The organism is Aquaspirillum sp. LM1 (genome assembly GCF_002002905.1).
In the GTDB taxonomy this organism is placed as follows: domain Bacteria; phylum Pseudomonadota; class Gammaproteobacteria; order Burkholderiales; family Aquaspirillaceae; genus Rivihabitans.
In genome coordinates, this window is sequence record NZ_CP019509.1 from 2,589,864 (window position 1) to 2,820,549 (window position 230,686).

The following is a 230,686-nucleotide window of genomic DNA, read 5'->3' on the forward strand; positions in this document are numbered from 1 at the left end:
GAGTGTCATGCGTATTTTTTCCCTGTCCTTGCTGGCCGCCCTGGCCAGCGCCGCCAGCCTGCCGGCGCTGGCTTCGGCTGATCTGGCCAAGCAGCACAACTGCCTGTCCTGTCACAGCGTGGACAAAAAAGTGGTCGGCCCCTCGTATAAAGACATCGCCGCCAAGTACAAAGGCCAATCGGTCGAAGCCGCATTGATCGACAAAATCAAGCACGGCAGCAAGGGCGTGTACGGCCCCATCCCGATGCCGGCCAACGCCAATGTGCCGGACGCCGACGTCAAGACCTTGGTGAAATGGATTCTGGCGCAATGAACTGGCGCGCGCTGGCCGTGCTGGGCCTAGCCCTGGCCAGCGCCGCCCACGCCGCCGAGCTGGCCCCGGCGCGCGCGGCGGCGCTTACCCACATGCTGCATCAGGAATGCGGTGCCTGCCACGGCCTGCGCCTGACCGGCGGGCTGGGCAGCCCGCTGACCGCCAGCGCGCTGGCCGACAAACCCGCCAACAGCCTGGTGGCCACCATTCTGGACGGTCGCCCCGGCAGCGCCATGCCGCCGTGGCGACCGTTTGTCAGCGCCGACGAAGCGCGCTGGCTGGTTGAACAACTGCAACAAGGACGCCTGCCATGATCGCCCGACTGCTTTCCATCCTGAGCGCCGCGCTCTGCCTGTGGCTGGTCGCCTGCACCAGCGCGCCGCTACGCGGCACCGGCGATCTGGGCGTGGTGATCGAACGCGCACGCGGCAGCGTGCAGATTGTCGAGCAACGCGCCATGCGCAGCCTGGGCCGAGTGGACGGCCTGGGCGATTTATCGCACGCCTCGGTAGTGTTCTCGCGCGATGGCCGCTACGCCTATGTGTTTGGCCGCGACGGCGGCTTAAGCCAGGTGGATTTGCTCAGCCAGCGGCTGGTCAAGCGGGTGATGCAGGCCGGCAACAGCATCGGCGGGGCGATTTCCAGCGACGGCCGGATTGTCGCCGCACAAAATTATCAGCCCGGTGGGGTGAAGCTGTTTGACGCCGACACGCTGGAACTGCTGGCCGAGGTGAGCACCGGTGGCTCAAAAGTGGTAGGCCTGGCCGACCTGCCCGGCAACCGCTTTGCCTTCAGCTTATTTGAAGCCGGCGAAATCTGGCTGATCGACGCCCGCCAGCCGCGCACGCCACAGGTCACCCGCTACCCGAACATTGGCCGCCAGCCCTACGACGGCCTGGCCAGCCAGGATGGCCGCCACTATCTGGCCGGTCTGTACGGCGAAGACGGCCTGGCGCTGCTGGACACCTGGCAGCCCGAGCGCGGCGTGCGCCGCATTCTGGATGGCTACGGGCGCGGGCAAGCCGCGCTGCCGGTGTACAAAATGCCGCACCTGCGCGGCTGGAGCCTGGCCGGCGACTACGCGTTTTTGCCGGCCATCGGCCACCACCAGGTGCTGATCACCGACCGGCGCAGCTGGCAGGAAGCCACCCGCGTGCCGGTGTACGGCCAGCCGGTGTTTGTCATGGCCGAGCCGGGCGGACGGCGGGTATGGGTGAACTTTGCCTTTCCGCATAACGACACCGTGCAGGTGATCGACGTGCCCAGCCGGCACATCGTCGCCACCCTGAAACCTGGCCGCGCCATCCTGCACATGGAATTCACCGCCCGTGGCGACGCGGTATGGCTGTCCAGCCGCGACGACAACCGCCTGACCGTGATCGACACCGCCACGCTGAACACCGTAGCCGAACTGCACGCCGAACAACCCTCGGGGATTTTTTTCACCTGGCGCGCGCAACGGATGGGGATGTGATGGGGAGCCACAGCGTGTGCTGGCCGGCACTTCGCCGAGATGCCTGGACGCCCGCCTGTGCAGAAAGGGTGGGGATGGGGGTGACGGGTGTCGGTGCATGGTGGATACCCATGGCACATTTGGTACACACAAGCGCTGAGATTTTTCGGAGTTCGCCATGAACGCACTCGCTTCCCATGCCTTGCCGCTGGCCTTGCTGGATCGCCATCAGCGTGATTTTCCGTTGTGTCCTCGCCCCTACGCCGAGCTGGCCGGGCAATGCGGCGAGCAGGAAAACGATGTAATGGCGGCGTTATGCCGCGCTCAACAAGCCGGAGTGCTGGCGCGCATTGGCGCGGTGTTTGCCCCCAATACCGTGGCGGCCAGCACGCTGGCGGCGCTGGCCGTGCCACCCGACCGGCTGGCGGCTGTCGCCGCGCAGGTGAGCGCACGGCGCGCGATCAGCCACAACTACCAGCGCAGCCACGCCTACAACCTGTGGTTTGTCGCCAGTGCTGCCGACCGCGCCGCGCTGGACGCGCTACTGGGTGAGATAGCCGCCGACACCGGGCTGGCGGTGCTGGATTTGCCGCTGGAGCGGGAGTACCACATCGACCTGGGCTTTGCCCTGTGCGCCGACGCCACCGCCACACCGCGTCAGCGCGATTACACCCCGCGCACATTGCCGCCGTTGACGCCCGCTCAGCGGGCGCTGCTGGCCGCGCTGGGTGCTGGTCTGCCGTTGACGCCGCGTCCGTATCTGGCGCTGGCCAACGCCTGCGGCCAGTCCGAGTCCTGGGTGCTGGACACCCTCAGCCACTGGCAGGCCAGTGGGGTGATCCGCCGGTTTGGCATGGTACTGCGCCACCACGAACTGGGTTATCGGGCCAACACCATGTGCGTGTGGCAGGTGCCGCTGGCCGAGCGTGACGCCATGGGCCAGCAGCTGGCACAAGACCCGGCAGTCACGCTGTGCTACGCCCGCCCGGCGCGCGGCGCGCACTGGCCGTACACCCTGTTTGCCATGGTACACGGCAAAACCCGCGACGCGGTTGACTGCGACATCGACCGGCTGAACCGCAACTACGCGCTGACCGGCCTGCCACAGCAGCGTTTGTACTCCCTGCAGCGCTACACTCAGCGAGGCCCGCACTATGCTTGACCCCACCGTGCAAACGCTCAATCCACTCGATCAGGCCATCGTCGACCAGTTGCAGGGCGGCTTTCCGCTGCTGCCCGCGGCATTTGACCACGCCGCCGCGCCGCTGGGCATTCGCGGCGAGACGCTGATCGCCCAGCTGGATAGCCTGCTGGCGCGCAAAGTGCTGACCCGGTTTGGCCCGATGTTCCAGATTGAGCGCATGGGCGGCGCCTTTGTGCTGGCGGCGCTGGCGGTGCCTGAGGCGCGTTTTGCCGAAGTGACCGAACAGGTGAACGCCCTGCCGGAAGTGGCGCACAACTACCAGCGCAACCACCGGCTGAACATGTGGTGTGTGCTGGCCACCGCCCAGCCCGATGGCATTGCCCGTGCCTGCGCCCGGATTGAAGCCGATACCGGGCTGGCGGTGCAGGCGTTTCCCAAGCTGCGCGAATACTATGTGGGCATGCGCTTTGGCGTGGGTGGCCATGCCCCGGTGGGCGTGCTCGACCGTGCCCCCGACGCTGACACCAGCCCGCTGACGCTGGACGGCGACGACACTGCACTGGTGCGCGCCTGCCAGGCTGGCCTGCCGCGTTGCCCGCGCCCGTATCAGGCGCTGGGCGACCTGCTGGGCTGGTCAGAAAGCCAGGTGATTGCCCGGCTGCAGGCCCTGCTGGAGCACGGCGTGATCCGCCGCATCGGTGCGGTGCCCAACCACTACGCCATTGGCTACACCGCCAACGGCATGGCGGTGTTCGACATTGACGACGCTGACATCGACGCCTGCGGCCAGCGCCTGGGCGCACTGCCGCAGGTCAGCCACTGCTACCAACGCCCCCGCCACCTGCCCGACTGGCCGTACAACCTGTTTGCCATGTGCCACGGTAGCAGCCATCAGTCCGTGCTGGCCGACGTGGCCGAACTGCGCCGCCAGCTGGGCCGCGCCTGCCGGGGCCATGATGTGCTGTTTTCCACCGCCATCCTGAAAAAGACCGGGCTGAGGATTTAGGCCAATCAGAGTGTTCAGTGACTGGTCCCCTCCGAGCGGCGGGTCTTGTTGTACACATTGTATTTGCCAATCGGCTTCATCATCGGCAGCGCTGCCACTTCACGCAGGGTAACCGCGTCCACCACCACCAGTTCGCCCGGGCTGTCCATGATGCTGACCAGTGCGTAGCGACCATCGCGGGTGAATTCCACATGGGCATTGGTCTTGCCCGGACGCAGGCTAAGCTGATGCGCCACCGTCAGCGTGCGCTTGTCAATCAGCGTCAGCGTGTCGCGCCGGGGGCTCATCATCGCATCCACCCAGGCATACGGGGTGCGTTCGTGGCTGCGCAGAAAAAACCCCGGCCCAGGGGTGTCAATCTGGGCCACGCTTTGCCAGTTGCTCATGTCGATCACGCTGACCCGCCCGGCTTTCAGGTTGGGGGTGGCCAGCAGGGGATGGCCGTCGCGGCTGAAGGTGATGCCCGAACCCAGATGCGGCATGCCGTCCAGATTCAGGCTGGTAATTTTGCGACGGATGTCCAGATTGACCACTTGCGCACGGCCATCGCGCGAGGCACCGATCACATGGCGGTAGTCGGGGTCAAAGAAAAAGTCATCCAGCACCGCCTCCAGCGGCGTGCGCCGGGGGGTGAGAAAACCCGGTTTGGCCAGCGCTTCGCCCATGGCGTAGTCGTGAACATAGCCGTCGTACACCGGCTCGGCGTTTGGGCGGTAAGAAATCTCCCAAAGCTCTGGCACGTCCTTGAGCGCCACCACAAAGCTCTGACGCGGTGCGGCGTCATACACCGCTGACACCCGCGATGGCTGGCCCTGCAAGGAAGTCACTGCCAGGGTTTTCACTGGCTTGAGGCCGTGGGCGTCGAGCAGCACCAGGGTTTCCGGCAGGGTATTGCCGGCCAGCACCCAGCGCCCGTCGGCAGAAACAGCAAGATTGCGCGTGTTCAATCCCACGCGAATTTCCGCCACGGTTTGCAGGGTGTGCAAATCATACTGGCTGACCCAGCCGTCGCGGCTGGCAAAGTAGACAAAACGCCCATCCGGGCTGAATTTTGGCCCGCCGTGCAGGGCAAAGCGGCTGGCAAAACGGGCCAGCACGGTAAAGCGGTCGCCATCAACAATCGACACATGGTGGTCGCCGGCTTCCACCACCACAAACAGATTGAGCGGGTCGGCGTGATGCAGCGGCGTGAGCGGCAGGCTGGCCAGCGCCACCGGCTGCACATGGCTGGCGAGCATATCGGCATCGCCCCAACGCGGCGGTGTGTCGGGCGGGGTGCGCAGCCAGTCGGCCAGCGTCTGGATTTCACCCGCCTCCAGCTGGCTGGCAAAGCCGGCCATCTGCGTGGCCGGGCGGCCATCACGGATGGTGGCCAGCACCTCTGCCGGCTTAATCCGCTCCAGACTTTGCGGCAGCAGCGCAGGGGCCATGGCACCCAGCCGTTGTTCACCATGGCAGCTTTGGCAATGCTGCTGATACAGCGCCTGTGGCGGCGCAGCATGGGCGGCCAGGCTCAGCGTCAGGCCGGCCAGCAAAACACCAAGAACGGGCTTCATGCGCTCACCTGCGGCTGGCGCTGCCAGCGGGTCAGTTCAGCCAGCGGATATGCGCCTTCACGCAGGCCCAGTTCGTCATCGCGTAAATAACACGCCGGATCCGCCGCCCAGAAATCTCCGGTCAGCGCCCAGGCGCGCACCCGGGTATTGCCATTGCACACCGGCAGGTAGGCACATGCGCCGCAACGACCGCTGACCGGGCGCGGATGCTGTTTCAGCCCGGCCATCAGCGGGTGGCTGACATCCGGCCAGATGGCCGAAAAGGGCCGCTCGCGGACATTGCCCAGAGAGATGTCCCACCACATGGTGTCGGGGTGAACATTGCCCAGATTGTCGATATTGGCCACGTTCACCCCGCTGGCATTGCCGCCCCAGTGGCGCAGCCGGGTGTGCAGCGCGTCCAGCTGCCCGGGAAAATGCCGGGCGGCCCACTGCAGCAGATACACCGCATCGGCGTCGTTATTGCCGGTGACAAACTCTTTGGGCTGGCCGGCCTGCAAATGGCCCAGACAGGTTTCGATCAGTTGGTCCATTGCCCAGCGCGTGCGCGCGTGGCGGGCATCGCTGTCGCGGTGCTTGTTGCCGCGCCCGGCGTAGTTCAGATGAGAAAAATAGAACTTGTCGATACCCTCGTTGGCCACCCACTGCAGCAGCGCCGGCAAGTCGTCGGCATTGTCCTCGGTCATGGTATAGCGCACCCCCACTTTCAGTCCGGCGTCACGCGCCAGGCGAATGCCGGCCACTGCCTGGTCAAAGCCGCCGGCCAGCCGGCGAAAGCGATCGTGGGTAGCACCGATGCCATCGAGGCTGACGCCCACATAATCAAACCCCACCTCGGCCATGTACGCCGCCATCGCCGGATCGATTAACGTGCCATTGCTGGACAAACCCAGATAAAACCCGAGCGCCTTGGCGCGTGCGCCAATGGCAAAAATATCCGGGCGCAACAACGGCTCGCCCCCCGACAGAATCAACACCGGCACACCAAACCCACGCAGGTCATCCATGACGGCAAACACCTCGTCGGTGCTCAGTTCCCCCGGAAAATCCTTGTCAGCAGAAATCGAATAACAGTGCTGGCAGGTCAGGTTGCAGCGGCGCACCAGATTCCAGATCACCACTGGCCCAGGCGGGCGGCGTGGCGGACTGATTGGGCCGGGATGCAGCAGGGTGTGCAGATAAGTGGTCAGGCGCAACATGGCGGCACTCGGGTAGCGGGGAATGCCTGCATCGTCGCCTTCCCGCCGGGGGCAAGGCATTGATATGCATCAAGGCTGGCCACCTGACCGGATCAGACCGGGTGGTGTTGACACAATTACTAACAAATTAGCAATCTAACCACAAAACCCTCACGAGGAGACACCATGAGGCTGCACCTGAGCATTGGCAAGAAACTGCTGCTCCTGATTGCGCTGGCGGTGGGCAGCCTGCTGATTGTCGGCGGCGTGGCGCTGGATCAAATGGGCAAGATGGAGCAAAGCCTGAACCAGACCAACCAGCGCATCATCCCGGCCATCCGCGCCGTGCACCAGCTGCAAAGCGACTTCACCCAGGTGCGCATCACCCTGCTCTACCACATCCTGCTCACCGACCCGGCCAGCATGACTGCCAATGAACAACAGCTGGCCACGCTCCGGCGCTCGCTCGCCCATCAACTGGCGGCTTATCAGCCACTGGTCAGCGATGCCCAGGAACAACGCTACCTGGACCATAGCGCCGCGCTGCTCAAGGAGTATTTTTTCATGGCCGATCAAATCATCGCCCTGTCGCAGCGCAATATGGACGATGCCGCCACCGGGCTAGCGCAAGAAAACAAGCCGATGATCGACCAGCTGGCCAGCACCCTTGGCGAACATGTGCGTTACAAGGAAACGCAGGCGCAGCAGCATGGGGCCGCATCGCAGGCAGATCATCACTTTGGCCTGCGCCTGCTGTGGTCGCAAATTGTGCTGGCGGTGCTGTCCACCGTGGCGCTGGGCGTGCTGGTGCATCGCGGCGTAACCCGCTCGTTGCGGCAGATGCTCACCCTGTTCAACACCGTGGAACAACGGCTGGACTTTACCCTGCGCCTGCCAGTGACTGGCCGCGACGAAGTGGGCCAGACCAGCCAGGCACTGAATGCGCTGCTGGACAAATTGCAGGCCAGTTTCCGCCATATCCACACCCAGGCCGCCGACCTGGCCGGCAGCGCCAGCACCATGGCGCAGATTGCCGGGCACTTGTCCACAGCCTCGCGCACACAAAGCCAGGCGGCCCGGCAGATTACCGACACGGTGCAGCAGCTGGGTGCATCGGCCAGCCAGGTGGCAGATTCAGCCGATCACGCCCGCCAGCTCTCCGCCACTGCGCTGCAGCAAGCGCGCCACAGCGAAAGCATGATGGAACACACTGCCGACGCCATCCACAGCCTGGCCGCCACCGTCAACACCTCGTCGGCGCAGGTGCGCCAGCTGGATGAACGCAGCGCCAGCATCAATAGCGTGCTGACGGTCATTGGTGAGGTGGCGGCACAAACCAATCTGCTGGCGCTCAATGCCGCGATTGAAGCCGCCCGCGCCGGTGAACAAGGGCGCGGCTTTGCCGTGGTGGCCGACGAAGTGCGCAAGCTGGCCGAGCGCACCGCGCTATCCACCGATGAAATCGGCCAGACCCTCAGCGCCATGCGCAGCAGCGCCAGCCAGACCGTCAGCGTGATCGACAGCGCAGTGGACCAAGTGGACAGCAGCGTGGCCGGCGCACGCCAGGCCAACCAGGCCATGCACCATATTGGCAGCAGCGCCGAGCAGATTGCCAGCGTGGTGGACAATATCGCCCAGGCAGTCAGCGCGCAAAAAACCGCCAACCATGCCATCTCGCGCGATATTGCGCAGATTGCCGATATGTCGCAGCACAACACCGAACTGGCCGCCAGCACGGAAGCCACCGCCGCGCAGCTGGCGCAACTGGCCGATGACATGGCGGCGGTAGTCGGGCAGTATCGGGTGTAGCCGGCAGGCCATGATGGCCCGGCGGCGGGACGGCGGCTCGCTTAGCGTCGCGCTTAACCACCAGACAAGTACAACCATGACCCCACTCCTGTTTGCCTCGCTGCCGCTGGACAGCGCCGACACGCTGGCCAGCCAGGCCATTCACGCCGCCCAGCAAGCTGGCGTGGCCATTTGCGTGGCGGTGGTTGACCACGCCGGCCACACCCTGGTGGCCAAACGCATGCCCGGCGCGCCCTTGCATTCGCTGGACATTGCCCTGGACAAGGCATTTACCGCCGTCAGCTTTGGCTTTCCCACCGGCGACTGGCAGGCCCGGCTGGCCGAGCGCCCGTCGCTATTGCGCCATGGCCTGAACCAGCGCCCACGCTTTATCGGATTTGGCGGTGGCCTGCCGGTATACCACGACGGCCAGCGGCTGGGGGCCATTGGCGTTTCCGGCGGCAGTGAAGCGCAGGATGTGGCATTTGCCCAGGCCGCGCTGAGTGCGTCCGGGGTGGTGTAAGCCCCCTGGTGGTGTTGCCGGGCGTGCATCCCTGCCGAAACGAGCACAGCAGCAGCTTGAGCCCACCCATCCGCCACGCTACACTGCCGTCATGGCACACCTCCACGACAACGGTTATAAATACCTGTTTTCCCACGCCGAACTGGTGCAGGAACTGCTGGAAGCTTTTGCCCCGCCGGGGGTGTCTGCTTTGTTGGATTACACCACCTTGCGGCTAGAAAACGGCAACTACGTCACCCCGGCGATGAAGCCTCGGGCGGATGATCTTGTCTGGTCGGTGGAGTTGCAGGGACGGCGGATTTACTTGTATCTGCTGCTGGAATTCCAATCCACCCCAGACGACACCATGCCGGCGCGCATGCTGCAATATGTGGCCGCGCTGTACGATCATCTGCTGCGCAGCAAGGCAGTCAATCCCGCCGAAGGGCTGCCCCCGGTATTGCCCATCGTGCTGTATAACGGCGACGCCCGCTGGCGGCAAAGCAGCGAACTCTACGATCTGATTCGCGTCCATCCGCAGGTGCTGAAAGCCTTTCAGCCCCGGCTGAAATTCTGGCTACTGGACGAAGGGGCATTCCCCGCTGCCGAGCTGGAAGACACGCAGCGCGTGGTAGCGGCCATCTTTCGCTTCGAGCACACGCCAGATAGCGCAGCGGCCAAGCAAGCCATCCGTTGTCTTGCCCAAGCGATTGCCCAATCGCCATTCAAGCAGCGCATCGACCGGGTGGTGACGCGCTGGATAAAACACCGGCTGCAGAGCAAAATGCCCGGACTGGCCGTGCCCGATGCCGAAGAATTGACGAAAGGGATGGATATGCTGGAAACCAATATTGACCGCTGGGAAGCGCAGGCGATTGCCAAGGGGATGGAGCAGGGTATTCTTCAGGGGATGCAGCAAGGTATTCAGCAGGGGATGCAACAGGGTGAAGCCTTATTGCTGCAACGACTGTTGACCCGCCGTTTCGGTGTGCTGTCGGCCACGCAGCTGGCCAATATTGCCGCTGCCACGCCGGCCCAGCTGGAAACCTGGGGCGACCGGGTGCTGGAGGCCAAATCGCTGGATGAGGTATTTGGCGACACCCGGCACTGAGCGTGGATTCCCCGCTACCCCTCTTCCGCCACAATGAGCCGCCACACACAAGCGGCGATGAACCGCCCAGGCCGTGATGGCTGACCGGCCAGCGGTGATGCGATTGCCCTGTAAGCCATCCGGCCAAGTGACGCCCCCCGCCTGGCACGCTACCATGCAGCATTGCGCCCAAACCGGGCGCGTGCTGACGGATTAAGCCATGAGCCAGATCGACATCGCCGCCCTGCTGCACCACCAGCCGATGTTCCACCAACTCAGCGATGCCCAGATTCAGGCCTTGCTGCCCGCCACCCGCGAAGTGCGCGGACAAAAAGGCCAGGTGATCTTTCATCGCGGCGACCCGTGCGACGGCCTGTATCTGGTGGTGTATGGCCGGGTCAAGCTGGCCATCACCTCGGCGCAAGGCACCGAGAAAGTGATTGAAATCATCCATCCCGGCCAGAGCTTTGCCGAAGCGGTGATGTTTCTGGGCACCCCCTGCCCGGTGATGGCGCAGTTTCTGGAAGATGGCCTGCTGCTGCAAGTGGACGCCCGCTCGATAGACCAGGCCATGAGCACAGACCCGGCCTTTGCCCGCCGCCTGCTGGCCGGCCTGTCGATGCGCCTGCACAGCCTGATCCGCGATGTTGAACGCTACTCGATTGAAAGCTCCACCCAGCGTGTGCTGGGCTACCTGCTGCAATGCACCGACCCGGAACACGGCCTGCAACAGGTGGTCACCCTGCCGGTGAACAAAAACCTGATTGCCTCACGGCTCAATCTCACCCCGGAAACCTTTTCGCGGGTGCTGCACCAACTGAGCGACGCCGGCCTGCTGACGGTGAATGGTCGCGATATTACCTTGCTGGATCTGGATAAAGTGCGGGGGTTTGGGTGTAGTTGAGTGAATCACCGGCGCAGCTTTTGTGGCCCCTCCTGCGCCGTCTTGATTTCCAGACAAACCGTCTCACTATCGAGACAAATAAAACATCAATTAATCAAACACTTAGCCTAAACCCTCCCACGCCGTCCAGCCTAGCTGACAGCCTGCGCGCCTTTCGCCCGGCTTGACCAAGCCAAAACCGCACATTCCCCCATCTTCCAAATAAAAATCCCTTGCAGATCAAGCCACTGGTCGCACATGGCCCCGCCCTTGCAATAGCACGGCGCGCCGTGCAATGCGGCGACAACAAAAAACCACAAGGGAGAAATTACCATGCAAGCCATTTTCCGGCTGGCCGCCATCGCAGCGGCCTGCGCCAGTGTGTCGGCACTGGCCGACACCACCATTTACGGCAAGGTCAACCTGTCACTGGAACATGTGGCCGCCAAGGGCGCAGGCAATGGCCAGGACATTGCGCCGATGCAACGGGTGACCAGCAACCTGTCCTATATCGGCTTCAAGGGCGAAGAAAACCTCGGCAATGGGCTGAAAGCGGTCTGGCAGGTCGAACAGGACATCAACCCGGACAACTGTAGCGGCAGCTGCGGCGGCTTTGCCAACCGCAATTCGTTTGTCGGCCTGAAGGGCGACTGGGGGCGGATGATTGCCGGGCGCTACGATATGTACTGGACCTCGCATATTGCCGGCATGGACAGCCGGATTATCGGCGCGGGCCTGGCCGGGTCGATTCTGTCGGTGTTTGGCACCTTTGGTGGTTACAACCCGACGCCAGGCAACAGCCGCCGCGCCACCGCCGCGCTGATGGGGGGCCGGGCGGTGAATGTGCTGCGCTATGACACGCCCAATCTGGATGGCTGGAGCGGCAGCCTGAGCTACGCCACCGGCGAAGTACGCGGTGCCAACGGCAGCCCAAGCGCCTGGCAGGTCGAATCCGATTACAAAAAAGGCCCGCTGGTGGCCAATCTGGCCTATCTGCACGCCAATGACAGCAATGGCAGCCTGACCAACACCAGCGGTGCCGCCTACGACGGCATGCGCACCGACGCGGCCAAGCTGGTGGCGGCCTGGCGTTTTGATCAGGGCACCCTGATCGGGCTGGGCGCGGAATACCTGGCCACCCGCTATCCGGAAGGCGGCAAGGTGCGGCGCATGGCCTATGCGGCTCACCTGGGGCAGTCGCTCAGCCCGGCGGCGTATGTGGGCATGAGCCTGGGGCGCGCCGGCAAGATTCATAGCTCGCTGGCCGGGTCGGCCAGCACCGAAGACAGCGATGCCCGCTTCATCAGCCTGATTGCCAGTTACCACCTGTCCAAGCGCACCATGGTCTACGCTGAATATGCCCGCCTGTTCAATGCGGCCAACGCCGGCTATTACTTTGTGTCCACCGGCAACCTGAACAACGCCAGCGCCGGGCTGGTGGCCGGCAAGGGCGCTGACCCGCGTTCGCTGATGATTGGCATGAACCACGTATTCTGAACCCGGCCCAGCCGACCCCATTGTGTTTGACCGCCCGTGCGGCCCTGCCGCACGGTGCGCCAAGGAGCTGAACCTATCATGAGTTTGACCATCGCGGCCCACGCCGCTGCCCAGGCCTATGGCTACCCGCTGCTGATCAAGCAGCTGCTGCACACCACGCTGACCCAGGCCAGCAGCCAGGAAATTGTTTACGCTGACCGTTTTCGCTATACCTACGCCGACTTCAACCGGCGCATCCAGCGTCTGGCCAATACCCTGGCCGGGCTGGGGGTGACCATGGGCGACACCGTGGCGGTGATGGACTGGGACAGCCACCGTTATCTGGAAAGCTATTTTGCCGTGCCGATGATGGGCAGCGTGCTGTTCAATGTGAATGTGCGCCTGTCGGAAGACCAGATCGTCTACACCATGAACCACGCCCGACCCAAGGTGCTGCTGCTGAATGCCGAGTTCCTGCCGGTGTTCAACGACATTCGCGCCCAGCTGGAATCGGTTGAGCAGGTGATCCTGCTTAACGACGGCGAGCCGATCGACCCGGCCAGCCTGAATCTGGCCGGCGAATACGAAGCCTTGCTGGCGGCCAGTGCCGACAGTTTTGCCTTTCCGGATTTTGACGAAAACACCCGCGCCACCACCTTTTACACCACCGGCACCACCGGCCTGCCCAAAGGCGTATTTTTCAGCCATCGCCAGCTGGTGCTGCACAGCCTGTCTGCCGCGCTGGGCCTGGCCAGCAGCGCCGAACATGGCCGGCTGCACCGTGAAGATGTGTACATGCCGATTACGCCGATGTTCCATGTGCACGCCTGGGGCATTCCGTATATCGCCACCTTGCTGGGCATCAAGCAGGTGTATCCGGGCCGCTATCTGCCCGACACCCTGCTCAAGCTGATTGAGCAGGAGCAGGTGACCTTCTCGCAATGTGTGCCGACGATTCTGCATATGCTGCTCAATCATCCACGCGCCAAGAGCATGGATCTGACTGGCCTGAAAATGGTGATTGGCGGCTCGGCGCTGACCCTGGGGCTGGGCGAACAGGCGCTGAGCCGTGGCATTGATGTGTTTGTGGGTTATGGCATGTCGGAAACCTGCCCGATCATGAGCCTGTCGCGGCTGACCCATGCCCAGCTGCAATTGTCAGCAGCCGAGCAGATTCCGTTGCGGATCAAGACCGGCCAGGCGATTCCGCTGGTGGACCTGCGCATTGTGGACGACCAGATGGCCGACCTGCCGCACAACGGCAGCCGTACCGGCGAAGTGGTGGTGCGCGCGCCGTGGCTGACCCAGGGCTATCTGCACAATCCGGCAGCGTCGGACGAGCTGTGGGCCGACGGCTATTTGCACACCAACGATATCGGCATGATGGATGAACACGGCGTGCTGCAGATTACCGACCGGCTGAAAGACGTGATCAAGACCGGTGGTGAGTGGATTTCGTCGCTGGAGCTGGAGTCACTGCTGACCAGCCACCCGGCAGTCAGCGAATGTGCGGTGATTGCCATCCCCGACGCCAAATGGGGCGAACGCCCCCTGGCGCTGGTGGTGCTGAAACCGGGCGAAAACGCCAGCGCCGAAGACTTGCGCGCGCATATGCTCGGCTTTGCCGAACAGGGGCATATTTCCCGTTGGGCGGTGCCGGAACATATCCGCTTTGTTGATGCGCTGGCGCGCACCAGCGTGGGCAAGCTGAACAAGCGCGCGCTGCGTGAGCAGTTTGTTGACAGCCAGTAAGCTGGCGCACGCCCTGGCGCACGCCATCGCCGCTTGAGTTTTCCTTGGGTCGGCGGCTTGGCCCGGCCAGCGTGCATCACGCCGGCCAGGCCAATCCACTGGCCTACAGCCGTCAGGGGGCACACTGGCGGTTGTCTGCCTCCCTTTGCAGGGAGGCTTTTTTACCTCTGGCGCAGATTTATCCAGCACCTCAATCCAGCACCTCATAGCGCACTTCCAGAATCTCGATATCCTCGTCGCCCTCCGGCCCGCGCAGCACCACACTATCGCCTTCGCGTGCCTTGAGCAGCACCCGCGCCAGCGGGGAAATCCAGCTGATGCGGTTGCGCGGCAGGTCAATCTCGTCCACGCCAACAATCGACACCGTCTGTTCCTGGCCATTGCCACGCAGCAGCAGCACGGTGGCACCAAAAAACACCTGGTCGCTGTCGCGGCCAGCCGAATGCACCACTTCGGCCAGCTCCAGCCGCTTGGTCAAAAAACGGATGCGCCGGTCGATCTCGCGCATGCGCTTTTTGCCGTACAGATAATCACCGTTTTCTGAACGATCGCCATTGGACGCGGCCCAGGACACGATGCTGACGATTTCCGGGCGTTCGCGGTGCACCAGGTGATACAGCTCGTCCTTGATCCGCTGCCAGCCTGCCGGGGTCAGGTAGTTCTTGCTCGACTGCGGCAGTTGCTGGTCAGCGGGCAGGGCATCGTCCGCGTCACTGTCGGTTTCTCGGGTAAAGGCCTTGCTCATGGTCGATGGCTTTCAGGCGAGGTGGGGCGCGCAATGCCCCATGGCCTCAGTCTTTTTGCTGGCCGGTCAGCGACAGGCCAGCCCATTTCATCACTTGTGCCACTTCCACTTCGTCCAGCTCGTGGAATTTGCCGCGCTTGAGCCGGGCCGGGAGGTGCAGCGAGCCAAAGCGCACGCGGATCAGCCGGCTGACGGTCAGGCCAAAGAATTCAAACAGGCGGCGCACTTCGCGGTTGCGGCCTTCTTTCAGCACCACGCGATACCAGCGGTTGGCACCTTCGCCACCCTGTTCGGAAATATGCTGAAAGTGCGCTTCGCCATCATCCAGCGCCACGCCACGGGTGGCCTGCTGCATTTGCTCCGGGGTGAGTTCGCCCAGGGTGCGCACCGCGTATTCGCGCTCCACTTCAAAGCTGGGGTGCATCATCCGGTTGGCCAGCTCGCCCGAGGTGGTGACAATCATCAGCCCGCTGGTGTTCACGTCCAGCCGGCCCACGGCCACCCATTTGCTGCTGCGGGTTTGCGGCAGGCGGTCAAAAATGGTGACCCGACCTTCCGGATCATCACGGGTGACGATCTCGCCTTCCTGCTTGTGGTAAATGATGATGCGCGGCAGGCGGTCAGGCCATTTGATGAAGATTTGCCGACCCTGAATCCGCACCTTGTCGTCCGGACCAATCTTGCAGCCCAGTTCGGCCACCTTGCCATTCACTTCCACCAGGCCGGCAGCAATCTGTTCTTCCATATCGCGGCGCGAGCCAATGCCGGTCAGTGCCAGGGCTTTTTGCAGGCGCATGTCCGGCATGTATTTGGTGTCCACCCGCTTGTCGCGCAGCTCGCGGGAGATTTTTTCTTCTTTCAGCGAGCCATGGCGCTGGGCCATCTTGCGCGCACGCGGCACCTTGGCCGGGCGGCTGCTCGGGGTGAAATACAGCTTGCCGCCAGCAGCCGGGCGCGGGCTGCGGGCCGGGGCACGGACTGTGCTGGTGTCTTCTTCGCTCAGCGGGCGGACGGTGCGCGGCTTGACCTGATGGGCGGCGGCGTCACGACGCTGGGCCGGCGGCGTTGGGCCGCCACGGGTTCCAAACGGCTTGCTGCTGCGCGGCGGGCGTGAACCGTCCGGGCTGTGGCCAGTCGGGGCACCATCGCGACGTGGCTCAAACGGCTTGCCGCTGCGCGGTGGGCGTGCGCCATCTGGGCTATGGCCAGTCGATGCACCGTCACGACGCGAGTCAAACGGCTTGCCGCTGCGCGGTGGGCGTGAACCGTCCGGGCTGTGGCCAGTCGGGGCACCATCGCGACGCGAGTCAAACGGCTTGCCGCTACGCGGCGGACGGGAGCCATCCGGGCTGTGGCCACCCGGCGCGCCGTCACGACGCGAGTCAAACGGCTTGCCGCTACGCGGCGGACGGGAGCCATCCGGGCTGTGGCCACCCGGCGCACCGTCGCGACGCGAGTCAAACGGCTTGCCGCTGCGCGGCGGGCGCGCACCATCCGGGCTATGGCCAGTCGGCACGCCGTCGCGACGTGGCTCAAACGGCTTGCCACTGCGCGGCGGGCGCGAACCGTCCGGGCTTCGGCTGTCCTGGCGCGGGCTGAAACCGTCACCGCGCGGGGCTCGGCTGTCTGCCGGCGGACGAGAGCCGGGCGCGACAAACGGCTTGGCACCAGGGCGCGGGGGCCGGCTGTCGCGGCCTTCGGCGCTGGCAGCGGGTGAGCGACCTGCCGGCGGACGGGGTTTGCGGGTGGTAAAGGCGTCAGACGGATGGCGCGGCGGGCCGCCAGCCTGGCCACGTCCCTGCTGCGGACTGCGCGGGGCTTGCGGCTGGTCACGGCGGGTGCGGGCCACCGGCTGGCGTGCGCCGCCGGCATTACTCGGTTTCGGTTTCGACATGTTCTTGTTCTGCTTTCTCAGGGACAATCAGGGAGCCCAGTTCAACCAGGGCAGGCAGGTCTTTCAGACTGGCCAGGCCCAGATCATCCAGAAATTTTCGGGTGGTAGCGTACAGGCCGGGGCGACCGGGCACTTCCTTGTGGCCGATCACTTCGATCCAGCCGCGTTCACTCAGGGTCTGCATCACCGAACTGGACACGGTGACGCCACGAATGGCTTCGATATCGCCACGGGTCACCGGCTGGCGATAGGCAATGATGGCCACGGTTTCCATCACCGCGCGCGAGTAGCGCGGCGGTTTTTCCGGGTTAAGCCGGGCCAGATAGGGCTGAAACTCGGCACGGGCGCGAAAGCGCCAGCCGGACGCCAGCTTGACCAGTTCAATGCCGCGCCCCTGCCAGTCGGCCTGGATTTCTTTCAGCAGTTCGTCAATCAGCCCATTGCTCAGGGTTTCGGTAAACAATCGTTTCAGGTCATGCACCGACAGGGGATCCTGCGCGGTCAGCAGCGCCGTTTCCACCACCTGCTTCAGGTGCTTCAAATCGGTGAAGGAGCTCATAACGTTCAAGTGTAGCTGGAAATGCGCCGCTGTCGAGGGCAGGGGCAAAAGAAAAAGCCAGCCGGCTGGCTGGCTTGGTCAGGCAGGCAAACCGTGCTTACTGGTAGCGGGCCACGCCGTCCAGCAGTTCCTGCTTGGCGGCTTCGATGCCGTCCCAGCCCTGAACCTTGACCCACTTGCCCTTTTCCAGATCCTTGTAGTGCTCGAAGAAGTGGCTGATCTGGGCGCGCAGCAGTTCCGGCAGGTCTTCCAGCTTTTGTACGTCCTTGTACATCGGGCAGAGCTTTTCCACCGGCACGGCCACCAGCTTGGCGTCGATACCCGATTCGTCTTCCATCTTCAGCACGCCCAGCGCGCGGCAACGCACCACCACGCCCACTTGCAGGGCAAACGGGGTCACCACCAGCACGTCCACCGGATCGCCGTCTTCCGACAGGGTTTGCGGCACGTAGCCGTAGTTGGCCGGGTAGAACATGGCGGTGCCCATGAAGCGGTCAACGAACATAGCGCCGGTGTCCTTGTCCAGTTCGTACTTGATCGGGGCGCCATTGGCCGGGATTTCGATAATCACGTTGAAATCGTTCGGCACATCCTTGCCAGCGGGCACGCGGTCCAGATTCATGGGGGCTCTCCAGTATGTAGTCAGTAGTTATGGGTAAAAATCCGGCATGATTATATAACAGCTGCTGCCTCACGCGCAGGGGGCAGGGGTATAATCGTGGCGTCCTTTGTGGAGAAAGTGAAACACCATGCTTGACCAGCTGATCACCGAATTCGATAAAGGCCTGCGCACGCTGCTGGCGCCGGCTTCCACGCTGCGGGCCTACCCGGATGACGGGCTGGAAGACGCCGAGCTGAACGATGCCGAGCGCCGCCACGCGCTGGGCCTGATGCGCATCAACCACTGTGGCGAAGTGTGTGCCCAGGCGTTGTATCAGGGCCAGGCGCTGACCGCGCGCGACCCGGTGGCGCGCGAGGCGCTGAAAGAAGCGGCATGGGAAGAAACCGAACACCTGGCCTGGACCGAACGGCGCATTGCCGAACTGGGCGGGCACAAGAGCGTGTTCAACCCGGTGTGGTACGTCGGTTCACTGGCAATGGGCGTGACCGCCGGCCTGCTGGGCGATAAATGGAACCTGGGCTTTCTGGAAGAAACCGAGTACCAGGTGGAAGCACACCTGAACGAGCATCTGGAAACCCTGCCAGCGCAGGACGCCAAAAGCCGGGCGATTGTCACCCAGATGCGCGACGATGAAGTGCGCCACGCCGAAACCGCCCATGCGCTGGGCGCGGCCAAGCTGCCGCTGCCGGTGAAGGGACTGATGCATTTGACTTCGCAGGTGATGAAAAAAACCAGCTACTGGGTGTAGTCCGCGTGCCCCTTGCGCCGGGCGTGTTTCCCTTGCCGGGAAACACGCCCCCTCCTGCTTAACTCAGACCTTACGTTGCGGAAATCCTGTCTATCATGACCCCTGTTGCCCGTACCTTTCCCGCCACCCGCATGCGCCGCATGCGCCGTGATGATTTTTCCCGCCGGCTGATGCGTGAACACACGCTGACGGTGGATGACCTGATCTACCCGGTATTTGTGCTGGAAGGCAGCCAGCGCGAAGAAGCCATCGTGTCGATGCCCGGCGTGGTGCGCCAGAGCCTGGACAAGCTGCTGGCCACCGCCGAAGAAGCGGTCAGGCTGGGCATTCCGGCGCTGGCGCTGTTTCCGGTGATCGAGTCCGGCAAGACGCTGGACGGCATGGAGGCGTGCAACCCGGACGGGCTGGTCCCCACCGTGGTGCGCACGCTCAAGCGCGAGTTTCCCCAGCTGGGCATCATCACCGACGGCGCGCTCGACCCCTACACCAGCCATGGCCAGGACGGGGTGATCGACGCCAATGGCTATGTGCTCAACGACATCACCACCGAGATTCTGGTCAAGCAGGCCTTGTGCCATGCAGAAGCCGGGGTGGACATGGTGGCCCCCTCGGACATGATGGATGGCCGCATTGGCGCGCTGCGTCAGGCGCTGGAGGCGCATGGCCATATTCACACCCGGATTTTCAGCTACGCGGCCAAATACGCCTCGTCGTTCTACGGCCCGTTCCGCGATGCGGTGGGCTCTGCCGGCAATCTGGGCAAGGCGGATAAAAAAACCTATCAGATGGACCCCGGCAATAGTGATGAAGCGCTGTACGAAGTGGCCATGGACCTGGCCGAGGGTGCGGATCTGGTGATGGTGAAACCGGGCCTGCCGTATCTGGACGTGATTCGCCGGGTGAAAGACCAGTTTGGCGTGCCCACCTTTGCCTATCAGGTATCTGGCGAATACGCCATGCTCAAGGCCGCCAGCCTGAATGGCTGGCTGGACGAACGCGCCTGCATGCTGGAAAGCCTGCTGGCGTTCAAGCGCGCTGGCGCGGATGGGATTCTGACCTACTTTGCCCTGGATGCCGCGCGCGCGCTGCGCGCCTGAACGCCGGTTCGGAGCACGCCCCCCCCCAACGCAACACAGCCCCGAGGGTCATCCCGTCGGGGCTGTTGGTGTTTTGCCGGACAGCAGACAAAACAAAGCCCCATCAGCATAGTGCCATGGGGCGAAATTCTATACGGGCCATGCCGGGGACGATTTCAGTGCAGCCCAGCCATCCACTTGCAGCATGCAACCCGGTTGCAGGTCAGGCCAGCGGCACCCGCGCAGGTGCCGCAACCTTGACTCAGCGTCCTGCCTGATTACTTCTTGCCAGCCACGGTGTTGGTCACCGTGTTGGTGGTGCGGGCGACAGCAGCGCTGGCAGCCTTGGCCGAGTTGGCAGCAGCTTCAGCACCGGCTTCAGCCAGTTCGGTACCCACTTTTTTCGCGGTGCGGGTCACGTTGTCGTAAGCGGCGGTAGCCGAGGTCAGCATGTTCTTGACGGCGTTGATGGCCACTTCGGAACCTGCCGGTGCGTTCTTGGACACTTTGTCCAGGTTGGCGCACAGTTGCTTGTTGAATTCCAGCACTTGCTCTTCAACAAACGATTGAATTTCGTTTTGGGTCTGGATGGCTGCGTCGTATACCGAGCGGGCCACCGAGAAAGCTTGGTCGATGCCCGGCTGAGCCAGGCCAGCCTGGAATTCCAGCACGGCTTTCGGGTCTTTCATTTCCACCAGGGCCTTGGTGGTCGCGGCTTGTTCGGCCAGCAGCTTCTTGGACAGTTCCAGATGCAGGTTGGCGAAGCGCTCGGCGCTGGCCAGCACGATATTGGACAGGCGCACAGCCTTGTCGAATTGGGCTTGGCTCAGGGTTTTCAGTTGCTCGTTGTTGTTGAACATGGTGCTTCCTTTCGCGTGGTCAAGGTTTGGTGTTGTCTTCGCTCTACCGGTGGATGTGCCTGGGCGAAGGTACCGCCGTCTGCTGCCTGTCCGCCTGGGTTGGCTTCAGATGCTGCGTTGCAACATCCTGGAATGAAGATTACCTAACCCAGAACGGTTCGTCAAGCATTTTGTTGCATTGCAACATGGGGCAAGTAGCTATTTTTCATTGTATTTTTACCTGCTCGTAACAGTTGGTCACAATTATTCTTCACATGACCATGGTTTTGTGCAACACAGCTAGCATACGCCACTTTGCCCTCCCTCCGTAGCAAGACCGGACCCTTTACGACATCTTTGCCAGGCCAGTGGGCAGAAAATGCCACACGCCACGTCCATCTGCCTCATGCCGGATGGCCCGCCGGCAGCCAGGCCCGCTTTGCGGCAAGACGGTGCCGGTTTTTCTCCTGCCGCCCGCTGGAATCTGCCCCCACGCGCGCCAACCGCCTTGAAGCGCACAATTGGTGCGGGTACACTCGCCTTGAATAATGGTCATCCCAGCCCGTCATGCGGGGTCCGCGGCGCACCTGCACCACGCCAGCCAGGCCCCTGCAGCGGTATTTCATACGCTCAATAAGGTGGCAATCCCGCCTGCGATTACTGCCTAAGCAATGTGCTGTGGCACACTCAACGATGACCGAGATAAAGGCACCATGCTTATGTTGTTCAGCACCAGGTTCAGCCCGGACTTCTGTTGCCAGCGCCCCGAAGCGGCCACTGGAGATTAACGCCATGCCAGATACTGTCGGTGTTTCTGCCCTGGGAGCACCTTCCCACGTCGTAACCGCCCCGCAATCGCTTGCCGTGCTGGACATCAAGTCGGCGTCAGTGGATGTGCTGTCCATCCTGCTGCGCTCAGCGGACCCGGCACAAATCCATCACGAACTGGGCTCGCGCCTGGCGCGCCGGCCAAAAACCTTTGCCGGTGAACCCTTTTTGCTGGATTTGTCCAACCTGGATGAAGGGGTGATGAATACCCTGCCTGAGCTGTATCGCATCCTGCACGAACAAGGGGTGCGCATCATCGGGGTGCGCCACGCCCACCCAAGTGTGGGTGAGCAGGCGCAGGCGCTGGGCTGGAACTGGTTTCCGGCCAAGCTGGAGCGCCCGCCCGCGCCCGCGCCGGTCACAACGCAAGCGCCGGCCCCGGCAGTAGCCGAGGTCAGCCCGGCCCCGGCAGAGCCCACGCCCGTGGCCGACACCAGCCCAGCCACGCCGGATAGCCCGTGCTGCAAAACCCTGGTGATCGACCGACCGGTGCGCGCTGGCCAGCAGGTGTACGCCCGCGATGGCGATCTGGTGGTGCTGGCGGCAGTCAGTTCCGGAGCCGAGCTGATTGCCGACGGCAATATTCATATTTATGCCCCCATGCGCGGGCGGGCGCTGGCAGGCGCGCGCGGCAATGCCAGCGCACGGATTTTTGCCCAGCAGCTGTCTGCCGAGCTGGTGTCGGTGGCTGGGGTGTACCGCACACTGGAAGACGAGCTGCCCCCCACCTTGCGTGGGCGCGCTGTCCAGATTTTTCTGGATGGCAGCAAACTGGTGCTGGCCCCGCTTGGGGCTTGAGCCACTATCAAAATAGAAACGTTCAACGTTCAGGAAAATACCGTGGCAAAAATTATTGTAGTGACGTCGGGTAAAGGCGGCGTGGGTAAAACCACCACCAGCGCCAGCTTTGCAGCCGGACTGGCCCTGCGTGGACACCGGACCGTGGTGATCGACTTTGACGTCGGCCTGCGTAACCTGGATCTGATCATGGGCTGCGAACGCCGGGTGGTGTACGACCTGATCAATGTGATCAACAAGGAAGCCAAGCTCAATCAGGCGCTGATCAAGGACAAGCACTGCGACAACCTTTACGTGCTGCCGGCCTCGCAAACCCGCGACAAGGACGCGCTGACCAAAGAAGGCGTGGGCGAGGTGCTCAGCGAGCTGGCCAACGACTTTGAATACATCATCTGCGATTCGCCTGCCGGCATCGAAAGCGGCGCGCTGATGGCGCTGTACTACGCTGACGAAGCGCTGATTGTGACCAACCCGGAAGTCTCGTCGGTGCGCGATTCCGACCGGATATTGGGTATTCTGGCCAGCAAGTCCCGCCGGGCGGAAAACAACGAAGACCCGATCAAGGAACACCTGCTGATCACCCGCTACGCGCCTGGCCGGGTGGACAAGGGCGAAATGCTGTCAGTAGACAATATTCTCGACATCCTGTGTGTGCCGCTGATTGGGGTGGTGCCTGAATCGCCCAGCGTGCTGCAAGCCTCCAACGAAGGGATTCCGGTGATTCACAAGGCCGAAACCGATGTGGCGCAAGCCTATCAGGACGTGATTGGCCGCTTCCTGGGCGAAAGCCTGCCGCTGCGTTTTCTGGACACACCCAAGACAGGCCTGCTCAAGCGCCTGTTTGGAGGTTGAAATGTCGCTGATTGACCGCCTGTTCGACCGGCCAAAGAAAACCGCAGACATTGCCCATGAACGCCTGCAGATCATCCTCACCCATGAGCGCAATGGCCGGCACAGCACACCGGACTACCTGCCCGCGCTGCAAAAGGAATTGCTGGCAGTGATTTCCAAATATGTATCGGTGTCGGCAGAAAACATCAAGGTTCAGCTGGAACGCCAGGATCACATGGAAGTGCTGGAAGTGAATATCGTCCTGCCGGATCAGCGCGGATGACGCTGACCGAACTGCGCTACATTGTTGCCGTCGCTCGCGAGCGCCACTTTGGCCGCGCGGCCGCCGGCTGTTTTGTCAGCCAGCCCACACTGAGCATTGCCGTGCGCAAGCTGGAAGAAGAACTCGGCGTCACCCTGTTTGAACGCGGCAGCAACGAAGTCTCGGTCACCGACACGGGCGAGCGCATCATCGAGCAGGCCCAGCGCGTGCTCGATGAAGTGGCAGTGATCAAAACCCTGGCCTGCGAGCTGAAAAACGAGCTGGTCGGCCCGTTCCGGCTGGGGATTATTTTCACCATCGGCCCCTACCTGCTGCCGGCGCTGATTCCGGCGCTGCGCCAGCTGGCACCGGACATGCCGCTGTACCTGGAAGAAAATTACACCGCCCGGCTGGCCGACATGCTCAAGCGCAGTGAAGTGGACGCCGCCATTGTGGCCGAACCCTTTGACGAACCGGGCATTGTCACCTATCCCTTGTACGATGAGCCGTTTGTCGTTGCCGTACCGAAAAACCACCCATGGGCCACACGCAAAAGCGTATCGTCGGCAGAACTGGCCAATGAAAGCGTGCTGCTGCTCACCCAGGGCAACTGCTTCCGTGACCAGGTGCTGGCGCTGTGCGACCGCCTGCAAGCCGGGCCCACGCTGCCGGCAGCCAACACCACCCATGCGCTGGCACGCACCTTGCAGGGCAGCTCATTAACCACCATCCGCCATATGGTGGCCAGTGGCGTGGGCATTACCGTGATGCCGGCCACCTCGGTTGGGCCAGGCGATGACGCACTGCTGGGCATTGTGCCCTTCAGCACGCCCGCCCCCACCCGCCGGGTGGTGCTGGCCTGCCGCAAGCAGTTTTACCGGCGCAGCGCCATTGAGGCACTGCGCCAGGCCATCCGCAACAGCGCCCTGCCGGGCGGGGTGATTCCGGTGGCGGAATCCACCATGCTGGCCCAGTAGCCACCTGCTTGCTTGCCCCTCATTCGTCTCAGGCACAGCGAGCCAGGCGCAGACAAGCCACCCATCTGCCGCATCAGCCGGCAATGCCTTTGCTGGGCAGGGCCAGAATCATTTATCATGGTTTACTTTTTGATTAGTTGGTCTGGACAGGATAGTTATCAGTATGGAATCCGTGCTTATCATCGGTAGCGGGCAAGCCGGGATTGCTCTGGCAAGCGAAATTCGCAAACTTGACCCGCGTCGCCCCATCACCCTGCTGGGGCGTGACACCCACAGTTTCAACCGCACCGAGTTTGTCCAGGCGCTGGGCCCACAGCAAACCCCGCTGACCATCAAACCCCTCACCGAGCTGGCCGAACGCCTGCGCATTGAGGTGGTGAGCGGCCACACCGTGCAGTCGATCAAGCCGATGGATGGCAGCGTGGTGACTGACCAGGGCGAGTTTCAAGCCGACAAGCTGGTGCTGGCCACCGGTGCCAGCCCAATGCTGCCCACGTTTTCCCGCGAACTGCCTGGCCTGGTGGCAGCGGTCACCCATGCAGCAGTGATCAACAAGCTGCGCGCCCGCCTGGCCAGCATCAACGACCTGATCATCATTGGTGCCGGCCAGTCGGGCTGCGAACTGGCCAACACCCTGGCCGATGCGGGCAAAAACGTCACCGTGGTGGAACAACACGCCGGCCCCTTGTTTGAACTGATGCCGCTGGATGCCCGACGCCATCTGGTGGAGCAATTGGAAGAACGCGGGGTGAAGTTCCAGTTCAACGCTCGCTGCGCCAGCGCCAGCAAGGAAGGCCACCGCGCCCGTCTGGGGCTGACCAATGGCAAGACGGTGGAAGGCGATCTGGTGATTGCCTGCATTGGCGTGGTGCCCAACACCAAGCTGGCCAGCGATGCCGGGCTGAAAGTGCGCAAGGGCATTGTGGTTGACCGGCGGATGTCCACCAGTGCAGTCAACACCTATGCGCTGGGCGACTGTGCCGAGGTGAATGGCGTATGGCTGCCATACAGCCAGCCGATTCGCCACCAGGTGGCGGCGCTGGCGCGCACGCTGTGCGGCACGCCCACCCAGGTGAACTTCCCGCCGATGCCGCTGGCGCTGAACATCCCCTGCTGCCCAACGGTGATTGCCCAGCCACGCCCCGGCCTGCCAGGCCAGTGGGAAACGCTGATGGTTGAACGCGGGCTGAACGCCAGCTTCATCGACGACAACGGCCAGTTGCAGGGCTTTGTGCTGATGGGCGAGGAAACCGGCGAAGCACCGTTCCTGCAGGATGAAATTCCAAACTGGCTGAACCTTTGACATCCTCGCCGTCCTAAAGGCGATTCCTACGGCGCTCAGGCGGCAAGCGCCTGAGTCGCTTCGGTGGGTTCCTGTTTCATTGAGCGGCCCGACTGCACCGGCTCTCCGCAGGCTAAAACGCGATGCCCTCGCGCTAAAATATTGATTGCGCCGACAACATCGGCGTTTTCTTCAAAGCCGCACTCGACGCATTCAAACTTGGCTTGCGTCTGTCGATTGTCTTTCGACACATGGCCGCAGCACGGACAGGTTTGACTGGTGTATTGCGGCGGCACGGCAACAACAAAACCGCCGTTCCATGCCGACTTATACTCAAGCTGTCGCCGAAACTCAGCCCATCCCTGATCGAGCATCGACCGGTTCAGGCCGGACTTCTGTTTGACCATCTTGCCGTGCTGTTCGCTGTTGCCTTTGGACGACTTGGACATATGCCGAACCGGCAAATCTTCGATGGCGATCATGGCGTGGTTTTGGCTGATCTGGCACGAAGCCTTGTGCAAAAAGTCTTTCCGGGCGTTGGCCTTGAAGACGTTGCATGGATCGTACTATAGTTGGTCTATGGAACATTTCAACGACATTAGACGCGGGCGGCACTGTGTTTTTAACATGCATGTCCATTTGGTATTTGTGGCAAAGTATCGGCACAACGTGTTCGACAAGGAGGCCATAGACAGGCTGCGCGAGCTGTTTGCCAAGGTATGCAAGGACTTTGAATCGCAGCTTGTTGAAATGGACGGCGAACATGACCATGTGCATTTGCTGGTCAGCTACCCACCCAAAGTGCCGGTGTCTGCATTGGTCAACAGCTTGAAAGGCGTATCCAGTCGCGTGCTACGAAAAGAAAGGCCGGATATTGCCAAACGCTCCTACTACAAAGGCGTGCTCTGGTCGCCGTCTTATTTCGCTTCCTCGTGTGGCGGCGCTCCGATCAGCATCATTCGCCAGTACATTGAGCAACAGGCGACACCGACTTAACAGCAGAAAAGGCGTCCTTCGGACTCCGCGCTATCCCTCCCCGGCCTGAAGGCCGAGGCTTTTCGCGCTAACGGGTAAAAACCCCGCCTCTCCTGGCCATGGCCAGCCGCGTGCGCATGGCTCGACGTCGAGACGCCAGGCCCAGCCACGGCTCTGGCGCTCACTTGCTTGGTTTTCCCTTATCGCCTCCCGCTTGTTACACTCTGCGGTCCGCCATTCTGGCTTAGCCGTCTGCCCCCGCATGTCCATTCCCCACTCTGAATTTGCCCCCCGCGTGATTGCCTGGCAACGCCAGCATGGCCGCCATGGCCTGCCCTGGCAGGTCAGCGACCCGTACAAAATCTGGTTATCCGAAATCATGCTGCAGCAAACCCAGGTCAGCACCGTGCTGGGCTACTACAGCGCTTTTTTGCAACGCTTTCCCGACGTGGCGGCGCTGGCGGCAGCCCCCGTGGATGATGTACTGGCAGCCTGGAGCGGGCTGGGTTATTACAGCCGGGCGCGCAATCTGCACCGGGCGGCCCGTCAGGTGGTGGAACAGCATGGCGGACAGTTTCCGGCAGACCCGGCAGGGCTGGTCAGCCTGCCCGGCATTGGCCGCTCCACGGCGGCAGCAATTGCCGCATTTGCCTTTGGCCAACGCACGGCCATTCTGGACGGCAATGTAAAACGGGTGCTCACCCGCTGCTATGGCGTGGAGGGCTGGCCCGGCGACAAAGCCGTGGAAAACCAGCTATGGACCCTGGCCGAACAACTGCTGCCGCGCGATGCCGCCAGCATGGTGGCTTACACCCAGGGCTTGATGGACCTGGGCAGCCAGGTGTGTGTCCGTGGCCAGCCACAGTGCCCGCGCTGCCCACTGAACAGCGGCTGTGTGGCACTGGCCAGCCAGCGCACCCGCAGCCTGCCCACCGCCCGACCACGCAAGGCGCAGCCGCAGCGCAGCACCCTCATGCTGCTGGCGCGCAGCCAGGATGGCCAGGTCTGGCTGGAGCGCCGCCCGCCCAGCGGCATCTGGGGCGGACTGTGGAGCCTGCCGCAGCTCGACACCCCGGAAGCACTGCCCGGCTGGCTGGCCCAGGCCGGCTGGAGCCACGCCCGCCTGGCCCCCGCCTGGCCGGCAGTCCAGCATGTTTTTACCCACTTTCGCCTGACCCTGACCCCGCAGCCGCTGATGCTGGAGCACGCCGAGCCGGGGCCGGACAATGGCCAGTGGTGGCCGCTGGAACAGGCACTGGCGCTGGGTTTGCCCGCGCCAATCCGCCGCCTGCTGGCAGAATGCGGCCAGGGCCGGATTGGCGAGATGCAAAAAAATCTGGACCTTGATGCTTGAAAACTGCCCCAAGCGTCCATACTATTAGCACTCGCAAGCGTTGAGTGCTAATCAGCTAAGCCATCTCAATGATTTGACTTGCTTTTTTTCTCTCGACATCTAACCCAGAATTTTTAGGAGACTGTTCATGGCTATTCGTCCTCTGCACGACCGCGTGGTCATCAAGCGCCTCGAAGCTGAAGAAAAAACGGCTTCCGGCATCGTTTTGCCAGGCGCTGCTGCCGAGAAGCCGGACATGGGCGAAGTGATTGCCGTCGGTAACGGCAAGATCCTGGAAAACGGCGAGCGCCGCCCGCTGGAAGTGAAGAAGGGTGACAAGGTCATCTTCGGCAAATACTCCGGCCAGACCGTCAAGGTTGACGGTAACGAAGTGCTGGTGATGCGCGAAGAAGACATCATGGGCATCGTCGAATAATCGACCCCCTGCTGTTGCATCCAGTCTTTCCGCTATTGAATGTAATCGTTAAATACGACAACGACAGAGTTTCGGAGTAAAAAATGGCAGCTAAAGAAGTCAAATTCGGTGATTCCGCCCGTGCCAAGATGGTGATCGGTGTCAATATTCTGGCTGACGCCGTCAAAGTGACCCTGGGCCCGAAAGGCCGCAATGTGGTGCTGGATCGCAGCTATGGTTCCCCGACCATCACCAAGGATGGCGTATCGGTGGCCAAGGAAATCGAACTGAAAGACAAGTTCGAGAACATGGGCGCGCAAATGGTCAAGGAAGTGGCTTCCAAGACCAACGACATCGCCGGTGACGGCACCACCACCGCCACCGTGCTGGCACAAGCCGTGGTGCAAGAAGGCATGAAGTACGTGGCCGCCGGCATGAACCCGATGGACCTGAAGCGCGGCATCGACAAGGCCGTGATCGCCATGGTGGAAGAGCTGAAGAAGATCTCCAAGCCGTGCGCCACCACCAAGGAAATCGCCCAGGTGGGTTCCATCTCCGCCAACAGCGACACCGTGATCGGTGACAAGATTGCCGCTGCCATGGAAAAAGTGGGCAAGGAAGGCGTGATCACCGTGGAAGACGGCTCCGGTCTGGAAGACGAGCTGGACGTGGTGGAAGGCATGCAGTTTGACCGTGGCTACCTGTCGCCGTACTTCATCAACCAGCCGGAAAAACAGATTGCCCAGCTGGACAATCCGTTTGTGCTGCTGTTTGACAAGAAAATCAGCAACATCCGCGACCTGCTGCCGGTGCTGGAACAAGTGGCCAAGTCGGGCCGCCCGCTGCTGATCATCGCCGAAGACGTCGATGGTGAAGCACTGGCTACCCTGGTGGTCAACACCATCCGTGGCATCCTGAAGGTGGTTGCTGTCAAGGCTCCGGGCTTTGGCGACCGTCGCAAGGCCATGCTGGAAGACATCGCCATCCTGACCGGCGGCACCGTGATTGCCGAAGAAGTGGGCCTGACCCTGGAAAAAGCCACGCTGGACCTGCTGGGCCAAGCCAAGCGCGTTGAAGTGGGCAAGGAAAACACCATCCTGATCGACGGCGTGGGCGAAGCCGCTGCCATCCAGGCACGCGTGGAGCAAATCCGTCGCCAGATCGAAGACGCCAGCAGCGACTACGACCGTGAAAAACTGCAAGAACGCGTGGCCAAGCTGGCCGGTGGCGTGGCAGTGATCAAGGTGGGTGCCGCCACTGAAGTAGAAATGAAAGAGAAGAAGGCCCGTGTCGAAGACGCCCTGCACGCCACCCGCGCCGCAGTGGAAGAAGGCATTGTGCCAGGCGGTGGCGTGGCCCTCTTGCGTGCCCGCGCCAACCTGGGCGAACTGAAAGGCATCAACGCCGAACAGAACGCCGGCATCCAGATCGTGATGAAGGCCATTGAATCGCCGCTGCGCCAGATTGTGGCCAACGCCGGCGACGAACCGTCCGTGGTGGTCAACAAGGTGTTTGAAGGCAAGGGCAACTTTGGCTACAACGCCGCCACTGGCGAATACGGCGACATGGTGGAAATGGGCGTGCTGGACCCGACCAAGGTCACCCGTTCTGCACTGCAACACGCCGCGTCCATCGCGGGCCTGATGCTGACCACCGACTGCATGGTGGCCGAACTGCCGGAAGACAAGCCGTCAGCTCCGGACATGGGCGGCATGGGTGGCATGGGCGGCATGATGTAATTCAGCCCGGCTGAGCGGTTTCTTCGCGCTCTCCACCAAACCCCACACTGCGGTGTGGGGTTTTTTGCGTGCAAAACCCGTTTCCCACTTGGGGTTAAGCCAGCGTCCGTGCGACAATTCGTCCCTGTTGAAATCCACGAGGTTTGTGCTATGCAGCGCAGCGAATTGCTTCAAGCCCTGGATGCCCTGCTCGAACCGTGGCGGTTCAAGGACTACTGCCCCAATGGTTTGCAGGTGGAAGGCCGGGCCAGCGTACAACGCGTGGTCACCGGCGTCACCGCCAGCGCCGCCCTGATTGAGGCAGCGATTGCGGTCGGGGCCGACACCGTGCTGGTGCATCACGGATATTTCTGGAAAAACGAAGACCCCAGGGTGATCGGGATGAAAAAATCCCGTCTGGCCCGGCTGCTGGCCCACGACATCAACCTGATTGCCTATCACCTGCCGCTGGATGCCCATCCAGTGCTGGGCAACAACGCCCAATTAGCCGCCGTGCTGGGCCTGCAGGTACATGGCCAGACCGGCGAGCAGAACCTGCTCTGGCACGGCGAACTGCCCGAGGCCATCACCCTGGAGGCCTGGCGGCAACAGGCCGGCGATTGCCTGCAACGCACGCCGCTGACGCTGGGCAATCCGCAGGCGCTCATACGCCGGGTGGCCTGGTGCACCGGCGGGGCGCAGGGCATGTTTGCCGACGCCGTGGCGCTGGGGGTGGACTTGTTCATCACTGGCGAAGCATCGGAACCCTGCGCGCATATTGCCGCAGAAACCGGCGTGGCCTTTGCCGCTGCCGGCCACCACGCCACCGAACGCTACGGCGTGCGCGCCGTAGGTCAGCACCTGGCGGACACGCTGGGCATTGACGTGCGGTGGATTGACCGGGATAACCCGGTTTGATCACATTGTTTTTATGGGCTGTCTGCCTGCCTTGCCTGGCAGGAACATCACTTGAATGGCCAGGACAGGACATCAATCGCGGCTGGCAGAAAACGACCGCGCCCTTGCGCTGTGCCGGTGGCGAACTAAGTTTTTTGCATAAACGCTTTAAGTCCCTACCGCCAATCAGGTAAAATCAGACAGTTTTAGCTCGGTTTTCATGTTTGAGGATGAGTAAATGAGTGAGCAACAAGTCGATACGGGCCGTCGCCGGTTCCTGACAGTTGCGACCAGCGCCGCAGGTGGCGTGGCCGCAGCGGCTGTCGCCACGCCGTTTGTGATGAGCTTCTTCCCTTCGGAACGCGCCAAGGCAGCAGGCGCCCCGGTGGAAGTGGACATCAGCAAGCTCGAGGCGGGTCAGAAAATCAACGTCGAATGGCGCGGCAAGCCGGTCTGGGTGGTCAACCGGACACCGGATCAGGTGAAAAACCTGGCCAAACTGGGCAGCAAGCTGGCTGACCCCACTTCCACCGTGCCGCAGCAGCCGGAATACTGCAAGAACGAGCATCGCTCGATCAAGCCGGAAATTCTGGTCGCGGTCGGGATTTGCACCCACCTGGGCTGTTCCCCAACCTTCCGTCCGGATCTGGCCCCGGCTGATCTGGGCCCGGAATGGCTGGGTGGTTTCTACTGCCCATGTCACGGTTCCAAGTTTGATCTGGCCGCCCGCGTCTATTCTGGCGTCCCGGCTCCGACCAACATGGAAATCCCCCCGCACAAATACATGTCCGATACCCGACTCCTGATCGGCGACGACAAATAAGCGAAGGGCACACACAAAATGAGCAAGCAACAAGCTGTTTTGGACTGGATTGACGCCCGCTTCCCGCTGACGTCAACCTGGAAGGCGCATGTTTCCGAATACTATGCGCCGAGAAACTTTAACTTCTGGTATTTCTTCGGTTCGCTGGCCATGCTGGTGCTGGTGCTGCAGATTGTCACCGGTATTTTCCTGACCATGAACTACAAGCCGGACGGCACGCTGAACGGCTCTGGCGTTCCGGTGGCCTTTGCCTCGGTTGAGTACATCATGCGTGATGTGGCCGGTGGCTGGATCATCCGCTACATGCACTCCACCGGTGCCTCGATGTTCTTTGTCGTGGTCTACCTGCACATGTTCCGTGGCCTGATCTACGGTTCGTACAAGCAGCCGCGCGAACTGATCTGGGTGTTTGGCACGCTGATTTTCCTGTGCCTGATGGCCGAAGCCTTCATGGGCTACCTGCTGCCGTGGGGCCAGATGTCGTTCTGGGGTGCGCAGGTGATCGTGAACCTGTTTGCCTCGATCCCGGTCATTGGCCCGGATCTGTCGGTGTTCATCCGTGGTGACTTCGTGGTGGGCGACGCAACGCTGAACCGCTTCTTCGCCCTGCATGTGATTGCCGTGCCGCTGATTCTGGTGGCGCTGGTGGCGGCTCACCTGATTGCCCTGCATGAAGTGGGTTCCAACAACCCCGACGGCGTGGAAATCAAGAAGAACAAAGACCCGGTTACCCATATTCCGCTGGATGGCATTCCGTTCCACCCGTACTACACCGTCAAGGATGTACTGGGTGTGGTGGTGTTCCTGATCGTGTTCAGCGCCGTGGTGTTCCTGATGCCGGAAATGGGCGGTTACTTCCTTGAGCACCCGAACTTTGACCCGGCTGACCCGCTGAAGACCCCGGCACACATTGCGCCGGTGTGGTACTTCACCCCGTTCTACGCCATCCTGCGCGCGATTCCGTCGTTTGCCGGCACCCAGGTGTGGGGTGTGCTGGGCATGGGCGGTGCCGTGGTGCTGATTGCCTTCCTGCCGTGGCTGGACAAGTCGCCGGTGAAATCGATCCGCTATCGCAGCACCAAGTTCAAGGTCCTGCTGGCCCTGTTCATCACCGCCTTCATCGGCCTGGGCATTCTGGGCGCGATGCCGTCGACCAATGTGCGCACGGTGATCGCCCAGATTTTCTCGGTGATTTACTTCGGTTTCTTCCTGGGCATGCCGTTCTTCACCAAGAATGACGTCGGCAGCGAAGCGCCGCCGGCACGCGTTACCGAAAACACCGGTAGCCGTCAGGTGCTGTTCTTCGTGCTCGTAGCCTTGGCAATTGGCGGTGCAACGCTGTTTGCCAAGATGGTCTGATCCAGGGGATGACAACAATGAAAAAGCATTTTCGTCACCTGATCGCTGCGCTGGCCCTGGTTCTGCCGGTGGCTGCCTTCGGCAATGCCGGTGGCCCTGAGCTGGAAAAAGCGCCGATCAATGTGAAGGACGTCGAGTCTCTGCAACGCGGCGCCCAGATTTTCAACAACTACTGCCTGTCCTGCCATTCGGCCAGCTACATGCGTTACAACCGTCTGCAGGATATCGCCTTGTCCGAGCAACAGATCAAGGACAATCTGATGTTCGCCACCGACAAGATCGGTGAGACGATGGCCATTTCGATGGACAAGAAAGAAGCCAAGGACTGGTTCGGCGCTATTCCGCCGGATCTGACCGTGATTGCCCGCTCGCGCGGCGCTGACTACCTGTACGGCTACATGCGCGGTTTCTACCGTGATGAAACCCGTCCGACCGGCTGGAACAACACCGTGTTTGACAAGGTAGGCATGCCGCACATCCTGTGGGAATGGCAGGGCGAGCAGCGCATGGAACTGGTGAAGGGCAAGGACGGCCATGAAGAGCACAAGCTGGTGCTGGTCAAACCGGGCAGCCTGACCAAGCTGGAAAACGGCAAAGCCGACACCAGCGAATACGACAAGCGTGCTGCTGACCTGGTGAACTACATGGTCTACATGGGAGAACCCACCCAGGTGAAGCGTGAGCAGCTGGGCTATGTGGTGATTCTGTTCCTGGCGCTGGTGATGTTCCCGCTGGCCTACTTCCTGAAGAAGGAATACTGGAAAGACGTGCATTAATCCCGCACTTCACATCCGGTCACAAAAAGCGGAGAGCGAGCTCTCCGCTTTTTGTTTATAAAATAACCACTTATCGTGCAAAACTGGCGGTTGCCCCCTGTGGGATGCTAGAATTGGCGATTGTTATCACCCTGCTGCTGCCAACCGGGCCGGCGATTCAGCCTGCACACGGTGGCCGCGCTCTTGACGGAGATCATACCGACTATGATGACGCTCTATTCCGGTACCACCTGCCCGTTCAGCCACCGCTGCCGGATTGTCCTGTTTGAAAAAGGCATGGACTTTCAAATTAACGATGTCGACGTGCACAACAAGCCGGAAGACCTCGCGGTCATGAACCCGTACAACGAAGTGCCGGTGCTGGTCGAACGTGACCTCATCCTGCACGAATCGAACATCATCAACGAATACATCGACGAGCGCTTTCCGCATCCGCAGCTGATGCCCGCCGACCCGGTGATGCGCGCCCGTGCGCGCTTGTTCCTGTTCCGCTTTGAGCAGGAGCTGTTTGTCCATGTGCGCCAGCTGGAGCAATCGCAAAACGGCAAGGCTGGCGAACGCGCCCGCGATGCCATCCGCGACAGCCTGACCCAGATTGCGCCCATTTTTGCCAAACAGAAGTTTATTCTGGGTGAAGAATTCTCCATGATCGACGTGGCCATTGCCCCATTGATGTGGCGTCTGGAACACTACAATATCGATCTGGGCAAGGCAGCCGCCCCGATCCTGAAATACTCCGAACGGATTTTCAGCCGTCAGGCGTTTATCGATTCGCTGACCCCGGCAGAAAAAGCCATGCGCAAGTAATACCGTGCTGCCATGCCGGCGCGGCCTCCCCCTGCGGGAGGCCGCAGCACAGCCAGACCTTCACGGAAAACTCCCCTATGCAAACCACCTCGACCAAACCCTACCTGCTGCGCGCCCTGTACGAATGGTGCGGCGACAACCACTACACTCCCTACCTGACGGTGTGGGTGGACGAACACGTACAGGTGCCGATGGCCTACGTGAAAAACAACGAAATCGTGCTGAACATCGGTGCCAACGCCACCCACAAGCTGCAGATCGACAACGACTATGTGTCGTTTTCAGCCCGCTTCAACGGCGTGTCGCACGATATCTGGGTGCCGGTAGGCAATGTGATGGGGATTTTTGCCCGTGAAACCGGCGAAGGCATGGGCTTTGACGTTGAGCTGATGCAAGACGCTGCCAGCGCTGCGCCCGGTGAAGATGCCGAGATCGTGACCTTGCAGCCGGTGGTACACGCTGCTGTGCCAGCAGCAGAGGCAGGCCCAGGTGATGAACCGCCCCCCAGCCGCCCGGCAGGCAACCGCCCGTCGCTGAAAATCGTCAAATAAGGCGCTGCAGTGGGCAGCATGCCCGCCAGCCTAAAAAAATGGCCTCGACGGACATCTACCGTCGAGGCCATTTTTTCAGCCCGTATATTTACAGCGCGGCCCCCACGCTGACAGCGCCAGACTGAATCGCCTGGGCAATCTGCTGCGCCCAGTATTGCGCCTGTGCCTTATCCTCGGCTTCCACCATCACCCGCACCACCGGTTCGGTGCCACTCGGGCGCAACACCACCCGACCCGAACCATTCAGCGCCGCTTCGGCCTCGGCCAGCGCCGTGCGGCTGGCACGCTGCCAGTCCATGCCCGGTGTCAGGCGGACATTGATCATGGTTTGTGGAAACGGCTGCCAGTCACGGCATACACCGGCCAGATCGGTATCCAGCACCGAGAGCGCCATCAGCACCTGCAGGCTGGAAATAATCCCGTCGCCCGTGGTGTGCCGGTCCAGGCAGAGCAAATGGCCAGAACTTTCGCCGCCCACCAGCCAGCCACGCGTCTGCAGCTGCTCCAGCACGTAGCGGTCGCCCACCTTGGCACGGGCAAAGGCAATGCCCTGGCGCGCCAGCGCCTGCTCCATCGCCAGATTGGTCATCACCGTGCCCACCACGCCACCTTCCAGCCGGCCAGTCAGCTTGCGTGCCTTGGCCATCACGTACAGCAGCTGGTCGCCATCGTACAGCCGACCCTGACGGTCTACCATCATCAGCCGGTCACCATCGCCATCCAGGGCAATGCCATAGTCTGCATCATGCGCCAGCACCGCCTGCTGCAGCGCCTTGGTGTGGGTGGCCCCGCACTGGTCGTTGATATTGAAGCCATTGGGCTGGGTGGCAATTTCAATCACCTCGGCCCCCAACTCGTGAAACACCTTGGGCGCGATATGGTACGTTGCGCCATTGGCGCAATCCACCACCAGCTTCAGGCCGCGCAGATCACGGTCAGTGGGAAAGGTGCTCTTGCAAAACTCGATATAGCGACCCTGCGCATCAGACAGGCGCTTGGCACGGCCCAGCTCAGCCGACGGACGCACCTGCATGGGCTGATCAATCTGCGCTTCGATTTCCAGCTCCAGCGCATCGTCCAGCTTGACCCCCCCTTCGGCAAAAAACTTGATGCCATTATCCTGGTAGGGATTGTGCGAGGCCGAAATCACCACGCCGGCCTGCAGGCGCAAGGCACGGGTCAGGTAGGCAATACCCGGTGTGGGCAGCGGCCCGGCCAGATACACATCCACGCCAGCAGCGGCAAACCCGGCTTGCAGCGCGGCCTCCAGCATATAACCAGAAATACGGGTATCTTTACCAATCAGCACCCCCGGACGATGACGGCTATCGTGCTTGACCAACACCTGACCGGCGGCGTAACCCAGCCGCAAAACAAAATCCGGGGTAATCGGTGCCTGGCCCACTTCACCGCGCACCCCATCGGTGCCAAAGTATTTGCGTGCGCTCATTGTGTCCTTTCTGCGAGGTGGCAAGCCACTGGCATCGCCCCCATATGATGACGGATTGGGCCATTTTACGCGGTTCTGCCGGTTTCAGCAGGCCCGTTGTGTGGCGCGCATGGCCTGCCAGACCGCCAAGGCATCGCGGGTCTCGGCCACATCGTGGACGCGGACAATTGCCGCACCATGCTGACAGGCCAGCAAGGCCGCCGCCACGCTGGCCGCCACCCGCCGCGCCGGCACATCCTGTCCGGTGACCGCCCCCAGCATCGACTTGCGCGACAAGCCGGCCAGCACCGGGGCCAGACGGGCGCATTCTCCCAGCCGGGCCAGCAGCGCGTAGTTGTGCTCAACCGTTTTGCCAAAGCCAAAGCCAGGGTCAACCAGCAGGCGCGAAGCGGCAATGCCACCGGCCAGCGCAGCGTGCGCCCTGGCGGCCAGGTAGTCGATCACCTCGGCCACCACATCGCGGTACTGGGGCGCTTGCTGCATGGTTTGCGGCGTGCCCTGTTTGTGCATCAGACAAACCGCAGCTGACGATGCCGCCACTGCCGCAATGGCACCCTCGTCCTCCAGCGCCGCCACATCGTTGATCAGGTCTACCCCCAGCGCCAGCCCGGCACGCATCACCGCCGTGCGTCGGGTATCCAGCGAAATCGGCACCGGGTAGTCACGCAGCGCCTCCAGTACCGGCAGCACCCGGTCGATTTCTTCCTGCTCTGACACCAGCGGGGCATTGGGCCGGGTGGATTCGCCGCCAATATCCAGCAGGTCGGCACCTTCCGCCAGCATGGCTTCGGCACGGGCGCGGGCGGCATCTGGCAGCAGATAGCGCCCGCCGTCAGAAAACGAATCCGGGGTGACATTGAGAATGCCCATGATCAACGGGCGCTGCAGCGACAGCACAAAACGGCCAGCATGCAAGGTGGCAGCAGACATACACACTCCATAAACCCATAAACGACAACGCGGCAGCCCGAAGGCTGCCGCGTGTGTCCAACTTTAAAACAACACTCAGATTTCCTGCGCCGGCTTGATCGTCGGCGTCACCGGGGTGGGCGTGGCCGGCGGGGTGGTGCCGTTGCTATTGCTGCTGCTCGGGCGCGGCGGACGCGGCGGACGGCCCTGCATGATGTCCTCGATCTGCTCGGCGTCGATGGTTTCCCATTCCAGCAGTGCGGCGGTCATGGCTTCCACCTTGTCGCGGTTTTCTTCCAGCAGGCGACGGGCCAGCGTGTACTGTTCGTCGATGATGCGGCGGATTTCCGCATCCACCTGATGCATGGTGGCTTCCGACAGGTTCTTGTGCGTGGTCACCGAACGGCCCAGGAACACTTCGCCTTCGTTCTCGCCGTAGACCATCGGGCCAAGCTTGTCGCTCATGCCGTAGCGGGTCACCATGTCGCGGGCCATCGAGGTGGCACGTTCAAAGTCATTGCTCGCCCCGGTGGTCATCTGGTGCATGAACAGCTCTTCGGCAATCCGGCCACCAAACAGCACGGACACACGTTGCAGCAGATAGTCACGGTCGTAAGCGTAGCGGTCCTGCTCCGGCAGTTGCATGGTCACCCCCAGCGCACGACCGCGCGGGATGATGGTGACCTTGTGCACCGGGTCAGACTTGGGCAACAGCTTGGCGACGATGGCATGGCCGGATTCGTGGTAAGCGGTGTTCTTCTTTTCCTCGTCGGTCATCACCATGCTGCGGCGCTCGGCCCCCATCATGATCTTGTCTTTGGCCGACTCGAAGTCTTCCATGTCCACCAGGCGCTTGTTGCGGCGGGCGGCAAACAGTGCCGCTTCGTTGACCAGGTTGGCCAGATCGGCACCGGAGAAGCCCGGCGTGCCACGACCGATGATTTCCGGCTTCACGTCCACCGCAATCGGCACCTTGCGCATATGCACATTGAGGATCTGCTCACGGCCACGGATGTCCGGCAGCGGCACCACCACCTGGCGGTCGAAGCGGCCAGGGCGTTGCAGTGCCGGGTCGAGCACGTCCGGACGGTTGGTGGCGGCAATCACGATCACCGTGGAATTGGTGTCGAAACCGTCCATCTCCACCAGCAGCTGGTTAAGCGTTTGTTCGCGTTCGTCGTTGCCGCCGCCCAGACCTGCGCCACGCTGACGGCCCACCGCGTCGATTTCATCAATGAAGATGATGCACGGCGAGTTTTTCTTGGCGTTCTCGAACATGTCGCGCACACGGGCCGCGCCCACGCCGACAAACATTTCCACAAAATCCGAACCGGAAATCGAGAAGAACGGCACCTTGGCTTCACCAGCAATGGCCTTGGCCAGCAAGGTTTTACCGGTACCGGGGCTGCCGGCCAGCAGAATGCCGCGCGGGATGCGCCCGCCCAGTGTCTGGTAACGGCCCGGCTCGCGCAGATAATCGACGATTTCCTTCACTTCTTCCTTGGCTTCGTCGCAACCGGCCACGTCAGCAAAGGTGATGCTGTTCTGTTCCTGGTCCAGCATGCGTGCGCGGCTCTTGCCAAAGCTGAACGCGCCGCCCTTGCCGCCGCCTTGCATCTGGCGCATGAAGAACACCCAGACACCGATCAGCAACAACATCGGGAACCAGGAAATGAAGATGTTCATCAGCAGCGACGGCTCTTCTTCCGGCTTGGCCGAGAAGCGCACATTGCTCTTGATCAGCTGGTTCACCAGTTGCGGATCGTACGGCGCGTAGGTGGTGAAGGCGCTGCCGTCAGCACGGCGACCCTTCAGCCACTGCCCGCGCAACGGATGGCCTTCGATGACCACCGACTGCACCCGACCGGCTTCGACATCGCCGATGAATGTGGAGTATTCGACCTGGTTTTGCGTCTCTTGACGCTTGCTGAACTGGTTGAACACCGTCATCAGCACGAGGCCGATAATGACCCATATGGCGATGTTTTTACCGATGTTGTTCAAAGCGGACTCCTTAATGTGCCCTGACCTGCCAAATCTGTAGCAGCCATTTCCCGGCAGGAAAAAAATTTCATCGGAAACAGCACCTTTTTCATTGTAAACCCTGGATGCCCAACTGTCAGCGTCGACCTTTGCCCAACAGGTACACTTCGCTGCTGCGATCCCGTGAGGCCTTGGGTTTGCGACTGTGTACTTCGCTGAAGGTTTCCCGCATGGTTTTCAGAAACGTGTTGAACTCGCTGCCCTGAAACACCTTGACCAGAAAATGTCCGCCCGGTTTCAGATGCTCCTGGGCAAACATCAGGGCCAGTTCCACCAGATAGGCGCTGCGCGCCTGGTCGATGCTGCTGTTACCGGACATGTTGGGGGCGATGTCAGAGATTACAAGGTCAACGGGCCGGCCTTCCAGCAGTTGCACAAACTGCGCCAGCACCTCGTCCTCGCGAAAGTCGCCCTGGATGAACTGCACGCCCGCCACCGGGTTCATCGGCAAAATGTCCAGCGCCAGCACCCGGCCTTGTTCGCCCACCTTGTCCGCCGCCACTTGCGACCAGCTGCCCGGTGCCGAACCGAGGTCGGCCACGGTGATGCCGGGGCGCAGCAGTTTGTCCTTTTCGTCGATTTCCAACAATTTGTAGGCAGCCCGCGAGCGGTAGCCGTCCTTTTGCGCCATGTGGACATAATGGTCGTTCACATGCTCGTTCAACCATGCCTTACTGGTTTTGCTGCGTGCCATACAGTAAACTCGTGTTTTGAAACTGCTCTTTGACAAGAATACGATGAAAATCGAACTCTCTTCTGACGAACGACGCCATTTGAAGGCGCTCGCCCATCCGCTTAATCCGGTGGTGATGATTGGCAATAACGGCCTGACGGACGCCGTAATGCGTGAAATCGCCATCAACCTGGACGCCCACGAACTGATCAAGATTCGTGTCCAGGGTGACGACCGTGAGGTCCGTGTGGCCTTGCTGGAACAGATTTGCCAGGATCTGAGCGCCGCCCCGGTGCAACATATCGGCAAACTGCTGGTGATTTATCGCCCGACTGGCGATGCCAAAATCACCCTGCCCAAAAAGCAGGGCAAGAAAAAGGCCTGATGTTCCCACCCCGTCCGGGGTGGCAATCCAGCCACAGCGGCGAGCCCAGGCTCGCCGCTTTTTTCATGTTGTTGCGTATTGTGTTTTTGCCACTCAGCGCCGCTCGCGCCACAGCACCCACACCACGCCCAGCACACTTTGCAGCAGGTACACGCTGCTGGAAATACCATGCCAGGGGCCAAAGCCCAGGCCAAGCACCTGGCTGGCCTGACCTGCAGCGTCCAGCGGGGTCTGCTTGAGCTGGTTGATCACCGGATGAATCAGCCACTGGTTAAGCAGCGAGCAGCCCAGCATCGCCCACACCAGCCGCGCCAGCGCATGGCGATGGCCATGCAGGCCATAGCGCAGGGTGTACAAGCCCAGCCAGACCAGCGCGCACCCCAGCCCCAGCCATTCCACCAGGCTGAACATCCGTCCGGCCAGCGCGCCAGCCAGCTGGCTATCCAGCTGGGCAAACAGCACCGGAGCCACGCCCCAGCCCACCATCCACTGCCCGCCCAGCCACAGGGTCAACGCCAGGCGGCGCAGCCGTGGGTTCCAGTCGCTCATACAGCCTCCTGACCCCTGCCGGATCTGGCCCGGAAGGGGATTAACGGTATTCTACGTCCAGCACTTCGTATTCACGCAGGCCACCCGGAGCCTGCACTTCGGCCACGTCGCCGCTTTCCTTGCCAATCAGCGCGCGGGCAATCGGCGAATTGACCGACACCTTGCCCTGCTTGATATCCGCTTCGTCGTCACCCACGATCTGATAACACACTTCGTCGTCGCTTTCCATGTCCAGCAGCTTGACCGTGGCACCAAACACGATGCGGCCATCGGCGTCCAGCGTGGTCGGGTCGATGATCTGCGCATTGGACAGCTTGCTTTCGATTTCGGCAATGCGGCCTTCGACAAAACCCTGGCGCTCCTTGGCGGCGTCGTACTCGGCGTTTTCCGACAAGTCGCCGTGGCTGCGGGCTTCGGCAATCGCGGCAATCACGCTTGGGCGCTCAATGCTTTTCAGGCGCTGCAGTTCGGTTTTGAGTTGCTCGGCGCCCAGCACGGTCAGCGGAACTTTAATCATCTGGATTCTCCAGGAAACCCGGCAACAGGCCGGATTCCACACAATAAAAGGCAAGCCGCCGTTGAAAAACGGCGGCTTGCTGAAGTCGGATTGACGGGGTAATTCCCGGATTGTAACGGCAAGCCGGGCGGTTTCCAAGTATGAACCGCCACCCGGCATGCCAGGCGGAAGAAAAAACTTACAGCTGGGCGTGCAGCGACTGCACGCTGTAAACCCCCAGGTCCTGCAGATGGCGCATGCCCACGCACACCGCACGGGCACCCGCCAGCGTGGTGTACTGCGGAATGCGGCCTTGCAGCGCCGAGCGGCGGATCGAGTAGCTGTCCTGCACTGCCTGGCGTTTTTCGTCCACGGTGTTGATCACCAGACAAATTTCGCCATTCTTGATCATGTCCACCACATGCGGACGGCCTTCGGTCACCTTGTTGATGGCGGTCACCGGCAGGCCCTGCTCGCTGATCATCTGCGCGGTGCCACGGGTGGCCACCAAGTCAAAGCCCAGGTCAAGCAGGTCGCGGGCCACTTCGACAATGCCGGTCTTGTCCGACTGACGCACCGACAGGAACACCTTACCCTGTTTCGGGAAGCGGTCGCCAGCGGCCAGCTGGCTTTTCACATAAGCTTCGGCAAACGAACCGCCCACGCCCATTACTTCACCGGTGGATTTCATTTCCGGGCCAAGAATGGTGTCCACGCCAGGGAACTTGATAAACGGGAACACGGCTTCCTTGACGGCGAAATACGGCGGAATCACCTCGCGGGTCACGCCCTGGGCGGCCAGGCTGATGCCGGCCATGCAGCGTGCGGCGATCTTGGCCAGCGGCTGGCCAGTTACCTTGGACACAAACGGCACGGTGCGCGAGGCGCGCGGGTTGACTTCCAGCACATAGATGGTATCGCCCTGAATGGCAAACTGCACATTCATCAGGCCCACCACGTTCAGCGCCTTGGCCATGGCAACGGTCTGGCGGCGGATTTCGTCCTGTACGTCAGCGCCCAGGCTGTACGGCGGCAGCGAGCAGGCGGAATCACCGGAGTGTACGCCGGCTTGCTCGATATGCTGCATGATGCCGCCGATGATCACCTGTTCGCCATCGCTGATGGCGTCCACGTCCACTTCGATGGCGTCGTTCAGGAAACGGTCCAGCAACACCGGGCTGTCATTCGACACCTTCACTGCCTCGCGCATATAGCGTTCGAGGTCGGCCTGCTCGTGGACGATTTCCATCGCCCGGCCACCCAGCACGTAGGACGGACGCACCACCAGCGGATAGCCGATTTCAGCCGCCAGGCGGATGGCTTCCTGCGGGTCACGCGCGGTGCGGTTGGGCGGCTGCTTGAGCTTGAGCGCGTGCAGCATCTTCTGGAAGCGTTCGCGGTCTTCGGCGCAGTCGATCATGTCCGGAGTGGTGCCAATGATGGGCACGCCGTTGGCTTCCAGCGCACGCGCCAGTTTCAGCGGGGTCTGGCCACCGTACTGCACGATCACGCCGATGGGTTTTTCCACATTGACCACTTCCAGCACGTCTTCCAGCGTCAGCGGCTCGAAGTACAGGCGGTCGGAGGTGTCGTAGTCGGTGGACACGGTTTCCGGGTTGCAGTTGACCATGATGGTCTCAAAACCGGATTCGCGCAGGCTCAGCGCGGCGTGGACGCAGCAGTAGTCAAATTCGATGCCCTGGCCGATGCGGTTTGGCCCGCCGCCCAGCACCATGATTTTTTGCCGGCTGGACGGTTGCGCTTCGCACTCTTCTTCGTAAGTCGAGTACATATAAGCGGTGTTGGTGGCAAATTCCGCCGCGCAGGTATCCACCCGCTTGTACACCGGACGCACGCCGCTGGCCCAGCGCTTGTTGCGCACTGCGCCCTGGTCGGTGCCGAGCAAGACGGCCAGACGACGGTCGGAGAAGCCCTTGCGCTTGAGGCGGCGCAGGGTGTCGGCGTCCAGGCTGTCCAGCTTCTGGCCCTTGAGCTCGGTTTCTTCGGCCACCAGGTCTTCCAGCTGGGCGAGGAACCACGGGTCGATCTTGCACACGTCGAAGATTTCGCGCGCGCTCATGCCAATGCGGAAAGCATCGGCCACGTACAGCAGACGATCCGGCCCCGGCTCGCCCAGCTCGCGGGTGATGGTTTCGCGGTCGGTCGAACGCTCATCCAGGCCAGACAGGCCGGTTTCCATGCCGCGCAGGGCTTTTTGCATGGATTCCTGCAGCGAACGGCCCATGGCCATCACCTCGCCCACCGACTTCATCTGGGTGGTCAGGCGGTCGTTGGCCTGCGGGAATTTCTCGAAGGCAAAACGCGGAATCTTGGTGACCACGTAGTCGATCGACGGCTCGAACGAGGCCGGGGTGGCCCCGCCAGTGATGTCGTTTTTCAGCTCGTCCAGCGTGTAGCCCACCGCCAGCTTGGCCGCCACCTTGGCAATCGGGAAGCCGGTGGCCTTGGACGCCAGCGCCGACGAACGCGACACGCGCGGGTTCATTTCAATGACGATCATCTCGCCATTGTCCGGATTGACGGCAAACTGCACATTGGAGCCGCCGGTATCCACGCCGATCTCACGCAACACCGCCAGGCTGGCGTTACGCATGATCTGATATTCCTTGTCGGTCAGCGTTTGCGCCGGGGCCACGGTAATCGAATCGCCAGTGTGCACGCCCATCGGATCGAAGTTTTCGATCGAGCAGATGATGATGCAGTTGTCGTTGCGGTCGCGCACCACTTCCATCTCGTACTCTTTCCAGCCCAGCACCGACTGCTCGATCAGCAGTTCATGGGTGGGGCTGGCTTCAAAGCCGCGTTCGCAGATGGTGACAAACTCTTCCTTGTTGTAAGCGATGCCGCCGCCCGAACCGCCCATGGTAAACGACGGGCGAATCAGCGTCGGGTAGCCCACCTGTGCCTGCGCGGTCAGCGCCTGCTCCATGGTGTGGGCCACAAACGACATCGGGCAGAACAGGCCGATTTTTTCCATCGCCAGCTTGAACTTGCCGCGATCTTCCGCCTTGTCGATGGCTTCTTCGGTGGCACCGATCATTTCCACGCCAAATTTTTCCAGCACGCCATTGCGCGCCAGGTCCAGCGCACAGTTCAGCGCGGTCTGGCCACCCATGGTGGGCAGCAGGGCATCCGGGCGTTCTTTTTCGATGATCTTGGCCACCATCTGCCAGGTGATCGGCTCGATATAGGTCACGTCGGCCATGTCCGGGTCGGTCATGATGGTGGCCGGGTTGGAGTTGACCAGAATGACCTTGTAGCCTTCCTCACGCAGGGCTTTGCACGCCTGAGCGCCAGAATAGTCGAATTCGCAGGCCTGGCCAATCACAATGGGGCCGGCGCCAATAATCAGGATGCTTTGGATGTCTGTACGTTTGGGCATTCTTGCACTCTACACAATCAATATGAATTCGGGAGGGTCAGTTCAGGCTGGCGCTGGCGAGTTTGGCGCCAAAGCCGACAAACAGCACGCCAACGCCGCCAGTCATCGACGCGGCCAGCTTGCGTCGGCGGCGAAAACCATCAGCCACCCTGACGCCGAGCAGAATCAGCACGGTCAGGTAAGTCAGGCTGAACAGCTGCACAATCGCGCCCAGCGCCAGAAAGGTCAGCGCCGGATACGGATAGGCCGGATCGACAAACTGGATAAAAAACGAAATAAAAAACAAAATGGCCTTGGGGTTCAGCAGGCTGATCACCAGCGCCTTGCGCATGGGATGGCGGCTGTCCTGCTCGCGCATCGGCGCAGCGGGCGCCTGCGAGGCTGGTGCCGGATGACGCCAGCCGCGCCAGGCGGCGCGCAGCATGTTCAGGCCAATCCAGCCCAGATAGGCCGCGCCCACATACTTGAGCAGGATGAACAGCGCCGGCAGAGTATGCAGGATCGACGCCACCCCGGTGGCCGACAACAGCATCAGGATGGCATCGCCGACAAACACGCCACTGGCCGCCTGAAACCCGGCGCGCACCCCGCGCTGCGCGGCAACCGACAACACGTAAATCGAGTTGGGGCCAGGCAGCAGGACGATGAACAGGGTGCCCAGCAGGTAAGTAGGCAAATCGGTAATCCCAAACATGGGCAGTGTGTCCTTTAATCTGGCGCAGGCGCGTTGCCACGCCTGCGCCGGTCAACGCCGGCGCGCAAACGCACCGGCGGCATCAAGCCATCAAGACCTCAGGCGCGAGCCTGCTGCATGGCGGCGGTAAAGCGGTCAAACAGATACGCCACGTCGTGCGGGCCAGGGCTGGCTTCCGGGTGGCCCTGGAAAGAAAACGCCGGGCGATCGGTCAGGGCAATGCCCTGCACGGTGTGGTCAAACAAACTGCGGTGGGTCACGCGTACATTGGCCGGCAGGCTGGTTTCGTCCACCTGGAAGCCATGGTTCTGGCTGGTGATCATCACCCGGCTGCTGTCCAGATCCTGCACCGGATGGTTGGCACCGTGGTGGCCAAACTTCATCTTGCTGGTTTTGCCACCGGCGGCCAGGCCCAGCAGCTGGTGGCCCAGACAGATGCCAAACACCGGCAGGCGGGTGTCGAGAATCTGGCGAATGGCGGCAATGGCGTAGTCGCACGGTTCCGGGTCGCCGGGGCCGTTGGACAGGAACACGCCATCCGGATTCAACGCCAGCACCTGCTCAGCCGGGGTTTGCGCCGGCACCACCGTGACCTTGCAGCCGCGTTCGGCCAGCATGCGCAGGATGTTGTGCTTCACCCCAAAATCATAGGCCACCACGTGATACTGTGGGAGGGTCTGGGTGCGATAACCCTCGCCCAGCGCCCATTCGCGGTCGGTCCAGGCGTAGGGCTCGGTGCAGCTGACCACCTTGGCCAGGTCCTGGCCGGCCATGGAGCCAAAGCCCTGGGCCAGCGCCACCGCCTTGGCGGCATCCACCTCGCCGGCCATGATGCAGCCGGCTTGTGCGCCTTTTTCCCGCAGGATGCGGGTCAGCTTGCGGGTGTCGATATCGGCAATCGCCACCGTGCCGGTGCGGGTGAGGTAATCCCCCAGCGACTCCTGAGCACGGAAATTGCTATGCAGCAAGGGCAGGTCGCGGATGATCAAACCGGCGGCAAATACGCCGCGCGATTCGGTGTCTTCTGCGTTAGCCCCCACATTGCCGATATGCGGGTAAGTCAGCGTGACCAGCTGACGGGTATAAGACGGATCGGTCAGAATTTCTTGATAACCGGTGATGGCAGTGTTGAACACCACTTCACCGACGGTATGTCCGGCCGCGCCAATGGCGCGACCAGTAAAAACGGTCCCGTCAGCCAAGGCAAGAATTGCGGGAATCGTGGACACTGGCTGCTCCTGATACGTGTGTTTTTGAAGGCTTGATGCGAATAACGGGACAAGGCGCTCCACGCCCGTCCCGTTTTGACAAACTTTCAGATTGTACCTTTTTTTACCCCCCTCCCGCAACTTTGCGGCAGCGCAACATGTGCAGGAGATGCGTCAGCCGTGGTCAGAATGCCGACATCGCCGTGTCGGCTGTCGCACAGCGCTGCCTGGGTTGTAGTGCATGGGGGGCGGGGAGGCAAGGAAGAAGGGGCTGGGATTCGCGGGCGGGGGTGAACGGCATATACTGGGCGCATCGCACGCCGCATGTGCCAGCGGCTGTGTGGCTTTTTTCTGAATCCCAAAGGCTTGCCCCATGCTGCGCACCCTGAAAATCCAAGGCTTTAAATCCATCCCCGACCTTGAGCTTGAACTGGGCCGGGTCAATTGCTTTATTGGTGCCAATGGCGTGGGCAAAAGCAATGTGCTGGAAGCATTAGGCGTGCTGGGCGCGGCGGCCAGCGGCGTGGTGGACGACGAAAGCCTGCTGCGCCGGGGCGTGCGCGCCGGCACGCCGCGTTTATACAAAACCTCGTTTGCCGGCCTGCGCACCCCGCCACACATCAGCATGGACATCACCACCAGCCAGCAGGCGGCATATCGCGTTTCCCTGCTCAACCCGCTGGATGCGCCGGAACCTGCCTGGGCCTACAAAACCGAAACCCTGAACGATGGCGAGCGCGATATCGTCTCTGCTGGCGTGCGCAGCCAAGCCAAATCGCTGAACCCCAAAGCCGGGCTGGCGGCGCTGAAACGGGTGGAGCTGGCCGAGGACAACCCCGCAGCACAACTGATGCAAACCCTGCAAGACTACGCCATTTACTGTCCCAACACCCCGGCGCTGCGCGGTATTGCCCCAGACCCGCAAACCCGCGCCCCCGTGGGCCTGAACGGCGGGCGACTGGCTGAAGGCTTTGCCGAGCTGCAACGGACACTACAAGCAGACAACGAACCCGGCGAAGCCATTCTGGATGACATCCTGGCGCTGATCGACTGGGTAGATGAAGTCGAAGCCAGCCAGCACGCCAGCGCGCTGCTCTCCAGCCAAGTGCCGCGCGGAAAATGGATGCTGAAATTCACCGACCGCTTCATGAACGCCAACCGCAACACCCTGACCGCCTACGACGCCAGCGAAGGGGCACTGTATATCCTGTTCTGCGCCACACTCTGCCTGGCGGAATACGGCCCAAAAGTGTTCGCCATCGATAATCTGGATCAAGCGCTTAACCCCAGACTACTTACCCGGCTGGTCAGCCACCTCGCCGCCTGGCTGGCGTATCGCGACCCAGATCAACAATTGCTGTTTACCGCCCATAACCCTGCCGTGCTGGACGGGCTGGATTTAAACGACCCAGAAGTGCGCCTGTTTGCCGTAGACCGCACCCAACAAGGCCACACCTGCGTGCGCCGCATCGTGCTGTCTGAAGCTCTGTGCCAGCAACTGCACAGCTACCCGCTTTCCCGCCTGTGGATGATGGGCCACCTGGGCGCGGTGCCAAATGTCTGAGCCTTTGCGCATTGCCCTGGTGGCGGAAGGGCCGACCGATCAACCGCTGATTGCAGCAGCGCTGGGTGCCATCTTGCCCGACCAGCCATTTGTGCTGACGAAATTGCAGCCAGAACCCACCTATCCGCAAATGGGCACGGGCTGGGGCGGCAGCCAGGTGGATGTCTTGGTGTAGCGGCGGCGTTGGGGGTGGCACAGTTATGGGTAGGTTCGCAGGGAAAACCATGAGCAACAAACCATGTAGATGGCAATTGCACAGAAATACTGATGACGTTATGCTTGTGATGGATCGGATGTGGCCTACAAGCTGATCGGAGCAAAGCACAGAATGATGTGTGCTGGCGGCTTGGGCTTCTGGGCTTTTGCAGTGGGCAGCCATTGAGAGAGGGTTAGACGGCATCTGAGGTGGGTTATTTTTGTAGACACCATAAAAATAAATACTTATTATTTTATTTTTGACTTATGTGATATTCGCCGAACTAGGTTGAAGCGACAGTTGCCGTCCAATTAAAGTTAGCCATAATGCAAAATACCTTCGGTTTACCACCTAATATTATTAATTAACCGCACCAACCTAGCAACCTGAGTACACATTGAATACATGATAACAAATAAACCACACCCTGACGAATTTAAAAGCCTAAGCATTCAGTATTTAGTTCAGTCCGTAGACCTTATATGGAAAACAGAGGTAGCACTCTGTGTTGTTGATGGGGACTGGGATACCAATAATAACCTACAAGAGGAATGGGAAGAACGGCAAGGGACACTCGGAAATTCCCTGATAATGCTATTTCTTTCTATAGAAAATTATTTCAAGTTCGAAATATCTAAAATAGATACATTGCTACTTTTATCTGATGCACCTTCAAAATGGGGCACATCAAAAGAAAACAAAGACTTCGAAGACTTATACATCCACCAGTTCGATGACCTTATCGTAATTTATCAAGAGGTTACCTCAAAAAAAATAAAGCCAGAGGTACAAGAACGGCTAAGTGATTTACGAAAGAGGCGCAATAAGTATACTCACGGACTCCACAGAGAGCTTATTTATCCAGAATACGTCGTTAAATCAATTTCAATATTTCTGACAAGCCTATGGGGGCCTGAGTGGGTCACGGAGTTTAAGTCGGTCATATTGACGGAACCACTATACGGGCTTTCAACCGAAGAAGAAGAGCAAATGCAGTTGTTAAACTACTATAAGTTCTTTGAAAAATATTTATCAAATAAAGATTTTAGGAAATTAATAGGCATGCCGGAAAGTGGAAGGCGATACCTCTGCCCATATTGCACAAACTCCTCAATTGAATCAGGTATGATAATAGCAGCAAACTACGCCTTGCTTGATCCTAATCAGCCAGATTCAACAGAGCTAAAATGTTGGGTTTGTAATTTTCACGCTGATGTAGAAAGGCGTGATTGCTCCAAGAAAAATTGCCCAGCCAACGTAATTTTTCCAGAGAATACATATTATGAGCATACTAGCAATTGCTGTCTCACATGTGGCAGTGCTCAAAGCAGTTAATACATCAGATAGAAAATTCGCAGTTATATCAGGCAGCAAGGAGTTTCTGGCTCCCTTCCCGCACCTCGCGGCACAAAAAATCTTGCACAAATTACCGGTCTAACTTACCGTTGCACCTGCGTCACACAAACTGACGCAGGTGCAACGGTAAGTTAGCCATCAGGAACTGATCGTGCCCTCCGAATTCGTGCTTTCCCTAGGAGCATCTGATGTCATTGCGGTCTTAGCCGCACTAGTGGCCGGGCTATCCGCTTTATATGCAAGGTGGGCTGCCGAAGAGGCAAAGCGCGCCAATGAGCTAGCGCTTTTGGCTCACAGAAAAGCTATCTACGATGCGTTCTATGAGTTGAAAATGCATATGGAGCAGCGAGGGTTTCGTCCAGACATGGAGCAAGTATCCAAGTTTTACTACCCATCAAGAGATGCTGCCTTCTATGTCAAAGAGTCCTTGTCTAGTGAAATAGCAAAGTACTTTGAGCTATGTTTCAAAGTTGCAGATCTGGCAAGGCTCGGAAACGGCCTTTACCCAAAAGAAAGCGAAGAAGTAAAAGACGCTTTTAAACAGGCGCGAGAGATCTCAGAAGAAATAGACAGTGCTTTGAAAGCAGCGGTCAAAAAATATGCCGAAAATGGCTAACAATTCCGTCGAGAGGGACTGCCCACGAGCTGCGCTTGTGGGTTCCCTTCGCGGCTTTGCCGCTACGGCGACCCCTCACGTCAAACGTTAGGCACCACTTAGAAACCAGGGAGTAATTTTATGAAAATATATTTTTTAGTCATTATTCTAATAAGCATACCCATAAATTCTCACGCAAAAGAAATGTATCACGCACCTTCTTCTGGCGATAGTGGAACTTATTATGTGTTAAAGCATTCAAAAATCGAGAATGGAATAATTAAAGTTCTAACTAGCCGTATAGGAAAAGGCAACGAATACACAGACTTTACTGAACTCAAAATTAACTGCGTATCAAAGCAATATTTTGAACTGGCTGGCAGCAATGAAGACGGCGCGCAAGAAAAGCCAAGCAAACCGCTTAAAGATTGGTCTAGCCAGTCAAAATGGACATCTCTCGTTACTGGCTCAAGCAAATACGATCTAGTTCAATTTATTTGCAAGAAATAAAAAGCCTAACAAAGCAATCAAACGGATGGTTTTTAAGTTGCATTTTTGCCATTCCGCTTTTCCACATTTTACGGCAAAAGTCAACTTAAAAACCGTCGCTTATCGCGACGTTAGCACTCTCGGGATACCTCATGCCAAACGGTCGCGAAGGCGAGTTCAAAAAGTAAGTGCAACAGTTAATAGCTAAATCAAATCAATGGCGAGCTCAAGCGCCAAGTGCAACAGAGCAAAATTTAACTACCTGCCGTAATTCAATCACAGCATCCTTAGCTTTTACACCTGACAACATTAAGCGCGCGGCCCTCAGGCCGGTACTTAATGTTGTCAGGCACACTTTACATTTAGTCTACGCAGACACCTCCCCCCCAAAACCCTGCCATGTATCTAAACACCACCCAATTAACCGCCCAAGAAAACTATCGCCATCTTGTCGGTGGCGTCATCCCTCGGCCAATCGCCTGGATCAGTACAATTTCTGCAACGGGCATTACCAATCTGGCTCCCTACTCATTTTTTACCGTAGCCAGCTGCAACCCTCCCGTCCTGCTGTACACACAAGTGACACCGAGAAGCGGCAAGAACAAAGACACGCTCACAAATATTCTTGCCACGAAATCCTGTGTGATCAATATCGTGAGTGCGGCATTGCTGGAAAAAATGAATGCCACATGCAAAAGCTTTCCACCCGAAATCAGTGAGTTCTCAGCGGCGGGGATCGAATCTTGTGAAAGTCAATGTGTTGCCGCGCCGGCAGTGGCTGCATCAAAAGTTCGCTATGAGTGCGCGCTTCGAGAAGTGATTCAGGTGTCTTCCGAGCCATCGGGCGGCAGCGTTGTTTTGTTGGATGTGCTTGGGATCTACGTTGCCGATGATGTGCGCGTTCAATCAGACATCAGCCATGACCTTCTTGATGCAGTGGGCAAACTTGGCGGTGATGGGTACGCATATACACGAGAGACCACGGTCCTTGCCCGGCCATAAAAGGGCACCCGTCAAAATCGTGGCGCGCAAATTAAGCACTTCCTCTGCCACCAATGACGCCACAAACGCTGGCTGCGTCTGACGCAACACCCGCCTCTCGCACCGCCCCCCCCAAGCTGACCGGCAACGGATGCGCGAAGGCTCAGCGATCTCACCCCACAATCTGGCAACCCCAAAGCAAGCCTGACATTGACGTGGTAAGGAAATTTTCTTACTTTGTCAGTATTGCGATCAGGAGAGCCGCCATGCCGGTCATTCAAGAGGTGGCCACCGTCACGTCCAAGGGGCAGATCACACTGCCCAAGTCCATTCGACAAGCGCTTGGCGCTGATACCGGCAGCAAGCTCTCGTTTGAGCTTAGGGGCAATGAAGTGGTCGTGACCCGCGCGGATGCCGAGCACGAGGACCCAGCCATTGCCGCATTTCTGGCCCTACTGGCGCGCGACATTGAAACAGGCCAGAATGTGAGCGGCCTGCCCGAGGATCTGGCTCGCACGATGCTGGAGCACGCGGGCTTCAAGGCAGAGCTGGGTGACGATTTTGACGAAGACGTGGAAATCTAATGCAACGGCATGGCTGGACGCTGCTGTTTCATCACCAGCTGATTGAGCAGATGATGAAATTGCGCACGGCGGTGCTGCGCGCGCAAGAAAACGACCCGGAAGGGTTTGGGGCCAACGCCAACGTCAAGTTCTTCCGCGCCTTGGTCCAGTTGATACAAGACGTGGTGCCGGACGATCCTGCCCGCGACGAATATCGCCAAGGCAATACCATGGGGCCAGCTTACCGTCACTGGCGGCGGGCCAAGCTCGGCAGGCGCTATCGGCTGTTCTTCCGCTACGATTCGAAGGCGAAGGTGATTGTGTACGCATGGTTGACATCCTCCCCTCCCTCTCGCCTATGGCTCGCCGCGCTTAAGCGCGGGAAGGAAGGAGATTCCTACTGCGGCTAGCTAAAAGCTCACTCACTTCGGCGGGTTCCTGCTTCACCGAGCGGCCTGACTGCGCCAACTCTCCACAGGCTAACCGGGCATGTCCTGCCCTTAATACGTTGATCGCGCCGACCAGATCGGCATTTTCCTCGAAACCGCATTCCATACACTCGAATCGGGCTTGTGTTGGTCGGTTCTCCGCCGACACATGGCCGCAACTCGGACAGGTACGGCTTGTGTTTTGCGGTGGCACGGCAATGAGATGCCCGCCGTTCCAGGCCAGCTTGTAATCGAGCTGGCGGCGAAACTCGGCCCAGCCTTGGTCGAGAATGGCTTTGTTCAGGCCGGATTTGGCGCGAACATTTCTGCCCGGACTTTCGCTTGTCCCTGCCGCTGACCTGGACATATTCCGCACCTGCAAATCTTCGATGCACACAATCGCGTGGTTTTGGCTGATGGTGGTCGTGGCTTTGTGCAGGTAGTCGCGGCGGGTATTGCCGATACGGGCGTGAATCTTCTGGATGCGGGCTTTGGCCTTCTTCCAGTTGTGGCTGAATCTGGTTTTACGGCTCATTGCCCGCTGCGCAGATCGCAACGCGGATTCGTTCCGTTTGAAGCTATTGAGCGGAGCGAGAAATGAACCATCTGACAGCGTGACAAAACGGGCAATGCCCATGTCGATGCCGACCATACCGCCCCTCGGCGTGGCAGCTTCAACTTCACGTTGCGTCTGGATGGACACGAACCACTTGCCGCCCGACTGGCTCACCGTCGCATTGCGCACTTCTCCCAGCGCTTCCCGGCTGTTGCGGTAGCGCAGCCAGCCAAGCTTGGGCAGGAAGATGCGCCCATTAGCCTGATCGAGTTTAATTTGCTTCGGGTCGGGGTAGCGGAAGCTGTCGCCTTGGCCTTTCTTCTTGAAGCGGGGAAATGCTGTCCGCTTGGCAAAGAAGTTCTTGTAGGCTTTTTCCAAATCCTTGAGCGCGTGTTGCAGCGGGTGAACCGGCGCATCTTTGAGCCAGGGTGTCTCGGTGCCATTGCGCCACGCGGTCAGATTCCTGGCCATTGCCACATAGCCAATGAACGTGTTGCCGGCCTCGTGATTGTCCTTTTGCAATGCCAGCGCCTTGTTGAATACGAAGCGACAAGCGCCCGCGTAGCGGCGCATATTGTGCTGCTGTTCGCCGGTCGGCTGTAGTTCGTATTTGAAGGCTTGAAGTCGTTGCATGGCGGCCAGTATACTCTTGGCCTATGAGCGAAGAAATTGATATTCTGCACGGTAGACACTGTGTTTTCAGGATGCATTTTCACTTGGTCTTTGTTACCAGGTATCGACGTGATGTGTTCACTAAAGAGGCTCTGGTGCTGGTGAACTACCCGCCGAAGGTGGCGGTATCGGCACTGGTGAACAGCCTGAAAGGCGTGTCCAGCCGCATGATTGGCTAGAAGAACTCCCCGAGCATCCGCAAGAAGTTATGGGGCGGCGCATTGTGGTCGCCATCGTATTTTGCTGGAAGCTGCGGCGGTGCGCCCATCGAGGTCATCCGCCAATACATCGAACAGCAGAAGACGCCGCACTAAACGGCAAAAGCAAGGAGGGCTAGTAGCCAGTCACCATGATCTGAATCGACTGACAGGCGATTAGAGCGCTTTCGGCATGAGTTTCACCTCAGGTGTCGTTCCCGCGAAGGCGGGAACCCAGACCGCGCCACAGCGTGCGCGGTGGGCATGGCGCAGGTAGCGCTGATGAGCGCTCACCCCGCTGTACGCTGTGGACACGCCTGGATTCCCGCCTGCGCGGGAATGACGCGGTGGGGCGCGGCGAGTGGTTCGTCGTGGAACGTGAGCCATCGTGTTTCAACGTGACTGGCTACTAGGCCGTCCGCGCTATCCTTCCCCGCCCTGAAGCGCGAGGTTTGCCGCGCAACTGATCAAGGGATGCGCTGATTTATTCAAAAAAATTGTTCTCACCAAGAGCAAAACCCAGCAAAATCAACACCCTGGATTCCCGCCTTCGCGGGAATGACGATTTTTTCAGCGTATCCCAAGAGGTCTGATTAGTTTTGTGAAAAAAGCTCCTGAAAAAGAGCTTTTTTCACTTGGGGACTTTGATAGCCCTGTTGTTCTGGGTATTGAGCGCGTCCGCTTCGTCACGGGCTGAGTTTGTCGCCGAAAAACTGCAATCCAGCAGCGGGGTGATATTGGCGAGCCTCTCTCTCAAAGCTCAAAAGCTATGCAAGACACAAGGCAGATTTAAAAGCCAAGTGCAAAAAATAGTGAGTGGGCCACTTTTTTAGCAAGTTCTTCTTGCGCTGGCTCAGCCCTCCCAATAACAACTGCCTTCAGGAGCATCATGGCCATCACCCCCAAACAACCTGAGCGAGAGCGCCGCATCTACGACGAAATCATTGTGGATGCCTATGGCGAAGTCGAGCATGCCATGGGCTGGTATTATTATCTTGAGTCCGCTTTGCGGATGCCTTTTAAAGCGGAATGCTTTGTGCAACGGCCAGGACTGCCGTTGAAGGTTGGTGACGCGGTCGAAGTGATTGACATGGCCGATGAAGATCAGTGCATGAACGAGGTTTTTGTGCAGGTCAAGCAGGGCAAAAAGACATTTATCGCACCGCTGGGGCAGCTGGCGTGTTATTCAAACGATGAACTCACTTGTGAAGCCGTCGAGGATTGGCATTATTGGCAGGCGCGTGGGTATGAGTATTGAGAGCCGTTCCCCCCCTGGTATCGCCCCCACAAAAAACCCCGGACAGTCCACCCGTCCGGGGTTTTTCTCTTCACCTTAAAGATGCGCTGATTTATTCAAAAAAAATCGTGTTTACCAAAAATAAAACCCAGCAAAATCAACCCCCTGGGTTCCCACTTTCGCGGGAATGACGATTTTCTCAGCGTATCCCTTACACCTTTTACAAGCCCACCTCTCAAAACGCCGCTTCATCCAGCGCCAGCACCGATTCCCCACCGTGCAGAATCGCCACGGTCAGGCCGCTGACTTGCGGCAGCAGGTGTTCGCCGTAGAAGCGAGCGGTGATCAGTTTGGCGGTGAGGAAGTCCACGTCGGCGCCGTCTTCGGCCAGTTTGGCTTGGGCGGCCAGGGCGGCGCGGGCCATTTGCCAGCCGCCCAGCACAATGCCCATCAGCTTGAGGAAGGGCACCGAGCCGGCTGCCGGCAGGCGCGGGTTGCTGGCAAAGTGGGTCAGCACAAAGTCCACGCAGGTTTCCGCTTGTTCCACGGCGATGTTCAGCGCGGCCTGGAAGGCTTGCAGCTCGGGGCCGGCGTCGGCCAGGCGGGCGGCCACGGCTTTGACTTCGGCCAGCACGGTGCGGGCGGTCACGCCGTTTTCCGAGGCCAGCTTGCGGCCAATCAGGTCCAGCGCCTGGATGCCGGTGGTGCCTTCGTAAATGGCGGTGATGCGGGCGTCGCGGTAATACTGGGCGGCACCGGTTTCTTCGATAAAGCCCATGCCGCCGTGTACCTGCACGCCCAACGAGGTGATTTCGTTGGCTTGCTCGGTGTTCCAGCCCTTGACGATGGGGATGAGGAAGTTCACCAGCGCCTGGTTGCGGGCTTTTTCTTCCGGGTGGGGGTGGGTGGCGGCGCGGTCCAGCGCGGTGGCGGTGTAGTAGGCCAGGGCGCGTTGGGCTTCAATCTGGGCGCGCATGGTCATCAGCATGCGGCGCACGTCCGGGTGCTTGATGATGGCGGCGCTGGCCGGGTTGGGGCTGCCCAGTTCGCGGCTTTGCACGCGGTCGCGGGCGTAGGCCACGGCGTGCTGGTAAGCGCGCTCGGAGATGGCCATGCCTTCCACGCCCACGCCCAGGCGGGCGTGGTTCATCATGGTGAACATATAGCCCAGGCCCTTGTTCAGCTCGCCCACCAGATAGCCAACGGCACCGCCTTCGTCGCCAAAGCTCATCACGGCGGTGGGGCTGCCGTGGATGCCCAGCTTGTGTTCGATGGACACACAGCGGGCGTCGTTGCGCCGGTCCAGCGAGCCGTCGGCGTTCACCAGGTATTTGGGCACGATAAACAGCGAAATGCCCTTCACCCCCGCCGGGGCGTCCGGCAGACGGGCCAGCACCAGATGGACGATGTTGTCGGCCATATCGTGCTCACCCCAGGTGATGAAAATCTTCTGGCCGGTGATCGAATACGTGCCGTCGCCGTTGTCCACCGCCTTGGTGCGCACTTGCGCCAGGTCGGAGCCGGCGTTGGGTTCGGTCAGGTTCATGGTGCCGGTCCACTCGCCGCTGGCCATGCGCGGCAGGTAGGTGGCTTTCAGGTCTTCGCTGGCGTGGTGATGGATGGCCTCAATGGCCCCCAGGGTCAGCAGCGGGGCCAGCGAGAACGACAGGTTGGCCGAGCACCACATTTCTTCGGTGGCCATGGCCACCAGCGCCGGCAGGCCCTGGCCGCCCACGTCTTGCGGGGCGCGCAGGCCCACCCACCCGCTGTCGCGGAACTGGTGGTAGGCGTCGGCAAAGCCTTCGGCGGTGGTCACCTGATAGTCTTTCCAGGTGTTGCCCTTGTCGCCGTTGCGGTTGATCGGGGCAAGCACCCCTTCGGCAAACTTGGCGGCTTCGTCGAGAATGGCGTCCACCAGCTCGACGTTGCAGTCTTCGTGGCCAGGCAGTGTGCAGACCGCTGGCAGGTCGGCCAGTTCGGACAGCACAAAACGAATATCCTTGAGCGGAACTTGATAGGTCATGCTAACTCCTCTGCGATATGAAAACGGCCACCACGCAGAGTCTCTCCGCCAGACGGGCACTCTGGCTCTTCTCTGGTGACAGCCGTTGTGATCCGCCAGCCAAATACGGCAGGCGTGGCAGCCGGTGCATTCTGTGGCACCTGACTCCCGACCCTTATCGGGCCATCGGCGTCATGGGTTTACTTGGACAGCTCGCTCATCAGTTCAGGCAACACGGTGAACAGGTCGCCAACAATGCCGTAATCCGCCACCTGGAAAATCGGTGCTTCTTCGTCCTTGTTGATGGCCACGATCACTTTCGAGTCTTTCATGCCGGCCAGATGCTGGATGGCACCCGAGATGCCTACCGCCACGTACAGCTGCGGTGCCACCACTTTACCGGTCTGACCCACTTGGTAGTCGTTCGGGGCGTAGCCGGCGTCCACAGCCGCACGCGAAGCGCCCACTGCTGCGCCAATTTTGTCGGCCAGCGGTTCAATCACGGCCTTGAACTGCTCAGCCGAGCCCAGCGCACGGCCACCAGACACCACGATCTTGGCGGCAGCCAGTTCCGGGCGGTCGGAGACGGTGAGTTCCTGGCTGACAAAGCGGGACAGGCCCGCATCGGCAGCGCCAGAAACGGCTTCAACCGCTGCCGAGCCGCCAGCGGTGGCTGCCGGTTCAAACGCGGTGGTGCGCACGGTAATCACCTTGATGGCGTCGGTGGATTGCACCGTGGCCATCACGTTGCCGGCGTACACCGGGCGCACAAAGGTATCGGCGCTTTCAACGGCAGTGATTTCGCTGATCTGGGCCACGTCGAGCAGGGCGGCCACGCGCGGCAGCAGGTTTTTGCCAAAGGTGGTGGCCGGGGCCAGCACATGGCTGTATTGCTTGGCCAGATCGACGACCAGCGGGGTGAGGTTCTCCGCCAGCGGGTGCGCCAGCACCGCAGCGTCGGCCAGCAGCACTTTGCTCACGCCAGCAATCTGCTTGCCAGCGTCAGCGGCGGCGGCACATCCGCTGCCAGCCACCAGCAGGTGGACATCGCTGCCCAGCTTCAGTGCGGCAGAAACGGTGTTCAGGGTGCCAGACTTGATCTGGCTGTTGTCGTGTTCGGCGATAACCAGGATAGCCATAGTATTACAGCACCTTTGCTTCGTTTTTCAGTTTGGCCACCAGCTCTGCTGCATTGGCCACCTTGATGCCAGCCGAGCGCTTGGCCGGCTCTGCCACTTTCAGGGTTTTCAGACGCGGGGTCACGTCCACGCCCAGATCAGCCGGGCTGGTTTTATCCAGCGGCTTTTTCTTGGCGGCCATGATGTTGGGCAGCTTGACGTAGCGCGGCTCGTTCAGACGCAGGTCGGTGGTCACCACCGCCGGCAGCGTCAGGCTGACGGTTTCCAGGCCGCCATCCACTTCGCGGGTCACCGCCACGCTGCCATCGGCCAGTTCCACCTTGGAGGCAAACGTGCCTTGCGCCCAGCCCAGCAGCGCAGCCGTCATCTGGCCGGTCTGGTTGGCGTCGTCGTCGATGGCCTGCTTGCCCAGGATCACCAGTTGCGGGGCTTCCTTGGCGGCAATCTGCTTGAGCAGCTTGGCCACGGCCAGCGGCTGCAGTTCGGCGTCGGTTTCGACATGGATGGCGCGGTCAGCCCCCATGGCCAGCGCGGTGCGCAGGGTTTCTTCGCACTGCTTGACGCCCATCGATACGGCGACGATTTCGGTAGCCTTGCCGGCTTCCTTCAGACGAACGGCTTCTTCGACGGCAATTTCGTCAAAGGGGTTCATCGACATCTTGACGTTGGCGACATCAACGTCAGACCCATCCGCTTTCACGCGGACCTTCACGTTGTAATCCACAACGCGTTTCACGGCGACTAGAACTTTCATATTCCTCCAGCTGCAGATGTGTTCAGTGAGTGGCTCAATCATGCCTGCACAGGCGCGCGCACGCGAGTCTCGCGCGCAGCCGAATTTTAAACGACTGTTTGAATTTACTCTGCTCTCTCGCGGATAGCAAGAGGCAGTGTGCAAGGCAAATTGCATTTTTGCGCGGCTGACCTCAGAATGGCAAGTTCTACGTTGCAGTGCAACATAACCCGAGGAGTCAGTCGTGCCTACTGTTTACTTCGAAGACCTGTCTGTCGGCCAGACCGCCGAGTATGCCAAAACCGTGACGGAAGCAGACATTTTGCTGTTTACCGCCGTCTCCGGTGATAACAATCCGGTTCACTTGAACGCCGAATACGCTGAAACCACGATGTTCAAGGGCCGCATCGCCCATGGCATGCTGTCGGCTGGCTTTATCTCCACCATCCTCGGCACGCGCCTGCCCGGTGAAGGTACCATTTATCTGGGCCAAACGCTGAAATTCAAAGCCCCGGTGCGCATCGGTGACACGGTTACGGCCAAAGCCACCGTGCTGACCCTCGACCCAGCCAAGAAGCGCGTGACCCTCTCCACCGTGTGTTCGGTGAAGGATACCGTGGTGATCGAAGGCGAAGCGGTGGTCATTGCGCCGTCGCGGGGCTAAGCCATGGTGGCATTGCGTGTGGTGCCGGTGACTGACGAAGCCGGCCACATTATCGAACCGCAATTGCTCAGCGCGGCGGCAGAAGTCCATCGCCAGCTGCGCCCCATGCTGCCCGACGACTACCCGGCCAAAATGGCCAGGGTATTTGCCGGCGGTGCCCGCATGGTGGTGGCGGTACACGACACCCAGGTGCTTGGCCTGGCCTTGTACCGGTTGTACGAAAACACCTACCAGAACCTGCGCCTGTACGTGGACGATCTGGTCACCGACCAGAACGTGCGCTCACAGGGCGTGGGCGGTGCCTTGCTGGACTGGTGCGACACCCTGGCCCGCTCACGCGGGGCAGAGTGGCTGGCGCTGGACTCCGGCACCTGGCGCACCGATGCCCACCGGCTGTATTTCCGCAAGGGCATGGTCATCAGTTCGTTCCACTTTACCCGTCAGCTCAACGACGAGTAAGCCGGATTGGCGACATGTTTGGATGACATTTGGCCCGCGCAAGCGGGCCAAATGCTTTGTGGCGGTGGTGCTGTCCGGCCCTATTAGCCAGTCACGTTGAAACACAAGGGTGCATGCGAGCCAGCTGACGTCGGATGTCTTGCTTAATTTCTTTCAACACAAAATCTTAACTTGATACAGCGAACCATCCGCCGCATCCCACTGCGTTATTCCCGCGCAGGCGGGAATCCAGGGGTATCCACAGCGTGCAGCGGGTATGAATTCTCACCACCGTCCCGCCATGCGCCACGCCCACGGCGCACGCGGTGGCGCGGTCTGGGTTCCCGCCTGCGCGGGAGCGACAAGTCGGGTGAGGTTCAGTCGAAAGCGGTCGAGTCGCCGTCCCGTTGAAATACCCGCCTGCAGGCGAGCGCGCTGAACTTGGGTATCGGTGCCAATGATCAGTTCATCAGGGTGACTGACTACTCGCCCGCCTTGGCCAGATGCCCGGCATGAAAGCGCAGGTGCGCCTCAATCAGGCTGGCGATGAAGTAATAACTGTGGTCGTAGTCCGGGTGCAGGGTGTAATCCAGATCCCAGCCATGCGCCTTGGCCGCCGCGCACAGCACCTCCGGTTGCAGCTGCTCCGGCAAAAAGCTGTCGCCGCCGCCCTGATCCACCCGTAAGGGCAGGCGATGCGCCGCTGTGGCCATCAGCTGGCTGGCGTCGTGCGCCAACCAGGCCTCGCGCGCCTCACCCAGGTAGGCGGCAAATGCCTGCTGGCCCCAGGGCGTGTCAGCCGGGTTGACGATGGGGGCAAACGCCGACGCCGACACATAACGGCCCGGATGGCGCATGGCCAGGGTCAGCGCGCCATGGCCGCCCATCGAATGGCCGCTGATGGCGCGCAGCGGGCCAATCGGCAATTCGGCTTCTAGCAGCGCCGGCAGCTCATCGACGATGTAGTCTTCCATCCGGTAGTGCTCGCACCACGGTGCCTGGGTGGCGTTCAGGTAAAACCCGGCCCCCTGGCCCAGGTCGTAACGCTCGGCATCGGCCACCTGCGCGCCGCGCGGGCTGGTGTCGGGAATCACCAGCGCCAGCCCCAGCTCGGCGGCCATGCGCTGGGCGCCGGCCTTGGTGGAAAAATTCTCGTCAGTGCAGGTCAGCCCGGACAGCCAGTACAGCGCCGGCACGCGCACGCCGGCCTGCGCCTGCGGCGGCAGGTACACCGACAAGGTCATCTCGCAGCGCGTGCTGGCGCTGGCGTGGCGAAAGCGGCGCTGCCAGCCGCCAAAGCAGCGCTGGCTGGACACTAATTCAAGCGTGGCGCTCATCTGCGGCTCACTTGGCATCAAAGTGAATCACCGTGCGGATCGACTTGCCTTCGTGCATCAGATCAAAGGCGGTGTTGATGTCTTCCAGCGGCATGGTGTGGGTGATGAAGTCGTCCAGGCGGAATTCGCCCTTCAGATAGCGCTCGACATAGTTTGGCAGCTCGGAGCGACCGCGCACGCCGCCAAACGCCGAGCCGCGCCACACCCGGCCAGTGACCAGCTGGAACGGGCGGGTGGCGATTTCTTCGCCAGCGCCGGCCACGCCGATAATCACCGACTCGCCCCAGCCCTTGTGGCAGCATTCCAGCGCTGAACGCATCACATGCACATTGCCGATGCACTCAAACGAAAAATCCACCCCGCCGTCGGTCATCTCGACAATCACTTCCTGAATCGGCTTGCTGAAGTCGTTCGGGTTGATCACGTCAGTAGCGCCCAGCTGCTTGGCCAGATCAAACTTGCTGGTGTTGATGTCGATGCCGATGATGCGGCTGGCACCGGCCATGCGCGCGCCAATCACCGCCGACAGGCCGATGCCGCCCAGGCCAAAAATCGCCACCGTGTCGCCAGCCTTCACCTTGGCGGTGTTCATCACCGCGCCCATGCCGGTGGTGACGCCACAGCCCAGCAGGCAGACTTCTTCCAGCGGGGCTTCCTTGTTGATTTTGGCCAGGGCGATTTCAGGCAGCACGGTGCGCTCGGAGAAGGTCGAGGTGCCCATATAGTGGTAAATCGGCTGGCCATCTTTGTAAAAACGGGTGGTGCCGTCCGGCATCAGGCCCTTGCCCTGGGTGGCGCGGATGGCCTGGCACAGATTGGTTTTGCCGGATTTGCAAAACTTGCACTCGCCGCATTCCGGGGTGTACAGCGGAATCACATGGTCGCCCACCGCCACGCTGGTCACGCCCTCGCCGATGGCTTCCACCACGCCGGCGCCTTCATGGCCAAGAATGCAGGGGAACACGCCTTCGGAGTCCTTGCCAGACAAGGTGTAAGCGTCGGTGTGGCACACGCCGCTGGCGACAATGCGCACCAGCACTTCGCCTTTTTGCGGCGGCATCAGGTCCACTTCTTCGATGGTCAGCGGCTGGTTCGGCGCCCAGGCGACGGCGGCGCGGGTTTTGATCATGTTCATGCACAATTCCTTGTCGGGACAACGGTCACACACACGCTGGCCCTGGCCCGCCCAACAGCAGCGCCAGGGGCAACAGCAGACATGCCAGTATTGTAGTCTTCACCAGAACAGTGATAATCCCCCGATCTGGAAACACATTATTGCGCAATGGAAACAATCTTGCCGTGGGAAGGCGTGGTGGAATTTGTCACCGTGGTCGAACAGCACAGCTTCACCGCCGCTGCGCGCAAGCTGGGCATGTCGGTGGCCCAGGTCAGCCGCCAGGTGTCGGCGCTGGAGGCGCGGCTGGCCACCCGCCTGCTGTATCGCACCACCCGCACCGTGAGCGTCACCGAAGCCGGCCAGCAGTACTACCAGCACTGCCGCCCGCTGCTGGATGGCCTGCACGCCGCCGAACAGGCGCTGTCGCACACTCAGGCCCGGCCTATCGGCCACCTGCGCCTTACCGCGCCGGTGTACTACGGCGAAACGGTGATTGCGCCCATTCTGCTGCGCTATCTGCGCGACTACCCGGAAGTGAGCGCCGAGCTGAACCTGGATAACCGCAAGGTGGATCTGGTGGCAGAAAATTTTGACCTGGGCATCCGCCTGGGGCCGATGGACGCCAGTTCGCTGATGCTGCGCCAGCTGGCGCCCAGGGTGCACCATGTCTGCGCCTCGCCCGCCTACCTGGCCCGCTACGGCACGCCACACACCCTGGCCGACCTGCGCCAGCACGCCTGCCTGGTGGGCATGGTCGAAGTGTGGCGGTTTCAGGATGGGCAGCAGCAGCGCGACATCAGCGTCAGCGGTCCGCTACGCTGCAGCAGCGGCGTGGCGCTGCGCACCGCCGCCCTGCAAGGGATGGGGCTGGTGCAGTTGCCGGATTATTACCTGGCCGATGCGCTGGCCAGCGGCGCACTGGTCAGCGTGCTGGAACGCTACACCCTGTGCGATGCCGTCTGGGCCACCTGGCCGCGCAGCCGGTTTACCCCGCCCAAGGTCACCATGCTGGTGGAGTATGTGCAGGCGGCGCTGACCAGGCAGGAGTCATGTCCAGCAGCGGGTGATGATATTGCCGGGGAAGGGTGAACCTATCTGACCGCCAGCGCCACCCAGGCCAGCGTGTCGTCAATCAGTTGTGCGCTGGCCTGCGACAGCGCGCGCACGCCGCCTTCGGCATTGGCGCTGGCTGCCGGCGCGCTGGCGCTCAGCCCGCGACGGGCGCGCAGCTGGCCGTGTTCATCGCGCAGTTCGGCATACCAGCGCACCACGCCCTGGCTGCTCAGGTCGGCGGCAAACTGTTGTTCAAACTGTTCCAGCGTCAGCCGCAGCGTCCAGGCCGGGCCAGGGCGCAAGGAGATGTCCGCCAGACGCTGGCGCAGCTGGGTGTGCAACAGCGCCGCCGGGCGGTCAGCCCACAGGCTGTCGCGGTAACGCAACAAGGCCGGTGCGCTGCTGCTGAGCTGGTAATGCATGGCGCTGCCATTCAGCCAGGCGGCCTGGTCCATCTGCACGGTCAACGCCGGCAAGGCCGGGCGAAGGGTGCCAGCCGTTGCCGCAGGCGGCAGCAGCCGGTAGCGGCTTTCGTTGACGGCAGGGGTGGTGCAGGCGCTCAAGCCTACGCAGGCCAGCAGGCCAAGCCAGAATAGCCGGTTCATTGTGGCGCTCCAGAGGGGGTAAATCCGGCTTCGCCAGGGCCGGGGCGGCTGGCTGGCGCGCCCAGCAGCAGTTGCTGCGGGTGGCGGGTCTGGTTGTCGATCAGGGTGTCCAGCGCCTGGGCGGTTTGTTCGGCATGCAGCGCCAGCTGGCCCAACTGCGGCAGGGTGTCCTGATTCAGCCGGGCGGCGGCACCTTGCCATTGCGGCGCGGTTTGCACCAGCAGGCTACGGCTGGTCTGCGCCAGCTGGCGCAGTTCGTTCACCAGCGCCCGGCTGGCGGCCAGCGTGGTGGCCGATTGCTCGCCCAACACGGGCAGCTGGGCCGACAGGCGGTTCAGATTGGCCAGCAATTCCGCCAGCTCACGGCGGTTGCGCTCGTCCAGTACGGCATTGAGCCGCTCCCCCAGCAGGCGGGCTTCGCCCAGCACGGCAGGCAGCTTGTTGGTGGTGTCCTGCCACAGCGACGGGCGCATCGGCAAGGGTGCGCCTGCCGGGTTGCGCCAGGGCGGGCCGCCGTCATCGTGCAGTTCCACAAAGGTCAGCCCGGTCAGCCCCTGGGTGCCCAGCCTGGCCCAGGCCTGCGGGCTCAGCTTGACCGCCACGTCCACGTCCAGTTGAATGCGCACCAGGCGCGGATTGCTTGGGTCAATCGCCAGCGCCACCACCTTGCCCACCGGAATCCCCCGGTATTGCACTGCCGCCTCGCGGTTCAGCCCGCTGACCGACTGGCTGGACACCACGGTGTACGCCACCCGGTCCCCCTGACGCGCGCCGCTCATCCACGCCACCGTCACCGCCAGCGCCGATAACAGCAGCAGCATAAACAGCCCGGTCCACAGGGCAAATGCCTTACTTTCCATGTTCATCCTTTGTCGGAGTCACTTCCGCAGCAAAATACGCCTGGATAAACGGGTGATCGACCTGGCGCACCTGCGCCAGTGAACCGACCGCCACCACACGCTGGTCGGCCAGCACCGCCACCCGATCCAGCACCGGGGCCACCCGGTCGAGTTCGTGGGTCACCATCACGGCGGTGAGGTCGTGCAGCTTGCGCATGTCTGCCAGCAGCGCCACAAACGCCTGCGCACCCAGCGGATCAAGCCCGGCGGTGGGCTCATCCAGAAACAGCAGTTCCGGCTCCAGCGCCAGCGCCCTGGCCAGCGCCACCCGCTTGACCATGCCGCCGGACAGCTGCGCCGGCAGTTTGTCGGCATCGTGGCGGGCCAGGCCCACCTGGGCCAGTTTGCAGCGCGCCAGAATGAGCGCATCCGACACCCGCAACCCGCCACGCTCCAGCAGCGGCAGGGCCACGTTTTCCAGCACGGTCAGCGCAGAAAACAACGCGCCAGCCTGAAACAGCACGCCCCAGCGCTGACGCAGCGGGCGCTGGGCGATAAACCGCTCCGGGTCGAGCCGGCAGCCCAGCACCTCCACCGTGCCGGCGCTGGGCCGCGACAGGCCGATCATGTGGCGCAGCAGGGTGGTTTTGCCGCAACCAGACGCGCCCACCAGCGCCAGCACTTCACCTTGCTGCACGGTCAGGTTGAGGTGCTGATGAATCACCCGCTCACCAAAGCGGGTTTCGATGTCATTCAGCACAATGGCGGCGGGCGCGCTCATGGCCGGGACTTCAGGGTAATGGAAAACAGCACGGCAAACAGCGCATCGGCCACAATCACCAGGGTAATTGCCGCCACCACGGCCCGGGTGGTGGCCCGGCCCAGGCCCTCGCTGGAGGGCGGCGCGGTCAGGCCAAAATGGCAGCCAATCAGGCCAATCAGCAGGCCAAACACCGCCGACTTGCCCAGCCCCACCCACAGGTGAACCAATTTGACCGCGCGGGGAAAGCGGTCGAGAAACTGGGCAAACGACAGCCCCAGCTCCCAGTTGGCCGCCAGCATGCCGCCCAGCAGCGCCAGCGCGCTGGTCCAGGCGGCCAGCAGCGGCATCACCAGCAGCAAGGCCACGGTTTTGGGCCAGGCCAGGCGCAAGGTGGGCGAAATGCCCAGCGCCGACAGCGCGTCCAGCTCCTGGTTCAGCTTCATCGTGCCCAACTGGGCAGTCATGGCCGACCCAGACCGTCCGGCCACCAGGATGGCCGCCAGCAGCGGGCCGAGTTCGCGCAGGATGCTGATGCCAAGCAAATCAACAATCAGCACATTGGCACCGTAGCGCGCCAGCTGCTGCGAAGACAGATACGACAGCACCACGCCAATCAACAGCCCGACCAGCGCGGTAATCCCCAGCGCCGACACGCCAGCGTGGTACATATTGGCCGACAACTCCCGCCAGGGCAGCGCAGCCGGATGGCGCAGCACATGCGCGCTGGCCAGCAGCACCCGCCCCCACAGCATGCACACCGCCTGCGCTTCACGACCCAACGCCAGGGTGGCCTCACCAAGACCCTGCACGGCGGCGCGCCAGCGGCCCGCCGAGCGCACCGGCGCAGTGTCGGCCTGTGCGGCGACCTGTTCGTCCAGCAAGCCCTGCCACAGCGCCAGCTGCGCCGCGCTGGCCTGCAACTGGGCCGGCAGCCGGGCCTGCCAGTCCTGCCACAGCCACAAGGCCCCCAAGCTGTCCAGCTCGGCCTGGCGCACGTCCCAGCTCTGGGCCTTGGCGCGAAGCTGGCGCAGCTGCGCGCGCAGTTGGGGCTGGGCGCGCAGGCCGGCAAAGGTCCACGCTCCGCGCAAGCACACCACGCCGTCGTCGCGCTGCTCCAGGCTGGGCGGATGCTCATTCATCGGCTAACCCGCTTCCAGCGCGGCCAGTTCGGCCTCGTCAAAGCCGGCCAGACGCCGCGCCGGCAGATTGAACGGGCCGCGCAGGCGCGGGGCGTGGTAGTCATGGCACAGCTGGCGGTAATGCGCCGCCGGGTCCAGGCCACGGGCGGCGCACAGGGTGTGAAACCAGCGGTTACCCAGCGCCACATGGCCAATCTCATCGCGCAAAATCACCTCCAGAATCGCCACGGCAGCGTGATCGCCAGCCTGACGCAGTTTGTCCTGCAGCGGCGGCGAGACATCCAGCCCGCGCGCTTCCAGGGTGCGCGGCACCAGCGCCAGCCGGGCCAGAATATCGTCGGCAGTTTTTTCCGCCATGTCCCACAGGCCGTTGTGCGCGGGGAAATCACCATACTGATAACCCAGGCTGTTCAGATGGGCGTGCAGCAGCTGAAAATGCCCGGCCTCCTCGACGGCCACGCTCAGCCAGTCGTGGTAAAACGCCTCGGGCAGGCCGGGAAAGCGCCAGACGATGTCCAGCGCCAGGTCAATGGCGTTGAGTTCAATATGCGCCAGCGCGTGGATCAGCGCGGCGCGGCCCGCCACGCTGTGCAGGCTGCGCTTGGGCAGTTGGCCTGGCGGCACCAGCAGCGGATGGGCTGGCCGGCCCGGCAGCGGCCCGGCGCACGGCGACAGCGGCTCAGCGCCCACCGGCAGGGTCAGATCAAGTGCCGCCACAGCGGCAAGTTTGTCGGCCAGCCCCGCCTGACTGAGGGCGGCGCGGGCGGCAAGGCGCAAGCAGGTCATCGTCGGCTCACAGAAAAACACAGGCAGCCAGCAGACTGCCGGAATGACAAAAAGTGCAGGCACGCAAACAAAAACCCCCGTTGCCGGGGGTTTTTGCACGAACCAAGCAAGACAGACATGTCTTACTTCTGGGCTTCCTTGGCCAGATACAGCCAGGTTTCCACCACAGTGTCCGGGTTCAGCGAGATGGTTTCGATGCCTTCATCGACCAGCCACTGGGCAAAGTCCGGATGGTCGGACGGGCCTTGGCCGCAAATGCCGACATACTTGCCCAGACGGCGGCAGGTGGAGATGGCCATATGCAGCATGGCCTTCACTGCCGGGTCGCGCTCGTCGAAGGTCGGCGCAATCGGGCCACCGGAATCGCGGTCCACGCCCAGGGTAAGCTGGGTCATGTCGTTGGAGCCGATGGAGAAGCCATCGAAGTGTTCCAGGAACTGTTCGGCCAGCACAGCGTTGGTCGGCAGTTCGCACATCATGATCAGGCGCAGGCCGTTCTTGCCGCGTTCCAGGCCGAAATCCTTGAGGATTTGCACCACGGATTCGGCTTCCTTCAGCGTGCGCACGAACGGGATCATCACTTCGACGTTGGTCAGACCCATCACGTCGCGCACCTTGCGGATGGCGCGGCATTCGAGCTCGAAGCAATCGCGGAATTCCGGCGCAATGTAGCGGGCAGCACCCCGGAAACCGATCATCGGGTTTTCTTCGTGCGGCTCATACAGCGAACCACCGATCAGGTTGGCGTATTCGTTCGACTTGAAGTCGGACATGCGCACAATCACCTTTTTCGGGTAGAACGCAGCGGCCAGGGTGGCCACGCCTTCGGCGATCTTGTCGACGTAGAAGTCCACCGGGCTGGCGTAGCCGGAAATCCGGTCACGGATGGTGGCTTGCAGTTCCGGCGACAGGCGATCCAGCTCCAGCAGGGCTTTCGGGTGAATGCCAATCTGACGGTTGATCACAAATTCCATGCGCGCCAGGCCCACGCCTTCGTTCGGCAGCTGGCAGAAGTCAAACGCCAGTTCCGGGTTGCCCACGTTCATCATGATCTTGACCGGGGCATCCGGCATGCTGTCCAGCGCCAGATCGATGATTTCCACTTCGAGCAGGCCGTCGTAGATATTGCCGGTGTCGCCTTCCGAGCACGACACGGTGACCTGCATGCCATCCTTCAGCACGTCGGTGGCGTAACCGCAGCCCACCACTGCCGGAATGCCCAGCTCACGGGCGATAATTGCCGCATGGCAGGTGCGACCGCCACGATTGGTCACGATGGCAGCAGCACGCTTCATCACCGGTTCCCAGTCAGGGTCGGTCATGTCGGTCACCAGCACATCGCCCGGCTTGACGCGATCCATTTCGGAGGCGTCCTTGATCAGACGCACCACACCCTGGCCTACCTTCTGACCAATGGCGCGGCCTTCCACCAGCACGTTGCTCTTGTTCTTCAGGCGGTAGCGGCGCAGGGTGTCCACGCGGGACTCTTGCGACTTCACCGTTTCCGGACGGGCCTGCAGGATGTACAGCTTGCCATCCACGCCGTCCTTGCCCCACTCGATGTCCATCGGACGTGCGTAGTGCTTTTCGATGATCAGGGCAAAGCGGGCGAGTTCTTCCACATCGGCGTCGGTGATGGAGAACTGGGTACGCAGTTCCGGAGCAACGTCGAGGGTTTTCACCGAACGGCCTGCTTCGCGGGTGTCGGTGAATTCCATCTTGATTTGCTTGGAACCCAGATTCTTGCGCAGGATGGCCGGACGCTCGGCTTTCAGCGTTGGCTTGTGCACATAGAATTCATCCGGGTTGACCGCCCCCTGCACCACGGTTTCGCCCAGGCCGTAGGACGCGGTGACAAACACCACGTCGTCAAAGCCGGATTCGGTGTCGATGGTGAACATCACACCGGCGGAACCACAGTCGGAACGCACCATGCGCTGAATGCCGGCAGACAGGGCCACCACGTCATGGGCAAAGCCCTTGTGCACGCGGTAGGAAATGGCCCGGTCGTTGTACAGCGAGGCAAACACATGCTTGATCGCCGCCATGACATTCTCGAAGCCGAGAATGTTCAGGAAAGTTTCCTGCTGGCCGGCAAACGAGGCGTCCGGCAGGTCTTCTGCCGTGGCGGAGGAACGCACGGCCACCGAAATGGCAGCGCCGGAATCGGCGACCATTTGGTCGTAGGCGGTGCGGATTTCAGTTTCCAGCTGTGCCGGGAACGGCGTATCCACGATCAGCTGGCGGATTTCCTTGCCCACGCGGGCAAGCTCCACCACATCGTCCACATCAAGCTTGGCGAGCATCTCACTGATGCGATCGGCCAGGCCATTGTGAGCGAGAAAATCGCGGTAAGCCTGTGCAGTGGTGGCGAAACCGCCAGGCACGCGCACGCCGGAACTGGCGAGCTGGCTAATCATTTCGCCCAGCGACGCATTTTTGCCGCCGACGGTTTCCACGTCGGTCATGCGCAGCTTGTCGAACCAGACAACGTAATTCTCTGCCATGTAACGAACTTCCTGTGCTAGATGGGGGCTATCGAAAACCGGATTCTATCCGAAAGCGTAAACTTTGCGTAACCTTAATGCACTGCACAAAAGCAGGATTTGCCCTGCGAAAGTGCATGTTCCTGCGCGTATAATCGTCTGGAATGACAGACCCACGGGAGTTCCCATGCCACATCGCCGCTCTGCCTTCTTTATTTCTGACCGTACCGGCATCACTGCCGAATCGCTGGGCCACACCCTGCTGACCCAGTTCGAGGCGGTGGAATTCAAGCGGGAAACCATTCCGTTCATCGATTCGCCGGACAAGGCCAACGAGGTCAGCCAGCGCATTGCCGCCCGCGCGCAGGCCGACCACCACCGCCCGCTGGTGTTCCTGTCGATTATCGACCCTGGCGTGCGCAAGGCCATTGCGGTGGACGAATGCGCGCTGGTCATCGACCTGTTTGATTCGTTCATCAGTTGTCTGGAAGACGAGCTGGGCATGCATGCTTCGCGCACAGCGGGCAAGTCGCACGGGATTGGCAACGAAAAAACCTACCATCACCGGATTGATGCGGTGAATTTCTCGATGAATCACGATGATGGCCTCAAGCCCAATGCCCTGGCGGAAGCCGACGTGATTCTGGTTGGCGTGTCGCGCTCGGGAAAAACCCCCACCTGCCTGTATCTGGCGCTGCAGTACGGCATCCGCGCCGCCAACTATCCGCTGACCCCGGAAGACTTTGGCAAGCCGGTGCTGCCCAAGCTGCTGCTGCCGCATCGCCACAAGCTGTTTGGCCTGACCATCACCCCGGAGCGTCTGGTGCAAATCCGCTCGGAACGCCGGCCAAACAGCACGTATGCGTCGCTGGACAATTGCCGCTTCGAGATCAACGAAGCCGAGGCGATGATGCGTCAGCAAAGCGTGCCGTTCATCAGCACCACGCATAAATCCATCGAGGAAATCGCCAGCACCATCATCCACAGCGCCCATCTGACCAAACGCTTCTAAGCCGTTCTAGCGGGCAGAGCTGCATCATGCTGGTGCACGCCCCAGGCCGAGGCGAATCCCGGCACTGGTCTGGGGCATTTAGCGCCTAGCGCCGACCGGTTTTTTTCCCTTGTGGCGCGGGTCTGGAGTGCGGCTTTCCTGCAACACTATGCCCTCTGGATACCGGTTTGCTGGGAGCAGGCCGGGCCGATCGCGCCACGGCAGGTCGTGCACCAGGACGAAAACCGCTTTCCGGCGGAATCAGCTGCTGTGGGCCATGGCCAATCAGGTCGGCCCGGCCCATATTCACCAGCGCCTCACGCAGCAGCGGCCAGTTGTCGGCATCGTGGTAGCGTAAAAACGCCTTATGCAGCTTGCGCCGGTAGCCATCCTTGATCACATCCACTTTTTCCGAGCTGCGCGCCAGCTTTTTCAGCGGATTGCGCCCGGTGTGCCACATGGTGGTGGCCAGCGCCATCGGCGTGGGGGTAAACGCCTGCACTTGGTCAGGCTTGAAACCATTGGCCTTCAGCCATAGCGCCAGATTGAGCATGTCTTCATCGCTGGTGCCAGGGTGGGCGGCGATAAAATACGGAATCAGGAACTGCTTTTTGCCGGCTTGCTGGCTGAAACGGTCAAACAACACCTTGAAGCGCTCATAGCTGCCAATGCCCGGCTTCATCATTTTCGACAGCGGGCCTTCTTCGGTATGCTCGGGGGCGATTTTCAGGTAGCCGCTGACATGGTGAGTAGCCAATTCACGGATATATTCCGGCGATTCCACTGCCAGGTCGTAACGCACGCCAGAACCAATGGTGATGCGTTTCACCCCAGGCAGGGCACGGGCCTTGCGGTATAGCTGAATCAGCGGGCCATGGTCAGTGCCCAGGTTTTCGCAAATCCCCGGATAGACACAGGACAAACGCCGACAGGAAGATTCGATTTTCGGGTCTTTGCACGCCAGCCGGTACATATTGGCCGTTGGCCCGCCCAGGTCAGTAATATGCCCGGTAAATCCGGGGGTTTTATCGCGAATATGCTCGATCTCCTGCAATACAGACTGCTCGGAGCGGCTTTGAATAATCCGTCCTTCATGCTCGGTAATCGAACAGAAAGTACAGCCGCCAAAACAGCCGCGCATGATATTGACCGAAAAACGGATCATGTCCCAGGCCGGAAAACGCGCATCGCCATAGCTCGGATGCGGCTGGCGCGCATAGGGCAGATCGTAAACGTAATCCATTTCTTCGGTACTGAGCGGAATCGGTGGCGGGTTAATCCACACATCCCGTTCGCCATGTGCCTGCACCAGTGCGCGGGCATTGCCAGGATTGGATTCCAGATGCAGGGTGCGGCTGGCGTGGGCGTACAGCACCGGATCGTAGGCAACGGCTTCATAAGCGGGAATTCGCACCACGGTTTTGGCCCGCTGCAACTTGCGCGCCGCCACCCGTTCGGCGGCGGAGACAAGCCGAATCGGCTGCACTGCGTCGGTGTCTTCTGCTGGTGCCGTGCTGGCAGGCTCCATGGCGTAGGGATCCGGATGCGGATCCACCCTGCCTGGCAGATCAACCGTGGTGGAATCCAGCTCCTGCCAGCCGGCATCCGGTCGCCAGCCCTGACTGGTCAGAAAACCGGTGCCACGAATATCACGCATCTGGGCCAGCCGTTCGCCATGGGCCGCGCGGTGGGCAATTTCCACCAGGGCGCGTTCAGCATTGCCGTACAGCAGGATATCCGCCTTGGCGTAGCCCAGCACCGACTGGCGCACCTTGTCGCTCCAGTAATCGTACTGGGCAATCCGACGCAAGCTGGCCTCAATGCCGCCAATCATGATATCCACCCCAGGAAACGCCTCACGGCAACGCTGGGCGTATACGGCTACCGCACGGTCAGGGCGCTTGCCCGCCTCGCCATGCGGGGTGTAGGCGTCGTCAGAGCGCGGTTTGCGGTCGGCGGTGTAGCGGTTGATCATCGAGTCCATATTGCCCGCTGTCACGCCAAAAAACAGCCGGGGCCGACCCAAGGCCCGAAAGGGCTCGGCGCTTTTCCAGTCAGGCTGGCTGATGATGCCCACCCGAAACCCCTGCGCTTCCAGCAAACGGCCAATCAGCGCCATGCCAAAGCTGGGATGATCGATATAGCCGTCACCGGTCACCAGGATGATGTCACACACATCCCAGCCCAGCTGCTTCATCTCGGCGCGACTCATCGGTAAAAACGATGCGCGCCGGCCTGAAGTCATCAGCTGACGAGGCAGGGAAAAAATCGGCACAGGGCTGGCAGCGAATTGGCTCATGAGGGCACCACAAACAGGACAAGCCGGGCATTGTGCCAGATTTATCCGGCCTCCGGCAAAAAGCCCTTGTTTTTCATCTGGATAGCCGCGAGCACAACAGGGTTTTACTGAAGAAATTGCTGTTTTTTTGCAGGAAGGCACAATGGCTGCGCAAAAAATTGACGCTAAAAAGACAAAACCCCCTGTACCGTTTGGTACAGGGGGTTTGAATGGGAGCCTGGCGTTGACCTACTTTCACACGGGTAATCCGCACTATCATTGGCGCGAAGCGGTTTCACTGTCCTGTTCGGGATGGGAAGGAGTGGGACCCACTTGCTATGGACACCAGGCATAAGCTGTCGTGCGCTGCATTGCTGCAACACACCAAAACGGGAAGAGTAACTTCAGTCATCAACTGGATCAGATCACATCTAAAACACCTGAAGCATCGCGGCTTATAGGATCAAGCCGCACGGGCAATTAGTATTGGTTAGCTTAATGCATTACTGCACTTCCACACCCAACCTATCAACGTCCTGGTCTCGAACGACCCTTCAGGGCACTCTAGGTGCCAGGGAAGTCTCATCTTAAGGCAAGTTTCGCGCTTAGATGCTTTCAGCGCTTATCTCTTCCGAACTTAGCTACCCGGCGATACGACTGGCGTCATAACCGGTACACCAGAGGTTCGTCCACTCCGGTCCTCTCGTACTAGGAGCAGCCCCCTTCAAACTTCCAACGCCCACTGCAGATAGGGACCAAACTGTCTCACGACGTTTTAAACCCAGCTCACGTACCACTTTAAATGGCGAACAGCCATACCCTTGGGACCGGCTACAGCCCCAGGATGTGATGAGCCGACATCGAGGTGCCAAACTCCGCCGTCGATATGAACTCTTGGGCGGAATCAGCCTGTTATCCCCGGAGTACCTTTTATCCGTTGAGCGATGGCCCTTCCATTCAGAACCACCGGATCACTATGTCCTGCTTTCGCACCTGCTCGACTTGTGGGTCTCGCAGTTAAGCTACCTTTTGCCATTGCACTATCAGTACGATGTCCGACCGTACCTAGGTAACCTTCGAACTCCTCCGTTACACTTTGGGAGGAGACCGCCCCAGTCAAACTGCCTACCATGCACGGTCCCCGATCCGGATGACGGACCAAGGTTAGAACCTCAAACACACCAGGGTGGTATTTCAAGGGCGGCTCCACAGAAACTGGCGTCTCTGCTTCAAAGCCTCCCACCTATCCTACACAAGTCTGTTCAAAGTCCAATGCAAAGCTACAGTAAAGGTTCACGGGGTCTTTCCGTCTAGCAGCGGGGAGATTGCATCTTCACAAACATTTCAACTTCGCTGAGTCTCGGGTTGAGACAGTGTGGCCATCGTTACGCCATTCGTGCGGGTCGGAACTTACCCGACAAGGAATTTCGCTACCTTAGGACCGTTATAGTTACGGCCGCCGTTTACTGGGACTTCAGTCAAGAGCTTGCACCCCATCATTTAATCTTCCAGCACCGGGCAGGCGTCACACCGTATACGTCCACTTTCGTGTTGGCACAGTGCTGTGTTTTTATTAAACAGTCGCAGCCACCTTTTCACTGCAACCCCATCGAGCTCCGGACGCGAGGTCCTTCACCCTACCGGGGCACACCTTCTCCCGAAGTTACGGTGTCAATTTGCCGAGTTCCTTAACCCGAGTTCTCTCAAGCGCCTTAGAATTCTCATCCTACCCACCTGTGTCGGTTTGCGGTACGGTCAATTGTGAGCTGAAGCTTAGAGGCTTTTCCTGGAAGCATGGGATTACTCACTTCAGTGCCGTAGCACCTCGTTATCACGCCTCAGCATTGGCCCACCGGATTTGCCTGATGGACCTGCCTACACGCTTGAACCAACTATTCCAACAGTTGGCTGAGCTACCCTTCTCCGTCCCCCCATCGCACTCACAATCGGTACAGGAATTTTAACCTGTTTCCCATCGACTACGCATTTCTGCCTCGCCTTAGGGGCCGACTCACCCTACGCCGATGAACGTTGCGTAGGAAACCTTGGGTTTTCGGCGTGCGGGACTTTCACCCGCATTATCGCTACTCATGTCAGCATTCGCACTTCTGATACCTCCAGCAGCCTTTACAAGCCACCTTCGCAGGCCTACAGAACGCTCTCCTACCATATGTACAGAGTACATATCCGCAGCTTCGGTTACATGCTTGAGCCCCGTTACATCTTCCGCGCAGGACGACTCGACCAGTGAGCTATTACGCTTTCTTTAAATGATGGCTGCTTCTAAGCCAACATCCTGGCTGTCTAGGCCTTCCCACTTCGTTTACCACTTAGCATGTCATTTGGGACCTTAGCTGGCGGTCTGGGTTGTTTCCCTCTTGACACCGGACGTTAGCACCCGATGTCTGTCTCCCAGGCTCGTACTTGACGGTATTCGGAGTTTGCCATGGGTTGGTAAGTCGCGATGACCCCCTAGCCATAACAGTGCTCTACCCCCGTCAGTAATACCTGAGGCACTACCTAAATAGTTTTCGGAGAGAACCAGCTATTTCCAAGTTTGTTTAGCCTTTCACCCCTATCCACAGCTCATCCCCTAATTTTGCAACATTAGTGGGTTCGGTCCTCCAGTGCGTGTTACCGCACCTTCAACCTGGCCATGGATAGATCACTTGGTTTCGGGTCTACGCCCAGCAACTGAACGCCCTATTCGGACTCGGTTTCCCTACGCCTCCCCTATTCGGTTAAGCTTGCTACTGAACGTAAGTCGCTGACCCATTATACAAAAGGTACGCAGTCACGGAACAAGTCCGCTCCCACTGTTTGTATGCATCCGGTTTCAGGATCTATTTCACTCCCCTTCCGGGGTTCTTTTCGCCTTTCCCTCACGGTACTGGTTCACTATCGGTCGATGATGAGTATTTAGCCTTGGAGGATGGTCCCCCCATCTTCGGACAGGATTTCACGTGTCCCGCCTTACTTGTCGCATGCTTAGTACCACGGTTGTGTTTTCGGATACGGGGCTATCACCCACTATGGCCAACCTTTCCAGGTTCTTCTCCTAACACTACCGCTATCACATGCAGGCTGATCCGTGTTCGCTCGCCACTACTTACGGAATCTCGGTTGATTTCTTTTCCTCGGGGTACTTAGATGTTTCAGTTCTCCCGGTTCGCTCTACCCACCCTATGTGTTCAGGTGGGAGTACTCATTGCTGAGTGGGTTTCCCCATTCGGACATCTACGGATCAAAGCTTCATTGCCAGCTCCCCGTAGCTTTTCGCAGGCTTGCACGTCCTTCGTCGCCTATCATCGCCAAGGCATCCACCAGATGCACTTATTCGCTTGATCCTATAAGTCGAGAGACTTACAGGTGTTTGCTTTTACGACCACGCTTCCCAGCGTGATCGCGATACAATCTGACCCATTTCTTTTCCTGACTGATGGTTTGACCCATCAATCTGGCATTGATTTGTGTCGTTACTCTTCCGTTTTGTTAAAGATCAGTGCGTTAAACACGCAAAAGACAAGGTTTCGCCTTCTCTTTTGAGCGCTTGTGTGAGGGTGGTGGAGGATGACGGGATCGAACCGACGACCCTCTGCTTGCAAAGCAGATGCTCTCCCAGCTGAGCTAATCCCCCGCTAAATCTTTCATGCTGCGTTGTTCGGTCGCTCGTGTACATGAGTACACGTCGCTTCCTCTCGCCTTGCCTGAAAGCTTTATCGTTTTTGTTCCGACGACCGCTTGATACTTTCGATCGGTGGAACAGAGAAACTTATCATACTGATTGGATCGACGCAAATAAATGCGCTTTTCTATCAGCACCAGATTGTTCAGGACAAGGCGTTGGAACGGCGACATGTACGAGAAGTACACGAGTCGTTTCGCAACGCAGTCATGGACAATCTGGTGGGTCTGGTTGGACTCGAACCAACGACCCCCGCCTTATCAAGACGGTGCTCTAACCAGCTGAGCTACAAACCCATGTTCCGTTCGGAACCGGAGTTTGTTCAGGGACACTCCCCGATTCCTCTCACTGCACTTTTTTCGACAACCGATAAGTTGTAGACGCTTATTCCAGAGGTTTCTCTAGAAAGGAGGTGATCCAGCCGCAGGTTCCCCTACGGCTACCTTGTTACGACTTCACCCCAGTCATGAAGCATACCGTGGTAAGCGGCCTCCTTGCGGTTAGCCTACCCACTTCTGGTATCCCCCACTCCCATGGTGTGACGGGCGGTGTGTACAAGGCCCGGGAACGTATTCACCGCGACATGCTGATCCGCGATTACTAGCGATTCCGACTTCACGCAGTCGAGTTGCAGACTGCGATCCGGACTACGATCGGTTTTATGAGATTAGCTCCACCTCGCGGCTTGGCAACCCTCTGTACCGACCATTGTATGACGTGTGAAGCCCTGGTCATAAGGGCCATGAGGACTTGACGTCATCCCCACCTTCCTCCGGTTTGTCACCGGCAGTCCCATTAAAGTGCCCAACTTAATGATGGCAACTAATGGCAAGGGTTGCGCTCGTTGCGGGACTTAACCCAACATCTCACGACACGAGCTGACGACAGCCATGCAGCACCTGTGTTAGCGTTCCCTTTCGGGCACTCCTGCGTCTCTGCAGGATTCGCTACATGTCAAGACCAGGTAAGGTTTTTCGCGTTGCATCGAATTAATCCACATCATCCACCGCTTGTGCGGGCCCCCGTCAATTCCTTTGAGTTTTAATCTTGCGACCGTACTCCCCAGGCGGTCTACTTCACGCGTTAGCTGCGTTACCAAGAGATTCCTCTCCCGACAACTAGTAGACATCGTTTAGGGCGTGGACTACCAGGGTATCTAATCCTGTTTGCTCCCCACGCTTTCGTGCATGAGCGTCAGTGTTATCCCAGGGGGCTGCCTTCGCCATCGGTATTCCTCCACATCTCTACGCATTTCACTGCTACACGTGGAATTCTACCCCCCTCTGACACACTCTAGTCTTGCAGTTCCAAACGCAGTTCCCAAGTTAAGCTCGGGGATTTCACATCTGGCTTACAAAACCGCCTGCGCACGCTTTACGCCCAGTAATTCCGATTAACGCTTGCACCCTACGTATTACCGCGGCTGCTGGCACGTAGTTAGCCGGTGCTTATTCTTCCAGTACTGTCATCCCCGACCCGTATTAGGGGTCAGGATTTCCTCCCGGACAAAAGAGCTTTACAACCCGAAGGCCTTCTTCACTCACGCGGCATGGCTGGATCAGGCTTTCGCCCATTGTCCAAAATTCCCCACTGCTGCCTCCCGTAGGAGTCTGGGCCGTGTCTCAGTCCCAGTGTGGCGGATCATCCTCTCAGACCCGCTACGGATCGTCGCCTTGGTGAGCCTTTACCTCACCAACTAGCTAATCCGACATCGGCCGCTCTATCAGCGCGAGGCCCTAAGGTCCCCCGCTTTCATCCTCGGATAATATGCGGTATTAGCACATCTTTCGATGTGTTATCCCCCACTGATAGGTACGTTCCGATGCATTACTCACCCGTTCGCCACTCGCCACCAGGTGCAAGCACCCGTGCTGCCGTTCGACTTGCATGTGTAAAGCATGCCGCCAGCGTTCAATCTGAGCCAGGATCAAACTCTTCAGTTCAATCTCTGCAAATATTACTTCGCTTGACGCAAACTCCCAGAGAATCTAACGATTCTTTGATCATTCTTGTGCAAGCTCTTGTTCCTCGGAACAAGCGCCTACACTTATCGGTTGTCATTCTGTTAAAGAGCAGTTGCTTTCCAACCCAGAAACCGGTAACGTCAGCGGTTTGTTTCGCTTCGTTTCGTTTTCTGCGTCAGCAGCAGAGAGGCGAACTATACGCACCACCTGAAAAACCGTCAACACCCCAAAACACACTTTTTTGCGCAAAACCGTGAAAAACACGATAAATCGCTGAAATCAAACGGAAAACTTTTTGCAAAAAATCGCAAAAAAGTTTCACACCTTCGCAAAATCGCTGTCACACCCTGCGAACACATGGCAAAAAAGCCGCAAAAAACCACCCGACGCCAGAGCAGCATGGTAAAAATTGCCCGTTCTGACCCCGCCAGCACGCAGTGGCAAGGCAAAAAAGCCGGCAAGCGGGCTGCAATGGGTGCTGAGCAGGGGATTCCTGGCTATTCCTTATATATGTAAAAAATCTGCACTTCAGCCTACAGCGCCCCAGCCGGCCAGAATCAGGTTTTTCCTTTAGCCAGCAAGCAGATAGCCCGCACCGGGGTGATTTCATCCGACTGGCCGGCTGGGGTATACTTGTCGGCTTGATTTTATTTTGCGCTGCACAACAGGACACCCCATGATCGAAACTGAAATCCTTAACCAGATCGACGCCAAACTGACTGATCTCGCCGCCCGCAACGACGAGATCCGGAGGTATCTTTGACTACCCTGGCAAAAAGGAACGCCTGGAAGAAGTCAGCCGCCTGACCGAAGACCCGGATATCTGGAATGACACCAAGCGCGCCCAGGATCTGGGCCGGGAGAAAAAAGCGCTGGAAGATGTGGTGGTGGTGATCGACACCCTGACCCAGACGCTGGACGACAGCCGCGAATTGTTCGAAATGGGCAAGAGCGAGGACGACGACGACACCATTCTGGCGGTGCAGGACGATCTGCTTGGCGCAGAAAAAACCCTGGAAACCCTGGAGTTCCGCCGGATGTTCTCCAATCCGATGGACCCGAACCACTGCTTTATCGATATTCAGGCCGGTGCTGGCGGCACCGAAGCGCAAGACTGGGCGTCGATGCTGCTGCGCATGTATCTGCGCTACTGCGAACGCAAGGATTTCAAGGTCGAGGTGCTGGAAGAATCCGAAGGCGAAGTGGCCGGCATCAAAAGCGCGACCATCAAGGTGGATGGCGACTACGCCTACGGCTACCTGCGCACCGAAGTGGGTGTGCATCGCCTGGTGCGCAACAGCCCGTTTGACAGTAATAACCGCCGCCAGACCTCGTTTGCCAGCGTGTTTGTCTACCCGGAAGTGGATGATTCGATCGAAATCGACATCAACCCGGCGGATTTGCGCGTGGACACCTACCGCGCTTCCGGTGCCGGTGGTCAGCACATCAACAAAACCGACTCGGCGGTGCGCATTACCCACATGCCGACCAATATTGTGGTGCAGTGCCAGAACGACCGCTCGCAGCACAAAAACCGCGCCGAAGCGATGAGCATGCTGAAGGCGCGCCTGTATGAACTGGAGCTGCGCAAGCGCAACCAGGAAAAACAGGCGCTGGAAGACAGTAAGACCGATGTGGGCTGGGGCCACCAGATTCGCAGCTATGTGTTTGACCAGTCCCGCGTCAAGGATTTGCGCACCAATGTGGAAGTGGGTAACGTCAAAGGCGTGATGGACGGCGACCTTGACGGCTTTATCCAAGCCAGCCTGAAACAAGGGGTGTAAGACGCTCCCCCTGCAAGGCAACTTTGAACTTTGGCCAGCCAGGCCTGCCTGGCCGGCCCTTATTAGCTGATGACATCATGACCGAACCGACCCAAACCCCAGAACAGCATCACGACGAAAACCAGATCATGGCGGAACGCCGCCACAAACTGGCCGCCCTGCGCGAACAAGGCCCGGCCTTCCCCAATGACTTCCGCCGCAGCCATATGGCCGCCGACCTGCACGCCAGCCACGACGCCACCGACAAGGAAACGCTGGAAGCCAGTGCCGTGCAAGTGGCGGTGGCTGGACGGATGATGCTGAAACGGGTGATGGGCAAGGCCAGCTTTGCCACTCTGCAGGACGCCAGTGGCCGCATCCAGCTGTATATCAGCAACGACATGGCCGGCGCTGACACCCACGCCGCCTTCAAGCACTGGGACATGGGCGATATCCTGGGCGCAGTGGGCACCCTGTTCAAGACCAAGACCGGCGAGCTGACCATCCAGGTAACCCAGCTGCGCCTGCTGACCAAGTCGCTGCGTCCGCTGCCGGACAAGTTTCACGGCATGACCGACCAGGAACAAAAATACCGCCAGCGCTACGTTGACCTGATTGTTGACGAGCACTCGCGCAACACCTTCATCAAGCGCTCCAAAATCGTGCAGACCGTGCGCGACTACATGGTGAAGGAAGACTATCTGGAAGTGGAAACGCCGATGATGCACACCATCCCCGGCGGTGCCACGGCCAAACCCTTCGTCACCCACCACAATGCGCTGGACATGCAGCTGTACCTGCGTATTGCGCCAGAACTGTATCTGAAGCGCCTGGTGGTGGGCGGCCTGGAGCGGGTGTTTGAAATCAACCGCAACTTCCGCAACGAGGGCATGAGCACCCGGCATAACCCTGAGTTCACCATGATGGAGTTCTACGAAGCCTACTGTGGCTACGAACGCATGATGGACATGACCGAAGGCGTGATCCGCGCCTGCGCGCAAGCGGTGTGCGGCACCAGCGAAATCAGCTACCACGGCCAGCCGGTGGACCTGAGCAAGCCGTTTGACCGCTTTACCATCGTTGGTGCCATCCAGCACTACAACCCGGACTACACCGACGCGCAACTGGCCGACGCCGACTGGCTGAAAAACGAAATCCAGCGCCTGGGCGGCAAACTGCCTCCGGCACCGGGCGTGGGCAGCCTGCAGCTGGCCTTGTTTGAAGAATGTGCCGAAGGCCGGCTGTGGAACCCGACTTTCATCATCGACTACCCGGTGGAAGTCTCGCCGCTGGCCCGCGCCTCGGACAGCAACCCGGCGATTACCGAACGGTTTGAGCTGTTTGTGGTGGGCCGTGAACTGGCCAACGGCTATTCCGAGCTGAACGACCCGGAAGACCAGGCCGACCGTTTCCACAAGCAGGTGGCGCAAAAAGATGCCGGCGATGACGAAGCCATGCACTTTGACGCCGACTACGTGCGCGCCATGGAATACGGCCTGCCGCCCACCGGCGGCTGCGGCATCGGCATTGACCGTCTGGTGATGCTGCTGACCGATGCGCCGAGCATCCGCGACGTGATCCTGTTCCCGCAGATGCGTCTGGAGTAAACACGCGCCACGGTGCATCCGCCCGCCTGATGCACCACCGAGATTGATCGGCCCCTCATGCCCACGGCCTTCCTGATTCACTCGGGAAGGCCGTGGGCACATTCATTTCCTGGCACTGCCCGGTGTGACCACCGGGCGCGGCGCAAGCTCAGCGCGGGAGAATCCGCTCGGCATCGTTGGACAGGATGATCTCGACCCGGCGATTCAACTGCCGGTCTTCGCTATGCCGGTTACTGGCCACCGGATAACGCTCTCCCAAGCCACGGGCGGCAATCCGCTGACGGCTGACACCCATCTCCTGCAAGGCATGCCGCACCGCCATGGCCCGACGTTCAGACAGTGTCTGGTTATGCATTCTCGACCCGGTGCTGTCGGTAAAGCCTTCAATCAGCACCGTGCGCTCCGGGTATTGCTGCAGGATAGTCGCCAGCTTCTGTACGGTATCCAGGCCATTCTGGTTCAGGCGGGCCCGGTCGGTGGCAAACAGCACATCACCCAGGGTAATCATCATGCCACGCGGTGTTCTCTTGGCAGCCAGCTCGGCCAGTTGGGCTTCCAGCTGAGCAGTGCGCGCCTGGGCATCCTGGGTCTGCTGCTGCGCCACTTCGGTCGCCTGCCTGGCCTGGTTGGCTTCATTGGTGCGCTGGTTCAGCCGCATCTGGTCACGCGCCTTGCCAGCATTTTCCACATCATGCTCAGCCGCTTTCTGCTTGGCGGCTTCCTGCGCCAGGGCAATTTTCTGCTGGGCGATATACGCCAGCTGATCCACGTCCTGGGTACTCTGATGGTCGCTGGCTGCCGTATTGGCCCGCGCCAGCGCAGTAGCGGCCTGCTGCAGTTCCAGCGGTGCATATTTGGCTACTTGTGGATTATTCTGCGCCGCCAGGTAATCGCTGCGGCTTTGTTCCAGCAAGCGGGTGGGCGGCGTGGTGCCGCATGCGCCCAGCAATCCGGCCAGCAAGAGCGCAATGGGGGCAATAGAGGAGGTTTTCATCATCAAATCCTTGGGCAGAGAGAGTGGGGCGGGCATTGCCAAGCAGTGGCAGACGGACCACTACCTGGGCTGACGGGCGCGAATCAGTTCTTCGCGCAGGACGCGAATGTCATCCTGCAGCGCATCGGCAGCCAGTTGTGCCTTGGCCGAATTCGACTTGCCCTGCGCCAGCCGGGCGTCAGCCTGCGCCTGAGTGGCCAGATCCGACGCCAGCGCATAATCCTTGGCCGCCATTGCCTGGTTGGCTCGCGCCAGCTTTTCCCGCGCCGAACGCATCTCCACCGGGGCAAACTCACTGGCCCCTGCCCCAGCGGCGTTATCCACTGCGGCCTTGGACACCGCCACCTCTGCTGTGGCCGGCGTTTTCATGCTGCTACAGCCAGAAGCCCCCAACATCACTACGCCATACAACAGCCATAACCCTTGCTTGCGATCCATTGTCATCATGTTCTCCAGTCAAACCATCCGCCGAATCCAATTCGGTGCGACCAGAGGATTTATAAGCGGGTTGGCGGTACAAATCGGTACGCTGACGCACATACTCAACCAAACCGGCACCACAAAACCAGACAAGCCCCGCACATGTCCGCGCCAGACATGCGCCCACATCAGCAAAACGCTAGCGCCGCGCCCAGCGCAGGCGCAAGCGCCCCCACCAGAATGGCCATACTGGCTGACGCTCCAGCAGCCAGGAAAACAGCCAGGCCAGCCACAAGGCGGTCAGCGAGCCGGCGATAATCTCGCTGGCGCGCAAGCCGGCAAACTGCAGGGCTGACGCAGGCGGTTCGCCAACGGCGCTGCCCAGCAAAATCGCCACGGTAATCGGCGTCACCCGCCAGTTGGCCGGAAAATGGGCAATCGAGGTGGCTAGCACCACCGACAAGGTCAGCGCAGCGGCCAGCGACAGCAAGGTGGCCCCAACACTCCACACCGTCAGCAGCGCCACCGTGCAGCCAATCAGGGTATTGCTCACCCGGTCACGCACCAGCGTGCGGGTGGCCGACACGTCAGGGTCGCTCACGGCGGCAATGGTCACCACCGCCCAGACGGGATGATCCATGCCCAGCCAGGACAGCAGCGGCCAGACCAGCAAGGTGGCCAGGGCGATTTTCAGCGCAAACATCAGCGAGCGGGGTTTGATCCATTTAAGCCACATGGCCATGCCACTTTTCAGGTAATTAAGACGTTGGATCAGCATAACGGAGCAATATTGAGTCCAGATCACAGCAGGGCGAAAGACCGACACAGAAGGGGAGGCACACCGGGCACAGCGCAGGACACAAGCTTGTCCACCACACGGACGCTGCGCAGGCATGGCCATGGCGCAGCAGACTGCCGCCAGCGCGGGCGTTTATTGACAATATCCTATTGGCAAGCTGACCATCCGGCCCACAGATGGCATTTATGCATCACCAGCGTCAGCGCCCAGCATCCGCAGCAAGATCTCCACATACGCCGCCGCGCGGGTATCGATGGCAAACCGCGCGGGGTCAATCAGCCACAGTTCGATCAGCCCCATCACCGCAGTGTCCAGCATCACCGCCAGGTCTTCAATCTGCGCCGGGCTGCGCAACTGGCCCTGCTCGCGCGCCGCCTGCAGGGTAGTGGTCAGCACGGCATGGCTTTCACGCAGATGTTCCAGCCGGCGTTCCATCACCGGAGAATTTTCATCCGGGCATTCGTATTTGTTCCACAGAATATTGAACACCCGCCGGGTGCGCGGTGAACGCACCACTTCGCTGAACATCGCCAGGTAGTAACGGCGTAACGCCTGCAGCGCACCCTGAGGCAGATCAGCCAGCAATTGCGCTTCCAGGTGATCAAACGGCAGACAGGTGCGCTCGCACATGGCGCGCAACACATCATCCTTGTCGGTAAAGTGCCAATACACCGCACCACGGGTGACGCCAGCGGCCTTGGCAATGTCGGCCAGCGAGGTGCGCGACACGCCCTGTTGGTCAAACAGCAGCTCGGCGGCGTCCAGCAGGTCGTGGCGGGTTTGTTCGGCTTCGGCTTTGGTACGGCGCATGGCGGTATGCTCTATGGTTCAAATCGGGCCCAGCCCGCTGGCGTGCGTGATGTCGCACATTTCAGGGCGCGGATTGTCGCATGAATCCATTGCCCATGACGCAAGTGTGTATTTACATACATTCTAGCATGTATGTAAAATACTGACAGACTGAGCACCTGCTCACAACACTCCGCGTCGCGCTCCTGGCCAGACGTACTGACGCAAACAGTACACGGCGTACGGCAAGGCAGCACCACAACGCCAGGAGAGTGTTGTTCGCGGCGCTTAGCCCAATCCCCCCGTTTTCTGACTGCTTGACTGCTTACCCATCCACCTGGCGCCGGCATCCCCGGCCATTCCGACCTGACGGAGAGCCACCTTGACTACCTCAACCCCGCTTGCGCAGCCGCTGCGCTCACGCCCACAGACCTGGTTGCTGCCCCTGTCAGCCGCCCTGGCGCTGACCGCCTGCCAGGACAACGCCGGCGGCCCGCCGGCCATGCCGCCGCCGGAAGTCACCATCGTCACCGTCAAACCCAATGATGTGCCGCTCACCCTGGAATATGTTGGCCAGACCGCCGGCTCGCGCGAAGTGGAAGTACGTGCGCGGGTCAGCGGCATCCTGCTCAAGCGCCTGTATGTGGAAGGCCGGCCAGTGAAGGCCGGCGATGTGCTCTACCAGATCGACCCGGAACAAGCCAAGGCCGCGCTGGATCAGGCGCGCGGTGCGCTGGAAGTGGAACAGGCCAAGCTGATGCGCGCCCAGCAGGACCACGCGCGCGTGCTGCCGCTGTTTGCCGAAAACGCCGTCAGCCAGAAAGACCGAGACGAAGCCGTCTCCAACTTTGAATCGGCCCAGGCCTCGGTGCTGGCGGCGCGCGCGCGGCTGCGCGAAGCGCAAATCAATCTGGACTACACCAAGGTGACCGCGCCGATTTCCGGCATGACCTCCAAGGAAGTCCGCTCCGAAGGCAGCCTGGTGTCGCCCAGCGGGGACAGCAGCCTGCTGACCAAGATTTCCCAGCTCAATCCGATGTACGTGAATTTTTCCATGTCGGACAACGAACTGCTGCGCCTGCGCACCTGGCAGGCGCAAGGCCGCTATGTGCCGCCGGAAGGCGAGCGCTATTCGGTGGAGCTCAAGCTGTCGGATGGCAGCATGTTCAGCAGCGCAGGCCGGCTGAACTTTACCGACAACCTGATTGACCCTACCTCCGGCACCATCCGCTCGCGCGCCGAATTTGCCAATCCGGATGGCGCGCTGCTGCCAGGGCAATTTGTCCGGGTGTATCTGAAGGGCGGCAAGCTGAAAGACACCCTGCTGGTGCCGCAGCGGGCGGTGCTGAGCACCCAGCAAGGCAAGATCGTGTTTGTGGTCAACCCGGCAGGCAAGGCAGAACCGCGTCCGGTGGAACTGGGTGACGAGGTCAAGAATGAGGTGATGATCACCAAGGGTCTGCGCGCAGGCGACCAGGTGATTGTTGATGGCAATATCAAAGCGCGCCCCGGTGCGCCGGTGAAGGTGGTCACGCCGGGTGCTTCGGCCCCGCCGGCGGCCAAGCCGGCCAGCGCGGCAGCTGGCGCATAAGGGAGCCTGACCCATGTTTTCTGCCTTTTTCATCCGCCGGCCCATTTTTGCCAGCGTGATTTCCATCATCATCCTGCTGGCCGGCTTTGCCGCCATGCGCACGCTGTCGGTGGAACAATACCCGCAGATTGTGCCACCGCAGGTGCTGGTGTCAGCCACCTATCCGGGGGCATCCGCCGAAGTGATTGCGCAAACCGTGGCCGCGCCGCTGGAGCAGCAAATCAACGGCGTGGACAATATGCTCTACGTCAACTCGGCCAGCGCTTCCAATGGCCAGCTGTCGCTGACCGTCACCTTTGCCATTGGCACCAACGCCGACCAGGCCACCATCAACGTCAACAATCGGGTGCAATCAGCGCTGGCACAGTTGCCGGAAGAAGTGCGCCGCCAGGGGGTGACGGTCCAGAAACAGTCGGCCAACTTCCTGCAGGTGATTGCGCTGGACTCGCCGGACAAACGCTATGACTCGGTGTACATCAGCAACTATGCGCTGGTGAACGTGCTGGACGAGATCAAGCGGATTTCCGGCGTGGGCAACGCGATGATCTTTGGTGCCAAGGACTACTCGATGCGCATCTGGCTCAAGCCTGACCGCATGGCCCAGCTCAAACTGGCCCCCTCGCAGGTGGCTGCCGCCATCCGCGAGCAGAATGCCCAGTTTGCCGCAGGCAAGGTGGGGGCTGAGCCGACCAACAACCCGGTGGAGTTCACCTACACGGTGACTACCCAGGGCCGGCTGCAAAGCGCCGAGGAATTTGAAAACATCATCGTGCGCGCCAACCCGGACGGCTCCAAAGTGCGGGTGAAGGACGTTGCCCGCGTGGAGCTGGGTGCCAAGGACTACAGCTTCTCCGCCACCCGCAATGGCCAGCCGACCATTCCGATCGGGATTTATCTGGCCCCTGGTGCCAACCAGCTGGAAACCGCCCAGGCGGTGCGCGACAAGATGGCCGAACTGAAGCAGCGCTTCCCGGCCGGGCTGACCTACAAGATTCCTTACGACACCACCAAGTTTGTTCAGGTGTCGATCGACGAAGTGGTCAAAACCCTGGGCGAAGCCATGGTGCTGGTGTTCCTGGTGGTGTACCTGTTCCTGCAAAACTGGCGCGCCACACTGATTCCGTCGCTGGCGGTGCCGGTGTCGATTGTAGGCACCTTTGCCGGCATGTATGTGCTGGGGTTTTCCATCAACACGCTGACCCTGTTTGGCATGGTGCTGGCCATCGGCATTGTGGTGGATGACGCCATTGTGGTGCTGGAAAACGTCGAACGCATCATGGAGGAAGACAAGCTCTCCCCAGTGGAGGCCACGCTGAAAGCCATGCAGGAAGTCACCGGACCGGTGATTGCCATTGTGCTGGTGCTGTGCGCGGTGTTCATTCCGGTGGCATTCATGGGCGGCCTGGCTGGGCAGATGTACAAGCAGTTTGCCATCACCATCGCCATGTCGGTGGTGATTTCCGGCATTGTCGCGCTGACGCTGACCCCGGCGCTGTGCGCGGTGCTGCTCAAGCCTGGCCATCAGGCAGCGCACAAGTTCTTTGACGTGTTCAACAACTGGTTTGCCCGCATGACAGGCCGCTACACCCGTGGCGTGGCGTTCTTTGTCCGGCGCAGCACCATCGGCATGCTGGTGTTTGCCGGCGTGATCGCGCTGACCATCGGCCTGTTCCGCGTGGTGCCGGGCGGGCTGGTGCCGGACGAAGACCAGGGCTATGTGATTGCCGTCACCCTGCTGCCGGACGGTGCATCGCTGTCGCGCACGCTCAACGCCACCCAGCAGGTGGACAAGCTGGCGATGGCACACCCGGCAGTGACCGACGTGCTGACCTTCACCGGCTTTGACCTGCTCACCGGCTCGTTCAAAACCAACTCCGGCGCGTCTTTCCTCACCCTGAAAGACTGGAAGGAACGCCACGCCGAGAGCGACCAGGCGCAGTCCATTGTCGGCTATATGTTTGGTGCCGGCATGAGCGTGAAGGAAGCCATGGTGCTGGCGTTCAACCCGCCACCGATTTCCGGCATGTCCAGCACTGGCGGTTTTGAGGTGTACGTGCAGAACCGGGGCAATGGCAGTTCGAAAGACCTGGCCGCCGCCACGCAAAAGCTGATTGAGGCCGCGCACAAGCGCCCGGAACTGGGGCATTTGTCCACCACCTTCAGCGCCGACGTGCCACAGCTGTTCATCCAGCTGGACCGGGAAAAAGCCAAGACCTACGGCGTGTCGATCAGCGATGTGTTTGACACCATGCAAAGCACCTTTGGCGAGCTGTACGTCAACGACTTCAACAAACAGGGGCGCACCTTCCGCGTGCAGCTGCAATCGGAAGCCGACTTCCGCTCGCGTCCGGAAGACATCCGCAATGTCTACGTGCGTGCGCAAAGCGGCGAGATGATTCCGCTGACCGCGCTGGTCACGATCAAGCAGGTCACCGGCCCGGAAATCGTCGAACGCTACAACATCTTCCCGGCAGCCAAGATTGTTGGCGGCCCGGCACCAGGCTATAGCTCGGGCCAGGCGATTGCCGCGATGGAACAGCTGGCGCGTGACACGCTGTCGGACGACTACGGCCTGGCCTGGACCGGCTCCGCCTTCCAGGAAAAACAGACCGGCGGCACCTCGGCCCTGGTGTTCGTGTTTGCCCTGGTGATGGTGTTTTTGATTCTGGCCGCGCAGTACGAGCGCTGGAACCTGCCGATTGCCGTGCTGCTAGCGGTGCCGTTTGCCGTGTTTGGTGCCATCAGCGCCAACTGGCTGCGCGGCATGGCCAATGATGTGTACTTCCAGATTGCGCTGGTGACGCTGATTGGCCTGGCGGCAAAAAACGCCATCCTGATTGTGGAATTCGCCATGCTCAAGCTGGAAGAAGGCCTGTCGCTGGCTGACGCGGCAATTGCCGCCGCCCGCCTGCGCTTTCGGCCCATCATCATGACCTCGCTGGCCTTTGTGCTGGGTTGCGTGCCGCTGGCCATCAGCACCGGTGCCGGTGCGGCCTCGCGCCACTCGATTGGCACCGGGGTAATCGGCGGCATGCTGGCGGCGACGTTTATTGCCACGTTTTTCATTCCGATGTTTTTCATGCTGATCATGCAGCTGCGCCGGCGTTCCGCCGCGCCAGCAGCAGCCAGCGCCCACGGGGAGGACGCCTGATGCGCCGCCTGATCTTGCTCGCCCTGTCCACCAGCCTACTGTCGGCCTGCGCCATCGGTCCCGACTACCGGCGCGACACCCCGGCGCTGCCCGAGGCCTGGCATCACGATGCCCCGGCCAACACCAGCGCAGCGGTCAGCCCGGACTGGTGGACCCGCTTTGACGACCCGGCGCTGAATGCGCTGATTGCCGCTGCCGCCGACTACAACCAGGACCTGCGCCTGGCGGTGGCCAGGGTGGATGAAGCCCGCGCCCTGGCCGGCATCGCCCGCGCCGACCAGCTGCCGCGCCTGGATGGCAGCGCCCAGGCCAGCCGCAGTCGCGGCAGCAGCGTCGGCCTGCAGCCGATTGCTGGCCGACCGGTACTGGAAGACAAACAAGCCGCCGCCACGCTGAGCTTTGAACTGGATATCTGGGGCAAGCTGCGCCGCGCCAGCGAAGCCGCCCAGGCCAGCCTGCTGGCCAGCCAGGCCAACCGCGACGCCGTGCAGCTGGGGCTGTACGCCCAGGTGGCCACCAGTTATTTCAGCCTGCGCGGCCTGGACCAGCAGCTGGACATTGCCCGGCGCACGCTGACCTCGCGCCAGCAGGCGCTTACCTTGCGGGAAAAACGCTTCAAGGGCGGCATCACCTCGGAACTGGACTTCCGTCAGGCCGAATCTGAAGCCGCCGTTGCCGCCGCCGCCGTGCCGGAGCTGGCCCAGCAAGTGCAGCAAGCGGAAACCGCCCTCGCAGTGCTGGTAGGCCGCAGCCCACGCGACATCGTCAGCGGCCAGCTGCCGCGCGGCAAGGCCATTGGCGATATCAGCGTGCCGCCGCCCGTTCCTGCCGGCCTGCCGTCCAGCCTGCTGACCCGTCGCCCGGATGTGCAGGCCGCCGAGCAAACCCTGGTGGCCGCCAACGCCCGCATCGGCGTGGCGCGTGCAGCATTTTTGCCCAGCATCTCGCTGACCGGCCTGCTGGGCTCGGAAAGCGTGGCGCTGAATGGCCTGTTCAACGGCCCGGCTGCCACCTGGAGCTTTGCCAGCAACCTGGCCATGCCGCTGTTTGACTTTGGCAAGACCGCCGCTGGCGTCGATGCCGCCAACGCCCGTCAGCAGCAAGCGCTGGCGCAATACCAGCTGGCCATCCAGACGGCCTTCAAAGAAGCCCAGGACAGCCTGGTGGCGCACCGTAAAACCCGCGAAGCCGCCGACGCCCGCACCACCCAGGTGAGCGCGCTGAAGCGCTCGCTGCGCCTGGCGCAACTGCGCTACGATAATGGCTACGCCAACTATCTGGACGTGCTGGACGCCGAGCGCAGCCTGTTTCAGGCCGAGCTGGACGCGATTGACGCCCAGCGCAACCGCCTGAGCGCAGTTGTCGGCGTGTACAAGGCGCTGGGTGGGGGGTGGGAAGCCAGCGTGCAATAGTGTTTGTCTGATTTTGCCCTCTGGCATGGTTTTTTCTTGCTCAGCCCGGCCTTGTGCCGGGCTGTTTTTTGTCCGGTGCCGCGCAAACCAAACCGGGCAGGTGTCAGAAATGCCGGCACACCGTGCCAATTGAATGATAATTGTTCGTAATTCATTGTAAATAAACGATTTTTACCGAAATTTCGTTTGCACTGACGCCCCGGACATCTAAAATAGCAGTCTGGGCAAGCCAGCCGAGGTATGCCAGCCAGTCCGCTGTCCAAACATTTTCTGGAGAACGCCATGAAAGGCGACACCCATATCGTTGATATTCTCAACGTCCTGCTGGCCGGCGAATTGACCGCCGTTGACCAATACCTGATTCATGGTGAAATGTACGCCGACATGGGCCTGCATGCCCTGGCCGAAAAAACCATCCACGAATCCGACCACGAACGCCAGCACGCCCGCGCGCTGATTCAGCGCATCCTGTTCCTGGAGGGCGTGCCCAATCTGGAAAAACGCGAGCCGCTGCATGTGGGCCAGACCGTGCCGGACATGCTGCAGTCCGACCTCAATGTGGAATACAAGGTAGACGCCGCGCTCAAACAGGCCATTGCCGCCTGTGAACTGGCCCAGGACTATGTCAGCCGCGACATCCTGCAAGTGCAGCTGGAAGACACCGAAGTCGACCACGCCTACTTCCTGGAAAAACAACTGCGCCTGATCTCCCTGGTCGGCCTGCCCAACTACCTGCAGAGCCAGATGGGCTCGCGCAGCGCCCCTTAAGGAGAGCCCCTGATGAAAGGCGACAAGAAAGTCCTCGACATCCTCAACAAGGTGTTGCGCAACGAGCTGACCGCAATCAACCAGTATTTCCTGCACGCGCGGATGTTCCGCAACTGGGGCCTGGAAAAACTCAACGACTACCAGTACAAGCAATCCATCCGGGTGATGAAGGAAGCCGACGAACTGATCGAACGCATCCTGTTTCTGGAAGGCCTGCCCAACCTGCAGGACCTGGGCAAGCTGCTGATTGGCGAGCATGTGCTGGAATGCCTGCAGGGCGACCTCAAGCTGGAGCAGGACATCCACCGCCCGCTGCTGCTGGAAGCCATTGCCCTGTGCGAAAGCGCAGAAGACTACGTCAGCCGCGAACTGCTGGAAGACCTGCTGGAACACTGCGAAGAAGCCATCGACTGGCTGGAAACCCAGCACAGCCTGATTGACAATGTGACCCTGCCGAACTACCTGCAATCGCATATGGACGACTGACGCACCCGCCTGATGGCGCGCGTTGCCCACGCCCCGGCCCGCTGCTGCGCGCCGGGGCGTGGCGTTTCAGGGCCAGGTGGTTCCCGCCTGGCATCCGCATGACCCCCACTTTCTCTTGGCCTGCCACTCGCCTACAATGATTTGTCATGCGCATCTGGACGCGTGCCCATCCCCCGACACTTCAGGAGAACCTCATGCCTGCATTTTTCCGTTCTGGCTGGCTCAGCCTTGCCGCCGCCGCACTCCCCGCCCTGGCCTTTGCCCAGTTCAGCCTGCCACCGCTGCCCTACGCCGCCGACGCGCTGGAGCCGGTGATCGACAAGGCCACCATGGAAATTCATCATGACCGCCACCACGCCGCCTATGTGAACAACCTCAACGCCCAGATCAAGACCTACCCGGAACTGGACACCCTCAGCCTGGAAGCGCTGCAGGGCAAAATCAGCCAGTACAGCCCGGCGGTGCGCAACAATGGCGGCGGGCATTACAACCACAGCCTGTTCTGGAACGTGATGGCCGCGCCGGGGCAGGGCGGCCAGCCCAGCGCTGCGCTGATGCAGGCGATCAACAGCCAGTTTGGCTCGCTGGACGAGCTGAAAAAGCGCTTTGACCAGGCTGCCGTCAGCCGGTTTGGCTCGGGCTGGGCCTGGCTGATGGTCACCCCGGACAAAAAACTGGCCATCAGCTCGACCGCCAACCAGGACAACCCGCTGATGGATCTGGCCGACAATCCGCGTGGCACGCCGATTCTGGCGCTGGATGTGTGGGAGCATGCGTATTACCTGAAATACCAGAACAAGCGCGCCGACTATGTCACCCAGTGGTGGCAGGTGGTGAACTGGCAGGAAGTCAGCCGCCGTTATGCAACAGCGCTGAAGTAAGCGCAGACAGGAGCGGGCGCGACAACTGATGCAGAAAAATCCACTCACTCGCTTGCTCTAGACCAATCGGTCTAGTAGTATGCTTGGCATGACTGCTCCTGCCGCCCCCCCCTCTTGCGATACCCGTGAACATATTCTGGCCACTGCCGAGCCACTGGTGCTCGGGCGTGGCTTTACTGCGCTGGGGCTGTCTGAACTGCTCAGCACCGCTGGGGTGCCCAAGGGCTCGTTCTACCATTATTTCCGCTCGAAAGAACATTTTGGCGAAGCACTACTGGAGCGCTACTTTGCCCAGTACGACGCCCGGCTGGCGGTGCAGTTTGCCCCGGAACACGGGCGGATGCGCGACCGGCTGCTGAGCTACTTTGCCGGCTGGATTGCCCAGGCCTGCCAGGCCGACCGGCACGGCAACTGCCTGGCGGTGAAGCTGGCCGGAGAAGTCTGTGATTTGTCCGAGCCGATGCGCGAAGCACTGGCACGCGGCATGGCGCAAGTGTGTGTGCGACTGAGCGAAGCGATTCGCCAGGCGGTGGCCGATGGCTCGCTGGCCCCGGTGGCCGACCCGTCGGCGCTGGCTGATGCGCTGTACGCCAGCTGGCTGGGCGCTGCGCTGCGCACCAAGGTGATGCGCGACAGCACGCCGCTGTTGCGGGCGCTGGCCGACACCGAACACCGGCTGCCGCGCCCCTGAGCCAGGGGCGCAGTACGATGCCACCCAAAATCTTGACAACGCACTAGACGACTGGTCTATTTGCAACACACCGCCCCCGGCTCACCCACCGGAGCAAGAGCGGCAAGCAGGGGTGAATACACGCGGTTTTAACCCAAGGAAAACATTCATGCGCGCAGATCAATTACTCACCCCGGTACAGATTGGGGCCTTTACCCTGAACAACCGGATTGCCATGGCACCGCTGACCCGCTTGCGGGCGCAGGAGCCGGGCGACATCCCCAATACCGCGCTGGCAGCGGAATACTACGCCCAGCGCGCCGACGCCGGCCTGCTGATTGCCGAAGCCACGCAGATTTCGCCCGTGGGCAAGGGCTACGCCGGCGCGCCGGGCATTTACACCGAAGCCCAGGTCAAGGCCTGGCAACCGATTACCGCCGCTGTCCACGCCAAGGGCGGACGCATGGCGCTGCAGCTGTGGCATGTGGGCCGCATCTCGCACACCAGCCTGCAACCCGACCACGCCGCACCGGTGGCACCGTCGGCCCTTGCCGCTGACACGCGCACCACCATCCGGGGAGCCGATGGCCAGCTGGAGCGGGCCGATTGCTCGCTGCCGCGCGCGCTGGAACTGGCCGAAATCGAGGACCTGCTGGAAGATTACCGCCAGGCCACCGACCGTTCGCGCCGCGCCGGCTTTGATCTGGTGGAAATCCACGCCGCCCATGGCTATCTGCTGCACCAGTTCCAGTCGCCGCTGGCCAACCAGCGCACCGATCGCTATGGCGGCAGCGTGGAAAACCGCGCCCGGCTGACGCTGGAAGTGGTGGACACCGCCATTGCCGAATGGGACAGCGCCCATGTGGGCATCCGCATTTCGCCACTGGGCATTTTCAATGGCCTGGACGACACCGGCCAGGAAGAAATGGCCTGGTATCTGGTGGACGAGCTGGCCAAGCGCAATCTGGCCTATCTGCACCTGTCCGAGCCAGACTGGGCCGGCGCGCCAGCGCTGACTGACGACTTCCGCCGCACCCTGCGCGCGCGCTATCCGGGCAAGATCATCGCTGCCGGGGCGTACACCACGGAAAAAGCCGAAACCCTGCTCAAGGCCAGGCTGATTGACGCGGTGGCGTTTGGCCGGCCCTTTATCGGCAACCCGGATCTGGTCAGCCGCCTGCGCGAAGACTGGCCCCTGGCCGAGTTCAACCCGGATACGGTGTATGCCAGCGGCGCACAAGGTTATACCGACTATCCGGTGTACGCAGGCTGAGGCAGCACATACCCCGCAAACCACTCACCCCCTGGGCCGCCATGCTGGCCCAGGGGGTGAGTGGTATCGCCAGGGGAACCGGTGAAAAAACAGCCCCCGTAACGTGTTACGGCAGACTCAACACCACCTTCACACTGCCATCCACCGCCGCCTTGTCGATATACCCCACCGCCGCCGGATTGGCGGCCACAAATTTCTTCACCTCGCCATTGCCGCTCACCTCCTTGGGCGGGTTGCCCTTGCCGGTGAACAGCAGCTTGGACCAGGTGGCCTTGATCTGCGCGGCATTGCGGCCGGTGGCCTTGGCGTAAAAGTCTTCCTTCAGTTCGGTCTGATCCACCAGCGCGGCGGCTGCGCCGCCAAGCTGTTGCGACTTGCCGACAAACAGATCGGCCACCTGATCCTTGCTCAGACTGCCCACTGGCGATTTGGCCGAGACAATCACCACGGTTTCGGCCTGGGCCAGGCTGGCGCACAGCGCCAGGGCAACACATGCGATTCGGGTCATCATAAGGATTGGGCTCCGCATCAGAAAACAAAGTCCATGGCCAGCGTGGCCACGCTACGCGCCGACAGCGTGCTGCTGCTGCCAGACATCAGCAGGCCGGCAGTCGAGCCATGGTCGGGGCGCAAGCGGTCGTACTGGGCTTTCAGCGCCATATTCTTGGCCAGATCCCAGCGCAGCCCCAGCGACCAGCTTTTCTGGCTGGTGTTGCCGGAAGCCAGCAGGCCGTTGACGTAAGCGCCCAGCATTGGGTTGCTCACCCCGCTGTACTGGGTGTCGCTGGTCACGCGCTGACGGGCGACCATGGCATACGGGGTGAAATTGCCAAAGCGCCAGCCGCCCAGCACATACCAGCCAGTGGTGTCGGCCAGAAAGCCGCCAGCCTTGCGGATGGTGTACTCGCTTTGCACCAGCAGCTTGCCGTTGTCGTAAGCCACGCCTAGGCCGGTAAACGACGAGTGCTTGTCCTGATACACCAGCCGGTTGGCGGCCCCCGTTTCGCCCATCATGTGCAGCATGCTCACCAGGCTGTCCACCGGGCCGGCGTTCAGCGTCACCTTGGCGTCAATCCGCCCAAGGCGAACCGACCAGTCATCCCACTGGCCCACCAGATTCATCCCGTACACGCTGGCATCGCCCTCGGCGCGGGTGGCCTGCGGGTCAGAAAAACGGGCGTGGATATTCGAGCGCCCGACAAATGGCTGTACGGTCAGCTCCATCGGGCCGGCTTTGGTGCGCCACAACGCGTCTACCCCGTTAAAGTGCGAAATCGGCAGCTGGGTATACACTTCCACCGGGCCGCGCACCGGGGTCATCGAGTAGCCCACATTCAGGTAGTCCGACAGCACAAAGCCGGGCAAGGCCAGCCGGCCAGCGCGCACGCTCAGGTTGGGCGTGAGATCGTACTTGCCATATGCCCATTCCACCCGTGGGTTGAAGTTGTTGTTGACGTTTTTCTTGCTCAGCACATGCACGGTAGCCGACAGGGTATCAGTGGGGCGGGCGGTGATTTGCAGGCCCAGCTTGCTGTCGGTTTCACCGCTGCCATTGCGGTCAGTGCCATTGGGCTCGGCGGTGCCCACCCGGTATTGGGCATCCTGGCCAGACAGCTGCGTCCAGGCCAGCGTGCCATAGCCAGACACGCTGAACAGCGGCTCGTCCGCCTGGGCCAGGGCGGCGCTGGTGCTCAGGCCCAGCACAAACAGGGAAAACAAGGGTTTCATGTCACAACTCCAGATCAGTGATTCAGCAAAGCCATACGGTCGCACCGCCGCCGGCTGGCGGGCTGGCGAACTACAAACGAAAACGGGTGGTGAGGGTGTGCAGCGTAGCGGTGATGTCGCGCACCTGGCGGGCAATGCTGCCCAGCTGCTGGTTGTGCTCGTCGCTGGCCTGGGCAGAATGCTCCAGGTCGGCCAGCTGGCGGTTCAGGCTGTCAGCCTGGTCGCGCTGGCGGGCGGTTTCGCTGGCGATTGCCTCGCTGCGCCCGGCCATGGCGCTGACGTGCTCCGACACCTGGCCCAAGACGCTGCCCGAATCGTCCAGGCTGCGGGTGCCGGTTTCGGTGTATTGCAGATTGGTGGTCATGTCGCTGGCGGCACGGTGGATGCGCTGGCGGATGCTGCCGGCCAGGGTGTTGACCTCCACTGCCGATTGCTGGGTGGCCAGCGACAGCTTGCGCACCTCATCGGCCACCACAGCAAACCCCCGGCCAGCCTCGCCGGCCCGCGCCGCTTCGATGGCGGCGTTAAGCGCCAGCAGGTTGGTCTGGTCGGCAATGTCGCGGATGGTATCGACAATCTCGCCAATCTGGCGGGCGGTCTGTTCCAGCTCGGTAATACTGCGGGCAGACTCCTGCACGCCGCTGGCCAGCTGGCGCACCGCGCCCACGGTGTCCTGCATGCGCAGATGACAGGATTCCACATTGTGCCGGGCATGGTGGGCGGCCTGCGAGGTGGCCAGCGCATTGCCGGCCACACTGCCAATCGACGCCACCATGGCACGCACGCCGTCCAGCGTCTGCCCCAGCGCATCGCGCTGGGCATCATGGCGGCTGGTGGTGTCCTGGGTGCAGCTGTCCAGCGTGGCCACCACGTCTTCCAGTGCGTGGATATGCTCGACCATTTGCCGGGTGCTGGCGTGCAGATGGGCAATAAAGCCATTGAATGCCTGTACCAGCCGGCCAATTTCATCATGGCTGGTTTCCGGCAGGCGCACGGTCAGGTCGCCATTGCCCTGCGACAGCGCGCGCAGATTGCCGCTCAGCCCTTCCACCTGGCCCGATACCTGGCGGGCGACATACCACGACCCACCCACCCCCAGCAGCATGGTCAGGCCCAGCAGCCCGCCCAGCACCAGGCCAAACTGGCGGGTGGATTGCTCGATCTGGTCGATGCGCTGGGCCAGCGCCTGCTGGCTGAACTGGTGCAGCGCAGTCAGCGCCTGCTGGGTGCGCTCCAGTGCGGTTTTCATGCCCTGCGCCTGCTCGGCGGCGTGGGCCATGTCCAGCTTGCCGGCGGCCATTTGCTCGGCCATCTGGTAGGCCAGGGCAAAATACGCCTGCGCGGCCTGCTTGCCGCTGCTGGCCTGGGCGGCCAGTTCAGGCGCGGCGGCCAATTGGGTGAGGGTGCGGGTTTGCTGTTCGTGCAGGGTATTGGCCAGCGTCAGCGAATCGGCATCGCCTGTGGCGGCGGCGCTGTTAAGCACATTGACAATCTGCTCTTGCCGGGCCAGCAGCGCCTGGGTGTGCTCCAGCCGGGCCAGGCCCTGTTGACGGACAAAATCCAGATCGGCTTGTTGTTGCCGGGCGTTGACGCCATGCATCACGGTGAGAATCAGCAGACCGGCACACAATAACAAAGGAAGCAGCAGGAATTTTTGGCGCAGGGTCAGGCGGTTGAGCATGGGGTAACCATCAGCAGGGTAAGCAGTGTCGTGACGCCAGCCAGGCTGTTGGCGGCCTGAATCACGGTGAAGTGCGAGGCGGCATCATTTTAGTATCAAAATTGATGATATGTAAATTACGAATGTATCAATGTGCGGCAACTGGGCACACCACACACATCCGCTGATACGCCTAGTAGCCAGTCACGTTGAAACACGATGGCTCACGTTCCACGACGAACCACTCGCCGCGCCCCACCGCGTCATTCCCGCGCAGGCGGGAATCCAGGCGTGTCCACAGCGTACAGCGGGGTGAGCGCTCATCAGCGCTACCTGCGCCATGCCCACCGCGCACGCTGTGGCGCGGTCTGGGTTCCCGCCTTCGCGGGAACGACACCTGAGGTGAAACTCATGCCGAAAGCGGTCTAATCGCCTGTCAGTCGATTCAGATCATCGTGACTGGCTACTAGTAGCCAGTCACGCTGAAACACAAGGGTTCATGTCGCCACGAAGAACTACTCGCCGCACGACACCGCGTCATTCCCGCGCAGGCGGGAATCCAGGCGTGTCCACAGCGCACAGCGGGGTGAGTTCTCACGAGCGCTTACCTGCGCCATGCCCACCGCGCACACTGTGGTGCGGTCTGGGTTCCCGCCTGCGCGGGAACGACACCTGAGGTGAAACTCATGCCGAAAGCGGTCTAATCGCCTGTCAGTCGATTCAGATCATGGTGACTGGCTACTAGTAGCCAGTCACGCTGAAACACAAGGGTTCATGTCGCCACGAAGAACTACTCGCCGCACGACACCGCGTCATTCCCGCGCAGGCGGGAATCCAGGCGTGTCCACAGCGCACAGCGGGGTGAGTTCTCACGAGCGCTTACCTGCGCCATGCCCACCGCGCACACTGTGGTGCGGTCTGGGTTCCCGCCTGCGCGGGAACGACACGTCAGATGAAACTCATGCCGAAAGCGGTCTAGGCACCAGTCAATCGGTTCAAATCATGGTGACTGGCTACTAGTCTGACATCGCCGTCTACCTTGACACCAGGCCATACCGATTGGCTTGAGACACCTCACACTTGCACACGGCATGCCATACGGCATATTCCATTGCTGTATGCCGAGTAAGTTGTTATGATTCCGCCACCACTCGCGCCACGGCGTAGCAGCCTTGGCCAGGCATGCGGCAAGGAGCCACAACACCGCCAGAAATGGGCAAGACGGCCTCTCTCAGCCAGATGCCTTGACACCCTGCTCCGGCCCGTATGGCGGTGCGCCAGACAGTCAATCACTCAGCAGACATACACGCTTCCTGCTGGCAAAGCCAGAAACGTGATGAATACGGATAACACAACGTGGCAGTCAATCACTCCAGCCCGTCAGTTCCTGCAATACCGCACCACCTTGAACACAATGCATTCAAATATCGCCCGGATATTGACGGGCTACGCGCCATTGCCGTGCTGGCCGTCGTGGGGTTTCATGCTTTTCCGGCCTGGATTCAGGGCGGGTTTGTCGGGGTGGATATCTTCTTTGTGATTTCCGGCTTTTTGATTTCCGGCATTCTGTTCAAGGAATTGGACAACGCCAGCTACAGCATTGTGCAATTTTACCAGCGACGCATCCGGCGCATTTTTCCGGCTCTGCTTCTGGTGCTGTTCCTGAGCAGCGTGCTGGCCTGGTTCATCCTGCTGCCCGGTGAATATCAGCAGTTTGGTACGCATGTGCTGGCAGGGGTGGGGTTTGTTGCCAATCTGGTGCTGTGGTCAGAAAGCGGCTATTTCGATAGCGCCGTGGAAGCCAAGCCCCTACTGCATTTGTGGTCGCTGGGGGTAGAAGAACAGTTTTATATTGTCTGGCCGCTGCTGCTGGCGCTGATCTGGAAAACCCGCAGCCATATTGCGTGGGTGCTGGGCGGATTGGCGTTGGCGTCACTGGGGCTGAATCTCTGGCAAACCGGGCAGGATGCAACCGCTGCATTTTATGCGCCATACACCCGCTTCTGGGAGCTGCTGATTGGTGCCGCACTGGCCTACTGGCGGTTTATGCAAAAAGACCCAGCGCCAGCGCTTGGTGCATGGCGCGCGTCAGGACTGTCAGCAACCGGCCTGGGGCTGATACTGGCCAGTTGTACACTGCTGGATAAAACCCAGGTGTTTCCTGGCTGGCGAGCGGTATTGCCAGTAGCCGGCAGCGCCATGCTGATCGCAACAGGTCCGCACGCCTGGGTCAACCGTCATGTGCTGGCCAATCGGGTGATGGTGTGGATTGGCCTGATCAGCTTTCCGCTGTATTTGTGGCACTGGCCGCTCTTGTCGTTTGCGCACATCCTGGACAATGCCACCCCCACCCGCCCCATCCGGCTGGCTATGGTGCTACTGTCCTTTGTGCTGGCCTGGCTGACTTACCAATGGGTTGAAAAACCAGTGCGCTACCAGCTGAAAGGCCATCGTCCGCTGCTCGTGCTCATTATACTGGCCTTGGCGCTGGCAGGCTGGGGCGCGCTGGGCATGCAGGGCAAGGTAGCACCACGCCATACCAACCCGGATTTGCAGCGGGTGCTGGAAGCCAGCAAGGACTGGGCCTATCCAGATCACCTGGCCAAGATGCAGATTGACGGACAACGCATCAACTATCTGACCGCCGGCACATCCAGCACGCTGATGCTGGGAGACTCTCATATCGAGCAATACAGCCCGCGCATACTGGCCCTGCACCAGCAACAGCCCAACCGGCTGAACACCGTGTACTGGAGCACGACCGGTGGCTGTCCACCCATTCCGCAGGTATTCAACGGTGCGCAGCAAAGCTGCGACAAGGCGCTGAATGCCGCACTGGCACTGATTCGGCAGCGCCCGGTTGAAAATATAGTGATTGGCGGGTGCTGGAATTGCTATTTCAACCCGCCGCCCGAGGTCGCCATGACGAGTTGCCCATCCGGCCAGGGCCTCTATTTTATGGAAAACGGCCAGAAAGCCGACCTCCAGAGTGAGCAAGGCAAGCTCAAGGCAATGGCAGCGTTGGGACAGTTGCTGGCCACCTTGAGCAAAACGCACAAGGTTTATCTGCTGCTGGATAATCCGCAGCATGCCAACCAGGCTCCCGCCCGCTACCTCCGTGGCAGTCGCTGGTCGGCGCTGCACCTGCTGCCGGTCAGCCACACCGCCATTGCGCTGGATGATGCCACGCTGGCGCTGCATGCACAGTTGCGCCAGCTTGCGGCACAAGCCGGAGCCGAAACCATCGACCCCCTGCCATCGTTATGTCGTGACGGCAACTGTGCCATTGCCAGCCGCGATGGGCAGTTTCTCTACAAGGACAATAACCACCTGCGCGCCAGTTATGTGGCGCAACAGGCCAGCTATCTTGACCACACCGTGCTGACACGCCGTCCGGCTGACATCCATGCTCTGAGCCGGCCTTCTGCCCCGGTCAGGGCCGATCAGCGCAAACCGCCTACAACGCCGCCGAACGGTCATCCCGGCCAAAACCGGGCAGCAAATCGTCCAGCTCAAGGTGACGGCTAAAGGCAATCACCTTGAACAGCTCGCCCATTTCCGCCGGGCTGACCAGCTTTTGCGCCGCTGCCGCCGCCTGAAAATACGCGGGCGTGCCAGATGGCAGCGCCGCCAGCGCATCAAGCAGGCCGGCGTCCAGCAGATAGCTGGCCTGGCTGGTGTAGCCTTCCAGCTGCCAACCGGCTTCGGTGGCTGCCGCCCAGATGGCAGAAAAATCCACATGGGTGGTGATGTCCTGCAGGCCAGGCCAAAAAAACGGGTCGGCGTGGCTGTGGTGGCGGTAGTGGCACATCAGCGTGCCACGATGGCGCTGCGGGTGGTAATACTCCGCCGCCGGAAAACCATAGTCCACCAGCAGCAACACCCCCTGGCGCATGCAGCCGGCCAGGCTGCGCACAAACGCCTGGGCGGCAGGCTGCACCTCAGTCAGGTAGTCATCCGGCGGATCATGCGCCAGCACGGCAGCGGCCAGGCTGGCATCGGCCAGCGGGCGGTCCTGCCAGGCAAAGCCGGCACCGTCCGCCACCACGCCGCGCTCCAGCCAGTGCGCCGCATGCTGATACAGCAGATGGCAGGGCATGGCGTCGAGCACTTCATTGCCCAGCATGATGCCGCAAAAATCTTCCGGCAGCGCCGATAGCCACGCCACCCGCGCCAGCAAATGCGGCGCACCCGCCGCCAGCGTATCGCGCTGGCGCTGGGCCAGGTCGGCAGACACTTCCAGAATGGCATAGCGCGCCGGCAGGGCGTTCTGCGCCTCCAGCGCCAGCAGCAAGTCCAGCGCCAGCTGACCAGAACCGGCACCGATTTCCAGCACCTCGCCGCCGGTGGCGCGCAACACGGCAGCCACCGTGCTGGCCAGGCTTTGCGCAAACAGCGGGGTCATCTCTGGCGCGGTGACAAAATCGCCGTGTGGGCCAAACTTGCGGCTGCCGGCGCTGTAATAGCCCAGCCCCGGCGCATACAGCGCGTGGTGCATGAACTCGGCAAACGACAGCCAGCCACCGCCGGCGGCAATCTGCTGGTGTAACAGGGCACTCAGGCGCTGGCTTTGCGCTTGGGCGGCTTCATCGGGAACAGGCAAGGCGCTCATGGTCGGGTCGGGTATACTGTGGGCCGCTGATTGTCGGTGAATTTGCCAGTGTTGAGAAGCAGGACGCGCCCGCCACAGCAGCCCGACCGGCCCCGACAATGCCCGCCACGGAGACCCTCATGCCTTATCCTGTTGCCCTGATTACCGGCGCGGCCCGACGGGTCGGTGCCGCCATTGCCCGCACCCTGCACCAGCAAGGCTTTCGGGTATTGCTGCATTACCGGGGGTCGCAACAGGCCGCCCAGGCGCTGGCCGACAGCCTGAACCAGCTGCGCCCGGCGTCGGCGCACTGTCTGCAAGCCAACCTGCTCGACACCGCCGCGCTGCCCGGCCTGATCGACCAGGCGCTCAGTTGCTGGGGCCGGCTGGATGCGCTGGTGAACAACGCCTCCAGTTTTTTCCCCACCGCAATCGGCCAGATTGGCGAAGCCGACTGGGACGACCTGATCGGCTCCAACCTGAAAGCCCCGCTGTTTCTCACCCAGGCCGCCGCCCCGCATCTGGCCGAACGTCAGGGCGCGGTGGTCGGGCTGATCGACATCCACGCCGAACGGCCCATGCCCGGCCACACCGTATACAACCTGGCCAAAGCCGGCCATGCCCAGCTGATCCGCACCCTGGCGCTGGAACTGGCCCCGGCAGTGCGAGTCAACGGCGTGGCACCGGGGGCCAATGTCTGGCCCGAAGGCGAATCGGTATTCGACGCCACCGCCCGCGCGCATATCCTGCGGCAAATTCCACTGCAACGGGTAGGCACGCCGGACGACCTGGCCCAGGCAGTGGCGTTCTTGCTGTCGCCTGCGGCGGGGTATATCACCGGGCAGATTCTGGCGGTGGATGGTGGGCGGAGTATTGTGCAGTAGGCTATGCGCCACCCTACTAGTAGCCAGTCACGTTGAAACACGATGGCTCACGTTCCACGACGAACCACTCGCCGCGCCCCACCGCGTCATTCCCGCGCAGGCGGGAATCCAGGCGCGTCCACAGCGTACAGCGGGGTGAGCGCTCATCAGCGCTACCTGCGCCATGCCCACTGCGCACGCTGTGGCGCGGTCTGGGTTCCCGCCTTCGCGGGAACGACACCTGAGGTGAAACTCATGCCGAAAGCGGTCTAATCGCCAGTCAGTCGATTCAGATCATGGTGACTGGCTACTAGGATGCAAGGAAGTCATTGATTTTTCAAGAGTGAGTAGCTTGTTCCATCCTCGCTTTTACTCTACCATCTTGATGTTTTGCTCTATTTGAGGATCTTGCCGATGCGCGCTACCATCGTCAGCCGTGAGTCTATTCGACGCGCGAACGAAGCCATGAAGCAACATAAAACCATAGCGGACTATCAGCTGCCTCCGGCGGTGGCGAGCACCCTGGAGCGCTCGCACTACTCCATGGCCGAGCTGAACCACCACTTTTCGCAAGTTGCGTCGAGCCCATTCAAGAAGGACTGAGGCTTGCCATGGCCACACCACATCATCAAACTTTTGATCGACTGGTCAACGATCAGACCGGGTTTGTCGGGCGAGTGGCGTATACATTTTACAAAAATGACAAGCTGGCCTGGATTCGTGGCTTTCACGATAAACATGGCCGCGCGCCCAGTGATGATGAGCTGGCCTTGTACTTTCATATAGGCATTGATCAAGCCCGGCTTGACGCTTATCTGGCTGAAGCTGAGCGGACGCTGAATGAGTTTATTGACCTGACGGCCAGTGAAGAAATACGTCGCGGCATCGAGGCGTATCAACAATCTGATGTGGTGAAGCGTTGCGAAAACATCCTGAATGGCAGCAAAAAAACCACCTGGCAAGCCGTCAAGGAATCATTGCTGTCCAGCGTATTGTCTTCTTTCATCATCACCGGCCTCTCGGTATTGCTGTACTTGGGTAGCGTGGCCGTATTTGACGACTTTCGAGGCTTGATCCACCGTCTCACCGCGCCTGAGCCCGTATCGGCTACGGCCAGGCCATAGCCAGAATCCTTCACCCCACCCAGCCCTCCCTCGCCCATTCTCAGGTAAAATCCCCAGCTTTTACCGCCTGTTAGCGTAACTCTCGCATGAACTCCCCCACTCCGGCACCCGACGCCGACACGCTCAAGGCTGAGCAAAAAGCCCAGTACAACGCCAACAAGCTGACCAAGCGCCTGCGCCACCATGTGGGTGACGCCATCAACGACTTCAACATGATCGAGCCGGGCGACCGGGTGATGGTGTGCCTGTCGGGCGGCAAGGACAGCTACGCCCTGCTGGACATCCTGCTGGGCCTGCAAAAATCCGCGCCGATTGATTTTTCGCTGGTGGCGGTCAACCTCGACCAAAAGCAGCCGGGTTTTCCCGAGCATGTGCTGCCGGCCTATCTGGACAGCCTGGGCATTGAATACCGCATTGTCGAAGAAGACACCTACAGCATCGTCAAGCGGGTGATTCCCGAGGGCAAAACCACCTGTAGCCTGTGCTCGCGCCTGCGCCGGGGCATTTTGTACCGGGTGGCCGACGAGCTGGGCGCCACCAAGATCGCCCTGGGCCATCACCGCGACGACATCCTGCAAACGCTGTTTCTCAATATGTTCTACGGCGGCAAGCTCAAGGCCATGCCGCCCAAGCTGCTGTCCGACGATGGCAAGCATATGGTGATCCGCCCGCTGGCCTACTGCCGGGAAAAAGACCTGGAGCGCTACGCCGAGCAGCGCGAATTCCCCATCATCCCGTGCAATCTGTGCGGCTCGCAGCCCAATCTGCAACGCCAGGTGGTCAAGGAGATGCTCAACGACTGGGACCGGCGCTTTCCGGGGCGGATCGAAACCATGTTCCGCAGCCTGCAACATGTGGTGCCCTCGCACCTGGCCGACCCGACACTGTTCAACTTTGCCGGCCTGGCGCTGGGCGGCGCGCTGCCGGACGAAGGCGGCGACACCGCGTTTGACCGCGAGGAATTCCACGACCCGCAGCCAGACGCCGACGACCGCCCGGCGCGCCCGGTGATCAGCATTCTGGATTCGCGGCCAAAGGACAGCGCCTGTGGCTAAGTTTCTGCAACGCCGCCGTGGCCGGGATAGCGGCCCGGCGCTGCCCGATGTACGGGTGGCGGAAGAACGCGGCATCCGCTCGCTGTATCTGGGCAGCGACACCATTCAGTCGTCGATGCGCCTGTCCGACCCCATCGAACTGGTGCTGACCTACACCCACGCGATGATGGGCTTTCTGCTGTGCGCGCCCACCCCCTCGCGGCTGCTGCATATTGGCCTGGGCGGCGGCAGCCTGCCGCGCTTTTGCCACGCCCGCCTGCCGCAGGCCAGCAATGTGGTGGTCGAGCTCAACCCGGAAGTCATCGCCGTGGCGCGCAGCCTGTTTGCCCTGCCGGAAGACGAACGGCTGCAGGTGATTCACGGTGACGGGGTGGACTATGTCGGCCAGGCCACCGCCGAATTTGACACCGTGCTGGTGGATGCCTTCGACGGCCACGACCTGATTGCCGCCATGGTGGCCGAGCCCTTCCTGCACGACTGCCGCCAGGCGCTGACCGCCTCGGGCGTGCTGGTGATGAATCTGTGGGGCAACCACCCGCACTACCGCCGCCATGTGGACTGCCTGCGCCAGGTATTTGATGGCCGCGTGCTCACCCTGCCAGCCGCCTCGCACGGCAATGTGGCCGCGCTGGCGCTGGCCAACTCGCCCGGCCACAGCCTGCGGCTGGACGCGCTGGAAACCCGCGCCCGCCAGCTGACCGCCGACGTCGAGCTGGATTTCATGGCCATGGTGGCCGCGCTCAAGCGTGACAATCCACATACCGCGTCAAGGCTGCTGCCATGAACGCCTCAACGATTCTGGACACAACCGCAATGCAAAACTCAGGCTGGATTCTGGTGACCGGCGGTGCCGGGTATATTGGCGCGCACACCTGCGTGGCGCTGCTGGAGGCCGGCCATCAGGTGCTGGTGTTCGACAGCCTGGTGAACGGCAGCACCGAAGCGCTGGCCCGCGCCAGCGCGTTGGGCGGCGGCGAGATTGCCTTTGTGCAGGGCGACGTGCGCGACCGCGCCGCGCTGGACGCGCTGTTTGCCCGCTACCCGGTAAGTGCCGTGCTGCATCTGGCCGGGGTCAAAGCCGTGGGCGAATCGGTGCGCCAGCCGCTGCACTATTACGAGGTGAATGTCAGCGGCAGCCTGAGCCTGTTGCAGGCGATGGACGCCGCCGGGGTACACACCCTGGTGTTCAGTTCATCAGCCACCGTGTACGGCGCACCCGTGCGGCTGCCGATTGACGAACAGGCCGCGCTGGGGCCGAGCAATCCCTACGGGCGCAGCAAGCTGATGGTGGAAGACCAACTGCGCGACCTGTGCGCCGCCCAGCCGCACTGGCGGGTGGCCATCCTGCGCTACTTTAACCCGGTGGGCGCGCACCCCTCCGGCCAACTGGGCGAAGACCCCCACGGCACGCCGGATAATCTGATGCCCTTTGTCAGCCAGGTGGCAGTAGGCCGCCGCCCGGAACTGGCCGTGTTCGGCAACGACTACCCCACACCGGACGGCACCGGCGTGCGCGACTACCTGCATGTGTGCGACCTGGCCGCTGGCCATGTGGCGGCGCTGAAGGCACTGCCAGCACAAGGCGGGCTGCTGACGGTGAACCTGGGCACTGGCCGTGGACACTCCGTGCTGGACGTCGTGCGCGCCTTCGAAGCCGCCAGCGGCCAAACCGTGCCGCTACGCTTCGCCCCCCGCCGCCCCGGCGACATCGCCGCCTGCTGGGCCGACCCCAGCCGCGCCGAACAGCTGCTGGGCTGGCGGGCGGAGTGCGATTTGGATGCGATGTGCCGGGATGTGTGGCGCTGGCAGCGGGGGAATCCGCAGGGGTATAGGTAGGGGCGTGGATAGTGGGCGGCACGGTATTGCTCAAGCAGGGTTTTTGTGTATTTTCTTGGGGTGCTGGTTGCCTGGTGGTATGAGGCCGCCCCGGCTGGAACGCGCGGCACCGATAAACCCGCAAGCCGGGCGCACTTGGTCTGCGGACTGTTGCTCAATTTCAGCGCGTTGCCGCCAACGCGCTAGCGTGGATCAACCGAGGAGAGAAGATCGTGGCAATGATCGAAATCAAGAACCGCTGGAACGGCAAAGTTCTGTACAGCGGAGAGCATGAAAATCTCAAGGAGGCTGTTAAAGAGAAGTCCGACATCGATAGCCTGCTCGGTGACTTAGGCCTGGCCGATGCCGACCTGGCCGGTGCCGATCTGTTCACCGCCAACCTACCCGGTGCCGATCTGGCCGGTGCCGATCTGTCCAACGCAAAGCTGGTCGGCGCCAACCTGGCCCGTGCCAACCTGGCCGGCGCAAATCTGGCCGGCGCAAACCTGGCCCGTGCCAACCTGGCCGGCACCGATCTGGCCGGTGCCAATCTGCCCAACGCAAATCTGGCCTGCGCAAATCTGGCCGGCGCAAACCTGGCTGGCACAAACCTGACCGACGCAAACCTGGCCGGTGCCGATCTGCCCAACGCAAAGCTGGCCGGCGCAAACCTAGCCGACGCAAACCTGGCCGGCACCTATCTGCCCAACGCAAAGCTGGCCTGCGCAAATCTGGCCCACACAAACCTGGCCAGCGTAAACCTGTCCAATGCCGATCTGTCCGGTGCCGATCTATCCGACGCCTACCTAACCCGCGCAAACTTGGCCGGTGCCAACCTGTCAGGTGCCAACCTGCCTGGCACCAATCTGTCTGGCATCAATCTGTCCAGTGCCAATCTATCCGGTGCCAATCTGTCCGGCGCCAGCCTGGCCCGCGCAAACCTGAGCGATGCAGATCTGACCAGTACCGATCTATCCGGTGCTGATCTGTCCAAAGCAAAGCTAGTTGGTGCCAATCTATCCGGCGCCAATCTGTCCGGTGCCAGCCTGGCCCGCGCAAACCTGAGCAACGCAGATCTGACCAGCACTAATCTGTCCGGTGCCAATCTGTCCGGTGCCAATCTGTTCAACGCAAACCTGGCCGGTGCCGATCTGTCCAACGCCAACCTGAGCGACGCCGACCTTGGGGACGCAGACTTGGCCCGCGCCAACCTGATCGACGCAAACCTGGCCCGCGCAAACCTGGCCCGCGCCAACCTGTCCGATGCCGATCTGTCCGATGCCGGTCTATCAGATGCCGATCTGTCTGGTGTCGATCTGTCTGGTGCCGATCTGTCCACCGCCAACCTACCCGGTGCCGATCTGTCCGACGCCGACTTAACCCGCGCAAACCTGACCGGTGCAAACCTGGTGAGTGTAAACCTGGCCGGCGCAAACCTGGCCGGCGCAAACTTGGCCGATGCAAACCTGGCCGACGCGAAAGTTGGGTTTGGTAGCGATCAGGTGTGCCTAGTTGGCACCCGTCCAATTGTTCAGCTTGGTCCGATTGGCCCGAGAAACGGCTGGCTGATAGTTTTTTGGTGCGCAGACGCAGGCGTGCGCATTAGTGTCGGCTTTCGGCAGCAAATCACCGAGCAAGAATTTATTGAACTGCTCAGCGATACACGCGCCACGAACTTCTTTCTTGAATTGATGAGCGATACACATGAACTGCATATGCAGATCGATACACACCTCACGAATTTCCACGCTCAACATTATCTGGAGGCGCTTTCGTTTGCCAAACGCATTTTGAAAGACCAGGAGAAAGACCAGGAAGAGGATTGGTCTGAGGAAGATTTGACGATTGAGTCCCTTGAGGAATGATACGGGACGAATAATAGGGGACAGACCCCGTTTCCAGCTCGCTCCGCCAGTCGCGCCTAGCCGTCGTTCTCCCCGTGTGGCGCGCCGCCGAGCATCGCAGGAAGTCAGGGGGCAGTCCGCCACGGCTAAGCGGCGGCGCAGCCGACGCGCCATTCCGTGGCGGCCCTGACTTTCGAGAAGCGCAGGGCACCGACAAATCGACGCAGGACAAGGACATCAAGGCTGCGCAAGAGCTGGTGCGACAAGTGTAAAAACTCAGAGCAAGACCACGGTAGAAATTCAGACAAGATCACGTTAAAGCGGCACAAAAACTGTGTGCGGCAACGGTAATGGAGAGGCCATCATGGGAACGATGAAACTGCGCAAGTGGGACACGGTTGAATACCTCAAGACTGAGGAAGACATGGTGCAGTACCTGCAAGCCTGCATGGATGAGGCGGGCGACGATGCCGCCTTCATCGCGGCGGGGCGCTGGGCAACATTGCCCGTGCGCGTGGCATGAGCCAGCTCGCCAAGGACACGGGCCTGGCGCGCGAAGGCCTCTACAAGACGCTATCTGGTGAAGTCAGTCCGAACTTCGGCACCATTCTGAAGGTCATGCACGCGCTGGGCCTCAAACTGCAACCGCAAGCCGTCACCCACGTCTGACCCCTGGCTCACGCTTGTGCGCTATGGAGTCTGGGCATTATCGGTTGCCCGGAATGCCCGCAGAACATAAAGCCGTCACAAACAGCCCCGTGGGAGATGTCTCACGGGGCTGTTTTTCGCTGATGCAAAAGCATTTGACAGTCAGCGCCCCATAAACCCCATCTTTTTCTTCCGCTCCTGAATCCGCAATGCTTCGGCTATCGATTTGCACACGCTCCCCCTGCCAATCAGGCCCCACGCGCAGCGCAGCACCTGAACGCCAAGGGGTTTTGTAAGCAGCGCTCAACGCAACGGTCGGGCAAACTTCAGCAGCCACAGCTGGGTGGCGCGTTCATGCGGTTCATTCGGTGTAATCCGGTAGCGCGCCGCGTCCACCGGCTGGCTTTTGGGAAACGCCTCACGGTCGTCGGCGTTGCTGGTCATGCCAAAATCGTTGTCGTTGATCACCGCCAGCGTGTCGCGGCCAATCACGGCCAGGCCTTCGGCTTTTTCGGCCTGCCAGCCGTAGTCGTGCAGGTCCAGCAAGCGGGTTTTCTCGATCATCCGCACCCCGGCGGCGCGCAGTTGGGCGCGGTCGCTGGCAAACTCCAGCGGCTTGCCGTCCACCGTCAGCGCATCAATCGGCGTGGCCCGGCTGATGTCCAGGGTGTACAGCACGTTGCGCATCACCTTGTTGGCCCCCTTGCCCTGTTCAATCAGGGCAAAGCGGCCCTGGCCCAGCGCCACCAGATCGCCAATCTTGGCGTCGCCCGACTTGGCATAAGCGCCATCGGCACCGTTGTCGGGGCGGCGTTCGGCCACGTCGTGCGGGTAGGCAAAGGTGCGGCTGGTGCGGCTGCGCGGGTCGTATTCCACCAGACGCAAAAAGCGGGCATCGTGGCGCTTGCTGCGCGCCTGCTTGTCGTCAGGCCGGGCCGGGTCGGGAATGTCATCCAGCGTGCTTTGCACCATGGCGTACACCTTGCCGTCGGCCACCGCCACGCCTTCAAAGCCCCGGTTGGGCTGACGATACTGAATGATGTCTGGCAGGCCGGCACCGGGTGCGGCCAGGTCGATCAACTGTCCGGTTTTCGGTTCAATCCGCGCCAGAAACGGGCCATACTCGTCGCTGATCCACCACTTGCCTTCGGCGTCGAGGTCAATGCCTTCCGGGTCCAGCCCGCCAGGATCGCCGGCCAGCGGCTCCAGGCAGGCATTCACCGCCTGCTCGCCGGTGGAGCCCACCATGCCAGCCGGCAGCGGCAGCCCGGTAATCAGCGCGCCATTGGGGTGGCGAAATGGCTGCACAGCGGTCAGCCGGGTCCCTTTGGCATCCACGCGCAAGTACGCCGCCTGCGGGGTGTAGTCCGGCACGGCAAAGGTTTTGCCGTTTTTGCCCAGCCCAGCCGGCACATCGCCATTTGGCCCCCGGTCGGTCAGCGTCAGCAGGGTCAGCCCTTTGGCGTCCTGCTTGAGCAGACGCAGCCCGGAGCCGATGCCCAGTGGAAAGCCGTGTGGAAACGCCTGCGGCAGCGCGGTGTGTTGTCCGGCGCATACCTTGCCCAGCGCCACAAACGCCTGAGGCGGCACGGTCACCACATGACGGTCAATCCGGCTTAGCGCGGCGTCGCCGGGCTGAGCAGCGGGCAGGCCGGCCCACACCGGGGCGCAGAGGGCAAACAGGGAGGCAAGAACAGGGGTCAGGCGCATGGTTTGGAGTCCTGGAACAGCGGAGGGAATACCCGGCAGTGTAGCGCGAAGAAGTCACCAGAAGATGACAGCGCCCGTGGGCGAGCGCTTGGGGACGGGCGGATTTATTCAGAAAAATCGTTTTTGCCAAAAGCAAAACCCAGCAAAATCAACCCCCTGGATTCCCGCCTTCGCGGGAATGACGATTTTTTCAGCGTATGCTTAGGAAAACGCGGATTTATTCAGAAAAATCGTTTCTGCCAAAAGCAAAACCCAGCAAAATCAACCCTCTGGATTCCTGCCTTCGCGGGAATAACGATTTTTTCAGTGTCTCTTCAGCGCTGCCAGTAGGTTTTAACGTTGACGAACTCATACAAGCCAAACTCGGACAACTCGCGGCCATAGCCCGACGCCTTCACTCCGCCAAACGGCAGGCGCAAATCCGAGCTGGTATGGCGGTTGATGAACACACTGCCCACTTCCAGCTCGGCGGCCAGTGCCTGGGCGCGGTCGAGGTCGGCGCTGTACAGGCTGGCCCCCAGGCCAAACGGGGTATCGTTGGCCAGGCGGATGGCGTCGGCGTCGGATTGGGCGCGCAGCACGGTGGCCACCGGGCCAAAGGTTTCTTCGCGCCACACCCGGCATGCCGGGGTCACCTGGTCCAGCACGGTGGCCGGGTAGAAAAACCCCGGCCCGTCTGGCAGTTCGCCGCCCAGCAGGCAACGCGCACCGTGCGCCACGGCGTCGCACACCTGTTCGTGCAGCGCGGTGCGCAGATCGGCGCGGGCCAGCGGGGCCAGGGTGGTGTCGGGGTCCAGCGGGTTGCCGGGTTGCTGGCGGCGGGCGGCGGCCAGAAACGCCTGCAGGAACGCCTCGGCAATATCCGGCACCACAATCATCCGCTTGGCGGCGTTGCACGACTGGCCAGCATCGCGAAAACGCGAATGGGCGGCTTCTTCGGCGGCCAGGGCAATATCGGCATCGGCCAGCACAATGCACGGATTGCTGCCGCCCAGCTCCAGCACGCTTTTCTTGATATGCCGCCCGGCCAGCTCGGCCATCCGGCTGCCGGTGCGGGTGGAGCCGGTAAACGCCACGGCGTCGCAGCGGATAATGGCGTGCTCCACCAGCGGGGTGTCGATCCAGGCCATGTCCAGCGCGTCGATGCCCGCTTCGCGCACCAGCTCCAGCAGGCGCTGGCTGGTTTGCGGCACCGAGGGAGCCGGCTTGACCAGACAGCCATTGCCCGCCGCCAGCGCCGGTACGGCAAACCGCAGCACCTGCCACACCGGGTAGTTCCACGGCATCACCGCCAGCACCAGCCCCAGCGGCTCGAAGCTGACACCAGAGCGGCTGGCCAGGGTGGGGATTTCCTGCGCGGCCAGCAGTTGCGGGGCCAGCTCGGCATAGTAGTGGCACAGCTTGGCGGATTTTTCCACCTCGGCCTGGCACTCGCCAATCAGCTTGCCCACCTCGCTGGAAATCAGCCTGGCCAGCTCGTCGCGGTGGGCCAGCAGCTGCTGGCTCAACGCCAGCAGCGTGGCACAGCGCACCGCCACCGACTGACGCCGCCAGTGCAGCTGGGCGGCACGCAGGGCGTCGAGATGGTGGTCAAGTTGCGCCGGCGTCCAGGCCGGGCGGGTAAAAAACACGGCACCAGTGGCCGGGTTGCAGCTTACAAAGGTCATGGGAAGGAGCATAAAGCAAAGCGGCTGGGCGTGCAGCCATGTTTAATAAATTAAACAACTGCCCACGGCCAGACGCTTGTGGAGGAGTGGGGGCCAGCCAGCATCACGGCGGCCCCGTGGTTCAGGTCAGGCGCTGGCCAGATTGGCCGGCTTCACCCCGGTCAGCAGGTAATCCATCAATTCTTTCACGCTGCGAATGGCCGGGCCAAACGGCAGGGTTTCCGAGCCCCGGAAAAACAGCCCCTTGCCCACTTCGCCGCGAAACGCCGACGACAGCTTCAAGTCAATGCAAAACTGCCCCACCTTGGACAAGCCATCGCGCAGCCCGCACACACTCAGGCAATCCAGCCCCTGGGTACAGCGCTTGGGGTCGGCTTTGGCGTTGGCCTGCAAAATGGTTTCACGCTTGAGGTAGCTTTTCAGGAACGGCGTCATCACCCCGCGTGCCGGCAGGCCGGCCACGCTCATAAATTCGACAATGTCTTCCGGCTTGGCGTCAGCCAGCACCTTTTTGAAGTTGGGGTGGGCGTCGCCTTCTTCGGTCACGGCAAACGCCGTACCCACCTGCACCGCCGCCGCGCCCCAGCCCAGATAGGTTTTCACCTTTTCATAGCTGTTCACCCCGCCGGCCACGATCAGCGGAATCTTTTCCCGTTCCAGCCCCAGGGTTTTGAACAGCTCGAAGGTTTCTTCCAGCACCCGGCTGAACTCGAAACGCTCGTGGTCGATGTCTTCTTTTTTTGCCGCGCCCAGATGGCCACCCGCGTACTTGGGATGCTCGATCACAATGGCGTCGGGCAGGCGGTTTTTCTTCATCCAGCGCTTGATCACAATGCTGATGCCGCGCGCTTCGGACAAAATGGGCAGCAGCGCCACATCCGGGTAGCCCTGCACCATTTCCGGCAAATCCAGCGGCAGGCCAGCACCCATGGTAATGGCCTGCGCGCCAGATTCGCACGCCTGGCGCACGTAAGCGGCGTGGGAATCCACCGCCTTCATCACATTCACCGACACCATGCCGTGACCCTCGGCCAGCGCCAGCGCCAGCTTGACTTCGCGGTCCAGCGCAATCAGGTTCAGCCGGTCGTAATCGGCCTGCTGGGTAAACTTGGCCGACTCTTCCACCAGATCAGCGTGCAGATGGCGCAAATCGACACTGGCAATCGTCCCCACCCCGCCCAGCCGCGCCACCGTGCCAGCCAGACGATGCGCCGACACGCCAACGCCCATCCCCCCTTGCACGATGGGCTGCAGGGTGTGGCCTTTGATAATCAGGGGAGGAAAAGCGTGCTCGGTCATGGTGGCAATCTGGCTCAAAAAGGAAGTCGCAAGTGTGGCCGTCGTGGCCGGGAGGTGCGTTGACGTGTATCAACACAGCGGACAGATTATAAGGTGACCGGGGTGAGAAGTCTCAATTGATCGATTGTTTGAGATTGGCCAAGCCAGAAGGGGACGTATTGGCAGAAAACCAGGCTCAACGTAGCAGCCCCCAACTCAGGCGGAAACCCTTGCCCCCAGTGCCAGCGTGGTGCCAGACCAGGCCAATGCCGGCAGCGGATGCGTCGTGGCATCGTTTGCCGCTATCTGCGTTACATGGCCGCGAAAGATTCTGCCCACCAGGTGGTGAACTCCGGGGTGTCGCGGATAGGGTCGAGAGCGGCGTCAGTGCGTAGATGGTCTTCAGTCGGCAAAGTGCCGTGTGCCTGGCAAGTGCGCAGCCAGCGGATGGCGTCGGCGGGGTGGTGCTGGCATGCGGCGACACAGGCCAGATTGTAGGCGGCTTTGCCGGGATACTGGGACTCGGCTTGCTGCAACAGCGTTTTCGCCTGGCGCAGCAATGCGACCGCCTCGTCTGGGTGCTCGTGATGGATGGCGTGATGTTCGTGCAACAGCGCAACGCTCCAGTTGTAGGCCGCCTCATGCATGTCCGGCTTGATCGCCAGCGCCTGGGCGTAGCGCTCGCCCGCTTGCTGCCAAAAAGCCCGCGCTGCCGGCAGATCGCTGGCCGCCAGTGCTTGGGCTTCATGATGCAGCGCAATGCCCCAGTTGTTGGCCGCATCATGATAGTCCGGCTTGATCGCCAGCGCCTGGGCGTAGCGTTCACCCGTTTGCCGCCACAAGGCCTGCGCCGCCGGCAGATCGCTGGCCGCCAGCGCTTGGGCTTCCTGTGCCAGTGCAGCGCCCCAGTTGTTGGCCGCATCATGATAGTCCGGCTTGATCGCCAGCGCCTGGGCGTAGCGTTCACCCGTTTGCCGCCACAAGGCCTGCGCCGCCGGCAGATCGCTGGCCGCCAGCGCTTGGGCTTCCTGTGCCAGTACCCAGCCCCAGTTGTTGGCCGCATCATACATGTCCGGCTTGATCGCCAGCGCCTGGGCGTAACGCTCGCCCGCTTGCTGCCAAAAGGCCCGCGCCGCCGGCAGATCGCTGGCCGCCAGTGCTTGGGCTTCATGATGCAGCGCAATGCCCCAGTTGTTGGCCGCATCATGATAGTCCGGCTTGATCGCCAGCGCCTGGGCATAGCGCTCTCCCGCTTGCCGCCACAAGGCCCGCGCCGCCGGCAGATCGCTGGCCACCAGCGCTTGGGCTTCCTGCGCCAGTGCCAGGCCCCAGTTGTTGGCCGCCTCATGCTTGTCCGGCTTGATCTTCAGCGCTTGGGCGTAGCGTTCACCCGCTTGCCGCCACAAGGCCCGCGCCGCCGGCAGATCGCTGGCCATCAGGGCGTGGGCTTCATCATCCAGCGTCACACCCCAGTTGTAGGCCGCCTCATGCTTGTCTTTCTTGACCTCCAGCGCTTGGGTATAGCACTCGCCCGCTTGTTTCCATCGCGCCTGCGCGGCAGATAGATCGCTCTTCTCGGCCAAAGACTGCGCTTCATCAGCCAGCGCATCGCCTTTTTCCACCCATGCCCAGCTTTGCACGTCTGGATCAGCGGAGTGTTGTAGCGCGCTTACCCCACTGGTCAGGTAAGCATCCAGGTCTTGGCTGGGATGTGCGGGTGAACTTTGCTCAGCGGTATCCGCTTTGAGCAATGCTTCAGCCCGATCCAGCTGGCGGCGGGTTTGCTTGAGCCAATCGATGCCGTTTGGCTCGTCGCGATAGTAGGGTGTGTTATTTTGCTTGCCGTCTTGAATAAACTCGGCAATCGGGGCCAGTTGCTCGCGCAGATGGGCAAATGGCTGGTCAAGCAGCGTCGGCGGCCAGGCGTCCATTTCCAGCGCCAGCTTCATGAAAAAGTGGTCAGCACCTTCGGGGTGATGCACATGAAAGGCGTAGCGTTCTGGTGTAAACAGTTCAGCCAGATGCGGTTTGGGCGCGGGCTGGGTGCTGATCCAGTACAGCCCACACTCATGGCGTTCGGCTTGAATCAGCGCCAGCAGAGGGTCGGCTTCGCCGCTATAGCCGACCACAATCCACAACCGCCGTTCGCGGGCGTGGTCGAACACGGGCTTGAGTTCCGGGGCGTGCTGCGCCAGTTCGTCCGGGTTATTAAGCAGCCTAAAGCCGTTGCGCTGGCCGTGCAGGTGAAACACCGCTAGGTCGGGCAGCTCGGCCATGCGCATCTGTGTGGGGTGAAAAGCAGTGAGGTCGTACACCGCCGGGAACACATTCACCAGCGCGCAGGCGCGGGTGATGAGCTGGTCGAAATTGGTGGTTAGCACGCGGTCGAGGCATTTGTGTTTAAGCAATTGCGCCAGGCCGATATGCGCCCAGTTGATTTTTGAACGGTCAATATAGCCCTTGAGCAGAGTGTTGCGATGATCGCGGGAAAGCGCTTGCATGCACAGGTTGTAATTGGGACTGAGCTGGCCGCATTCAGCCGCTTTCTTTTGGGCGCGATTCCAGGCTTGGGGAAACAGCCCCCGAATATCGTCAATGATGCCGCCGGCCAAGGGGATGCCCCCGGAGACCGAACAGCCAGCACCAATCAGCACGGTGGCGCGGCCCTCGCTGCTGCGCAGGTCTTCGGCCAGGTCGGCAAAGCTGCGTTGAGCGGGGACGGGCAGTGGCGAAAGCGCGGGGGTGGGCGAGGCGGGCTTAGCGGAGGTCATGATGGCAGTGGCAGCGGGGCGGGCAATGCCATCAGGATGGAAGGAGTCACGGCGGGCGTCAAGGGGCGGGGGGGGGGAGTGCGTCGCCCGTTGGTGTAACCCACCCTCGCCAGCGTAAGCGGTCAGTGCGACACCCGGCCATGTCGGGCATCGTACCTGGCGCGCTCAGCCCAACCGGAAATGCGCCACTTCCCGGTCCAGCCGGGTCACCACGCCCAGCAGAGAGGCGGCGGTGTGGGCCGAGCCACGGGCGGCCGCGCCAAACTGTTCGGCGGCGCTGGCCACCCGCTCAACATGGCTGCCGATATGGCGGGCGGCGTGGGTTTGTTCTTCCAGCGCGGCAATCAGCCCGTCCAGTTCCTGGCGGGTTTCGCCGGCCCCCTGGCGCAGTTCGCGCAGCGGGGTGAGCAGCTCGCGCACCAAGGTGACGCCAAAGGTGACCACATGCTCGCCCTGCAGCAGGTTGGCGGCGGCCAGCTGGGTTTGTTTCTGGATGGTCTGAATGGTCTGGTCAATTTCCTGCGTGGCGCGGGTGGTGTGTTCGGCCAGCTTGCGCACTTCGTCGGCCACCACGGCAAAGCCGCGCCCCTGCTCGCCGGCGCGGGCGGCTTCGATTGAGGCATTCAGCGCCAGCAGGTTGGTCTGGTCGGCAATGTCGTTGATTACGCTGACAATCCGGCCAATTTCGCTGGTTTTATTGGCCAGCGCGGCCACGTCCTGCGCCGAGCTGTCGATGGTGTCGATCATTTTATTGATTTCGCTGGCGGCCTCGCCCAGCAGCTGGTCGCTGCGGCTGGCCAGCTGTTCCGAGCGTTCGGCCACTTTCAGCACCCGCAGCGACGCGCCGGACAATGATTCGATATTGCCGCTGAGCTGTTCCACGGCAACGGCCATGGAGGCGGTGGCGCTGCCTTGTTCCACCGCACCGGCGGCAATCTGCTCGCAGGAAATCGACAGCTCGCGGGCAGCCTGGGTCACGTCCTGGGTGGCACCGGAAATATTGCCCACCAGATTGCGCAGGCTGTGGCGCATGCCGGCCAGCCGGCCCAGCAGGCTTTTGCTGTCGCCAGGGCGGGCGGGTACGGCGTGGGCCAGGTCGCCGTCGGCAATGCGCGACACCGCCTCACCGGCAGTGCGCGGGTCGCCGCCCAGCGGGCGGGTGACGCTGCGGATAATCCACAGGCCAATGATGCCAGCCAGCAGCAGCGCCAGCGAGGTCAGGGTCAGCAGGGTGGTTTCCAGCTGGCTGGCCTGCTGCTCTGCCTGCTGGCCGCCGCTGACAAACAGCTGTTCCTGCAGGTGCAGAAAGCGGTCCATCTCCTGCATATAACGCTCCATGGCCGGCAAGCCCTGGCGCTGGAACAGGTCACGCGCCAGCGGGGCCTGGCCAACGTCGATCAGCTCAATCACCTTGCCGCTGACTTCAACAAACTGCTCGCGCGCCTGGCGCACCTTCACCAGCAACGCCTTGCCTTCCGGACGGTAAACCAGGGTGTCCAGTTCAGCCAGGTTGGCGGTAATCACCCGGGCGCGCTCGGGGCGGGCCTGTTTGAATGCCTCCACCAGGTCGGGGCGGTCTTCTTCCACCAGCACGTATAGCTCGCGCGCCACGGCATTGAGCCGCGAGGTGATTTGATTGGCCAGGCTGACCTTGCGCGCATCCAGCCGCACCATGCGGTCGATGGTTTTGCGGTTTTGGTCCAGGCCATTCAGGCCAAGCCCGGCCAGGATGAGCAATAACCCCATCAGCAGCACAATTCCCAGGCTAACGCGTTGCAATAAGCTCAGGCGTGTTTGATTCATGGCGGGGCCTTTCTTCATATTGATTCAATCCTGGCCGAGTACACTGGGCCAGCGGTAAAACTTGGCGATAAAAAACCGGCCCATGACAGGAGCCGGTCCATGAGGTCGGCCTACCGATTCAAAACCAGGCAAGCAGACCAGTCAAGAAACATTCTGCGCACGCTTCATATGCAGGCCAGCATGCCAGGAATTTCGGTCGCGTGAATGGCCGGATCAGCGCGGGGTCACGCCCAGCCAGGGCGGGCCAAGCCGAGGAAGTTGTCGTATGTGTTAGGAACACGCTGATTTATTCAGAAAAATCGGTTTTGCCAAAAGCAAAACCCAGAATGACGATTTTTTCAGCGTGTCCTTAGCGGGCGGAAGAGGCTGGCGGGGTGAGCTGCTGGCACACCTGGGCCAGTTCGTGGCGCAAGGTGTGCATGGTCTGGGTGAGTTGCTGCAACTTCAGGGTAATGCGCTGGGCACAAAACGGAGCATGCAGGTTCATCGCGGGTTTCCTCACGGTGGCAGAAGATCAAGTGGTTCAGTGTTTGCTTGATGGCGCAGGCTTGGCTAGCCAGGCACGGGCAGTTGGCGCGGTCCCGATGGCGGCAGTGTTGCAGGCCAATATTGCAATGCAATGAAAAAGCTCAACCATCTAGAAATATCGTAATGAGCCGTGTCAGCCTGGCCACCGGGCGGGAGAAACGCAATCTGCGCATGAAGATGCGTGATCCCGCTACCACTGTCACAGGAACTCAGTAAATCTACGCTATTAATAATGTATCCAGCCATGAATCAAGTGATTACAAAATGAAACTCTCTCTCAAATTGGCCTGCATCGTGCTGGCCGCCGCCCTCGGCCTGTTGCTGTTATCGGCCTATTCGCTCTATGTGCTGCGCGACAATATGGTGGAAGAGCGCAAAGCGTCCGTCCATATGCATTTGCGCATGGTGGCCAACCAGATTGCCCAGTTTCAGGCAGCAGAAAAATCCGGGGCATTAAACCGGGACGAGGCGCAAAAGCAGGCGGCGCAAGCCATTCGTGCCTTGCGCCATGAAGGGGATTATTTCTTTCTGCGCAACACTGCCGGCCTGTCGATTGTGCATCCGGACAAGCGCAAGGAAGGCAAAACCGACGGTGCCGGTACCCTGCCGGATGGCCGCCCCACCATGCAGGGTTATCTGGATGTGCTGGCCAAGGCCGATTTTGGCTACGTGCCGCTGATGACCAAGCGTCCTGGTGGCGAAGTGGAAGTGCCCAAAATCAACGGCGTGATCCGCATCGACGGCTGGGACTGGATTTTGGGCACCGGGGTGTTTCTGGACGATGTGGACCGGGTATTCTGGCAACGGGCCGGGCAGTTCTTGCTGATTGGCGTGGCGGTGCTGGCGCTGGTGGTGGGCCTGGCGGCCTGGCTGGCGCGTGAAATTTACCGCACCCTGGGTGGTGAACCGGGGTACGCGGCAGAAGTAGCCAGCCGGATTGCCAGCGGCAACCTTAGCCAGCCCATCCACACCGAGCGGGACGACAGCCTGCTGGGTGCCATGGCGCGGATGCAGGGCAGTTTGTCGGCCATGGTCACCACCATCCAGTCCGGTGCCGCCCAGCTTAACCAGTCGGCGCTGGACATCAACCAGGAAATGCAGCAGATGAGCGAAATGGCGCACGCCTCGTCGGAGGCCACCCTGTCCACCACGGCGGCGATTCAGCAGTTGTCCAATAGCGTGCTGCAAATTTCGGAAAACGCCCAGCAAACCCAGCTGCATTCGTCACGCGCCAGCCACCTGGCGGAAGAAGGCGAGGTGCTGGTCAGCGATGCCGCCCAGTGCATTGGCCTGGTGGCGCATCAGCTGGAACAGGCGTCTGGCCAGATTGCCTCGCTGGACAAGCGCGCCAGCGACATTGGCGGCATTGCCAATGTGATCAAAGACATTGCCGACCAGACCAATCTGCTGGCGCTGAATGCCGCCATTGAAGCCGCCCGCGCTGGCGAACAAGGCCGGGGCTTTGCCGTGGTGGCCGATGAAGTGCGCAAGCTGGCCGAGCGCACCACCACCGCCACCAGCCAGATTGCCCAGATGATTCAGGCGGTGCAAGACGACACCCATCACGTGGTGGCCAGCATGCAAACCGCCGCACCACAGGTGGACAGCAGCGTGAACAAGGCCCGCTCGGCAGCGCAGGCGCTGCAGGAAATCCGCGCTGGGGCGTCGCTGGCGCTGGACAATATCCGCGACGTAGCCCATTCCACCCAGGAGCAAAGCGCCGCCAACCACAGCGTGGCCGACCATATCGAGCGGATTGCCTCGATGGTGGAAACCTCGGCCAGCGCGGCGCGCAATGCCCAGCACAATGCCGGGCGGCTGGAAGCGCTGGCCAAAGAACTCAATCAGGCGGTGGCGCGCTTCACCGTGTAAGCCTGGTTCAGCCCTGCAGGCGAAAATGCGCCACCTCGCCATCCAGCCGGTTGACCACGCCCAGCAAGGTGGACGCGGTGTGTGCCGACTGGCGGGCAGCCAGGCCAAATTCTTCGGCGGCGCTGGCCACCCGTTCAATATGGCTGCCGATATGCCGGGTGGCGTGGGTTTGTTCGTCCAGCGCCAGCATCAGTTCGTCCAGCTCGCGGCGGGTTTCGCCTGCGCCTTCGCGCAGCTGGCGCAGCGGGCTGACCAGATCGCGCACCAGGCGCACGCCAAAGCCCACCACCTGCTCGCCGTGCAGCAGGTTGTCGGCGGCCAGCCGGGTTTGCTGCTGGATACTCTGGATCATCTGGTCAATTTCACGGGTGGCGCGGGTGGTGTGTTCAGCCAGCTTGCGCACTTCGTCGGCCACCACGGCAAAGCCGCGCCCCTGCTCGCCGGCGCGGGCGGCTTCGATCGAGGCATTCAGTGCCAGCAGGTTGGTCTGGTCGGCAATGTCGTTGATCACGCCGACAATCCGGCCAATCTCGCTGGTTTTGCTCGCCAGCGCAGCCACGTCCTGCGCCGAATTGTCGATGGTGTCGATCATCTTGCCAATCTCGCCAGCGGCTTCGCCCAGCATGCGGTCGCTTTCGCTGGCCAGGGTGTCCGCCCGACCGGCCACCTCCAGCACCCGGCGTGATGACTGCGCCAGGGTGTCGATATTGCTGCCCAACTGTTCTACCGCCGCCGCCATCGACGCGGTGGAGCTGCCTTGTTCCAGCGCGCCAGCGGCAATCTGAGCGCAGCTGCTGGACAAATCTCGGGCGGCTTGCGACACATCGCCAGTGGCCCCCTGAATATTGCCCACCAGATTGCGCAGGCTGCCGCGCATGCCAGAGAGCCGGGCCAGCACGCTGTGCGGATGGGCGTTGCCAGCCGGCACCTGGCTGGCCAGGTCGCCCTGGGCAATCCGGTTCAGCGCCTCGCCGGCCACACGCGGGTCGCCGCCCAGTGGCCGGCTGACGCTGCGCACCAGCCAGATGGCAATCACCAGGGCGGCCAGCAGGCTGGCGCTACCAATCAGTGTCAGCCACAGGCGAAATGCCGCCACGGTGTCGTTGGCCTGCTGGCTGTGTTCGGCCAGCCGGCGTTTTTGCCAGTCCAGATAACGGTCTACTGCCGCCAGGTAGGCGCTGAAGGCGGGCAGGCCGGCGCGGTCAAACTGGCTGCGGCCTTCGGCAAACTGGCCGGCGTCCAGCAGCGGGGTGAGCTGGGTCAGCGCGGCCAGCACCTGCTGGCGGCGGCTGAGCACATCGGCCAGCAAGGCGCGGCCTTGCGTGTCGTCGGTCAGGCGCTCCAGCGCGGCAAAATGCTGGCCGATGGCCTGACGGCGGGCAGGTTGTACCTGGGTAAAGCGGGCGTAGGCGTTGCTGTCTTCGCGGTTGAGCAGCTGGGTCAGCTCGCGGTCTACCTGGCCCAGCAGCAGCGCAGCCTGGCTGGCGTGGTCCACCTTGGCGGCTTCCACCTCGGCCAGTTGCCGGGTCATGCCTTGCAACTGGGTCAGCCCCAGGCTGCCGGTGGCAATCGACAGCAGCAATAGCCCCACCAGCAGGGCAATGCCCACAATGGTGCGCTGAAGCAGGGAGAGCGAAATCATCATGGCAGGGCCTTTGCAGTGAGTGGGCAGAAACGGGTCAATCGGCCATCAACCAGGCCAGGGTGTGTTCCAGCGCATCCTGCGGGTGGCTGCTGTCGGGGTTTTGCTGATAGACCGCGTCCAGCTCGTGACGCAGCTGGGCCAGATTCTGGCTCAGGCGTTGCAGATCGTGGTGTACCCGTTGCAGCGCGGTGTCGGGGGTATGGATGGGCATGGTGGGCTCCAGGGCAAAACAGCAAGAAGACAACGCAACCAGTAGTGGGGGGGGGCCGCGTCGGCAGAAAACCAAAAAACTTGATAGCTAGATGTTAATTATTCTCAATTGTAAAGACAAGTATCAGGTAAGTAAACCTTGCTTCAATTAAGGAAATTTATGTAAAGGCCCGCGCCCGGCTGGCAGGTTTTTCTGTAATTGCTTGTTTTTGCTGAACTTGCTAAAGTCATGCACTATCTTGCACTTCTTCCATTTTCGATAAGGCTGCCATGTTTGCTTCCCTGTCGCTGGTCTGGCGCGTGCGCGCTGGCCTGGCCTGTTTGCTGCTGATTCTGGGCGGCGTGCTGACCATCAGCCTGTATGGCGTCAATGCCCTGCACCAAACCACCCAGCGGGTGGCGATTCAGGATGGCAATAAAGTGCTGCATGCCCAGCAGGCCCTGTTTGGCCTGAATGCGCTGGCGCGCGACATCTATCCGCTGGTCAATGGCACGCCATCACAAAGCGATATCGACGGCCTGCGCCAGCATCTGCCTGGCTATCAAGCCAGCATTGCCCAGGCGCTGGACACCTTGCAGCCACAATTGGCCCACCCCAGCGACCAGGCCATGCTGGCCGCTATCCGCACCCGTCACGCGGCCTTCAGCCAGACAGTCAACGCCTTGCTGGACTTGCTCGACCAGGGCGAAAGCGACGCTGCCAGCGCGCATTTTCATACGCTGGGCGTGCCGGCGCTGCGTGACGACATGCTGGCAATTGAACGGTTCTTGAAAGCGCAGAATCAGGCGTTTACCCAGGGCGCGGCACAAAGTGACGCCGACGCCAGGGAGATCCGCCAGTGGCTGCTGGTGGTGGCGCTGATTGGCTCGCTGGGCTCGCTGCTGGTGGGCGGGCTGATCCTGCGCAGCGTCACCCGCCCCCTGGGCGGCGATCCGCAACAGGCCGGCGCAGCGGTGGCCGACGTGGCCGCCGGGCGGCTGAACCAGCCGCTGCCGGTCAAAGCTGGCGATGGTCACAGCCTGATGGCCCGGCTGGAAACCATGCGCCAGCGGCTGTATGAAATGGTGGCGTCGATTGTGCAAAGCACCGGCCAGGTGGACCGCGCCGCCCGTCAGTTGTCGGCGGACTGCGCACAGATTGCCGAAGGCGCGCGCGAACAAACCCTGTCTACCGCCAGCATTGCCAGCGCGGTAGAAGAGCTGTCCGGCACCATTCAGCACTTGTCCAGCCAGACCGAACAGGTGGTGACCCTGGCCGAAGCCGCCGAAGACCTGGCCGACCGCACCCAAAGCGGGCTGAGCGGTGCCGCCGGGCATATCCAGCACATGACCTCGGCGCTGAACCTGGCCCACCACGACATGAGCGAACTGGCCGACAAAACAGACAGCATTGGCAAGGTGGCGGCGGTGATTCATGGCATTGCCGAGCAAACCAATCTGCTGGCGCTGAACGCGGCCATTGAAGCGGCACGGGCGGGCGAATCCGGGCGCGGTTTTGCCGTGGTGGCCGACGAGGTGCGCAAACTGGCCGAACACACCGCACGCGCCACCCAGGACATCGACCACACCATCCAGACCATCCAGCAGCAAACCCGCCAGGCTGCCGGGCGGCTGAACGACAGCCAGCAAGGCGTGGCGGCCAGCGTGGCCGAAATCGAAGCGCTGCATACGCCGATGCGCCATCTGCGCGACGGCGCAGAGCACACCCGTCAGGCGGTGCAGGTGCTACAGGGCGGCTTGGCCGAACAAGCCAGCGCCGCCGGCCAGATTGGCCAGCAGGTGGAGCGGGTGGCCAGCACCGCCGAGGCGTTTGTGCAACGCGCCCAGCAATCGGCGCACACCGCCGATGCACTGCTGAGCGTGGTCACCCGGCTGGATGGCGAGGTGGCGCACTTTAAAGTGTAGCGCGTGGTGGAGCCCGGAGCTTATCCCTGCCGGGTGCGCGGCGTCAGCCGTATCAGCTTTTCATGCACCGGTCCCGGCACATACTGACGAATTACCGCCTCCCAGCCCTTCGGCCCGACCAGCCCCTTGACCATGGTGGACGACACCTCGGCAAACTCGCGTGGCGGCAATAAAAAGATGGTGGTGATGTCCGGGTGCAGGTCGGAATTCACGTAGCGCATGGTGCGCTCAAACTCGTAATCGCTGGCGGTGCGGATGCCGCGCACAATATAGTTGGCCCCCACCGACTGGGCGTAATCCACCAGAAACTGGTTTTCAAAGCTGTCCACCCGCAAATTGGTGTACTGCTGGGTGGTTTCGCGCAGCATCGCCGCCCGCTCGTCAGCCGAGAAGGTGTAATGCTTGTCCGGGTTGTAGCCCACCGCCACAATCAGCTCGTCAAACAGCTCCACCGCCTTGTGAATCATCCACAGGTGGCCGTTGGTCACCGGGTCAAAGCTTCCTGCGTATACCCCTCGTTTCACTGGCGTAGTCTCCGTCATCACTGGCTGAGTGTTCTGGCCAGGCCGCAAGTGGGCGGTGGCCGCATGCTGGAAGTGGAGATGGCCGGCAAAACCGGGCCGGGCAGGGCCCTGTGCCGGGGCTGGGTTTGCCGGGGGTGTTCGCACTTCCTGATTTGCCGCGACTGTAAGCGGACAAGGCCGGCGGGGTAAAGATTTTTTTCGTGGCGGCAGCCATGGGCGGTGCTCACTGACGGCGGTCATTCCACGCCCCGGACTCGTGGCTGGCGGCGTAAACCGTTAGACTACCCGCGCGCGCAACCGTCTGTATGGCGCGGGGCGCGGGCGGCCACGGCAACGGCCAGCCCTCCTGGCACCACCCGCTAAGCTGGCCGATAAATGTCCGTCGGTGTCTCTTTTTTTCTTGACAAGCTGCCGGCAGAGCGCTCCTGGCTCATGGGTTATGCACACTGGCAGGCCAAACCCCATGGCCATATTGACGTGACTGTGACGCAAAACGGCTTTTTTGTAAGTGATTGTTTATTCATGATAATTTTGCATGATGATTTTTTGGGCAACCCAGCCAAAGCCTTGTCATCCGGGGCTTGCCCCGGCTTGTCCGCTGATTGTGCACAAACTTATCCACAGCTTGTGTGAATAGTTCAGCCAAGCCCTTGCCAGACAAGGATTCTTTGCCCTGCGCGCTGACCGCCGACAGCCTGGCCAAACCGCACATTGTCCAGGTGGTGTTCGACGTGCCGCTGGACCGCGCCTTCGATTATCAGTCGGCGCAGCCGCTGGCGGTGGGCAGCCGGGTGCTGGCGCAGTTTGGGCCGCGCAAGCTGGTGGGGGTGGTGGTGGGTCAGCGCGCCAGTTCGCCGCATACGCTCAAGCCGATTGGCGCGGTGCTGGATGCGCTGCCGCCGCTGCCTGCCGACTGGCTGGCGCTGGGCCAGTTTGCCGCGCGCTACTACCACCATCCACTTGGGCAAACCCTGTTTACCGCGCTACCCAGCGCGCTGCGCAATCCCCCACGCCGCCCGCTGACAGCCCCCCCCTTGTACGCGCTGACCGCCGCAGGTGCCGCCTGGCAACCCAAGGCGCAGGCGGTGCGCCAGCTGGCCTTGCTGGCGCGGCTGCGCCAGGGGCCGCTGGGGCTGGACGAGGCACGCAGCCTGCACGCCAGCCATCCCCGCCTGCTGCGCGACTGGGCGCAGGCCGGCTGGGTCACCCAGGTGGCAGCAGAACAGGCGGCGATGACGGTATGCCCCGGCCCGGCGCTGAACGCCGAACAGGCCGAGGTGGTGGCCGGGCTGGATTGGCACGGGTTTTCTGCCACCTTGCTGGATGGCATTACCGGCAGCGGCAAAACCGAAGTGTATTTGCAGTGGATTGCCCGCGTGCTGGCGGCGGGCCGGCAGGCGCTGGTGCTGGTCCCGGAAATCAACCTCACCCCGCAGCTGGAAGCACGCTTTCGCGCCCGCTTTCCGCACACGCCCACCGTGTGCCTGCACAGCCACCTGGCCGACGGCGCGCGCGCGCAGGCCTGGCTGGCAGCCTGGCAAGGCCGGGCGCGGCTGGTGATTGGCACCCGGCTGGCGGTATTCACCCCGCTGCCCGAGCTGGGGCTGATTGTGGTGGACGAGGAGCACGACGGCTCGTTCAAGCAGCAGGACGGCCTGCGCTACCATGCCCGCGACTTGGCGGTGTGGCGGGCGCAGCAGGCCGGCGTGCCGGTGGTGCTGGGTTCGGCCACCCCGTCGCTGGAAAGCGTGGCCGCCGTGCAGGCGGGCCGTTACCGCCACGCCCGGCTGACCCGCCGCGCCAGCGCCGCCGCGCTGCCGGCTATTCATCTGCTGGACATCCGCCGCCAGTTGCTCGATGAAGGCATCGCCCCGGCGGCGTGGCAGGCGCTGGCCGATGGCCTGGCCGCCGGCGAAACCAGCCTGGTGTTCATCAACCGGCGCGGCTGGGCACCGGTGCTGGCGTGCGTGGACTGTGGCTGGCTGTCGTCCTGCCCGCATTGCGCGGCGCGGCTGGTGCTGCACTGGCAGGACCGCCGGCTGCAGTGCCACCATTGCGGCCATCACGAAGCCATCCCGCACGCCTGCCCCAGCTGCGGCAACCCCGACCTGAAACCGCTGGGGCAAGGCACCCAGCGCATTGAAGCCGCCTTGCGCCGGCAGTTTCCGCAGGCGCGCATTGCCCGCATCGACCGCGATACCGTCAGCCGGCGCGATGCCTGGGCCGACATCGACCGCCAGGTACACGCTGGCGAGCTGGATATGCTGGTCGGCACGCAAATGCTGGCCAAGGGGCATGATTTTCCGTCGCTGTCGCGGGTGATCGTGCTCAATGCCGATGGCGGGCTGTATAGCGCCGATTTCCGCGCCGAAGAACGGCTGTTTGCCCTGCTCACCCAGGTGGCCGGTCGCGCCGGACGCGGCAGCCTGCCTGGCCAGGTGTGGGTGCAAACCCAGTTTCCCGACCATCCGCTATACCTGGCGCTGCAAGCGCACGACGTGCCCGGCTTTGCCCAGCGCCTGCTGGAAGCACGCGCCAACGACGGCTATCCGCCCGCCGTGTTTCAGGCGCTGCTGCGCGCCGACGCGCCACAGCTGGACACCGCCATGGCGTTTTTGCAGCAGGTGCAACAGCACGCCAGCCAGTCCGCCGGCCTGGTGCTCTGCCTGGGCCCGGCCCCGGCCAGCATGGCACGGCTGGCCGGGCGCGAACGGGCGCAATTATTGCTGCAATCGGCCCGTCGTGCGCCGCTGCACGCGCTGCTGTCGGCGCTGTGCGCCGAACTCGATGCCTGGGCCAAACCATTTGGCTCAAGCTTGCGCTGGTCGCTGGATGTGGACCCGCAAGAGGTATAAACCGCCCGTCAAGTTTGATCCGCCTGACTCATCCACCGGGCCGCCCGCCAGCATGGTCGCCCATTCACACAGAACAGAAATTGCTCACTATGATGTTTCGCCCGATATTTGCCAGTCTGTGCCTGCTGATGGCCAGCCACGCCCACGCACTCAATCTTGGCGGCTTTCGCCCCGACGAAGTGGCCATCTGGATGGCCCCGCAGGACGGCGGCCCCGCAATTGTCCAGCATCGCACCGATGTGCCAATGAACCCGGCGTCCACCATGAAGCTGCTCACCACGCTGTCGGCGCTGGAAATCCTGGCCCCGGATTACCGCTGGCGCACCGACCTGCTGGCCGATGCCCGTCCGCGCGGCGACACCCTGGACGGCGCGCTGTACTGGCGCGGCGGCGGCGACCCGCACTTTGACCGCAACGACCTGGCGGCGCTGGTGCGCGACCTGCGCGGGCGCGGCATCCGCCATCTGGCCGGCGATGTGATTCTGGACAAACAGCGCTTTGCCCGCACCGGCAGCGCCGACGACTTTGCCAGCGACAGCGACAAAGCCTTTGCCGTGCCGCCGGATGCGCTGCTGGCACATCTCAAGGTGGTGTGGGCCACGCTGTTTGCCCAGCCCGACGGCGTGCGCGTGGCACTCGACCCACCGCTGGACGGGCTGAGTGTGGACAACCGGCTGACCGCCACCGCCGGCCCATGCGATGGCGGCATCAAGCGCTACGCCAGCCTGAGCGCGCAGGGCAATACCCTGCGTCTGGACGGCACACTGCCCGCCGGCTGCGACGGCAGCAAGCTGTTTGTGCCGGTGTGGGAGCACGACGCCTATCAGGCAGCGCTGTTCACCGCGCTGTGGCGCGAAGCCGGCGGCAGTTTTGCCGGCACCGTGCGCCGGGGCGTCACCCCGGCGTCGGCGCAATTGCTGGCCAGCGTCAGCTCACCCACCCTGGCCGAGGTGATTCGCGACATCAACAAATACAGCAATAACACCATGGCCCGACAGCTGTTTCTCACCCTGGGTGCCGAGCAGCCGGTGGACGGTGACGTGCTGCGCGACGGCGAAACCGCCGTGCGCCGCTGGGCGGCACAGCGCAAACTGGCGCTGCCTGGGCTGCAACTGGAAAACGGCTCGGGCCTGTCGCGGCGCGAACGCATCAGCGCCGCCGGGCTGGGCGCGCTGCTGCAAGCCGGGGCCAACTCGCCCTACGCGCCGGAATTCATGGCCTCGCTGCCCATTGCCGCCCGCGACGGCACCCTGCGCCGGCGCTTTGTCGGCCAGCCGGTGGAGGCGCGGCTGAAAACCGGCTCGCTTAACGACGTGCGTGCGCTGGCGGGGTATGTGAAGGCGCTGAATGGTCAGCGCTATGCGCTGGTGGTGCTGGTCAACAGCCCGCGCGCCAGCGAGCTGACCCCGGCGCTGGACGCGCTGGTGGCCGGACTGATCAGCCAGCCGGGCAAACGGGAGGCCAGCGAATGAAGCGCAGCATGATCTGGCTCTGGCTGGGGCTGTGCCTGGCACCGCTGGCCCCCCTGTGGGCAGCGTCGCCCAATGCCCCGGCAGCCCGGCTGAACTGGCCGATCCAGCCGGGGCGCAGCCTGGCGTTTGTGCCGCTGGACATCAGCGAGGCGGCGCTGAACGAGCGCTTTGGCCCGTTCAATGTGCAATCCACCCAGATCAAACTCGACGCCGGCGACCCCTACCCGGCCAGCGTGCTGTTTCCGCGCGATGGCGACAAGCGCATCACCCTGGTCTGGCGCGACCCGGTCAAGCGCAGCGGCATTGCCGTGGCGGTGGTACGCGGCCAGCGCTCGTTCTGGAGCCTGCCCGGCCAGATTTCGCTGGGCACTGGCGTGGCCACGCTGGAAAGCCGCAATGGCCGCCCGCTGCTGCTGGCCGGCATCGGCCCCAATCAGGGCGGACATATTGTCAGCTGGAATAACGGCGCGCTCAGCACGGCGCTGGCCAAGGTCACGCTGTACGTGGCCGACTACAACTTTGCCCTGCTCAGCGCCTCGGCCCAGCAGGCCCTGGCCGCCGGGGTATACCCGTCCACCGTGCGCGCCGTGCAGCTGCTCAACCCGGCGGTGAGTGAATTTCGCGTGCAGTTCAGCGCTCCGGCCTTGCCGTGAGCGCCTGACAGCCGGCATGGCGGGAAAAGCGCGCAGCGGCAGACGTTTGCGCCGTCCTTGAACCTGCACATGGAGCCTCTCGCACTTTCCCGCTACACTTCCCCCTTCAAGCCAACGTTGTCCAGGACCCTGCGATGAAACCCGTTACCCTCTATGGCACCGGCGTGTGCCCTTACTGCGACATGGCCGAGCGCCTGCTGGCCAGCAAGGGCGTGGCCAATCTGACTAAAATCCGTGTCGATCTGCAACCCGAGCAGCGCGAGCACATGATGAGCATCACCGGTCGGCGCACCGTGCCGCAAATTTTCATTGGTGAGCTGCATGTGGGCGGCTATGACGACCTGTCGGCGCTCAACCGCGCCGGCAAGCTTGATGCGCTGCTGGCCGACTGACTGCCGACAGCATGGCATCGCGTCCGGCTTCATGCGATGATTAAGCCCTTTTCTTTTATCCGCTTTTTTACTGAGACCCTGTCATGAGCGAACAAGACCTGAACCCGGCATTTTCCATCGAAAAAATCTACGTCAAAGACCTGTCGCTGGAAGTCCCGCACGCCCCGGCCATTTTTCTGGAGCGTGAGCAGCCGGAAATCGACCTGCAACTGGCCACCGCAGGCCAGGCGCTGGAAGACGGTGTGTTTGAAGCCGTGATTACCGTGACCGTGACCGCCAAGCTGGGCGAGAAGGTGATGTTCCTGGTAGAAGCCGCCCAGGCTGGCATTTTCCAGATCCGCAATGTGCCGGAAGAAGACATCAGCGGCATTCTGGCCGTGGCCTGCCCGAACATCCTGTTCCCGTATGCGCGCGAAACCGTGTCCGACGTGGTCACCCGCGCCGGCTTCCCGCCGGTGCTGCTCACCCCGATCAACTTCGAATCGCTGTACGCCCAGCAGATGGCAGCGCAAGACGGCGATGCAACGCATTAAGCTGATCAGCGCCGTGGCGCTGCTGGGGATGGCCACCGCAGCGCAGGCGCTGGAATTCCGTTCGGTCAAGGCGCATGGGGCCATCATGCACGAAGCGCCGTGGGCCAGCTCGAAAAAGCTTTATGTGCTCAGCCAGGGCTATCCGGTGGAAGTGATCGGCAGCCAGCCCGACTGGGCGCGGGTGCGCGATATGGCCGGTGGCGTGGCGTGGATGCCAGTGTCCAGCCTGAGCAGCCAGCGCACCGTGGTGGTGTCGGCGGCCCGCGCCGAACTGCGGCGCAGCCCGGACAGCAAGGCACCGCTGGCATTTGCCGCTGCCAAGGATGTGGTGCTGACCCTGGTCGAACCGCCAAAATCCGGCTGGGTGAAGGTTCGCCATGCCGATGGCAGCAGTGGCTACGGCCCGATTTCGGCGTTCTGGGGGCTGTAGGCGGCGATGAAACTGAGCATTTTTGGTGCCGGAGCCTGGGGCACAGCTTTGGCCGTGGCACTGGCTGGGGAACATCAGGTCACGCTTTGGGCCCGCGATGCGGCACTGATCGACACCCTGCGCGACACCCGGCGCAATCCGCGCTATCTGCCGGAAGCCCGGTTGCCCGAGTCTTTGCAGCTGACCGCCGACTTTGCCGTGGCCGCCAACACCGACCTGGCCCTGGTGGTTACCCCGATTGCCGGCCTGCGCCCCACCCTGCAGCGCTTGCTGACCGAGCGCGGCGCTGCCCTGCCGCCGGTGCTGTGGGCTTGCAAGGGCTTCGAGGCCGGCACCGGCCTGCTGCCGCATGAAGTGGCAGCGCAGGTGCTGCCGGCAGGCGCCGCGTGCGGGGCCTTGTCTGGCCCCAGTTTTGCCAAGGAAGTGGCCGAGGGCCTGCCTTCGGCGGTGACGCTGGCGATGACACATCCGGCACTGGCGCGCCAGCTGGCCCGCCAGTTGCACACCCGCCTGCTGCGCCTGTACGCCAACGACGACCTGACCGGGGTGGAAGTGGGCGGCGCGGTAAAAAACGTGATGGCGATTGCCGCCGGGGTGGCCGACGGCCTGCAGTGTGGCCACAATGCCCGCGCCGCACTGCTGACCCGTGGCCTGGCCGAAATCAGCCGGCTGACCCAGGCGCTGGGCGGCCAGCCGGCCACGCTGATGGGCCTGTCTGGACTGGGCGACCTGATCCTGACCTGCACCGGCAATCTGTCGCGCAACCGTCGGGTGGGCATGTTGCTGGCAGAAGGCCGCACGCTGGACGATATTCTGGCCTCGCTGGGCCATGTGGCAGAAGGCGTACCCACCGCCAGGGAAACCCTGGCCCGCGCCCAGGCGCTGGGGGTGGATATGCCGATTACCGCCGGGGTGTGCGCCATGTTGTTCGAGCACGCCAGCCCACACGCGGTGGTGGCAGCCTTGCTGGAGCGCGCCCCCAAGGCAGAAGACGGCAGCGGGCTGCTGGGCTAGCACTGAGCCACCGCTCTCGTCGTCAGTCGCCATGATATGAACCGATGATTGGCACAGATACCCACGGTCAGCGCGCGAGTATTTCAACGGGACGGCCTCGACCGCTGTCGGCATGAACCTCACCCGACGTGTCGTTCCCGCGCAGGCGGGAACCCAGACCGCACCACCGCGTGCGCCGTAGGCGTGGCGCATGGCGGGGGACAGTCGTGAGCACTCATACCCGATGCACGCTGTGGATGCCCCTGGATTCCCGCCTGCGCGGGAATGACGGGGTGGAATGCGGCAGGTGGTTCGCTGTGGCTAGGTAAGGCTTTGTTTTAAAAAATTAAACCAGAGCACCCATCGGAGACTAATCTTTCTCTGGCATGAGTTTCACCCACTTGTCGTTCCCGCGCAGGCGGGAACCCAGACCGCGCCACCGCGTGCGCCGTGGGCGTTGGGCGTGGCGTGGTGGTGGTGAGCGCACACCCCCGCTGCGCGCTGTGGATACCCCTGGATTCCCGCCTACGCGGGAATGACGGGGTCGAGTGCGGCAGGTGGTTCGCTGTGGCTAGGTAAGGCTTTGTTTTAAAAAATTAAACCAGAGCACCCATCGGAGGCTAATCTTTCTCTGGCATGAGTTTCACCCACTTGTCGTTCCCGCGCAGGCGGGAACCCAGACCGCACCACAGCGTGCGCCGTGGGAAGCTTTAGCATGGCGGGGCGGTGGTGAGCGCACGCACCCGCTGCGCGCTGTGGATACCCCTGGATTCCCGCCTGCGCGGGAATGACGGGACAGGGCGCGGAAGACTGTTCGCTGTGGCAAAGTAAGGTTTTGTTTTAACAGAAATTAAATCAAGATACCCGGCATAAACTTGCTCGCATGAACCCTTGTGTTTCAACGTGACTGACGACTAGGTGCGATGCCCGACCCGGTAAGCCGGGTGTCGCCCCCATACTTTCTTATTTCCCCATCCTGATTGACCCCCATTTCATGCATCTTGCCATTCTCAATACTGGCGGCACCATCAGTTGCGTGGGCCAGCCGCTGGCACCGATGGGCGCAGCGGCGTTTGCCCAGGCCTGCATGGCCCAGCTTAATCCGGCCTTGCTGGCGCAGCATCCTGATTTGCAGCTGAGTTATCTCACCGGGCTGGCGTTTCCCGACTCGGCCAGCGGCACGCTGGATAGCACCAATCTGCAGCCGCGTGACTGGTGTCTGATTGCCGAAGTGATTTTGCGCCATTACACCGATTACGATGGCTGGGTGATCCTGCATGGCACCGATACGCTGGATGCCACCGCCGCCGCCTTGCCATTATTGCTGTCGCGCTTCAGTGCTGAAGGGTTTGCCCTGGCGGCGCTGTCACGCCCGATTATTCTGACCGGTTCGCAGCTGCCGCTGTGGCAGCAAGCTGCCGACGGGCAATTATTGCTGCACCCGTATAGCGATGCGCTGCAAAATCTGAGCGGTGCCGTGGCAGCGGCGCAAAGCGGGCTGACCGGGGTGGGGGTGTTTTTCAACCGGCAGCTGTGGCCGGCCAGCCGGGTGCGCAAGGTACATACCGAACACTTTGCGGCGTTTGCCGCCCCCAATGCTCCGGCGCTGGCACAGTACGGCATTCAGCCGCAGCTGCATGCGGCGTACTGGCCCGCCGCCCCAGCCAGCCCGGCCATCAGCCTGGAGCAGCCGGCGGTTCGTCAGGCGCTGTGCGCCCAGCTGGCGGCAGTGCAAGCCGGTTTGCCGCAGGTGCCCGTCACACTGTTCAGTGCGTTTCCCGCCACCTTCAACCCGGCCCTTGGCCAGGCCTGGCTGGCCGAGATGTTCCGCGCCGGCCTGGCACTGGGGGTAAAAGGCGTGGTGTTGCAGGGCTACGGCGCGGGCAACTTCCCGTCCGGGCATGTGCAGCAACCGGCAGCGGGGGCCATGTATCAGGCCTTGCAACAGGCACAGGCGCAAGGCGTGGTGGTGGTCGGCAGCACCCAGACGCCACAAGGCGGGGTGATGCAGCACAGCTATGCCGCCGGGGCCTGGCAGGCCGAGGTGGGGGTGCTCAATCCGGCTGACCTGACGCCCATGGCGGCGCTGGTCAAGCTGAGCCTGCTGCTGGCGATGCAAGCGCATCACGGCTGGTCGCTGGCGACGGTCAAGCGGCTGTTCCAGCAAAATCTGCTGGGCGAAATGCACAGCGTCAACCGCCTGGACAGCCGCAGCCAGCCCAGCCTGCTGCCTGGTCAGGCGCTCACCGCGCTGGATGGCAGCGCCGAGTGCGTCAACCATCCGCAGCATGGCCTGCAGCTGTGGCAGCACCCGCCCGGTCAGCCGCGCCAGTTGCTCTGGCAGGCGCTGTCCAGCAACACGCTGGCCCAGGCCCGACGGCCACTGCGCTTGACGCTACAGCGGAATGGCACGCTGCAACTGAGCGATGGCCAGGGGCTGTCGGTGTGGCAACGCAGCGGCTGCGCCACCCAGGCGGCGGTACTCAGCCTGGACGGCAGCGCCAGTGAAGGCAATCTGGCCCTGTGCGTGTACGATGCCGCCAGCGGCCAGTGGGTCTGGCAGTTGTATCCGGAATAAATCCCCTCCGCTCGCGCCGGCCTGACCAGCACTTAAGTTGCATATGGGCGGGCGTGGGTGCGGTCTAGAATCGGCGCTGATTGCATTTGCGGAGCCGCTGCATATTGCTGGGCATCTGGGCCGATCAGGCCTGCATGTTTCTCACCTGACTGTGGCAGGCAAGGATTTTTTGATTTTTCAAGGAGCACACCATGCACGCATCCCACTGGACACCCCGCCTGAGCGCCCTGTTGCTGGCCTTGGCCGCCAGCGCGGCCTCCGCTGCCGGCCTGAGCGTCAGCGTCAGCCAGAACCTGTCTGCCGACCCGGCAGAGGTGTGGCAGGAAATTGGCCGTTTTGGCCAGCTGGCCTGGCACCCCGCTGTCGCCACCACGGTGGTGCAGGGCAATCCGGAAAAAGTGGGGGCATTGCGTGAAGTCACGACGGTGGACGGCGCGGTGCTGGTGGAAAAACTGCTGGCCAACGCCCCACGCCAGCACAGCCTGCGCTACCAGATTGAACGCTCACCCTTGCCGGTCAGCGGCTATGTATCCACGCTGACGGTGAAGCCAGGCCGGTTTGGCGGCAGCACGGTGGTGTGGTCGTCGCAGTTTAAGCGCACGGCGGCCATTGATGATGCCGGTGCCAAAAAACTGGTGAGCGGAATCTACACCAGCGGCTTGCAGGCGCTGGTGCAGCGTTTTGGCAGCAGCGACTGAGCGCGTCAGCCGTGCAGCAGCTTCCATAGCAGTTGCGTGGCAGTCAGGATCATCACCCCGGCAAAAGCTTTTTTCAGCTTGGCCACCGGCAAACGGTGCGCCAGCCGGGCACCAATGGGTGCCGTGCGCATGGTGATCAGGCACAGGGTGGCCACTGCCGGCAAGTACACAAAGCCAGCGGAATACGCCGGCAAGCCAGCGCGGCCCCAGCCGCTAAGCATGTAGCCCAGCGCGCCTGACAGTGCGATCGGCCAGCCCAGCGCGGCGCTGGTGGCAATCGCCCGCTGCATCGGCACATTGCACCAGGTCATGAACGGCACACTCATCGAACCGCCGCCAATGCCAACAAAACTGGAAATCAGCCCAATCAGCCCACCTACCCCGCTCAGGCCCAGCACGCCGGGCAGCGCCCGCCCGCCCTTGGGTTTGGCATCCAGCAGCATCTGCGCGGCAATCACGTAGGCATACAGCACAAAAAACCAGCGCAGTTCCCGGCTGGGCAACCAGCCGGCTACCTGAGTGCCCAGCAGGGTACCCAGCACAATGGGCGGGGCAAAACGGCGCACAATGGCCCAGTCCACCGCGCCATGCTGATGGTGGGCGCGCACTGAGGCAAAGCTGGTGAATACCATCACCGCCAGCGAGGTGCCCAGCGCCAGATGCTGCACGTCCTGGGTCATGCCGCTGCCTTCCATCACCCACACCAGCACCGGCACCAGAATCAGCCCGCCGCCCACGCCCAGCAGCCCGGCCAGAATGCCGGCCACCACGCCCATGCCGGCCAGCGCCAGCAACATTGTCCAGGTCATGTGTTGTCTCCGTTCAGGGGCGGCGCACCCGTTGCACGCCGTGTTCGGTCAGGATGGCGTCCAGACGTTGATCCCAGTCTTCCACTGGCACGCAGTCGAGTTTTTGCGCGCGATACGCCACGCCAATCAGCCGGGGGCAGCCAGGCCGGTGCGCCCAGCGTGCCAGCGTGCTGTCGTAAAAGCCGCCGCCCTGGCCCAGCCGGCGACCGGCGTCGTCAAACCCGAGCAAGGGCAGCAGCAGATGGGTGGCGTGCGCCAGCGGCACCCGTGGCCCCAGGCATTCGGCAATGCCGTAGCGGTTATTGCGCCAGCGCGGATGGGCGGTCAGTTCGGTGAAGGTCAGTTGCCGGCCTCGGGCCGGCACCACGGGCAACAGCACCCGACAGCCGCGCTGCAGCGCAGCGGCCAGCAGCGGGCGGGTGTCCAGCTCGCTGCCGCTGGTCAGGTAGGCGGCCAGGGTATGGCCGGGGCGCAGCCAGCGGCGGGCATGCCGGGCCACGGCCAGCGCCGCCTGACGGCGAAAGCGCGGCGACAGCGCCCGACGCCGACGCCGCAGCTCGGCGCGCAGCTCGGATTTGGCCACCGCAATGGCAGAGTCGGTCATGGGCAGGCCCTTTACTCGGCGTCAGAAAAACATAACGCCTTGTGTGGCAAGCCACACAAGGCGTTGAATGGGGTCCCCCGCGAATGCCGATCCGACCGGTCATCCTGAACCTTGCGGATCAGGGGGTCGCCGGCTTTGCACGTTGGGCACACCGGACTATGCGGCGCGACACGCTTGTGCAAGGGTGCTGGCAACCAGTTACCAACTATTGGTTCAAGGAATTTAAGCCGTTCCGAACACCGCAGGGGAAAAAGAACTGTGACGAACATCGGTTAAAACAAGCGATTTTGCTCCAACATTGCTTGATCGATGGTTTCGTTCATGGCCTCTATCTTACGCTGGATTTGCTCGATCTCCAAGCCCGATGTGTCGGCTTCGTATTCGCGCATCAGTTTCAGATAGTCGTGGGTGAGGTTCAGGGCAGCAATAATGGCAATTTTGTCCACCTCCACCACCCGGCCCACGTCGCGCACGGTCAGCATGCGCTGCTCCAGCAGGGCCACCGCCGCCACCAGCGATTCCTGCTCTTCCTGCGGACAGCCCACCGCAAAACGGCGGCCCAGCAGGCTGACTTCAATATGCACCTGACTCATGCGCTTCCTTCTGGCAGACGGGCAAGCAAATTCTCAATCCGCGCCCGGGTTTCCTCGACCTTGTATTTCAGGTCGCGGTTTTCCACCTCGCGCGCGGCCAGGGCGTCGCGCAACTGGTTATTGTCCAGGCGCAACTGTCGGCACAGCTCGGCAAGCTGCAGGATTTTACCGTGAAGAAGGTCGAGTTCAGCGTCCATGCATCGCACTATACGGCCCAGCCATGCAAGCGTCAAACCGGCGCTTTCAGCACCAGCGGCAGGCCGGCAGCCACCAGCGTCACCCGCTGGCAGCGCGCCGCCACGGCCTGATTCAGCCAGCCCAGTTCATCGACAAACCAGCGGGTCACCGCGCCCATCGGCACCACGCCCCAGCCAATTTCATTGCTGACCAGCACCAGCTCTCCCGGCAAATCGGGCAACGCCGCCAGCAATGCGTCGCGCTCGCGCTGCCAGCGCGCTTCGTCCGCGCCCTCTTCGGTTAAAAACCCGGCCAGCCACAGGGTCAGACAGTCCAGCAAAATCAGCCGCTCGGCGCTGGCGTTGGCCTGCAGCGCCGCCGCCAGGCTGGGCGGCTGTTCAATCAGCGCCCAGTGCGCCGGGCGGCGCGCCCGGTGAATGGCCACCCGCCGGGCAAACTCGGCATCGCCAACCTGGGCCGTGGCCAGGTAGCTGACCGGCCCCGGCCAGGCCAGCGCGGCGGCCTCGGCCAGCCGGCTTTTGCCACTGCGGGCACCGCCGATGAAAAACTGTGACATGACATCGCTTCCAGACAAAGCCATAGTATACGGGCTGGCCATTCAGGCATCCGGCCCGATTCACAGCGCTGCGAACCGGGCCGGATGCCAGCGATGAATGCGCAGTGATTCAAGCGGCCGCAGGAGTCGATGGTTTTTCCAGCACTTCCGTAGCAGAATCAGTGACCCGACTCATTCACCCCGCTTATTCGCCCTATCCATCCCACTTTTGCGACACCCTCGGCAAGCCGGAGCTTGCTGCCTCCTGGGTCAACGAGTGTGATGGCCAGACCATCTTGACTGTGGCATAGCCCGCCTCCCCGGTTTGCCAGTCAATATGCACGCCGCTGTTCCTGCTCATTTCCAACAGTGCAGCATGTTCCATGTCCCGAATCAGCGGGCTGAGCTCCGGGCAGCCCAATTCGGCAAACAAGCTGGCATAGAGGCAATGGCTCAGCGAAAACAGTACGCTGCCATCGTCGCGCTCACGCTCGACAAACGTCAGAACGCCATCCGCTTGATAGCTGTGCAGGAAAGCCCGCCAATATGCCAATACGCCCATTGCCGGATTTTCCAGCGTGGCCAGCAACTCGGCTGAAGGCCATAGCCAGTTCATTTCCATTGCCCCGGTATCTAAAAACATCTGGCGATACAAAGGTAGGGCCTGAGCCTGTCCCAGCACATCGCGCGCACTGCTGTAGCCAGCAGTAAACATGCTGATATCGCGGGTCAGCGGGGTATAAATGGCCGGACCCCGCTCGCGCACTTCAGCCAATTGGCGATGATGACGCTTCCAGCGCCACATGAAGCGGACAACAAAGCGGGCCAACCCCAGTGCGCCCAGCCGGGATTTGAGTGCGCGCCACAGAGCGGAGTCGAGTAAAAAAGTTTTTTGCAGCGGCATCATGCGTGGGTGCTGCACCGGCACGCTATACCAGTTCTGGCCAAAATGCGGCAACAAGCCAACCTCGCCCTGGCTCACCCGACTCCAGCCAAAATAACGCTGCTCACTGACCAAGGTAGCCAGGCTGGTGCGTTTGTAACACACCCCGTAGCTGGCAAGATCCTGTGTCAGCCACTGCCTGACGCTGGCAGGTAGGGTTTCCATCGAAAATACCCCAGCAGTGGCTGGCAGAGCTTGCGCCAGATAGGCATCAATCAGGGCGCAGGCGGTCAGCGCGGTCAGATCGTAAGACGAAATCACGCCATGTAGCACTAGCCCACGTTCGGGCGAATCGTCGGGGTACACCCAGACGCAGGTATCCGGGTCGGCGTCTTTGCGCTGCTTCATCGATTGTCCGCTGCGATAAAACATGCCAGCAAAAAAATCGCGCTGACGTGGGCTCAGACGCCAGCGCGCCAGTGTGCGGGCAAAGCGTTGCGTGAGGTACTGCACATGAAAACGGCTATCGAGATCGCGAATGGACTGAGCCTGGCGTGCGGCTAACGCAGCCAGCCCAGCGGCTTCCGGGCTGGAGTAGGGAATCAGTTCCAGCGCTTGGGCATGCCCCGGAAATTGAAACAGATGACGGCCATCACGCCAAGGCGTGGGAGCCGATTGCAGACGGTTGTCAAACCAGCCAGTGCAGCGACTGGAAAAATTGTCCAGCATGGCATACGGACTGGTTTTGCCACCGCCATAACCCGCCCCCATGTACAAACGGCAACGGTAAACGCCTGCGCTGGAGGCATGTTCGTCAGCCAGTTCCATCAGCATCAGTGATGACAAGCCTGGTGACAGCCCCATGCCAGTATAAATGCGCCGGCCTGCCGCGCAGGCCTGATCATGTAGCGCGTATACGCTTTGTGCGACATGGAGGTTATCGTTGATATCGACGCAATCCGCCCCGGCCTGCATGCACAAAGTGTGGATGCGCGCACCAAACGCTTCGGTTGGTCCCATGGCCAGCACCACCAGCGAATAGCCACGGAAGACGTGTCCGACCAGCTCTGGCCGGGTCAGATCCAGAGGCACATGCAAAATATCTGCCGGCAGCAGCCCGGCAGCAGCGGCAGTGCGCGAGGCATAGTGCAGGCGTAATTCCGGATGGCGGCGGCGCAAGGCATGCAGGATACGCCTGCCAGTTTCACCGGTACCCCCTACGACTAGAATGGTGTAACCAGAAGATGTAGCAAGAGAAGCAGAAGTATCCGTCATGGTGCAACTCCAGCAGTGGCAGGGTGGGGATAGCAGGTACTGGACAGGCTTTCAATCACACCAGCCTGCTGCAATAGTGCAAAAAACGCACTTGCCGGCACAGCCTCATGCAGCATTTGCACACCCGGCGCAGGCCGGTTGCCTGGTTCCAGTAGGTAACGGGCAGTAATTCCCAGCGTGACGCCAGTGGCTTGATAGGTATCCGCGACCATCAAATCACCAGTGAGACGTTCGCCGGTACGCAGTTTGGCCTCGACATGAATGGCATACAGTGGCGTACGGGTGCGCATGTCGTGCGCGGACGCCCGCGCCATCCAGCAGGCAGCCCGCGCCGTGCCGGCAGGCGTTCGGTACATGCGTAAGACCTTGGCCACCAGACCTACCATTGCCGCACGCGGCCCCAGATTGGCACCATACACTTTCAGACTATCCAACTGCAGTTGACGCCCCAGTCGACGCAGCTCTGCTGAATAAATCAGCATGGTGTTCTGTGAGCCCAAGGGGGCAGGAAATTCAGCGCGGGAAGCCGCTCGGCGCAGCCGCACCGGGCACAATGTGTCGTGCTTAAGGTAGCAAAAACCATGCTCCTGACCAAAATCACCTAGGCCATGGATAATGTCCCATGCCGAGCTTTCGCTCCAGGCATCCCGCCCCACGTAGTACACCGACAAAGCCTCAGTGTGATGACTGGCCTGATGTTGTTCCAGGACATGCAATGGGAAAATCCCGGACAAGCCCGGCAATAGCCCGACATTGATCACCAGAGGCACGGGGGCTGCCTCACGGGTTTGTCGGTGCTCCAGATGCTGCAATAAAGGGTCGTAGCCGCCGGCATCCACCAGAGGGACCCCAGCGGCCCAGCAAGCATCAGCCACCCTACTTCCCACCACGCCAGAAGGTCCCAGGCAGGAAACCACAAGGTCGACTTCAGCGCAGGCGCGCATCAGTGCCTCGGGCTGGAAGGCATCCAGCGTCAGGCAGCGCACACGGGCGCACTGTTCGGCAGTCCAGGCCTCAGGCAGCGGGCGCGGCGTACGCGCAACCAGCGTCAGAGCGTAACGACTGTGAGTCAGCAGGTAGTGCGCCACCTCGCTACCAACACGACCAAATCCACCCAGAATCATGATCCGGGCGGAAAAATGAGCTTCACGCATGGGCTAAAGTCACCTGTAATGCAAAGCATCATCTGAACTGGCACGGCAAACGCCCATAAGTTGAGAGAAGGGACGAAGGCGCGGCAAATGCAAGATGACGCTGTCTAGAGTTGTTGAAGCAGGCGGGCTGAGACAGCAAGGCGACCAGCCAGGCCTAGTGCGATAAAAATGACTGCCGATCGCGCCATCACCATTGCGGCATTGGCAAAGGAATGTGCTTGTGGCCAGCCCATCATCAAATAATAACAATTATCAGTCCACCCAAAGACGGCAAGTGTTGCCCGCTTCGGGAATTTTTTCCGCCACAGATAAAAAACTCCCGATCAGGGGAGGGGCTGACATCAACGGGTGGCACACTTCCTCACCCACCGGCTATTTTGTTTGTTGACCAACGGCATTGCCGGGGGTGTGTTTTTCTCAAACCTGTCTGGATTGCCCATGTCGTCTCGCTCGGCTTCTTCTTTATTGCTACCCTTGCTGGCTGCCCTGTACACCATGCAAGGCATGAATGTGGGCCTGGCGTTTGATGCGTATCCGGTGTTATTGCGCCATGCCGGGGTATCGCTGGAAACACTGTCCTTGTTGCCACTCGCCAGTCTGCCCTGGATTGTGAAATTTCTGTGGGCACCTCTGCTGGATAACTATTGGTCACCCCGGTTTGGCCGGCGCAAGAGCTGGATCATCCCTGCACAGTGCTTGCAGGGCTGCTTACTGGTGGTAATTGCCTTGCTACCTTTCAACACAGCCACCACTTCCATTCTGATGGTGGTGATTTTTGTTTCCTGCATGGTGGGCAGCACTCAAGACATTGCTACCGACGGGTTAGCCGCCGATCTGTCGCATGGCAAAACCCTGGTGAATGCCAATGCCGTGCAGGTAGGAGGACTGGCAGGCGGTATGCTGCTGGGTGGGCCGGGGGTATTGATGTGTTCGGAAGTGCTGGACAAAACTCAGGCCATTCTGCTGATGGCTGGTTTGGTCTGGGCTACAGTCGGCTGGCTGCTGCTGTGGTCAGAGCCTGCCGGACCACGCATTTCGCGCTCGCCGGCCCGTCTGCGGAAAACCTGGGAACGCAAGGGATTTATGCCTTTGTTCGCGCTGGCTTTGTTTGCGCCACTGGCCGGATCTATTCTATACAACCTGGTACGCATGATTTTGCTGGATGGTGGCCTGTCGATAAGCGAGGTTGGGGTACTCACCGGTATTGAGGGCTATGGCAGCGTGCTGATGGGAAGTGTGCTGGCGTCGTGGCTGCTGCTGCATGGACGATTGTTCTGGATGTTTCTGGTAGCCAGCGTACTGGTGTTGCTGGCCAGTCTGGGCTGGCTACTGTTGCTGCAACTCCCTGGTGCCTTGCACTCATGGTTACCGGTAGGATTGATTGCTACTACGGGACTAGGATTGGGCATCATCAATGTCAGTACATTCAAATTGCTGATGGACTATGTCCAGCGCGGAGATCAGGCGGCAACCGACTATGCCGTGTTTCAAAGCACGGGCTTGGGTTCGGACATCATGGCGTCGATGTTATCCACGGCAGTATCGGCTTGGCTGGGCTACACTGCTGGCGTGGCGCTCTCCACCCTGGCAGCCATCTGGCTGATCGTGGGTTGGTGGTTAATCGGGCGAGCATGGAGCATGCCAACACCACCTGAGGCCGTACACTGAGCCAAATCCCGCCTGTTCAGCCAGCTGGTGCATCCGGGTCGGGATGGACTAGCAAAGTGGTCAGGCGGATACCTGACCACTGATAACGCCCCCAGATCAATTGTCCGGCACGCCAGCGCGGGTGAATATCCTGCATCAGACGCAGACAAAACCAGCCCGCCTGCGCCGTCACCAGACGCGCCACCTGAAAATCCAGATAGCTGCGCACATCCGGAAACACTGCCTTGAACAGGCTTTCTTTGGCCGAAAACGCCAGCGTCAGCCAGCGTGCGGGATCTTCATCAGTGGGGCGCAGCTCTTGTTCTTGCGCATCCAGAATCATTTCTGCCAACGCTGGCTGCGCAGCATCATCGATCAAATCCTCCAAATCCACACCCAGCGCCAGCCTGTCGCCAATGTCATGCGCCACGGCAGCAATGGCATGCCCATGCCCACCTCGCCGGGTATGACTGATAGTGCCGCACACACCTACTGGCCAGCAGGGTTCCCGTTGCGCACCAACCGGCACAGACGTCCAGCCTCTCCCTGCTGCCAGCAGTGCATGTCCGGCACAGTAACGTCCAGCCAGAAACTCAGCCAGCCTGGCTGGTGCCGCACCGCGCAAAACGTCGGGCCGGGCAATATTGAGCAGGATAAACAGGTTCGGGTCAAAACGGGCAGGCTCAAAACGCGCTTCGCGCAGATGAATGCCAGCTGCCAGCAGAATGTCGCCAGACGTACGAATTGGTAGAGGGTGCAAGCAGGTGGCCAGAGCAGGCAGGTGATCAATGCCGAGTGCGTCCAGGCAGAACCGGTTGGGGTGGGGCATGGTGAACAGGTAATAAACGGAGCAGATGGCACACCACGCACAGACTACATGGCATGACGCCCGCCCACTACCCGTAAATGTCTGGAATCCCCCCGGAAAAGTTCTGTGCCAAGGCGATACCTGATGGAGATGGCAACAGGGCGCGGCACAACAGGAATCAACATAAAATAATGCCAAGAATTTATTTCACCGCACAACCTTAATTAAAAACCGGAATAGGGCGTTATCAGCCGGATTGGGGTGGCTATGGCGGGTGGGAGTCTCCTACATTTCAACATGTAATGATTATCAATAACCAATAAGCTCACGATCTATCGCCGATGCCAGCCAGAATGCCTCCTGCTCAGGCTGGGCAGGCCGATCAGCTTGTCAGCCACGGACAAGGCCCCACCATGGACGAGTATGCATTTATTCCGTTTCCTCCCGAGCATGTTCAACGCTACCAGCAGGCAGGTTACTGGCAACAGCAGACGCTAGGCCAGCAACTGCGCGACTGGGCCAGCCGGTTTGCCTCGCGCATTGCCGTGGTGGATGGTGAACAGCGCATCAGTTATCAAGCGCTGGATCAGCAAGTTGACCGCTTGAGCGCCAGCCTGCATGCGCTTGGAATTACCCAGGGCGACCGGGTGCTGGTGCAACTGCCCAACAGCCTGGCGTTTGTCAGCGTATGTTTTGCCCTGTTCCGTCTGGGTGCCTGGCCGATTCTGGCCATGCCATCGCAACGCAGCCATGATATCCAGGCGCTGTGTCATCTGGCTGAACCGGTGGCATATATTGCTCCGACCCGTTTTCTTGGCTTTGATTATCGCCCCTTGGCGGACGAGGTCAGTGCCCAGCATCCAGCCGTGCAGGTGTTCTTGCTCGATGCCGGACTTGACCCATTTTCCTGCTTTGCTCCCGCGCCGCCAGCTGCAGCAGATTGGCCTGAACCTGACCCATTTTCACCGGCCCTGCTCTTGCTTTCTGGCGGCACAACAGGCACCCCAAAGCTGATTCCGCGCACCCATGCCGACTATCTGTACAACGCGCAAACTATGGCGCAGTGTAGTGGAGTCAATTCACAGACGGTATACCTGGCCGCCCTGCCGGTTGCCCATAACTTCCCCTTGTCTTGCCCCGGCCTGCTGGGAGTCTGGCAAGCAGGCGGCTGCGTCGTCATGGCGCGCACGCCAGGTTTTGATGAGACATTTCCGCTGATCGCCCGCGAGCGGGTTACTTTGACAGCGCTGGTGCCGCCATTGGTCCAACTATGGGTCAGTGCTCGCGAATGGGACAATAGCGATCTGTCCAGCCTGGAAGTGCTGCAAGTCGGTGGCTCCCGGCTAGATCGCGGGCTAGCCGCGGCCATCACACCAGCGCTGGGTTGCCAGTTGCAACAAGTGTTTGGTATGGCCGAAGGGCTGATTTGTTGCACCCGACTGAATGACCCACTCCAGCAGGTGCTTCATACCCAGGGCCGGGCAATTTCACCACTGGATGAAGTGCGGATTGTTGACCCGGACACGGGCCTTCCGGTGCAGGAAGGTGAATGCGGAGAATTGCAGGTTCGCGGCCCTTACACTATCCAGGGCTATTACCGCGCCGCTGCGCACAATGCGCTGAGTTTCACTGCCGATGGCTTTTATCGTTCCGGCGACTGGGTGTGGCGCACGCCTGAAGGTAATCTGGTAGTGGAAGGGCGCATCAAGGAGCAAATCAACCGAGCGGGTGAAAAAATTGCCAGCGCCGAAGTAGAAGATGCGTTGAGTGGTTACCCTGGCATGAGCCAGTGCACGCTAGTTGGCGTCGCTGACGACAGCCTAGGTGAGCGCAGTTGCCTGTGTATGATTGCCGATGGCGAACCACCCTCACTGGGCGAAATCCAGCATGCACTGCAGGCCAAAGGTTTTCCCCGTTACAAGCAGCCAGATCAGTTGCTGTGCGTCAGATCTTGGCCACTGACGTCGGTGGGCAAGATTGACAAGCGCCAGTTGGCGCAATGGGCAACCCAGGCCTACGCTCAACCACAGGGCACTCCACCTGGCTACCACGAAATCGACTGCCCGATTGACAGTGATGTCTGGTCGTTGGCCACTCAATTGGCCAGCACCACCATGGCCAACACCTATGTGCTGTACGAACAGGGTGACACCTGCCTGCTTGCCCTGGATACGGCGGCCACCCTGACGGCCCTCCCCGATGTAGTGATGTATCAGCAGGCGGGAGAATCATGGCGCTACCCTGGCCCGCCCAGCCCTGAACAGCTCCATGCCGTATGCCAGCGCATTCCGTTGCGCGATTGGCGCCTCTATGGGTTAGGTCAGTTCGAACTGGCACATCTGTTCCATCAAACCGGCGTGGCGCTGGACCCCATGCAGCCTTTGCTGCAGTTGTTCATTCCCCAGCATGAGTTGCGAATCTCGCCAGGGTCAGTGCTGATTCGCAGCCTGGATGCTGATGCACTACCCATGCTGCAGCAGTGGGTGCAACGCAGTCAGACCACGTTGCGCAACCCGCAAGATACAGCGGTATCACCACTGGTGCTTGCCGAGGTATCCAGCCAGAACGCCGAGCATTACCAGCAGCAAGTTGCCAAGGCTGTTGCTGATATCCAGGCCGGAAATTACCAGAAAATCATCCTGTCCAGACAAGTCAGCGTGCCCGTGCCTGTTGATCTACCGGCCAGTTATCGGCTGGGGCGCCAGCACAATACCCCGGCACGTTCTTTTTTGGTGCAACTGCCCTCCGTACAGCTACTGGGCTTCAGTCCAGAAACGGTCGTGGAAGTCAGTGCCCAGCGGCAAGTGAGCACCCAGCCGTTGGCCGGAACCCGCTCACTGGGCCGAGACGCCCAGCACGAAGCAGAACTGCGTAAGGAACTGCTCAACGACACCAAGGAAATTGCCGAGCACGCCGTCTCAGTCAAGCTGGCTTGCGAGGAACTGGGCAGCATCTGCATCGAAGGTTCAGTGCATGTGCCCCAATTCATGCAGGTGTTGCGCCGAGGATCGGTACAACACCTAGCCTCGCGGGTGCATGGCCAGTTGCGCGATGAACTGAGCGCCTGGCATGCCTTTGCCGCACTGTTTCCTGCCGTGACAGCATCCGGCATTCCCAAGCAGCCGTCACTGCGCGCCATTGCCCAGTATGAAGGCCAGCCACGTGGCGCATACAGCGGCTGCATCATGCATCTTGACGCCAATGGCACGCTAGACGCTGCCTTGGTTTTACGAAGCCTGTATCAACAAAATGGTCACTGCTGGTTACAGGCCGGTGCCGGTATCGTCGACCAGTCTCGTCCAGCGCGTGAGCTGGAAGAAACCATTGAAAAACTCAGTTGTATTGCCCGTTATCTGGTGGCGCGCCCTACTCATCACGCCGCAGGCAGTGATTTTTCTTGCGAGATCTCGACATGTCAGTAACCTCCCACCCATCTCATTCCTCTCTGCCCAGTCCGCATGACTGGACGTTGGCGTCACTACGCGCCTATGTGCAATCGTGGCTTCCAGCCAGCCATCCCGGCCTGGAAGTGCAAGATAATCTGATTGAGCAAGGGCTGGACTCGCTGCACATCATGCGCATGGTCAGCCAATGGCGTAAAACTGGGCTCGCCCTGACCTTTGCGGCGCTGATTGAACAGCCATCCCTGCAAGCCTGGCTGGCACTGATCCAGCATGCTGCCCAGCAGCCTTCCTTGCCAGCACTTGCAACTGTTAGCATGGCAACAGCCGATCGCCAAACACCATTTGACCTGACCGATGTGCAATACAGCTACTGGGTAGGCCGAGGAGATGAACAGTGGCTAGGTGGCGTGGGCTGCCACGCCTACCTAGAAATTGACGGACAGTGGCTGAATGCTGAACGGCTGAATCAGGCATGGCACACCCTGCTTGTCCACCACCCCATGTTGCGAGCTCGGTTTACTGCCGAAGGCCAGCAGTGGATCCCTGACACCGTTGCACCACCACAACTGGAAATCAACGACCTGCAGGCGCTGGATTTGCAGGCGTGCGAGCACGCGCTGGGTCTTGTTCGCAACCGTCTGTCACACCGTCGACTTGATGTCACCCAAGGGCAGGTGATGGGGCTCACCCTGAGCTTGTTGCCCGATGGTCACTGCCGGCTGCATCTGGATATTGACTTGCTGGTGGCCGATGTCCAAAGCCTAAATATCGTCTTGCGCGACCTGGCCCGAGCCTATTCTGGCAAGGACTTGTCCAGCAATCCAGACTGGCACTTTGGCCACTACCTGCGACACGAACGCCAACAGTCATCAAACAGCCAGGCCATGGCTTATTGGCATGCACGGCTAGACAATTTACCGCTGGGTCCCAGCTTGCCCACCTGCACCACAGCCGAGCAGACCCCCCCCACCTTCATCCGCCGTCAGATGACCCTGTCTCCAGAACAATGGAGCCATCTGCGCCAACAAGCGGCCAGCTTGCGAGTCACCCCGGCCATGACGCTGGCGGCAATCTACGCCGAAGTGCTGGCCCGCTGGAGCCATGACAGCCACTTTGTGCTGAACGTCCCCCTGTTTGACCGCAATACCGCCCATGCCGGAATCGAAGAAGTGGTCGCCGACTTCACTAACCTACTGCTACTCGAATGTGATTGCCGCACCCCGGCCAGCTTTGCCCAGCGCGTGATTCGCCTACAACAGCAATTCCATCAGGATGTCGCCCACGCCAGCTACAGTGCCGTGCGGGTACAGCGCGACTTGGCGCGCGTACGTCACACCGAGGGGGTTGTGGCCCCCGTGGTGTTTGCCTGCAATCTGGGCACTCCACTGCTCGATCCAGCTACCCAGGCCACCCTCGGGTGCCTGCACCACATGATTTCGCAAACCCCACAGGTCTGGCTCGACCACCAAATCTACGAGCTGGATCAAGGTTTACTCCTCGCTTGGGACAGCGTGGACAGCCTGTTCCCGGAAGGGCTGATCGACGATATGTTTGCGGCCTACAGCCAACTGATCACTGCACTGGCTAATCCGCACACGAACTGGCATGCCCCGCTCACCCTGCCGCTGCCATCCGCTCAACAACAGGCACGCAACCAGGTCAATCACAGCTATCACGAGTACCGGCCACGGACGCTGCACCTGCCCATCTTCCAGCAGGCCGTGCAGCATCCCGAGCGTATTGCCTTGCACGCACCAGAGCAGGATGTCAGCTATGGCCAATTGGCCGACCAGGCCCACCGTATCGCACGCCTGCTGATCGACGCCGGCGTGCAGCCGACGGATCGGGTGGCAGTGTCCATGCCACGCGGCGTCGGCCAGGTGGCTGCTGTTCTCGGAGTGCTGGCCGCTGGCGGCTGCTATGTCCCCGTCTCGCCCACCCAACCACTGGCACGACAAGCCCGAATTCATGCCACGGCCAGTATTCGTCATGCCCTGGTAGCAGATTTGCCGCTGATGCCGGTGCCAGACTGCCAGTATCTGACGCTGGATCAGGCTAGCCAGTGCGCACCACTGACCACGCCTTTGGCCGTATCACCTGAGCAGTTGGCCTACATCATCTTTACGTCGGGATCCACGGGTGAGCCCAAGGGGGTGGAGGTCACCCATCAGGCGGCCACCAATACGCTGGATGCACTGCAGCGACGCTATGCGATTAGCTCGGCGGATTGCGGCCTGGCAGTTTCAGCGCTGGATTTTGATTTGTCCGTGTATGACATCTTTGGCTTGCTGGGGGTGGGAGGACGTTTGGTGGTGCTGGATGAGGCCGAGCGTCGTGATGCATTGCGCTGGTCGCAGGCGGTACAGCGCCATCAGGTGACGCTATGGAACAGTGTGCCGGTTCTGCTGGATATGCTGCTGATTGCCAGCCAGGGGACGTTGCTTCCCTTGCGGCATGCCATGGTGTCTGGCGACTGGATCGGTCTGGATTTACCTGAGCGTCTGGCGCAGGCCACACAGGGCCAGGCTCAACTGATTGCCATGGGAGGGGCAACCGAAGCAGCCATTTGGTCGAATGTGTTTGATGTGACGCTGCCTTTGCCGGCGCATTGGGTATCGATTCCCTATGGCTATCCCCTGGACAATCAGTGTTACCGAGTGGTGGATCCACTGGGGATGGATTGCCCTGATTGGGTGGCTGGTGAGTTGTGGATCGGTGGTACAGGTCTGGCACGAGGGTATTGTGCCGACCCGGCGTTGACGGCACAAAAGTTTGTGACCGATGCCCAGGGGCAACGCTGGTATCGGACGGGTGACCGGGGTCGTTACTGGCCTGGTGGTGTACTGGAGTTTCTGGGTCGGCAGGATCATCAGGTGAAAGTGCGAGGCCACCGGATTGAGCTGGGCGAGATTGAAAGCGCACTGATCAAGTTGCCGGGTGTGACGCGAGCGGTGGCATTGACGCTGGGACAGCCTCCGGTACTGGCTGCGGCGCTGCAGGTCAGTGAGGCGCTGACGGTGGCAGAGGTGCAGGCGGGTTTGCGCCAGTGGGTGCCGGAATACATGATGCCCAGCCAGTGGCTGCTGCTGGAGGCATTGCCGTTAAGTGGCAATGGCAAGGTGGACCGCAAGCAGTTGCAGGATTTGCTGGCAGCGCAGGGGGCGATGCAGGAATTGGAGGGTGAAGCACCATTGCCTGGGGTAGAGGCCAGCGTGGCGGCTATCTGGCAACAGGTGTTGAAGCTGGAATCCATTCATCGCCATGATAGTTTCTTTGCATTAGGCGGCGACAGCTTGCTGGCCACACAGGTGGTGGCAGCCTTGCGCCAGGAGGGACTGGAGGCAGATCAGCCGCTGCGCTGGCTGTTTGCCCAACCGGTGCTGGCAGGGTTTGCCGCTGGCCTGCGCCAGAGCGAATCCAGACAGTGCGTTCGCCAGATTGAACCGGCCCCACAGGTGCGGCACTTGCCGTTTCCGCTGACAGAAGTGCAGCGGGCCTACTGGATGGGGCAGTCGCCGGGCTTGCCATTGAATTGTGGCACGCATTATCTGGTGGAGCTGGATGGCAGCGAACTGGATCTGGCGCGACTGGGGAAGGCATGGGACCAATTGGTGGCCCGGCATGAGATGCTGCGGGCAGAGGTACTGGCTGATGGGCAGCAGCGTATCCGATCGGAGTTGCCTCCCGTCAGCCTGCAAACCCTTGAGGTTCCCGAGCATGCCAGCGCCGAGATGGCACAGGCCTGCCTACATGCACAATGGATTATGCGCCGACACATGAGTGTTCTGGAACATGCGCCGTTACAGCATATTTACGTAGCGCCTTACGCCGGCACGCGTTATCGGATCGGTGTGTTCTTCAACTACCTGACACTGGATGGTTTCAGCATCAAACTGATCTTGCAGCAATGGGCACAGATCTATACCGCATCAACGCAAGCATGGCCGGCGCTAACATTGTCATTCCGCGACTATGTCAATCAGGTGCAGCCGGACGAACAGGCCATGGCCAGAGCACAAGCCTACTGGCGCGAACGGTTGGCCGACTTGCCGCCCGCCCCGGCACTACCGCTGGCACGTGACCCGGCCTCCCTGGAGGCACCCGAGTTTTGCCGGCGCAGCATGCGTTTGTCAGCCTCTAACTGGACAACATTGCGCGCACGCTGCCGCGAACATAATCTGACGCCATCCATCCTATTGCTATTTGCCTACAGCCAGATTTTGGCGCAATGGAGCGGCAACCGTCCACTAACCGTCAACCTGACCTTGTTTGACCGTCAACCGGCACATCCCGAAGTCATGGATATCGCCGGTGATTTTACCTCGCTAACACCCGTGGTCTGCCAACCGGCCAGCGCACTGCCGGTATTGACGCAGTTACAGCAGTTACAAGATACGCTGGCTAGTGCGCTAGAGCATCGCGAATGCTCGTCGATCTGGGTACAGCGCGAACGCGCCAGAACGCTTGGCCCACAAGCAGCAGCGCTGCCTGTGGTGTTCACCAGCACGCTAGGCATGGGAGATGGCCTGTTTGAGCACACGCCGCCAGGCTTCCCTGAATTTGTCAGTGGTGGTTTGTCCGAAACGCCACAAGTCTGGCTTGATCATCAGCTCTACGAATTCAATGGCGAACTGGAGTTGTCATGGGACGCCGTGGATGCCTTGTTTCCTGACGGTATGCTGGATGCGATGTTTACCGCCTATCGCACCTTACTCGAACAATTACAGGAGAGTAACTGGCATGCCCCGCTCACCCTGCCGCTGCCATCCGCTCAACAACAGGCACGCAACCAGGTCAATCACAGCCATCACGAGTACCGGCCACGGACGCTGCACCTGCCCATCTTCCAGCAGGCCGTGCAGCATCCCGAGCGTATTGCCTTGCACGCACCAGAGCAGGATGTCAGCTATGGCCAATTGGCTGACCAGGCCCACCGTATCGCACGCCTGCTGATCGACGCCGGCGTGCAGCCGACGGATCGGGTGGCAGTGTCCATGCCACGCGGCGTCGGCCAGGTGGCTGCTGTTCTCGGAGTGCTGGCCGCTGGCGGCTGCTATGTCCCCGTCTCGCCCACCCAACCACTGGCACGACAAGCCCGAATTCATGCCACGGCCAGTATTCGTCATGCCCTGGTAGCAGATTTGCCGCTGACGCCGGTGCCAGACTGCCAGTATCTGACGCTGGATCAGGCTAGCCAGTGCGCACCACTGACCACGCCTTTGGCCGTATCACCTGAGCAGTTGGCCTACATCATCTTTACGTCGGGATCCACGGGTGAGCCCAAGGGGGTGGAGGTCACCCATCAGGCGGCCACCAATACGCTGGATGCACTGCAGCGACGCTATGCGATTAGCTCGGCGGATTGCGGCCTGGCAGTTTCAGCGCTGGATTTTGATTTGTCCGTGTATGACATCTTTGGCTTGCTGGGGGTGGGAGGACGTTTGGTGGTGCTGGATGAGGCCGAGCGTCGTGATGCATTGCGCTGGTCGCAGGCGGTACAGCGCCATCAGGTGACGCTATGGAACAGTGTGCCGGTTCTGCTGGATATGCTGCTGATTGCCAGCCAGGGGACGTTGCTTCCCTTGCGGCATGCCATGGTGTCTGGCGACTGGATCGGTCTGGATTTACCTGAGCGTCTGGCGCAGGCCACACAGGGCCAGGCTCAACTGATTGCCATGGGAGGGGCAACCGAAGCAGCCATTTGGTCGAATGTGTTTGATGTGACGCTGCCTTTGCCGGCGCATTGGGTATCGATTCCCTATGGCTATCCCCTGGACAATCAGTGTTACCGAGTGGTGGATCCACTGGGGATGGATTGCCCTGATTGGGTGGCTGGTGAGTTGTGGATCGGTGGTACAGGTCTGGCACAAGGGTATTGTGCCGACCCGGCGTTGACGGCACAAAAGTTTGTGACCGATGCCCAGGGGCAACGCTGGTATCGGACGGGTGACCGGGGTCGTTACTGGCCTGGTGGTGTACTGGAGTTTCTGGGTCGGCAGGATCATCAGGTGAAAGTGCGAGGCCACCGGATTGAGCTGGGCGAGATTGAAAGCGCACTGATCAAGTTGCCGGGTGTGACGCGAGCGGTGGCATTGACGCTGGGACAGCCTCCGGTACTGGCTGCGGCGCTGCAGGTCAGTGAGGCGCTGACGGTGGCAGAGGTGCAGGCGGGTTTGCGCCAGTGGGTGCCGGAATACATGCTGCCCAGCCAGTGGCTGCTGCTGGAGGCATTGCCGTTAAGTGGCAATGGCAAGGTGGACCGCAAGCAGTTGCAGGATTTGCTGGCAGCGCAGGGGGCGATGCAGGAATTGGAGGGTGAAGCACCATTGCCTGGGGTAGAGGCCAGCGTGGCGGCTATCTGGCAACAGGTGTTGAAGCTGGAATCCATTCATCGCCATGATAGTTTCTTTGCATTGGGCGGCGACAGCTTGCTGGCCACACAGGTGGTGGCAGCCTTGCGCCAGGAGGGACTGGAGGCAGATCAGCCGCTGCGCTGGCTGTTTGCCCAACCGGTGCTGGCAGGGTTTGCCGCTGGCCTGCGCCAGAGCGAATCCAGACAGTGCGTTCGCCAGATTGAACCGGCCCCACAGGTGCGACACTTGCCGTTTCCGCTGACAGAAGTGCAGCGGGCCTACTGGATGGGGCAGTCGCCGGGCTTGCCATTGAATTGTGGCACGCATTATCTGGTGGAGCTGGATGGCAGCGAACTGGATCTGGCGCGACTGGGGAAGGCATGGGACCAATTGGTGGCCCGGCATGAGATGCTGCGGGCAGAGGTGCTGGCTGATGGGCAGCAGCGCATCCGATCGGAGTTGCCTCCCGTCATCATCCAGGTTTCACAGCATGACAGCTTGCCCCAGGCGCAGGCGTACATCCAGCAACGCTGGCAGGCTATGGCAAATGCGCCAACAGATACCGCCACATGCCACATGTACGCTTGCTACTATGCACAGCGTTGCCGACTGGCAGTGGTGCTGGATTACATGATGCTGGATGGTTTCAGTATCAAGCTGTTGCTGAATGAGTGGGCGAGCCTCTATCAGCAACCAGAGATGATGTGGCCAGCGCTGACATTGTCATTCCGTGACTATGTCAGTCAGGTGCAGCCGGACGAACAGGCCATGGCCAGAGCACAAGCCTACTGGCGCGAACGGTTGGCCGACTTGCCGCCCGCCCCGGCACTACCGCTGGCACGTGACCCGGCCACACTCAAGCATCCGGTATTTTCCCGCAGGACAATCACCCTTCCTGCCCCACACTGGCAAGCATTGCGTGAATCAGCGCCGCGCGAGGGGTTGACCCCATCCATGCTGGTGTTGCTGGTTTATGCCGAAGTACTCAGCCGCTGGAGTGGCAACCAGGCGATCACGCTGAATATGACGGTGTTTGACCGCCCACCAGTACACGCCGAAATGACCCGGATTGTGGGTGATTTCACATCTCTGGTCCCGGTAGCGTATCAACCCGCCGAAACTGCCAGCACCTTGAGTCAGGCGCACGCCTTGCAGCAAACCGTGGCCGATGCGCTGGAGCATCGCGAGTGCTCGTCGATCTGGGTACAGCGCGAACAGGCCCGTCACAGTGGGCTTACATCGGCAGCGCTGCCTGTGGTGTTCACCAGCACGCTGGGTATGGCCGACGACCTATTTGACCAGCCTGTATCCGGTTTTCCTGAGCTGGTAAGCGGTGGAGTCTCGGAAACGCCACAGGTCTGGCTTGACCACCAGATGTACGAGCACCGTGGTGCCTTGTTGATCAGTTGGGATGCAGTGGACGCGTTGTTCCCGGAAGGCGTGCTGGATGCGATGTTTGCCAGTCTCAGCGATACACTGATGCAATGGCAGGCGCATGACTGGCATGCCCCGCTCACCCTGCCGCTGCCATCCGCTCAACAACAGGCACGCAACCAGGTCAATCACAGCCATCACGAGTACCGGCCACGGACGCTGCACCTGCCCATCTTCCAGCAGGCCGTGCAGCATCCCGAGCGTATTGCCTTGCACGCACCAGAGCAGGATGTCAGCTATGGCCAATTGGCCGACCAGGCCCACCGTATCGCACGCCTGCTGATCGACGCCGGCGTGCAGCCAACGGATCGGGTGGCAGTGTCCATGCCACGCGGCGTCGGCCAGGTGGCTGCTGTTCTCGGAGTGCTGGCCGCTGGCGGCTGCTATGTCCCCGTCTCGCCCACCCAACCACTGGCACGACAAGCCCGAATTCATGCCACGGCCAGTATTCGTCATGCCCTGGTAGCAGATTTGCCGCTGATGCCGGTGCCAGACTGCCAGTATCTGACGCTGGATCAGGCTAGCCAGTGCGCACCACTGACCACGCCTTTGGCCGTATCACCTGAGCAGTTGGCCTACATCATCTTTACGTCGGGATCCACGGGTGAGCCCAAGGGGGTGGAGGTCACCCATCAGGCGGCCACCAATACGCTGGATGCACTGCAGCGACGCTATGCGATTAGCTCGGCGGATTGCGGCCTGGCAGTTTCAGCGCTGGATTTTGATTTGTCCGTGTATGACATCTTTGGCTTGCTGGGGGTGGGAGGACGTTTGGTGGTGCTGGATGAGGCCGAGCGTCGTGATGCATTGCGCTGGTCGCAGGCGGTACAGCGCCATCAGGTGACGCTATGGAACAGTGTGCCGGTTCTGCTGGATATGCTGCTGATTGCCAGCCAGGGGACGTTGCTTCCCTTGCGGCATGCCATGGTGTCTGGCGACTGGATCGGTCTGGATTTACCTGAGCGTCTGGCGCAGGCCACACAGGGCCAGGCTCAACTGATTGCCATGGGAGGGGCAACCGAAGCAGCCATTTGGTCGAATGTGTTTGATGTGACGCTGCCTTTGCCGGCGCATTGGGTATCGATTCCCTATGGCTATCCCCTGGACAATCAGTGTTACCGAGTGGTGGATCCACTGGGGATGGATTGCCCTGATTGGGTGGCTGGTGAGTTGTGGATCGGTGGTACAGGTCTGGCACAAGGGTATTGTGCCGACCCGGCGTTGACGGCACAAAAGTTTGTGACCGATGCCCAGGGGCAACGCTGGTATCGGACGGGTGACCGGGGTCGTTACTGGCCTGGTGGTGTACTGGAGTTTCTGGGTCGGCAGGATCATCAGGTGAAAGTGCGAGGCCACCGGATTGAGCTGGGCGAGATTGAAAGCGCACTGATCAAGTTGCCGGGTGTGACGCGAGCGGTGGCATTGACGCTGGGACAGCCTCCGGTACTGGCTGCGGCGCTGCAGGTCAGTGAGGCGCTGACGGTGGCAGAGGTGCAGGCGGGTTTGCGCCAATGGGTGCCGGAATACATGCTGCCCAGCCAGTGGCTGCTGCTGGAGGCATTGCCGTTAAGTGGCAATGGCAAGGTGGACCGCAAGCAGTTGCAGGATTTGCTGGCAGCGCAGGGGGCGATGCAGGAATTGGAGGGTGAAGCACCATGCGACGCTCTGGAGCAACAGGTGGCAGAAGTCTGGCAACGGGTGCTGTCTGTTTCTGCGCCGTTCCGTGATGATGATTTTTTCCTGAAGGGCGGCGACAGCCTGACGGCCACCCGACTGGTGCAATTGCTGCATACCGAACGCATCAGTCCGCTACCAATTCCACTGCGCACCTTGTTTTCGGCGTCTACGCTGGCAGCGCTGAGCGAGGTCATTCGCGAGCAATGGCAGAGCCTTGGTGGAGACAAACGCCAGCTCAGCGATGCATGCACGGTTTATGAGGAAGGATCTGTATGAAAATTTCAACTTTGCTGGCCGAACTGTCTTCCCTGGGAGTGACCTTGTGGGCCGAAGGTGGGCAACTGCGTTTCAAGGCAGCGGCGGGTGTACTGACCGACGCGCTGCGGGAGCGGCTACGCGAGCATAAGGAGGCATTGCTGGCGCATTTATGCGCACGCGATGCGTTGACCCGGCATGATGAGGCTGGACGCTATCTGCCGTTTGAAGTGACCGACTTGCAGCTGGCCTACCTGGTGGGGCGCAATAGCGCTTACGAACTGGGTGGGGTTGGCTGCCACAGCTATATCGAATTGCGCTTGCCTGAGCTTGATCCGGATCGTCTGGCCTGGGCATGGCGGCAACTGGTTGAGCGCCATGACATGTTGCGGGCGGTATTTTTGCCAGATGCCCGTCAACAGGTCCAGCGCGAGGTCACCTTACCTGCGTTGCAAGTAGCCAACTGGCGCGGCCTGAACAATGAGGAACAAACCCGCCGCTGGACAGCGCTGCGCAACGAAATGTCGCACCGCTGCTATGAGCCCCAGCGCTGGCCTCTATTCGACGTGCGTCTGAGCCAGCTGGATGCCGGTGCTATCCTACATTTTTCTATTGATTTGCTGATTGCTGACTTTGCCAGCATCCAGATTCTGCTGGGCGAACTGGCCCAGTTATGTGAGCACCCAGAGCAGCCGCTCCCCGCATTGCCACTGACCTTTCGCGATGTGATGCGCGCACGCCAGGCACAACAACACGATCCTGTCAGACAAGAGCGTCGCGAAGCAGACCAGCAGTATTGGTCTGAGCGTCTTGCACACATGCCTGGCGCACCTGAGCTGCCACTGCTGCCACGCCGCCAGGGGATGTCGGAAATCCCCGTGCGCTTTACCCGACTGGGCTTTCATTTACCAGCGGCGCAATGGCGAGTACTGTCCGCCAGAGCCAATGCGCAACGACTGACCCCTTCCAGCGTGGTGCTGGCTGCATTTGCCGAGGTGGTCAGCCGTTGGTCACGTCGCCCGGCCTTTTGTCTCAACCTGACCTTGCTCAACCGGTCAGCGGACTACCCCCATATCCGTGATGTGGTAGGTGATTTTATTGCGGTTAATGTGCTGGCCGTCGATCCAGATGCCAATCTGGGGTTTGTCCAACGGGCCAGCCAATTGCAGCAGCGTCTGTGGGAAGACATGGAACATGCCGAATTCAATGGCATTGATGTACTGCGTGAGCTAAGTCAGCGCCAGGCGGGTAAGGTGCTGGCACCCGTGGTATACACCAGCACGCTGGGAGTGAGCGATGCGCGCTTGCAGCAGCAGGGTTTCATGGCTGATTCTGAATTGGTGTTCGGAATCACCCAGACACCACAGGTGTGGCTGGATTGCCAGACCACCGAGCGCAAGGGCGACCTGGTAGTGGAGTGGGACATTCGCCAGGGGGTGTTTCTGCCTGGTGTGATGGAACAGGCATTTGCAGCGCTGGAGCATTTGCTGAATGAATTAGCGAATGACGATACGCTCTGGCAGTCGCGTTCCCCGGTCAGCTTGTCTGCCGAGACGCTGGCGCGGCGCGAACAAGTCAACCACACCCACGCCCCTCTGGAGCCGCGCTTTTTACACACGGGGTTTTGTCAGCGGGCCTTGAGTCAGCCCGATTCTCTGGCGATTGCCGCCAGTGATGCCAACCCCAGTTATCTGGAACTGGCAGACTGGGCATTGCGTGTGCGCCAGTTGCTGGCTGACGCGGCTTGCCCGCCAGGCGCGCGCGTGGCGATTGTGGCAGAAAAAAGTGCCGGGCAGATTGCCGCCATTCTTGGTGTGCTCTGCCATGAGTGCAGCTATGTGCCAATTGAACCCGATCAGCCGAAGGCACGGCGGCAGCGCATTCTGGAAGACGCTGGCGTAACTTATCTACTGGCACCCCGCACGCTGACAGACCCCGTACCGGCAGATTGCCAGCGGCTGGATTTACCGAACTTCATACCACTGGGCGAACACCGCAATCAGGTGATGGCAGATGTCGCTGTCACGCTTGCCCAGCAGCTACACACCCTGGATGACAGCCACGATCGCACGGCGTATATCCTGTTTACTTCAGGCACTACTGGGCGGCCAAAGGGGGTGATGCTCAGCCATATGGCGGCCTGGAACACGGTAGCAGACATCAATCGCCGCTTTGCCGTAGCGGCGGACGACCGGGTGCTCGGGCTGGCCAGCTTCAGCTTTGATCTGTCGGTATGGGATATTTTTGGTGCGCTTTCGGCAGGGGCTGCGCTGATTCTGCCCGACGCCAGCCAACGCAGCGACCCGGAACACTGGGTCACGCTGATTGAAGCACACGCCGTCAGCCTGTGGAATTCGGTGCCAGCGCAAATGCAAATGCTGTCGACTTGGCTGGAATGGCTGCCAGAACGGCAGTTGAGCTCCCTGCGCACGGTAATGCTGTCCGGTGACTGGATTCCGCTACCACTGCCGGCACGCATCCGCCAGTGTTGCCCGGCAGCCCAGGTCATCAGCCTGGGTGGGCCAACCGAAACCGCCATCTGGTGCGTAAGCCACCCGATTGGTGATGTGCCAGATGATGCAGTAAGTATTCCCTATGGCACGCCACTGACCAATCATCGCATTCATGTGCTCAACACCCAACTGGAGATGTGCCCGGATGGAGTAGCAGGTGAAATGTATATCGGCGGCAGCGGGCTGGCGCAGGGCTATGTAGGTGATGAAGCACGCACCCGTGAACGTTTCATCCAGCATCCAGCCAGCGGCGAACGGCTGTACCGCTCGGGAGACATGGGACGTTGCCACGCTAATGGCGTGCTGGAAATCCTGGGCAGGGAAGATCATCAGGTCAAGATTCGCGGCTATCGTATCGAGTTGGGTGAGATCGAAGCCGCACTGGACAGCTTGCCGGGCATCCGTCGCGGCGTGGCCGGGGTATATGGCAATCCACCCAGCCTGGGTGCTGTGCTGGTTCCTGATAGCCCGGCATCGGCTGATGCCATGCCGGCATTGCTGGCCAGCTATCAACAGCAGTTGGCCCAGCAATTACCTGAATATATGTTGCCTCGCCCGCTGTTATTGCTGGATCACTTACCGGTCAGCAGCAATGGCAAAGTAGACCGGGCGGCAGTTGTCCGCGAGCTGATGATGCAGGAGGGGGGAGAACACGCCGTCGAGCCACCACATGACATTGCTCTCGAACAGGATCTAGCCAAGGCTTGGCAATCCGTGCTGGCGTGCCAGCAGATTAACCGTCAGGACGATTTTTTCCATAAAGGCGGCAGCAGCTTATCGGCCATTCAGTTGCTGAGCGCACTGCTGGCGCAAGGCTATCCGGCCACGATTGAGCTAATTTTCTCTCACCCTCGGTTTGCCAGCATGGCTGCTGCACTGGGCCAGGCTGACCATGCCAAGACACAATGGCTGGACGGCATTGACCTGACGGCAATGGCCCGGCAAGCCTTGATGCCGCTGGAAAACGCGCAACCATTGCCCTCCTCGCCGGCTGTCACGCCAACCGTGTTGCTGACAGGTGCGACCGGTTATTTGGGTAGCCACTTGCTGGCCACCTTGCTGCGGCATACAACTTGGTGCGTGGCATGCCTAGTGCGGGCACCCAATGCGACAGAGGGTCTGACCCGACTGCGGCAAGCCGCCATTGACAAGGGAGCGCCAGCCTGGCCAGCACATGCCGAGGAGCGCATCCGCGTGTATTGCGGTGCAGTTGATGAGGAATACCTAGGGCTGGAGCCCGCATGCTATACCGGATTGGCCACAGGAGTGGATTATATTTTACACAATGCATCCATGATTAATCTGATGGATCCGTTGAGCCAGCTCTTTCCGACCAATGTGCAGGGCGTGGCCAATATCATTGCCTTGGCAAGCCATGTCCGGGTCAAGCCGATTGCCTATATTTCCACCATTGCCATCCACCATGCTTTGCCTGAAGGTGCACCCGAACCTGTGGCGGAAGCCGTAGACATTGCTGACTGGAAAGGGTTGTCACTGACTTACGAGCAATCCAAAATCATGGCTGAAATCCTGCTTCGTCAGGCCCGGGCAGCCGGAGTGCCGGTCAATATCCTGCGGCCCTCCACCATTACCTGGGCCCAACAAGCGCAGCCATTCATCAATGATGATGCTTTCCTCAAGTTTTACCGGGCGTGTCTGTCAGTTCAGGCCTACCCACATGCCAGCCTGCAGGTAAACATGGTGCCAGTAGATTGGGTGGCGCAAGCGGTACTGGCGGTCATGCGTGATGCACCACTGGCAAACCACACCTGGCATTTGGTGTCTTCGGCCAGCGTGCCAGTGAATACGATTTATCAATGGCTGAACCAGTTAGGCAGCCATTTGGAGCCACTGTCATTTGATGACTGGAAACAACGCCTGACCGACACTTTTGTGTCTGGTTTTGTCAATCTGTACTTCAAGGATGGCATGGAAAATGGCGGACACCACCAGTATGGCTGCGAGCGCATGCAGGCATTACTCCAGGCACAGGGAATCAACTTGTTTACCGTCAGCCAGGCCTATTTTGCTCCGCTGCTTACACAATATCCTGGCCAGGCAAGTAGGAACCCGGCCCAGGAGCAGCCATGAGCGATTTACCATTGGCAGTTCCCAGGGTTCAGGTCACGCCTTGGTTGCGCACTTACCTGCCCAGACCAATGGCCCAGCTGCGTGTGGTATGCCTACCGCATGCCGGCGGCAGCGCCAGCTTCTTTCGTCGCTGGGCAGCGGAGTTGCCGACATCGGTAGAATTACTGGCAGTGCAGTATCCTGGACGTGAAGAACGGCTGAACGAACCCATGTATCAGCATATGGCTGACCTGGTGGGCGCACTTACCTTTGCCTTGGCGGCGCATCCTGGCTTGCGCCACACACCGTATGTGTTGTTTGGCCACAGCATGGGCGGGGCCGTGGCCTACGAGCTATCCCGACAGTTGCGTCGCGAAGGTTTACCTCAACCCGCACACTTGCTGCTCTCGGCCTGCGAATCACCGGCACGGCATCAGGGAGGCAGGCTGCATCATCAAGCTGACGCCGCCTTGCTGGCCGAAATTACCCGGCTGGGCAGTAGTCAGCTTGACTGGGCAGCGCACCCTGAGCTGGCACAACTGGTGCTCCCAGCCATGCGGAATGATTACCAAGTGATTGAAACTTGGCAAGCAGACCCGCTTCACCCGCAACTTGATATCCCGATTGATGTGCTGGTAGGCAGCGATGACCCAGAGCTGAGCGAAGCAGATGCACAAGATTGGTTGCGCTATACCTCCCGATCGTTCCGATTGAGTCGCTACCCTGGCGCACATTTTTACCTGATTGCGCAACAGGCAGCTGTGTGTGCGCACATCAACCGGGTTCTGGCACTGGTGGGGTTTGGCACAGGATCACACTTTCCCTGATGCTCAGGAAACACTGGGGAAATCGTTATTCCCGCGAAGGTTGGAATATAGGATGTTGATTTTGCCTGGTTTTTCTTTTGGCAAAAACGGTTTTTCTGAATAAATCAGAGTGTCTCTAGATGACGGGTAGGGCGGCTCACACCGCCTTACCCGATTTTTTTAGGCTAACCGATGTCTTGTCGGGACAACAAAGCCACATAATCGGCAATCCGGCGATTGTCATCGTCCGGACCAATCATCGGATAAAACGTCAAAAACAGCTGTTGCCCTGGCGACAGCACCGTGCAGATGACGGGTTTATTGTTCATCAATCCGCCCATTTCGTCTCTGGGCTGAGCATTAACTGCGCCCAGCATTTCAACAAAGCGAGTACCAGGCAGGGTATGGGGTGCTTTATTAAGTCGGTGATTGCTGACGCTGGTAATGGCATATGACACTGGGTCGTCCACTTTACCCACCCAACGCCGAGCAATAGCTGTTTCCAAAAAGCGGAACTGGCTCAGGTCAATCCGCTGCTGGCGACATTGACTAACGCGCGCTTCCACTTGCAGAGCCAACTCAGCCAGAGGCAAGCTGGCATCCAGGGTCAATGGCACATAGGCAATGTAATTGCCCAGATACTGCTTGCGCTGACGTGGCGACAGGATGTCGGCCAGCATGCGAAAGCTGATTCTGTCCGCTTTCGCATGCGGCAGTTTCTTGTGATGCAGATTCACTTGGCGCACGGCCTGAGCCACCAGGGCAGTGACCACGCTGTTGGGCGTCAATGCCGCGTGTTGCTGGCGACACTGGGCAATGCAGCTGCGCAAATCCACCCAGCGCATGATCGGTTCTCGCCGTGACTGACAATACGCCGGCAACTGAGTACGAATGCGTTCAAAAGGAATAGCATAGCCTCCGCCATCGGCCTGCTTGTGTCGCACCAACTGCCAGACATTGCGCACATGCCGGTGCCAGGGAAGCGGCAGCAGAGCGTGCTTGCTGCCCATTCGGTAAATGGCGTCACTGCCAGGGGTGGATAATTTCTTCGCCAGAGACAGCAACTGGGCCTGCTTCACAGTGTCACCATGCAAGCTGGCCAAATAGTGATCCATCACCATACCCCACAATACTTCGCTGCTGCGCGCATCACAATATGCATGGTCCATAACCTGAATCAACAAGCATGCTTCAGGCTGTCCTGGCTGTGCCGGCTGACGCACAATGATCAGCATCATCGGACACTGCTGACTCTGCTCATGCAATGTAAAAAGATCTGCACAGCATTGGGAAAATGCCAGGTGCAAATCCTCTGCTTCCTGTTCAATCACAGCCGGTGTGCGTGGTCCCCGGTACTGCCATTGCACCTGACCCTGATGATCCAGGCGGATATCCCAGCAAAATTTGTCCACCTGGCCAATCAGCTGCTCAAAACTGGCGCGCAAGCGGGACAGGTCCGGCAGCCCGATAAAACGGTAACCCAGAACGCACAAAATGCCACAGCGGTGCATCATGCCTTCCAGATGAATCTGGCCAATCGATGGCGTGGGCAACAATGACATGGATAGATTCCTTGATGAACTGATTTTTTAAAGAAGGACAAGACACCCACTGCGCCGCCAATCCGGTGCAGTAGGCAGCATTATTCAATCGGTGCCTGACTATGCTGGGCATGCCAGAGCCGTTGATACAGCGGGCAGTTGCTCAGCAGCGCCAAGTGGGTGCCTTGGCCAACAATTCGTCCCTGATCCAGCACCAGAATTTGGTCAGCATGGGTGATCGTACTCAGGCGATGGGCAATCATGACCACCGTCCGGCCCTGCACCAGCCGGGACAGCGCCAGCTGGATTTCTGCCTGTGAGATCGGATCAACCGAAGCGGTCGCCTCGTCCAGCAACAGCACTGGCGCGTCTTTCAGCAAGGTGCGCGCAATTGACAGGCGCTGGCGCTCTCCACCCGAGAGGCGCATGCCGCCTTCACCAATCTGAGTCTCGTATCCGGCAGGCAGCCGGCAGATAAAGTCATCGCACCAGGCATCCCGACAAGCTTGCTGCACAGCTTCGTCACTGACCGGGGCCGTGCTCAGCGCAATATTGTCGCGAATGCTGCCTTGATGCAGCTGCACTTGCTGAAAAACCATGCTTAGAGATTGGTAGAGCTGATCACTGCCCAGCGCACGCAGATCTACCCCCCCAGCAGCACCTTGCCTTGGCTGGGGTCATAAAATCGCGCCAGCAGATTGAGCACGCTAGTTTTGCCTGAGCCGGACGGCCCAACCAACGCAGTCAGTGTGCCTTGTGGCACGGTAAACGAAATATCGTGCAGCACCCTTTCCTGCTCATAAGCCAGACTGACCTGCTCGAAGCGGATGTCCAGCCCCTTCGGCGTCTGTGACTGCTCAGGCTCGGGCATTTCCGGCACAGTCAGCAGATTTTCCAGACGCTGCTCGCACTGGGCGGCGTAGCGCAGCACTGTCAGGGTTTCTGCCACTTCGAGCAACGGCTGGAGCAGCTTGTGCGCCAGCAGTAGAAACAGCAGCCAGTGCGGTGCCGGACTGCTGTCTGGCTGAGCATTGAGCCAGGCCATGCCAAGCAGCAGGCCGGGCAAGCCGGCCTCCAGCACCAGCCGATACGCCATGACTGATCCACCACCCCAGGCCTCCACCCCTAGACTGAGGGTGCGGATCCGCTCGAATTGCTGGGTTAGCCGGGTCAGCCACTGGGCGGTGCGGTCAAACAGCCGCAGAGTACGCAGCCCCAGGACAAATTCAATCAGCAAGCCCGAAACATAGGCTTGGGCACGCTGTTTTTCCTGGCCGCTGCGCATAAAAAACCGCTTGCTGAACTGCAGCAGGCCCCAGGCGGGCAGTAGCGCGCAGCTCAACGCAAGCGTCAAGGGCAGATCCACCCCGGCCAGCACCAGCCAGATCAGGCTGACCGCCAGCAGGGCTGAAGCGATATCGGGAATCAGGTGGGTAAAAATGGCCTCAACTTTCTTGACATCGTCGGTGAGCTGCTCGGCCAGCTCACCGCCACGCTGCTGCTGCAGTACGCCAATCGGCAGACGATGAACATGGTTGAGCAAACGCCGGCGATAGCCCGCCATGATCTGGTAACCAGCCAGAAAGGTCAGCCGCTGCCCCCAGTAACCGCACAGCCATTGCAACAGCACGCCTGACAGCAACACCCCCAGGGCCAGTTGCCAGTGAGGCACCCAATCCAGTAATGGTTGCGCCTCCACGGCACCAGGCCAGCGCCCGACCAGCCATACATAGCACAGCAAAAAAGGCACACACTCCAGCAGACGCTCGGCGGTGCGCAGGACAATGCCAAGGTACAGGTTGGGCGTGGCTTGCTGGCTGCGGACAATCACCCGCTCTGCCAGCTGAAGAATATGGCTTGCACTCATGCAGCCCCCTCTGAGGCGGGAGCCCCCAGACGCCAGCGCTGGCTGGTCGTTGTATGCGCCCACAGTTGTTGGTAAAAATGATTACGTGCCAGCAAGGCAGCATGCACACCGCGATCGACAATCCGCCCGTTTTCCATGACCAGTATCTGGTCAGCCCATTCGACACCGTAGGCGCGGTGGGTGATCACCAACACGGTTTTTTCCGGATAATGCTGACGCAATGCCTGATAAAAGGCTTTTTGTGTCATGTTGTCGGCAAACGAAGTGGCTTCGTCCAGCACCAGTATCGGAGTGGCGGCCAGCAACACGCGGGCCACGGCCAGGCGTTGCCGCTCGCCGCCAGACAAGCGCACGCCATGTTCATGCAAACGGGTTTGATAGCCTTGAGGGAGACTCTCCAGCAACGCCTCCGCCTGAGCCACCTTCACCGCCAACGCCACGTCAGCATCGCTGGCCATCGGGTTGCCCAGCCGCAGGTTGTCGATCAGGGTACCCTGAAACAGGAATGGTTCTTGGGTAGCCAGCCCGATCAAGCGGGTGCGCTGGGCCTCACCGATGTCAGCCAGCACCCTTGCGCCCAGCCGGATATTGCCGCTGTCAGGCTGTAACAGCCCAGCCAGCAATTGCGCCGTGGCCGACTTGCCTGCACCTGATGGCCCAAGCAGCACAGTCAGGCTGGCAGGAGGCAGTTCAAAACTGACATCATCCAGCACAGGCGCGCGCGGATAGGCAAAAGACACTTGGTCAAACTGGATCGAAGGCATCAGCAGCAACGCATCATCATCGGCATGCTGGGGATGCTGTGGTGCGTGCAGCACGGGCAACAAGCCGCGCACGCCAGCCAGCACTTCACGCAATTCGGAATTCAGATGGTTGATCTTGAACAGTGGCCGAAGCATGCCAGCCCCAAGCATGATGGTCAGCATCAGGGCAGACAGCGACACCTGCCCTTGGGCATGCCAATACAAGCCCAGCGGCAGAACACACAGCAAGTTGGCATTGAGCAAAGCGGCAAAACACGACCAAGCAGTGATCATGCGCGGGGTCATCTGACGAATCAGCTTGTAGTAGGCGTCCAGTTGCTCGTTCAGCCACTGAAAGCGGCTGGCATCTAGGCGAAACACCTTCATGACCGACATATTGCGCACATATTCAATTGTAGCCGCGTCCAAACCTGCCAGCCGGGAGACATATTGCGCATAGCTCTTGCCGGTATTGCGCATCAGCATGCCTGATGCCAGCAAGGCCAACGGTGCAGACGCCAGCGCAGCCAGCGCCAGCCGCCAATCCAACCATAGCAAAAACGCCAGCACGCATCCTGGCCCAAACACGGCAGCAATGCCTTCCACCGTGTGGTGAGCCACAAATGATTCGATTCGCTCCACATCCTGCAACACGGCTTGTTTGAGCTGGCCAGAGTGCTGCTGTTGTAGCCAGGGCAGACTGGCCCAGGCCAGACGTTGGAGCAGACGCTGGCGCGCATGCGCCAGAATGGCATACGCTGCATGATGGCTGAGAAAATATGCCAGAGAATAACCCCCATACTTGAGCAGCATGGCCAGCGCCAGGCAAGCGCACTGAGTAAGCAGCCACTGGGTCGACAGCGCAGATGGTGACAGCAAGACATCCATCACCTGAAAAAAAACCCAGTAAGGAACCAGTTCAGCCATCACTCCCAGCAGGGTAAACACCATGGCACCCAGCAATCGCCAACGTTGCGTGCCCAGCAGATACAGCAAGAAACGCCATTCAGCAGAAAGATATGGCATGGTTCAGAAATCCTTATGTCAAACACGGGCAGACGGCACGATGAGGATGTGAGTAGCACGTGAAAAAACGGGATGGCGGTTGGCCATCCCGGTCAATGGGACACACTCGGAGCAACTCATCGGCAGGTCGGTACGCAGCCTCCAAGGTGGCTAGGGCTGCCGAAATCGACCGAGCATTCCGACTGCCTATGGATAGCGCATCTAGCCTGCATAGTGGTGAAGGCAGAGTCAAAAGGCCATGTTCATGCCGATGCCCACGGCGCGACCACGGCCTGGAGAACCAATCTGCGCACCTGACCCATCTGGCATGTATGGCGCAATGTAATAGCCATACAAGTCGTAGCGTTTGTCCAGCAGGTTGTCGGCCCAGAGGTAAAACTCGGTATTGCCGCTTTGCAGACCCACGCGCAGATCCAGTTTGCTGTAAGCCCCCAGACTAAAAGTATTTTGCGGATCCGCTGGTCGTGATCCAACAAAGCGATTGCTCAGCTTGGTATGCAACACCGGCGACTTCAGTAACGGCAAACCCGGCAGCGCCTGCTCATGGCTGATCGACAGCACGCCGCTCCATTTGGGCACTTCCGGCACCCGGTTATCTTTTGCCACATTGCCCATCCTGCCCGCTGCACCATTGCTGATGCGGGCATCGGTGTAGGCTACGCCTGCAGACAGGCTCCAGCCTTTGACTGGCTTCCACACCCCTTCCAATTCAAGCCCCCGGCTGTTGGTGTCGTAATTTTCAGTATTGGCAGCAAAGGTAGCGACGTCATACGCCAGCAGGTGATCGTCTTTGACCTTGTTGAAAAACAGCGCTCCATTGAGCGCCAGCCGCCGGTCGGCTGACTCAAACTTGAAACCAGTTTCATAACTGTCTACCGTGGCGGCCTTGTATGGCAGGTCGGCAAGCCCATTGGTGTAGTTGGTGCCTTCGTCATTGAAGCCACCGGTCTTGTAGCCACGAGCGTATACACCGTACAGATTGACTTGAGGGGTCAGCGCATAGCTCAACGCCAGGCGTCCCGTCAGATAGCTGTCGGATAGCGACTGGCTGTCTCGAGCGGTGCGAATCGGGTTGGGATTATCGGGCTTGGCGGTCCAATTGGCGTCGGTGCTTTTCTTTTCCCAGGTGTAGCGCAGGCCGCTGGTCAGTTTGAATGCACTCCCCAGAGGCACCGTCATTTCGCCAAATACCGCCTGCGTGTCGGTTTCAAACTGGCGTGTGCTGTCAGCATGGTAGGGATTAGCGGGGTAGAATGTATCGTAGGATTGATAGCGTTCCATGGATCGGTCATTATGGAACAGATTCACCCCTGCTACCCAGAACACCTTCTCGCCCGGTTTCGAACCCAAACGAATTTCCTGGTTATACAGTTTTTCCTTGCCTCTAATCGACCAACTGCCATCCGGGAGAAAACCAACCAGTTGCTGATAGGTACGCCCTTCGTAAATAGCATCAGTATAGCGATGGTCCGTATCCGCAAAACCAGATAACGCCGTCAGCGTGAAAGCATCAAACTCATGGCTCAGTTCTGCGGTGTAACGCGCGACCTGACGGCGGTTACTCATGGCTCCGGGCGGGATGCTGATTTGCGCGGGCTCGCCATAAGGGCGCAGTGTGTACACATTGTCGCGATTATGAATGGTTTCTTCGCCCGCGCTGAGCAGCAGTTGCGTGCGTGCACTTGGCTGCCAGCGCAAAGCACCGCGCATCGCTACTTCGCGCAACTTATTCAACGGTTTGCCATTTTGTGCATTAGTCAGCACATTGTCGATGCCGGACTGGCGCAAGGCCAGCCGTGCGCTGAGCGTATCAGTCAACGGCCCGCTGATGACGCCTTCCACCAGATGCTGATGATCCTGACCCAGCTCGGCGCGCACATAGCCTTCCAGCCAGTCAGTAGGCTTGCGCGTGACAATATTCACCGCACCCGCTTCGGAGTTACGGCCAAACAACGTTCCCTGAGGCCCTTTGAGCACTTCAACCCGTTCAGCATCCAACACATTGAGCGAAGCATTAGAAGGCGACTGCGGCAGACCATCGACATTGATCACCACCGAACTATCGTCGCCGCTGACTTTTTGCAACGCACCCACCCCGCGCAAGCGCAGCGAAGTGTTGCTCATACCCATGTTCACCACCACATCCACCCCTGGCGTCTGGCGCAGCATGTCTTCTAGCGACAATAGACGGCGGGATTCACCTTCCTCACCGCTGACGACGCTGACACTGAACGGTACATCCTTGGCCAGTTCAGATGCCCGTCGGGCATTAACAGTCACCGCCTCCAGTGTCACTTCGTCTTTTTTGGCAGATTTGGCGGACGCGGGGTCATCAGCAAACGCGGGTAAACTCCAGGCTGCCAGCGCCATGATGACTGCACGGGCCAGTGGCAAGGGCTGGCTGCGCAGTACGCAGGATGAACGATGAAGTGAGTTGTGCATCGGGATATCCTCTCGACCTATAACTTTGATATTGAGAGTATTTCCTGTTTTTATTCCGATCACTACCCGAACCAGCCCAACGCCCCCCGAAAGCGTTTATCATTTACTCAATGACGCTGTCGCCAGCAACGCAAGCGGCTGAGAAAGACCTTCTGCATATCATCAACATAGGTAAACATGGCGGGTGCCACTAGCAGACTGAGCACGGTGGAAGTCAGCAGCCCCCCCAATACTGCGATGGACATGGGCGCACGAAAACTGGAATCGGCAGCGCCCATGCCAAGTGCAATCGGCAGCATGCCGGCCCCCATGGCCAAGGTGGTCATCACAATCGGCCTAGCACGCTTGTGGCAAGCATCCAGCAGTGCGGCCTGGCGTGACATACCGTACTCGCGTCGGGCAAGAATGGCGTATTCCACCAGCAAAATGGAGTTTTTGGTGGCAATCCCCATGAGCATCACCAGACCAATCAGCGAAGGCATGGAGAAGCTTTGCTGTCCCAGCAGCAAACCCACAAATGCGCCGCCCAGCGATAAGGGTAAGGCTACCAAAATGGTAGCAGGATGAAAAAAATCCTTGAACAACAGCACCAGCACCAGATAGATGCACACAATCCCGGTTAGCATGGCCAGGCCAAAACTGGTAAACAGCTCGACCATCACCTCGGCATCCCCTACTTCAACCATCCGCACGCCAGCCGGCAGCTGACGAACGGCAGGCAGTTGCGCAACCAGGGCTGACACATCGCCCATGGGCTGTCCGGCCAGTTCAATTTCAAAGTTGATATTGCGGATGCGATCATAGCGGCTGATCACGGCCGGGCCACTGGCCAGACTGAGGTCGGCCACCTCACTGAGGCTAACCGGGCCATGACGGCCAGGAACGCTTAGGCGGGATAGTACCGATAAATCACTGCGCGCACTGTGCTCCAGGCTCACCAGAATGGGCACCTGACGCTGAGCCAGATTCAGCTTGGCCAGCGACGTGTCATAATCCCCCAGTGTCGCCACCCGCAAGGTTTCGCCGATGGTCTGACTGCTGACGCCCAAATCGGCCGCACGGGCAAAGTCCGGACGCACGGCAATTTCCGGGCGAACCAGGCTGGCGGTTGAAGCTATATTACCTAACCCGGGGATGGTGCGCAGTTCACGCTCCACCGCCCGTGCGGCAGCCTGCAGGGAAAGAGGATCTGACCCGGTCAGTGCCAGTATGTATTTTTCTCCCGAGTTGCCCAGCCCCACCTTGCTACGTACACCAGGCAGCGTTTCCAACTGCTGGCGAATCTGTTCCTCCACCATCTGCTTGCGTGGCCGCTCAGCGCGTGGCGACAGGGAAATGGTCAGCGTGGCTTTGCGCACTTCTCCAGCACTCCCCAGCACAAAGGGATCACTGCCGACACTGCCCGCCCCGATGGTGGTGTATACCCGACGCACCTGTGGAATCTGCTGGATCAGCATCCGGGCCTGTTCAGCAGCCTGATGGGTGTGCGCCAGCGTCGCCCCTGGCGCCAGCTCCAGATATACCTGGGTTTGTGAGTGATCATCTGCCGGAATGAACGCCGTGGGCAGCAGGGGGATGAGCATCAGCGAACCAATGAAAAATCCTGTAGCACCAAGAAGAGTCAATCCGCGATGCAGGATGCACCACTGCGCCCAGCGCAGATAGCAGGCCATCCAGCGCGGTTCGGGATGAACCTGGCGCGCGCCGCGCAACACATACGCCGACATCATTGGGGTCAGCACGCGAGCCACCAACAGCGAGGCAACCACAGCCAGCGAGGCCGTCCAGCCAAATTGCTTGAAAAACTTGCCAGCAGCCCCGCTCATGAATGCAGTTGGCAGAAAGACCGCCACTAGGGTCAGTGTGGTGGCAATCACAGCCAGGCCAATTTCGTCGGCGGCTTCCCTGGCCGCCTGCATCGGCGATTTGCCCATATTCAAATGGCGAACAATGTTTTCCACCTCGACAATGGCATCATCCACCAGAACGCCCACCACCAGCGACAAGGCCAGCAAGGTGACGATATTGACGCTGAACCCCAGCCAGTACATTCCCAGAAACGCAGGAATGACTGACAGGGGTAAAGCGATCGCTGAAACGAAGGTGGCGCGCCAGTCTCGCAGAAACAGCCATACCACTACCACGGCCAGCAAGGCACCTTCATAGAGCAAATGCATGGACCCGGCATATTCCTCTTCGACAGGCCGGACAAAATTAAATGCTTCGACAATTTGCAGGCCTGCGTGGTTGGCACGCAATTCGTTCAAGGCAGCTTGTACCGCCAGTCCTACCTGCACTTCGCTTTCACCCCGACTGCGAATCACCTCGAAACCCACTACCGGCTTACCATCCAGCAGCGCCAGCGCACGAGGCTCGGCCAGGCCGTCACTAACCCTGGCGACCTGATTCAGGCGCAAGGCGCGCCCATCACTCAAGCTGATCGAGATGTCGGCCAGCGCCTGGGCGTTGGCCACGGATCCCATGGTACGTACGGGTTGCTCAGCCCCCCCCAGATTGGCTCGTCCGCCCACAGTTTCACTTTGCATGGCGCGCAATTGCCGGGAAATATCGGCGGCGCTAGCCTGCAGTCCATGCAAATGGGCAGGGTCGAGACCGACACGGATTTCACGATTCACCCCGCCTACGCGATTCACCGCACCAACCCCGCGCACAGCAAGCAGCCGTCTGGACAAGGTGGTGTCAACAAACCAGGACAACGCTTCTGCATCCATCTGGGGCGAAGACACCGTAAACGCAAAAATCGGCTGAGCAGACACATCAATCCGGCTGACAATCGGTTCACGCACATCGCCGGGTAAATCGGATTGCACGCGTGAAATGGCTGAACGCACATCATCTACAGCATTCTGTACCGGTTTTTCCATACGGAACTCCAGCATCAGCGATGCAGTGCCATCCTGCAGCGTGGTGTAAATATGCTTGATGCCAGGCACTGTAGCCACAGCATCCTCCAGCTTGCGAGCCACGTCATTTTCCAACTGGCTGGGCGTAGCCCCTGGCAGTGATGCCTGTACCGACACCATGGGCAAATCCAGGTCAGGCAAATTCTGGATTTTCATAGCGCTAAAGCCAAGTCCCCCGCCAAAGCACAGCATGATGAACAGCATGATGGCTGGCAGAGGATTTTGAATGGACCAAGCGGAAAAGTTCATGATGCCTCCCGAGCCTGGCCAGGCAGCGCAGATGGCAACACCCTGACAGTATCGCCATCATTCAAAAAGCCTGCACCGGAAGCAACCACTTGGGCATCGGCAGACAGACCGGAAAGCACTTCCACCCGATCAGACTGCCGTCGCCCGATCTGTACTTTGCGCAAGATCACCCGCTGGAGAGCCTCCAGCTCAAACACATAACTGAACGCTTCACGCATCACCACGGCTTGGTGTGGGAGTGTGAGCGCAGGCTGCTGCGCCAGAACAAAGCGCCCTTGGGCAAACATGCCAGCCCGAGCCGCCGGGTGCGTGGGAATATCCACATACACCCAGCCCTGGCGTGTACGGGGGTCAATACTGGGTGCCAACCGGCTGATAATGCCATTCAGAGTCACACCATCACCCAGTTGCACCTGCACCGGCGCAGCGAAGGGAAGTCGGGCCAGATCGCTGGCTCCCAACTCTGCACGCCACTGTAACCGCTGCTGACGCAGTAGCCGGAACAGTTCGCCCCCTACCGTAGCCACTACCCCCATGCTGGCGCTGCGAGCAGAAATTACCCCATCGTCAGGTGCGCGCACCTGAGTTCGATACAATCGCAGACGCAGGCTGTCAACCTGCGAGCTAGCTGCTGCTACTCTGGCCTTGGCCGCCTGCAATTGATATTCCAGCACAGCAATATGCTGTTCACTGATGGCACCGCTTCCTCGCATGGCCTGCGCCCGCCGGGTTTGTTCTGCGGTTTCTGCCCAGACTGCCTGCGCCTGCTCCTGCATGGCCACGGCCTGCGCCAACTCATGGCGCACAGGAATATCATCCCATGTTGCCAACACTTGGCCCGCCTTGACTCGGTCTCCCACATCAACCAGCACCTGGGTCAGGCGGAGCTGGGCCACATCCGAACTGATAATGGCCTCATGCCAGGGTACAATGTTGCCATTCGCAGCCAGTTCAACCGGCCAGTGCTGGCGTTGTGGGCGAACGACGGTTACGCTCAGCACCGGCTTGGTGTGTGTCGGCGACGCAGCGGAGGAGGCATCCCGTATCATCCAAAAAGTAGCGACGGCAATCAGGGCGGTCAACCCGCCAGCCAGGGCAGCGCGTTTCAGATTCATGCGCATTCTTTCGTATCAGACGGATTGAACATCAAAAGGCCATGTTCATGCCGATGCCCACGGCGCGACCACGGCCTGGAGAACCAATCTGCGCACCTGACCCACCTGGCATGTATGGCGCAATGTAATAGCCATACAAGTCGTAGCGTTTGTCCAGCAGGTTGTCGGCCCAGAGGTAAAACTCGGTATTGCCGCTTTGCAGACCCACGCGCAGATCCAGTTTGCTGTAAGCCCCCAGACTAAAAGTATTTTGCGGATCCGCTGGTCGTGATCCAACAAAGCGATTGCTCAGCTTGGTATGCAACACCGGCGACTTCAGTAACGGCAAACCCGGCAGCGCCTGCTCATGGCTGATCGACAGCACGCCGCTCCATTTGGGCACTTCCGGCACCCGGTTATCTTTTGCCACATTGCCCATCCTGCCCGCTGCACCATTGCTGATGCGGGCATCGGTGTAGGCTACGCCTGCAGACAGGCTCCAGCCTTTGACTGGCTTCCACACCCCTTCCAATTCAAGCCCCCGGCTGTTGGTGTCGTAATTTTCAGTATTGGCAGCAAAGGTAGCGACGTCATACGCCAGCAGGTGATCGTCTTTGACCTTGTTGAAAAACAGCGCTCCATTGAGCGCCAGCCGCCGGTCGGCTGACTCAAACTTGAAACCAGTTTCATAACTGTCTACCGTGGCGGCCTTGTATGGCAGGTCGGCAAGCCCATTGGTGTAGTTGGTGCCTTCGTCATTGAAGCCACCGGTCTTGTAGCCACGAGCGTATACACCGTACAGATTGACTTGAGGGGTCAGCGCATAGCTCAACGCCAGGCGTCCCGTCAGATAGCTGTCGGATAGCGACTGGCTGTCTCGAGCGGTGCGAATCGGGTTGGGATTATCGGGCTTGGCGGTCCAATTGGCGTCGGTGCTTTTCTTTTCCCAGGTGTAGCGCAGGCCGCTGGTCAGTTTGAATGCACTCCCCAGAGGCACCGTCATTTCGCCAAATACCGCCTGCGTGTCGGTTTCAAACTGGCGTGTGCTGTCAGCATGGTAGGGATTAGCGGGATAAAATATGTCTTTGACATCCCGGTAAGCCAAGTCTCGCTGGCTCTGGAATGCATTCACCCCCAGCACCCAAAAAATTTTACTGTGAGGTTTGGCGCTCAGGCGAACTTCCTGGTTGTAGCGTTTTTCCTTGCTGTACATGGTCCAGCTACCATCCGGGTGAAAACCGACCAACTGCTGATAGGTGCGCCCTTCGTAGATGGCGTTAAGGGCATGGTGACGGAGATGGCCATATCCCAGCAGAGCGGTCAGTGTCATGGCATCAAAGGCATGGGTCAATTCTGCGGTGTAGCGATTGACCTCCCGCCGGTTCCAGGCAGCACCGGGCGGAATGTCAATGCGCGCCGGTTCATCGTATGGCCGCAGCGTGTAGGGGGTATCCCGCTGTTTGAGCACATCCTGGCTGGCGCTGAGCAGCAATTGCGTGCGGGTGCCAGGTTGCCAGCGCAATGTGCCACGCAACGCCAGTTCGCGCGGGGTATTCAACGGCTTGCCGTTCTGTGCGTTGGTCAGCACATTGTCGATGCCGGACTGGCGCAAGGCCAGCCGTGCGCTGAGCGTATCGGTCAGCGGCCCGCTAATGACGCCTTCCACCAGATGCTGATGATCCTGACCCAGCTCGGCGCGCACATAGCCTTCTAGCCAGTCAGTAGGCTTGCGCGTGACAATATTCACTGCACCTGCCTCGGAATTTCCGCCAAACAGGGTGCCTTGCGGTCCTTTGAGCACTTCGATCTGTTCGACATCCAACACATTCAGGCCTGTATTAGATGGCGACAAAGACAAGCCATCAATATTGATCACTACCGAGCTATCGTCACCGCTGACTTTTTGCAGTGCCCCCACCCCACGCATGCGCAATGTGCCGGTAGCCATACCGCCATTGACCACCATATCCACCCCTGGTGCTTGCCGCAGCATCTCATCCAGCGACAGCAGGCGACGCGATTCGGCTTCACTGCCGCTAACCACGCTGACACTGAACGGTACGTCCTTGGCCAGTTCTGGTGCCCGCCGGGCATTGACGGTAACCACGGATAATTCTGCCGGACTGTCGTGTGGTGGATTGGCCAGAAGCGGGCTTGCCGCCCGAGCGTCGGTGCCCCAATTAAACAAGGCCAGCATCACGGCCAGTACTTCGGGACGGAGCAAGCAACGATAAGCCGCATGAGGCGGATTTCCGAAAAGACCTGCCATGGTAGCACCCTCGACATTTTCAATGTTTACTGAGGGTGAGAGTATTTATTATTTATGTCTGATCAGGCTACCCCAGAGCGCAGTTGCGCTGCCCGAAACCGCTGAAAATCGATGTATAGCTATGGTTGCGCCAATTTCCCTCAGAAAAATTATTTTTACCAAAGACAAATTCATTAAAACAAAAATCCTAGACCCCCACCTTAGCGGCAATAACGATTTTTCAGTACACCCTAAATACACCCAGTAACCGCCAACCCTCAAAGATGGCAGAACTGCCATTCTTTACGAATTTCACTAGGCAGAATACCAAATTGCTTGCGAAATGCAGCGCTAAAATGACTAATATTACTATAACCTAACTGCACAGCAGTCTCCGTTACGCTATGCTTAGCCAGCAAACGTCTAGCCTCCTTCATTCTTTCCTGTTGAAAATAAGCATATATACTACTTCCAAACATTTTTTTAAAGCCAAACTTTAACTTACACTGATTTAGCCCAACCTGCCCAGACAAATCAAAGATAGTAGGGGGCAAACTAAGATCACGCAACAAAAACTCTCTTGCCATTTCCAGTTGTTTACGCTCACGGGAAGATACCCCATTACTTTGATCGCACTGACTGCATGCATGTAGATGCCAATGAAGAAACTCAAGCGCAGAGGCATGTAACAATAACTTATGCTGAATATTCTCACGCATCAGCTGCACAATCTGAGTGGCTGACGCAGTGGTTTGCTGACTGGCCCGACCAGTATGAATGAAGAAGTGTGGCGTATTGATCAGATCGTCAGACGCAATGTCATCACCCACCAGCGCTGGCAGCAACTGGCGATTGACCATCACCGCCACATTGAGCAACTGGGCACATCGATCTATCCTGACCTTCTCACCAGCAGCAAAGCCAATATTGACCGCCCCAGCAGCCAGTTGCCAGTGCTGCTTGCCTACCTGAATGTCAAACTCACCTTGTAGCTGGCAATTAAAATGCAGAAACTCAGTATCACCATGAAAACTTTGTGGCTTAGTATTCAGCACAGGAGAAGAAGATGCTATTCCAACCGCCAAGCCTGGCTGCAAATCAACTGTGTGCATATCCATAAGAATACCTCATATATAGGCAGTGCCAGTGGGCAAATACAAAAAGGGCCTGGCCACCTTGCAACACCACCAAGAGCAAACAAAAAGAAAGTGAAGCCTGTGTAGACACTGCCTGGGCAGTGTGCGGAATGCCTGCAAAATGACAAAAACCAATGCAAATGATAACCAGTATCATCTTTATGGTCAATAGCCCACCTTGCACTGTACAAATGCGGTGCAATACCCATCATTCGATAAAGGCTTTATGGCTCGAACATCAAGGTATGTTATGTAAAGCCACACATCAAACAGGTGGCTGGCAGCTTGTTCTCAGCCTGCCAACGTAATTTTCCATCCTGTTTACCAACAAACCCATCATGATCGTGCTATGTTCTGGACCCTTTGTGGTCATAAGCCACACACGCATCATGAAAAATACAAGGAGTCAATTGCATGTCCCCTCTCCATCCCGCTGCCGGCCAGGCAGCCCGTGACCGTCAACAGCAATTGACTAAACCCACTGGCAGTCTGGGCCGGCTGGAAACGCTGGCCTGCTGGCTGGCCGAGCGCTGCGGCCAGGTTTGTCCGCCCCTGCCACAACCGGGCATTGCCGTGTTTGCCGCCGACCACGGCGTGGCCGCTGACGGCGTATCGGCGTTTCCCAGCGCCGTCACCGCCGAGATGGTGAAAAATTTTGTGCGCGGTGGCGCAGCCATCAATGTGCTGGCGCGCAGCCTGAATGCACCGCTGGAAGTGGTGGATGTGGGCGTGGCCTCGCCATTGCCGGCAGACCTGCCGATTGTCCACGCCCGGATTCGCCCTGGCAGCGGCAATCTGCGCGTGGAAGCGGCCATGCACGCCACCGAATGCCGGCAGGCGCTGGAAGTCGGGCGCGCCGCCGCCCGCCGGCTGCATGCCCAGGGGGCCACCCTGCTGATTGCCGGCGACATGGGCATTGGTAACACCACGGCGTCGGCCTGCCTGATTTGCGCGCTGACCGACGCCAGCCCAGAGCAAGTGGTCGGGCTGGGTACGGGCATCGACGCCGCAATGCGCACACACAAAGTGGCCGTGGTTACCCAGGCACTGGCGCGGGCACACGCCGCCGGTGCGTGCAGTGGTAGCGACTGGCTGGCGGAAGTGGGCGGGCTGGAAATTGCCGCCATGGCCGGGCTGCTGCTGGAGGCGGGCGCACTGGGTGTGCCCGCGCTGCTGGATGGCTTTATTGCCACTGCCGCCGCCCTGGCCGCCCGCGCCATCGCCCCAGACGCAGCGGACTGGTGGCTGGCCAGCCACCGCTCGCAGGAACAGGGCCACCAGCTGGCGCTGGCGGCGCTGGGGCTGGAACCGCTGATTGACCTGGGCCTGCGCCTGGGCGAAGGCTCTGGCGCGGCACTGGCCGTGCCCTTGATTCAAATGGCGGTGCGCCTGCATAACGACATGGCCACCTTTGCCGAAGCCGGTGTCTCCAACGCCGCATGACGCCCTTTACCCTCACCCTGCTGCGCCACGGCGACACCCCGCTCAGTGGCATGCTGATTGGCCGGCACAGCGACCCAGCCCCCACGCCAGCGGCAGCCGAATACCTGGCAGCTACTTTGCAGCGCCTGCACCAGCGCCGGCCAATCACCCGGCTGGCGGCCTCGCCCTTGCTGCGCTGCTGCCAACCAGCGCAGGCCTTTGCCCAGGCGCATGGCCTGGCGGTGTCGGTGGATGCCGATCTGGCCGAACTGGATTTTGGCCGCTGGGAGGGTGCTGACCCACAAACCTTGCCCGACGACTGGGCCAGCCAGTGTCAGGATGAAGCGGGTGGCCCACCCGACGGAGAACGGATTAGTACCTTTCGCCAGCGCTGCGCCCGTGCCTGGACGCGGCACAGCGCCGGGCTGGGCGAGGCAGCGGATGAGCATCTGCTGCTGCTGACCCACGGCGGGGTGATTTCCGCCCTGCTGGCCGAGCTGATGGCCATGCCCTGGCCGGTGGCCCGGCGGGTGGCGGTGGCGCGTGGGGGGCTGGTGCAATTGTCGTGTTATCCGCCACAGCCGGCCTGGTTGCTGGCGCTGGAAGGAGCGCCTTGATGCGCGAACTGATTCTGGCCGTGCAGTTTCTGACCCGGCTGCCCACCCCACAGCTACGCACATTCGACCCAGCCTGGCTGGCGGGGTGCGGGCGCTGGTTTGCCCCGGTGGGGGCACTGATTGGCAGCCTGCTGCTGGCGTTGTGGTGGCCGCTGGCCCAGCTCGACCCCTGGCTGGCGGCGATTGTCACCCTGCTGGCCTGGGTGTGGATCACTGGCGCGCTGCATCTGGACGGGCTGGCCGACCTGGCCGATGGGCTGGGCGCAGCGCACCGCGACCCGGAACGCTTTCTGGCGGTGCTGAAAGATCCGCATGTCGGCAGTTTTGGGGTTACGGCGCTGGGGCTGGCGCTGCTGGTCAAGCTGGTGGCGCTGATGCTGGCCGCCAGGCACGGCCTGAGCCCGTGGGCGCTGGTGTTGATTCCGGCCTGGGCGCGCTTTGGCGCACTATGGTGGTCGGTGAGTTTGCCGCCGCTGGCCAGTGGTGGTCAGGCAGAGCGCTTTGCCTGGCGCAGCGGCCCGTGGCTGCTGTGGCTGAGCCTGGCCATCCTGCTGGCGGCATCGCTAGCGCTGGCCCCCTGGCTGGCGCTGGCAGGCCCGGTATTGCTGTGGCTGTGGCGGCGGTTTTTAGCACGCCGGCTGGGCGGCGTGACGGGCGATTGCCTGGGCGCGGGGATTGAATGGGTGGAGTGCGCAGCCTTGCTGCTGGGCAGCCTGTGTCTGCTGCTGGGCGGGCCGCCGTGGCTGCACTACGGCGGGCTGGGCCACTGACCTGCCCTGCCAGTTACGGCAACAGCCGGATGGCCATCTTGGCTGGGCTGGCGTTGATTTGCCAGCAGTCTACCGTACTGCTGCTATAGCTGCTGGCGTCGGAACGAATCAGCCCGGTCGCCGGGTCGAGGTCGTCCATCTGCCGCTCCAGCTGGCACAGCATGCGGGCATCCACCGCCGCCGAATACAAGAACGTGTTGCTGGGCGGAAAGCGGTTGGCATCGGCAGGGTCGATGCCGTCGCCGGTTTTGATTTCCCATTCCAGGCCAATCGGGTTTTTCTTTTCCGACAGCGGCAGGATATTGCTGCTGCCCAGCAGGGTCCAGAACGACGACTGCTCGGCGGCAGTGCTCAGGGTGATGTCCTTGCCGCCCGCGCAACTGGCCACCACGGTGACGCCACTGCTGGTGCAACCATCGCCAGGATAAAAACCGTATTTCTCAAAAAAGATATTCATCCCGGCGCTGATCTTGCCGTACTGCGCCTGCACGCTCTTGACCTTGGCCCCGTCAATCAGCTCGCGTCCCTTGAAGGTCATGCCCAGCACCAGGCCGATAATCACCAGCGCAATGGCCAGTTCCACCAGGGTAAAGCCGCGTTGCGTATTCGACATCAGATCACTCCTTGTTCGCGTCTTTTTGCATCAACCATCAGGGCAACCGGCCTGCGCTCACCAGCGCGTGCAACACCAGCGGCGCGGGCAGGCTATCCTGAACATCATCACTGTCAGCGCCGGGGCGGGCGGGCAGATAAAACGGCAGTGGGCTGGCATTGCTGCCCAGCGTGCGTCCGGTACTGGCCAGGTTCAGCTGCTCCTGGCTGCTGGCCTGAGCGCTGTCCTGCTGGACGCCATCGTGATGCCAGGCACCGTGGCCATTGGCACCATGGGACACCACCAGCGCCGCCACCCGGTCCAGCTGCGCCGGATTGGCCGGAGGCGGTGTTTGCGCGCTCAGATACACATACCAGGCCGGGGCGGCCAGTTCGCTGGCACTGCTGGGCAGCGGATAGGCCAACACGGTAATGGCTTGTGAATAACGGGCGGCGACGGCATAAGTATAGCGGCGAAACCATGCATCCGTGCTGGAAACGCCCAAGGTTTTCCACGGTAAACTGCCCACTTGTCGCAGGCAGGCGCTGCCGTCGTCCGGTTCGGCCAGCCCGGCGCTGGCCAGACTGATGGGCTTGGCCGGATCCGCCGGACACGGCAAACGGCCCTGGCTCATGACAAAGCCCAGCAAGGCCTGGCGGATGCTGGCCAGCGCCTCGCGGGTGTCGCGCTGGCGCTGGTGATCCTTGAACTGCTGCAACGGCCCAATCAGGCTGGTGAGCACCATGCCCAGCACCGCCAGCGCAATGGTCATTTCCACCAGGCTGAAGCCCGCCTGAGAGCACTCACACCGGGCAGGCGCTGGGCAGGGGGGCATGGGCGTACTCGCTAATGGCGTGGTGCAGTGGCGTGGTGGCGCTGTCAGGCCGGGTAATCTTCCAGCATCGCGGGTCACCGTCAAACATCAGGTACATGGCTGGGTGGGCCGGGTCGCTGGGGTCGGGCTGGTAGCGCAGGGTGGCGGCCCAGGTGTCGAGCTCCACGCCAGCCGGGCGGTCGGGGTCGTTGAGGTTGCGGTTATACGAGCCAGCCCACCAGCTGGGCCAATGCACTGCCGCCGGGCTGGCACCAGGGTAGCAAGTATCCACCTTCACCGTGGCGTGGCCGGGCGTCACGCTGGCACACCATGGCGAGGAGATGAAGGGAAACGGGTCGGGGTCGCTGGCCGAGGGGGTGGCCATGGCCGGAGGCTGATCCAGGTAGCGGATGGGGTCGGGCAGGCCGTCCTGTTGCAGGCGGCGGGCCAGAAAATGGGTCATCCACTGACTGAGCCGGGCGCGATAGTCATCAGCGGTAAAATACAGCAGGGTGTCGTTGAAACCCGCTCGCGGACTGGCCTGGACAAAACGGTTGTCGCCATCGTCGTTGCGCCCGCTGCTGCCGCAACGGCTGTCGGCCCCGGCGGGAAAGCTCAGCCGGTCCAGATACGCATTGCGCTGAAAACTGCCGTCCCGCAGCTGGCCGGGCAAGGGCGGGCCGGCGGCAATCAGCAGCCAGGCCACCCGGTCGGACAGCACCTGGCCCTGGCCATTGCAGACAGTCAGCCAGCCGGTGTTGCGGTGCAGGGTGCGAAAGGTGATGGGCTGGCGGTAGCGGGTGCTGTGCTGCTCGCGCCGGTCCATGACATTGGCTGACACCGCGTACCACAACGCCTGACCATGGCCATCGCGCAGACGCGGGGCCAGCGCCATGGCCCTGGGGGCATCCTGGGTGAGGCTGTCGCAGGGGTTGGCAATGAAGGGCACGGACAGGGCGGCCCGGGCTTGTTCGCCCAGATCCGGCAGCCAGCCCAGCCGGCGCAGATTGGAATCGGTGGAAACCAGATGCGTCCCCTCGGTGGTGCAGCTGCTATAGCCCTGGCCTTTGCGATCCGGATAGGGCAAAGCACCGGGTTCGGCCTCTTCGCCCACGGTGCCAGCCACGACCAGTGGCGGTGCAAACGCCCAGGCCAGCAGGGCGGCCTGGGCCTGGCCCAATGCCCTGGCGTCCTGCTGGTGCCGCCAGGCGGCATTGTGCGCCGGCTGCAGCCACCAGGGCATCAGCGCCAGACTGCCCAGCAGCAGCAACGCCAGCAGCATCAGGATCACCATCCCCTGCTGGGATGGGGGTGATTCAGCCGGCGGACAACACCCGGACATGCGCCACCACACTGCGCGCCAGCGCCGACAGGTCGTAACCCCCTTCCAGCACCGACACGATGCGGCCTTCGGCGTAGGTGTGCGCCAGTCGCACCAGTTGGCGAGTCACCCATTCGTAATCAGACTCGGTGAGCCCCATTGAGCCCATTTCGTCTTCACGGTGGGCGTCAAATCCGGCTGAGATGAAGATCATCTGCGGCTGAAAGGCTTCCAGATTGGGCAGCCAGGCCATTTCCACCGCCTCGCGGAAAGCGGCGCTGCCGCTGCCGGCCTTGAGCGGGATATTGTGCATGTTTGGCCCCAGCGGCACATCGCCACAGTAGGGGTAGAACGGATGCTGGAAAATCGACACCATCATCACCCGAGGGTCGTTCTGGAAGATTTCTTCGGTGCCGTTGCCGTGGTGGACGTCAAAGTCGATGATGGCCACCCGCTCCAGGCCATGCTGCGACAGGGCGTGCGCGGCGGCGATGGCCACGTTGTTGTAAAAGCAGAAGCCCATCGACTTGGCCGACTCGGCGTGGTGGCCGGGCGGGCGAATGCTGCAAAAGGCATTGGGGGCCAGCCCTTCGCACACCATGTCCACCGCCTTGACCGCGCCGCCGGCGGCACGGCGGGCGGCGCGCAGGGTATGCACCATCATCGCGGTGTCCGGGTCTACCCGGTGGGTGCCACTATTGGGCACGCTGGCCTCCAGCGATTCCAGATAGTGCGGTGGATGCACGCGCGCCAGTTGCTGATCGGTGACTTCCGGGGCCTCGACTTCGTGCAGCTCGTCGTACAGCTGCGAAGCCATCAGCTGGTCACGGATGGCAACCAGACGTTCGGGACACTCCGGGTGACCTTCGCCCACATTATGCAGCAGGCAATCCTGATGGGTGATGAAGGCGGTCAGACCGGAACTGGGGAGTTGTTTTTTAATCCATGTCAACAATTGACTGCTTCCTGAGTATTTCGTCCATTGTAGAAAAGGGCTGGGTGTTTCCCCGCGTATGCCCTGACCCGCCTGGCGCGTGGCGACGCAGGCGGGAGACAACGTCATTACCAGATGAACGGTACGCGTTGTTCTTGATCATCACCTTGATCCAGCGCAGAAATTTTGCCTGTTCACACGAGGCCAGCGCAGGAGCGTTATGATTTTAGAATGGATAAAAGTGTGCGCTGAATAGGCAAAAAATGCAATCGTCTGTGGGCCTTATCTGCAGGCTTGGCACTATTGCAGTGCAACATGATTGCGCCCCATCCGGCCTGGCCGGATGGGGCGCAATCAGCATGACCTCCCCGCGACACCAAGCGGGGCAGGCCAGGGGGCTACAACAGCATGTCTTTGGAGACACCCTGGCGGCGCAGCAGCCGGCGCAGGGTTTCCAGGCCTTCGATCTGGATTTGCCGCACCCGCTCGCGGGTCAGGCTCATGCTGGCAGCCAGCTCTTCCAGCGTGCAGATTTCATGGCCATTCAGCCCGTAGCGGCGTTCGATCACCGTGCGTTGTTTTTCATTCAGCTGCTTGAGCCAGTCACGCACGTAACGTTCGATTTCGGCGTTTTGCAACAGGGTGTCGGGCTCTTCCTGCTGCTCGTCGGGAATCGATTCGCCGATGGTCAGCATCGGGTCGATGTCCAGCGGCGCGTCCAGCGAGGCCATGCGTTCGTTCAGGTTGAGAATGCGGCGCACCTCGTCCACCGGCTTGTCTACCAGATGCGCCACTTCCTCCAGCGAGGGCTCGCGTCCGGCCTGCATTTCCAGATGACGCTGGGCGCGCAGGCAGACATTCAGCTCCTTGATCACATGCACCGGCAGGCGAATGGTGCGCGACTGGTTCATGATTGCCCGCTCAATGCTCTGCCGGATCCACCAGGTGGCGTAGGTGGAAAAACGGAAACCGCGCTCAGGGTCAAATTTTTCCAGCGCGTGCATCAGGCCGATATTGCCCTCTTCAATCAGGTCCAGCAGCGCCAGGCCACGGTTGATGTAGTGTTTGGCAATATTCACCACCAGACGCAGATTGTGCTCAATCATGCGCTGGCGGGCGGCAAAGTCGCCCTGCACCACCCGGCGGCACAGGGCTTTTTCTTCTTCGGCGCTGAGCAGGGCGTTATGCCCGATGTCATTCAGATAAATCTGGGTCACATCGGCCAGTTCATCCATGCCGCTGAAAGGCGACTCACGGGTGTCCTCGCTGGCTTCAGCGGCTGCCGGCTCGTCGTCCAGCGACGGCTCCAGGGTGTCTGACAGATCTTCTTCGTGCAGGCTGTCGATGCTGTGGCTCATAGTGTGTCCCCTTGATCCCCCTCGCTGTCCGACACGACGTGGCCGACAGACTCAGGGGGCATTGCCGAGATATTTTTGCGGATCAACCGGCTTGCCAAACCGCCGGATCTCGAAGTGCAGCTTGACCTGGTCGGCGTCGGAGTTGCCCATTTCCGCAATTTTCTGCCCTTTATTGACTACCTGGCCTTCCTTGACCAGCAACTGGTTGTTGTGCGCATAGGCAGTCAGGAAGGTCTTGTTGTGCTTGATGATGATCAGCTTGCCATAGCCGCGCAAACCGGAGCCGCTGTACACCACCTTGCCCTTGGCGGCAGCAGACACCGGCTGACCGGTTTTGCCGCCAATATCCAGGCCTTTGTTACTATCGGTAAACCGGGCAATTACCTTACCCTGCGTCGGCCAGCTCCAGCTGGAAACTTCTTCGTCACCAGTGAAACTACCCGGCGGCGGCTCCATCGGGGCCGGGGCCTCCTTGGCGGCAGGCTTGCCAGCATCCTTCACCGGTTTGCTGGCGCTATCGGTTTTGCTCTTGCTGTCTGTCTTGCTGACGGGCTTGTCTGCCGGTTTTTCAGCTTTTTCAGCCACTTTGCTGGCCGGTTTCTCCACGGCCTTGTCGACAGGTTTGTCGGCTTTGGCCAGTTTTTCGGTTTTTTCGCTGCTCTCCACTGGCGGGGTCGCCTCGGCCAGCGGGCCAACCTTGCGCACTGCCTCAGCCGAGTATGGCAGCTTGACCGCCTTGGGCGACTGCCGGGTACTGCTGTCGGCCACGGGTGGCGTCACTGCCGGCTTGTCTGCCTGGCGCTCAATCACCGGGGCGCTCACTGGCGCAGGCCGGGGCGGCGGAACCGGTTCTGCCGGCGGGGTCAGACGCAACACCTGATCCACCTTGATGACCCCAGGGTCGTCCAGTTGGTTCCAGGCGGCCACTTCACGGTAGTCCTGGCCAAAATTCAATGCAATGCTGTACAGCGTATCACCCGCCTTGACCTTGTAGCTGTCCGGACGGTCGTCGTCCGGATCGCGCGTCGGCGCTGGGCTGCTACTGATAACCGGCACCGGGCTGCGCATCGGTGCGCTGGCCACCGGTGCAGTCATCGGGTAGGCCGGGATATTGGTGCTGCTGGACACGCTGCTGACCTTGATCGGCGTCTTGGCCCGATACGGAATCACCTCGCTTTGCGGCGCAGGCTCCAGTACCCGCACTGGCGCGCTGGCCGGTGGCACATACGGGCTTGGGCTGGCCGGGTAGCTCGAGGCCGTGCGGGACGGCGACGCCCCCTGAACCACCGGAGCCGGGCTTTGTGACAAGGAGCTGCATCCCGTCAGGGTCAATCCCAGGGCGACAAGATAAAACGGTTTACGTGCTAGGCGCATAGTTCACTATCGCTGAATCATATGTAAGACGACCCTGCCTGCTTTGTCTAGCGACTTTGGCAAGGACGGGGGATTTTCTTTGAAACCGGGTTCAACAACCAGATGGTATGTATCATGCACACAACATATTGATGATTTGCCGGGCAGCAAGCCTACTGCTGACCGTTCAGCAGTGGGACAAATCGGACAGGGTCAAGCCGGGTTTTTTGCACAGAATCTTCCTGTTTGTCGATCATCCACAGAAACTGCTCCTGGGTGCCCAGCGGCAGAATCATCCGCCCCCCCACGGCCAGTTGCTCCAGCAGGGCCGGTGGAATATGCGTAGCAGCTGCTGTCATGATAATAGCATCAAACGGTGCCACTTCGGGCAGGCCAAGGTGACCATCACCATATTGCAGCCGGGCCCGCACCTGCTTGACCGCACGCAAATTGGCCCGCGCCCGGTCGAGCAACGCCGCAATGCGCTCAATTGAGTACACCTCGGGAAACAGCTTGGTCAGGATGGCAGTCTGGTAGCCACAGCCGGTGCCAATTTCGAGAATTTTTTTCGGGGATTTGCCGTTGAGCAGCAATTCGGTCATGCGTGCCACGGTAAATGGCTGGGAAATGGTCTGACCATGGCCAATCGGCAAAGCGTCGTCGTCGTAAGCGCGGTGCGCCAGGGCGTTTTCCACAAACAGGTGGCGCGGCAGTTCAGCCATGGCCGCCAGCACGCGCGGGTCGGCAATGCCTTTTTCGCGCAGCCGGTCAACCATCCGGGTGCGCGTGCGGGGTGAAGTCATGCCAATGCCAAGGTGCGGGGTATTCATGATGCGAGCCATGCAGAAAAGGGGTCCAGGGCGGAGTGAGCGGTCAGGTCCAGTTGTAGCGGAGTCAGCGAGACCGCGCCAGCCGCCACGGTATGGAAATCGGTTCCTGGGCCGGCATCTTGAGCGGCACCCACGCCCCCCACCCAATAGACCGTCTCGCCTCGTGGGTTCTGGCTGCGAATCACCGGTTCGGCATGGTGACGCCGGCCCAGCCGGGTGACCTGTAACGGCCCCAGTTGGTCTGGCGCAATATCCGGCACATTGACGTTCAATAACGCAGGGGTGCTCCAGGGTGCCGCCAGCCAGCGCGTCACCAGTTGTTCGGCCACCCGGCAGGCCGAGGCGAAATGCCGGCCAGGTTTGCCGGCCAGCGACAGGGCAACCGCCGGCACACCCAGCAGATAGGCCTCGGTAGCGGCGGCCACGGTGCCGGAGTACAGCGTGTCATCGCCCATGTTCGGACCGTGGTTGATGCCGGAAAACACCATGTCGGGACGCTGTTCCATCAGGCCGGTGATGGCCAGATGGACGCAGTCGGTGGGCGTGCCGTTGACGCTGAAAAACCCGTTGGCGGCCCGGCGGGCAATCAGCGGGCGGTCCAGCGTCAGCGAGTTGGACGCGCCGCTGCGGTCGCGCTCGGGGGCGACCACGGTGACCGAGCCAAAACGCGACAGGGTCTCGGCCAGGGCGGCAATGCCGGGGGCAAAGTAACCGTCGTCGTTGCTGATCAAAAAATTCATGGCGTGTCACTCAAGGTGAATGGGGCGATTGTAACCCGCCAAGGGCAAAAGGCCATGTCATTTCACCGCTGGCACCAGGCCGATGCGCGTGCGCATCAGGCCACGTAGCGCTGGCTGAACGCCAGCATGCGTTCAATCGGTGCCCGGGCAGCGTCCATCTGGGCCGCGCTCAGGTAGTCGATGTGCGTGCCCTGGCCAGCCTGGGCAGCCTGCACTGCCGCAATGGTGTTCAGCTTCATGTATGGACAGGAATTGCACTGGCAGCCGGCGTAAATCGGTGCCTGCAGCAGGTTCAGATCCGGGCGGGCCTGATGCATGTTGTACAGGATGCCGTCTTCGGTGGCGACAAAAATACTGGCCTGCAGATCACCCTGATAGTTTTTGACCCAGTTCAACATGCCTGAGGTGGAACCCACGTAGTCTGCACGTTGCAGTACCGGCAACGGGCTTTCCGGGTGCGCAATCAGGAAAACTTCACCCGGCGCGCTGGCAAAGGCTTCGTTGAGCGCGGTTTCGTTGAACTTGTCGTGCACCTCGCACACTGCCGACCACAGCGGCATGTCGTAGCCGTACTGGAAATTCAGGTAAGCCCCCATATTGCGGTCGGGCGAAAAAATCACTTTTTTGCCTTCGGCGTACAGGTGGGCAATGATGTCGTCAACATTGCGGCTGGTGACAATCCAGTCGGACAGCGCCTTGTGCTCGGCGCTGGAGTTGATGTAGGACACATGCACGTGATCGGGGTAGCTTTCCCGCCAGGCCCGCAAGGCACCGACATCGGTCTGGGTGACCAGCGAGCAGGTGGAGCCGGCATCAGGCAGAATCACCGTGGCCTGGGGGTTGAGAATCTTGGCGGTTTCCGCCATGAAGCGCACACCGGCAAACACGATGATGTCGGCCTGGGCGTCGCGGGCATACAAGGAAAGCTCCAGGCTGTCGCCCACCTTGTCAGCCATATGCTGGATTTCAGGTGCAGTGTAGTAATGGGCGAGGGTCACAACACGGGGGGACATCGGGTTTGGCTCCTGCCGCAGAAAAGGCGGCTGATATTGGGCAAGGCTGCAGAGGCTCTGCTGCAGTGCGCTGCCGCCGGCTGACGAAGCGGGCAGTGCAATGCATCATGAAATGAACCGCGTCAGAACCAGGGCTGACAACCCGGTTTTGCGCGCACGAAAATCGAAACATAGCAAAAAAGCCACAGCGCTGCCAGCGACACGCCGCCGGCAGCATGGTAATGACCCGCCGTTTTTGCGAAGGGAAACAGACTGGTAGATAATGTTGCATTGCACAATACTCACCCGGTATTGTACTCAGGCTGCCGATGCAGTGCGCTCTATCCCCCCGCAGAGAGCACTTGCCCGCATGTTTTGCCAGACAGATTCCGCCGTGGCCCAAGTGGTCCGCCCGGCAGTCTGCCCTTTGAGACTGGCAAACCAACGACCGACGGCCACATTGCGGACAGCACGCGGCCATCCCCGCCTGTCTGGCCCTGCTGGCGACGCCGGTCATCCCGTGCGTCACGATAAAACTGATTGAATGACCAGGCTAAAACCATGAAACCGCACTATTTAACGCCACTTTTTGCCCCCCGCACCGTTGCCGTCATCGGGGCCAGCGACACGCCGGGCTCGGTGGGCCAGGCGGTGTTTGCCAACCTGCTGGCCGGGGGTTACCAAGGCAAACTCTATCCGGTCAACCTGAATCACCGCGTGGTGGGCGGCATTGCTGCCGTGCCCAATGTGAAAATGCTTGAGGTGGATATCGACCTGGCCGTGGTCACCACCGCCATCCGCTCGCTGCCGGGCGTGATGAAAGACTGTGCCAAAAAAGGCGTGAAGGCCGTACTGCTCACCCGCGAGTTTGCCGATACCGACGAGCTGGAAAGCGAGGTCATGAACGAATCGCTGGCCATTGCCAAACGCGCCGGCGTCCGTGTGCTTGGCCCGAACATGCTTGGCCTGATGCGCCCGGTGATCGGCCTGAACGCCAGCAATTATTCCGCCAAGGTGCGCCCCGGCAATCTGGCGCTGGTGGCGCACTCGTCGGCACTGTGTACCGCCATGCTGGACTGGGCCGAAGCCAAGGGCATTGGTTTTTCCAGCGTGATTTCGATGGGCGAAAGCTCGGATCTGGATTTTGGCGAAATCCTCGATTACCTGGTGGCCGACGGCTACACCCAGGGGATTTTGCTGCATGTGCATTCCATCCACGACGCGCGCCGCTTCATGAGCTCGCTGCGCGCTGCCGCGCGCGGCAAGCCGGTGGTGGTGATCAAGTCGGGCCGTTATCTGGACCAGCACACCGGGCTGACCCACTCCAGCCACATGGTGGCCAGCGGCGATGTGTTTGATTCGGCGCTGGCACGCGCGGGTGTGCTGCGGGTCAACACCATTGCCCAGCTGTTTACCGCTGCCCGCGTGCTGGCCGCCAAATACCGCGTGCTGGGCACCCGGCTGGCGATTGTCACCAACGGCATCGGCCCTGGCGTGCTGGCCGCTGACAGCGTGATGAGCTACGGTGCCGAACTGGCGCAGCTGTCGCCGGACACCATGCAGCTGCTGAACGAAGAACTGCCGCGCAACTGGTCGCGCGCCAACCCGGTGGACATCATCGGCGACGCCAGCCCGGTGCGTTTCCGCATGGCGGTCAAGGCCTGTCTGGACGACCCGAACGTGGATGGCGTGCTGGTGATCTTCACCCCGCAGGCCGGTACCGACCACCACACCACCGCCGAACTGATGGTGGGCCTGCAAAAGGAAACCACCAAGCCAATGTTCATGTCCTGGCTTGGTGATTCGAAAGTGGCCTCCAGCCGCGAGCTGTTCAGCCGCGCGCGCATGGCACACTTCCGCACCCCGGAATTTGCCGTGGAAGTGTTCCGCTCGCTGGCCTCGTTCCACTACAACCAGCAATTGCTGATGCAAACCCCCGGCCCGCTGCAGGGCGAGCACACCGCGCCGGACGTGGCACGGGCGCAGATCATCATCGACGCTGCGCTGACCCAGGGTCGGGAAGTGCTGTCGGAGCGCGAATCCAAGGAAATCCTGGCGGCGTTTGACATCCCGGTGAATGAAACCCGGCTGGCCACCACTGCCGAGGAAGCCGTGGCCCACGCCGAAACACTGGGTTACCCGGTGGTGCTGAAAATCGACTCGCCGGACGTGATTTACAAGTCCGACGTGGGCGGGGTGGAGCTGAACATCACCAGCAGTGCCTCGGTGCGGGAAACCTTTGCCAATATTCTCACCCGCACCCGTCAGGCCATGCCGGATGCACTGGTGCATGGTGTGTCGGTGCAATCCATGGTGCGCCGTCGCCATGCCCGCGAGCTGATGATGGGCGTGGTGCACGACAACACCTTTGGCCCGGTCATCACCTTTGGCACCGGCGGCATCGCCACCGAAATCCAGCACGACCGCACCATCGCCCTGCCGCCGCTGAACAGCTATCTGGCCGAAAAAATGATTACCCGCACCCGGATCAGCAAAACCCTGGGCGAGTTCAAGAACATGCCGGCGGTGGATTTGGAACTGGTCAAGCAGTTGCTGGGCCGGGTGTCGGAAATGGTCTGTGAGCTGCCCGACCTGCTGGAAATGGACATCAACCCGCTGCTGGTGGACGACCGTGGCGGCGTGGTGCTGGATGCGCGCATCATCGTGCGCAAGACCCGCCACTCGCGCCGCTACCGGCATATGGCGATCATGCCCTACCCGTCGGACATGGTGGAGCAGATGGTGCTGAACGACGGCACCGAAGTGACCATCCGCCCGATGCGCCCGGAAGACGCCGACATGCAGCAGGAGTTTGTGCGCAACCTGTCGGAAGAAAGCCGCTACAACCGCTATATGTCCAGCATCAAGCAGCTGTCGCAGTCGGTGCTGGTGCGCTTCACCCAGCTGGACTTCGACCGGGAAATGGCGCTGGTGATGACCCGCATGGTGGATGGCCACGAAGAGCAGCTGGGCGTGGCGCGCTACTTTACCGACCCGGACAACGAGTCGTGCGAGTTTGCCCTGGTGGTGGCCGACAACTGGCAAGGACGCGGCATTGGCCCGATCATGATGCACCGGCTGTTTGACGCGGCCAAGAAGCAGGGGCTGACCATCATGCGCGGCGAGGTGCTGGCCAATAACAAGGGCATGCTCAAGCTGATGGGCAAGATTGGCTTTACCGTCTCGCCGCACCCGGAAGACCGCCAGCTGACCTGGGTGACCCGGCCACTGTAAGCTTCCCGGTACCGGCTTTTGCCTCCCGTCCCTCCCCCGACCGGGCCAACAAGGCCGGTTGGGCTGCGGCAGCCGTGCCACTCTGGCGCGGCTGTTGATTTAAACACTTGCAAGTAAAAGGAAAAGCGGCTTAAAATCGCAGCCTTTTTACTGTCTGATTAAACTAGGAACCACCATGGTTGTGATTCGTCTTGCTCGCGGCGGCGCCAAGAACCGTCCGTTTTTCAATATCGTCGTGACCGATTCCCGCAACCGCCGCGACGGCCGCTTTATCGAACGCGTTGGCTTCTACAACCCGGTTGCCAATGAGCGTCAGGAACGCGTGCGTCTGGCAATGGACCGCGTGAGCTACTGGACCGGCGTTGGCGCCCAGGTGACCGAAGCTGTCGCCAAGCTGCTGAAGCAACAGAAAGTGACCGCCTGAGCATGTCAGGCACCCCTGTGATGACCGGCCAAGCGCCGCCCAGTGAGGACGCACTGGTCAGCATGGGTTATATCTCTGGCGCGTTCGGGATTCGCGGCTGGGTGAAAATCCACGCCGACACCGAATACGCCGACAGCCTGTTCGACTACCCACGCTGGTGGCTGGGCCGCCCTGGCGGTGCATGGCAGGCCTACACGCTGGAAGACGGCGCGGTGCACACCAAGGCCATTGCGGCCAAGCTCCAGGGCATTGCCGGGCGTGATGAGGCCGCCGCATTGCGCGGCCTGACCATCGCCATCGAACGCAGCGAGCTGCCACCCGCCGAAGAAGGCGAATACTACTGGGCCGACCTGATCGGCCTGTCGGTAATCAACCTTCAGGGTGAACTGCTGGGCCAGGTCAGCGAGTTGCTGGCCACAGGTGCTGCCAACGATGTGCTGGTGGTGCATCAGGACCAGACCGAACGGCTGATTCCCTTTGTGGCCGCCTACGTGCTGGAAGTCGATCTGCCCGGCAAGACCGTGCGGGTTGACTGGGGGCTGGACTACTGACGATGCAGATTGATGTCGTCACCCTGTTTCCCGAGATGTTTACCGCGCTGACCGCCAGCGGCGTCACCCGCCGGGCACTGGAGCAGGGCATCTGGCAACTGCACACGCACTACCCCCGGGATTTTGCCTACGACAATTACCGTACGGTGGATGACCGCCCTTACGGTGGCGGGCCTGGCATGGTCATGCGGGTAGAGCCGCTGGAAGGCGCGCTTCAGGCCGCTCGTCGTCGTCAGGCAGAAGCGGGCGTGCCACAGAGCCACTGCATTTATCTGTCGCCGCAAGGCCGACCGCTGACCGATGCCCGCGTGCGGGAACTGTCTGCCCTGCCTGGCCTGATTTTACTGGCCGGACGTTACGAAGGCGTGGACGAACGGTTAATCGACCGTCAGGTTGATGAAGAAATTTCACTGGGCGACTATGTGCTGTCCGGCGGTGAATTGCCGGCCATGGTGCTGATGGATGCGATTATCCGTCTGCTGCCGGGGGTGCTGAACCACGCCCAGTCTGCCGAACAGGACTCGTTTGTGGATGGCCTGCTGGATTGCCCCCACTACACCCGGCCTGAAGAATACCAAGGCATGCGCGTGCCGGATGTTTTACTGTCCGGCGACCATGCCCTGATTGCCCGCTGGCGACTCAAGCAGTCACTCGGACGCACGGCCCGCCGTCGCCCCGACCTGCTTGCCCATCGCCCGCTGTCCAAACTGGAATCTCGGCTGCTGGCTGAGTATCAGCAGGAACAAGATTCCGCATAACAACAGGAGTTTCTCCCATGAATCTGCTGCAACAACTTGAGCAGGAAGAAATCGCCCGTCTGGGTAAAACCATCCCTGATTTTGCACCGGGTGACACCGTGATCGTGCAAGTGAAGGTGAAGGAAGGCAACCGTGAGCGTCTGCAGGCTTACGAAGGTGTGGTGATTGCCAAGAAAAACCGTGGCCTGAACAGCGCCTTTACCGTGCGCAAGATCTCCGCCGGCACGGGCGTGGAACGGACGTTCCAGACCTACTCGCCGCTGGTTGCCCAGATCGAAGTGAAGCGCCGTGGTGACGTGCGTCGTGCCAAGCTGTACTACCTGCGCGAACGTTCGGGCAAGTCGGCTCGTATCAAGGAAAAGCTGCCGGCACGCAAGGTGGTGGCTGCCAAGGCGTAAACCGCTCAGGCATCCCCATTCAGGCATTGATTGCCCAGCTGTCTCGAAAAAAGCACGCCATCAGGCGTGCTTTTTTTATGACCAACGCCACACATCAGGGTACGCTGCCCATTTCCTGGAGTGTTCTGGAGTGCCACCATGCCTCGCCCTGCCATCTTGCCGCTGGAACACGCGGTCATCGCCGCCCCCTTTGGCTGTCTTGGCCTGAGCGCCGAACCCGAGGTAATTACCGCCATCCGCTTTCTGCCCGCCGATGCCCCGCTGCAGTCGCCGCGTGCTGGCTCGCTGTGCGCACAGCTGGCAGATGAGCTGGCCCACTACTGGCAGCACCCCGACCATGTCTTCAGCCTGCCTTTGCGGGCGGATGGCACAGCTTTTCAGCAGCGGGTGTGGCAGGCCATGTGCGCCATCCCCTCTGGCCAGGTGGCGTGCTATGGCGACTTGGCCCGCCAGCTAGGCAGCGCCGCCCGCGCGGTGGGGGGCGCATGTGGGCGCAATCCGCTGCCGATTGTGATTCCCTGTCACCGGGTGGTGGCCGCACACGATCTGGGTGGGTTTAATCAGTCACGCGGGGAAAATACCCTGTCAATCAAACGCTGGCTGTTGCAGCACGAGGGCAGTTGGCCGGGCAATGCCCAATAAAAACCCCGCCAGGCCGCAGGGGCGAGGCGGGGTTGCCAGAGTGGCACACGGATAGGGTTGGCGTCAGTTCAAACCTCAGGCCGGCACAGCGCTGCCTTTGTCCTTGGCGCTTTTGTCCTTGCTGGTTTCCTTGACAAACTCCAGCCGGACCTTGCCTTGCTCGTCCAGATCGACCGTCACTTCGCCGCCATCGGCCAGCCGGCCAAACAGCAGTTCGTCGGCCAGCGCCTTGCGGATGGTGTCCTGAATCAGCCGCGCCATTGGCCGGGCCCCCATCTGCGGGTCGAAACCGTTCTTGGCCAGATGCGCCTTCAGCGCCTCGGTAAAGTGGATATCCACCTTCTTTTCGGCCAGTTGTGCTTCCAGCTGCATCAGGAACTTGTCCACCACGCGCAGGATGATCGCTTGGTCCAGCATCTTGAACGAAATGGTGGCATCCAGCCGGTTGCGGAACTCCGGCGTGAACAGCCGCTTGATATCGGCCATCTCATCGCCGCTGGACTTGCTGCTGGTAAAGCCGATGCTGGACTTGCTCAGGCTTTCTGCGCCAGCGTTGGTGGTCATGATGATCACCACATTGCGGAAGTCCGCCTTGCGTCCGTTATTGTCCGTCAGCGTGCCATGATCCATCACCTGCAGCAGCACATTGAAGATGTCCGGATGGGCCTTTTCGATTTCGTCCAGCAGCAGCACCGCATACGGATGCTTGGTGATCTGCTCGGTAAGCAGGCCGCCCTGTTCAAAACCGACATAGCCCGGCGGTGCGCCAATCAGCCGCGACACGGCGTGACGCTCCATGTATTCGGACATGTCAAAGCGCAGCAACTCCACGCCCAGCGTGTAGGCCAGCTGTTTGGCCACTTCAGTCTTGCCCACCCCGGTAGGGCCGGAGAACAGGAAGGAGCCAATCGGCTTGGACGGGTTGCCCAGCCCAGAGCGCGACATCTTGATGGCAGCGGCCAGCGCATCAATGGCGGCATCCTGACCAAACACCACGTTTTTCAGATCGCGGTCCAGCGTCTTGAGCGCGCTGCGGTCGTCGTTGGACACCGTCTTGGCCGGAATCCGGGCAATCTTGGTGATGATGTCCTCGATTTCCGGCTTGGAAATCACTTTCTTCTGCCGCGACTTCGGCAGCAGGCGCTGGGCAGCACCGGCTTCGTCGATCACGTCAATCGCCTTGTCTGGCAGATGGCGGTCGTTGATGTAGCGCGCGGCCAGCTCGGCAGCGGTGGTCAGCGCGGCGGCGGTGTACTTCACCCCATGGTGGGCTTCAAAGCGCGACTTCAGCCCACGCAGGATTTGCACGGTCTGCTCCACCGTCGGTTCGACCACGTCGATTTTCTGGAAGCGCCGCGACAGGGCGTTGTCCTTCTCGAAAATGCCACGGTATTCGTTGTAGGTGGTGGCACCAATGCAGCGCAGCGTACCGTTGGACAAAGCCGGCTTGAGCAGGTTGGAAGCATCCAGCGTGCCGCCCGACGCCGCCCCCGCCCCAATCAGGGTGTGGATTTCGTCGATGAACAGAATGGCATGCTTGTCCTCGGTCAATTGCTTGATCACGCTCTTGAGCCGTTGCTCAAAATCGCCACGATACTTGGTGCCCGCCAGCAGCGAGCCCATGTCCAGCGAATAGACGGTGGCTTCCGCCAGCACTTCGGGCACCTCACCCTGCACAATGCGCCGCGCCAGGCCTTCGGCGATGGCGGTTTTGCCCACCCCGGCCTCACCCACCAGCAGTGGGTTGTTCTTGCGCCGGCGGCACAGGGTCTGGATTACCCGCTCCAGCTCCTGGTCGCGGCCAATCAGCGGGTCGATCTTGCCGGCCACCGCCTGCTGGTTGAGGTTTTGCGTGTAGTTTTCCAGGGCACCGCCGTGGCCGGCCCCTTCCTGCTCGTCGCTGCTCTCCTCACTGCTGCTGCCCCGGGCGGGCGGCTCGGCGCTTTTCTGTTTGGAAATACCGTGCGAGATGTAGTTGACCACATCCAGGCGGCTGATGTTCTGCTGGTGCAGGTAGTACACCGCGTGCGAATCCTTTTCGCCAAAAATGGCCACCAGGATATTGGCACCCGTGACTTCCTTCTTGCCAGACGACTGCACATGCAGGATGGCGCGCTGGATCACGCGCTGGAAGCCCAGGGTAGGCTGGGTTTCCACCTCGTCGGAGCCGGACACGGTTGGCGTGTGCTGTTCGATGAATTCGGACAGGTTTTTGCGCAACTGGTCGAGATTGGCACCGCAGGCGCGCAGCACGTCCGCAGCAGACGGGTTGTCGAGCATGGCCAGCAGCAGATGTTCTACGCTGATGAATTCATGGCGTTTCTGACGTGCGTCCATGAAGGCCATGTGCAGGCTGACTTCAAGTTCTTGGGCAATCATCCGTTTTCCTCCATTACGCACTGCAAGGGGTGCTGGTGAACACGAGCCATATCCAGCACCTGATCGACCTTGGTGGCGGCAATATCTTTGGTATAAACACCACAGACGCCTCGCCCCTCGGTGTGAACGGTGAGCATGACCCGGGTGGCTTGTTCTTGATCCATCCGAAAGATGCGTTGCAAAACTTGCACCACAAACTCCATCGGCGTGAAATCGTCGTTCAAAAGTAAAACTTTGTACAAAGGTGGCGGGGCCACCCGCGTTTTTTGGGGGACGAGGGCAACGTCGTCCTGGGTGCGTCTGGGCATACCGGTGGAACTCACTCTTCGGTTACTCTCATTTTGGCGTGAGCCAAGGCTTTTTCAAGGTAAGAATCCTAACGGATTCAGCCAACTACTGCTCAACTCGATGGCCGGCATCGACCGTTCCGGCCAGCAAACCCAGTGTGGGCAAGGTTTGATGACATTTACCTGTGTGGCGGATCAGGTCAAAATCTTCCTGTTGTCATCAGATAAAATAATGGTGTGGCACCCGCGCCCACTGCACGCTGATGTCCATTCCCCGACAGCCATTGTCAGGTCCCGCACAGGGATGAAGGCCACCGCCCACCGCTGCGTCGTCCACGCCAGCCCACACGCCAGCCCATGGTTCAAGCAGCAAGCCACCGGCAGGGGGGCTGCTGTGCCGGGCGCATGACAAGGTGTCATGCAAATCATCGGCCAGCTTGTTGCATGGGGGCTGCCCCCCCCCCGGTGGCCGCCGGGCCAACAGCCCTGGCCTCAACATGGTGCGCACCAGCCCGATCACGGCGCATAGCCCTGGCGCGCCTTGTGCAGACCCAGGCAAAAACCGGCAGAAAACCCCAGAGTGCCGCAGGGGCATTGCGTAAAATAAACCGAAAACGCTTGACGCCGTCCTCAGGGTCACGTAAAACCCTTATTCAGGTGGCGGGCTTGACCTCGTTTTGCAGTACCGGATTGCCTCCGCGATGCTCGCTAAAACACCAAAGTGAAAGCTTCGTAGTATCGGGGTTCACCACCCCTGTTTTTTTGTTAGGGATGTAAATACATATGGCAACTGGTACCGTCAAGTGGTTCAACGACGCTAAAGGTTTTGGCTTCATCACTCCGGATGACGGTGGTGAAGATCTGTTCGCGCATTTCTCCGCGATCAACATGAACGGTTTCAAGACCCTGAAAGAAGGACAGCGTGTGTCCTTCGATGTGACCCAAGGTCCGAAGGGCAAGCAAGCTTCCAACATCCAGGCCGCCTAACCGCGCCCTGTCTGTTGCGATAGTACGCTATCCGTACAAAAAAACCCGCCTTGGCGGGTTTTTTTGCGTGTGCACTGCAACAAAATCCCCAGGCACCCCCATATGTCCGCGTTTTGTCCTGCACAGGACTCAAATGCATGAGTACAAATGTCATAAGTACAAATACTCATTCTGTCAACAAGGGCTTTACAGGGCGGCAATATATGATATAAATGCCCATGTGCTTCGGGGATGGCCCCATTTTTTTAAGGAAACAAGCAAGATGGCAACTGGTATCGTCAAATGGTTCAACGACGCAAAAGGCTTTGGCTTCATCACTCCGGACGACGGCGGTGAAGATCTGTTTGCGCATTTCTCCGCAATCAACATGAACGGCTTCAAAACCCTCAAGGAAGGCCAACGCGTGTCGTTTGACGTGGCCCAGGGGCCGAAGGGCAAGCAGGCAGCCAACATCCAGGCTGCCTGAGCGCCGTACGCCTGCCGGGCCTCAGCGGCCCGGCATGGCCAAGAAAAAACCCGCCACACCGGCGGGTTTTTTCTTGGCGCAGGATAATGCTTACATGCGCTCGATCATGGCGTCGCCAAAGGCCGAGCAGCTGACCTCCTGAGCGCCTTCCATCAGGCGGGCAAAGTCATAAGTCACCACCTTGTCGGTGATGGCTTTTTCCATCGAGCTGATGATCAGGTCGGCGGCTTCGGTCCAGCCCATGTGACGCAGCATCATTTCAGCCGACAGAATCAGCGAACCCGGGTTCACCTTGTCCAGGCCAGCATACTTCGGCGCGGTGCCGTGGGTGGCTTCAAACATGGCCACGCTGTCGGACAGGTTGGCACCCGGTGCAATGCCAATACCGCCCACCTGGGCTGCCAGTGCGTCGGAGATGTAGTCGCCGTTCAGGTTGCAGGTGGCGATCACGTCGTATTCAGCCGGGCGCAGCAGGATTTGTTGCAGGAACGCATCAGCGATGGCGTCCTTGACAATGATTTCCTTGCCGGTTTTCGGGTTGGTGAACTTGCACCACGGGCCGCCGTCGATCGGCTGGGCACCAAACTCGTTCTTGGCCAGGTCGTAGGCCCAGTCACGGAAGCCACCTTCGGTGAACTTCATGATGTTGCCCTTGTGCACAATGGTCACCGACTTGCGGTCGTTGTCGATCGCGTATTCGATGGCCTTGCGCACCAGACGCTCGGTACCTTGCTTGGACACCGGCTTGATGCCAATGCCGGAGGTGTCCGGGAAACGGATTTTCTTCACGCCCAGTTCGGTTTGCAGGAAGTTGATCAGTTTCTTGGCGCCTTCGCTTTCGGCTTGCCATTCGATGCCGGCGTAGATGTCTTCGGTGTTTTCACGGAAGATCACCATATTGGTCAGGTCCGGGCGCTTCAGCGGCGAGGGTACGCCGGTAAAGTAGCGCACCGGGCGCAGGCAGACGTACAGGTCGAGTTCCTGACGCAGCGCCACGTTCAGCGAACGGATACCACCGCCCACCGGCGTGGTCATCGGGCCTTTGATCGACACCACATAGTCGCGCAGGGCAGCCATGGTTTCTTCCGGCAGCCACACATCGCCACCGTACACGCGGGTGGATTTTTCCCCGGCGTAGATTTCCATCCAGTGGATTTTTTTGCTGTTGTTGTAGGCTTTGGCCACGGCGGCGTCGACCACCTTGATCATCACCGGGGTGATGTCGATGCCGATGCCGTCACCTTCGATGAACGGGATGATCGGGTTGTTCGGAATAGCCTGGCCCGGGATGATTTTCTGGCCGTCTTGGGGTACGGAAATGTGGGAAGTCGTCATGCCTGCTCCATCATGGATTGTCGTGTGGGAGTGCGTGCGCATGCCGCAAAAGGCCCTGGCGCCGGCTCGTGACCGGTTCCTGATGGACGGCTGCCTGTGGCGAGGCAGGTCGGACGGGTTCTCGACATGCGCATAAACTGATCGGTTTGGAATCAAAATCGGGGCGGGGAGAGTGCGAGCCGGTCGCGCGCTGAACCGCGACGGACAAGTTATAGGTATCGAAAATTTTTCGCGTCTCCTCAGCCTGATATTATCACGTAAAACCGTTTGCTCGGCTAGAGGATGTTCGATTTCGCGCATCCGTGCGCTGTTTCGCACCTCTTTGGGGCACCGGCTTATGTTGCCATGCAGCATGAAACCGGCAAAAAATCCGCATTTTTCACAAGGGCCGCTATGCCGGAACTGATTGTCTTCAATAAACCATATGGGGTGATCTGCCAGTTCTCCCCGCACCCCACCCACCCCAGTCTGGCTGATTACGTCCACACGCCGGACGTATATCCGGCAGGCCGGCTGGATACCGACAGCGAAGGTCTGTTGCTGCTGACCGCCGATGGCGCTTTGCAGCATGACATCAGCCATCCGCAGCGCAAACTGGCCAAAACCTACTGGGTGCAGGTGGAAGGCATTCCCGACGACGCGGCCCTGGCACAGCTGCGTCAGGGGGTAGACCTGGGCGATTTTGTCACCCGCCCGGCCCAGGCGCGGCGGATTGACCCACCGGCGCTGTGGCCGCGCACCCCGCCGATCCGGGTGCGGCAAAGCGTGCCGGACAGCTGGCTGGAACTGATCATCACCGAAGGCAAAAACCGCCAGGTGCGGCGGATGACCGCCAAGGTGGGCCATCCCACCCTGCGCCTGGTGCGGGTGGCCATTGGCGAATGGACGTTGGATGGCCTGCAGCCAGGCGAATTGCGCCAGCTCAGTGTGCCCCTTGCCAAGCCTGGCAAACCAGCGCACCATGACTGTGCCATGTTACGCGCCACGCGCCCGGCCTCATCCCGGCCCGGAGTCCGCAGCCGTCATGCCAGTCGACGCCGCTGATCCACGTTGACCCCACTGCCTGGCGGCGCGCCACCCGCGCACCGCTGGTTCACGCCGGCCATTGCCCCGCAGGCTGCTTGCTGCGCCGTCAATCCGCGCCGGGATTCCGACCTTCATCTGATCGCCGCTGCCGCATGAATACACCTTCCGAACTGAACGCCGTGGCCTGGGAAATCGCCCAGACCCTGATCAAAGGCTTTAACAAGCACTATCGACTGTTCCGCGAATGCTCGCGCAATGCCAAGGATTATTTTGACGAGGGCAACTGGATGGCCATGCAGGGTGCCATCACCGAGCGGATCCAGTTTTACACCGAACGGGTGATGGAAACCGTCGAACAGCTGCAATGCCGCTTTCATGCTGACGTACTGGAAGACAGCACCTGGCAACAGGTCAAGCTGTACTTTATCGGCATGCTGATGAATCACAAGCAGCCAGAGCTGGCCGAAACGTTTTTTAATTCGGTGTTCTGTCGCATCCTGCACCGCGATTATTTCAACAGCGACTTCATTTTTACCCGGCCAGTGATTTCCACTGACTATATCGACTCCGATCCGCCGGTTTACCGCAGCTACTATCCGGGCCAGAACGGCCTGCGCCAGACACTGGAGCAGATTGTGGCCGATTTTGGCTGGAAACGTCCGTTTGCCCACCTTCGGCGCGATATCGTCAAGGTGCTGCGCGCCGTGCGCGAGCACCAGGGCGGGCGCTGGCCCACCCCGGATGTGAACTACCAGATTCAGGTGCTGTATTCCGGCTTTTACCGCAACAAGTCGGCCTACATCATGGGCAAGGTGATCAACGGCAACCAGAGCTATCCGTTTGCCATCTGCGTGATGCACAACGACGACGGCCTGCTGGAACTCGACACCGTGCTGCTGGAGCCGTGGCGCATTGGTGTGCTGTTCTCGTTCAGCCGGGCGTATTTTCTGGTGGAAATGGAAGTACCGTCCGGCTATGTGCAGTTTTTGCGCAGCATGCTGCCGTGGAAAACCAAGGCGGAAATCTACACCATGCTCGGCCTGCAAAAGCAGGGCAAGAACACCTTCTACCGCGATTTCATGCACCACCTGCAGCACTCCAACGACGATTTCATCATCGCCCCCGGCATTCGCGGCCTGGTGATGCTGGTGTTCACCCTGCCGTCCTACCCGTTTGTGTTCAAGCTGATCAAGGACGTGTTTGGCAGCTCGAAAGACGTCGACCGCCCGACGGTGAAGGCAAAATACCTGCTGGTGAAACGTCACGACCGGGTGGGGCGCATGGCCGACACGCTGGAATACTCCAATGTGGCCTTTCCGAAAAAACGCTTTACCGAAGAGCTGCTGCACGAACTGCGCACCCTGGCCCCCTCGTTGCTGGAAGAAACCAGCGACAGCCTGATCATTAAGCACTTGTACATCGAGCGGCGGATGAAACCGCTGAACATGTACCTGGACAACGCCACACCAGAGCAAAAAGAGCACGCGGTGCGCGAATACGGCGATGCGATCAAAGACCTGGCCCAGGCCAATATTTTCTCCGGTGACCTGCTGTTCAAGAACTTTGGCGTGACCCGTTATGGCCGGGTGATTTTCTACGACTATGACGAAATCGAATACATGACCGACTGTAATTTCCGCGATATTCCGGAAGCGCCGTCGCCCGAGTACGAGATGGCGTCGGAACCGTGGTACCCGGTGGCCAAGAACGATATCTTCCCGGAAGAATTCGCCTCTTTCCTGCTGGGTGACCCGATGGTGCGCAAGCTGTTCCTGCAACACCACCGCGACCTGCTGTCGCCCAAATACTGGCGCACCCAGCAGGACAATATCCGCGCCGGCAAGATGGACAACTTCTACCCTTATCCACAGGAACTGCGGCTGAGCAAGCGCTATCCTGACCGCAAAGCCCCCTGCACCTGAACGGCGCACATGGAGGTAAACTGACGGTTTTATCCTGTTACACCGCCGCCATGAGCCAGAAACCTCCGATGACCCAGGCCATCCGCCAGCTGCGCAGCCAGCAGGTGGCCTGGACCGACCATCTGTATACCTACGAAGAAAAGGGCGGCACCCGTGTCTCTGCCCGTGAACTGGGCGTGGAAGAACACGCGGTGATCAAGACGCTGATCATGCACGACGAGCACAAGCACCCGCTGGTGGTGCTGATGCACGGCGACTGCGAAGTGTCCACCAAAAATCTGGCGCGTCATCTGGGGGTGAAAAGCATCGAGCCGTGCCCACCAGCGATTGCCGACAAGCACTCAGGCTATCAGGTGGGCGGCACCAGCCCATTTGGCACACGCCAGCGCATGCCGGTGTATATGGAAGCCAGCATTGCCGAGCTGCCGCGCATTTATCTGAATGGCGGCAAGCGTGGCTATCTGATCGGGCTGGACCCGGCGGAGGTGGTGCGGGTGCTGGCCCCCACCCTGGTGAATGTGGCAGTGGCCGGCTAAAGACGCGCGGATTGATTCAGAAAAATCGTGCTTGCCAAAAGCAAAACCCAATAAAAGCAACAACCTGGATTCCCGCCTTCGCGGGAATGACGATTTTTTCAGCGTATCCCTAAGGCGGCGGCAGACGCGCTGCGCCCGCCTTGGCAGGAAGCGCAGCGGCGAAAAAAGCCCGGCTTACGCCATCGACTTGGCGCTTTGCAGCCGCGCCAGCTGGCAGACAATCCAGGCTTTTTGCGCCGCTTCCCGGCGCTTGCCATTCAGGTGCTCGAGAATCCGCTCGCGGGTGTGGTTGAAGCTGACCGTTTCGCCGCGCTGAATCGCATCGCAACGCAGCACATGCAGGCCAATGGGCGATTCAATCGCGTCGGACACTTCGCGCACGTCCATGCCAAACGCCGACGGTTCCAGTTCGGGAAACAACTGGCCGCGCTTGAGCGTGCCCAGCAGGCCGCCCTGCATGGCGGTGGGGCAGTGCGAATGGCGCAATGCCGCCTTGGCGAAGCTGTCTTCGTCTACCAGGGTTGGGCGCAAACGGTCGAACAGCGCCAGCGCCTTCACCTGTTCGCGGGCGTTGTTGAAGGTGAGCAGGATATGGCGCAGGGTGCGGGTTTCCGGGCGACAGAAGGCGTCGGGATGGTCGCGGTAGTAGCGCTCGGCGTCGGCATCGCTGGCCAGTTCGGCCTGGCTGGCCACTTGCTCCAGCAGGGTTTCCACCCGCAGGTCGCGCAGGATGGCCTCGCTCAGGCTGTCTTCGTTCAGGCCAATGCCGCCCAGTTCGGCGTCAAGCTCGTCCTGGGTGGGATAGCGGCTGCGCAGGGTGGCCAGCCGCTCATTCAGCGTGGCGTCCGGCACACTGACCTGGGCGGCTTCGCGGCTGGTGAGAATCGCCTGTTCCAGCTGCTGCTGGCGCAGGGCAATCTTGCCCAGCCGCTTGCGCTCGTCATCGTTCAGGGCGTGTGGGGCGCGCTGAAACAGCTCCCAGGCCAGTTTGAGTTCAAGGTAGGCTTGCATGGTTCACCTCTTCCACCGTCTCTTCTTCCGTGCCCTCCGCCGGGCCTAGCAGGGTTTCACCCACTTGGAACACCCGGCCCGGCAGCGCGTCAAAGTGCAGGTGGTAGGCCACGCCGCCAGGCGCATCGCGAATCACCCGCAGCACTTCGCCCACACTGCCCGCCGGAATCACCGCTTCGCCGCCCAGGGTCAGCGCCACGCTGGGCAGCACCTTGTCGCGGAACTCAAACCGCGACGGCGTCCATGGGTCGTCGATGTCGATCAGTTCTTCTTCACGACAGCCGACAATCCGGCCTTCTTCAAGAAAATGCACCGAATAGATGATCTGGTCCTGCAAGAAGGTGCCGACATCGACCACATGACCAATGGTCCCCCGGCGCACCAGCGGTGCCCCCACCGGCAAGCCGGGGTAGGTGCCGTCGTTTTTGACGTTGCGCACCAGGCGCACGCCGTCGCCATACTCCCAGCGTGCGTTCATCATGATGTGAATACCCGATCCAGTGACACAAACGAGGTATGGCCGCCGTTGGGCAGGTTATGCTGCTGGAACACGCGGAACACTTTTTCGGTTTGCGCGTCGGATTCGACAAAATCCAGGTAGGCGCGCTCCAGCCACAGGCGGTAAATGGCCCGCTGCGCCGATTCTTCCGGCGGCATATTGGCCGCATGGCGGGCGAGGTAGTCGTGAAAGCGCTGCAAAATATGCAGGCGATTCACTTGCACCACGGACGGGGTGTACGGCACGGCAAAATACTCGAGAAAATCTTCTGCACTGGAGAGTTCGTCGAGTGCTTCCAGCAACGTCAGGTCGGTATCCATGGGTAATCTCCTCAAGCGGCAGAAACGTCGGTAACAGGGTCAATCACGTCAAGCAGGTCGCTGGCACCCAGCTGATTGCGCTGGTCCAGGGCCACCAGCTTGCTCAGGCGGGCACGGGCATCATCAATATGGCCCAGGCGCAGCAGCACCACGCTGGCGGCCTTGATGGCGAGCAGGTAAAAACGCAGCAGGCCAAACGACTGGGCGGCGGCCACCGCCAGGCTGTGTTCATCCAGCCGTTGCCAGTCGCCAGCGATGCCCAGGCGCTGGCCGGCCAGGCTCATTGCCCGGTTGGCCACTTCCAGCGCATCGTTAAGCCGGTGCTGATAAAAATAATAGCGATACAAACCCACCAGCACGGTCAAATTGTCGGGGGCCAGCAAAAATGCCCGCAACAGCGCCAGTTCGGCTTCCGGCTGGCCGTAGCATTCGGCGGCGCGGTTCATCAGCTGTTCCACTTCGGGCGGCAGCGCCGTTTCGAAGTACAGCGAGCAATCGGTAAAATCAAGCAAGTCCATGGGGTGTTCTCACTGGGGCGGCGAGGCCTCGACGGCGTCACAGCACAGCTCGCCGGCAGAACAGGTGCGACAGTGCGCGTCGCCGTCGGCGGGATTCAGGGGCTGGCCGCGCAGCTGGGCCAGTTCGAGTTCAAGCTGGTCGATGCGCTCCACCAGGCAGCTGATCGACCGTGCTACCGGGTCTGGTAGCAAATGATGGTCCAGGCGATGGTCCAGGCGATGGTCCAGGCCGTTTTCCTGCCGGCGACGGGTGACCACCCGACCGGGCACCCCCACCACGGTGGCGTCTTCCGGCACATCCTTGACCACCACCGAATTGGCCCCCACCCGCACTCTGGAGCCCACCACAATCGGGCCGAGAATCTTGGCGCCCGCGCCCACCACCACGCCATCGGCCAGGGTGGGATGGCGCTTGCCCTGCTTCCACGAGGTGCCCCCCAGCGTCACGCCGTGATAGAGCGTCACGTCATCACCCACCTCGGCGGTTTCGCCAATCACCACGCAGGCACCGTGGTCGATAAAGAAGCGCCGGCCAATCACGGCACCAGGGTGAATATCCACATTGGTGAACAGCCGCACGGCAAAGCTGAGCAGCCGCGCCGGGTAGCGCCAGCCGCCGCGCCACAGCCGATGGGCCAGGCGGTGGCCCAGAATGGCGTGCACGCCGGGGTAAGTGGTCAGCACCTCAAAACGGGTGCGGGCGGCCGGGTCGCGCTGGAAGACACAATGCAGGTCTTCGCGCATCAGCTCACGCAGGCGCAGTGGCCGGGAAGCGGTATCGGTCATGGGGGATGTCAAGGTGCAGGCCTCAGGCATGGCGGGCAATCTCCTGGTCAGTCAGCAGATTCATCAGTTCGCTGTCTTCCGGCGGACGCTTGTGCTGCACAACAAAGGTGCGCACCCGCGCCAGCAACTGGTCGGCCAGCGCCGTATCCAGATGCACCCCCAGCCGGGCGTACACCGTCATCACTGCACGCGGGCCAGAATGCTTGCCCAGCACGATGCGATGGCTGCGGCCCACTTCACTGGGGTCAAAGCCTTGGTAGTTGTCAGGATGTTTCAGCAGACCATCCACATGGATGCCGGCCTCATGGGTAAACACGCCCTGGCCCACCACGCTTTTTTGCCAGGACACGCTACGTCCGGATGCCGCCGCCACCTGCTGCGACAGCGCCGGAAAGTGTTTCAGGTCCACGCCGGTGTGGATGCCGTACAGCTTGGACAACCCCAGCACCACTTCCTCCAGCGGGGCATTGCCGGCGCGCTCGCCCAGGCCATTCACCGTGGTGTTGGCGTGGGTGGCACCGCCATGACAGGCGGCCAGGGTGTTGGCCGTGGCCAGGCCCATGTCGTCGTGGGCATGGATTTCAATTTCCAGGCCGCTGGCCGCACGCAGGGTGCGCATGCGATCCCAGGTGGTAAATGGCTCAAGAATGCCCAGGGTATCGGCAAAGCGCAGCCGGCGTGCGCCCGCCCTGGCCGCCACTTCTGCCAGTTGGCAGAGGAAATCCTGATCTGCCCGCGAAGCGTCTTCACAGCCCACACAGACATCCATACCCAGATCCGCCGCCCGCTGCAGGGTGCCCGGCAGCGCATTGAGCAGCCAGGCACGGTCTTGCCGCAGCTTGTAGGCCAGATGCTGATCAGATGCCGGGATCGACACATCAATCAGGTGGGCACCCAGGTCGGCGCAGGCGGCGATATCGCCAGGATGCATGCGGCTCCACACCATCAGCCGCGCCGGCAAGCCCAGTGCCGCCACCGCACGGATGCTGTCGCGCTCTTCCTGACCCATGGCCGGAATACCGATTTCCAGCTCGGGCACGCCAATCGCCACCAGTTGGCGGGCGATGTTCAGTTTTTCGGTCAGCGAAAACGCCACCCCGGCGGATTGCTCGCCGTCGCGCAGCGTCGTGTCGTTGATGACTACCGAGGGTTGCGGGTTCGGGTTCATGCCGGGCTCCTGTTGCCAAATGTGACGGTTTCCCTTGAACTAGCAAGTCCGGGGCCAGTTGGGAAAATAAGTTAAATAGCTGATTTGCAATAGATATTTCGAATACGCCCAGGGAGATTGTCAGGAAGCCGACAGGCAGAATGGCCCAAGGCGGGCAGTGGCAGACACGACAGCCACGGTTTGGGCTGGCATCATCACGCTGGCCAGCCGGCCAGAATCAGGGCCGTGACACACCGACCAGCAGCAGAGACATGCAGATGACACACACAATCAGACACACCCGGCCTGGTGGCTACCGACGAACGGCAGGTGCAGGCACGCATGGCGCGGTCAATTTTAAGTTGCATTTAAAATGTATGTTTATTATCATCCAGCGCATTCCCGGTCCGGAGACGCAACCATGCAACTGACCCGCTTTGCCGAACTCGGCCTGCGTGTATTGATGTACCTGACCGAATCCGGGCGCGAGCAGCCGGTGACCATCCAGGAAATTGCCCGCCAGTTTGACGTGCCGCATAACCATCTGGTCAAGGTGGTGCATAAGCTGGGCAAGCTGGGCTGGGTGCATACCCTGCGTGGCCGTCATGGCGGCCTGCGCCTGGCCTTGCCTGCCGGACACATGCCCATTGGCGACATTGTGCGTGGCATGGAAGGCGATGCCCCGCTGGTCAACTGTGAACAACCGCATTGCACCCTGGCGGGCCGCTGCCTGCTGGAAGGCGTGCTCAATCAGGCGGTGGAGCAGTTTTACCAAAGCCTGAACCACAGCACACTGGCCGATGTATGCCAGCGTGGCACCGCCCAGGCGATTGCCTGGATGCACCAGGATTACCTGAGCCAGCGCCAGGACACACCGCCGGATACCACGCCCCAGCCGTAGGACGCCCGGCCACGCATCACCTCTTCCCGCTGATGGCGGGTGCACAGGCCGTGGTTGACGGCCTGTTTGCTGGCATTAAACATGTATTTAAAATACATTTATTATCCCCCCATCCCTTCAGGAGACTGAAACATGCTATCAGCGACTTCCCGTCCGTATATCGACGCCAGCGTGCCGGTACTGCGCGAACACGGCCACACCATCACCCGGCAGTTTTACCAGAACATGTTTGCCGCCCACCCCGAACTGCACAATCTGTTCAATCTGGGCAACCAGGCCAGCGGCGTCCAGCAGCAATCACTGGCGGCAGCGGTATTTGCCTATGCGGCCAATATCGACAACGCCGCCGCACTGGCACCGGTGCTGGAGCGGATTGTCCACAAGCACGCCGCCGTGGGCATTGTGCCGGCGCACTATCCGATTGTGGGCCGACACCTGCTGGGTGCCATTCAGCAAGTGCTGGGCGATGCCGCCACACCCGCGCTGATGGCCGCCTGGGACGAAGCCTACTGGCTGCTGGCTGGCGAGCTGATTGCCGCCGAAGCACGGCTGTACCAGACCGTCGGCCAGGCCCCCGGTGCCTTGCAGACATTGCGCGTGGTGGCGCGCGAAGACGACAGCGCCAATGTGGTGTCGTGGTATCTGCAAACCGCCGATGGCCGCTCGCCAGGTGCGTTTGCCCCTGGCCAGTATGTCAGCGTGGCGGTGCAATTTGACCACCCGACCGTGCGCCAGCTGCGCCAGTACAGCCTGTCCGACCACCCGGCGCAGCCACACTGGCGCATCACCGTCAAACGTGAAGCCGGTCAGGCCGACACCCCGGCTGGCCGGGTATCAAACTGGCTGCACAGCCACTTGCACGTCGGCGACAGCCTGCCGGTGAGTGCGGCATTTGGCGATTTTCAGCCGCAGCTGGATGGCGATACGCCACTGGTGCTGATTTCTGCCGGCGTTGGCGTCACCCCGATGACCGCCGTCCTGGCCAGCCTGGCGGCGCAAGGCAGCCCCCGCCCGCTGCACTGGCTGCACGCCTGCCGCGACGGCCAGCACCAGGTATTGCGCAGCGCCATCGATCAGGCCGCCGCCCAGCTGCCGCAGCTGCAACGCAGTGTCTGGTATGAAACCCCGCAGGCCAGCGACCAGCAGGGAAAAGATTACCAGCACGCCGGGCGCATGCAGCTGGCCGGCGTGCTACCCGCCCAACCCGCCAACGCCCAGTATTATCTGTGCGGTCCAGCGGCATTCATGCGCGCCCAGTGGCAGGCGCTGCTGGCGCACGGCGTGCCGATGCAGCAGATTCAGCGCGAAGTATTTGGCCCGGAACTGCTTGAGCATTTGCTCGGCTGACCCGTCCCCCGGGCGCTGATGGCCATTGTCAGGCATCAGCGCCTGGCGCAGGAGACTCCCATGTGGATTACCCGTCATGAATGGCAACAGCTGCAGCAGCAGTTGGCTGCCCATCAACAGCAACAGCAAACCTGGCGCGAGACGCTGGCCGAACGCGACGCACAACTGAGCGCCCAGGCCAGCCTGCTGGCCAAATACACGCAACAGCAGGCACTGACCCAGCGCCTGCATCAGGGCATGGGCCAGTTTGGCCATTCGCTGGACAGCACCCGCGATGCCCTGCAACAACTGGCCGACCTGCTTGGCCTGGCCCAGCACAGCAGTGACACACTGGCCCCCTTGCGCACCGCCTACTGCAGCGCCTTTAGCGCCATTGGCGAAGCGCTGAACCACCTGAGCCAGCAACGCCAGCACACCAGCCAGCTGCTGGCCGAGCTGAACCAGCACGCCGACAGCATTCGCAGCAAGGTGGGGCTGATTCACCAGATTGCCGAGCAAACCAATCTGCTGGCGCTGAACGCCGCCATTGAGGCCGCCCGCGCCGGTGAGCAAGGGCGCGGCTTTGCCGTGGTGGCCGATGCCGTGCGCACCCTGGCCGACCGCACCGTGGAAGCCTCGCGGCAGATCGAACACACCGTCGAGCAGATTGGCGCGCATGGCACCGAAGTGCAGCGCGACGAGCAGCACACGCTGGCGGCCCTGCATGCCTGCCAAAGCCATACTGACCAGGCTAGCGAAGGACTGACCGCGCTGATGGCCGTGGTGGAACGCATGGCGGATGGCCTGCACCGCGCCGCCCTGCTGGGACGGATCGAACAGGCCAATATGGAAGAAATCACCCTGAAACTGGCGGTGTATCAGGTGCTGTCCGGCCAGTCCGAACTGCGCGCAGAAGCGCTACCCGACCACCGCCACTGCCGGCTGGGCCAATGGTACAGCACCAACACTGTGCGCCAGCTGTTTGGCCAGACCCACGACTACCAGGCGCTGGAAGCCCCGCATGCGGCAGTGCATCACCATGCCAGCCAGGCCATCAGCCAGTACTGGGCGGGCCAGCCAGAGCAGGCCCTGGCGTCGTGCCAGGCCATGGAACAGGCCAATGCCCAGGTGATGGCCGGTTTGCGCCGCTTGCTGGCCACCGGCTGACTGCCGCGCCAACCCGCCAAGGCGGCCCATGCGGGCAACCGCCGGCCCCATGCAAACTAGTAGCCAGTCACGTTGAAACGCGAGGATAAAGACGAGCAAGCTTACGCCGGGCATCCTGAGTGGAGAACTTCCACTTGACGGGGATGGCGTTGGCGTTGCGTTCACGCACATTGGCCTCAACCTCGCGTCGCAGCATTTCTTCATCGGCGATACGTTGCGACAAACACATATTCGACAGCACAGCCAGCTCAAGCTCGGCAATGTTGAGCCAGCTGCCATGCTTGGGGGTGTAGTGAAACTCCAGCTTCCTGGCAATGGCGCGGGCTTCTTCTGGCTGAAACGCTTCGTAGAGAGAGGCTGTTTTGTGGGTGTTCAGGTTGTCCAGAACAACCCGAATCACTTCCGCGTCCGGGTAGCATTCGACGATGTGCCGCATGGCGTGAGCAAAGTCGATCTTGGTGCGGCGCTCCATGATCAGCACCTCCCGCCAGCCCCGCTTCGGTTCGCAGATCATCATCAGATTGCGCACGCCGTTGCGCTTGTATTCAGTATCCTGACGAGCGGGCGCGCTGGGTTGTGGCGGTATGGGTTCACGCACCTCACCAATCAGTTGCTTCGGGCTTTCGTCGAAGCAGATGACCGGGCGTGCCGGATCATAGGGTTCTGCGTACAAATCAAGCAGATCTTCCATCGGCGCAACAAATTCGGCGCCGACCTCAGGAATACACCACTCCTGCACCTGCCACGGTTTTAAGGTGTTTTTTTAAAAGCCGACGCACCGTTTCGTGACTGAACGAATCGGCGTATCCCAGTTGTACGACCTTGTCGGCCAACAGACGCAAGGTCCAGTGGTCATGTCCGGCGGGAGGTGGGGTACAGGCGGTGGCAATCACATGGGCGCATTGCTTATCCGTCAATTTCGGCGCTTTTCCAGGACGCGGTCTATCGCTCAACGCGGCTTCGACGCCTTCTTCGACACATCGTTGCCGGGTGTGGTGGATCATGGTGGCGGACACGGCCAGGGCTTCCATGATCGCCGTATCCTTACAGCCCGCTGCCGCCTTCAGCAGTATCCTGGCCCGCGTTTGCTTGCGCGCTGCGCACTTGCCCTTGCACAGTATGGCTTCCAGCATTTCGACTTCGTCATCTGTCAGCGTGACACGATACTTGATGGCGGGCATGGTGGTTTCCTCAGCGGGGTTGTGCCGTCCTGTATGCAGCAGCTGTGCCTATTATCTGTTCAGATCATGGTGACTGACTACTAGTAGCCAGTCACCATGATTTGAACCGATTGACTGGTGCCTAGACCGCTTTCGGTATGAACTTCACCTGAGGGGTCGTTCCCGCGCAGGCGGGAACCCAGACCGCACCACAGTGTGCGCGGTGGGCATGGCGCAGGTAAGCGCTCGTGAGAACTCACCCCGCTGTGCGCTGTGGACACGCCTGGATTCCCGCCTGCGCGGGAATGACTCGGTGTCGTGCGGCGAGTAGTTCTTCGTGGCGACATGAACCCTTGTGTTTCAACGTGACTGGCTACTAGCTGCCAGTCATTTGCTTCATATCATCGTGACTGGCTACCAGGTCTGGGGGTGTGCGCCCTCATGCCGTCAGTGCCGACATGAGGGAACGCTGCGGACAAGCAAAATCAACTGGCGGGGCGAATGATCCGCGTTGGATCGGTGTTCAGCACGTCCTGCCTGTCGGGGGCTGGCGGCCCATCCAGCTTGAAAAACCGTGCCATGCCGTGCAGGGTGTCTACTTGTGTCTGCATGGTGTCGGCAATCGATTTGGTCAGGTGGATGGTGTGGCGCGACAGCTCGCTTTCCCTGGCCTGATGCATGGCCAGTTCGGCGGCCTGCGCCACTTTGTCTTTCAGCGTGTCGGCGCTCTGAAAAATCATCTGGAAAATCCCGGCAGTGGAGCCTGCCTTGTCCACGCCCAGATGAATGGCCTGCAGGCCGGCGTGGGTGATGTCCACCGTGTGCGCCGACTGGGTTTTCAGCGCTTTGACCTTATGCTGGATATCGGCGGTGGCCTGCTGGGTTTTGCCAGCCAGCGCGCGCACTTCATCGGCCACCACGGCAAAACTGCGGCCATGTTCGCCAGCGCGGGCGGCTTCGATGGCGGCATTCAGCGCCAGCAGGTTGGTCTGGTCGGCAATGCTGCTGATCATGCCGGTAATGTGCTCGATATCCGCTACGCTCAGGCTCAGGGTGTCCACATTGTCCTTGAAGGTGCCCATGATGCCGGAAATTTCGTGCATGCTGCCCAGAATATGGTCGAGCGAATGGCTGCCTTCGGTCGAGCGCTGGCTCATCACTTCAGAGGCCGCCTGCGCTTCGCCCATCAGTTGCTCCACCTGATGCACGCCATCCAGCAGCGCGCTGTTGTAGCGTGATAATTGTCCGGAGGCGCTGTCCAGTTCTTTGGAAGAATGGTCGAGCTGGCCGGTGATGTCGATCAGGTTGCCCACAAACTGGCGCAGGCGCTGCACCATCGACGCCATGGCCTGGCCCAGGGTGTCGCGCTCGCTTTTGGGCATGGCATCCTTGCCCAGCGCCCCCTGGGCAATGTTGTGCGCCACATGGGTAATGTCGTTGAGTTCGTCTACCAGAAGGTTGAACACCACGGCAATGTCGCCGGCTTCGGTGCCGATTTCCGGGGTGATCTTGCGGCTGAAGTCACCGCTTTTCACCATGTAGGAGATGGTGTCGTAGGTGTCCAGCATGGTTTGTTTGGCACCATGCTCGGCTTCGTTCAGGCCGCGTGCTTCATACTCTGGCGGCACGCGCAGGATGCGCATCCACTTCATGGCCATGAACAGAATCAGGCCAAACAGAAAGGCCCAGGAAAAAGCGGTGAGTGCGCCAATGGCCTGCACGCCCAGCTGGGCCCAGTGGTCTTTCAGCGGCAGCGCGCTTTCTGGCGCGCACAAGGCCAGCGCCAGGGTGCCGTAGGTGCCGCAAAAGCCATGTACCGGCACCGCGCCCACCGGGTCGTCAATTTTCAGTTTCAGCAGCAGCACTTCGGCAAAATACACCACAAAACCGGCACCAAAGCCAATCAGGAACGCGCCCATCGGCTCAAGCACCGCACAGCCAGCGGTGACCGCCACCAGCCCGGCCAGCGCGCCATTCAGGATATGCTCGGCGCGGAATTTTCCGGTGAGGGTTTTCGACACGGCAAAGGCAGTGATCGACGCCACCGACCCGGCAATCGAGGTGTTCACTACAATCTTGGCAATGCTGCCATCGCCAATCAGCGTGCTGCCGCCATTGAAGCCAAACCAGCCAAACCACAGGATGAAGGTGCCCAATACCGCGCTGGGAATGGACGAGCCGGGAATGTCATTGGCGCTGCCGTCGGCGTTGAACTTGCCCAGCCGGGGGCCCAGCACCAGTGCGCCGGCCAGCCCCACCCAGCCGCCAATCGAATGCACCACGGCGGATCCGGCAAAATCGACAAAATTCAGCTGGAACAGCCAGCCTTCGCTATTCCACGCCCAATGGCCGTACAGCGGGTAAATCAGCGCGGAAATCACCACGGTGGAAATCAGATACGACTCAAAGCGCATGCGTTCGGCCACCGCGCCCGACACAATGGTGGCTGCCGTGCCGGCAAACACCGCCTGAAAAATGAAGTAGGCGTAATCGTAGGGCTCGGATTTGCCGTCCAGGAAAAACCCTTCCAGCCCGATGATGCCATTGCCGCTGGTGCCAAACATGAAGGCAAAGCCCACAGCAAAAAATGTCACCATGGAAAAAATCAGGTCACTGAAGTTTTTCAGCGAGACATTGATCGAATTCTTGGCGCGCACCAGCCCGGATTCCAGCGCAGAAAACCCGGCCTGCATGAAAAACACCAGCGCGGCGCGCAGGATGATCCAGATGAAGTTCAGGTTTTCCTGGGTGGTGGGTGGGGTGTGCAGCGCGGCCTGGGCGGGTGGGCTGACCAGCGCGGCCCATAGCAGGGCCATGCCGGGCAAGTGCAGGGGGGAACGGAACATGTTTTGTCTGCTCATCCAGGAATGGTTCGTCAGGGAGGCCCATCTGCATCACCTGACGATTGTGTGGATTCCAACAAAATACTGATGAAGCTGACAATTTCTCCCGAGATCACGTTGAGCGTCAGCCACGGTTTGCTTGGCTATCAGTAAAATGACCTAATCAAGCGCGCACAGTTAAAGCAATACCGGGACCATCTGCTGGCCCCGGTATCTTTTTATGGCTGAATCAGTCCGTTCGAACGGCTGTTTATGTCCGGAACTGCAATACCGCTCCGTGCATATCCTGTGCCAGCTGGTGCAGCTGTTCCGCTGCCTGGTTGGCCTGATGAATGGCCTGGTGCGCGCCCTGGCTCAGTTCGGCCACATGGTCAATTTCGCCGTTCATCTGCGCGCTGGCCTGTGACTGTTCGCGCACTGCTCTGGCGATATGCTCAAACGATTCCACGGTGTCCAGCGATTTTTCGGCAATGCCGCCCACCACCTGGCGTGCCTGTTCAGCCAGCTCGATGCCGGCCTGCACCTGGTCAATCTGCGATTGCATCAGCGTAGTGGCGTGGGTGGTGTAGCGGGTGATGTCCTGAATCATGCGCTGGATTTCCAGCGTCGAGCGCGAGGTGCGTTCGGCCAGCTTGCGCACTTCGTCGGCCACCACGGCAAAGCCGCGCCCGGATTCGCCGGCGCGGGCGGCTTCAATCGCGGCATTCAGCGCCAGCAGATTGGTCTGGTCGGCAATTTCGTCGATGATTTTCACCACCGAGCCAATTTGCGTGGACATCGCGTCCAGCTCGGTGACCGCCTGTGAAGATTGGTCGGCGATGGTGGAGATCTTGCCAATCTCGTCATGCAGCGCGTCGATCACCTGCAGGCTATTGCTGGAATGCTGGCCAAACTCGCTGGACAGCTCGCTCATGTCGCTGGCGCGCACGGAAATCTGGCCAATACTGGCGGTCAGTTTTTCCATTGAGCTGGCCATGGAGCTGGTGGAGTGGGTCTGGCTTTCTGCCACCTTGCCAATATTGCGTGTGGCACCAGACAAGGTGGCGCTGGCCTGTTGCAGGTCGGTGGCCTTGGCCTGAATCATGAACACCATGGTGCGCAGCGACTGCTGCATGGCGTGAACATGGCCCAGCAGGCTGTCGGCGCGGGCCTGGCTGGCGCTGGCGGCAGACAGATCGCCTGCGGCAATCTGGCGCACAATCTCCACCACCTGTGCCGGCTCGCCACCGAGTAGCCTCAGCAGATGGCGGTAGACATAGCCCAGCGCCAGCATCAGCCCAAGCAGGTTGACCAGCATCATCACCCCGGTCAACCACTGCGCGTCGCGCTGGCCGTCGCGGGCCAGATCAATCGCCTGCTGGGTGCGCTGGTCCATCAGCAGATAAAAATCATCCACCGGTTTCATGATCTTGGCTTTTTCTCGGTGATAGGCGGCGTCGTGCATCAGCTTGCGTGCCAGCTCGAAATCCGGCGGTGCTTCGCGGCTGAAACCGCCCTGGCCATCGGCAAACTTGCCCTTGACGGCATTCATTGCCACGGTTTCGGTATTCACCAGCCCGTCAGAATTGGCCTTGGCCTCGTTCAGCTTGGCAAATTCGGCCTCGCTGAAGCCAGCCTGCTTCATCAGGTCGAGCAGCGCGGCTTTTTGCCCATCCGGACGTGGCTTGGCCTGGCCGGCGGCAACAAAGTCCCAGTAAATCCGGTGGTAGGCTTCCGGCATTGGCTTTTCGCCATTGCGGATGGCCAGGATGTCCCAGTATTGCTGCTCGTAGCTGGCTTCGCCGGTGACCACATAGGTCCGGGCCAGCCGGGTGAGGTCATCTGAGCTTTGCCGCAGCATGTCGGCCAGCAAATAGGACTGGTAGCGTTGACGTTCTGCCGTGGCCACCTGCTCGCTGGCGGTAGACAGCCGGGTGATGGCCCATGCCATCAAGCCGACCATGATGGTGGAAATGCCCACCATGCCCCAGAACAGGGTCTTGATTTTAAGCGTTTTCATGAGTCCCGCCTCATTGCGCATACAGTAAAGAGGCTGATCCGGACCGCAGGCCTGGCCCTAGTGGTCCACGGTTCGACAGCCTGTCGGGCCAGTCAGCATGGCGGCACGGGCACGCCAGCGGGCAAAATGGCCAGACTCTCTTCGCGGACGAAAACCCCCGTTTCTGTCCGTTACTGTCTTTCCTTTATATGGGAAAATCTGGCCGTATCTTTCCGCTGCTACCCTATGTCGACGTCTGAACGGGCAGCGGCTGCCATGCCGCCCGTCCATCTCGCGGGAAAAGACAGAAGCAATCTTTGCGCCTCTTGCGGAAACTACCTAGTAGCCAGTCACCATGATCTGAACAGATAATAGGCACAGCTGCTGCATACAGGACGGCACAACCCCGCTGAGGAAACCACCATGCCCGCCATCAAGTATCGTGTCACGCTGACAGATGACGAAGTCGAAATGCTGGAAGCCATACTGCGCAAGGGCAAGTGCGCAGCGCGCAAGCAAACGCGGGCCAGGATACTGCTGAAGGCGGCAGCGGGCTGTAAGGATACGGCGATCATGGAAGCCCTGGCCGTGTCCGCCACCATGATCCACCACACCCGGCAACGATGTGTCGAAGAAGGCGTCGAAGCCGCGTTGAGCGATAGACCGCGTCCTGGAAAAGCGCCGAAATTGACGGATAAGCAATGCGCCCATGTGATTGCCACCGCCTGTACCCCACCTCCCGCCGGACATGACCACTGGACCTTGCGTCTGTTGGCCGACAAGGTCGTACAACTGGGATACGCCGATTCGTTCAGTCACGAAACGGTGCGTCGGCTTTTAAAAAAACACCTTAAAACCGTGGCAGGTGCAGGAGTGGTGTATTCCTGAGGTCGGCGCCGAATTTGTTGCGCCGATGGAAGATCTGCTTGATTTGTACGCAGAACCCTATGATCCGGCACGCCCGGTCATCTGCTTCGACGAAAGCCCGAAGCAACTGATTGGTGAGGTGCGTGAACCCATACCGCCACAACCCAGCGCGCCCGCTCGTCAGGATACTGAATACAAGCGCAACGGCGTGCGCAATCTGATGATGATCTGCGAACCGAAGCGGGGCTGGCGGGAGGTGCTGATCATGCAGCGCCGCACGAAGATCGACTTTGCTCACGCCATGCGGCACATCGTCGAATGCTACCCGGACGCCGAAGTGATTCGGGTTGTTCTGGACAACCTGAACACCCACAAAACAGCCTCTCTCTACGAAGCGTTTCAGCCAGAAGAAGCCCGCGCCATTGCCAGGAAGCTGGAGTTTCACTACACCCCCAAGCATGGCAGTTGGCTCAACATCGCTGAGCTTGAGCTGGCGGTGCTGTCTAACATGTGTTTGTCGCAACGTATCGCCGATGAAGAAATGCTGCGACGCGAGGTTGAGGCCAATGTGCGTGAACGCAACGCCAACGCCATCCCCGTCAAGTGGAAGTTCTCCACTCAGGATGCCCGGCGTAAGCTTGCTCGTCTTTATCCTCGCGTTTCAACGTGACTGGCTACTAGGATGCACAACGCCACACAGATCTTGCGTTAAATCATCTCCCCCTTCACAACACCTTCCCCGGATTCATCAGCCCCAGTGGGTCCAGCGCCTGTTTGACCGCGCGCATGGCGGCCAGGTTGGCCGGTGGCAGGTAGCGGCGCAGCCAGTCGCGCTTGAGCTGGCCAATGCCATGCTCAGCCGACAGCGTGCCGCCGTGGGCGTACACCAGGTCGTACACCAGGGTGTTGACGGCGGGCTCGTCGTCGAACAGATCGACATTGCCTGGCCGGGTGAACGACACGTTGTAATGCAGATTGCCGTCGCCCACATGGCCAAAGCACACCACCCGGCAACCGGGGAAGGCCTGTTGCAGGGCGGCGTCGGCGCGCTCGATAAAGCGGGCCAGTTGCGACAGCGGCACGGCGATGTCGTGCTTGATGCTGGGGCCGTCGCGTTTTTGCGCTTCGGAAATCTGCTCGCGCAAGGCCCACAGCTGGGCGCGCTCGCGGGCGTGGCGGGCCAGCACGGCGTCGGCCTGCGGGCGTAGCGTACACAGCGTCTCGGCCAGCGCCTGGTTCAGCACCGCTTCGTCGCCGCCGTCGTTCAGCTCCAGCAGCACGCACCACGGCGGGGTGAATGGCGGGCGGGCGTCGGGCAGGTGACGGGCCAGAAGTTGCAGGCACAGCCCAGACATCAGCTCAAAGGCGGTCAGCCGGTCGCCAAAGCGCGCTTGCAGCGCGTGCAGCAGCGCCAGCGCGTCGGCTGGGCTGGCGACTTCCACCAATGCGGTGGCGGTGGCTTCGGGGGCGGGGAACAGCTTGAGGGTGGCGGCGGTGATGATGCCCAGCGTGCCTTCGGCACCAATCAGCAGTTGCTTGAGGTCGTAGCCGGTGTTGTTCTTGCGCAGGCCAGACAAGCTCTCCAGCACACTGCCGTCGGGCAGCACCGCCTCCAGGCCCAGGGTCAGCTCGCGCATCGGCCCATAACGCAGCACCGCCACGCCGCCGGCATTGGTGGCCAGATTGCCACCAATCTGGCAACTGCCTTCCGAGGCCAGCGACAGCGGAAATAGCCGGCCCACGCCAGCGGTGGCGTCCTGCACCTGCGCCAGCGTGCAGCCGGCTTCAGCGGTCAGGGTGTTGTTGTCAGCGTCCACCGCGCGCAACGCGTGCATGCGGTTAAGCTGAATAATCAGCGCGTGGCCGCTGTCGTCCGGGGTGGCGGCACCGCAGTGCGAGGTGTTGCCGCCTTGCGGCACCATCGGCACGCCAGCGGCCACGCAGGCACGCACCAGCGCCGCCACTTCGGCAGTGCAGCCGGGCCGTGCCAGTGCTACCGCGCGGCCCTGGTAGCGCTGCCGCCAGTCCAGGCAATGTGGGGCCAGTTGGTCGGGGTCGGTCATCAAGTGGCGGGGGCCGACAATCCCCGCCAGGGTTTCAAGCCAGGCAGTCATGCCGGGATTATCGCCCAGAATGACCCAGCCACGTGATTCAGTTGCGGGTAGTGCAACAACCTTGCAGCGGGCAGGCTCCCGCCTGAGGCATGGCAGCAAACGGCCAGATCAGCAGGCCGAACAATAAGCCGATGGCACCGGCGATCATCAGCAAGTTAAGCCAGTCGATCCAGTCGCCCATTTCGGCCAGGGAGGAGCGGGTCAGCGTGGGCACACTGAGTGCGGCCAGCCCGGCGGCAATGGCCGCTGCGCAGCAATGCCATGCAGTGGGTAGCGCGATTTTGTACACTACAAGTTTAGCCCGCTGAACGAGTTGCCCCATGCCCCGCTTTCGCCGTGCCCTGTGCTGGTTTCGCCGAGACCTGCGCACCCAGGACCATGCCGCGCTTTACCACGCACTCAAGCACAGCGCCGAGGTGATTCCGGTATTTGTCTTTGACCGCGATATCCTCGACGCCCTGCCTGCCAACGATCGCCGGGTCAGCTTTATCTGGCACTCGCTGCTGGAGCTGCAAACCGCCTTGCGCCAGATGGGGGGGGATTTGCGGGTGCAGCATGCCCGCGCGGTGGACGCGCTGCCGGCGCTGGCCGCCGAGTGGGGGGCCGAGGCGGTGTTTGCCAACCACGACTACGAGCCCGCCGCAATGGCCCGTGATGCCGACGTGGCCAGCCGCCTGCAGGCGCAGGGGGTGACCCTGCTGACGTTCAAGGATCAGGTGATTTTTGAGCGGAACGAAGTGCTCACCCAGGCTGGCAAGCCGTTTTCGGTGTTCACCCCGTATAAAAACGCCTGGCTCAAGCAGTTGAACAGCTTTTACCAGCAAAGCTACCCGGTGGCGCGCTATCAGGCGTCGCTGCTGGCCCTGCCGGCACACCCCCTGCCCAGCCTGGCCGCGCTGGGCTTTGCCGAGGCCGAGACACTTGCGCTGCCCCTGCCCTGCGGCATGTCCGGCGCGGCCACCTTGCTGGCCGATTTTCAGCGCCGGCTGTGCCACTACCACACCACGCGGGACTTTCCAGCCATCAAGGGGCCGTCTTATCTGTCGGTCCACCTGCGCTTTGGCACCTGCTCCATCCGCCAACTGGTGCAACTGGCCCACGCGCACAACACCCCAGGGGCCGACACCTGGCTGAACGAACTGATCTGGCGCGAGTTTTACCAGCAGATTCTCTGGCATCACCCTCAGGTGGTCGAGCACGCGTTCAAGCCGGAGTACGACACGCTGGCGTTTGATAACGATCCCGAGCTGTTTGCCGCCTGGTGCGAAGGGCGCACCGGCTACCCGATTGTCGATGCCGCCATGCGCCAGCTGAACCACAGCGGCTATATGCATAACCGGCTGCGCATGATTGTCGCCAGCTTTCTGGTGAAAGACTTGCTGATCGACTGGCGCTGGGGCGAGCACTACTTTGCCCGCCAGTTGCTGGATTTTGATCTGGCAGCCAATAACGGCGGCTGGCAGTGGGCGGCATCCACCGGTTGCGATGCGCAGCCGTATTTCCGCATTTTCAACCCGGTTACCCAGTCAGAAAAATTCGACGCCGAAGGCAAGTTCATCCGCCGCTACGTGCCTGAGCTGGCGGCGCTGGACAACAAGGCCATCCACGCGCCGTGGCAGGCGAAAACCCTGCCGGATGGTTTCAAGCTGGGGCGCGATTACCCCCGGCCTGTGGTGGACCATGCGACCCAGCGCGCCCGCGCGCTGGCGCTGTTTGGCCGCGATTGAGCACTATGGTGACGGGCACAGCCGCGCCAGCCAATCAGCCCCCACGCCCCAGCGCGCCAGTACCCCCGCGCAATCCTCACCCACGCCGGGCGGGCGCGGGGTGGCCGGCGGGGTGTGGCTAAAGCGCGGTGCCGGTGCCGGCTGGGTGACACCGCCCAGCTGGATAAAGGTCTGTCGCGACTGGTTATGTGCGTGGTGTGGCGCTTCGTCCATGTCCAGCACGGGCGATACACAGGCGTCGCTGCCTTCCAGCAAGGCACACCAGGCATCGCGCGGTTTTTCCAGAAAAATCCGCGCCAGCTTGGCGCGCAAGGCCGGCCAGTGGGCGCGATCCCACTGCGCCTGAAACGCCGGATCGTCGATGCCCAGCGTGGCCAGCAGCGCAGCATAGAACTGCGGCTCAATCGCCCCCACTGCCAGCCATTTGCCGTCGGCACAGCAATAGGTGCCGTAAAAATGCGCGCCGCCATCCAGCAGATTGACTTCGCGCTGCTGGTGCCACTGGCCCATGGCATTCAGCGTGTAGATCATGCTCATCAGCAGCGCCGAGCCGTCGGTCATGGCCGCATCCACCACCTGACCACAGCCGGTCTGGCTGGCGTGCAGCCGGGCGGCCAGCACGCCCAGCGCCAGCAGCATGGCCCCGCCGCCACAGTCGGCCACCAGATTCAGCGGTGGCATGGGCTGACCAGCGCCGCCAATGGCATGCAGCGCGCCAGACAGCGCCAGATAATTGATGTCATGCCCCACCGCATGCGCCAGGGCACCGTGCTGGCCCCAGCCCGTCATCCGCCCGTACACCAGCGCCGGCTGACGCGCCAGACACACCTGCGGCCCCAGCCCGAGGCGCTCCATCACGCCGGGGCGAAAGCCTTCAATCAGCACATCGGCCTGGGCAATCACCGCCAGCGCGGCGTCGATGTCTTCCGGGCGTTTCAAATCCAGCGTCACGGTGTGGCGCGAACGGTTGAGGATGTCCAGGGCGGGATCGAACAACTCGGCCACCGGGCGGCCTGCCGGTGCCTTGCGCGCGATGCGCACCACTTCCGCGCCCATATCGGCCAGCAGCATGGCGGCCATCGGGGCCGGCCCCAGGGCAGCAAACTCCACCACTCGCATACCGTGTAGAGGTCCCGTCGGCTTAGCCAGGTTGCCCTCCTGGGCAGAAGAGAAAGAAACAGCATCAGGCATGGCGCGCTCCCTTGGTTGGCATCGCAGGATTCCCGGCTTTGCCGGGGTGACCGTGTTGCCGTATTTCCCTGAATAGCACAACGCCCGCAGGGCGCGGGCGTTGTACGTGGGCCACGGCGCGTGGCTTACGGCTTTTTGACCGGCTCGGCGGGTTTGGCCGGGGCAGCAGGCGCTGCAGCCGGTTTGGCTGCTGGGGCAGCCGGAGCCGCCGGTTTGGCTGCTGCCGCAGCAGGCTTGGCAGCGCCCACGGCGAGTTCAGCCTTCATGCCAGCCACCGATTTTTCACCAAAGCCCGGCACCTTGGCCAGATCGTCCACGCTCTTGAACGGGCCATTCTTGCTGCGGTATTCCAGAATCGCCTTGGACTTGGCCGGGCCGATGCCCTTGACGGTTTCCAAGTCTTGCTGGGTGGCGGTGTTCAGGTCCACGGCGGCAAAGGCAGTGCTGAAAGCAAATACGCTGGCGAGCATCACAAGCAGTTTTTTCATCAGGCGTTCTCCTTGGTTATAAGTGATTATCACAATGGGTTTTGGCACAAGCCAGATCAAGACGCTAGCATGGGCGTTCTGGCACAGCAATCCCTATTTCCACGCAGATGGCGTGCAGGCCATGCGTTGGGCATTCACGCACTGCCGATTGCGGCATTCTCACCAGCTTAGCCAGGCCGTTGCAGCAGCACTTCCAGCACAAACTTGCTGCCCACATAGGCCAGCAGCAGCAGGCCAAAACCGGCCAGCGTCCAGCGCACCGCCAGCCGGCCACGCCAGCCGTGGCGCAGGCGGCCCCACATCAGCGCGGCAAAAATCAGCCAGGACATCAAAGCAAATACGGTTTTATGCGACAGCGCCACCGGGCGGCCAAACAGCTGCTCAGAAAACAACACCCCGGAAAACACCGTCAGGGTGAGCAGGGCAAAACCACCCCACAGCACCTGAAACAGCAGTTTTTCCAGCGCCAGCAGCGGCGGCATCTGGCGAATCACCGGCGAAAAACGCTTGGCGTGCAACGCGCGATCAAGCACCAGCATCATCACCGCCAGAATCGCCGCAATCAGCAGCAGGCTGTAAGCCAGCAGCGAGACCAGAATATGCAGCAACACCGCCGGCTGGTGCAGATCGTAGGCCAGATGGGACGGCGGCAAGGCCAGCGCCAGCACCACGCCCAGCACGGCCATGGGCATCAGGCAGGTTTGCAGGCCATCCAGCTTGTAAAAAAAGCTGGCGGTCCAGTAAATCAGCACGGTCAGCCACATCACCGTGGACAGGCTCTGGCCCAGGCCCAGCGCCAGGCCGTGGGCATTGGCCGGCAACAGCGCCAGCAGGTGCAGCACCAGCGTGGCGGCCACCAGCAGATGCTCGGTGGGCAGCGCCCGCCGCCAGGGAATGCGCCAGCCATGAGCGTGGGCCAGAAAGTGCCAGGACAACCCGGCGTATGCCGCCAGGGCCAGCCAGGCGGTCAGAGAGGCAAACGGAAGTGTCATCAGGAGTGGTTCAGTCAAGCGCGGCGGGCGCAAAGCCCCCGGCTGTTGTAAAATCATGCTTTCGTCGAAGCATACACCAAACCGTTTCGACATTGGCACGGATGGGCGCATCGGCCACCCTGAACCCCGATTTTGCTAGGCGGAGCCTGAACACCTATGCTGGATAATCTCACCACACGCCTTTCCGGCGTGATCAAGAACCTGCGCGGCCATGCCCGGCTGACCGAGGACAATATCAAGGATGCCATGCGCGAAGTGCGCATGGCACTGCTGGAAGCCGACGTGGCGCTGCCGGTGGTGAAAAGTTTCATCAACGATGTGCGCGAACGGGCGATGGGCCATGAGGTGATGGGCAGCCTCACCCCAGGCCAGGCGGTGGTCGGGGTGGTGAACGAAGAACTCACCCGGCTGATGGGCGAGAAAAACGACGCGCTCAATCTGGCTGCCGTGCCGCCAGCCATCGTACTGATGGCCGGTTTGCAGGGGGCGGGTAAAACCACCACCTCGGGCAAGCTGGCCAAGCTGCTGAAAGAGCAGAACAAGAAAAAAGTCCTGCTGGTGTCCGCCGACGTGTATCGCCCGGCGGCCATCGAACAGCTCAAGCTCTTGGCGCAACAGCTGGACGTGGAATGGTTTCCGTCCGATGCCAGCCAGAAACCGGTGGACATTGCCCGCGCCGCGCTGGATCACGCCAAGCGCCACTTTCATGATGTGCTGATTGTCGATACCGCCGGTCGCCTGGCCATCGACACGGCGATGATGGAAGAAATCAAAGCCCTGCACGCGGCGCTGAATCCGGTGGAAACCCTGTTTGTGGTGGATGCCATGCAGGGGCAGGATGCCGTCAACACCGCGCAGGCTTTCAACGAGGCGCTGCCGCTGACCGGGGTGATCCTGACCAAGCTGGACGGCGACTCGCGCGGTGGCGCGGCGCTGTCGGTGCGCCATGTCACCGGCAAGCCCATCAAGTTTGTCGGTGTGGGCGAAAAGCTCACCGGCCTGGAGCCGTTCCACCCGGAACGGATGGCCAGCCGGATTCTGGGCATGGGCGATGTGCTGTCGCTGATTGAAGATGTGCAAAAGGGCATCGATCAGGACGAAGCACAAAAAATGATGAAGAAGATGAAGTCCGGCAAGGGCTTCGATCTGGAAGACTTCAAGGCGCAAATCCAGCAGATGAAAAAAATGGGCGGCATGGCCAGCCTGATGGAAAAAATGCCGGGGCAAATCGGCCAGCTGGCCAAGGGCATTGAAGGCATGCAGGCCGACAAATCGGTGGCGCGCATCGAGGGCATCATCAATTCGATGACCCCCGCCGAGCGGCGCAAGCCTGAATTGATCAAGGCCAACCGCAAACGCCGGATTGCCGCCGGCTCTGGCGTCACCGTGCAGGAAGTCAACCGCCTGCTCGCCCAGTTTGAGCAAACCCAGAAGATGATGAAGCAGTTTTCCAAGGGAGGCTTGTCCAAGCTGATGCGCGGCATGAAGGGCATGATGCCGGGCGGGATGTAAACCAGCCGGTGCCGAAACCCACTGCGGCACGCCCCCTGCCGGGCAAGGTGCCCCACATGTGGCAGGCTTTCCGACCGGAATGAACCCCAGGCGGATGACCTGCCCGGATAATCAGCGCCAGCCAGGCCACAGGCCAGGCTGGCGAATTGTTTTAGTTGAAGAAGCGTCATGTACGATATTGCTGTATTGACCGATGGCCGCTATCTGGCCAGCAACGATGCCGACTGGTATATCAGCCAGATCCATCAGGAAGACAATCTGGTGCTGGACGCCCTGCGCCGTCAGGGGCTGAACGCCATCCGCCGCGACTGGGCCGACCCGTCGGTAGACTGGTCGGATTGCCGTGCGCTGCTGTTTCGCACCACCTGGGATTACTTCGACCGCTTTGCCGAGTTTTCACCATGGCTGGACCGGGTCAGCCAGCAGTGCCGCTTGCTGAATGAAGCCGCGCTGATCCGCTGGAATATCGACAAGCATTATCTGGCCGACCTGGCCGCCAGCCAGGTGAACGTGGTGCCCACCTGCTTTGTCGAAACCGGCGACCCGCGCAGCCTGGCCGAAGTTGTCGCTGCCACTGGCTGGGACGAGCTGATTCTCAAGCCCGCTGTATCGGGTGCGGCCCGGCACACCTACCGTTTTGCCGCCGCCAATGCCCAGCAACACGCCGAGGTGTTTGCCCAGCTCGTGCGCGAAGAAGCCATGCTGCTGCAGCCGTTTCAGCACAGCGTGCTCCATCACGGCGAAGTGTCGCTGATGGTGATTGATGGCAAAGTCAGCCACGCCATCCGCAAAACC

At 61.1% G+C, this 230,686-nt stretch carries 188 protein-coding genes, 2 tRNA genes, 3 rRNA genes, 1 other RNA gene and 4 pseudogenes (1 of these 198 running past the window's edge); 103 read left to right on the forward strand and 95 right to left on the reverse strand.

The window, feature by feature from the left end; genetic code table 11:
• The first annotated feature begins 7 nt into the window (after window positions 1–7).
• The 5 genes from BXU06_RS11080 (at window position 8) to BXU06_RS11100 (ending at window position 3,916) form a co-directional block, all read left to right on the forward strand.
• Entirely contained in the window at window positions 8–313 is a 306-nt protein-coding gene (locus BXU06_RS11080) for a c-type cytochrome (protein ID WP_077299524.1), read from the forward strand.
• Entirely contained in the window at window positions 310–627 is a 318-nt protein-coding gene (locus tag BXU06_RS11085) for a cytochrome c (protein WP_216352462.1), read from the forward strand. Before BXU06_RS11080 ends, BXU06_RS11085 begins: the two co-directional genes overlap by 4 nt.
• Complete coding sequence (locus tag BXU06_RS11090; protein ID WP_077299528.1) at window positions 624–1,787, forward strand: cytochrome D1 domain-containing protein; 1,164 nt, start codon at window positions 624–626, stop codon at window positions 1,785–1,787. The genes BXU06_RS11085 and BXU06_RS11090 overlap by 4 nt, the downstream gene beginning before the upstream one ends.
• 157 nt (window positions 1,788–1,944) lie before the next feature.
• A complete protein-coding gene (locus BXU06_RS11095; RefSeq protein ID WP_077299530.1) occupies window positions 1,945–2,928 on the forward strand; it encodes an Lrp/AsnC family transcriptional regulator in 984 nt (327 codons plus the stop codon).
• A complete protein-coding gene (locus BXU06_RS11100) occupies window positions 2,921–3,916 on the forward strand; it encodes an Lrp/AsnC family transcriptional regulator (protein ID WP_077299532.1) in 996 nt (331 codons plus the stop codon). Before BXU06_RS11095 ends, BXU06_RS11100 begins: the two co-directional genes overlap by 8 nt.
• Window positions 3,917–3,930: 14 nt before the next feature.
• On the opposite strand, the gene BXU06_RS11105 is transcribed toward BXU06_RS11100, so the two are convergent.
• Both BXU06_RS11105 and nirJ read right to left on the reverse strand, forming a co-directional pair.
• Window positions 3,931–5,472 (reverse strand): nitrite reductase, encoded by a 1,542-nt coding sequence (locus BXU06_RS11105; protein ID WP_077299533.1) that lies wholly within the window; start codon window positions 5,470–5,472, stop codon window positions 3,931–3,933.
• Window positions 5,469–6,731: a heme d1 biosynthesis radical SAM protein NirJ gene (gene nirJ, locus BXU06_RS11110; RefSeq protein WP_253189449.1), complete on the reverse strand. Its 1,263-nt coding sequence runs from the start codon at window positions 6,729–6,731 to the stop codon at window positions 5,469–5,471. Before nirJ ends, BXU06_RS11105 begins: the two co-directional genes overlap by 4 nt.
• Before the next feature lie 105 nt (window positions 6,732–6,836).
• On the opposite strand from nirJ, the gene BXU06_RS11115 reads away from it, so the two are divergent.
• From BXU06_RS11115 to BXU06_RS11145, 6 genes are all read left to right on the forward strand, one after another.
• The gene (locus BXU06_RS11115; RefSeq protein WP_077299535.1) at window positions 6,837–8,459 is read left to right on the forward strand and encodes a methyl-accepting chemotaxis protein; all 1,623 of its coding nucleotides are present in this window, start codon (window positions 6,837–6,839) and stop codon (window positions 8,457–8,459) included.
• 76 nt (window positions 8,460–8,535) lie between these two features.
• The gene (locus tag BXU06_RS11120) at window positions 8,536–8,961 is read left to right on the forward strand and encodes a heme-binding protein (protein WP_077299536.1); all 426 of its coding nucleotides are present in this window, start codon (window positions 8,536–8,538) and stop codon (window positions 8,959–8,961) included.
• Between the two features lie 91 nt (window positions 8,962–9,052).
• Entirely contained in the window at window positions 9,053–10,051 is a 999-nt protein-coding gene (locus BXU06_RS11125) for an Rpn family recombination-promoting nuclease/putative transposase (protein ID WP_077299538.1), read from the forward strand.
• 199 nt (window positions 10,052–10,250) lie between these two features.
• Window positions 10,251–10,934, forward strand: coding sequence for a Crp/Fnr family transcriptional regulator (locus tag BXU06_RS11130; protein ID WP_077299540.1), 684 nt, complete (start codon window positions 10,251–10,253; stop codon window positions 10,932–10,934).
• Between the two features lie 312 nt (window positions 10,935–11,246).
• Window positions 11,247–12,410, forward strand: coding sequence for a porin (locus tag BXU06_RS11140; RefSeq protein ID WP_077299544.1), 1,164 nt, complete (start codon window positions 11,247–11,249; stop codon window positions 12,408–12,410).
• Window positions 12,411–12,488: 78 nt separating this feature from the next.
• Window positions 12,489–14,141, forward strand: coding sequence for a fatty acid--CoA ligase (locus BXU06_RS11145; RefSeq protein WP_077299546.1), 1,653 nt, complete (start codon window positions 12,489–12,491; stop codon window positions 14,139–14,141).
• Between the two features lie 190 nt (window positions 14,142–14,331).
• Here the strand turns inward: BXU06_RS11145 and greB are convergent, their stop codons facing one another.
• The 4 genes from greB to ppa form a co-directional block, all read right to left on the reverse strand.
• Window positions 14,332–14,886, reverse strand: a complete 555-nt coding sequence (gene greB, locus BXU06_RS11150; protein WP_077299548.1) for a transcription elongation factor GreB — start codon at window positions 14,884–14,886, stop codon at window positions 14,332–14,334.
• A 46-nt stretch (window positions 14,887–14,932) separates the two neighbouring features.
• Window positions 14,933–16,780, reverse strand: a complete 1,848-nt coding sequence (gene rluB / locus BXU06_RS18550) for a 23S rRNA pseudouridine(2605) synthase RluB (protein WP_150125179.1) — start codon at window positions 16,778–16,780, stop codon at window positions 14,933–14,935.
• Window positions 16,758–17,339, reverse strand: coding sequence for an SMC-Scp complex subunit ScpB (scpB, locus tag BXU06_RS11160; protein WP_077299550.1), 582 nt, complete (start codon window positions 17,337–17,339; stop codon window positions 16,758–16,760). The genes rluB and scpB overlap by 23 nt, the downstream gene beginning before the upstream one ends.
• 97 nt (window positions 17,340–17,436) lie before the next feature.
• The gene (ppa, locus tag BXU06_RS11165) at window positions 17,437–17,961 is read right to left on the reverse strand and encodes an inorganic diphosphatase (protein WP_077299552.1); all 525 of its coding nucleotides are present in this window, start codon (window positions 17,959–17,961) and stop codon (window positions 17,437–17,439) included.
• A gap of 127 nt (window positions 17,962–18,088) precedes the next feature.
• Here ppa and coq7 point away from each other — a divergent pair, with 127 nt between their 5' ends.
• Both coq7 and hemB read left to right on the forward strand, forming a co-directional pair.
• Entirely contained in the window at window positions 18,089–18,709 is a 621-nt protein-coding gene (coq7, locus tag BXU06_RS11170; protein ID WP_077299554.1) for a 2-polyprenyl-3-methyl-6-methoxy-1,4-benzoquinone monooxygenase, read from the forward strand.
• A 95-nt stretch (window positions 18,710–18,804) separates the two neighbouring features.
• The gene (gene hemB, locus BXU06_RS11175) at window positions 18,805–19,806 is read left to right on the forward strand and encodes a porphobilinogen synthase (RefSeq protein WP_077299556.1); all 1,002 of its coding nucleotides are present in this window, start codon (window positions 18,805–18,807) and stop codon (window positions 19,804–19,806) included.
• Between the two features lie 257 nt (window positions 19,807–20,063).
• On the opposite strand, the gene BXU06_RS11180 is transcribed toward hemB, so the two are convergent.
• Window positions 20,064–20,645, reverse strand: coding sequence for a phasin family protein (locus BXU06_RS11180; protein WP_077299558.1), 582 nt, complete (start codon window positions 20,643–20,645; stop codon window positions 20,064–20,066).
• Window positions 20,646–21,416: 771 nt separating this feature from the next.
• Here BXU06_RS11180 and minC point away from each other — a divergent pair.
• The 5 genes from minC to BXU06_RS11205 all read left to right on the forward strand — a co-directional run bounded on the left by minC (window position 21,417) and on the right by BXU06_RS11205 (window position 25,623).
• Window positions 21,417–22,250, forward strand: a complete 834-nt coding sequence (gene minC / locus BXU06_RS11185) for a septum site-determining protein MinC (RefSeq protein WP_077299560.1) — start codon at window positions 21,417–21,419, stop codon at window positions 22,248–22,250.
• Window positions 22,251–22,292: 42 nt separating this feature from the next.
• Window positions 22,293–23,102, forward strand: a complete 810-nt coding sequence (minD, locus tag BXU06_RS11190; protein WP_077299562.1) for a septum site-determining protein MinD — start codon at window positions 22,293–22,295, stop codon at window positions 23,100–23,102.
• 1 nt (window position 23,103) lies between these two features.
• A complete protein-coding gene (gene minE / locus BXU06_RS11195; RefSeq protein ID WP_077299564.1) occupies window positions 23,104–23,364 on the forward strand; it encodes a cell division topological specificity factor MinE in 261 nt (86 codons plus the stop codon).
• Window positions 23,361–24,320, forward strand: coding sequence for a LysR substrate-binding domain-containing protein (locus tag BXU06_RS11200; RefSeq protein WP_077299566.1), 960 nt, complete (start codon window positions 23,361–23,363; stop codon window positions 24,318–24,320). Before minE ends, BXU06_RS11200 begins: the two co-directional genes overlap by 4 nt.
• Window positions 24,321–24,483: 163 nt before the next feature.
• The gene (locus BXU06_RS11205; protein WP_077299568.1) at window positions 24,484–25,623 is read left to right on the forward strand and encodes an NAD(P)/FAD-dependent oxidoreductase; all 1,140 of its coding nucleotides are present in this window, start codon (window positions 24,484–24,486) and stop codon (window positions 25,621–25,623) included.
• 35 nt (window positions 25,624–25,658) lie between these two features.
• On the opposite strand, the gene BXU06_RS11210 is transcribed toward BXU06_RS11205, so the two are convergent.
• On the reverse strand, window positions 25,659–26,084 hold the full coding sequence (locus BXU06_RS11210) for an RNA-guided endonuclease TnpB family protein (protein WP_253189450.1): 426 nt from the start codon (window positions 26,082–26,084) through the stop codon (window positions 25,659–25,661).
• Window positions 26,085–26,181: 97 nt separating this feature from the next.
• Here BXU06_RS11210 and tnpA (BXU06_RS11215) point away from each other — a divergent pair, with 97 nt between their 5' ends.
• The 10 genes from tnpA (BXU06_RS11215) (at window position 26,182) to BXU06_RS11260 (ending at window position 35,256) form a co-directional block, all read left to right on the forward strand.
• Window positions 26,182–26,598 carry an IS200/IS605 family transposase gene (tnpA, locus tag BXU06_RS11215; RefSeq protein ID WP_077299570.1) on the forward strand — a complete coding sequence of 139 codons (417 nt, stop codon included), beginning with the start codon at window positions 26,182–26,184 and terminating at the stop codon, window positions 26,596–26,598.
• Window positions 26,599–26,839: 241 nt separating this feature from the next.
• Window positions 26,840–27,931 (forward strand): A/G-specific adenine glycosylase, encoded by a 1,092-nt coding sequence (gene mutY, locus BXU06_RS11220; protein WP_077299572.1) that lies wholly within the window; start codon window positions 26,840–26,842, stop codon window positions 27,929–27,931.
• Between the two features lie 127 nt (window positions 27,932–28,058).
• A complete protein-coding gene (gene groES, locus BXU06_RS11225) occupies window positions 28,059–28,346 on the forward strand; it encodes a co-chaperone GroES (protein ID WP_077299574.1) in 288 nt (95 codons plus the stop codon).
• 83 nt (window positions 28,347–28,429) lie between these two features.
• Window positions 28,430–30,064 (forward strand): chaperonin GroEL, encoded by a 1,635-nt coding sequence (gene groL / locus BXU06_RS11230; RefSeq protein ID WP_077299576.1) that lies wholly within the window; start codon window positions 28,430–28,432, stop codon window positions 30,062–30,064.
• Window positions 30,065–30,214: 150 nt separating this feature from the next.
• Window positions 30,215–30,961 (forward strand): Nif3-like dinuclear metal center hexameric protein, encoded by a 747-nt coding sequence (locus tag BXU06_RS11235; RefSeq protein WP_077299578.1) that lies wholly within the window; start codon window positions 30,215–30,217, stop codon window positions 30,959–30,961.
• A gap of 217 nt (window positions 30,962–31,178) precedes the next feature.
• Entirely contained in the window at window positions 31,179–31,763 is a 585-nt protein-coding gene (gene petA, locus BXU06_RS11240) for a ubiquinol-cytochrome c reductase iron-sulfur subunit (protein ID WP_077299580.1), read from the forward strand.
• An 18-nt stretch (window positions 31,764–31,781) separates the two neighbouring features.
• Window positions 31,782–33,122, forward strand: coding sequence for a cytochrome bc complex cytochrome b subunit (locus BXU06_RS11245; protein WP_077299582.1), 1,341 nt, complete (start codon window positions 31,782–31,784; stop codon window positions 33,120–33,122).
• A 17-nt stretch (window positions 33,123–33,139) separates the two neighbouring features.
• The gene (locus BXU06_RS11250) at window positions 33,140–33,898 is read left to right on the forward strand and encodes a cytochrome c1 (protein WP_077299584.1); all 759 of its coding nucleotides are present in this window, start codon (window positions 33,140–33,142) and stop codon (window positions 33,896–33,898) included.
• Between the two features lie 204 nt (window positions 33,899–34,102).
• Window positions 34,103–34,705 (forward strand): glutathione S-transferase N-terminal domain-containing protein, encoded by a 603-nt coding sequence (locus BXU06_RS11255; protein ID WP_077299586.1) that lies wholly within the window; start codon window positions 34,103–34,105, stop codon window positions 34,703–34,705.
• 77 nt (window positions 34,706–34,782) lie between these two features.
• A complete protein-coding gene (locus tag BXU06_RS11260; protein WP_077299587.1) occupies window positions 34,783–35,256 on the forward strand; it encodes a ClpXP protease specificity-enhancing factor in 474 nt (157 codons plus the stop codon).
• 88 nt (window positions 35,257–35,344) lie between these two features.
• Here BXU06_RS11260 and glmM read toward each other — a convergent pair whose 3' ends face one another.
• The 4 genes from glmM to rlmE form a co-directional block, all read right to left on the reverse strand.
• The gene (gene glmM, locus BXU06_RS11265; protein WP_077299589.1) at window positions 35,345–36,706 is read right to left on the reverse strand and encodes a phosphoglucosamine mutase; all 1,362 of its coding nucleotides are present in this window, start codon (window positions 36,704–36,706) and stop codon (window positions 35,345–35,347) included.
• 84 nt (window positions 36,707–36,790) lie between these two features.
• On the reverse strand, window positions 36,791–37,636 hold the full coding sequence (gene folP, locus BXU06_RS11270) for a dihydropteroate synthase (RefSeq protein ID WP_077299591.1): 846 nt from the start codon (window positions 37,634–37,636) through the stop codon (window positions 36,791–36,793).
• Between the two features lie 75 nt (window positions 37,637–37,711).
• Window positions 37,712–39,619 carry an ATP-dependent zinc metalloprotease FtsH gene (ftsH, locus tag BXU06_RS11275; RefSeq protein ID WP_077299593.1) on the reverse strand — a complete coding sequence of 636 codons (1,908 nt, stop codon included), beginning with the start codon at window positions 39,617–39,619 and terminating at the stop codon, window positions 37,712–37,714.
• A gap of 115 nt (window positions 39,620–39,734) precedes the next feature.
• Window positions 39,735–40,352 carry a 23S rRNA (uridine(2552)-2'-O)-methyltransferase RlmE gene (gene rlmE / locus BXU06_RS11280; RefSeq protein WP_077299595.1) on the reverse strand — a complete coding sequence of 206 codons (618 nt, stop codon included), beginning with the start codon at window positions 40,350–40,352 and terminating at the stop codon, window positions 39,735–39,737.
• 49 nt (window positions 40,353–40,401) lie between these two features.
• On the opposite strand from rlmE, the gene yhbY reads away from it, so the two are divergent.
• The gene (yhbY, locus tag BXU06_RS11285; RefSeq protein ID WP_216352599.1) at window positions 40,402–40,716 is read left to right on the forward strand and encodes a ribosome assembly RNA-binding protein YhbY; all 315 of its coding nucleotides are present in this window, start codon (window positions 40,402–40,404) and stop codon (window positions 40,714–40,716) included.
• A 93-nt stretch (window positions 40,717–40,809) separates the two neighbouring features.
• Here the strand turns inward: yhbY and BXU06_RS11290 are convergent, their stop codons facing one another.
• The 5 genes from BXU06_RS11290 to carA all read right to left on the reverse strand — a co-directional run bounded on the left by BXU06_RS11290 (window position 40,810) and on the right by carA (window position 47,087).
• On the reverse strand, window positions 40,810–41,265 hold the full coding sequence (locus BXU06_RS11290; RefSeq protein WP_077299599.1) for a DUF4149 domain-containing protein: 456 nt from the start codon (window positions 41,263–41,265) through the stop codon (window positions 40,810–40,812).
• 40 nt (window positions 41,266–41,305) lie between these two features.
• Window positions 41,306–41,782, reverse strand: a complete 477-nt coding sequence (gene greA / locus BXU06_RS11295; protein ID WP_077299601.1) for a transcription elongation factor GreA — start codon at window positions 41,780–41,782, stop codon at window positions 41,306–41,308.
• A 178-nt stretch (window positions 41,783–41,960) separates the two neighbouring features.
• Window positions 41,961–45,164, reverse strand: coding sequence for a carbamoyl-phosphate synthase large subunit (carB, locus tag BXU06_RS11300; protein ID WP_077299603.1), 3,204 nt, complete (start codon window positions 45,162–45,164; stop codon window positions 41,961–41,963).
• A 37-nt stretch (window positions 45,165–45,201) separates the two neighbouring features.
• Window positions 45,202–45,858: a leucine efflux protein LeuE gene (leuE, locus tag BXU06_RS11305; protein WP_077299605.1), complete on the reverse strand. Its 657-nt coding sequence runs from the start codon at window positions 45,856–45,858 to the stop codon at window positions 45,202–45,204.
• Between the two features lie 98 nt (window positions 45,859–45,956).
• On the reverse strand, window positions 45,957–47,087 hold the full coding sequence (gene carA, locus BXU06_RS11310) for a glutamine-hydrolyzing carbamoyl-phosphate synthase small subunit (protein WP_077299607.1): 1,131 nt from the start codon (window positions 47,085–47,087) through the stop codon (window positions 45,957–45,959).
• Window positions 47,088–47,439: 352 nt separating this feature from the next.
• Here carA and BXU06_RS11315 point away from each other — a divergent pair, with 352 nt between their 5' ends.
• The 8 genes and pseudogenes from BXU06_RS11315 to BXU06_RS11340 form a co-directional block, all read left to right on the forward strand.
• Complete coding sequence (locus BXU06_RS11315) at window positions 47,440–48,630, forward strand: AAA family ATPase (protein WP_077299609.1); 1,191 nt, start codon at window positions 47,440–47,442, stop codon at window positions 48,628–48,630.
• Window positions 48,623–48,805, forward strand: coding sequence for a hypothetical protein (locus BXU06_RS11320; RefSeq protein ID WP_077299611.1), 183 nt, complete (start codon window positions 48,623–48,625; stop codon window positions 48,803–48,805). The genes BXU06_RS11315 and BXU06_RS11320 overlap by 8 nt, the downstream gene beginning before the upstream one ends.
• Window positions 48,806–49,231: 426 nt before the next feature.
• Entirely contained in the window at window positions 49,232–50,161 is a 930-nt protein-coding gene (locus BXU06_RS17440; protein ID WP_150125180.1) for a hypothetical protein, read from the forward strand.
• A 172-nt stretch (window positions 50,162–50,333) separates the two neighbouring features.
• Window positions 50,334–50,798, forward strand: coding sequence for a hypothetical protein (locus tag BXU06_RS11325; RefSeq protein WP_077299613.1), 465 nt, complete (start codon window positions 50,334–50,336; stop codon window positions 50,796–50,798).
• Window positions 50,799–50,918: 120 nt separating this feature from the next.
• Window positions 50,919–51,287, forward strand: a complete 369-nt coding sequence (locus BXU06_RS17445) for a hypothetical protein (RefSeq protein WP_150125181.1) — start codon at window positions 50,919–50,921, stop codon at window positions 51,285–51,287.
• A gap of 378 nt (window positions 51,288–51,665) precedes the next feature.
• Window positions 51,666–52,268: a flavin reductase family protein gene (locus tag BXU06_RS11330; RefSeq protein ID WP_077299615.1), complete on the forward strand. Its 603-nt coding sequence runs from the start codon at window positions 51,666–51,668 to the stop codon at window positions 52,266–52,268.
• A gap of 245 nt (window positions 52,269–52,513) precedes the next feature.
• A complete protein-coding gene (locus tag BXU06_RS11335) occupies window positions 52,514–52,831 on the forward strand; it encodes an AbrB/MazE/SpoVT family DNA-binding domain-containing protein (RefSeq protein ID WP_077299617.1) in 318 nt (105 codons plus the stop codon).
• A pseudogene (locus BXU06_RS11340) lies at window positions 52,831–53,146 on the forward strand (type II toxin-antitoxin system YhaV family toxin); the annotation flags it as partial. The gene BXU06_RS11335 and the pseudogene BXU06_RS11340, both read left to right, overlap by 1 nt.
• Window positions 53,147–53,182: 36 nt before the next feature.
• On the opposite strand, the gene BXU06_RS11345 reads toward BXU06_RS11340, so the two are convergent.
• Window positions 53,183–54,427: an RNA-guided endonuclease TnpB family protein gene (locus tag BXU06_RS11345; RefSeq protein WP_077299619.1), complete on the reverse strand. Its 1,245-nt coding sequence runs from the start codon at window positions 54,425–54,427 to the stop codon at window positions 53,183–53,185.
• A 23-nt stretch (window positions 54,428–54,450) separates the two neighbouring features.
• Between BXU06_RS11345 and tnpA (BXU06_RS11350) the strand changes: the two are divergent.
• Both tnpA (BXU06_RS11350) and BXU06_RS11355 read left to right on the forward strand, forming a co-directional pair.
• Window positions 54,451–54,780 (forward strand): annotated as a pseudogene (gene tnpA, locus BXU06_RS11350) (IS200/IS605 family transposase).
• Window positions 54,781–55,552: 772 nt separating this feature from the next.
• Window positions 55,553–55,921, forward strand: a complete 369-nt coding sequence (locus tag BXU06_RS11355; RefSeq protein ID WP_077299621.1) for a calcium-binding protein — start codon at window positions 55,553–55,555, stop codon at window positions 55,919–55,921.
• 214 nt (window positions 55,922–56,135) lie between these two features.
• Here BXU06_RS11355 and BXU06_RS11360 read toward each other — a convergent pair whose 3' ends face one another.
• From BXU06_RS11360 to BXU06_RS11370, 3 genes are all read right to left on the reverse strand, one after another.
• Complete coding sequence (locus tag BXU06_RS11360) at window positions 56,136–57,923, reverse strand: acyl-CoA dehydrogenase (RefSeq protein WP_077299623.1); 1,788 nt, start codon at window positions 57,921–57,923, stop codon at window positions 56,136–56,138.
• A 179-nt stretch (window positions 57,924–58,102) separates the two neighbouring features.
• Window positions 58,103–59,041, reverse strand: coding sequence for an electron transfer flavoprotein subunit alpha/FixB family protein (locus tag BXU06_RS11365; protein ID WP_077299625.1), 939 nt, complete (start codon window positions 59,039–59,041; stop codon window positions 58,103–58,105).
• A 4-nt stretch (window positions 59,042–59,045) separates the two neighbouring features.
• Window positions 59,046–59,795 carry an electron transfer flavoprotein subunit beta/FixA family protein gene (locus BXU06_RS11370; RefSeq protein ID WP_077299627.1) on the reverse strand — a complete coding sequence of 250 codons (750 nt, stop codon included), beginning with the start codon at window positions 59,793–59,795 and terminating at the stop codon, window positions 59,046–59,048.
• Between the two features lie 223 nt (window positions 59,796–60,018).
• Here BXU06_RS11370 and BXU06_RS11375 point away from each other — a divergent pair, with 223 nt between their 5' ends.
• Window positions 60,019–60,438: a MaoC family dehydratase gene (locus BXU06_RS11375; RefSeq protein WP_077299629.1), complete on the forward strand. Its 420-nt coding sequence runs from the start codon at window positions 60,019–60,021 to the stop codon at window positions 60,436–60,438.
• A 3-nt stretch (window positions 60,439–60,441) separates the two neighbouring features.
• The gene (locus BXU06_RS11380) at window positions 60,442–60,897 is read left to right on the forward strand and encodes a GNAT family N-acetyltransferase (RefSeq protein ID WP_171982199.1); all 456 of its coding nucleotides are present in this window, start codon (window positions 60,442–60,444) and stop codon (window positions 60,895–60,897) included.
• A 461-nt stretch (window positions 60,898–61,358) separates the two neighbouring features.
• On the opposite strand, the gene fghA is transcribed toward BXU06_RS11380, so the two are convergent.
• Both fghA and BXU06_RS11390 read right to left on the reverse strand, forming a co-directional pair.
• Window positions 61,359–62,213 carry an S-formylglutathione hydrolase gene (gene fghA, locus BXU06_RS11385; protein ID WP_077299631.1) on the reverse strand — a complete coding sequence of 285 codons (855 nt, stop codon included), beginning with the start codon at window positions 62,211–62,213 and terminating at the stop codon, window positions 61,359–61,361.
• A 7-nt stretch (window positions 62,214–62,220) separates the two neighbouring features.
• Window positions 62,221–63,342 (reverse strand): S-(hydroxymethyl)glutathione dehydrogenase/class III alcohol dehydrogenase, encoded by a 1,122-nt coding sequence (locus BXU06_RS11390; protein ID WP_374754330.1) that lies wholly within the window; start codon window positions 63,340–63,342, stop codon window positions 62,221–62,223.
• 153 nt (window positions 63,343–63,495) lie between these two features.
• Here BXU06_RS11390 and BXU06_RS11395 point away from each other — a divergent pair, with 153 nt between their 5' ends.
• Window positions 63,496–64,419: a LysR family transcriptional regulator gene (locus tag BXU06_RS11395; protein WP_077299635.1), complete on the forward strand. Its 924-nt coding sequence runs from the start codon at window positions 63,496–63,498 to the stop codon at window positions 64,417–64,419.
• Between the two features lie 2 nt (window positions 64,420–64,421).
• On the opposite strand, the gene BXU06_RS11400 is transcribed toward BXU06_RS11395, so the two are convergent.
• The 6 genes from BXU06_RS11400 to ppsA all read right to left on the reverse strand — a co-directional run bounded on the left by BXU06_RS11400 (window position 64,422) and on the right by ppsA (window position 71,022).
• Window positions 64,422–64,988: an ABC-type transport auxiliary lipoprotein family protein gene (locus BXU06_RS11400; protein ID WP_171982200.1), complete on the reverse strand. Its 567-nt coding sequence runs from the start codon at window positions 64,986–64,988 to the stop codon at window positions 64,422–64,424.
• Window positions 64,985–65,848, reverse strand: coding sequence for an MlaD family protein (locus BXU06_RS11405; protein WP_171982201.1), 864 nt, complete (start codon window positions 65,846–65,848; stop codon window positions 64,985–64,987). Before BXU06_RS11405 ends, BXU06_RS11400 begins: the two co-directional genes overlap by 4 nt.
• The gene (locus BXU06_RS11410) at window positions 65,838–66,608 is read right to left on the reverse strand and encodes an ABC transporter ATP-binding protein (RefSeq protein ID WP_077299641.1); all 771 of its coding nucleotides are present in this window, start codon (window positions 66,606–66,608) and stop codon (window positions 65,838–65,840) included. Before BXU06_RS11410 ends, BXU06_RS11405 begins: the two co-directional genes overlap by 11 nt.
• On the reverse strand, window positions 66,605–67,729 hold the full coding sequence (locus BXU06_RS11415; RefSeq protein WP_077299642.1) for an ABC transporter permease: 1,125 nt from the start codon (window positions 67,727–67,729) through the stop codon (window positions 66,605–66,607). The genes BXU06_RS11410 and BXU06_RS11415 overlap by 4 nt, the downstream gene beginning before the upstream one ends.
• A gap of 3 nt (window positions 67,730–67,732) precedes the next feature.
• On the reverse strand, window positions 67,733–68,515 hold the full coding sequence (locus tag BXU06_RS11420) for a ferritin-like domain-containing protein (RefSeq protein ID WP_077299644.1): 783 nt from the start codon (window positions 68,513–68,515) through the stop codon (window positions 67,733–67,735).
• 122 nt (window positions 68,516–68,637) lie between these two features.
• Window positions 68,638–71,022 (reverse strand): phosphoenolpyruvate synthase, encoded by a 2,385-nt coding sequence (gene ppsA / locus BXU06_RS11425; protein WP_077299646.1) that lies wholly within the window; start codon window positions 71,020–71,022, stop codon window positions 68,638–68,640.
• A 166-nt stretch (window positions 71,023–71,188) separates the two neighbouring features.
• On the opposite strand from ppsA, the gene BXU06_RS11430 reads away from it, so the two are divergent.
• A complete protein-coding gene (locus tag BXU06_RS11430; RefSeq protein WP_077299648.1) occupies window positions 71,189–72,013 on the forward strand; it encodes a pyruvate, water dikinase regulatory protein in 825 nt (274 codons plus the stop codon).
• 85 nt (window positions 72,014–72,098) lie between these two features.
• Here the strand turns inward: BXU06_RS11430 and BXU06_RS11435 are convergent, their stop codons facing one another.
• The 6 genes from BXU06_RS11435 to BXU06_RS11460 form a co-directional block, all read right to left on the reverse strand.
• The gene (locus tag BXU06_RS11435; RefSeq protein WP_077299650.1) at window positions 72,099–74,291 is read right to left on the reverse strand and encodes a YgiQ family radical SAM protein; all 2,193 of its coding nucleotides are present in this window, start codon (window positions 74,289–74,291) and stop codon (window positions 72,099–72,101) included.
• A 215-nt stretch (window positions 74,292–74,506) separates the two neighbouring features.
• Window positions 74,507–74,620, reverse strand: a 5S ribosomal RNA gene (gene rrf, locus BXU06_RS11440).
• Window positions 74,621–74,729: 109 nt separating this feature from the next.
• Window positions 74,730–77,617 (reverse strand): 23S ribosomal RNA (locus tag BXU06_RS11445).
• Window positions 77,618–77,831: 214 nt separating this feature from the next.
• Window positions 77,832–77,907, reverse strand: a tRNA-Ala gene (locus BXU06_RS11450).
• A gap of 267 nt (window positions 77,908–78,174) precedes the next feature.
• Window positions 78,175–78,251 (reverse strand) — tRNA-Ile (locus tag BXU06_RS11455).
• 109 nt (window positions 78,252–78,360) lie between these two features.
• A 16S ribosomal RNA gene (locus BXU06_RS11460) occupies window positions 78,361–79,898 on the reverse strand.
• Together the 16S, 23S and 5S rRNA genes with 2 tRNA genes alongside form the textbook arrangement of a ribosomal RNA operon.
• A 700-nt stretch (window positions 79,899–80,598) precedes the next feature.
• Here BXU06_RS11460 and prfB point away from each other — a divergent pair.
• Window positions 80,599–81,703 (forward strand): peptide chain release factor 2 gene (prfB, locus tag BXU06_RS11465; RefSeq protein WP_150125286.1). Its coding sequence is split into 2 segments (ribosomal slippage): window positions 80,599–80,679 and window positions 80,681–81,703, totalling 1,104 coding nucleotides; the frame shifts between segments, so codons are not numbered across the junction.
• A 77-nt stretch (window positions 81,704–81,780) separates the two neighbouring features.
• A complete protein-coding gene (lysS, locus tag BXU06_RS11470; RefSeq protein WP_077299654.1) occupies window positions 81,781–83,289 on the forward strand; it encodes a lysine--tRNA ligase in 1,509 nt (502 codons plus the stop codon).
• Window positions 83,290–83,437: 148 nt separating this feature from the next.
• On the opposite strand, the gene BXU06_RS11475 is transcribed toward lysS, so the two are convergent.
• The 4 genes from BXU06_RS11475 to BXU06_RS18395 form a co-directional block, all read right to left on the reverse strand.
• Window positions 83,438–84,283, reverse strand: coding sequence for an OmpA family protein (locus tag BXU06_RS11475; RefSeq protein WP_077299655.1), 846 nt, complete (start codon window positions 84,281–84,283; stop codon window positions 83,438–83,440).
• Window positions 84,284–84,343: 60 nt separating this feature from the next.
• Window positions 84,344–84,730, reverse strand: a complete 387-nt coding sequence (locus BXU06_RS11480; RefSeq protein WP_077299657.1) for a DUF4398 domain-containing protein — start codon at window positions 84,728–84,730, stop codon at window positions 84,344–84,346.
• Between the two features lie 172 nt (window positions 84,731–84,902).
• On the reverse strand, window positions 84,903–85,445 hold the full coding sequence (locus BXU06_RS11485) for an FUSC family protein (RefSeq protein WP_171982202.1): 543 nt from the start codon (window positions 85,443–85,445) through the stop codon (window positions 84,903–84,905).
• A gap of 240 nt (window positions 85,446–85,685) precedes the next feature.
• Window positions 85,686–86,312: a TetR family transcriptional regulator gene (locus tag BXU06_RS18395; protein WP_077299661.1), complete on the reverse strand. Its 627-nt coding sequence runs from the start codon at window positions 86,310–86,312 to the stop codon at window positions 85,686–85,688.
• A 361-nt stretch (window positions 86,313–86,673) separates the two neighbouring features.
• Between BXU06_RS18395 and BXU06_RS11495 the strand changes: the two genes are divergently transcribed.
• The 8 genes from BXU06_RS11495 to nemA all read left to right on the forward strand — a co-directional run bounded on the left by BXU06_RS11495 (window position 86,674) and on the right by nemA (window position 96,523).
• A complete protein-coding gene (locus BXU06_RS11495; RefSeq protein ID WP_253189451.1) occupies window positions 86,674–87,882 on the forward strand; it encodes an efflux RND transporter periplasmic adaptor subunit in 1,209 nt (402 codons plus the stop codon).
• A gap of 13 nt (window positions 87,883–87,895) precedes the next feature.
• Window positions 87,896–91,033, forward strand: coding sequence for an efflux RND transporter permease subunit (locus BXU06_RS11500; RefSeq protein ID WP_077299663.1), 3,138 nt, complete (start codon window positions 87,896–87,898; stop codon window positions 91,031–91,033).
• Window positions 91,033–92,445, forward strand: coding sequence for an efflux transporter outer membrane subunit (locus BXU06_RS11505; RefSeq protein WP_077299665.1), 1,413 nt, complete (start codon window positions 91,033–91,035; stop codon window positions 92,443–92,445). The genes BXU06_RS11500 and BXU06_RS11505 overlap by 1 nt, the downstream gene beginning before the upstream one ends.
• 282 nt (window positions 92,446–92,727) lie before the next feature.
• Window positions 92,728–93,213 (forward strand): bacterioferritin, encoded by a 486-nt coding sequence (bfr, locus tag BXU06_RS11510; RefSeq protein ID WP_077302834.1) that lies wholly within the window; start codon window positions 92,728–92,730, stop codon window positions 93,211–93,213.
• A gap of 12 nt (window positions 93,214–93,225) precedes the next feature.
• Window positions 93,226–93,699 (forward strand): bacterioferritin, encoded by a 474-nt coding sequence (gene bfr, locus BXU06_RS11515; protein WP_077299667.1) that lies wholly within the window; start codon window positions 93,226–93,228, stop codon window positions 93,697–93,699.
• Window positions 93,700–93,893: 194 nt separating this feature from the next.
• On the forward strand, window positions 93,894–94,580 hold the full coding sequence (locus BXU06_RS11520) for a superoxide dismutase (RefSeq protein WP_077299669.1): 687 nt from the start codon (window positions 93,894–93,896) through the stop codon (window positions 94,578–94,580).
• Window positions 94,581–94,668: 88 nt separating this feature from the next.
• Window positions 94,669–95,271, forward strand: a complete 603-nt coding sequence (locus tag BXU06_RS11525) for a TetR/AcrR family transcriptional regulator (RefSeq protein WP_077299671.1) — start codon at window positions 94,669–94,671, stop codon at window positions 95,269–95,271.
• A gap of 148 nt (window positions 95,272–95,419) precedes the next feature.
• Window positions 95,420–96,523: an N-ethylmaleimide reductase gene (gene nemA / locus BXU06_RS11530; protein ID WP_077299673.1), complete on the forward strand. Its 1,104-nt coding sequence runs from the start codon at window positions 95,420–95,422 to the stop codon at window positions 96,521–96,523.
• 106 nt (window positions 96,524–96,629) lie between these two features.
• On the opposite strand, the gene BXU06_RS11535 is transcribed toward nemA, so the two are convergent.
• The 3 genes from BXU06_RS11535 to BXU06_RS11545 all read right to left on the reverse strand — a co-directional run bounded on the left by BXU06_RS11535 (window position 96,630) and on the right by BXU06_RS11545 (window position 99,932).
• A complete protein-coding gene (locus tag BXU06_RS11535; protein ID WP_077299675.1) occupies window positions 96,630–97,034 on the reverse strand; it encodes a hypothetical protein in 405 nt (134 codons plus the stop codon).
• Between the two features lie 17 nt (window positions 97,035–97,051).
• Window positions 97,052–98,251 (reverse strand): porin, encoded by a 1,200-nt coding sequence (locus BXU06_RS11540; RefSeq protein WP_077299677.1) that lies wholly within the window; start codon window positions 98,249–98,251, stop codon window positions 97,052–97,054.
• A 70-nt stretch (window positions 98,252–98,321) separates the two neighbouring features.
• Window positions 98,322–99,932 carry a methyl-accepting chemotaxis protein gene (locus BXU06_RS11545; RefSeq protein ID WP_077299679.1) on the reverse strand — a complete coding sequence of 537 codons (1,611 nt, stop codon included), beginning with the start codon at window positions 99,930–99,932 and terminating at the stop codon, window positions 98,322–98,324.
• A gap of 1,335 nt (window positions 99,933–101,267) precedes the next feature.
• Here BXU06_RS11545 and BXU06_RS11550 point away from each other — a divergent pair.
• Entirely contained in the window at window positions 101,268–103,439 is a 2,172-nt protein-coding gene (locus BXU06_RS11550) for an acyltransferase family protein (protein WP_077299681.1), read from the forward strand.
• Here BXU06_RS11550 and BXU06_RS11555 read toward each other — a convergent pair.
• Window positions 103,369–104,523 carry a class I SAM-dependent methyltransferase gene (locus tag BXU06_RS11555; RefSeq protein ID WP_077299683.1) on the reverse strand — a complete coding sequence of 385 codons (1,155 nt, stop codon included), beginning with the start codon at window positions 104,521–104,523 and terminating at the stop codon, window positions 103,369–103,371. The two genes, BXU06_RS11550 and BXU06_RS11555, sit on opposite strands and share 71 nt — an antisense overlap.
• Window positions 104,524–104,642: 119 nt before the next feature.
• On the opposite strand from BXU06_RS11555, the gene BXU06_RS11560 reads away from it, so the two are divergent.
• From BXU06_RS11560 to BXU06_RS17895, 9 genes are all read left to right on the forward strand, one after another.
• On the forward strand, window positions 104,643–105,386 hold the full coding sequence (locus BXU06_RS11560) for a pteridine reductase (protein ID WP_077299685.1): 744 nt from the start codon (window positions 104,643–104,645) through the stop codon (window positions 105,384–105,386).
• A 393-nt stretch (window positions 105,387–105,779) separates the two neighbouring features.
• Window positions 105,780–105,968, forward strand: a complete 189-nt coding sequence (locus tag BXU06_RS11565; protein WP_077299687.1) for a hypothetical protein — start codon at window positions 105,780–105,782, stop codon at window positions 105,966–105,968.
• Window positions 105,969–105,976: 8 nt separating this feature from the next.
• Window positions 105,977–106,489 carry a hypothetical protein gene (locus BXU06_RS11570; protein ID WP_077299689.1) on the forward strand — a complete coding sequence of 171 codons (513 nt, stop codon included), beginning with the start codon at window positions 105,977–105,979 and terminating at the stop codon, window positions 106,487–106,489.
• Window positions 106,490–106,575: 86 nt separating this feature from the next.
• Window positions 106,576–107,544 (forward strand): tRNA 2-thiocytidine(32) synthetase TtcA, encoded by a 969-nt coding sequence (ttcA, locus tag BXU06_RS11575; protein ID WP_077299691.1) that lies wholly within the window; start codon window positions 106,576–106,578, stop codon window positions 107,542–107,544.
• On the forward strand, window positions 107,537–108,328 hold the full coding sequence (locus tag BXU06_RS11580; RefSeq protein WP_253189452.1) for a polyamine aminopropyltransferase: 792 nt from the start codon (window positions 107,537–107,539) through the stop codon (window positions 108,326–108,328). Before ttcA ends, BXU06_RS11580 begins: the two co-directional genes overlap by 8 nt.
• A 29-nt stretch (window positions 108,329–108,357) precedes the next feature.
• Complete coding sequence (gene galE, locus BXU06_RS11585; RefSeq protein ID WP_171982203.1) at window positions 108,358–109,380, forward strand: UDP-glucose 4-epimerase GalE; 1,023 nt, start codon at window positions 108,358–108,360, stop codon at window positions 109,378–109,380.
• A gap of 218 nt (window positions 109,381–109,598) precedes the next feature.
• A complete protein-coding gene (locus BXU06_RS11590; RefSeq protein ID WP_077299695.1) occupies window positions 109,599–111,224 on the forward strand; it encodes a pentapeptide repeat-containing protein in 1,626 nt (541 codons plus the stop codon).
• Between the two features lie 343 nt (window positions 111,225–111,567).
• The gene (locus BXU06_RS17890; RefSeq protein WP_216352464.1) at window positions 111,568–111,726 is read left to right on the forward strand and encodes a DNA-binding protein; all 159 of its coding nucleotides are present in this window, start codon (window positions 111,568–111,570) and stop codon (window positions 111,724–111,726) included.
• Window positions 111,723–111,872 (forward strand): addiction module antidote protein, encoded by a 150-nt coding sequence (locus BXU06_RS17895; RefSeq protein ID WP_216352465.1) that lies wholly within the window; start codon window positions 111,723–111,725, stop codon window positions 111,870–111,872. Before BXU06_RS17890 ends, BXU06_RS17895 begins: the two co-directional genes overlap by 4 nt.
• 282 nt (window positions 111,873–112,154) lie before the next feature.
• Here the strand turns inward: BXU06_RS17895 and BXU06_RS11600 are convergent, their stop codons facing one another.
• The 6 genes from BXU06_RS11600 to BXU06_RS17720 form a co-directional block, all read right to left on the reverse strand.
• Window positions 112,155–113,561 (reverse strand): esterase-like activity of phytase family protein, encoded by a 1,407-nt coding sequence (locus tag BXU06_RS11600; protein ID WP_077299697.1) that lies wholly within the window; start codon window positions 113,559–113,561, stop codon window positions 112,155–112,157.
• Window positions 113,562–113,875: 314 nt separating this feature from the next.
• Window positions 113,876–115,228 (reverse strand): aldehyde dehydrogenase family protein, encoded by a 1,353-nt coding sequence (locus BXU06_RS11605; protein ID WP_077299699.1) that lies wholly within the window; start codon window positions 115,226–115,228, stop codon window positions 113,876–113,878.
• Between the two features lie 126 nt (window positions 115,229–115,354).
• A complete protein-coding gene (locus tag BXU06_RS11610; protein WP_077302837.1) occupies window positions 115,355–116,527 on the reverse strand; it encodes a nitronate monooxygenase family protein in 1,173 nt (390 codons plus the stop codon).
• Window positions 116,528–116,817: 290 nt separating this feature from the next.
• On the reverse strand, window positions 116,818–119,277 hold the full coding sequence (locus BXU06_RS11615; protein WP_077299700.1) for a hypothetical protein: 2,460 nt from the start codon (window positions 119,275–119,277) through the stop codon (window positions 116,818–116,820).
• Window positions 119,278–119,442: 165 nt separating this feature from the next.
• Complete coding sequence (locus BXU06_RS11620) at window positions 119,443–121,080, reverse strand: methyl-accepting chemotaxis protein (protein WP_171982204.1); 1,638 nt, start codon at window positions 121,078–121,080, stop codon at window positions 119,443–119,445.
• A gap of 349 nt (window positions 121,081–121,429) precedes the next feature.
• Window positions 121,430–121,567, reverse strand: a complete 138-nt coding sequence (locus BXU06_RS17720) for a hypothetical protein (protein ID WP_171982205.1) — start codon at window positions 121,565–121,567, stop codon at window positions 121,430–121,432.
• A gap of 305 nt (window positions 121,568–121,872) precedes the next feature.
• Here BXU06_RS17720 and BXU06_RS11625 point away from each other — a divergent pair, with 305 nt between their 5' ends.
• Complete coding sequence (locus BXU06_RS11625; protein WP_077299704.1) at window positions 121,873–123,480, forward strand: methyl-accepting chemotaxis protein; 1,608 nt, start codon at window positions 121,873–121,875, stop codon at window positions 123,478–123,480.
• A 7-nt stretch (window positions 123,481–123,487) separates the two neighbouring features.
• Here the strand turns inward: BXU06_RS11625 and BXU06_RS11630 are convergent, their stop codons facing one another.
• Entirely contained in the window at window positions 123,488–125,125 is a 1,638-nt protein-coding gene (locus BXU06_RS11630) for a methyl-accepting chemotaxis protein (protein ID WP_077299706.1), read from the reverse strand.
• Between the two features lie 34 nt (window positions 125,126–125,159).
• The gene (locus BXU06_RS17725) at window positions 125,160–125,336 is read right to left on the reverse strand and encodes a hypothetical protein (protein ID WP_171982206.1); all 177 of its coding nucleotides are present in this window, start codon (window positions 125,334–125,336) and stop codon (window positions 125,160–125,162) included.
• A 269-nt stretch (window positions 125,337–125,605) separates the two neighbouring features.
• Between BXU06_RS17725 and BXU06_RS11635 the strand changes: the two genes are divergently transcribed.
• Window positions 125,606–127,240, forward strand: coding sequence for a methyl-accepting chemotaxis protein (locus BXU06_RS11635; protein WP_077299708.1), 1,635 nt, complete (start codon window positions 125,606–125,608; stop codon window positions 127,238–127,240).
• Window positions 127,241–127,260: 20 nt separating this feature from the next.
• Here BXU06_RS11635 and coaD read toward each other — a convergent pair whose 3' ends face one another.
• Window positions 127,261–127,782 carry a pantetheine-phosphate adenylyltransferase gene (gene coaD, locus BXU06_RS11640; protein ID WP_077299710.1) on the reverse strand — a complete coding sequence of 174 codons (522 nt, stop codon included), beginning with the start codon at window positions 127,780–127,782 and terminating at the stop codon, window positions 127,261–127,263.
• 357 nt (window positions 127,783–128,139) lie between these two features.
• Here coaD and BXU06_RS17450 point away from each other — a divergent pair, with 357 nt between their 5' ends.
• From BXU06_RS17450 to BXU06_RS11685, 10 genes are all read left to right on the forward strand, one after another.
• The gene (locus BXU06_RS17450) at window positions 128,140–128,397 is read left to right on the forward strand and encodes a hypothetical protein (protein ID WP_150125183.1); all 258 of its coding nucleotides are present in this window, start codon (window positions 128,140–128,142) and stop codon (window positions 128,395–128,397) included.
• Window positions 128,394–130,619, forward strand: a complete 2,226-nt coding sequence (locus BXU06_RS11645) for a primosomal protein N' (protein WP_253189453.1) — start codon at window positions 128,394–128,396, stop codon at window positions 130,617–130,619. Before BXU06_RS17450 ends, BXU06_RS11645 begins: the two co-directional genes overlap by 4 nt.
• A gap of 89 nt (window positions 130,620–130,708) precedes the next feature.
• Window positions 130,709–132,091, forward strand: coding sequence for a D-alanyl-D-alanine carboxypeptidase/D-alanyl-D-alanine-endopeptidase (dacB, locus tag BXU06_RS11650; RefSeq protein WP_253189454.1), 1,383 nt, complete (start codon window positions 130,709–130,711; stop codon window positions 132,089–132,091).
• An 8-nt stretch (window positions 132,092–132,099) separates the two neighbouring features.
• Complete coding sequence (locus tag BXU06_RS11655; protein WP_150125184.1) at window positions 132,100–132,744, forward strand: hypothetical protein; 645 nt, start codon at window positions 132,100–132,102, stop codon at window positions 132,742–132,744.
• 134 nt (window positions 132,745–132,878) lie between these two features.
• Window positions 132,879–133,136, forward strand: a complete 258-nt coding sequence (grxC, locus tag BXU06_RS11660) for a glutaredoxin 3 (protein WP_077299714.1) — start codon at window positions 132,879–132,881, stop codon at window positions 133,134–133,136.
• A gap of 83 nt (window positions 133,137–133,219) precedes the next feature.
• A complete protein-coding gene (secB, locus tag BXU06_RS11665) occupies window positions 133,220–133,669 on the forward strand; it encodes a protein-export chaperone SecB (protein WP_077299716.1) in 450 nt (149 codons plus the stop codon).
• Entirely contained in the window at window positions 133,656–134,099 is a 444-nt protein-coding gene (locus tag BXU06_RS11670) for an SH3 domain-containing protein (RefSeq protein ID WP_077299718.1), read from the forward strand. The genes secB and BXU06_RS11670 overlap by 14 nt, the downstream gene beginning before the upstream one ends.
• A 6-nt stretch (window positions 134,100–134,105) precedes the next feature.
• On the forward strand, window positions 134,106–135,113 hold the full coding sequence (locus tag BXU06_RS11675) for an NAD(P)H-dependent glycerol-3-phosphate dehydrogenase (RefSeq protein ID WP_077299720.1): 1,008 nt from the start codon (window positions 134,106–134,108) through the stop codon (window positions 135,111–135,113).
• A 973-nt stretch (window positions 135,114–136,086) separates the two neighbouring features.
• Window positions 136,087–137,670: an asparaginase domain-containing protein gene (locus BXU06_RS11680; RefSeq protein WP_077299722.1), complete on the forward strand. Its 1,584-nt coding sequence runs from the start codon at window positions 136,087–136,089 to the stop codon at window positions 137,668–137,670.
• A 191-nt stretch (window positions 137,671–137,861) separates the two neighbouring features.
• Window positions 137,862–138,368, forward strand: a complete 507-nt coding sequence (locus BXU06_RS11685; protein ID WP_077299724.1) for an SRPBCC family protein — start codon at window positions 137,862–137,864, stop codon at window positions 138,366–138,368.
• Between the two features lie 5 nt (window positions 138,369–138,373).
• Here BXU06_RS11685 and BXU06_RS11690 read toward each other — a convergent pair whose 3' ends face one another.
• From BXU06_RS11690 to BXU06_RS11725, 8 genes are all read right to left on the reverse strand, one after another.
• On the reverse strand, window positions 138,374–139,177 hold the full coding sequence (locus tag BXU06_RS11690) for a sulfite exporter TauE/SafE family protein (RefSeq protein ID WP_216352466.1): 804 nt from the start codon (window positions 139,175–139,177) through the stop codon (window positions 138,374–138,376).
• Between the two features lie 13 nt (window positions 139,178–139,190).
• Window positions 139,191–139,781 (reverse strand): 5-formyltetrahydrofolate cyclo-ligase, encoded by a 591-nt coding sequence (locus BXU06_RS11695; RefSeq protein WP_077299726.1) that lies wholly within the window; start codon window positions 139,779–139,781, stop codon window positions 139,191–139,193.
• Between the two features lie 70 nt (window positions 139,782–139,851).
• Window positions 139,852–140,032, reverse strand: a non-coding RNA gene (ssrS, locus tag BXU06_RS11700) — 6S RNA.
• A 21-nt stretch (window positions 140,033–140,053) separates the two neighbouring features.
• Complete coding sequence (locus BXU06_RS11705) at window positions 140,054–140,374, reverse strand: cell division protein ZapA (RefSeq protein WP_077299728.1); 321 nt, start codon at window positions 140,372–140,374, stop codon at window positions 140,054–140,056.
• Window positions 140,371–140,571: a hypothetical protein gene (locus BXU06_RS11710; protein ID WP_077299730.1), complete on the reverse strand. Its 201-nt coding sequence runs from the start codon at window positions 140,569–140,571 to the stop codon at window positions 140,371–140,373. Before BXU06_RS11710 ends, BXU06_RS11705 begins: the two co-directional genes overlap by 4 nt.
• A gap of 32 nt (window positions 140,572–140,603) precedes the next feature.
• Window positions 140,604–141,128: a bifunctional adenosylcobinamide kinase/adenosylcobinamide-phosphate guanylyltransferase gene (gene cobU / locus BXU06_RS11715; protein ID WP_077299732.1), complete on the reverse strand. Its 525-nt coding sequence runs from the start codon at window positions 141,126–141,128 to the stop codon at window positions 140,604–140,606.
• Window positions 141,129–141,321: 193 nt separating this feature from the next.
• Complete coding sequence (locus BXU06_RS11720) at window positions 141,322–143,265, reverse strand: saccharopine dehydrogenase NADP-binding domain-containing protein (RefSeq protein ID WP_077299734.1); 1,944 nt, start codon at window positions 143,263–143,265, stop codon at window positions 141,322–141,324.
• Window positions 143,262–144,419 carry a saccharopine dehydrogenase NADP-binding domain-containing protein gene (locus BXU06_RS11725; RefSeq protein ID WP_077299736.1) on the reverse strand — a complete coding sequence of 386 codons (1,158 nt, stop codon included), beginning with the start codon at window positions 144,417–144,419 and terminating at the stop codon, window positions 143,262–143,264. The genes BXU06_RS11720 and BXU06_RS11725 overlap by 4 nt, the downstream gene beginning before the upstream one ends.
• 438 nt (window positions 144,420–144,857) lie before the next feature.
• Here BXU06_RS11725 and BXU06_RS11730 point away from each other — a divergent pair, with 438 nt between their 5' ends.
• Entirely contained in the window at window positions 144,858–146,087 is a 1,230-nt protein-coding gene (locus tag BXU06_RS11730; RefSeq protein WP_077299738.1) for an MFS transporter, read from the forward strand.
• 16 nt (window positions 146,088–146,103) lie between these two features.
• Here the strand turns inward: BXU06_RS11730 and BXU06_RS11735 are convergent, their stop codons facing one another.
• Entirely contained in the window at window positions 146,104–147,072 is a 969-nt protein-coding gene (locus tag BXU06_RS11735) for a 4'-phosphopantetheinyl transferase (protein ID WP_150125185.1), read from the reverse strand.
• A gap of 215 nt (window positions 147,073–147,287) precedes the next feature.
• On the opposite strand from BXU06_RS11735, the gene BXU06_RS18495 reads away from it, so the two are divergent.
• From BXU06_RS18495 to BXU06_RS11755, 4 genes are all read left to right on the forward strand, one after another.
• Entirely contained in the window at window positions 147,288–150,296 is a 3,009-nt protein-coding gene (locus tag BXU06_RS18495; protein WP_077299742.1) for a salicylate synthase, read from the forward strand.
• A gap of 68 nt (window positions 150,297–150,364) precedes the next feature.
• Entirely contained in the window at window positions 150,365–160,018 is a 9,654-nt protein-coding gene (locus BXU06_RS11745; RefSeq protein WP_171982207.1) for a non-ribosomal peptide synthetase, read from the forward strand.
• Complete coding sequence (locus BXU06_RS11750; protein WP_077299746.1) at window positions 160,015–164,601, forward strand: non-ribosomal peptide synthetase; 4,587 nt, start codon at window positions 160,015–160,017, stop codon at window positions 164,599–164,601. The genes BXU06_RS11745 and BXU06_RS11750 overlap by 4 nt, the downstream gene beginning before the upstream one ends.
• A gap of 68 nt (window positions 164,602–164,669) precedes the next feature.
• Window positions 164,670–165,407: a thioesterase II family protein gene (locus BXU06_RS11755; RefSeq protein ID WP_171982208.1), complete on the forward strand. Its 738-nt coding sequence runs from the start codon at window positions 164,670–164,672 to the stop codon at window positions 165,405–165,407.
• 164 nt (window positions 165,408–165,571) lie between these two features.
• Here BXU06_RS11755 and BXU06_RS11760 read toward each other — a convergent pair whose 3' ends face one another.
• A complete protein-coding gene (locus BXU06_RS11760) occupies window positions 165,572–166,624 on the reverse strand; it encodes a hypothetical protein (protein ID WP_150125186.1) in 1,053 nt (350 codons plus the stop codon).
• Window positions 166,625–166,645: 21 nt separating this feature from the next.
• Between BXU06_RS11760 and BXU06_RS17455 the strand changes: the two genes are divergently transcribed.
• Window positions 166,646–166,945 (forward strand): hypothetical protein, encoded by a 300-nt coding sequence (locus tag BXU06_RS17455; protein WP_150125187.1) that lies wholly within the window; start codon window positions 166,646–166,648, stop codon window positions 166,943–166,945.
• Window positions 166,946–167,028: 83 nt separating this feature from the next.
• On the opposite strand, the pseudogene BXU06_RS11765 reads toward BXU06_RS17455, so the two are convergent.
• The 7 genes and pseudogenes from BXU06_RS11765 to BXU06_RS11795 form a co-directional block, all read right to left on the reverse strand.
• Window positions 167,029–168,794 (reverse strand): annotated as a pseudogene (locus tag BXU06_RS11765) (ABC transporter ATP-binding protein).
• The gene (locus BXU06_RS11770; protein ID WP_077299752.1) at window positions 168,791–170,563 is read right to left on the reverse strand and encodes an ABC transporter ATP-binding protein; all 1,773 of its coding nucleotides are present in this window, start codon (window positions 170,561–170,563) and stop codon (window positions 168,791–168,793) included. The pseudogene BXU06_RS11765 and the gene BXU06_RS11770 overlap by 4 nt, the downstream one beginning before the upstream one ends.
• Window positions 170,564–170,791: 228 nt before the next feature.
• On the reverse strand, window positions 170,792–173,005 hold the full coding sequence (locus BXU06_RS11775) for a TonB-dependent receptor (protein ID WP_077299754.1): 2,214 nt from the start codon (window positions 173,003–173,005) through the stop codon (window positions 170,792–170,794).
• A gap of 107 nt (window positions 173,006–173,112) precedes the next feature.
• Entirely contained in the window at window positions 173,113–176,178 is a 3,066-nt protein-coding gene (locus tag BXU06_RS11780; RefSeq protein WP_077299756.1) for an efflux RND transporter permease subunit, read from the reverse strand.
• Window positions 176,175–177,260 carry an efflux RND transporter periplasmic adaptor subunit gene (locus BXU06_RS11785; protein WP_171982211.1) on the reverse strand — a complete coding sequence of 362 codons (1,086 nt, stop codon included), beginning with the start codon at window positions 177,258–177,260 and terminating at the stop codon, window positions 176,175–176,177. Before BXU06_RS11785 ends, BXU06_RS11780 begins: the two co-directional genes overlap by 4 nt.
• A gap of 64 nt (window positions 177,261–177,324) precedes the next feature.
• The gene (locus tag BXU06_RS11790) at window positions 177,325–179,379 is read right to left on the reverse strand and encodes a TonB-dependent receptor (protein ID WP_216352467.1); all 2,055 of its coding nucleotides are present in this window, start codon (window positions 179,377–179,379) and stop codon (window positions 177,325–177,327) included.
• A 419-nt stretch (window positions 179,380–179,798) separates the two neighbouring features.
• Complete coding sequence (locus BXU06_RS11795) at window positions 179,799–180,638, reverse strand: AraC family transcriptional regulator (RefSeq protein WP_077299760.1); 840 nt, start codon at window positions 180,636–180,638, stop codon at window positions 179,799–179,801.
• A 432-nt stretch (window positions 180,639–181,070) separates the two neighbouring features.
• Between BXU06_RS11795 and cobT the strand changes: the two genes are divergently transcribed.
• Genes cobT through cobS form a run of 3 tightly spaced genes read left to right on the forward strand, consistent with a single transcriptional unit; the run spans window position 181,071 to window position 183,465 of the window.
• Complete coding sequence (gene cobT / locus BXU06_RS11800) at window positions 181,071–182,099, forward strand: nicotinate-nucleotide--dimethylbenzimidazole phosphoribosyltransferase (RefSeq protein WP_077299762.1); 1,029 nt, start codon at window positions 181,071–181,073, stop codon at window positions 182,097–182,099.
• Complete coding sequence (locus BXU06_RS11805; protein ID WP_077299764.1) at window positions 182,096–182,695, forward strand: histidine phosphatase family protein; 600 nt, start codon at window positions 182,096–182,098, stop codon at window positions 182,693–182,695. The genes cobT and BXU06_RS11805 overlap by 4 nt, the downstream gene beginning before the upstream one ends.
• Complete coding sequence (cobS, locus tag BXU06_RS11810) at window positions 182,695–183,465, forward strand: adenosylcobinamide-GDP ribazoletransferase (protein ID WP_077299766.1); 771 nt, start codon at window positions 182,695–182,697, stop codon at window positions 183,463–183,465. The genes BXU06_RS11805 and cobS overlap by 1 nt, the downstream gene beginning before the upstream one ends.
• A 13-nt stretch (window positions 183,466–183,478) precedes the next feature.
• Here cobS and BXU06_RS11815 read toward each other — a convergent pair whose 3' ends face one another.
• From BXU06_RS11815 to nadA, 9 genes are all read right to left on the reverse strand, one after another.
• A complete protein-coding gene (locus tag BXU06_RS11815; RefSeq protein WP_077299768.1) occupies window positions 183,479–184,078 on the reverse strand; it encodes a type II secretion system protein in 600 nt (199 codons plus the stop codon).
• Between the two features lie 37 nt (window positions 184,079–184,115).
• The gene (locus BXU06_RS11820) at window positions 184,116–184,892 is read right to left on the reverse strand and encodes a type II secretion system protein (RefSeq protein WP_077299769.1); all 777 of its coding nucleotides are present in this window, start codon (window positions 184,890–184,892) and stop codon (window positions 184,116–184,118) included.
• Window positions 184,861–186,165 carry a hypothetical protein gene (locus BXU06_RS11825; protein WP_077299771.1) on the reverse strand — a complete coding sequence of 435 codons (1,305 nt, stop codon included), beginning with the start codon at window positions 186,163–186,165 and terminating at the stop codon, window positions 184,861–184,863. The genes BXU06_RS11820 and BXU06_RS11825 overlap by 32 nt, the downstream gene beginning before the upstream one ends.
• 22 nt (window positions 186,166–186,187) lie before the next feature.
• The gene (locus tag BXU06_RS11830; protein WP_253189455.1) at window positions 186,188–187,147 is read right to left on the reverse strand and encodes a histone deacetylase family protein; all 960 of its coding nucleotides are present in this window, start codon (window positions 187,145–187,147) and stop codon (window positions 186,188–186,190) included.
• A 377-nt stretch (window positions 187,148–187,524) separates the two neighbouring features.
• Window positions 187,525–188,484: an RNA polymerase sigma factor RpoS gene (rpoS, locus tag BXU06_RS11835; RefSeq protein WP_077299775.1), complete on the reverse strand. Its 960-nt coding sequence runs from the start codon at window positions 188,482–188,484 to the stop codon at window positions 187,525–187,527.
• Window positions 188,485–188,535: 51 nt separating this feature from the next.
• Window positions 188,536–189,792: a peptidoglycan DD-metalloendopeptidase family protein gene (locus BXU06_RS11840; protein ID WP_171982213.1), complete on the reverse strand. Its 1,257-nt coding sequence runs from the start codon at window positions 189,790–189,792 to the stop codon at window positions 188,536–188,538.
• 218 nt (window positions 189,793–190,010) lie between these two features.
• Window positions 190,011–190,679: a protein-L-isoaspartate(D-aspartate) O-methyltransferase gene (locus BXU06_RS11845; protein ID WP_216352468.1), complete on the reverse strand. Its 669-nt coding sequence runs from the start codon at window positions 190,677–190,679 to the stop codon at window positions 190,011–190,013.
• Window positions 190,664–191,407: a 5'/3'-nucleotidase SurE gene (surE, locus tag BXU06_RS11850; RefSeq protein ID WP_077299779.1), complete on the reverse strand. Its 744-nt coding sequence runs from the start codon at window positions 191,405–191,407 to the stop codon at window positions 190,664–190,666. Before surE ends, BXU06_RS11845 begins: the two co-directional genes overlap by 16 nt.
• Window positions 191,408–191,502: 95 nt before the next feature.
• The gene (nadA, locus tag BXU06_RS11855; protein WP_077299781.1) at window positions 191,503–192,420 is read right to left on the reverse strand and encodes a quinolinate synthase NadA; all 918 of its coding nucleotides are present in this window, start codon (window positions 192,418–192,420) and stop codon (window positions 191,503–191,505) included.
• 540 nt (window positions 192,421–192,960) lie between these two features.
• Between nadA and BXU06_RS11860 the strand changes: the two genes are divergently transcribed.
• From BXU06_RS11860 to BXU06_RS18500, 6 genes are all read left to right on the forward strand, one after another.
• On the forward strand, window positions 192,961–195,633 hold the full coding sequence (locus BXU06_RS11860; protein WP_077299783.1) for a bifunctional acetate--CoA ligase family protein/GNAT family N-acetyltransferase: 2,673 nt from the start codon (window positions 192,961–192,963) through the stop codon (window positions 195,631–195,633).
• A gap of 175 nt (window positions 195,634–195,808) precedes the next feature.
• Window positions 195,809–196,057, forward strand: a complete 249-nt coding sequence (gene rpsP, locus BXU06_RS11865; protein ID WP_077299785.1) for a 30S ribosomal protein S16 — start codon at window positions 195,809–195,811, stop codon at window positions 196,055–196,057.
• Window positions 196,058–196,119: 62 nt separating this feature from the next.
• On the forward strand, window positions 196,120–196,608 hold the full coding sequence (gene rimM, locus BXU06_RS11870; RefSeq protein ID WP_077302849.1) for a ribosome maturation factor RimM: 489 nt from the start codon (window positions 196,120–196,122) through the stop codon (window positions 196,606–196,608).
• A gap of 2 nt (window positions 196,609–196,610) precedes the next feature.
• Window positions 196,611–197,366 carry a tRNA (guanosine(37)-N1)-methyltransferase TrmD gene (gene trmD, locus BXU06_RS11875; protein WP_077299788.1) on the forward strand — a complete coding sequence of 252 codons (756 nt, stop codon included), beginning with the start codon at window positions 196,611–196,613 and terminating at the stop codon, window positions 197,364–197,366.
• 17 nt (window positions 197,367–197,383) lie between these two features.
• The gene (gene rplS / locus BXU06_RS11880) at window positions 197,384–197,764 is read left to right on the forward strand and encodes a 50S ribosomal protein L19 (protein WP_077299790.1); all 381 of its coding nucleotides are present in this window, start codon (window positions 197,384–197,386) and stop codon (window positions 197,762–197,764) included.
• Between the two features lie 138 nt (window positions 197,765–197,902).
• Window positions 197,903–198,406, forward strand: coding sequence for a methylated-DNA--[protein]-cysteine S-methyltransferase (locus BXU06_RS18500; protein ID WP_150125189.1), 504 nt, complete (start codon window positions 197,903–197,905; stop codon window positions 198,404–198,406).
• A 75-nt stretch (window positions 198,407–198,481) separates the two neighbouring features.
• On the opposite strand, the gene clpA is transcribed toward BXU06_RS18500, so the two are convergent.
• Together clpA and clpS are read right to left on the reverse strand one after the other, a co-directional pair.
• Window positions 198,482–200,785 carry an ATP-dependent Clp protease ATP-binding subunit ClpA gene (clpA, locus tag BXU06_RS11890; RefSeq protein ID WP_077299793.1) on the reverse strand — a complete coding sequence of 768 codons (2,304 nt, stop codon included), beginning with the start codon at window positions 200,783–200,785 and terminating at the stop codon, window positions 198,482–198,484.
• Window positions 200,782–201,093, reverse strand: a complete 312-nt coding sequence (gene clpS / locus BXU06_RS11895) for an ATP-dependent Clp protease adapter ClpS (RefSeq protein WP_077299796.1) — start codon at window positions 201,091–201,093, stop codon at window positions 200,782–200,784. Before clpS ends, clpA begins: the two co-directional genes overlap by 4 nt.
• Before the next feature lie 762 nt (window positions 201,094–201,855).
• Here clpS and BXU06_RS11905 point away from each other — a divergent pair.
• Together BXU06_RS11905 and BXU06_RS11910 are read left to right on the forward strand one after the other, a co-directional pair.
• The gene (locus BXU06_RS11905; RefSeq protein WP_077299802.1) at window positions 201,856–202,059 is read left to right on the forward strand and encodes a cold-shock protein; all 204 of its coding nucleotides are present in this window, start codon (window positions 201,856–201,858) and stop codon (window positions 202,057–202,059) included.
• A 262-nt stretch (window positions 202,060–202,321) separates the two neighbouring features.
• Window positions 202,322–202,525 carry a cold-shock protein gene (locus tag BXU06_RS11910; protein WP_077299805.1) on the forward strand — a complete coding sequence of 68 codons (204 nt, stop codon included), beginning with the start codon at window positions 202,322–202,324 and terminating at the stop codon, window positions 202,523–202,525.
• 90 nt (window positions 202,526–202,615) lie between these two features.
• Here the strand turns inward: BXU06_RS11910 and icd are convergent, their stop codons facing one another.
• On the reverse strand, window positions 202,616–203,860 hold the full coding sequence (gene icd, locus BXU06_RS11915; protein ID WP_077299809.1) for an NADP-dependent isocitrate dehydrogenase: 1,245 nt from the start codon (window positions 203,858–203,860) through the stop codon (window positions 202,616–202,618).
• A gap of 393 nt (window positions 203,861–204,253) precedes the next feature.
• Between icd and BXU06_RS11920 the strand changes: the two genes are divergently transcribed.
• The 3 genes from BXU06_RS11920 to ybaK all read left to right on the forward strand — a co-directional run bounded on the left by BXU06_RS11920 (window position 204,254) and on the right by ybaK (window position 207,344).
• Window positions 204,254–204,904, forward strand: a complete 651-nt coding sequence (locus BXU06_RS11920) for a pseudouridine synthase (protein ID WP_077302853.1) — start codon at window positions 204,254–204,256, stop codon at window positions 204,902–204,904.
• 134 nt (window positions 204,905–205,038) lie between these two features.
• Window positions 205,039–206,808, forward strand: coding sequence for a bifunctional isocitrate dehydrogenase kinase/phosphatase (aceK, locus tag BXU06_RS11925; protein ID WP_077299812.1), 1,770 nt, complete (start codon window positions 205,039–205,041; stop codon window positions 206,806–206,808).
• Between the two features lie 50 nt (window positions 206,809–206,858).
• Entirely contained in the window at window positions 206,859–207,344 is a 486-nt protein-coding gene (gene ybaK, locus BXU06_RS11930) for a Cys-tRNA(Pro) deacylase (protein ID WP_077299815.1), read from the forward strand.
• 174 nt (window positions 207,345–207,518) lie between these two features.
• Here the strand turns inward: ybaK and nifM are convergent, their stop codons facing one another.
• Genes nifM through nifV form a run of 6 tightly spaced genes read right to left on the reverse strand, consistent with a single transcriptional unit; the run spans window position 207,519 to window position 211,646 of the window.
• Window positions 207,519–208,355: a nitrogen fixation protein NifM gene (gene nifM, locus BXU06_RS11935; protein ID WP_077299818.1), complete on the reverse strand. Its 837-nt coding sequence runs from the start codon at window positions 208,353–208,355 to the stop codon at window positions 207,519–207,521.
• Complete coding sequence (locus BXU06_RS11940) at window positions 208,339–208,836, reverse strand: nitrogen fixation protein NifZ (RefSeq protein ID WP_216352469.1); 498 nt, start codon at window positions 208,834–208,836, stop codon at window positions 208,339–208,341. Before BXU06_RS11940 ends, nifM begins: the two co-directional genes overlap by 17 nt.
• On the reverse strand, window positions 208,833–209,174 hold the full coding sequence (gene nifW, locus BXU06_RS11945; RefSeq protein ID WP_077299824.1) for a nitrogenase-stabilizing/protective protein NifW: 342 nt from the start codon (window positions 209,172–209,174) through the stop codon (window positions 208,833–208,835). The genes BXU06_RS11940 and nifW overlap by 4 nt, the downstream gene beginning before the upstream one ends.
• Before the next feature lie 11 nt (window positions 209,175–209,185).
• Window positions 209,186–209,692 carry a hypothetical protein gene (locus BXU06_RS11950; protein WP_077299827.1) on the reverse strand — a complete coding sequence of 169 codons (507 nt, stop codon included), beginning with the start codon at window positions 209,690–209,692 and terminating at the stop codon, window positions 209,186–209,188.
• A 9-nt stretch (window positions 209,693–209,701) separates the two neighbouring features.
• Window positions 209,702–210,478 carry a serine O-acetyltransferase gene (gene cysE, locus BXU06_RS11955; protein WP_374754316.1) on the reverse strand — a complete coding sequence of 259 codons (777 nt, stop codon included), beginning with the start codon at window positions 210,476–210,478 and terminating at the stop codon, window positions 209,702–209,704.
• Window positions 210,479–210,500: 22 nt separating this feature from the next.
• On the reverse strand, window positions 210,501–211,646 hold the full coding sequence (nifV, locus tag BXU06_RS11960; protein WP_077299833.1) for a homocitrate synthase: 1,146 nt from the start codon (window positions 211,644–211,646) through the stop codon (window positions 210,501–210,503).
• A gap of 400 nt (window positions 211,647–212,046) precedes the next feature.
• Here nifV and BXU06_RS11965 point away from each other — a divergent pair, with 400 nt between their 5' ends.
• From BXU06_RS11965 to BXU06_RS18640, 4 genes and pseudogenes are all read left to right on the forward strand, one after another.
• Complete coding sequence (locus tag BXU06_RS11965) at window positions 212,047–212,526, forward strand: Rrf2 family transcriptional regulator (protein WP_150125190.1); 480 nt, start codon at window positions 212,047–212,049, stop codon at window positions 212,524–212,526.
• Between the two features lie 132 nt (window positions 212,527–212,658).
• The gene (gene hmpA, locus BXU06_RS11970) at window positions 212,659–213,873 is read left to right on the forward strand and encodes an NO-inducible flavohemoprotein (protein ID WP_077299838.1); all 1,215 of its coding nucleotides are present in this window, start codon (window positions 212,659–212,661) and stop codon (window positions 213,871–213,873) included.
• 237 nt (window positions 213,874–214,110) lie between these two features.
• A pseudogene (locus BXU06_RS18635) lies at window positions 214,111–214,602 on the forward strand (methyl-accepting chemotaxis protein); the annotation flags it as partial.
• A 96-nt stretch (window positions 214,603–214,698) separates the two neighbouring features.
• A complete protein-coding gene (locus tag BXU06_RS18640) occupies window positions 214,699–215,019 on the forward strand; it encodes a CZB domain-containing protein (RefSeq protein ID WP_253189576.1) in 321 nt (106 codons plus the stop codon).
• A 67-nt stretch (window positions 215,020–215,086) separates the two neighbouring features.
• Here BXU06_RS18640 and BXU06_RS11980 read toward each other — a convergent pair.
• The 3 genes from BXU06_RS11980 to BXU06_RS17735 form a co-directional block, all read right to left on the reverse strand.
• A protein-coding gene (locus BXU06_RS11980; protein WP_150125191.1) for an IS630 family transposase occupies window positions 215,087–216,200 on the reverse strand; the annotation gives its coding sequence in 2 pieces (ribosomal slippage) (window positions 215,087–215,774 and window positions 215,773–216,200; 1,116 coding nt in all).
• Window positions 216,201–216,664: 464 nt separating this feature from the next.
• On the reverse strand, window positions 216,665–219,025 hold the full coding sequence (amt, locus tag BXU06_RS11985) for an ammonium transporter (RefSeq protein ID WP_171982214.1): 2,361 nt from the start codon (window positions 219,023–219,025) through the stop codon (window positions 216,665–216,667).
• A gap of 247 nt (window positions 219,026–219,272) precedes the next feature.
• Window positions 219,273–221,021, reverse strand: coding sequence for a methyl-accepting chemotaxis protein (locus BXU06_RS17735; protein WP_171982215.1), 1,749 nt, complete (start codon window positions 221,019–221,021; stop codon window positions 219,273–219,275).
• A 402-nt stretch (window positions 221,022–221,423) separates the two neighbouring features.
• Between BXU06_RS17735 and BXU06_RS11995 the strand changes: the two genes are divergently transcribed.
• Window positions 221,424–222,537, forward strand: a protein-coding gene (locus tag BXU06_RS11995) for an IS630 family transposase (RefSeq protein WP_150125192.1) whose coding sequence is annotated in 2 segments (ribosomal slippage) — window positions 221,424–221,851 and window positions 221,850–222,537 — 1,116 coding nt in all. Because the reading frame shifts where the segments join, the coding sequence is not laid out codon by codon here.
• Window positions 222,538–222,592: 55 nt separating this feature from the next.
• Here BXU06_RS11995 and BXU06_RS12000 read toward each other — a convergent pair.
• Window positions 222,593–223,981 (reverse strand): FAD-binding oxidoreductase, encoded by a 1,389-nt coding sequence (locus BXU06_RS12000; protein ID WP_077299849.1) that lies wholly within the window; start codon window positions 223,979–223,981, stop codon window positions 222,593–222,595.
• A 37-nt stretch (window positions 223,982–224,018) separates the two neighbouring features.
• Window positions 224,019–224,270 (reverse strand): hypothetical protein, encoded by a 252-nt coding sequence (locus BXU06_RS12005; protein ID WP_150125193.1) that lies wholly within the window; start codon window positions 224,268–224,270, stop codon window positions 224,019–224,021.
• Window positions 224,271–224,301: 31 nt separating this feature from the next.
• On the opposite strand from BXU06_RS12005, the gene BXU06_RS12010 reads away from it, so the two are divergent.
• On the forward strand, window positions 224,302–225,708 hold the full coding sequence (locus BXU06_RS12010) for a deoxyribodipyrimidine photo-lyase (RefSeq protein WP_077299856.1): 1,407 nt from the start codon (window positions 224,302–224,304) through the stop codon (window positions 225,706–225,708).
• Window positions 225,709–225,711: 3 nt separating this feature from the next.
• On the opposite strand, the gene BXU06_RS12015 is transcribed toward BXU06_RS12010, so the two are convergent.
• The 3 genes from BXU06_RS12015 to BXU06_RS12025 form a co-directional block, all read right to left on the reverse strand.
• Window positions 225,712–226,899 (reverse strand): CaiB/BaiF CoA-transferase family protein, encoded by a 1,188-nt coding sequence (locus tag BXU06_RS12015; protein ID WP_077299859.1) that lies wholly within the window; start codon window positions 226,897–226,899, stop codon window positions 225,712–225,714.
• 125 nt (window positions 226,900–227,024) lie between these two features.
• On the reverse strand, window positions 227,025–227,387 hold the full coding sequence (locus BXU06_RS12020; protein WP_077299862.1) for a helix-hairpin-helix domain-containing protein: 363 nt from the start codon (window positions 227,385–227,387) through the stop codon (window positions 227,025–227,027).
• Between the two features lie 167 nt (window positions 227,388–227,554).
• Complete coding sequence (locus tag BXU06_RS12025; protein ID WP_077299865.1) at window positions 227,555–228,379, reverse strand: inner membrane protein YpjD; 825 nt, start codon at window positions 228,377–228,379, stop codon at window positions 227,555–227,557.
• Between the two features lie 156 nt (window positions 228,380–228,535).
• Between BXU06_RS12025 and ffh the strand changes: the two genes are divergently transcribed.
• On the forward strand, window positions 228,536–229,891 hold the full coding sequence (gene ffh / locus BXU06_RS12030) for a signal recognition particle protein (protein ID WP_077299868.1): 1,356 nt from the start codon (window positions 228,536–228,538) through the stop codon (window positions 229,889–229,891).
• A 168-nt stretch (window positions 229,892–230,059) separates the two neighbouring features.
• Window positions 230,060–230,686, forward strand: the 5' portion of a protein-coding gene (locus BXU06_RS12035) for a RimK family alpha-L-glutamate ligase (protein ID WP_077299871.1). It continues 279 nt past the right edge of the window; the window shows 627 of its 906 coding nt (coding positions 1–627); its start codon is at window positions 230,060–230,062; its stop codon lies off the right edge, out of view.

Coding starts and splice junctions, on each gene's coding strand:
- BXU06_RS11080 (WP_077299524.1), top strand. CDS start 8: ATGCGTATTTTTTCCCTGTCCTTGCTGGCCGCCCTGGCCAGCGCCGCC.
- BXU06_RS11085 (WP_216352462.1), top strand. CDS start 310: ATGAACTGGCGCGCGCTGGCCGTGCTGGGCCTAGCCCTGGCCAGCGCC.
- BXU06_RS11090 (WP_077299528.1), top strand. CDS start 624: ATGATCGCCCGACTGCTTTCCATCCTGAGCGCCGCGCTCTGCCTGTGG.
- BXU06_RS11095 (WP_077299530.1), top strand. CDS start 1,945: ATGAACGCACTCGCTTCCCATGCCTTGCCGCTGGCCTTGCTGGATCGC.
- BXU06_RS11100 (WP_077299532.1), top strand. CDS start 2,921: ATGCTTGACCCCACCGTGCAAACGCTCAATCCACTCGATCAGGCCATC.
- BXU06_RS11105 (WP_077299533.1), bottom strand. CDS start 5,472: ATGAAGCCCGTTCTTGGTGTTTTGCTGGCCGGCCTGACGCTGAGCCTG.
- nirJ (WP_253189449.1), bottom strand. CDS start 6,731: ATGCCTTGCCCCCGGCGGGAAGGCGACGATGCAGGCATTCCCCGCTAC.
- BXU06_RS11115 (WP_077299535.1), top strand. CDS start 6,837: ATGAGGCTGCACCTGAGCATTGGCAAGAAACTGCTGCTCCTGATTGCG.
- BXU06_RS11120 (WP_077299536.1), top strand. CDS start 8,536: ATGACCCCACTCCTGTTTGCCTCGCTGCCGCTGGACAGCGCCGACACG.
- BXU06_RS11125 (WP_077299538.1), top strand. CDS start 9,053: ATGGCACACCTCCACGACAACGGTTATAAATACCTGTTTTCCCACGCC.
- BXU06_RS11130 (WP_077299540.1), top strand. CDS start 10,251: ATGAGCCAGATCGACATCGCCGCCCTGCTGCACCACCAGCCGATGTTC.
- BXU06_RS11140 (WP_077299544.1), top strand. CDS start 11,247: ATGCAAGCCATTTTCCGGCTGGCCGCCATCGCAGCGGCCTGCGCCAGT.
- BXU06_RS11145 (WP_077299546.1), top strand. CDS start 12,489: ATGAGTTTGACCATCGCGGCCCACGCCGCTGCCCAGGCCTATGGCTAC.
- greB (WP_077299548.1), bottom strand. CDS start 14,886: ATGAGCAAGGCCTTTACCCGAGAAACCGACAGTGACGCGGACGATGCC.
- rluB (WP_150125179.1), bottom strand. CDS start 16,780: ATGTCGAAACCGAAACCGAGTAATGCCGGCGGCGCACGCCAGCCGGTG.
- scpB (WP_077299550.1), bottom strand. CDS start 17,339: ATGAGCTCCTTCACCGATTTGAAGCACCTGAAGCAGGTGGTGGAAACG.
- ppa (WP_077299552.1), bottom strand. CDS start 17,961: ATGAATCTGGACCGCGTGCCCGCTGGCAAGGATGTGCCGAACGATTTC.
- coq7 (WP_077299554.1), top strand. CDS start 18,089: ATGCTTGACCAGCTGATCACCGAATTCGATAAAGGCCTGCGCACGCTG.
- hemB (WP_077299556.1), top strand. CDS start 18,805: ATGACCCCTGTTGCCCGTACCTTTCCCGCCACCCGCATGCGCCGCATG.
- BXU06_RS11180 (WP_077299558.1), bottom strand. CDS start 20,645: ATGTTCAACAACAACGAGCAACTGAAAACCCTGAGCCAAGCCCAATTC.
- minC (WP_077299560.1), top strand. CDS start 21,417: ATGCCAGATACTGTCGGTGTTTCTGCCCTGGGAGCACCTTCCCACGTC.
- minE (WP_077299564.1), top strand. CDS start 23,104: ATGTCGCTGATTGACCGCCTGTTCGACCGGCCAAAGAAAACCGCAGAC.
- BXU06_RS11200 (WP_077299566.1), top strand. CDS start 23,361: ATGACGCTGACCGAACTGCGCTACATTGTTGCCGTCGCTCGCGAGCGC.
- BXU06_RS11205 (WP_077299568.1), top strand. CDS start 24,484: ATGGAATCCGTGCTTATCATCGGTAGCGGGCAAGCCGGGATTGCTCTG.
- BXU06_RS11210 (WP_253189450.1), bottom strand. CDS start 26,084: ATGATCGCCATCGAAGATTTGCCGGTTCGGCATATGTCCAAGTCGTCC.
- tnpA (WP_077299570.1), top strand. CDS start 26,182: ATGGAACATTTCAACGACATTAGACGCGGGCGGCACTGTGTTTTTAAC.
- mutY (WP_077299572.1), top strand. CDS start 26,840: ATGTCCATTCCCCACTCTGAATTTGCCCCCCGCGTGATTGCCTGGCAA.
- groES (WP_077299574.1), top strand. CDS start 28,059: ATGGCTATTCGTCCTCTGCACGACCGCGTGGTCATCAAGCGCCTCGAA.
- groL (WP_077299576.1), top strand. CDS start 28,430: ATGGCAGCTAAAGAAGTCAAATTCGGTGATTCCGCCCGTGCCAAGATG.
- BXU06_RS11235 (WP_077299578.1), top strand. CDS start 30,215: ATGCAGCGCAGCGAATTGCTTCAAGCCCTGGATGCCCTGCTCGAACCG.
- petA (WP_077299580.1), top strand. CDS start 31,179: ATGAGTGAGCAACAAGTCGATACGGGCCGTCGCCGGTTCCTGACAGTT.
- BXU06_RS11245 (WP_077299582.1), top strand. CDS start 31,782: ATGAGCAAGCAACAAGCTGTTTTGGACTGGATTGACGCCCGCTTCCCG.
- BXU06_RS11250 (WP_077299584.1), top strand. CDS start 33,140: ATGAAAAAGCATTTTCGTCACCTGATCGCTGCGCTGGCCCTGGTTCTG.
- BXU06_RS11255 (WP_077299586.1), top strand. CDS start 34,103: ATGATGACGCTCTATTCCGGTACCACCTGCCCGTTCAGCCACCGCTGC.
- BXU06_RS11260 (WP_077299587.1), top strand. CDS start 34,783: ATGCAAACCACCTCGACCAAACCCTACCTGCTGCGCGCCCTGTACGAA.
- glmM (WP_077299589.1), bottom strand. CDS start 36,706: ATGAGCGCACGCAAATACTTTGGCACCGATGGGGTGCGCGGTGAAGTG.
- folP (WP_077299591.1), bottom strand. CDS start 37,636: ATGTCTGCTGCCACCTTGCATGCTGGCCGTTTTGTGCTGTCGCTGCAG.
- rlmE (WP_077299595.1), bottom strand. CDS start 40,352: ATGGCACGCAGCAAAACCAGTAAGGCATGGTTGAACGAGCATGTGAAC.
- BXU06_RS11290 (WP_077299599.1), bottom strand. CDS start 41,265: ATGAGCGACTGGAACCCACGGCTGCGCCGCCTGGCGTTGACCCTGTGG.
- greA (WP_077299601.1), bottom strand. CDS start 41,782: ATGATTAAAGTTCCGCTGACCGTGCTGGGCGCCGAGCAACTCAAAACC.
- carB (WP_077299603.1), bottom strand. CDS start 45,164: ATGCCCAAACGTACAGACATCCAAAGCATCCTGATTATTGGCGCCGGC.
- leuE (WP_077299605.1), bottom strand. CDS start 45,858: ATGTTTGGGATTACCGATTTGCCTACTTACCTGCTGGGCACCCTGTTC.
- BXU06_RS11315 (WP_077299609.1), top strand. CDS start 47,440: ATGCTGCGCACCCTGAAAATCCAAGGCTTTAAATCCATCCCCGACCTT.
- BXU06_RS11320 (WP_077299611.1), top strand. CDS start 48,623: ATGTCTGAGCCTTTGCGCATTGCCCTGGTGGCGGAAGGGCCGACCGAT.
- BXU06_RS17440 (WP_150125180.1), top strand. CDS start 49,232: ATGATAACAAATAAACCACACCCTGACGAATTTAAAAGCCTAAGCATT.
- BXU06_RS17445 (WP_150125181.1), top strand. CDS start 50,919: ATGAAAATATATTTTTTAGTCATTATTCTAATAAGCATACCCATAAAT.
- BXU06_RS11330 (WP_077299615.1), top strand. CDS start 51,666: ATGTATCTAAACACCACCCAATTAACCGCCCAAGAAAACTATCGCCAT.
- BXU06_RS11335 (WP_077299617.1), top strand. CDS start 52,514: ATGCCGGTCATTCAAGAGGTGGCCACCGTCACGTCCAAGGGGCAGATC.
- BXU06_RS11345 (WP_077299619.1), bottom strand. CDS start 54,427: ATGCAACGACTTCAAGCCTTCAAATACGAACTACAGCCGACCGGCGAA.
- BXU06_RS11355 (WP_077299621.1), top strand. CDS start 55,553: ATGGCCATCACCCCCAAACAACCTGAGCGAGAGCGCCGCATCTACGAC.
- BXU06_RS11360 (WP_077299623.1), bottom strand. CDS start 57,923: ATGACCTATCAAGTTCCGCTCAAGGATATTCGTTTTGTGCTGTCCGAA.
- BXU06_RS11365 (WP_077299625.1), bottom strand. CDS start 59,041: ATGGCTATCCTGGTTATCGCCGAACACGACAACAGCCAGATCAAGTCT.
- BXU06_RS11370 (WP_077299627.1), bottom strand. CDS start 59,795: ATGAAAGTTCTAGTCGCCGTGAAACGCGTTGTGGATTACAACGTGAAG.
- BXU06_RS11380 (WP_171982199.1), top strand. CDS start 60,442: ATGGTGGCATTGCGTGTGGTGCCGGTGACTGACGAAGCCGGCCACATT.
- fghA (WP_077299631.1), bottom strand. CDS start 62,213: ATGAGCGCCACGCTTGAATTAGTGTCCAGCCAGCGCTGCTTTGGCGGC.
- BXU06_RS11390 (WP_374754330.1), bottom strand. CDS start 63,342: ATGATCAAAACCCGCGCCGCCGTCGCCTGGGCGCCGAACCAGCCGCTG.
- BXU06_RS11395 (WP_077299635.1), top strand. CDS start 63,496: ATGGAAACAATCTTGCCGTGGGAAGGCGTGGTGGAATTTGTCACCGTG.
- BXU06_RS11400 (WP_171982200.1), bottom strand. CDS start 64,988: ATGAACCGGCTATTCTGGCTTGGCCTGCTGGCCTGCGTAGGCTTGAGC.
- BXU06_RS11405 (WP_171982201.1), bottom strand. CDS start 65,848: ATGGAAAGTAAGGCATTTGCCCTGTGGACCGGGCTGTTTATGCTGCTG.
- BXU06_RS11410 (WP_077299641.1), bottom strand. CDS start 66,608: ATGAGCGCGCCCGCCGCCATTGTGCTGAATGACATCGAAACCCGCTTT.
- BXU06_RS11415 (WP_077299642.1), bottom strand. CDS start 67,729: ATGAATGAGCATCCGCCCAGCCTGGAGCAGCGCGACGACGGCGTGGTG.
- BXU06_RS11420 (WP_077299644.1), bottom strand. CDS start 68,515: ATGACCTGCTTGCGCCTTGCCGCCCGCGCCGCCCTCAGTCAGGCGGGG.
- ppsA (WP_077299646.1), bottom strand. CDS start 71,022: ATGGCAGAGAATTACGTTGTCTGGTTCGACAAGCTGCGCATGACCGAC.
- BXU06_RS11430 (WP_077299648.1), top strand. CDS start 71,189: ATGCCACATCGCCGCTCTGCCTTCTTTATTTCTGACCGTACCGGCATC.
- BXU06_RS11435 (WP_077299650.1), bottom strand. CDS start 74,291: ATGAGCCAATTCGCTGCCAGCCCTGTGCCGATTTTTTCCCTGCCTCGT.
- lysS (WP_077299654.1), top strand. CDS start 81,781: ATGACCGAACCGACCCAAACCCCAGAACAGCATCACGACGAAAACCAG.
- BXU06_RS11475 (WP_077299655.1), bottom strand. CDS start 84,283: ATGAAAACCTCCTCTATTGCCCCCATTGCGCTCTTGCTGGCCGGATTG.
- BXU06_RS11480 (WP_077299657.1), bottom strand. CDS start 84,730: ATGATGACAATGGATCGCAAGCAAGGGTTATGGCTGTTGTATGGCGTA.
- BXU06_RS11485 (WP_171982202.1), bottom strand. CDS start 85,445: ATGGCCATGTGGCTTAAATGGATCAAACCCCGCTCGCTGATGTTTGCG.
- BXU06_RS18395 (WP_077299661.1), bottom strand. CDS start 86,312: ATGCGCCGTACCAAAGCCGAAGCCGAACAAACCCGCCACGACCTGCTG.
- BXU06_RS11500 (WP_077299663.1), top strand. CDS start 87,896: ATGTTTTCTGCCTTTTTCATCCGCCGGCCCATTTTTGCCAGCGTGATT.
- BXU06_RS11505 (WP_077299665.1), top strand. CDS start 91,033: ATGCGCCGCCTGATCTTGCTCGCCCTGTCCACCAGCCTACTGTCGGCC.
- bfr (WP_077302834.1), top strand. CDS start 92,728: ATGAAAGGCGACACCCATATCGTTGATATTCTCAACGTCCTGCTGGCC.
- bfr (WP_077299667.1), top strand. CDS start 93,226: ATGAAAGGCGACAAGAAAGTCCTCGACATCCTCAACAAGGTGTTGCGC.
- BXU06_RS11520 (WP_077299669.1), top strand. CDS start 93,894: ATGCCTGCATTTTTCCGTTCTGGCTGGCTCAGCCTTGCCGCCGCCGCA.
- BXU06_RS11525 (WP_077299671.1), top strand. CDS start 94,669: ATGACTGCTCCTGCCGCCCCCCCCTCTTGCGATACCCGTGAACATATT.
- nemA (WP_077299673.1), top strand. CDS start 95,420: ATGCGCGCAGATCAATTACTCACCCCGGTACAGATTGGGGCCTTTACC.
- BXU06_RS11535 (WP_077299675.1), bottom strand. CDS start 97,034: ATGATGACCCGAATCGCATGTGTTGCCCTGGCGCTGTGCGCCAGCCTG.
- BXU06_RS11540 (WP_077299677.1), bottom strand. CDS start 98,251: ATGAAACCCTTGTTTTCCCTGTTTGTGCTGGGCCTGAGCACCAGCGCC.
- BXU06_RS11545 (WP_077299679.1), bottom strand. CDS start 99,932: ATGCTCAACCGCCTGACCCTGCGCCAAAAATTCCTGCTGCTTCCTTTG.
- BXU06_RS11555 (WP_077299683.1), bottom strand. CDS start 104,523: ATGAGCGCCTTGCCTGTTCCCGATGAAGCCGCCCAAGCGCAAAGCCAG.
- BXU06_RS11560 (WP_077299685.1), top strand. CDS start 104,643: ATGCCTTATCCTGTTGCCCTGATTACCGGCGCGGCCCGACGGGTCGGT.
- BXU06_RS11565 (WP_077299687.1), top strand. CDS start 105,780: ATGCGCGCTACCATCGTCAGCCGTGAGTCTATTCGACGCGCGAACGAA.
- BXU06_RS11570 (WP_077299689.1), top strand. CDS start 105,977: ATGGCCACACCACATCATCAAACTTTTGATCGACTGGTCAACGATCAG.
- ttcA (WP_077299691.1), top strand. CDS start 106,576: ATGAACTCCCCCACTCCGGCACCCGACGCCGACACGCTCAAGGCTGAG.
- galE (WP_171982203.1), top strand. CDS start 108,358: ATGCAAAACTCAGGCTGGATTCTGGTGACCGGCGGTGCCGGGTATATT.
- BXU06_RS11590 (WP_077299695.1), top strand. CDS start 109,599: ATGATCGAAATCAAGAACCGCTGGAACGGCAAAGTTCTGTACAGCGGA.
- BXU06_RS17890 (WP_216352464.1), top strand. CDS start 111,568: ATGGGAACGATGAAACTGCGCAAGTGGGACACGGTTGAATACCTCAAG.
- BXU06_RS17895 (WP_216352465.1), top strand. CDS start 111,723: ATGAGCCAGCTCGCCAAGGACACGGGCCTGGCGCGCGAAGGCCTCTAC.
- BXU06_RS11600 (WP_077299697.1), bottom strand. CDS start 113,561: ATGCGCCTGACCCCTGTTCTTGCCTCCCTGTTTGCCCTCTGCGCCCCG.
- BXU06_RS11605 (WP_077299699.1), bottom strand. CDS start 115,228: ATGACCTTTGTAAGCTGCAACCCGGCCACTGGTGCCGTGTTTTTTACC.
- BXU06_RS11610 (WP_077302837.1), bottom strand. CDS start 116,527: ATGACCGAGCACGCTTTTCCTCCCCTGATTATCAAAGGCCACACCCTG.
- BXU06_RS11615 (WP_077299700.1), bottom strand. CDS start 119,277: ATGACCTCCGCTAAGCCCGCCTCGCCCACCCCCGCGCTTTCGCCACTG.
- BXU06_RS11620 (WP_171982204.1), bottom strand. CDS start 121,080: ATGAATCAAACACGCCTGAGCTTATTGCAACGCGTTAGCCTGGGAATT.
- BXU06_RS17720 (WP_171982205.1), bottom strand. CDS start 121,567: ATGAACCTGCATGCTCCGTTTTGTGCCCAGCGCATTACCCTGAAGTTG.
- BXU06_RS11625 (WP_077299704.1), top strand. CDS start 121,873: ATGAAACTCTCTCTCAAATTGGCCTGCATCGTGCTGGCCGCCGCCCTC.
- BXU06_RS11630 (WP_077299706.1), bottom strand. CDS start 125,125: ATGATGATTTCGCTCTCCCTGCTTCAGCGCACCATTGTGGGCATTGCC.
- BXU06_RS17725 (WP_171982206.1), bottom strand. CDS start 125,336: ATGCCCATCCATACCCCCGACACCGCGCTGCAACGGGTACACCACGAT.
- BXU06_RS11635 (WP_077299708.1), top strand. CDS start 125,606: ATGTTTGCTTCCCTGTCGCTGGTCTGGCGCGTGCGCGCTGGCCTGGCC.
- coaD (WP_077299710.1), bottom strand. CDS start 127,782: ATGACGGAGACTACGCCAGTGAAACGAGGGGTATACGCAGGAAGCTTT.
- BXU06_RS17450 (WP_150125183.1), top strand. CDS start 128,140: ATGTCCGTCGGTGTCTCTTTTTTTCTTGACAAGCTGCCGGCAGAGCGC.
- dacB (WP_253189454.1), top strand. CDS start 130,709: ATGATGTTTCGCCCGATATTTGCCAGTCTGTGCCTGCTGATGGCCAGC.
- BXU06_RS11655 (WP_150125184.1), top strand. CDS start 132,100: ATGATCTGGCTCTGGCTGGGGCTGTGCCTGGCACCGCTGGCCCCCCTG.
- grxC (WP_077299714.1), top strand. CDS start 132,879: ATGAAACCCGTTACCCTCTATGGCACCGGCGTGTGCCCTTACTGCGAC.
- secB (WP_077299716.1), top strand. CDS start 133,220: ATGAGCGAACAAGACCTGAACCCGGCATTTTCCATCGAAAAAATCTAC.
- BXU06_RS11670 (WP_077299718.1), top strand. CDS start 133,656: ATGCAACGCATTAAGCTGATCAGCGCCGTGGCGCTGCTGGGGATGGCC.
- BXU06_RS11675 (WP_077299720.1), top strand. CDS start 134,106: ATGAAACTGAGCATTTTTGGTGCCGGAGCCTGGGGCACAGCTTTGGCC.
- BXU06_RS11680 (WP_077299722.1), top strand. CDS start 136,087: ATGCATCTTGCCATTCTCAATACTGGCGGCACCATCAGTTGCGTGGGC.
- BXU06_RS11685 (WP_077299724.1), top strand. CDS start 137,862: ATGCACGCATCCCACTGGACACCCCGCCTGAGCGCCCTGTTGCTGGCC.
- BXU06_RS11690 (WP_216352466.1), bottom strand. CDS start 139,177: ATGACCTGGACAATGTTGCTGGCGCTGGCCGGCATGGGCGTGGTGGCC.
- BXU06_RS11695 (WP_077299726.1), bottom strand. CDS start 139,781: ATGACCGACTCTGCCATTGCGGTGGCCAAATCCGAGCTGCGCGCCGAG.
- BXU06_RS11705 (WP_077299728.1), bottom strand. CDS start 140,374: ATGAGTCAGGTGCATATTGAAGTCAGCCTGCTGGGCCGCCGTTTTGCG.
- BXU06_RS11710 (WP_077299730.1), bottom strand. CDS start 140,571: ATGGACGCTGAACTCGACCTTCTTCACGGTAAAATCCTGCAGCTTGCC.
- cobU (WP_077299732.1), bottom strand. CDS start 141,128: ATGTCACAGTTTTTCATCGGCGGTGCCCGCAGTGGCAAAAGCCGGCTG.
- BXU06_RS11720 (WP_077299734.1), bottom strand. CDS start 143,265: ATGACGGATACTTCTGCTTCTCTTGCTACATCTTCTGGTTACACCATT.
- BXU06_RS11725 (WP_077299736.1), bottom strand. CDS start 144,419: ATGCGTGAAGCTCATTTTTCCGCCCGGATCATGATTCTGGGTGGATTT.
- BXU06_RS11730 (WP_077299738.1), top strand. CDS start 144,858: ATGTCGTCTCGCTCGGCTTCTTCTTTATTGCTACCCTTGCTGGCTGCC.
- BXU06_RS18495 (WP_077299742.1), top strand. CDS start 147,288: ATGGACGAGTATGCATTTATTCCGTTTCCTCCCGAGCATGTTCAACGC.
- BXU06_RS11750 (WP_077299746.1), top strand. CDS start 160,015: ATGAAAATTTCAACTTTGCTGGCCGAACTGTCTTCCCTGGGAGTGACC.
- BXU06_RS11755 (WP_171982208.1), top strand. CDS start 164,670: ATGGCCCAGCTGCGTGTGGTATGCCTACCGCATGCCGGCGGCAGCGCC.
- BXU06_RS11760 (WP_150125186.1), bottom strand. CDS start 166,624: ATGATGCTGATCATTGTGCGTCAGCCGGCACAGCCAGGACAGCCTGAA.
- BXU06_RS17455 (WP_150125187.1), top strand. CDS start 166,646: ATGCAATGTAAAAAGATCTGCACAGCATTGGGAAAATGCCAGGTGCAA.
- BXU06_RS11770 (WP_077299752.1), bottom strand. CDS start 170,563: ATGCCATATCTTTCTGCTGAATGGCGTTTCTTGCTGTATCTGCTGGGC.
- BXU06_RS11775 (WP_077299754.1), bottom strand. CDS start 173,005: ATGCACAACTCACTTCATCGTTCATCCTGCGTACTGCGCAGCCAGCCC.
- BXU06_RS11780 (WP_077299756.1), bottom strand. CDS start 176,178: ATGAACTTTTCCGCTTGGTCCATTCAAAATCCTCTGCCAGCCATCATG.
- BXU06_RS11795 (WP_077299760.1), bottom strand. CDS start 180,638: ATGGATATGCACACAGTTGATTTGCAGCCAGGCTTGGCGGTTGGAATA.
- cobT (WP_077299762.1), top strand. CDS start 181,071: ATGTCCCCTCTCCATCCCGCTGCCGGCCAGGCAGCCCGTGACCGTCAA.
- BXU06_RS11805 (WP_077299764.1), top strand. CDS start 182,096: ATGACGCCCTTTACCCTCACCCTGCTGCGCCACGGCGACACCCCGCTC.
- cobS (WP_077299766.1), top strand. CDS start 182,695: ATGCGCGAACTGATTCTGGCCGTGCAGTTTCTGACCCGGCTGCCCACC.
- BXU06_RS11815 (WP_077299768.1), bottom strand. CDS start 184,078: ATGTCGAATACGCAACGCGGCTTTACCCTGGTGGAACTGGCCATTGCG.
- BXU06_RS11820 (WP_077299769.1), bottom strand. CDS start 184,892: ATGCCCCCCTGCCCAGCGCCTGCCCGGTGTGAGTGCTCTCAGGCGGGC.
- BXU06_RS11825 (WP_077299771.1), bottom strand. CDS start 186,165: ATGGTGATCCTGATGCTGCTGGCGTTGCTGCTGCTGGGCAGTCTGGCG.
- rpoS (WP_077299775.1), bottom strand. CDS start 188,484: ATGAGCCACAGCATCGACAGCCTGCACGAAGAAGATCTGTCAGACACC.
- BXU06_RS11845 (WP_216352468.1), bottom strand. CDS start 190,679: ATGGCTCGCATCATGAATACCCCGCACCTTGGCATTGGCATGACTTCA.
- surE (WP_077299779.1), bottom strand. CDS start 191,407: ATGAATTTTTTGATCAGCAACGACGACGGTTACTTTGCCCCCGGCATT.
- nadA (WP_077299781.1), bottom strand. CDS start 192,420: ATGTCCCCCCGTGTTGTGACCCTCGCCCATTACTACACTGCACCTGAA.
- BXU06_RS11860 (WP_077299783.1), top strand. CDS start 192,961: ATGAAACCGCACTATTTAACGCCACTTTTTGCCCCCCGCACCGTTGCC.
- rpsP (WP_077299785.1), top strand. CDS start 195,809: ATGGTTGTGATTCGTCTTGCTCGCGGCGGCGCCAAGAACCGTCCGTTT.
- rimM (WP_077302849.1), top strand. CDS start 196,120: ATGGGTTATATCTCTGGCGCGTTCGGGATTCGCGGCTGGGTGAAAATC.
- trmD (WP_077299788.1), top strand. CDS start 196,611: ATGCAGATTGATGTCGTCACCCTGTTTCCCGAGATGTTTACCGCGCTG.
- rplS (WP_077299790.1), top strand. CDS start 197,384: ATGAATCTGCTGCAACAACTTGAGCAGGAAGAAATCGCCCGTCTGGGT.
- BXU06_RS18500 (WP_150125189.1), top strand. CDS start 197,903: ATGCCTCGCCCTGCCATCTTGCCGCTGGAACACGCGGTCATCGCCGCC.
- clpA (WP_077299793.1), bottom strand. CDS start 200,785: ATGATTGCCCAAGAACTTGAAGTCAGCCTGCACATGGCCTTCATGGAC.
- clpS (WP_077299796.1), bottom strand. CDS start 201,093: ATGCCCAGACGCACCCAGGACGACGTTGCCCTCGTCCCCCAAAAAACG.
- BXU06_RS11905 (WP_077299802.1), top strand. CDS start 201,856: ATGGCAACTGGTACCGTCAAGTGGTTCAACGACGCTAAAGGTTTTGGC.
- BXU06_RS11910 (WP_077299805.1), top strand. CDS start 202,322: ATGGCAACTGGTATCGTCAAATGGTTCAACGACGCAAAAGGCTTTGGC.
- icd (WP_077299809.1), bottom strand. CDS start 203,860: ATGACGACTTCCCACATTTCCGTACCCCAAGACGGCCAGAAAATCATC.
- BXU06_RS11920 (WP_077302853.1), top strand. CDS start 204,254: ATGCCGGAACTGATTGTCTTCAATAAACCATATGGGGTGATCTGCCAG.
- aceK (WP_077299812.1), top strand. CDS start 205,039: ATGAATACACCTTCCGAACTGAACGCCGTGGCCTGGGAAATCGCCCAG.
- ybaK (WP_077299815.1), top strand. CDS start 206,859: ATGAGCCAGAAACCTCCGATGACCCAGGCCATCCGCCAGCTGCGCAGC.
- nifM (WP_077299818.1), bottom strand. CDS start 208,355: ATGCAAGCCTACCTTGAACTCAAACTGGCCTGGGAGCTGTTTCAGCGC.
- BXU06_RS11940 (WP_216352469.1), bottom strand. CDS start 208,836: ATGATGAACGCACGCTGGGAGTATGGCGACGGCGTGCGCCTGGTGCGC.
- nifW (WP_077299824.1), bottom strand. CDS start 209,174: ATGGATACCGACCTGACGTTGCTGGAAGCACTCGACGAACTCTCCAGT.
- BXU06_RS11950 (WP_077299827.1), bottom strand. CDS start 209,692: ATGGACTTGCTTGATTTTACCGATTGCTCGCTGTACTTCGAAACGGCG.
- cysE (WP_374754316.1), bottom strand. CDS start 210,478: ATGACCGATACCGCTTCCCGGCCACTGCGCCTGCGTGAGCTGATGCGC.
- nifV (WP_077299833.1), bottom strand. CDS start 211,646: ATGAACCCGAACCCGCAACCCTCGGTAGTCATCAACGACACGACGCTG.
- BXU06_RS11965 (WP_150125190.1), top strand. CDS start 212,047: ATGCAACTGACCCGCTTTGCCGAACTCGGCCTGCGTGTATTGATGTAC.
- hmpA (WP_077299838.1), top strand. CDS start 212,659: ATGCTATCAGCGACTTCCCGTCCGTATATCGACGCCAGCGTGCCGGTA.
- BXU06_RS18640 (WP_253189576.1), top strand. CDS start 214,699: ATGGAAGAAATCACCCTGAAACTGGCGGTGTATCAGGTGCTGTCCGGC.
- amt (WP_171982214.1), bottom strand. CDS start 219,025: ATGTTCCGTTCCCCCCTGCACTTGCCCGGCATGGCCCTGCTATGGGCC.
- BXU06_RS17735 (WP_171982215.1), bottom strand. CDS start 221,021: ATGAAAACGCTTAAAATCAAGACCCTGTTCTGGGGCATGGTGGGCATT.
- BXU06_RS12000 (WP_077299849.1), bottom strand. CDS start 223,981: ATGACTGCCTGGCTTGAAACCCTGGCGGGGATTGTCGGCCCCCGCCAC.
- BXU06_RS12010 (WP_077299856.1), top strand. CDS start 224,302: ATGCCCCGCTTTCGCCGTGCCCTGTGCTGGTTTCGCCGAGACCTGCGC.
- BXU06_RS12015 (WP_077299859.1), bottom strand. CDS start 226,899: ATGCCTGATGCTGTTTCTTTCTCTTCTGCCCAGGAGGGCAACCTGGCT.
- BXU06_RS12020 (WP_077299862.1), bottom strand. CDS start 227,387: ATGAAAAAACTGCTTGTGATGCTCGCCAGCGTATTTGCTTTCAGCACT.
- BXU06_RS12025 (WP_077299865.1), bottom strand. CDS start 228,379: ATGACACTTCCGTTTGCCTCTCTGACCGCCTGGCTGGCCCTGGCGGCA.
- ffh (WP_077299868.1), top strand. CDS start 228,536: ATGCTGGATAATCTCACCACACGCCTTTCCGGCGTGATCAAGAACCTG.